A 195,057-nucleotide genomic window follows, 5' to 3' on the forward strand; every position below is an offset into this window, starting at 1 on the left:
TTTGTACTCACCCTCTCGGGCTTTCCTCCGGGCGCTTCCCTTCGGTCTTGCGTTTCCGACTCTATCAGATCTTTCCGATCCGATTTCCTCGGTGCCTTCCAGGTTCCCGCTTTCGCGTTTTCCTTTCCGGCGGTTCCGACTCTATCAGATCCTTTCGGGCTCTGATTCCCCGTCAGAGGGGGCTGTCGTCCCGGCTGTTGGGCCGTTCCGACGTCTCAAACCTTAGCGGACCCTCTCGGCGATTCCCAATCGGGGTCGATCAGGCCGACGAGTGCCCAGCGGAATTGAATTCGGGCGCGCCGAAGTCATTCCCACTTGGGGATCGTGCTGGTGGTTTGATTGCCGCTGCTGCGGCGGGAGGTGCTGCCGCAGAACCGTTACGGTCCCGTGGCAACCCGAAGAACCTTACGGATCCCGTAGGGGTCTGTCAAGCGTCGCTGTCAAGATCTTTAATCGAGGTCGCTGAGCCGGCCACCGGCGTCGGGCTGTGCGTGCTCCACCCTGCGCAGGAGGCGGGTCAGCACCTCGCCGAGCGCCGTGCGGTCGTCGGCGGAGAGGTCCTGGAGCAGGTCCTCCTCGAAGACCGTGGCGAGGCGCATGGCCGCCAGCCACTTCTCGCGCCCTTCCGCGGTGATCGCGACGATCACGCGCACCCGGTTGGTCTCGTCGCGCTCCCGGGTGACCAGGCCCTCCGTCACCATGCGGTCGATGCGGTGGGTCATCGCGGCCGGAGTGAGGCCGAGGCGCTTGGCGAGGTCGCCGGGGCCGAGGCGGTAGGGGGCACCGGAGAGGACGAGGGCCTTCAGCACCTCCCAGTCCGTGTTGCCGATGCCCAGCTCGGCGGTCTGGCGGCCGTACGCGACGTTCATACGGCGGTTGAGGCGGGAGAGCGCCGAGACGATCTTCTCGACCTGCGGGTCGAGGTCCTGGAACTCGCGCTGGTAGGCGGCGATCTGCTCTTCGAGTGTCGGCTCGCCGGCGCCGGAGGTGTCGCCCATGGCCGCAGTATGGCACGCGGCTCCTTTGCCTTGAAGTCCTTCGGTATGTACTCTTTACCTTCGAACTTTAGCTTCTAAGTCTTCAGCTCTAACGGCTGGAGCGAACGATCCGAGAGATCAAGAGAGGGTGAACGTGACCAGGGCAATGGGCGCGGCGATGCGCCGGATCCACGTGGGCAACGCACTCAGCGCGTTCGGACTCGGCTTCACGGTCCCCTACCTGTACGTCTATGTGGCGCAGGTACGGGGACTGGGTTCTGTCACGGCGGGCCTCGTGCTCGCCGTCTTCGCCGTGGCCGCGCTGATCGTGCTGCCGTTCGCCGGGCGGGCCATCGTCCGGCGGGGTCCGCTGCCGGTGCTGCTGGTCGCCCTGGTCACCGCCGCGCTCGGCGCGCTGAGCCTCGGGCTGTCGGCCTCGGCCGGCACGGTGCTGCTGTCCGCCGCGGCGCTGGGAGCCGGGCAGGCCGTGATGCAGCCCGCGCTGGCGACGATGATCGTGGACTGCTCGACCACGGAGACCCGGTCGCGCGCGTTCGCGATGCAGTTCTTCCTGCAGAACCTGGGGCTCGGCGTCGGCGGGCTCATCGGCGGTCACCTGGTCGACACCACGAGCGCGTCGTCCTTCACGCTGCTGTTCGCCATCGAGGCGGCGATGTTCCTGGTGCTGGTGGCCGTCATGGCGACGGTGCGGTCGCCGCGGGCACCGCGGATCGAGGGGGCGCCGGGACAGACCGGCGGCGGAAGCTGGAAGCAGCTCCTCGGCAACCGGGCCATGGTGCAGCTGTGCGTCCTGGGCTTCGTGCTGTTCTTCGCCTGCTACGGGCAGTTCGAGTCGGGGCTGAGCGCCTACGGTGTCGAGGCGGCCGGGATCTCCACGTCCGCGCTGGGGACCGCGCTGGCGGCGAACACGCTGATGATCGTGATCGCGCAGTTCGCCGTGCTGAAGTTCGTCGAGCGGCGCAAGCGGTCCCGGGTGATCGCGTCCGTGGGGCTGATCTGGGCCGTGGCGTGGGCCGTGGCCGGGTACGCCGGGCTGGGGCACGGCAGCCAGACGATGGCCACGGCCGCCTTCATCTCGACGTACGCGCTGTTCGGGCTGGGTGAGGCGATGCTGTCGCCGACGCTGGCGCCGCTGGTGGCGGACCTGGCGCCGACCGGTCTCGCCGGGCAGTACAACTCCGCCTTCGCCCTGGTGAAGCAGCTCGCGCTGGCGATCGGTCCGGCGGTCGGCGGGCCGCTCGGGGCCTCGCTGCACGCGCCGTACATCGTGGCGTTCCTGTTGTTCTCGCTGGGCATCACGGTGCTGGCGGTGCGGCTGGGGCGGCAGCTCACCGACGTACAGAACCAGCCGTCGCTCGCCAGGAGCCGGGTGGTCACGCAGGGCGGGGCGCCGGCCGACGCCGTGGTGGTCGCGGAGGCGTGAGCCGGCCGGGCGGATCGCGGCGGGGCCGGGGGCCTCGCCCGCACCGCCGTCGGCTCAGGGCTTTTGCAGGACGAACTCGCACCAGACCGCCTTGCCGCCGCCCGGGGTCCGCCTGGACCCCCAGTTGGAGGCGATCGTCGCGACGATCGCGATGCCCCGGCCGGACTCGTCCCCGGGCTCCGCGCGGCGGCGTCGGGGCAGGTGGTCGTCGCCGTCGGTCACCTCGATGATCAGGCGGCGGTCGGTACGGCGCAGCCGCAGCCGCATCGGCGGGGTGCCGTGCTGGAGGGAGTTGGCGACCAGTTCGCTGGTGGCCAGGACGCCGAGGTCGTGCAGCTCGGTGGGGAAGCGCCAGCTGGTGAGGACGCCGGAGGCGAAGGCACGCGCGCGTGGGGCCGCTTCCACGCCGCCGAGCAGCTCCAGGGCGGCGTTGCGGAACAGCTCGGCCTCGGCGCCCTTGCGGGCGGGGTGCTGGAGGACCAGGACGGCGACGTCGTCGTCGTGGTCCGGGGTGACGCCCGCCGAGCGGACCAGCCGGTCGCAGACCACCTGGGGCGTGCCGGTGGCGCCGGACAGGGCGCGCTCCAGGGCGGCGATGCCCTCGTCGAGGTCCTCGTCGCGGCGTTCGACCAGGCCGTCGGTGTAGAGGACGGCCGTGGAGCCGGGGGGCAGGGCGATCGAGCCGGACGCGTGGATCCAGCCGCCGGTGCCGAGCGGCGGGCCGGTGGGTTCGTCGGCGCGCTGGACGGTGCCGTCCTCGTCGCGGACCAGGATGGGCAGGTGGCCGGCGGACGCGTAGACCAGCCGGCCCTCGTTCGGATCGTGGATGGCGTAGACGCAGGTGGCGATCTGGTTGGCGTCGATTTCGGCGGCGAGGCCGTCGAGGAGCTGGAGCACCTCGTGCGGGGGCAGGTCGAGGCGGGCGTAGGCCCTCACCGCCGTACGGAGCTGGCCCATGACGGCCGCCGCGCGGACGCCCCGGCCCATGACGTCGCCGATGACCAGGGCGGTGCGGCCGCCGCCGAGGGTGATCACGTCGTACCAGTCGCCGCCGACCGCGGCCTCGGTGCCGCCGGGGTGGTAGGTGGCGGCGACGCGCAGGTCGTCGGGCTCCTCCAGCTCCTGCGGGAGGAGGGAGCGCTGGAGGGTGACGGCGGTCTCGCGCTGGCTGCGTTCGCTCGCGCGCAGGCGGCCGGCGGCTTCGGCGTGGTCGGTGACGTCGGTCGCGAAGACGAGTACTCCGCGGCCGTCGCCGTTGTGCCCCGCAGTGACCGGGGTGCACGTGAAGGTGTACGAGCGGCCGTCCGGGGCCTTGCGGGACTTGAGGGTGCGGGGCCTGCCGCTGCGCTGGACCTGGTCCAGGAGGGGGAAGAGGCCCGGTTCGTCCATCTCGGGGAGTGCCTCGCGGGCGCGGGCGCCGAGGTCGCGGATGCCGAAGGCGGCGACGTAGGCGTCGTTGACGTAGGCGAGGCGGTGTTCGGGGCCGTGCAGGAGGGCGACGAGGGCCGGGACGCGGCCGAGGACGTCGCGGACGGGCAGTTCGTCGACGCCGGGGATGTCGGCGGCGAGCGGGGCCTCGTCGGTCAGCTGTTCGGCGCGGGCGGCGGGTACGGAGCCGTCCGCCCGCCGGTCCGGAGAGAGGGCCGTGTCGGTCCGCGCGGCGGCGCGGCGCTGTGTTCCGGGGAGTCGGGCGCTCCAGCGCGTGAAGTTCACGAATCCTTGCCTCGTGTAGTTGTCGGCGGCCGGGAACCGGGGCGGGCCGGGGCGGCCCGGGCCCCGGGGGCCGCGCTGGGGCGAGCGGCGGCGCGCCCGCGGTGGTGGACCAGTCTGGCAGGGTGCCCGCCTGGCCGACATCCGTCAGACGCCCCAGTGGCCGGGGGAGTTCCTGAGTCAGGTCAGGACGACCCCTTCGGGTTGTGCGGGGGCTCCTGAGAAGGCTTTCCACCGGCCGCGAGTTCGAACTCCGCCCGCGGATGTTCGAGTGAGCCCAGGGAGACGATCTCCCGTTTGAAGAGCCCGGCGATCACCCATTCGGCCAGTACGCGCGCCTTGCGGTTGACGGTGGGGACGCGGCTGAGGTGGTAGGCGCGGTGCATGAACCACGCGGGGTAGCCCTTGAGCTTGCGACCGTAGACGTGTGCGACGCCCTTGTGGAAGCCGAGGGAGGCGACGGAGCCCGCGTACCGGTGCGCGTACGTGTCGAGGGGCTCGCCGCGCAGGGCGTGGGTGACGTTGTCGCCGAGGACCTTCGCCTGGCGGACGGCGTGCTGGGCGTTGGGGGCGCATTCCCGGCCGGGTTCGGGCGCGGTGACGTCGGGGACGGCGGCGGCGTCACCGGCCGCCCACGCGTGCGGGGCGCCGTCGACCGACAGGTGGGCGGTGCAGGCGAGTCGGCCGCGGTCGTCGAGGGGCAGGTCGGTGGATGCCAGGACCGGGTGCGGTTTGACGCCGGCCGTCCAGACGACCGTGCGGGTGGGGAAGCGGGAGCCGTCGCTGAGGACGGCGACGCGGTCGGCACAGGACTCGAGGCGGGTGTCCAGGCGTACGTCGATGTTGCGGCGGCGCAGTTCGGTGACCGTGTAGCGGCCCAGTTCCTCGCCGACCTCGGGCAGGATGCGGCCCGACGCCTCGACGAGGATCCACTTCATGTCCTCGGGGGTGACGTTGTGGTAGTACCGCGCGGCGTAGCGGGCCATGTCCTCCAGCTCGCCGAGGGCCTCCACGCCCGCGTAGCCGCCGCCGACGAAGACGAAGGTGAGGGCGGCGTCGCGGATGGCGGGGTCGCGGGTGGAGGAGGCGATGTCCATCTGTTCGAGGACGTGGTTGCGCAGGCCGATGGCCTCCTCGACGGTCTTGAAACCGACGCCGTGGTCGGCGAGTCCGGGCACGGGCAGGGTGCGCGAGACGGAGCCGGGGGCGAGGACGAGTTCGTCGTACGTCAGCCGGCGCGCGCCCGCCTTCTCCTCGTCGGTGGCGAGGGTGGTGATGGTGGCGGTGCGGGTCGTGTGGTCGATGGACCGGGCCTCGCCGACGACGACGTCGCACTGGCCGAGGACACGGCGCAGGGGCACGACGACGTGCCGGGGGGAGATGGACCCGGCCGCCGCCTCGGGGAGGAACGGCTGATAGGTCATGTAGGCGTCGGGGGTGACGACCGTGATCTCGGCCTCGCCCCGCCGCAGTTCGCCCTTGAGATTCCGTTGCAGCCGCAGGGCCGTGTACATCCCGACGTAGCCACCGCCGACAACGAGAATGCGCGCACGTTCCTTCACCATCCCATGACGCACCCGGCGCTTGCGTTTGTCCACAGGCTCGTCAATTTGTGTGACCGGAGATCGTCGAGGCGCCCAGCCGCCGGAATCCACGTCACGCGGCATGATCACGCAGGTCAGCGTGGGTGCGTGCGGTCCCGGAGGGCGGCACATGCGGGGCAGGTGCGATCCGTGCTCCGATCGGGGGGCGCTCCGTGCGGAACGTGCCCCTTCTGAATTGACCCCCGCTCAACTATGTTCTTTCCCACGGTGTGTAGGGGGATGTGCTCATGGGGTCCGCGACGGGCGGGCCGCGCAGCCGAGCCCGTTCCACGCACTCCGGCTTTCGATGGCGGGGAGTGTCTCCGGGGGGAGACGTCATTACCGGGGGATTGTCTATGCATGTTCAGGATTCTCATTGGTCGTCCACGTCGGCCGTCGCGCCCGGCGGTGCGATGAGTACGGCGGCGGGCGGCGCACGCGGAGACGCGGCGCGGAGCGCGCCCCTGCGCGTGGACGCCCAGCGCAATCTGGAGCACGTGCTGCGCGCGGCGCGGGAGGTGTTCGGCGAGCTGGGATACGGCGCGCCGATGGAGGACGTGGCGCGGCGCGCGCGGGTCGGTGTCGGCACGGTGTACCGGCGTTTCCCGAGCAAGGACGTGCTGGTGCGCCGGATAGCCGAGGAAGAGACGGCACGGCTGACCGACCAGGCCCGTACGGCGCTCGGGCAGGAGGACGAGCCGTGGTCGGCGCTGTCCCGCTTCCTGCGGACGTCGGTTGCCTCGGGCGCCGGTCGGCTGCTGCCGCCGCAGGTGCTGCGGGTCGGGGTGTCGGACGACGCCGACACCGACGGTGGCGTGGGCGGTTCCGGTGGTGCGGCCGCCGGTGACCCGCGGGTGCCGCAGCAGCGGATACAGCCGGGCACCGGCGAGCTGCGGCTGGTGCCCGAGGGATCCGCCGCGGCCAGGGCGTCGGCCGCCGCCGGAGGTTCCGTCGCGGACGCCGCGGGCCCCGTCGCCACCTCCGCCACGGGTCCGGCGGCAGGCTCTGCCGCCGTTTCCGTCGCGGGTTCCGTGGTCGGCGACGACGGTGCAGCGGCGCTGCTGGAGGTCGTGGGCCGGCTCGTGGAGCGGGCGCGGACGGCGGGTGAGCTGCGGCCGGACGTGTCGGTGTCGGACGTACTGCTGGTCATAGCCACGGCGGCGCCCTCGCTGCCGGACCCGGCCCAGCAGGCGGCGGCCTCGGCCCGGCTGCTGGACATCCTGCTGGAGGGGCTGCGGTCGCGGCCGGCGTGAGACGCGGCGGCGCCGTCGGGGGCCCGTATCTCCTTCCCCGAACGGCTGAGCGTTATTACCGCGGCACGTGAAGTCCGCACAGACGAGTGACGGTCGGCACAGGGGGGTCCTGAACAAAAGCCAATATGGCACGCTGACCCGGTGTTCGGACTGGCTGGGCAGGTTGGCGGGGGCTTTCCGCGATGAGCGTTGACGGGCGGGACGGGTCACTCGGTGACGGCGAGAGCGGTCCCGGAGACGTCGAGACCGGCGAGAGCCGGGGCGGCGGCACCGGGGACGATGACGCCCGGGCGGGAGACTCGCCGCAGGTGCCGGGCCAGGGCGGTCGGCCCCACGCCGGGCGGGACGCCGCTCCCGTGGAGGACGGCGGCGCCCGGGACGGCGGCCGCGAGGGTCCTGCCGAGGACGAGCGCCCTGCGGGGACCGGTGTTCCCGCCCAGCGCGAACTGCACGAGGACAGCGTCCTGCCACCGCCGCGCGAGCTGTACGACGACGGCATCCTGCCGCCGCCGCGCGCGCTTCCGGCGTCCGACGCCGAGCTGATCGGGCGGATGCGCTCGGGCGACGACTCGGCCTACGAGGAGCTGTACCGGCGCCACGCGGACGCGGTACGCCGGTATGCGCGCACCTGCTGCCGCGACGCCCACACCGCGGACGACCTCACCGCCGAGGTGTTCGCCCGCATGCTCCAGGCGGTGCGCGGCGGTTCGGGACCCGAGCACGCCGTGCGCGCCTACCTGCTCACCGCGGTCCGGCGCGTCGCCGCCGGCTGGACCCGGTCGGCCGGGCGGGAGCAACTCGTCGAGGACTTCGCGGTGTTCGCCGCGCAGGCCGCGCACACCGCGAAGGTGCCGGACGACGACACCCTGGAGCTGGGCGCCGACGTCCGCGCCATGCACGAGGCCGAGCAGTCGATGGCCATGCGGGCGTTCCGGTCGCTGCCGGAGCGGTGGCAGGCCGTGCTGTGGCACACCGAGGTGGAGGACGAGTCGCCGAGCGAGGTGGCCATGCTCTTCGGGCTGGACGCCAACGGCACCCGTGTCCTGGCCAGCCGCGCCCGCGAGGGGCTCAAGCAGGCCTACCTCCAGGCCCATGTCAGCGATGCCCTCGCCACCGACGAGGAGTGCGCCCGCTACGCCGACCAGCTCGGCACGTACGCGCGCGGCAGGCTGCGCATCAGGGCCGAACGCGGGCTGCGCAAGCACCTGGAGGAGTGCGCGAGGTGCCGGCTGGCCGCGACCCAGATCAAGGAGGTCGCGAGCGGCATTCCCGCCGTGGTGCCCGTCGCGGTCATCGGCTGGTTCGGTGCCGCCGGGTACGCCAAGGTGGCGGGGCTCATCGCCGGGGGCGCGGGCGCGGCGGGAGCCGCGGGCGCGGCGGCCGCGGCGAGCGGCGGCGCGTCCGGCGGAGCGGCGGGCGCCGGGGCCGGTGCGGCGGCCTCCGAGGGGCTGGGCGCGCCGGTGAAGGCAGGCATCGCGGCCGGTGTGGTCGCGGTGGCCGCGGCGGCGGCGCTGGCCCTGGCCCTGATCGGCGACGACGCCCCGGCCAAGGAGCCGCCGAAGGCCGCCCCGCCCGCCTCCTCACCGGTGGCGCAGCCCGCCCCGGACACCCCCACGCCCTCGCCCCGACCGCCCCGCCCACCCGAACCGGTGGCGGCCCCCAAGCCGACCCCCACGCCCACCCCGCCCCCCAAGCCCACCCCGAAACCGAAACCGACCCCCACCCCCACCCCGACTCCCCCGCCGAAGCCGACCCCCACCCCGACACCACCCCCTCCCCCTCCGCCCCCACCGCCGCCCGCCCCGACCGTCTACCGGTGGAGCGAGCTGGCGTACGACGTGAGCGGCGACGGCACCGGCCCCGAGATGCGGCTGGCCGGAAGCAGCTGGGTGTGGCAGCGCTCCGCCCTGTCGGTCGACGACGTGTCGTACGCACACGGCGTCACCGTCAACGGACGCTCCTCGGTGACCATCGACCTCAACCGCGAGTGCTCGTCCTACGACGCGCTGGCCGGCGTCGACGACCTGACGATGAAGCTGGGCAAGGTCCACTTCTCGGTGTACGCGGACGACGTCCGGCTGTGGAACTCGGGGATGGTCAAGGGCGGGGACCCCGCGGTACCGGTCCATGTGGACCTCACGGGACGCGAGACGCTGCGGCTGGTGACCGAGCCGCACAGCCCCTTCGACTCGCTGGCGCTCGCGGACTGGGCCCAGTCCCGCTTCACCTGCGCGTAGGAGCCTGCGGAACCGGCCGCCGCACCGCCGTCTCCAGCTCGCCGACGACGTCCCGGGGCGTGAGCCCGGCGCCCGCGGCCACTTCGGCGGCGTACCGCTCTGAGCCGAGGACACCGCGGGCGGCGGCCTCGGCCCGCTCGGCGTGCGCCCGGTCCGGCATGGGGCGCGGGCGGTCGCCGCGCCAGTGTCCGGCCGCGCCGAGCAGCCGCACCGCACGGGCCTGGTCGCCGAGGTCGCTCAGCAGCCCGGCCGCGCTGTCCACGAGGGTCGCGAGGACCAGCTCGGCGCAGCGTTCCTCGACGGCCGCCCGCAGAGCGTCCGCCAGCAGCGGCAAGGCGGCGCCCGGGCCCGACTCGCCCGCCGTCACGAGCGCGTCCACCAGCCCCAGCATCGCGAGGAACTGCGGCGGCGGCGTACCGCGCAGGCACTCCTCGCGGGCCGCCTCCCACAGGACGCGGGCCCGCGCGAACTCCTCGTCCACCACCGCGAGCCCGGCCCGCAGCATCAGCACGAAGGCCTTGGAGTCCACCACGCCGTACCGGTCGGCCGCGGCACCGGCCTCGTCGAGTACGCCCAGCGCCGTGCCGTGGTCCCCCTCGCGGTAGGCGATCTCGGCGAGCCGGGCGATGAGGAACGGCGCCTCCGCGAAGGCCCCCACCTCCTCGGCGAGCCGCAGCGCCTCCGCGTACTCGGCCCTGGCCTCCTCGTAGCGGCCGCGCACCATGGCGGCCTCGCCGAAGGCGCTGCACACCTGGGCCTCCACGAGGCGGTCGCCGACCCGGCGGCTGAGCACACGCATCTCCGCCAGGTCGGTGTCGATGCCCACCGGAGTGCCCGAGATGTCGACCACCGCATGCGTACGGAACATGAGGCTGGCGGCGATCTCCCACTCGCCCCCGTGGGCACGGCAGTTGGCGACGGAGGCGTCCATGGATCCCTGGACGTCGCCGGAGTCGCTGACGAAGAACTCGGTCAGCGGCCAGACGAGACCGGGCACCCGGGCCGCTTCGGGGCCGCCCGCCGCGAAGTGGTCCCGCACCCGCCGGACGTACCGCCGCATGCGCTCGTCCAGCAACCCCTCCCTGGGCGCGGTCTCGAAGGTGAGGAGGATGTGCATCATCCGCACCTGCATGCGCAAGGAGTGCAGTGGGTGCGTCGGGCGGTCCCCGCCCCCGGCGAGCAGCGCGCCGACGGGGTCGGCAACGGCGGTACGCCGGGCGAGCACGTCCGCCGCCGGCACCTGGTCACCCCCCGCGTCCAGGGCGGCTCCGAGGCGCAGCACCCGGTCCAGCCACCCGACCCCCTCGTGCCGGTAGTTGCGCAGCCACCAGAACCAGCCCATGGCGAGCGCGAGGGCGGCGGCCTCCGGCTCGTCGCCCGCGGTGAGGGAGCGGTCGAGGGCCGCACGGATGTTGTCGTGCTCGGTCTCCAGGCGGGAGATGTACGGCAGTTGCCCGGCCGAGCGCAGCAGCGGGTCGGCTTCCTCGGCCAGGGCGCGCGCCCACGCGCGGTGGGCGCGTTCGGCGGCGGCGCGCAGCCGGGGCGTCTCGGCGGCGCGTTCCTCGGCGTACTCGTGAATGGTCTCCAGCAGGCGATAGCGCATGCCGGCGCCGTCGGCGCCCGGGTCGGCGACGACGAGGGACTTGTCGACGAGGGCCCCGAGGAGGTCCGCGGCGGGCCCGGTGCCCACGGCCTCCGCGGCCGCCAGGTCCCAGCCGCCCGCGAAGACGGACAGTTCGCGCAGCAAGGTGCGTTCCGCCTCGTCGAGGAGGTCCCAGGACCAGTCGACGACTGCGCGCAGCGTCTGCTGGCGGGGCAGGACGGTACGGCTGCCCGAGGTGAGCAGGCGGAAGCGGTCGTCGAGCCGGTCGGCGATCTGGCGCGGGGTGAGCATCCGCAGCCGGGCGGCCGCCAGCTCGATGGCCAGCGGCAGTCCGTCGAGGCGCCGGCAGATCTCGGCGACCGCCTGCTCGTCACGCAGGACCGCGTCCGCGTCGGGACGCACGGCGCCGGCACGCGCGGTGAACAGGCGCTGCGCCTGCTCGGGGGTGAGCGGCTCGACCGGTCGCACCGACTCGCCGGGCACGCCCAGGGGTTCCCGGCTGGTGGCGAGGACGGTGAGGCCCGGACAGCGGGTCAGCAGGGTCTCGGCGAGCCGGGCGGCCGCACCGATGACGTGTTCGCAGTTGTCGAGGACCAGGAGTTGGCTGCGCGGGGCGCAGTACTCGACGAGCAGGGCGACGGGGTCGTCCTGCACGGCCGGCCGGTCGCCGGTCAGCAGCACGGTCTCGCGCAGCCCGAGGGCGTTGACGACCGCGCCGGGCACCGCGTCCGGCCGGTCGAGCGGAGCGAGCTCGACCAACCACGCCTGTTCGAGCCCGGCGGCGGCCTCCTCGGCGAGGCGGGTCTTCCCGGATCCGCCGGGCCCGGTGAGGGTGACGAGGCGGGCCCCCCGCAATTCGGAACGGAGGGCGTCGAGCTCCAGTTCCCGCCCCACGAAGGTGGTCAGCCGAGGCCTGATGTTGCCCTTGCGGCCGCCGGAGGAAGCCCGCTCGGGTGCCGGCCGCTGCGCGCCCCGGGCGCCGAGCAGTTCGGCGTGCAGGGCGCGCAGCCGGGGGCCGGGTTCGGTGCCGAGGCCGTCGGCGAGGGTGCGACGGGCGCTCTCGTAGGCGGCCAGGGCGTCGGCGTCGCGGCCGGCGGCGCGCAGGGCGGCGATGAGGAGGGCGTGCAGCGGTTCGTCGTACGGGTGCGCGGTGATCAGTTCGCGCAGCCGCGGTACGGCGTCGTGGGCGTCGCCGAGCCGCAGACCGGCCTCTATACGGGCACGGGTCGCCTCCAGGCGCAGGGCGTCGGGGCCGGCGGCGTGACCGGGGAGGTCGGCCAGGGCGGGGCCGCGCCAGAGGGCGAGCGCCTCGTCCAGGTGCCGGGCGGCGGTCGCCGGGTCGCCGTGGTCGAGGGCGGTGGTGCCTCGCCGTACGAGGCGCTCGAAGACGAACAGATCCACGTCGTCGCGGGTCGCCGCGAGCCGGTATCCGCCGGGAGCGGAGGCGACGGCCTCTTTGCCGACGGTACGGCGGAGGCGGCCGACCAGGGCCTGGAGGGCGGCGGGGGCGTCCTGCGGGGGGTCGTCGTCCTCCGCCCAGACCTCGTCGATCAGCGTGGTGGGGGTGACGACGTCGCCGGGGCGCAGGGCGAGGGCGGTGAGCAGCGCGCGTAGGCGGGGGCCGCCGGGGTTTGCGACGGTGCCGTGGTCCTCCGTCTGGGTGACGCCCAGGATTCTGTACCGCACGGAGTCATTGTCGCCGCACGGGTGGGGCGCGGGCACCCGGCGTGTTCTTGGGACGCGGGGTGGGTGGCCGGGGGTGGGTCACAAGGCCCGGCGCAGCACCGGGCGCCCGGCGTGGTTGCGGGCGCGAGGGTGACGCGGCCCGGCGTAGCGGGGTGCCTCCCCCAGTGCCTGAACGGCCTGGGAGGTACCCCCACCGCCCACCCGTGCCGCCCCAGCGGCACGACTGCCCGCAGCGGCGGCGGGGCGCGGCGACTGCCCGCAGCGCCGGCCGGGGGTGGCGGCGCGCAGCTACGGCCGCGGCGTGGCGGCGACCCGCACCTGCGGCGGCGTGACGGGACACGCGGGCTGGGTCGGGGAAAGCCGCGTACGGCGAGAAGCGGGACACGGAGCGTCGGCGGGGAAAGCCGCCTACGGCGAGGAACGGGACACGGAGCGTCGACGGGGAAAGCCCCCTACGGCGAGGAACGGAACGCGGAGCGTTGGCGGGGAAAGCCGCGTACGGCGAGGGGCGGGACACGGAGCGTCGACGGGGAAAGCCCCCTACGGCGAGAAGCGGGACACGGAGCGTCGGCGGGGAAAGCCGCGTACGGCGGTGAGGGGTCGTGTCGGGGGGTGTCCGCCCGCAGCGGTTGGCGCGTCAACGCCCCGCACCCCCGTAGCCGACCGATTCCGCGCCGTTCCGAGGACGGACACCCCCCGGCGCGGCCCCGACCCACCCACCGGACAAACGGCGCTACCCGCACCCCCACCACACCCGCACAGGCCGCCGCAGGCACCCGCCCCGTCAGACCCGCCGCACGACCGCCCCGGCCCCGCCCAGCGCCCCCCGCTGCGGCGCGATGCCCGCCGGTACCGCGCGTTGGCGGGCCGGGGTGCCGGTCCAGCAGGTGCCGCGGCGGGCCAGCAGGCGGCCGAGCCACAGCTCCAGCGAGACGAGGTCGGCCAGCCCGTCCAGCGGCAGTGGCTCACCCGCGGCCGCCGCCCGCACCGCCTTGCGCACGACCCGCGCCTCCACGAGCCCCGCCTCCGCCAGCAACGGCCGGTCGAAGAGCCCCAGCAGGGAATCCGCGGCGACCCGCAGCCCCGTCCGGGCCGTCGAGGCCGCCAGCGCCTGCGTGGGCGCCCCCCACCCGCTCGGCAACTCGCTCACCCCCGCCCCCTCCAGCACCGTCCGCAGAATCGCCGCCCGCGCCCCCGGCTGCACCCGCAGCGCCTCCGGCAGGGCCCGGCAGGCCCGCACGACCTGGTTGTCCAGGAACGGCGTGTGCAGCCGCTGGAAGCGAATCTCCGCGGCCTGCTCGAGCACCCGCACCTCCGCCGCCTGCCGAGCCAGCGCCGCCCGCGCCCGGAAGTCCCCCGGACGCTGCCCGGGACCCACCCCCGACCGCTGCGAGGACGTCTGGAGGCGAACCGATACTTCAGCCAGCGCCTCTCCGGTCAGCCACCGCGCCGCCGGCCCCGCCCCGGCCCAGGTCAGCGCGGCCAAAGAGGCGTCCATCGCCCCGTCACCCGGCGTGTCGAACCGTCTGCGGAGCAACCGCTCGGCGAGCACCTCGAGCCCGCTCCGGTACGGCGTGCGCGCCAGCCGCCGCGCCGCGCCGTACACGCGCGCGGGGACCAGGACCGACCCGTCGGCCTTGGCCAGTGCGGCGACCGGCCGGACCAGATGGCGCCGCTTGCGATCCATGAGCAGGTCGGCAAGGCGCGCCGGATGCGCGTCCAGCACCTGCCGCGCCCCGTACCCGGTGAAGTGGTCCGCGCTGCCCGCCGCCAGCCGCGCCCGGTGCCGCGCGGCGGCGACCAGGGACGAGCCCGGTTCGTCGGTCAGCGGCCCGTCCAGCGCGGCGTACGGCAGCATGTCCTCGCCGCCGGTGACCACCACGTGGTGCAGCCGCGGGTTGGCCGCGAGCGCCCCCGCCCGCGCCAGCTCGGACTCCTGCCCGCCGACGGCGAGGTCGTTGAAGGTGACGGCCAGCAGCCGCTCCCCCGCCCCGGTCCCGTGTCCGAGCACGGTCCCCGGCATCCCCGGCAGCCCGGCCGCCAGCAGCGCCAGCGTGCCCGAGGCCGGCCCGCCGGACAGATCTGCCCCGATCCCCGGCACCGGCATACCGCGCGCCGCCCGCCGCTCCGCGGGCCCCATGCCCGGGACGGGCCCGGGGTCGATGCCGTCCCCGGGGACGTGCCGCGGCGCCGCGAGCCGGGTGCGCACCGCGTCCACCAGGGCGTCCCGCACGCCGTCCACCGCACGGTCGGGGTCGGCCGAGGGCGCCGCGACGGCGAGCGAGGCCACCGGTTCGTACCCGGCGATCTCCCGCGCCCCGGCGCGCAGAATGAGCGCGTGCCCCGGCGGAACGCGCTTCACGCCGTCGTACGGCGTGGAGTCGTCCAGCGCGGCCGGCACGTCGGGCGTGGCGAGCAGCGCGGCGAGGTGGCCGAAGTCGAGGTTGGCCTCGACGAGGTCGGCGAGCGGCAGCGCGGCGGTCGCGTAGGCGGTGCCGCCCGCCCAGGGGGTGTGGAAGACCGGCCGCGCGCCCGCGAGGTCGCCGCAGACGGTGATCCGCCGCCCGACCTGGACGACGGCCGTGTAGCTGCCGGGCCAGGCCGTCAGGTGCCGAAGCGCGCCCCCGCGCGCGGCGAACAGCGCGACCCGCAACTGCTCGTCGCTCGCACCGCAGATGCCGAGCACGGCGATCCGGGTCTGCGCGTCGGCGGCGACGACGCGCACCTCGTCGGGCCGCCAGTCGCCGACCGCCCACAGCGGATCGGGGTCGCCCCACAACGGCTGGGCGCCCACGGGCTGCACGGTCTCACCGTCGTAGCCGGTGGCCCCGGCGGAGCCGCCCGCCCCGGCGATCCCCGCTGCTCCCACTCCCACGGCGGCGCTGCTCCACCCCACCAACCACCGCATCGACGCCTCCACAGGCTGGGGACAACCAGTGCACCGTACGAACTGGTTCCCCATGCTGCCATGAAGGGCGCGCCACAGAGCGTCGGCGGAGCCGCGTGTGCTCCGCGAGTGCGCCTCGCGGAGACTCACGCGAGAACGCCGGGACATCGCCGCGGGACCCTCAACTCCCGTTCTCCCACGGCGAAGACGACGCGAATGCGCCCCCGCAACGCGCCCTTTGGCTCCCCCACGCGCCCTCAACTCCCATGGTGAGGGCGGTTGTACCCCGAAATCACCAACGGTGATTTTCAGCCAAATCGGCGCCACGCGACCACACTCGAACACGCTCCGTACAAACTCTGCGCACCGCCCGTCAGCACACCGGCGGCGCGCAGTCCGGGGGACGGGACTCGCCCCCCGGACCGGTCCGCCGCCCGCGGGGATGTAGGCGGCGGCGTCCCCCAGCCCACTGGATCCAGTACAGCGGGCCGACCCACGCACCGCCCATGGAATCGCTCCCGCGGTGGCCGGAGAAGAGCGCACGCACGGGCGCACGGCCACACATCGGGAGCACGCGGCAACAGACCGTACATACACCGCACTTGAGTACGGACCACAATCCCGCCATCCGGAACAATGCCTCTTAACGCCTGGGATGCGGCGAACTACGCTGGGTTTACGAATGCCGCGTGGTTATGCCAGCGCGGCAGCCGTCTGTGTCGAGGGGTGGCGCATGTCCAGGGAGCAACGCGGGCCGAACGAAAAGCTCGGCGCCGTTCTCGCCCTCGCGGGAATCAGCAACGCAGGACTCGCCCGGCGCGTCAACGACCTCGGCGCCCAACGCGGGTTGACACTTCGCTACGACAAGACGTCGGTGGCGCGCTGGGTGTCGAAGGGCATGGTGCCCCAGGGCGCCGCGCCGCACCTCATCGCGGCGGCCATAGGCCAGAAGCTCGGCCGCCCGGTGCCGCTCCACGAGATCGGCCTGGCGGACGCGGATCCCGCCCCCGAGGTGGGCCTCGCCTTCCCGCGGGACGTCGGCCAGGCGGTCAGGTCCGCCACCGAGCTGTACCGTCTCGACCTCGCCGGCCGCCGCACCGGCGGCGGCATCTGGCAGTCGCTCGCCGGTTCGTTCGCGGTGAGCGCGTACGCGACGCCCGCCTCCCGATGGCTGATAACCCCGGCCGACAGCTCGGTGGCGCGCGAGGCGGGCCCCGCCGAGGGCTCCGGCGCACCGCTCAAAGTCGGCCACAGTGATGTGCAGAAGCTGCGCGAGGCCGCCGAGGACGCCCGGCGCTGGGACTCCAAGTACGGCGGCGGCGACTGGCGTTCCTCGATGGTCCCCGAGTGCTTACGCGTCGAGGCGGCCCCGCTCCTCCTCGGCTCCTACTCCGACGAGGTCGGCCGCGCCCTGTTCGGCGCCTCGGCCGAGCTGACCCGGCTGGCCGGCTGGATGGCCTTCGACACCGGCCAGCAGGAGGCGGCCCAGCGGTACTACATCCAGGCGCTGCGCCTGGCCCGCGCGGCGGCCGACGTCCCGCTCGGCGGCTACGTGCTGGCCTCCATGTCCCTCCAGGCGACCTACCGCGGCTTCGGCGACGAGGGCGTGGACCTCGCCCAGGCCGCCCTGGAGCGCAACCGCGGCCTGGCCACGGCCCGCACCATGAGCTTCTTCCGCCTGGTCGAGGCACGGGCCCACGCGCGCGCGGGCGACGCGGTGGCGGCCGGCGCCGCGCTGAAGGCCGCCGAGAGCTGGCTGGAGCGCGCCCGCCCGGGCGACAGCGATCCGACGTGGCTGGGTTTCTACTCCTACGACCGGTTCGCCGCCGACGCGGCCGAGTGCTACCGCGACCTGAAGGCACCACGCCAGGTCCGCCGCTTCACCGAGCAGGCGCTGTCGCAACCGACGGAGGAGTTCGTACGCTCGCACGGCCTCAGACTCGTCGTCTCGGCGGTGGCCGAGCTGGAGTCCGGCAATCTGGACGCGGCCTGCGAGCAGGGCGTGCGGGCGGTCGAGGTGGCCGGGCGCATCTCCTCGGCCCGTACCACCGAGTACGTGAAGGACCTCCTGCACCGCCTGGAGCCCTACGGCGACGAGCCGCGCGTGGTGGAACTGCGCGAGCGCGCCCGCCCGCTGCTGGTGACTCCGGCCTGATCGCCCGATCGACCGCCCCTCCCGGGTTTGAGGGCATTGTCAGTGGCGCAGTGCACTATCGAAGCGGGAGGTGGGCCGGGAAATGGAAGAAGTGCGGACCGGGCTCGTTCGGAGCACCGCGTACGACTGCGACGTGCTGGTGATCGGCGGCGGGATCGTCGGCCTGTCCACGGCGTACGCGATCACGCGCGCGGCGCCGGGCACCCGGGTCACGGTCCTGGAGAAGGAGCCGGGCCCCGCCCGCCACCAGACGGGCCGCAACAGCGGCGTCATCCACAGCGGTGTCTACTACCGCCCCGGCTCCCTCAAGGCGCGCTACGCGGTCCGTGGCGCCGCCGAGATGGTCAAGTTCTGCGCCGAGTACGGCATCGACCACGCCGTCACCGGCAAGCTGATCGTCGCCACCGACCGCGCCGAGCTCCCCCGCCTGCACGCCCTCGTGCAGCGCGGCCGGGAGAACGGCATACCGGTGCGCGAGCTGAGCGGCGCCCAGATCCAGGAGTACGAGCCCGAGGTGCGCGGCCTGGCCGCCATACACGTCGGCACCACCGGGATCTGCGACTACGGCGCCGTGGCCCGGCAGCTCGCGCACGCCTCCGGGGCGGAGATCCGCTACGGCGCCGAGGTGCACCGCGTCGACCGGCGCCCCGGCCTGGGCGTCGCCGTCCGCACCCGCACCGGGGACGTGCTCCGGGCCCGGGCCCTGGTCAACTGCGGCGGGCTGCACTGCGACGAGATCGCCCGGCTGACCGGCGATGACCCGGGCATGCGGATCGTCCCGTTCCGGGGCGAGTACTACGAGCTGGCGAGGCCGGAGCTGGTGCGGGGACTGGTGTATCCGGTGCCCGACCCGGCCTTCCCGTTCCTCGGCGTGCATCTGACCCGGGGGACCGACGGCGGCGTGCACGTCGGGCCGAACGCGGTACCGGCGCTGGCCCGGGAGGGATACGGCTGGGGCGTGGTGCGCCCCCGCGAGCTGGGCGCGACCCTGGCCTGGCCGGGTTCGTGGCGGATAGCCCGCCGGCACTGGAGGTACGGGGCGGGCGAGCTGCGCCGGTCACTGTCCAGGAGCGCCTTCACGGCGGCGGTCCGCAGGCTGCTGCCGGCGGTGCGGGAGGACGACCTGGTCGCGGCGCCCGCCGGGGTCCGGGCACAGGCGGTGCTCGCGGACGGCACGCTGGTGGACGACTTCCTGATCAAGGAGGGCGCCCACACGGTGCACGTCCTGAACGCGCCCTCGCCCGCGGCGACCGCGTCCCTGCCCATCGGCCGGGAGGTGGCCCGCAGAACGCTGGCGATGCTGGCGGACTAGGCCCCACCAGGCCACCGCCCCCCGGCGGACTGGCGGACTGGCTAGCCGCGCCCGGGCGCGCTGCTGCCCTCGTACGAGCCGAGGCCCTCGATCAGGGCGACGAGGGCCGGGTCCCCCGCGAAGCGCTCGGCGTGGATCTGCCGGATGCGGTCGCCGGTGGCCGGGTCCTCGTCGTCGGTCAGGTCGTGCGAGACCATGTGCCGCACCAGCGGCAGCCCGATCTCGTCGACCCGCCGGTGCAGCGGAGCGTGCATGTACGCCCGGTAGGCCTCGATGTCCTCGACGGCGAACATCGCGCCGTAGTCGAAGTCGCCGCCCACGTCGCGCCCGACCGTCCAGTACGCGACGGCATCGATCTCGCGCCCCATCCTGCGGAGCATCTCGAGAGCTTCCTCGACCTTGTCCCGGGGCGCGTCGGGTCGCATGGCAAGGCGGATCTGGTGGTGAATCACGGTGTCTCTCCCCACGGCTACGACTGTCGCCACAGCTGGCGCTTTACTGCATCGCTTACGTTATAGACTCTAACTACTCCGACAGGCACTCGCAACCACGTGCGCGGTCTAAAATCGACGCATTGTGTCTGACTCCCACCACACCTCCGATGCCGCACCCGCTTCCCTGCGGCACGTCCGCGCCAAGGGCGAGCCCCGCTTCCCCGACGGGCCGAAGGCCGATCCCGCCGGGTCGCACTTCGAGCGGCGGATCCGCAGCTTCCAGCCCCGGCGGAGCCGGGTGACCGCCGGGCAGGCGGACGCGCTGCAACGGCTGTGGCCCCTGTGGGGACTGGACATCGACGGCCAGCGGGTCGTCGACCTCGCCGAACTCTTCGGCAACACCCGGCCCGTCGTCCTGGAGGTCGGCTTCGGCATGGGCGAGGCCACCGCCCGAATGGCCGCCGCCGACCCGGACACCAACATCCTCGCCGCCGACGTCCACACCCCCGGCCAGGGCAACCTGCTCGGCCTCGCGGAGCGACAGGAGCTGTCCAACATCCGGGTGGCCAACGGCGACGCGATCATCCTGCTGCGCGAGATGCTCGCCCCCGACTCCCTCGCCGGACTGCGCGTCTACTTCCCCGACCCGTGGCCGAAGAAGCGGCACCACAAGCGCCGGCTGATCCAGCCGGAGTTCCTCACCCTGGCCGCGACCCGGCTCGCTCCGGGGGCCGTGGTGCACTGCGCCACCGACTGGGAGCCGTACGCCGAGCAGATGCTCGAGGTGCTGACCGCGCACCCCGACTTCGAGAACACCGCGCCCGGCGGCGGTTTCTCGCCACGCCCCGAGCACCGGCCGCTGACCCGTTTCGAGGGCCAGGGACTGGACAAGGGACATGTGGTGAACGACCTGCTCTTTCGTCGCGTACAGCACAAGGAGTCGCCCCCCACCGGTTAGGGTCCTGCCGTGGCCACCTGTCCCCCGTTTCCGACCCATGTGCACCGGCATACGCACTGGTGGCAGCGGACCTGGGTCCGTTACGGCGCGCTGATCACCCTGCTCGCGCTCTCCGGCCTGGTGATCCTGGCCCTGGTGCGCGAACAGACGGGCACGCAGGGGTTCCTGGTGGGGCTGGGCCTGGCGGTGCTGCCGGTGCCGCTGCTCATAGCCGCCTTCCGCTGGCTGGACCGGGTGGACCCCGGCCCGTGGCGGAACCTGCTCTTCTGCTTCGCCTGGGGGGCCTGCGCGGCGGCGCTGATAGCGATCGTCGCCAACAGCTTCGCGACCCGCTGGATAGCGACCGCGACCGCCGACCCGGCGAGCGCGGACACCCTGGGCGCCACGGTCATAGCGCCGGTCGTCGAGGAGTCCGCCAAGGCGGCCGCCGTCCTCCTGGTCTTCCTCTTCCGCCGACGGGACTTCACCGGCATCGTCGACGGCGTGGTCGTCGCCGGGGTCACCGCCACCGGCTTCGCCTTCACCGAGAACATCCTCTACCTGGGTACTGCCTTCGGCACCGACCAGCTCACCGGCGACCGCGGCATCGCCTCCGTCACCGCGGCGACCTTCTTCGTGCGGGTCGTGATGTCGCCGTTCGCGCACCCGCTGTTCACCGTGCTCACCGGCATCGGCTTCGGCGTCGCCGCGCTCTCGACGGGCCGGCACCGCCTGCGCCGGGCGCTGCTCCCGCTGGCCGGGCTGCTGCTCGCGATGGGCATGCACGCCCTGTGGAACGGCTCGGCCGCGTTCGGCGAGTACGGCTTCTTCGCCGTGTACGCGGCGTTCATGGTGCCGTCCTTCGGCCTGCTGACCTGGCTGGTGATCTGGACCCGGCAGCGCGAACTGGGCACCGTGCGGGCCGAGCTGCCCGCGTACGTCATGGCCGGCTGGCTCACGCCCGCGGAGCCGTACGCGCTCGGCTCGATGCGGGCCCGCCGCATCGCCCGGCAGTACGCCCGCCGGCACGCCGGGAAGGAAGGGGCGCGGGCGGTGGCGCGGTACGAGGCCTGCGCGACCTCGGTGGCGTTCCTGCGGCAGCGGGGCCGCCGGGGCAGGGCGGGCGCCGACTTCGCCGTCCGGGAGCGGGCGCTGCTGGACGCCCTGTGGCACCTGCGGAACCTCGCCCGTCCGGCGCTGGACCACGCCGCCCGTGCCACCGCCCCGCCGCCCGTGCCGGTGCCGGTGCCGGTGCCGGTGCCACCGTGGGCGTATCCGTACGGCGGGCCGCACGGCGCGTACGGACCCCGGACCGCACCCGCTCCCTACGCCCCGCACTACCCGTACGCGCCGCCGTACCACCCGTACGCCCCACCACCCGGCCCCCACCGGCCGTAGGTCCGCGGTACGAAGGCCGCCCGGTCAGGCGGACGCCCGGGTCAGCCTCCCGAGCTCGTCCTCCGTCAGGCTCAGCTCGGCCACGCCCAGCAGGGCCGGCAGCTGCTCCACCGTGCGCGCGGACGCGATCGGCGCCGCCACCGTCGGCCGGGCGGCCAGCCAGGCGAGCGCGACCGTGGCGACGGGGGCCTCGTGGGCCTCGGCGATCTCGTCCAGGGCGGCCAGCACCCGGCGGCCCCGCTCGGTCTCCAGGTGCTTGGCCGCACCGCCCGCCCGCGGGCTGTCCACCTCCGTGCCGGGCCGGTACTTCCCGGTGAGGAAGCCGGCCGCGAGGGCGTAGTACGGCACGGCGGCGAGACCCGCCCGCTCGGCGAGGTCGCGCAGTTCGCCCTCGTACGTGTCGCGGGAGACCAGGTTGTAGTGCGGCTGGAGGGCGACGTACCGGGCGAGGCCCTCGCGGTCGGAGAACTCCAGGGACGCCGCGAGCCGCTCGGCGGAGATGTTGGAGGCGGCGATGTGCCGCACCTTGCCGGCCTTCACCAGTTCGTCGAGCGCACCGACGATCTCCTCGACCGGCACCTCGGGCTTGTCGAAGTGGGTGTAGTACAGATCGATGTGGTCGGTGCCCAGGCGGCGCAGCGAGGCGTCGGCCGCGGCCTTGATGTTCGCGGCGGACAGGCCCGGGTACTCGGGGTGCTGGCTGACCTTGGTGGCGAGGACGACGTCGTCACGGTTGCCGCGGGCCGCGAACCACTGGCCGAGGACGGTCTCGGACTCGCCGCCGCTGTTGCCGTCGACCCAGGCGGAGTAGGAGTCGGCGGTGTCGACGAAGTTGCCGCCGGCCGCCGTGTAGGCGTCCAGGACGGCGAAGGACCGGTCCCGGTCGGCGGTCCAGCCGAAGACGTTGCCGCCGAGGGCCAGGGGGAAGACCTCGAGGTCGGAGGAGCCGAGCTTGCGCAGAGAAGTCATGTAGGGAGTCAACGACCGCGCCGGAGCGGACGATTCCGGCAGGCACGCAAAATCCCCGCAAACCAGCAACCGGCAAGCGGCAACCGGCAGCCCTGACGTCGGGGGGTCGCCGTCAGGACCGCCGGGGATCAGCGGGGCGCGTCGTGGGCGGGGCGGATCAGGGAGTGAGCCCCTTGCTCTGCAACCAGGCCATCGGGTCGATGCCGGTGCCGCCGTCGGTGTGGACCTCGAGGTGGAGATGGGCGCCGGTGACGTTGCCGGTGGCGCCGACGCGGCCGATGACGTCACCGGTGGTGACCTTCTGGCCGACGCTGACGTTGATGGAGGACTGGTGCGCGTACCAGAGCTCGGTGCCGTCGTCGAGGGTGAGCACCGTCTTGTAGCCGTACGACCCGTCCCAGCCGGCCGACGTGATGGTGCCGCTGTGCACCGCCTTGAGCAGCGTGCCCGTGGGGGCGGCGAAGTCGAGACCGGTGTGATGACCGGAGGCCCACAGGGAGCCGGCCTGGTTGAACGTGGAGGAGATCGTGTACGAGGAGGTCGGCAGCGTGTACTGCTTGGCCAGCTTCGCGAGCCGCTCGGCCTCGGCCTTCTTGGCGGCCTCCTCCTCAGCCTTCTTCTTGGCGGCGGCGGCCTTCTCCTCGGCCTCCTTCTCCGCCTTGGCGGCGGCGTCGGCGGCCTTCTTCTCGGCCGCGGCGGCGGCTTCGGCGGCGGCCTTGGTCTCGACCTGCGCCTGCTGCTGCTCGGCCTGCGCCATGATCCGGGCCCGCAGCGACTCACCGGCGCCGGTGGTGTCGGTGCCCGCCGCGCTGTCGGCGGCGACGGCCTGGGTGATGCCGCTGAGCGGGGTGGCGGAACCCTCGGGCTCCGCCTTCTCGTCGTCGCCGGGAAGGAGCGAACCGACGTTCGGCAGGTCCGGCATGGAGATGGACACCGGGGGCTTGCCGGTCTGCGCGCTGGCCATGCCGCCCGCTCCCACGGCGGCTATGACACCGACGCCGAGGACGGTGGAGCTGCGGGCCAGTCCGCCGCGCTGCTTGGCCACGCGGTGCCGGCCGCGTACGGGGCGGATGGATTCCGCGGTGGGATTCCACTCCTCCCAGGGACCCTCTTCGGCGCGGTAGCCGTCGTAGCCGAAGGTGTCGGTGCCGTGCCCACTGGGCGCGGACGGGGCCTCGGGGGCAGGCCGGTTGGACGCCACGTGGGCGTACTCCTTTCCTTCCTTTCGCCTACCGGGTTAGCTGACGGGTTCGGAGCAGGAAGGTCTCCTACGGGTGTCTGCCGACCGTGTCTCCACGACGGCATACGCCCGATTCACCCCAATGTGGTGGTTCCCCGGTTCCCTTGCGGGATTCGGCGCGTGCGCACGGAGCCGCCTTCTGTGACGGCTGGGACGACCGCGCTGCGTTATCGAACGTTAATAGACGCGAGGCTCCGATTCCAAGCGGTTCCCCTTGATCATTACCTGATACGGGCGGGACGTACGCCTCACGACCGGTGAAAACCGGGCGAGTTGACCCGGCCTCAGTATTCCTCTTCGCGCCACTTTCTTCTGACGGTGTATCAGTTGTTATGCGCAGGGGGGTCGCGCTGTCACGGCTCGTGACAATGATCATGATCGCCGGGCCGGGGACGCCGGACGGCGAGCAGCGCCATGTCGTCCGCCATGCCGCCACCGGAGTGCCGGCGCACGTCCTCGGCGAGGGTGTCGAGCAGGCTCGCCGGATGCGGGAAGACGCGGCCGGCCAGCCGCGCCTGCGGATCGTAGAACTCGCCCTTCGCGTCCCGGGCTTCGGTCAGCCCGTCGGTGTAGAGCAGCAGCGTGGCGCCGCCGGGGAAGGCGACCTCCTCCGCCCGGTCGGGCCACACGCCCAGCTCGCCCATGCCGAGCGGCAGCGCCGACTCGTGGGCGGGCAGCGGGCCGAGGGTTCCGTCGCCGTAGAGCAGCAGGGGCGGCGGATGGCCGCGGTTGACGATGCGGACCGTCCCGCCGCCGTGCGGGAGTTCGGCGAGCACGGCGGTGGTGAAGCCCTCGAAGGCGTCCAGTCCGTCGCGCCGGGTGCCCTCGCGCGCCAGCGCCCGCTCCAGGCGCTGCGCCACCGCCTCCAGCGTCGCCTCCTGCTCGGCGGCCTCCCGGAAGGCGCCGATCACGACGGCGACGGCGGCCACCGCACCCATGCCCTTGCCGCGCACGTCACCGACGATGAGCCGGACGCCGCGGGCGCTGTCCTGCACGGCGTACAGATCGCCGCCGATGAAGGCGTCGGCCTGCGCGGCCTCGTAGCAGACGGCGATCTCGAAGCCCGCGATCCGCTCGGTGGGTTCGGGCAGTACGGCACGCTGGGCGGCCTCGGCGATCTCGCGGACGGAGACGAGGCGCTCGCTGCTGCGGCGGACCATGCCGTTCACGAGGACGGCGAGCACGGCGACCGTCGCGATGGTGATCAGCTCGGTGAGGGAGTCGACGTAGTGGATGACGCCCTTGCCGAGTTGCAGCCCGATGACCACGGCGACCACGGCGACGCCGGTGAGCGCCGTGCCGCGCCGCGAGTAGAGCGGGGCGGCGATCAGGGGTGCGGCCGTGTAGAGGGGCCCGGCGGTGAAGTACCTCGGGGTGAAGATGTCGTACAGGATGGCGACGACGATCAGCAGCACGGGGAGCGCGTGCACGAAGGTCCGCCCGTACCCGGCCCGCCGCCGGGGTTGCGGTGGCCCGGAGGGCGACCCGGGCAGCGCCTCGTCGCCGAGCCCGAGCCCCGGGTCGGGCACGGGATCGCCGGGGAGCCGGCCACCGGCCCTGGCGGCCGCTCCCTCGTCGTCCACGTCACCTGGCCGCACCACTCGTCTCCCGCCGCCCCGTACGTCCGCGCCGCTCGCCGTCCCGGACTCCAGGGTTCCGGGGGCGGGGGCGGGCGGCGAGCGGTGAGCGGCCGACCGGATGACACGCGGCACCCGCGGAAACGCACCGAGGGCCGGAACCCTTTCGGATTCCGGCCCTCGGCCTTCAGTAGCGGGGACAGGATTTGAACCTGCGACCTCTGGGTTATGAGCCCAGCGAGCTACCGAGCTGCTCCACCCCGCGTCGTTGTGTTCACCACTGTACGTCATCCCGGGGGCGGAATGCACATCGGTATCTCCCGCCCCGCTCTCCCTACCCCTCCAGGTGGCGGTTGGGCGCCTTCGCCCGCTGCGCGTACTCGGCCAGTACGACGACGGCGGCGCCCGCGGCGGTGAGCACCCCGCTGCCGTCCGCCCCCGCCACGAAGGTGTCCGGCTCCCGCCAGGCCGTGACGACCCGGCGTACCCCCGCGTCGAGGATCAGCCGGGCGCAGGGCGCGGGCCGGGAGGCCCGGCGGGCACAGGGCTCAAGGCTGCTGTAGACGGTGGCGCCGGCGAGCCGCGAGTCCCCCGGGTCGACCTTGGCGAGCGCGGCCTCCTCGGCGTGCACGACCGGATCACCGCCCTCCCGCGAGTACCCCCGCGCCAGCTCGCTCCCGTCGGCGGCGACCACGACCGCCCCCACGCTGAACGCGGTGTCCGACGGCGGACACAGCTCGGCCAGCTCGCAGGCGAGCGCCAGCCAGCGCCGGTCGGCGGCGGCGACGCGGTCACCGGAGCCGGGTGCGGTCGGCAGGTACCGCATCAGCACGACGTCCTCGATCCGCCGCGTCTCGACCAGCCGCAGCCGCCCGCCCTGATAGGCACCGGGCCCGAACAGCCGGGGCGCGGCCGGGTCCCCGACCAGGAGCGGCGCGAGGACGAGCTGGAGCTCGTCGGCGAGTTCCTGCTGGAGCAACTGGGTGTGGACGGTCCCGCCCCCTTCGACCATGAGCCGCCGCACGCCCCGCCGGTCGTGCAGGTACTCCAACGCCGCCGGCCAGTCGAGGTCAGGCCCCAGAGACACCACGTCGGCACCGATCCCGAGCGCGCGGGCCCGCCGGGCACCGTCGTCCGTGGTCAGCAGCACCTTGTCCCCGCCCGTGTGCCAGAACCGCGCCGCCGGATCCAGCTCACCGCTGCCACTGACGGTGACCTTGAGCGGGTACTCCGCCCTCCCGTCCGCGACCCGGGCCGCCCGCCGCTCGGCCGAGTTCACCAGCAGCCGCGGATTGTCGGCCCGGATCGTCCCGGCCCCGACCAGGATCGCGTCGACCGACGCCCGCACCTCGTCCACCCGGTCGAAGTCGGCGGGGCTGGAGAGCAGGAGCCGTTCGGGGCCGGTGTCGTCCAGGTAGCCGTCGAGGGAGACGGCGGCGGAGAGGAGGACGTGGGGAAGCGGCATGGGCGGCACTCCGGGAGGCAGACGGGCGGCGGGGTCCGGCGGGCACACACTAGGCGCCGCCGCTGCCCCTACGGTTCACCGTGGTCCGTGGACAGGCGCCGCCCCCTCGACTCCGCCACCCGCAGCGCGTCCGCGAGGCACTCGGTCAGGCGGATCGCGGTGTAGCGGACCTCCGCGTTCGGGGACACCGGGTCGCCCAGGACGCCGCGCGCCGAGCGGAGTACGTCCAGCCCCTCGGCGAGCTGCCGGACCTCCGTCTCGTCGGCGAGCCGGGACACGAATCCGCTGCCGTCGCCGGGGGCGAGGAAGCAGGGCTTGCCCTCGGCCGACAGCCAGGGCAGCAGCCGTAGCGCGGAGTGCGGTGTCATCACGCGGCCGCCTTCCGCGCACCGACGACGTGCTGGTCCAGGTCGATGCCGAAGTCGGCGGCGAGCACGAGGGCGAGGCGGCGGTGCCGCTGGCGGGCCGGTTCCTGCTCGTGGGCGGCGACGTAGGGGCGGACGAGGCGGGAGGCGGCGCCGTCGAGGGGGAGGTGACGGCAGTACGGGGAGTGGTGGAGCGGGAGGCGGACGGGGGCGGTGGGGCGAGGGGTGCTCCGGGCTCGGTGGCGTGGGGCTCCTGCACGGTGGGTTCCGGTGCCGGGGCCGAGGAGAAGGGTCAGCCAGTGGGCGATGCGGTGGATAAGGTCGTGCATGTCGACGCTCCTTGTAAGCGTTGGCCGCGCCCCGGGGCCCTGCCAGGCCGCCGGGGTCTCTCATGAATGACTGTGCACTCGGACGCATTAGGTAGCAATAGGAAGCATACGGATGCACCCATACGTGGTAGAGCGCTAGTCGTCGCTTTAACGTGCAGGCATGGCTGACGAGCGCGACTGGAGACCCGACCTGGCAAGTCACGTCTACGTGTACGTGCAGGTCGTGCACCACATCGCCGAAGAGATTCGGACGGGACGACTGCCCGTGGGCGCACGTCTCCCTGCGGAGCGTGATCTCGCGGAGCAGTACGGCGTGGCCGTGAACACCGTCCGTCGGGCTGTACGCGAGCTGCGCGAACAAGGACTCGTCATCACCGTGCCCATCAAGGGAACCTTCGTGCGCGCAGAGAAGCCCACCGGCTGACGCCCCGTCTTGACTCTCCAGTGGCTGGAGACCGCAGGGTGGGCTCATGAACGGCGCGACGCCCCCGCACTCGATCGGTGAACTGTCGGCACGTACCGGCGTGTCCGTACGGACGATCCGGTTCTACTCGGACACCGGACTGCTGCCCCCCACCGACCGCACCCCGGCCGGCTACCGCCGTTACGGCGAGGCGGCCCTGGACCGGCTCCACCTCATCGGCGTCCTGCGGGAGCTGGACGTCGATCTGACCACGGTCCGCCGCGTCCTGGACGGTGACCTCTCCGTCGCCGAGGTCGCCGCCGCGCACGCCGACGCCACCGCCCTCCAGATCCGCGCCCTGCGGCTGCGGCACAGCGTGCTGCGGCTCGTTGCCCGGCGCGACGCCAGCCCCGAGGAGACAGTTCTCATGCACCGGATCGCCCGCCTCACCTCCGACGAACGTCGGCGCGTGATCGCCGACTTCATCGCCGCACTGGAGGCCGGCACACCCCACGCCCGCGACGCCGCCGCCGCCCTGCGCACCCCCCTGCCCGAACTCCCCGACGAACCCTCCGACGCCCAGCTCGCCGCGTGGGTGGAACTGGCCGAACTCGTCGCCGACGACGACTTCCGCGGGCGCATGGCCCGTGCGGCCCTCCCGCCCGCCGACGAGGACGTGTTGCCGGGGGTGGCCCCCGAGGCGGTGGCGGAACTCATCCCCTTCGTCCGGCAGACCGTCGCCGGGGCGAGGGCGGCGGGCATCGACCCGGAGGGCGACGAGGCCGCCCCGGTCGTCGACGCCGTGACGGCGCGCTTCGCCGCCGTACTCGGCCGTCCGGACGGCCCGGAGCTGCGGGAGTGGCTGGCCGGGCGGTTCGAAGCGGGACACGACCCCCTCGTCGAGCGGTACTGGCGCCTGGTCTGGACCCTCAACGACTGGCAGGTCGTCCCCGGTCACCTGCCCTTCCAGCCCTGGATGGCCCAGGCCCTCCGCCGGTCCGGCCGGGTCAGCTCCAGTCGCCGTTGACCCACGCGACCAGGCGGGCTCGTTTCGTGTAGTAGCAGAAGGTGTGGTCCGCGCCGGACGCGGCGTACGGTCCCGACCCGTACCGCAGCTCGTACCCGCGGTCGCCGGGACCGTACTCACCGTCGCGGGAGCCGTCCAGGTCGTCGGCCCAGTCGAGGAGACCGGAGACGAGGCCGAGGTTCTCGAGGTACCGGCCGGGGTCGGCCGGTTCCACCGGTGCGGGACGGGCTTCGGATCCGGCGATCGGCCGGTCCTCCAGGCAGTCGTCGGACCGCACCGGCTCGCCCAGCCACCATCCGGCCAGGAACACGGCGTACAGGATGGTGACTACGCCGAGGCGGCGCAGGGTCATCCAGGCGGGCACGGACATCCGGCTCTACTCCCCGTCGCCTTCGAACCAGGCTCGGAGGCGAGGGCGTTCACCCATGTCGTTGGTGCAGGCGACGGCGTAGGAGGTGACGGTCAGGGTGTCGACGGCCATGGACCGCACGGTGTGGGTGTCGGCGAGGCCGCTGTAATCCGGAAATGCCGACGGTGCCGGGATGGGGCTGTACTCAAGTGCGGGCGTGGCGGACGGTTCGGGGCGGTACCGCTCGGCGGCCCGGTCGATCGCCGCCCGGTCGACCTGGCACTCGGGGGTCACGGGCTGCCCCAGGTACCAGCCCGCGACGAACACGCCGTAGACCACGGCGGCGGCACCGAGACGGCGCGGGGTGACGCGGCGGGTACGTCGGTCAATCAGACCGTCACCAGGGGGAGTTGGGATCACGCCGGCTGACTTTACCCGCCGGTCCTACGGGCCCCCGGTCAGACGAAAAGGACCCCAGCTCAGTCCTGCGGTGAGCCGGGGTCCGGCGAGTAGGCCCTGTGGGACTCGAACCCACAACCAATGGATTAAAAGTCCACTGCTCTGCCAATTGAGCTAAGGGCCCAGGCGGTGTGTCGCGCGGTGCTGCGTGATGTTGCCACACCGAGCATAGCCCGCCGCGGCCGGGACGCCGATCGGGTATCGGGGTCCCGGCCACGTCGGAGGGCGGCGGGAGCAAGGGGCGGGCTACGGGTCCACCGGCTCCGGGGCGTTCGCGCGGGCGGCCGCGCGGGTGCGGGTGCGTTCGTGGTCGGGGTTGAGGAACCAGTGCCGGGCCGAGACCAGCCACCAGGTGGCGGCGAAGCCCAGCACGACCAGGACGGCGATCGGCGCGTAGTTGAAGGTCTCCCAGGTCACCGGGGAGACCTGGGGCAGCATGAACAGCACCGTGATGACGCCGACCCACGTCACCGCGACCACACCCACCGGCTGCGACCAGCGGCCCAGGTGCCAGGGCCCGCGTTCGAAGGCGGCGCCCTTGCGGACGCGGAGGAGCGTCGGGATGACGTACGCGATGTAGAGGCCGATGACCGCGATCGACGTCACCGCCGCGTAGGCCGTGACGTTGATCAGGTAGGGAAGGCCCAGGACCAGGGCGGCCAGGGCGGCCAGCCAGACCGCCGCGACCGGGGTGCGGGTGCGCGGGTTCACCGAGTGCCAGATGTGGGAGTACGGGAGCGCGCCGTCCCTGGAGAAGGCGTAGATCATGCGGCTGTTCGCCGTCACCGACGCCATGCCGCAGAAGAGCTGGGCCCCGATCACGACGAGGAGGAGGAGCTTGCCCGCCGTCGCGCCGAGGGCGTCGAGCAGGATCTGTGCGGGCGGGGCGCCGGTCGGGGACGTCAGGGCGCCGTCGTAGGACTGGATCGCGAAGGTGAAGCCGAGGAGGAGGACGAAGCCCGCGATCCAGGAGGTCCAGATGGAGCGGACGATGCCCTTCGGGCCGGCCGTGGACGCGTCGTGCGTCTCCTCGGTCATGTGGGCGGAGGCGTCGTAGCCGGTGAAGGTGTACTGGGCCATCAGAAGACCGATGAGGACGACGTACGCCCCGCTGCTCCAGCCCGTGTTGTTCACGAACTCCCCGAAGACGAAGGACGCCGACTGGTGGTGGTCGGGCGCGAAGGTCAGCGCGCCGACGATCACCGCGACGCCGAGGACGTGCCACCACACGCTCACGCTGTTCAGCAGGCCGACGATGCGGACGCCGAAGGTGTTCAGCAGGCCGTGCAGGATCAGGATCGCGGCGAAGAGCAGGATCGTGCGGCCCGGCGTCACCTCGAAGTCGAACTGGAGGTTCAGGTAGGCGCCCAGGAAGGACGCGGCGCCGAAGTCGATGCCGGCGGTGACCGCGACCTGGCCCAGCACGTTGAACCAGCCCGTGAACCACGCCCAGGCCGCCGCCGTGCGCGGGGGCGCCAGCCGGTGCGCCCAGAAGTACAGGCCCGCCGAGGTCGGGTACGCCGAGCAGATCTCGGCCATCGCCAGGCCGACGAAGAGCGTCATCAGGCCGACGGCGACCCAGCCCCAGGTGATGACGGCGGGGCCGCCCGTGTTCATGCCGAAGAGGTAGAGGGTCAGGCAGCCCGACAGGACCGAGATGATCGTGAAGGAGACCGCGTAGTTGGAGAACGCCGACATGCGGCGGGCCAGAACCTGCGTGTAGCCGAGCTGGGCCAGCCGTTCCTCGTCCGACAGCCCACTCGCCTTGGCGTCATCTGTCATGCCCCCAGCAATTCCCTTGCCGCAGGCGTGACATGCGTCACTCCGTGGCCGAAACCGGACCGCAACGCGAAGCGCCGTGGCCTCCACCCGGTGGGGCGGAGGCCACGGCGCTCGTCTCAGATGTTCAGGCGTCAGCCGTTGCGCTTCCAGCGCGGCTTGTCGTCACGGCGGCCGAAGGACGAACCACGGTGGTCACCGCGGTGGTCGTCGCGGCGGCCGTACGGACGGTCGTGACCGCCGGAGCGGAAGCCGGGGCGGTCGCCCTGACGGTCGCGGTTGAACGGGCGGTCGCTGCCACGGTGCCCGCCGCGCTCGCCGCGGTCGTCACGACGCTCGAAGGGACGGCCACCTCGGTCGCCGCGGTCGTCACGACGCTCGAACGAACGGCCACCACGGTCGTCCCGACGGTCGTCGCGGCGGAAACCGCCACGGTCGTCACGACGCTCGAAGGAACGGCCACCACGGTCGCCACGGTCGCCACGGTCGTCACGACGCTCGAACGAACGGCCACCACGGTCGTCCCGACGGTCGTCACGACGCTCGAACGAACGGCCACCACGGTCGTCCCGACGGTCGTCGCGGCGGAAACCGCCACGGTCGTCACGACGCTCGAACGAGCGGCCGCCACGGTCACCGCGGTCGTCACGACGCTCGAACGAACGGCCACCACGGTCGTCCCGACGGTCGTCACGACGCTCGAAGGAACGTCCACCACGGTCACCGCGGTCGTCCCGACGGTAGTCGCGGCGGTCGTCGCGGCGGTCGTACGAGCGCTCACGGTCGTTGCCGCCGCGCTCCGCCTTCTCCACGTCCCGGGCGCCGGACTGCTCGGGCACCGAGACCTCCGGCTCGGCCACGGTCGCGGCCACCTCGGCCAGGACCGTCTCCGGGTCCTCGCCGCGCTCCCGCGCGACCCTGGCGACCAGGCGGTCCGCCTCCTCGCGCAGCTCGTTGGCACGGCGCTGGGCCCGCTCCAGCTCCTTGGTGAGCTGGCCGACCTCGCGCTCGGCCTGCTGCGCCGCGTTGCCCGCGGACTCGGCCTGGACCTCGGTCATCGACCGGGCGCCGGTGATCTCGGCGACCTCGGGGTCGAAGGCGGCGCCGCCCTGGATGATGTGGCGCGTGGCGTCGACGCCCGCGTCCTCCATCAGCCGGAAGATCTGGCGGCGCTGGTGCGGGAGGGACAGGGAGACGACGGTGCCGGTGCGGCCGGCGCGCGCCGTACGGCCGGCGCGGTGCAGGTAGTCCTTGTGGTCACCGGCCGGGTCCACGTTCAGGACCAGGTCGATGCCGTCCACGTGGATGCCGCGGGCGGCGACGTCGGTGGCGACCAGGACGTTGACGTAGCCGTCCTTGAAGTCGGCCAGCGTGCGGGTGCGGGCGCCCTGGGTCATGCCGCCGTGCAGCGCGTCCGCCTTGGCACCGGCGTCGCGCAGCTGCTCGGCGACGCGGTCGGCGCCCAGCTGGGTGCGGACGAAGATGATGGTGCGGCCCTTGCGGGAGGCGATGGCCGCGGTGACCGGCGCCTTGTCCTTGGGCTTCACGACCAGGATGTGGTGCGACATGGTCGTCACCGCGCCCTGGGCCGCGTCGACCTCGTGGAGGGCCGGGTCCTTCAGGTACCGGTCGACCAGGGTCTTGATCTCGTTCTCCATGGTGGCGGAGAACAGCATCCGCTGGCCGCCGGCCGGGACCTGGTCGAGCAGCTCGGTGACCTCGGGCAGGAAGCCCAGGTCGGACATCTGGTCGGCCTCGTCGAGGACCGCGATCTGCACGTTCTCCAGGGAGCAGGCGCCGCGGTTGATGATGTCGCGCAGGCGGCCCGGGGTGGCGACCAGGACGTCGACGCCGCGCTCGAGGGCGTAGATCTGGTTGCCCATCGAGGTACCGCCGCAGACGACCTTCATCTTCAGGCCGAGGACGTCGCCGTACGGCTGGAGCGCGTCGGCGACCTGCATGGCCAGCTCGCGGGTCGGGGTGAGGATGACGGCGCGGGGCTTGTGCTTCTCGGTGCGACCGCCGGCCAGCGTGGCCAGGGTCGGCAGACCGAAGGAGAGGGTCTTGCCGGAGCCGGTGCGGCCCCGGCCGAGGATGTCCTTGCCCGCCAGCGCGTCCGGGATGGTCGCGGCCTGGATCGGGAAGGGAGTGGTCACGCCGTTCTGCGCGAGCTTGCGGACGACGCCCTCGGGCAGACCGAGGTCGGCGAACGTCGGCTCGGGAGCCGCCTCGGGAGCCTCGACGGCCTCCGGGGACTCGGTGGTCGCGGAGGCCTCTACGGCCTCTACGGCCTCCGGCGCGCCCTCCGCGCCTTCGGTGTTTCCGGGCACGACGACGTGGTCAGTACTGGTCATGGACATGCGAATGCGAAACCTTCCGGAGTCTCTCGTCGGCACGCGCCCGTCAACTCCGTGAATCGCGATTCGCAATACGACCGCCTCGATGCGGTCCACCACGGCAAGGGGAGAGTACGCGCCACACGGCGCGCTCTGCGGTGGCGCCGGGCAAATGGGATCAAACGATCTACCACCATACGCACCCCCCACCCCGGAAGGCAAACCGGCAGCACATGCCCAGCTCAGCGGCCCGTCGGCCGCCCTGGCCGAGCCGGGCACGCCCACCCGCCCGCACGCCGACCCGTCCGTCCGTCCGTGCGCCCATCCGTCCTACGCCGGTGTCCCGGCCGCCGGTGCCGGCTCCCGCTGCTCGAGCTGGGTCCCGGGAGGTTCGTGCGCCGACGAGGACGGCTCGGCCACCGTCGGGTCAGGCGTCGGGGAGGCGGGCGGCTCCTCGGGCCGCGTCGGCTCCGGCTCGGCCGTACGGGTGGGCTCGGCCGGGGGCGTCCGGGTCGGATCGGGGTCGTGGTTGCCGCCGTCCGGCGGCGGGGCCCCGGTCGGGCCCGCGGCCGGGGGCTCCGAGGCGGACCCGGCCCCGCCCTTGCCGTCCCTGCCGCCCTTCCCCCTGCCGTCACCCTCGTCGCGGCCCTCGCCCTTGCCCTTGCCCTTGGCCTTCTTCCCCTTGCCGTGCCCCTCGTCGGCCGCCGCCGCGCCGTACCCGGCGTTCCCCCCGGAGACCGCGGGGCCGCCCTCCGGTACCTCGCCGCCCCGCTCCCCGGAGGACTGGGACGGCCTGGCGCCCCCGCCGGACTCGTCGTCGCCGACGCTCATGCAGCCGGCGGCGGCGACGACGGCCAGGGCGGTGGCGGCCATACGGACAGGTACGTACAAGGGGCGCACGGGCGGCCACCTCCGGGGGTCAAGGAGTCGACGTGCCCAACTCCCGTCACCCACAAGAGGACACGCGCCCGGCGAGGCGGACTTGACCCGAGCGCGTCACCCGTACCCGTGGCTCCCTGTCCGCACCCGGGCGCGTGTCACCCGTACCCGAGGGAGTGCAGCCGTGCGTCGTCGATCCCGAAGTGGTGGGCGATCTCGTGAACGACCGTCACCTCGGTCTCGGCGACCACGTCCTCACGCGTCGCACAGAACCGCAGCGTCGGCCCCCGGTAGATGGTGATCCGGTCCGGCAGCACGCCCGCGTACCACTCCCCGCGCTCCGTCAGCGGCGTCCCCTCGTACAGGCCGAGCAGCTCGGGATCGTCCGCGGGCGGTTCGTCCTCGACGAACACCGCGACGTTGTCCATCAGCCGCGTCAGCTCCGGCGGGATCCGGTCCAGGGCCTCGGCGACCAGTTCCTCGAACTCCTCGCGCGTCATCTCCAGCACAGGCCCATTGTCGGGTACGACCGTGGAGTACGACCCGCATATCCGCCCCGGGCCACGGGCATACGGGACCAATGGCCCGCGTCCCCGCCGCAGCCCCGCACGCCCTGGCCGAGGTGATGAACCCCATCCGCAACGTCCCGCGCATCCTCACCCGCCGCTACCGCGACCGGCGCGCACGCCGTGGCCGGCCCACGTCCGCCACCCCCGAACTCGCCGCCCGCTCCCACCCCTGGACCCGGGCCGCCGGTCTGGTCGCCGTCGTCCTGCTCGGTGCCTGGCTGGGACTGCTGGTCGTCGGCAACGTCCGGGCCCCGGTCGGCCCCATGAACACGACGATGACCCTGCGCCCGTCACTGGCCGGCGGCACGAAGATCAACGTCTCGCCGCTGGGCGCCCTCCAGCTCGACAGCCACGTCGCCCCGGTCCGCCTCGACGTCAACGTCGACCAGCTCGACCCCGCCCGCGCCCAGGCCCTCGTCGACCACCCCGAACGCCTCTCCGGGCTCCAGGACGAGGTCGCCCAGGACGTCGAGCACGGCACCCTCGACCTGGCCGTCCGCTCCTGCGTGGCCGTCGTCACCGGCGCCACGGCCCTCGGCCTCGTCGTCTACCGGCGCCCCCGGCGCGCCCTCGCCGCCGGGGGACTCGCGCTCACCCTGCTGGTCGCCTCCGGCGGCACCGCCTACGCGACCTGGAACCCCGACTCCGTCCTGGAGCCGAAGTTCTCCGGCCTGCTCTCCTCCGCGCCCTCCCTGGTCGGCAACGCGCGCAGCATCGTGACCGAGTTCGACGTCTACCAGAAGGAGCTGGCCCGGCTGGTCACCAACGTGACCAAGCTCTACGACGTCACCTCGACGCTCCCCGCCTACCAGCCCGACCCGACCACGATCCGCGTCCTGCACGTGTCGGACATCCATCTGAACCCGGCGAGCTGGAAGATCATCGCCTCGCTCGTGGAGCAGTACAAGGTGAACGTGATCGTCGACTCGGGCGACACGATGGACCACGGCACGGCCGCGGAGAACGGCTTCCTGGACCCCATCGAGGACCTCGGCGCCCCCTACGTCTGGGTCCGCGGCAACCACGACTCGCGCGGCACCCAGGAGTACCTGAAGCACCTGAAGAACGTGCACGTCCTGGACGACGGCCACGCCCGCACCGTCGCCGGCCTGCGCTTCGCCGGCATGGGCGACCCGCAGTACACCCCCGACCGCTCCAAGGCGGACGGCGCCGAGGCCTCCCAGGAACTGGCCGGCGCCCGCCTCGCCTCCGCCCTGCGCGACCAGAGCGCGGCCGGCACCCCTGTGGACATCGCCGTCGCCCACGAGCCGTCGGCCGCCCGCGAGGTCGACGGCGACGTGCCCCTCGTGCTCGCGGGGCACCTCCACCACGAGGACATGGAGGTCATGAAGTACGGCACCCGGCTGCGCGTCGAGGGCTCCACCGGCGGCAGCGGTCTGCGCGCCGTCGAGGGCAAGTACCCCGACCCCATCCAGGCTTCGATCCTCTACTTCGACCGGGACTCCCGGCGCCTCCAGGCATGGGACGAGATCGAGCTGGGCGGCCTGGGCCTGACGACGGCCGAGGTCAGCCGCCATCTGCCGAAGGAGAACCAGCCGGGCGCGACGCCGTCCCCCGCCGCCACCAGCCCCTCCCCCTCCGGCACCGGCCCGTCCCCCTCCGGCACCGGTGCCTCCCCCACTGCCCCGGGCAGCTCCGCCCCCAGCACTCCGTAAACCGTTTTGGCGATACCTCCCGCCATCCCATATGCTTCTCACGTCCCCGACGCGCTGCGAAGCGCCCAGGCGGGCCGATAGCCCTCATCGTCTAGCGGCCTAGGACGCCGCCCTTTCAAGGCGGTAGCACGGGTTCGAATCCCGTTGGGGGCACGCGGTACATGTGCGACACTGTCGTACGAAGCTTGGTCCTGTGGAGCAGTTTGGAGTGCTCGCCACCCTGTCAAGGTGGAGGCCGCGGGTTCAAATCCCGTCAGGACCGCTGAGGTTTCACGTGAAACCTCGCGGCTGGGTAGCTCAGTTGGTACGAGCGATCGCCTGAAAAGCGATAGGTCGCCGGTTCGACCCCGGCCCCAGCCACAGCAAAGGCCCCGATCCTCGGATCGGGGCCTTGTTGTAGTTGCCTGCGTTGCCTGGGCCGACGCCGCGGCAAAAGCGTTCGCCAGGTTTTTCCCGAGGATGAGATCCTGGAACCCGTATGTCTACGCATCCTGCCCCCGCCCTCGGCACCCTCGCCCCCCGGCTGACCGAGCTGTCGCTGCGCGACGCGCACCGGCTCGGCCGCAGGCTGGAGGGTGCGCGGAAGATCCGCAAGCCGGAGGCCCGCGCCGCCGTCCTCGCCGAGATCGAGACGGAGGTGGCCAAGGCCGAGCAGCGCATCGGCGAACGCCGGGCGCGTGTGCCGGCCGTCAGCTACCCCGAGCAGCTCCCGGTCAGCCAGAAGAAGGACGAGATCGCGGCGGCCATCCGTGATCACCAGGTCGTGATCGTCGCCGGTGAGACGGGGTCCGGGAAGACCACCCAGATCCCGAAGATCTGTGTCGAGCTGGGCCGCGGTGTCCGCGGCATGATCGGGCACACCCAGCCCCGCCGGATCGCCGCGCGCACCGTCGCCGAGCGGGTCGCGGACGAGCTGGACACCCCGCTCGGGGAGACCGTCGGCTGGAAGGTGCGGTTCACCGACCAGGTGAACCCGGAGTCCACCTTCATCAAGCTGATGACGGACGGCATCCTGCTCGCCGAGATCCAGACCGACCGCGAGCTGCGCGCCTACGACACGATCATCATCGACGAGGCCCACGAGCGGTCCCTCAACATCGACTTCCTGCTGGGCTACCTCGCCCAGCTGCTGCCCAAGCGGCCGGACCTGAAGGTCGTCATCACCTCGGCGACCATCGACCCGGAGCGCTTCTCGCGCCACTTCGGCGACGCGCCGATCGTCGAGGTCAGCGGGCGCACCTATCCCGTGGAGGTGCGCTACCGGCCACTCCTCGAGGAGGACGGCGACGACGCCGACCGCGACCAGATCACGGCGATCACCGACGCCGTCGAGGAGCTGATGGGCGAGGGCAAGGGCGACATCCTCGTCTTCCTCTCCGGCGAGCGCGAGATCCGGGACACGGCCGACGCGCTGGAGAAGAAGAAGTACAGATTCACCGAGGTACTGCCGTTGTACGCGCGGCTCTCGCACGCCGAGCAGCACCGCGTCTTCCAGCAGCACACCGGGCGCCGGATCGTCCTGGCGACCAACGTCGCCGAGACCTCCCTCACCGTGCCGGGCATCAAGTACGTCATCGACCCCGGCTTCGCCCGCATCTCCCGCTACAGCCACCGCACCAAGGTCCAGCGGCTCCCCATCGAGCCGGTCTCGCAGGCCAGCGCCAACCAGCGCAAGGGCCGCTGCGGCCGTACGTCCGACGGCATCTGCATCCGGCTGTACTCCGAGGACGACTTCACCGCGCGCCCGGAGTTCACGGACGCGGAGATCCTCCGGACCAACCTCGCCTCCGTCATCCTCCAGATGACCGCGGCCGGGCTCGGAGACATCGAGAAGTTCCCCTTCATCGACCCGCCGGACCACCGCAACATCCGCGACGGCGTGCAGCTGCTCCAGGAGCTGGGCGCGCTCGACCCGGCGCAGAAGGACGTGCGCAAGCGGCTGACCGACACCGGCCGCAAGCTGGCCCAGCTGCCCGTCGACCCGCGGCTGGCCCGGATGGTGCTGGAGGCGGACAAGAACGGCTGTGTCCGCGAGGTCATGGTCATAGCCGCCGCGCTGTCCATCCAGGACCCGCGGGAGCGCCCCGCGGAGAAGCAGGCCCAGGCCGACCAGCAGCACGCCCGGTTCAAGGACGAGACCAGCGACTTCCTCGCCTTCCTCAACCTCTGGCGGTACGTGCGCGAGCAGCAGAAGGAGCGCGGCTCGTCGTCCTTCCGCCGGATGTGCAAGCAGGAGTACCTGAACTTCCTGCGCATCCGCGAGTGGCAGGACATCTACACCCAGCTGCGCACGGTCGCCAGGCAGATGGGCATCCACCTCAACGACGAGGAGCACGCCGCACCCGACGACCGCGTACACGTGTCGCTGCTGGCCGGTCTCCTCTCCCACGTCGGCATGAAGGACGTGAAGGAGGGCGCCAAGAACGAGTACCTGGGCGCCCGCAACGCCAAGTTCGCGATCTTCCCGGGCTCCGCGCTGTTCAAGAAGCCCCCGCGGTTCGTGATGTCGGCGGAGCTGGTGGAGACCTCCCGCCTCTGGGCCCGTGTCAACGCGAAGATCGAGCCCGAGTGGGTGGAGCCGCTCGCCGGGCACCTCCTCAAGCGCACCTACAGCGAACCGCACTGGGAGAAGGACCAGGCGGCGGTGATGGCGTACGAGAAGGTCACGCTGTACGGCGTACCGATCGTGGCGCAGCGCAAGGTGAACTACGGGCGGATCGATCCGGAGATCAGCCGTGAGCTGTTCATCCGCAACGCCCTGGTGGAGGGCGACTGGCGCACGCACCACAAGTTCTTCGCCGACAACCGCAGGCTGCTGACCGAGGTCGAGGAGCTGGAGCACCGGGCCCGGCGCCGCGACATCCTGGTCGACGACGAGACGCTGTACGACTTCTACGACCAGCGGGTGCCCGAACACGTCGTCTCCGGTGCGCACTTCGACTCGTGGTGGAAGCACAAGCGGCACGAGCAGCCCGACTTCCTCGACTTCGAGCGCGAGATGCTCATCAACGAGAAGGCGGGGGCGGTCACCAAGGACGACTACCCGGACTCCTGGCGGCAGGGGCCGCTGAAGTTCCGGGTGACGTACCAGTTCGAGCCGGGTGCGGACGCCGACGGCGTGACCGTGCACGTGCCGCTCCAGGTGCTGAACCAGGTCACGGACGAGGGCTTCGACTGGCAGATCCCGGGCCTGCGCGAACAGGTCGTCACGGAGCTGATCCGCTCCCTGCCCAAGCCGGTCCGCCGCAACTACGTACCCGCGCCGAACTACGCCCAGGCGTTCCTGGACCGAGCCGTGCCCCTTCAGGAGCCGCTGACGGTGACCATGGCGCGGGAGTTGAAGCGCATGGTGGGCGTGCCGTTCGACGCGGAGGACTTCGACTGGTCCAAGGTCCCCGACCACCTCAAGATCACGTTCCGGATCGTCGACGAGCGGCGCCGCAAGCTGGCCGAGGACAAGGACCTGGAGGCGCTGAAGCTCCGGCTGCGTCCGAAGGCGCGCAAGGCGCTCTCGCAGGCCGCCGCGGCCACCGCGGAGCGCAGCGGCGGCGAGTCCCTGGAGCGCTCCGGGCTGACGGACTGGACGATCGGCACGCTGACCCGTGTCTTCGAGACCCGCCGGGCCGGTCAGCCGGTGAAGGCGTATCCGGCGCTGGTGGACGACGGGCCGAAGGCGGACACCGTCTCCGTCCGCCTCTTCGACACCGAGGCCGAGCAGGCGCAGGCGATGTGGCGGGGCACGCGGCGGCTGATCCTGCGCAACATCCCGGTCAACCCCGCGAAGTTCGCGTCCGAGAAGCTGACCAACCAGCAGAAGCTCGGCCTGTCCGCGAATCCGCACGGTTCGATCCAGGCGCTGTTCGACGACTGCGCCATGGCGGCGGCGGACAGGCTGATCGCGGACTTCGGCGGCCCGGCCTGGGACGAGGAGTCGTACCGCAAGCTCTACGACAAGGTCCGCGCGGAGATCGTCGACACGACCGTCCGTACGGTGGGCCAGGTGCAGCAGGTGCTGGCGGCCTGGCAGGCCTGTGAGCGCCGCCTGAAGGCCGTACGCAGCCCGGCGCTGCTGGCGAACCTCCAGGACGTGCGGGGGCAGCTGGACGCGCTGGTGAAGCCCGGCTTCGTGACGGAGGCGGGGATCGGGCGGCTGCCGGACCTGATGCGCTACCTGGTGGCCGCGGACCGCCGGCTGCAGCAGATGCCGACCGGCGTGCAGCGGGACACGTCCCGCATGGAGAAGGTCCACGAGATGCGGGACGAGTACGCGTGGCTCCTCGAGCAGATGCCGCAGGGGCGGCCGGTGCCCCGGCAGGTCCTGGACGTCCGCTGGATGATCGAGGAGCTGCGGGTCAGCTACTTCGCCCACGCGCTGGGCACGGCGTACCCCGTCTCCGACAAGCGGATCGTGAAGGCCATCGACGCCCTCGCGCCGTGACGAGGCCCGTACGGAGGGTGAGTTCGACCGGCGGCCCACCCTCCTGTACAGTCTCTTCTCGCAGCGCAACGCAGCAGAAGCGCCGCGAAACCTGGTCCTGTGGAGCAGTTTGGAGTGCTCGCCACCCTGTCAAGGTGGAGGCCGCGGGTTCAAATCCCGTCAGGACCGCAGCGAAAGCCCCGCACCGAGCAATCGGCGCGGGGCTTCTTCGTTGCCGGAGCCGGTCCGGAACCGCCAAACGCCCTGAGCGGCCCTCAGGGCCCCTCTCGCGCCCTTGACGGCGTCGCTTTCGCTCGGTACTCCAAAGACAGGGCACAACCCCCGTGTGGCCCCCGGAGGTGGCGTATGGCGACATCGGTCAGGCACGAGACGCGGGCCCTGCTCCGCGCGCATCTGTCGGCCGCGTCGTCGTACGGTCACGTGACGCGCCACTGCCCGATCTGCCACCGGCTCCTGCGGCTCGCACTGGACTCGCCGGCCCCACAGTCTCCGACAGGTCGTCAAGAGGGCGTAGAGGACGGGAGCGCGCCCACGGCATGAAACCGCGCGACCTCAACACCCTTGCCCCGCAGACCTCCTGGAGGCCACGCCTCCATTAGCGCACCGGCGCCGGATCCAACAACCGCCGTGGCGTGTGACGGGTGTCACCGCATGAGTTTTTGGAATCGTGGCACTTACGACTCCCCTACAACTGATCAATTTAATATGTGCAATTGCACCACCTTCGCAGCGCTCGCACAGCCGATCCGACACGCCTCCCCAGACTCCGACAAGCCCGGACACAGGACAGGACACAGACCCGGACACGCACCCGGACACACGCCTGACCCGGGCACAAAAAATCGCGCTGGACCCGGCGGAGTCCAGCGCGATCAACGACGCACCTCTGTTGGGGCAGGGACGGCGTCGCTTGGAGCTGTGGTTCCAGGCGCCGCGACAGGTTGGGGGACCTGCCGTTCTGCCCGGTTATTCAGTTGTTCAGGCCTCGCTGCGCTGCTGCGGAATGCCCGCGAGCAGAGCGCGGACCTCGGCTTCGCGGTAGCGGCGATGCCCGCCGAGCGTGCGGATCGACGTGAGCTTGCCGGCCTTCGCCCAGCGCGTGACCGTCTTCGGGTCGACGCGGAACATGGTGGCGACCTCAGCCGGGGTCAGCAGCGGCTCGGCATCAGGGGTGCGAGCGGTCATGAGCGGCCTCCTCGGGAGAACCGAACCTTCTCGGTTCATTCCTCTAAATTCTGCACCTTGACCCGCGTTGCCCGAAATGGCGGACGCGAGTCGAGTCGGTTATAGGACGAACGGCTTGTCCTCGGCACTACAACTACACCATCTGTCCAGCCGCGTCGGCCAAACCGATGGAATTGCCCTCCCAGGTGTTCATCAGCGACGGAAGCCGATGGACCATGCCATAGCGGACAGTCACGCCTCTGTGACGATCAGTCACAGGGGCGATCAGGAGTCACCAGACCCCCCAAAGCGTGCAATGCTGAGATTCCACCCACAGTGCATCACGGCAGGACGGAAGGAGCCCTCCCCGGGCTCCTTGTCCTATTTTGGCATGAGGAGGGGGAAGCGGCGCAAGAGTGATGTACGTGCGGTCCGTCACGCTTGACGCATACGCCCGGATCGGGACCTACGTCCCTTGTCGGCAGGAGATCAGCCCACCCCGGGCAGGTGTCGGAGCGGAAGACGAAACCCCACATCGGGCGGTACGTCAAACGTCAGTTCGCCGAGCGCCGGTCCCGGACCGCCCGCCAGCGCTCCACCAGCCGCCCGTACGCCGCCCCGGCGGTGACCCCGTCGCCGTGGCGCAGGGCCTCGATCCCCTCGGCCACGTCCGCCGCGGAGTGGTCCGCCGCCAACTCGCCGGCCGGCAGGGCGTGCACCAGTCCGCCGTAGTCCAGCTCGACCAGGGAACGCGGGTGGAACTCCTCCAGCCAGCGCCCCACATCCACCAGGCCGTCGATGAGCGGCCCCTCGTCCACGGCCTCCCGCAGGGCCCGCAGGCCCCGGGCCACCCGTCGGCGGGCCTGCACCATGGGCGTGCGGTAGCGCAGCACCGGCGCGGTCGCCGCCTCGTCGTCGCCGCCCTCCTCGTACTCCCGCTCCGCGTCGGAGACCAGCACGAACCAGTTGATCGGCACCTGCCAGGTGGCGGTGCGGATCCAGGGCCGGGCGTCCGGGTTGCGCTCCAGCCAGCGCTCGTAGTCCTGCGCGCTCTGGCGGCGTACGACGGGTGGGATCAGGGCGTCCAGGACCGGCTCCGGGAAGTCCTCGGCCACCTCGCCCAGGGCCTGCCAGCCGCGCAGCCGGGTCCGCCAGGGGCAGACGCAGACCACGCCGTCCACCTCGGCCACGAAGGCGTCGGCGCTCTCGTGCACCGGCACCGCCACGGGCGGGGTGGGCAGCAGGTCGGCCAGGGAGCGGCGCAGCTCGTCCTGGTAGGAGGGCCGGTCGGGGCGGCGGGCGTAGCGGGTCCAGTGGGCGCGTTCCTCGTCGGGGAAGGCCGCCAGCGGCTCGTACACGCGCAGGTACGCCGCGTACGGGACGATCACCGAGGACACCTTGGGCACGCCTGCTCCCTCCCCCGCGCACCGACGCGAAAACCTGCGAGAACCTGCGGAAACCTGAGGAAACGGATCACAAACGCGCGGGAATCTCTGCAAATCGTCGCACGCCCGTACTCCGTGCGGAGGTGATCCTGAGCACTGTGCGGCGGGCCGGCACCCCCAGGCTCTAATCTCGTGCCACAGTCCCCGCCACCTTCACGGGGCCTGCCACCGATCGCCGCACCTACACAGGAGTCACCACCGTGACCGACGTAAACGGCGCACCTGCTGATGTACTGCACACCCTGTTCCACTCGGATCAGGGGGGTCATGAGCAAGTCGTGCTCTGCCAGGACCGTGCCAGCGGCCTCAAGGCCGTGATCGCCATCCACTCCACCGCCCTGGGCCCCGCGCTCGGCGGTACCCGCTTCTACCCGTACGCGAGCGAGGCCGAGGCCGTCGCCGACGCGCTGAACCTCGCCCGCGGGATGTCGTACAAGAACGCCATGGCCGGTCTGGACCACGGTGGCGGCAAGGCCGTGATCATCGGCGATCCGGAGCAGATCAAGAGCGAGGAGCTGCTCCTCGCCTACGGCCGGTTCGTCGCCTCGCTGGGCGGCCGCTACGTCACCGCGTGCGACGTCGGCACCTACGTCGCCGACATGGACGTCGTGGCCCGCGAGTGCCGCTGGACGACCGGACGCTCCCCGGAGAACGGCGGCGCGGGCGACTCCTCCGTGCTCACCTCCTTCGGCGTCTACCAGGGCATGCGGGCCGCCGCCCAGCACCTGTGGGGCGACCCGACGCTGCGCGACCGCACGGTCGGGATCGCGGGCGTCGGCAAGGTCGGCCACCACCTGGTCGAGCACCTGCTCGCGGAGGGTGCGCACGTGGTCGTCACGGACGTGCGCAAGGACGTGGTGCGGGCCCTCACCGAGCGGCACCCGTCGGTGGTCGCCGTCGCCGACACCGACGCGCTGATCCGGGTGGAGAACCTGGACATCTACGCGCCCTGCGCGCTGGGCGGCGCGCTGAACGACGACACCGTGCCGGTGCTGACCGCCAAGGTGGTGTGCGGCGCGGCCAACAACCAGCTCGCCCACCCGGGCGTGGAGAAGGACCTCGCCGACCGCGGGATCCTCTACGCGCCGGACTACGTGGTGAACGCCGGCGGTGTCATCCAGGTCGCCGACGAGCTGCACGGCTTCGACTTCGACCGGTGCAAGGCGAAGGCCTCGAAGATCTACGACACCACGCTGGCCATATTCGCACGTGCGAAGGAGGACGGTATTCCGCCGGCCGCCGCGGCCGACCGGATCGCCGAGCAGCGGATGGCGGAGGCCCGCCCCCGGCCGTGATCCGACGGTCACGGACGGTGGCCCGGCAGGGTCTTCGAGGGGTTTGACCGGTACCCGTCGGGGGGCAGTTGGAGAGAACTCTCACTTATCCCGGCGGGTCGACCGTCGAAAGGTGGTTAAAATCGCCTTTGACCAGCGAGGACGGGGCGCCTCGAGGGTCCTGGGCAGGGCCACGTGCTGCGGGCGACGTACCGTATGGGCGTGGGCTCAGGTACCGTGGAAGCCCTACGGACCGGTCTCTCTGCGGAGAGCCCGTTCCGGACCATGAACGCGTGTCAAGACTCTGGGGCCGTCGAGCCCCGTCGTTGAGGGGGTCGAGCCATGGGGCGCGGCCGGGCCAAGGCCAAGCAGACGAAGGTCGCCCGCCAGCTGAAGTACAACAGCGGTGGGACTGATCTCTCCCGCCTGGCCGAGGAGCTGGGCGCATCGCCGTCGAATTCGCAACCGCCGAATGGCGAGCAATTCGAGGACGATGAGCAGGACGACGACGTGTACGCAAAGTACGCCGACCTCTATGAGGACGACGACGAGGACGAGGACGGCCAGTCCCCTTCCCACCAGCGACGCGGCGCTTGACCTTGCACTGAACACCTTCCCGGTCGGTGACCTCTGTCACCGACCGGGTTCTGTGCTACCCGCGGCATCCGGGGCACCTCAGGCGGCGTAGTCGCCCACCAGTGCCGCGCCGCTCTCGTGGTCTGCGCGGGCGGTGATCTCGCCGGCCACCCAGGCGTCCACACCGCGGTCGGCGAGGGCCGTCAGGGCCACGTCCGTCGACTCCTCGGGCACGATCGCGATCATGCCCACACCCATGTTCAGGGTCTTCTCCAGCTCCAGGCGCTCGACCTTGCCGGTCCGGCCGACGAGGTCGAAGACCGCGCCCGGGGTCCAGGTGGAGCGGTCGACCACGGCGTGCAGGCCGTCGGGGATCACGCGGGCCAGGTTGGCCGCGAGTCCGCCGCCGGTGACGTGGCTGAAGGCGTGGACCTCGGCGGTGCGCATGAGGGCCAGGCAGTCCAGGGAGTAGATCTTGGTCGGCTCCAGCAGCTCCTCGCCCAGGGTGCGGCCGAGGCCGTCCAGGTGGGCGTCGAGCGCCAGGCCGCCCTCGTTCAGCAGGACGTGGCGGACCAGCGAGTACCCGTTCGAGTGAAGCCCGGAGGACGCCATGGCGATCACGGCGTCACCCGTACGGATGCGATCCGGGCCGAGCAGGCGGTCGGCCTCCACGACGCCCGTACCGGCGCCGGCGACGTCGAAGTCGTCCGCGCCCAGCAGGCCGGGGTGCTCGGCCGTCTCGCCGCCCACCAGGGCGCAGCCCGCCAGCACACAGCCCTCGGCGATGCCCTTGACGATGGCGGCGACACGCTCGGGGTGGACCTTGCCGACACAGATGTAGTCGGTCATGAACAGCGGCTCGGCGCCGCACACCACGATGTCGTCCATGACCATCGCGACCAGGTCGTGGCCGATGGTGTCGTAGACGCCGAGCTGACGGGCGATGTCCACCTTGGTGCCGACACCGTCGGTGGCGGAGGCGAGCAGCGGGCGCTCGTAGTTCTTGAGGGCCGAGGCGTCGAAGAGGCCGGCGAAGCCGCCGAGGCCGCCGAGGACCTCCGGGCGCCGCGTCTTCTTGACCCATTCCTTCATGAGCTCGACGGCGCGGTCGCCCGCCTCGATGTCGACGCCGGCTGCTGCGTAGCTGGCACCAGTTGTGTCAGGCATGACGATGTGAACCTTCGTGTCGTACGGCAGGGAGGCCAGGGAAACCATGGGGAAGCCGGGCATGCCGGGGAAACGGACGGCTACGGGCGACGGATGGCGTCGGCGGCGGCCGTACCGGCGGGCCCGGCGGCCAGCTCGGTCTCCAGGAGCTGCTTGCCGAGCAGCTCGGGGTCGGGGAGCTCCATCGGGTACTCGCCGTCGAAGCAGGCGCGGCACAGGTTCGGCTTGGCGATGGTGGTCGCCTCGATCATGCCGTCGATGGAGATGTACGCCAGGGAGTCGGCGCCCATCGAGGTGCCGATCTCCTCGACGCTCATGCCGTTGGCGATCAGCTCGGCGCGGGTGGCGAAGTCGATGCCGAAGAAGCAGGGCCACTTCACGGGCGGGGACGAGATCCGGATGTGGATCTCGGCGGCGCCCGCCTCGCGGAGCATGCGGACCAGGGCCCGCTGGGTGTTGCCGCGGACGATGGAGTCGTCGACGACGACCAGCCGCTTGCCCTTGATGACTTCCTTCAGAGGGTTCAGCTTCAGGCGGATGCCGAGCTGGCGAATGGTCTGTGAGGGCTGGATGAAGGTCCGGCCGACATAGGCGTTCTTCACCAGGCCGTTGCCGAAGGGGATGCCGGACGCCTCGGCGTACCCGATGGCTGCGGGGGTGCCGGATTCCGGGGTCGCTATGACGAGATCGGCCTCCGCGGGGGCCTCCTTCGCCAGCTTGCGGCCCATCTCGACGCGCGAGAGGTAGACGTTGCGGCCGGCGATGTCGGTGTCCGGGCGGGCCAGGTACACGTACTCGAAGACGCAGCCCTTGGGCTTCGCTTCTGCGAATCGAGAGGTGCGCAGACCGTTCTCGTCGATGGCGACGAACTCGCCCGGCTCGATCTCCCGGACGAAGCTGGCGCCGCAGATGTCGAGGGCGGCGGACTCGGAGGCGACCACCCAGCCGCGCTCGAGGCGGCCGAGGACCAGCGGACGGATGCCCTGCGGGTCGCGGGCCGCGTAGAGGGTGTGCTCGTCCATGAAGACGAGGGAGAAGGCGCCGCGCACCTGGGGCAGCACCTTGCCGGCCGCCTCCTCGACGGTCAGCGGCTTGCCGTCGTCGTCGACCTGACCCGCGAGCAGGGCCGTGATCAGGTCCGTGTCGTTGGTCGCCGCGACGCGGGTGGAGCGGCCTTCCTGCTTGGGCAGGCCGGCCACCAGCTCCGCGAGCTGGGCGGTGTTGACGAGGTTGCCGTTGTGCCCGAGCGCGATGGAGCCCTGCGCGGTGGCACGGAACGTCGGCTGGGCGTTCTCCCACACGGAGGCACCGGTGGTCGAGTAGCGGGCGTGACCGACCGCGATGTGACCCTGGAGCGAACCGAGCGAGGTCTCGTCGAAGACCTGGGACACCAGGCCCATGTCCTTGAAGACGAGGATCTGGGAGCCGTTGCTGACCGCGATTCCCGCGGATTCCTGGCCCCGATGCTGGAGGGCGTACAGCCCGAAGTACGTGAGCTTTGCGACCTCTTCGCCCGGAGCCCAGACACCGAAGACGCCGCAAGCGTCCTGGGGGCCCTTCTCGCCGGGAAGCAGATCGTGATTGAGTCGACCGTCACCACGTGGCACGCCTCCGAGTGTAGGCGAGATCGACCACTGGTCCGAATTGGGGATGCGGCCTCACCAGTGGATCACTGGTCGGCGACGGCCCGGACCGTGGCGCCGTCTTCGCTGGTCAGCGTCAGGGTTTCATGATCGATCCGGTAGTCGACCTTGCCGTCGAAGAAGCCCAGCAGCCGCTTCTCGGCATCCATGAGTGAGCCTTCGCACATCATTCGGGTGGTGGACGGGGTGCCGAGGGTGATACTGCCGTCGCTGACGGTGGCCCTGGCCTTGACGTGGTTGCAGGGGAGCCGCCCGGAGACGGTCTTCGCGTCCTGGTCGAAGGTGAGGTGGGCGCGGCCCTTCCCCTCCTTCTGGCCCGGGGCGTCGACGGCCCACTTCGTGCCGTGGAGGGACACGTCCTCGGACCTGCTGAGCCGGACCGTGTCGCCGTCGTCGGTGGTGAGGGTCAGGCGGTCGCCCTCGCTCCTGGTGGTGAGGGGGCCGGTGGTGAGGGCGCGGCCGAGGGACTTCTCGAAGTCGGCGGGCGTCTGGGCGCAGGCCTTCTCGGTGAACATGGCGTCGCTGAGCCGGACACGTGGGCCGTCGCCACCACGGTCGCCCTCGCCCTCGACGGCGGCGCGGGCGCTGAAGCTGTTGCAGCCGGTGCTGCCCGCGGCCTCGCCGCCGTCGTCGATCCGTACGTGTGCCGCGTCCGGCGCCCGGTGCGTGGTGCCGTCGACGGTGACGCTGTCGATGCTCCACCGGACACCGGTGACGCGCGGTCCGTCCGCGCCGACGGAGCCGCTGCCGGTGCCGTCGGCCTGCTCGCTCCCGCAGGCCGCGGCGAACGGGACGAGCGCGGCCACGGCCGCCGCGGTGAGGGTCATGCTGCGCTGCTGCTTCTGCTTGTACATGCCGATTCGACGGAGACGGGGAAGGTCCGGTTCCGTCGTCCGTCCGGTTCACCGCCTCTCCCCGGCCCGCCGCTCAGCTCAGCAGCGGCAGCAGCGCCCCGAGGTCGGCCCGCTCCCCGCTCGCGCTCACCTTCGCGCCGTCCAGGGCGTCCTTCCAGGCCAGCCGTCCGGTGGCGAGCCGGATCCAGGTCAGCGGGTCGGTCTCGACGACGTTGGGCGGGGTGCCCCGGGTGTGCCGGGGTCCTTCGACGCACTGCACGACCGCGTACGGCGGGATCCGCACCTCCGTCGAGCCGCCGGGCGCCTTCACGGCGAGCGCGTCGGCCAGCAGCCGGGTGGCGGCGGCCAGCGCCTGCCGGTCGTACGGGATGTCGAGGCCGGGGACCGCGGCGTTCAGGTCGTCGGTGTGCACGACCAGCTCGACGGTGCGGGTGACGACGTAGTCGGCCAGCGGCAGGGCGCCCGCGCTGGTGGGGAGCAGCCTGCTTGCGGGGTGGGTGTCGAGCAGCTCGGTGAAGCGCCGCTCGACCTCGGCGAGGTGGGCGTCGAGGTCGGGGTGGGCGGCGGCGAGCCGGCGGGCGGTGCCCGCGATGGCGTCCGCGTCCGCGGCGATGGCGAACGGCCAGTCGAGCAGTTGCCCGTCCTGCCGCACGGGCTCCGGCTCGCCCAGCAGCCGGTCCACGGCGGTCAGCGCCATCCCGACGTGCGCGACCAGCTCCCGCACGGTCCAGTCCCCGAGCCGGGTCGGCAGGCCGAGCTGCTCGGGGGTGAGGGTGCGGACGGCCGCCCGTACGTGGCCGAACTGGGCGAGGACGGCGGCACGGGTGCGGGCGGGGTCGTAGGCGCGGGGGCGTTTCCTGGCGGGCGGCATGGCGGCGAGCCTAGCCAGTCCGTTCTCCCGGACTCGCCCCAGTCGGCTCTCCAGGACTCGCCCCAGTCGGCGCGGAACGTGTCGTGGCCGGGGAGGACGACGTCCGTGCAGTGGCGGCGGGTGGTGACGTCGTCGACGTAGGCACGGAAGACCTCTTCCGTCCGGGAGACCACCAGCTTGGCGTAGCCGAGGCTGCCCAGGGTCATGGTGTGGACCTGGGGACGGCCGTCACAGACGGAGGAGGCCCACCAGATCGGGTCCGTGGCACTGCGGCCCGCTTTTCCGGGGACCGCCGGTTCCGGGGTCTCGCCGTCGTCGGTGCTGGTGAGGTGGAGGTTCTCGGCGACCGGGCCGGCGTAGGTGTGGAGGGAGACGAACCACTTGCCCGGTATGTCCGGACTGTTGAGCCAGTCGTGCTCGTCGGCCTCGCTCATGTACACGCTGTTCGCGCGGCCGGAGTCGAGCACGAGGCCGCAGCTCTCGTCCCACACCCGGCCGTCCGTACGGCTCTCGATGACCTCGTCCGGGTACGGCGACCGGTCGGCGAGGCCGGTCTTCCCGTACCAGGCGCAGGTTCCCTCGGCCCGCGCCGCCGGGACGGGCCCCGGGGTCAGGGCGGGCGTGTCGTCGGGGGCGTCCGGCAGCCGGTCGGCGCAGCCGATCCGGTCGGCGAGGTTGTTGGCGGTTTCCACGGCCGTCTCGACGAGGACGTCGCGGTCGCCGGCACTCACCTGGCTGCCGCGCCGCGGCATGACCTCGGCCCTCGCCCACAGGGCCCTCACGGTCCTGTCGCCCGCCTCTCCTCCTTCGCACGGCAGCTGCACGGTGACCGAGGAGGCGGTGACGCGGCCCGCGATGTCGCCGCCCAGGGGCTGCGGCGGGTAGGTGGTCCTGCCGAACACGTCGACCAGGTCCTTCATCGGTGCGTCCGCGATCCGGGGCTGGTCGGCCGACAGGACGCCCATCGCGCCGGTGAAGAACCAGCGGGTGCCGGTGCTGGTGCCGGCCTGTTCGCCCGCCTGGGTGCTGAAGATCTCGCAGTCGTGCGGGATCCCGGTCTCCGGGTCGAAGCTGTCGTCGTCGAGTCTCCGGTGCGTGATGGTGCCGCCCGCTTCGGAGAGGGCCAGCACCCGGCCCGCCGGGACGAGTCCGCCGCAGGCCGCGTCGATCTGACGGTGGCCGTTCCACACCAGCCAGATCTCCCGGCCGCTCCAGCCGATGGCCACCACGGCGGCCAGGCACAGCACGACGTTGACCGTCTTGCGCACCCCGTCCGGTATTCGCACCGCTCCCCCGTCCCCCGGCGGCGGCCCCGTGGGCGCCGCGATCACGGGCGAACCCAACAGGTGCCTACTCGGGAGAGGCGGGGGCCGGTTCCGGTACGTCGAACACCTCGCCGTTGCGCGGGACGCCGATACCGGTCCAGGTGAAGGGGACGCCCCGCGCGGTGTCCGGGTCGGGGCCGTCCATCAGCTGGAAGTGGACGTGCGGCTCCGTGGAGTTGCCGGTGTTGCCGCACCGGGCGAGGACCTGGCCGGCACGGACGCGGTCACCCTCGCGGACGGTGAAGGAACCTCGCTGGACGTGGGCGTACAGGGCGTACGTACCGTCGGCCACTTCCAGCACCAGGTGATTGCCGACGATGCGGCGGACCCCCGCCAGTTCCCGCACCGAGCCCTCGACGAGCATCAGGTACAGCAGCGTGGGCAGCGAGGTCCGGCTCAGGTGATCACGCTGACCGCCGTCGGCGCGTACGACCGTGCCGTCGGCCACCGCGAGGATCGGGGCGCCGAACGCCGGGAAGTCGCGGGGGCGCCGGGCGAGCGGCCACAGGGCTCGGAAGCCGGGGCGGGCGCCGGGCTCCGGCTCGGCGACGAGGTCGATGGCGAAGGTCTGGCCGTAGGCGTGGACGCCGTGGCTCGGGGTGCGGTCGGCCGGGCTGTTCAGCGCGGACCAGCGGCCGGTGACGGGCGGGGCGACCTCGACGGGTTCGCGGGCCTTGCCGGGCGCGTCGGGGGCGCCGCCGTTCCACCGGTTGACCACGGCGATCAGGGTGTAGGCGAGGACCAGCGGCAGGAAGACGCTCCACCACGGATACCCCGGGTCGAAGAGGACGCCGGTGACCACCAGGGCCAGGAAGACCAGCTGGAGCACCCGGAAGGTGATCATGGCGAGCTTGCGTGCGGACATCGTTGGTTCCCCCTTGCCGGTGTGGGACCCGAGGGTCCCGGTCAGTTCCGCGCGGTCGACAGCGCCACCAGCAGCGGTACGACCCGCCCCGGCGGCACCTCGTGGCGGCCCCGGCCGGTGACGTGCAGCCAGCCGGCGCCGGTGAGCTGGCGCAGGTGGTGGTAGATCTGGCCGGTCGTGCCCATCCCGTCCAGCTCCGCCAGCTCGGCGGCGGTGCGCCGCCCGCCCAGCACCTCCCGCAGCAGCCGCAGCCGCACGGGGTGCCCGAGGGCCGCGAACACCTCGGCGGACTCCGCCCAGTCCGCGTCCAGCAGACCTTCGGTGAGCGCGCCGTGCTGCCAGGCGTACTGCTCCCCGGTCGGCAGCCGTACGGAGCCGGTGAACAGGACGCCGCCGACATCCGCTCCCAGCTCGGCGAGCTGCGTCTTCAGCCCTTCCAGGGCCCAGAGGTCGCCCTCCCCCGGGCGGGGGGCAGGTCGGTCGGCGGCTTCCAGGGCGGCGAGACGCCGCTCGAGGTCGGCCACGCGTTGTTCCAGATGCTCCACACCTACGAGATTACGTAACTATGTAATCGCGCGCAAGAGTCACTCGTACGTGCGTCTGGCCGCGAAAGGCGCGGGTCGGCGGCTACCGGGACGCCCGCGTCACGAAGTTCGGCGAGACGCTGGTCCTGCCGAACCCCGTCGGCATCGAACTCGACACGGAGATCCTCAAGAACTACGTGCGGTAGCGACGAAGAATGTCCGAGGCCCCGTCCGGTTCCGGACGGGGCCTCCGCTGTACGGGTCTGCTACGCGAGCAGCCCCGGGATCGTCCCCTCGTGGGCCTCGCGCAGCTCGGTCAGGGGGAGGGTGAACTCGCCCTGGACCTCGACCGCGTCGCCGTCGACCACGCCGATGCGGGTGACGGGCAGGCCGCGGGCGCCGCACATGTCGTTGAAGCGGACCTCCTCCGAGCGCGGGACGGCGACGACCGCGCGGCCCGCCGACTCCGAGAACAGGAAGGTGAAGGCGTCGAGACCGTCCGGTACGACCAGGCGCGCGCCCTTGCCGCCCAGCAGCGCCGACTCGACGACCGCCTGGACCAGACCGCCGTCGGACAGGTCGTGCGCGGAGTCGATCATGCCGTCGCGGGAGGCGGAGATCAGGATCTCGCCGAGCAGGCGCTCGCGCTCCAGGTCGACCTTCGGGGGCAGGCCGCCGAGGTGGTCGTGGATCACCTGGGACCAGGCCGAGCCGCCGAACTCCTCACGCGTGTCGCCCAGCAGGTACAGCAGCTGGCCGTCCTCCTGGAAGGCGACCGGCGTGCGGCGGGCCACGTCGTCGATGACGCCGAGGACCGCGACCACCGGGGTGGGGTGGATGGCGGCCTCGCCGGTCTGGTTGTAGAGCGAGACGTTGCCGCCGGTCACCGGGGTGCCGAGCTGGAGGCAGCCGTCGGCCAGGCCGCGCACGGCCTCCGCGAACTGCCACATGACCGCCGGGTCCTCCGGCGAGCCGAAGTTCAGGCAGTCGGAGACCGCCAGCGGCTTCGCGCCGGTGGTGGCGACGTTGCGGTAGGCCTCAGCGAGCGCCAGCTGCGCGCCCGTGTACGGGTCGAGCTTGGCGTAGCGGCCGTTGCCGTCGGTGGCGATGGCGACGCCGAGGCCGGACTCCTCGTCCACGCGGATCATGCCCGAGTCCTCGGGCTGGGCGAGGACCGTGTTGCCCTGCACGAAGTGGTCGTACTGCTGGGTGATCCACTGCTTGGACGCCTGGTTGGGCGAGCCGACCAGCTTGAGGACCTGGGCCTTCAGCTCGTCGGACGTGCCCGGCCGGGGCAGCTTGCCCGCGTCGTCGGCCTGGAGGGCGTCCTGCCAGTCGGGGCGGGCGTAGGGACGCTCGTAGACCGGGCCGTCGTGGGCGACGGTGCGCGGGTCGACGTCGACGATCTTGCCGCCGTGCCAGAAGATCTCCAGCCGGTCGCCGTCGGTGACCTCACCGATGACGGTGGCGATGACGTCCCACTTCTCGCAGATCTCCAGGAAGCGGTCGACCTTCTCCGGCTCCACGACCGCGCACATGCGTTCCTGCGACTCGCTCATGAGGATTTCCTCGGGCGAGAGGGTCGAGTCGCGCAGCGGGACGTCGTCCAGGGTGACGCGCATGCCGCCGGAGCCGTTCGACGCCAGCTCGGACGTGGCGCAGGACAGGCCCGCCGCGCCGAGGTCCTGGATGCCGACGACCAGCTTCTCGGCGAACGCCTCCAGGGTGCACTCGATGAGGAGCTTCTCCTGGAAGGGGTCGCCGACCTGGACGGCGGGGCGCTTGGACGGCTTCGCGTCGTCGAAGGTCTCACTCGCCAGAATCGACGCGCCGCCGATGCCGTCGCCGCCCGTGCGGGCGCCGTACAGGATGACCTTGTTGCCCGCGCCGGACGCCTTCGCGAGGTGGATGTCCTCGTGCCGCATGACGCCGATGGCACCGGCGTTGACCAGCGGGTTGCCCTGGTAGCAGGCGTCGAAGACGACCTCGCCGCCGATGTTGGGCAGGCCCAGGCAGTTGCCGTAGCCGCCGATGCCGGCGACGACGCCCGGGAGGACGCGCTTGGTGTCGGGGTGGTCCGCGGCGCCGAAGCGCAGGGGGTCCACGACGGCGACCGGGCGGGCGCCCATCGCGATGATGTCGCGCACGATGCCACCGACGCCGGTCGCGGCGCCCTGATAGGGCTCCACGTACGACGGGTGGTTGTGCGACTCGACCTTGAAGGTGACCGCGTAGCCCTGGCCGACGTCGACCACACCGGCGTTCTCGCCGATGCCGACGAGCATCGCCTCGGACTCGGGGGCCTTCTCGCCGAACTGGCGCAGGTGGACCTTGCTGCTCTTGTACGAGCAGTGCTCGGACCACATGACGGAGTACATGGCCAGCTCCGCGCCCGTGGGGCGGCGGCCGAGGATCTCGACGACCCTCTCGTACTCGTCCTTCTTCAGGCCCAGCTCGGCCCAGGGCAGCTCGACGTCGGGGGTCGCGGTCGCGTGCTCGACCGTGTCCAGAGGCGTCCGGCTCATGCGTTGACCAGCTTCTTGAGGATCGAGGTGAAGAACGGCAGGCCGTCGGTACGGCCCGTACCGATCAGCGACTCGACGGCGTGCTCGGGGTGCGGCATGAGGCCGACGACGTTCCCGGCGGCGTTGGTGATGCCGGCGATGTCGTTGAGCGAGCCGTTGGGGTTCATGTCCAGGTAGCGGAAGGCGACGCGACCCTCCGCCTCCAGCTCGTCCAGCGTGTGCTGGTCGGCGACGTAGCGGCCGTCCATGTTCTTCAGCGGGATGTGGATCTCCTGACCGGCGGTGTAGTCACTGGTCCAGGAGGTGTCCGCGTTCTCCACCCGCAGCTTCTGGTCGCGGCAGATGAAGTGCAGGTGGTCGTTGCCCAGCATGCCGCCCGGCAGCAGGTGGGCCTCGGTGAGGATCTGGAAGCCGTTGCAGATGCCCAGCACCGGCAGCCCGGCCTTCGCCTGGTCGATGACGGTGTCCATCACCGGCGAGAAGCGCGCGATGGCGCCGGCGCGCAGATAATCGCCGTACGAGAAACCGCCGCACAGCACCACGGCGTCGACCTGCTTGAGGTCCTTGTCCTTGTGCCAGAGAGCGACGGGTTCGGCGCCGGCGACGCGGATCGCGCGCTGCGTGTCCCGGTCGTCGAGACTGCCGGGGAAAGTGACGACGCCAATACGAGCGGTCACTTCGCGGCCCCCGCGACTACATCATCGGACTCGACCTTGACGGTGAAGTCCTCGATCACGGTGTTGGCGAGGAAGGATTCCGCAAGATCATGGATGCGGGCGAGGGCGGCGTCGTCGACCGGCCCGTCCACTTCCAGTTCGAATCGCTTTCCCTGACGGACGTCCGAGATCCCTTCGAAACCCAGCCGCGGCAGTGCGCGCTGCACCGCCTGGCCCTGGGGGTCGAGGATCTCCGGCTTGAGCATGACGTCGACTACGACGCGTGCCACTGGCACTCCCGGTGTGTGGTGCTGAGCAGGTTCCTTCAGACTACCCGTACAAAATTTCTACGCGCGTAGCCTTGGAGGAAACTACGTGAGCCCAGTCACGATTCGGCATCAGGAGGGGGCGGTCGCGAAAAGCTTCGGGAAAGATCCGGGATCGAGCGCGGACACCTATTGCCCGACGGACACGCGGGCAGATTTAGTCGGTCTTCCCATTGCAATGCCGGGCACTGTACAAATGAAATGTCATTAGCCGATACTTTGCCCAATTACAGGCGAACAGTCGGCATCATCGCGGCGTCTCGGCACGTTCGGGCACGTCATCGCGGAGATGCCGCACGAAGGGACCGATATTCGTGGCGCAGCGTGTCGTGGTCACTCTCTTTGACGACATCGACGGCTCGGAAGCGGCGGAGACGATCGCCTTCGGAGTCGACGGCCGGATGTACGAGATCGACCTGAACGAAGCCAATGCCCGGAAACTGCGCAAGGCGCTCGAGCCGTACGTCTCGGCCGGCCGCAAGCGCTCCCGGTCCGGCAAGGCCTACCGGCAGACGGAGGTCGCCCCCGACCCGGCGGCGGTCCGCGCCTGGGCCCAGGCGAACAAGATGGACGTGCCCGCACGGGGCCGGATCCCGAAGAAGGTGTACGAGGCGTTCGCCGAGGCGCGGTGAGCCGAGCGTCCAGTGAGCCGGCGGGAGCGGCCGACGGCCGCTCAGCCGCCCCTCGCGGCAACCGACTTGCGCGGCACCCCGGGTGATCAGCTAAAGTCTGGAGCACGCCGAGGGGCGAGGCCGAAAGGCCCAGCTCACGGAACATGCGGGTGTAGTTCAGTAGTAGAACATCCCCCTTCCAGGGGGAAGGCGCAGTGTGCAATTCCTGTCACCCGCTCTGCACCGCCGTACCGATGACCCGATGGGATCGGGTAGGCTGGTGCTCGCACCGATCAGTGAACCGCTGATCGGGAGCACATGCGGACGTAGCTCAGTTGGTAGAGCGCAACCTTGCCAAGGTTGAGGTCGCGAGTTCGAGCCTCGTCGTCCGCTCGGGAATCAGACCCCGGTCCCTAGGGCCGGGGTCTTTTCGTGTGCCCGCTCCCGGGTGTCCCGACGGCTCTGACATTTGTCATGTCCGGCGATGACGGCTCGCACTGTCGTCGCGCCCGGTGCGCCGGAATGCTCGAAGCATGCAAACGAACGAGCACGAACACGTGATTGAGGTCACCGACCTTCGGCGTGTGTACGGGGGCGGGTTCGAGGCCGTGCGCGGAATCGACTTCTCCGTGCGCCGCGGCGAGGTCTTCGCCCTGCTCGGCACCAACGGCGCCGGAAAGACGTCGACGGTCGAGCTCCTGGAGGGCCTGGCCGCCCCGGCCGGCGGACGGGTGCGGGTCCTCGGGCACGACCCGTACACCGAGCGGGCCGCCGTGCGCCCGCGCACCGGGGTCATGCTCCAGGAGGGCGGCTTCCCCTCCGAGCTGACGGTCGCCGAGACGGCACGGATGTGGGCGGGATGCGTGAGCGGCGCCCGGCCGCCGGCCGAGGTGCTGGCGCTGGTCGGTCTGGAGTCGAAGACCGGCACCCGCGTGAAGCAGCTGTCCGGGGGCCAGCGGCGCCGCCTGGACCTGGCGCTCGCGCTGCTCGGCGACCCCGAGGTGCTCTTCCTCGACGAGCCCAGCACCGGCCTGGACGCCGAAGGCCGCCGGGACACCTGGGAGTTGGTGGGCGCCCTGCGCGACGAGGGCACGACGGTGCTGCTGACCACGCACTACCTGGAGGAGGCCGAGCACCTCGCCGACCGGCTCGCGATCATGCACGACGGCCGGATCGCCGCCACCGGCACCCCGGCCGAGGTGACCGCCGCACAGCCGTCCCACATCTCCTTCGAACTGCCCGACGGCTACTTCGTGGGCGACCTGCCGCCGCTCGGCGAACTCGGCGTGAGCGACCACGAGACCGACGGCCGGACGGTGAAGCTGCGCACCCGGGAACTCCAGCGCGCGGCCACCGGCCTGCTGGTGTGGGCCGCGCAGGCCGCGGTGGAGCTGCGCCGCCTGGACGTGCGCTCGGCGTCCCTGGAGGAGGCCTTCCTCAGCATCGCCGAGAAGGTGTCGGCGAGGTCGGACGGTGCCACGACGGACACGACGAAGAAGGAGTACGCGGCATGAGCGCCACGGACGCACCAGCCCGCGCGAAGGGTCCCGCCCGGACGGCGGCCACCACGCCGAGGAGCCGCATGACCGCCCTCGCCCGCGCCGAGCTGACCCTGCTCGGGCGGAACAAGGGCACCGTCTTCGCCGCGCTGTTCATCCCGTTCGTGATGCCGTTCAGCGTGCGGGCGGGAGCCGAGGAGATGGACCTCGGCAAGGCGGGGCTGACCATCGGCACGCTCGTGCTGCCCGCCGCGATCGGCTTCTCCCTGCTGTTCGCCGTCTACTCGGCCCTCGTCGGCGTCTTCGTCGTCCGGCGCGAGGAACTCGTCCTCAAGCGGCTGCGCACCGGCGAGCTGCGGGACGCGGAGATCCTCGCCGGCTCCGCCCTGCCGGCCGTGCTCAGCGGGCTCGTGCAGTCCCTGCTGCTCGCGGTGGGCTGCGCGGTCCTGCTCGACCTGCCGGCACCGTCCGCACCCCTCCTGAGCGTCGTCGGCCTGCTGCTGGGCCTGGTGATGTGCGCCGCGCTCGCGGCCGTCACCGCGAGCTTCACCAGGACCGGGGAGAGCGCGCAGGTCACGCCGCTGCCGTTCACGTTCGTCTCGATGCTCGCCTCCGGCCTGTTCTTCCCGTTGGAGCTGCTGCCCGACCGGGTGGCCTCGGTGTGCGAGCTGCTGCCGCTGACCCCCGTCGTCACCCTGGTGCGCGGCGGCTGGACCGGCGACCTGTCGGCGGCCGAGACGCTGGGCGCCGCGGCGACGGCGGTGGCCTGGACCGTCCTCGCGGTGTTTGCTGTACGGCGGCGGTTCCGGTGGGAGCCGCGGCACTGACGTGCGAGTCGAGCGGGAGTGGCGGACGGATGCGCAGGCCGGGCGGATGGTGGCGGCTCAAGAGCACGCCGGAGAAGGTGGAGACGTACACGCGGTGGTCGTTCCACCTGTTCGGGGTCATCGAGATCTTCGCGCTGGGAGTGTCCGCCTACGGCCGGACCGGTGTGGGGCTCGCCACCGTGCTGTGCCTGCTGGTCATCGCGCACGCCGCCGTCTGCATGCTGGTCACGTCCCGGGCGCTGGACTGGACGCGCGGGCGGCGTCCGCAGCCGCTGCGGCAGATGTGGGCGCTCGTCGTCGTCTCCGCCGTCGTCTCGGTCACCGCGGTCGTGATCGCGGAGCGCGGACCGGCCGGTGAGGTGGAGACCGCGGCGGGCTCGGTCTACGGCGGAGTCCTGTGCTTCGCCGCCGGTGTCACGGCCCTCGGGGTGCAGGGCCGTCGGCGCATAGTCGGCGTGGTCGGCGCCTTCGCGGTGGGCGCGGGGCTCCTGACGTTTCCGCTGGAGATGCCCGTCCTCGCGTCGGTCGTACTGGCCGGCCTGGTGATGGTGACCGGCGGGTTCCTCGCCATCACCTCGATCTTCTCCCTCTGGCTGCTCAACGCGGTCTATGCCCTCGACGACGCCAAGGAGACCCGGGCCAGGCTCGCCGTCGCCGAGGAGCGCCTTCGGTTCGGCCGGGACCTGCACGACGTGATGGGGCGGAACCTGGCGGTGATCGCGCTCAAGAGCGAGCTGGCCGTCCAGCTGTCCCGGCGCGGGCGGCCCGAGGCCGTGGAGCAGATGATCGAGGTGCAGCGCATCGCCCAGGAGTCGCAGCGCGAGGTCCGGGACGTCGTGCGCGGCTACCGGGAGGCCGCCCTGGAGGTCGAACTGGCCGGCGCCCGTGGGGTGCTCTCGGCGGCGGGCATCGCCGCGAAGGTCACCGGGGACACGTCCGGCCTGCCCTCCGAGGTGCAGTCGGCGCTCGGCTGGGTGGTGCGGGAGGCGACCACCAACGTGCTGCGGCACGGGGACGCGAAGAAGGTCGTCGTGAGGGTGCGGATGTCGGAAGGACGTGCGGTGCTGACGGTGGAGAACGACGGGGTGGCGGAGGCCACCGGGGAGGGTCCCCCGGCCGGCTCGGGCGGATCCGGGCTCGCGGGGCTCAGGGAGCGGCTCTCGGCGGTGGACGGGACGCTGGAGGCGGGGCCCGTCGGCAAGGGCGTGTTCCGGCTGACGGCCGAGGTGCCGCTGCCGGCCGCCGCTGCCGGGGAGCCGCTGGAGGTCGCTTCGTGACGACGACCGTGCGCGTTCTGCTCGCCGACGACGAACACCTCATCCGCGGGGCCCTGGCGGCCCTGCTGTCCCTGGAGGACGACCTGGTCGTCGTCGCCGAGGCGGCCACCGGTCCCGAGGCACTGGCGATGGCCCGGGCACACGCGCCGGACGTCGCCGTGCTGGACCTCCAGATGCCCGGCGCCGACGGTGTGAAGGTCGCCACATCGCTGCGGGCCGAGCTGCCCGCCTGCAAGGTGCTGATCGTGACCAGTCACGGGCGTCCGGGGCATCTCAAGCGGGCGCTCGCGGCGGGGGTGCGCGGGTTCGTCCCCAAGACGGTCAGCGCCCAGCGGCTCGCCGAGCTGATCCGCACGGTGCACGCCGGAAACCGGTACGTCGACCCCGAGTTGGCCGCCGACGCGATCTCCGCCGGGGACTCGCCGCTGACCACGCGCGAGGCCGAGGTGCTGGAGCACGCCGCCGACGGAGCGCCCGTCTCGGAGATCGCCGAGCGGGCCGCGCTCGCCGAGGGGACCGTACGGAACTACCTGTCGTCGGCCGCGAGCAAGCTCGGTGCGGAGAACCGGCACGCGGCGGTGCGGCTCGCGAGGGAGCGCGGTTGGGTATAGTGGCTGTCGCGCCACGGAGAAATCCACGGCACGCAGTGCGAACGTAGCTCAGTTGGTAGAGCGCAACCTTGCCAAGGTTGAGGTCGCGAGTTCGAACCTCGTCGTTCGCTCCACAGGAGAAGCCCCCCGGTTCCGACCGGGGGGCTTCTTCGTGTGGCCTTCCGCCGCTACGACCAGCTCTGGCCGGTCAGGAGCTCGTACGCCTCCACGTACTTGGCGCGGGTGGCGTCCACGACCTGCTGCGGCAGCGGCGGCGGGGGCTGCTCGCTCCGGCGGTCCCAGCCGGACTCCGCCGAGGTCAGCCAGTCCCGCACGAACTGCTTGTCGTACGACGGCTGGGCGCGGCCCGGCTGCCACCGGTCGGCCGGCCAGAAGCGGGAGGAGTCCGGGGTGAGGACCTCGTCGGCGAGGACCAGGTCGTCCCCGTCGAAGCCGAACTCGAACTTGGTGTCCGCGAGGACGATGCCGCGCTCGCGGGCGATGTCCCGGGCGCGGGAGTAGACGGCGAGGGTGGCCTGGCGCAGGGCGGCGGCGGTGTCCGCGCCGACCTGGCGGGCGACCTCCTCGTAGGAGACGTTCTCGTCGTGCTCGCCGACCTCGGCCTTGGTGGCCGGGGTGAAGATCGGGGCGGGCAGCTCCGAGCCGTCGACGAGGCCCTCGGGGAGGGCGAGGCCGCAGACGGTGCGGGTCTCGTCGTACTCCGCCAGGCCGGAGCCGGTGAGGTAGCCGCGGGCCACGCACTCCACGGGGACCATCCGCAGCGACTTGCAGACCAGGGCGCGGCCCGCCCAGTCGGCGGGGGCGCCGGGGGGCAGCTCGGTGCTCAGGACGTGGTTGGGGGCCAGGTCTGCGAGCTGGTCGAACCACCACAGGGAGAGCTGAGTGAGGACCCGGCCCTTGTCGGGGATCTCGGTCGGCAGCACCCAGTCGTAGGCGGAGATGCGGTCGCTGGCGACCATCACGAGGTCGCCCGCCTCGTTCCGGTACAGCTCGCGCACCTTGCCGGTGTGCAGATGCACCAGACCCGGAACCTGGATCGGCTCGGGCTTTTCAACGAATCCGGACACGGTTCCTCCCCGTGGTTCTGAACAATACGTCGATTGTCCCGTACGTCGCGGAGAGCTCGACCGGCGGGGAGGGTGCCGGGCGGCAGCGGGGGCGCGGGCTCAGTCGCGTTTGCAGATGCGGTCCAGGAGGTTGGCGGTGGCCCGCTGGACCCGCGGGTCGACGTGGCCGGGGCGGTCCAGGGCCGGGGACCAGGCGAACGTGCCGGACGCGAAGACCCAGGCGCCCGACGGGGCCCGGTACAGCGACGTCTCCTGGTGGCGCCGGACGCCGTCCACGTCGGTGTACGGGGAGTGGGCGAGCAGGACCCGCTCGTCGTGCTCGGGGAGCGCGGTGCGCGGGAAGTAGCGGTCGGCCTCGCCCGCCACCAGGTCCTCGATCTCGTCGCCCTCGTGCGCCCCGGTGGCCTCCCAGAGCCAGTGACCGGCGTTGCGGACGACCATCGGGTGGGGTTCGGGGACACGGCCGGCGTACTGGATGCCGAGCAGTTGCTGCTCGGGGCGGTCGATCTCCCGCCACAGCGCGGGCCGGCCTGGGCCCTTGCGTTTGCGGCAGGTCAGCAGGCGGTCGGGGACACCGGAGGGGGAGGGGGCCAGCTCCACCTGCCAGTACATGGTGTTGGCGGAGAGGAAGACCAGGGAGGTCCCCCGGTCACGGGCCAGTTCCGCGGTGCGGCGCATGGCGGTGGACCAGTACTCGTCGTGGCCGGGGAAGACCAGGCCCCGGTAACGGGCCGGGTCGACCCGGCCGGAGTGCAGGTCGCGGGCGTCGGCGTAGGCGAGGTCGTAGCCGTAGCGCTCGGCGAAGCGGATGAAGTCGTAGGCGTGGCCCACGTGGAGGGGGAGCCCCGCCCCGGCGTACGGGCGGTCGAAGGAGACGGTCGTCGCGGCGTCCGCCTCACCCAGGAGCCGGCCCTCCTCGTCCCAGGCGTGGTAGAGGCTGGCACCGGTGCGGCCGTCCTCGGGATAGAGGTTGTACGCCTGCCAGGTGACGTCCGGCAGGACGAGGAGCAGGTCGGCCGGGTGGTCGTCGCGGACCGTGAAGGGGACGTGGGAGCGGTAGCCGTCGGCGGTGGTGAGCACGGCCACGTACGCGCCGATGTTCCAGTACGTGGGGATCTGCAGGCGCCAGGACAGCCACCAGTGGTGACAGGAGACCGTGCGGTCGGCGGCGAGCGGCGGGGGCTGGACGATGCCGGACAGGCGGGGGCTGGTGGTGATCTGGGCGGCACCGTCACCGCCGTAGTGCCCGATCCGGTAGACGTCGACGCTGAACTGCTGCGGCGGGTCGACCGTGACGTGGAAGTCGATGGCCTCGCCGGGTGCGGCGGCTCCCGTCGCGGTGAAGCCCTTGATCTGGCGGCGGACGTCGTCAGCGGCGCGGGGTCCGGTCTCGGCCCCGGTGCGGTCCTGGTCCGCGTACCAGGCGACCACCTGGCCGGTGTCGCCGAAGTACGCCTCGCCGCCGCGCAGCCAGGGGACCGGCCCCTGCCCGAAGGGGTCCGTCACGGCGTGCGCGAGTGCTCCCGACTCCCAACGGCGGATCTGCTCGGAGCCCATGGGACAGTCCCCTCCCTCGTGCCCCCGTGGTCGTGCGTATGACGGACGCCTTTGCCATGTGCGCGATCGGTCCCAGCACATCACATTTCGCACGCGGGCTGTCACTGTTCGTCGCGAACTGGCCGAAAGTGGAATAGGAGGGTCCGATTCGTCGGAGCCGGGGGTCAGACCAGGCGCACCGGCTTCTCGGGACGTATGCCGAGGTCGGTCATCCAGGCGCGCAGCGGGCCCGGGTCGCCGGACTCGACGAGGCTGAGCACGCTGGGCGCCAGGTCCGCGGTGCGGGCACCGTCGAAGACGAGCGAGGGACCGTCGAGCCAGTCGAGGCCGGGGGCCGCCCCGGCGGTGTCCATCGCCGCGCAGCACACCATCGCCGTGATGTGCGCGGTGAGGATCTCGCGCCCGGTGCGCGGGGGTTGCAGCGGGAGGAGGGGGAGCGCGCGGTCGTCCCAGAGGGCCGCGTCGGGCCCGGCTCCGGCTCCCGGTTGCGGGGGCTGCGAGGGGGCCCCGGCCGCGGCGGGCCGTGCCTCCGCCTCCTCCCGGGCGAGCTGTGCACTGAGCCCGACGGCCAGGGCGGCGCCACGGGCGGTGGTGCCGGCGAGATCGTCCTCGTCGTTCTCATCGGCGGCGGCGTGGTCGGCGTACGGCACGTGCGGAACCTCGTGGTCGGCGTACGGCGCAGGGGGGTGCGGGGTGCCGACGGGGGCGTCCGCGCCGCCCGCGTCCCCCGGCCGGGCAGTGGCGCCGCCCCCGGCCGATGCCTCCGTCGCCGCCTCGGCGGCCGCGTCGGCGCCGGCGGCCGGGGTGACGGTGACCGCGGTGTCCGGGGTCGTGAGGTGGTCCAGGACGCGGGCGAGGGTCGGGCCGTCCGTGCCCGCCGCCACGCCCTCGGCGGCGCGGCGGACGCCCAGGGTGTCCAGCACGCGGTGCAGACGGGCCGCGTCCGTGCGCCAGGTCCGGTCGACGACCTCCTCGGGATACTCCTCCCACCCCACCGGCGACCAGTCCGGGCCGGTCTCGGCGGGCCCGCCGTGGAAGAGACGCGCGGCGAGGAGCGAGACCGCCTCGTCCATCACCCCGGGCTCCTCCAGCAGGTCACAGGCGGGGCGCTCGCCCAGGCGGGAGGCGAAGCCCTCGGCCAGGCGGTCCCGGCGCGACAGCTCCGTGAGGGCGGCGACGACACCGACGTCCAGCCGGGACGGCCAGCGGCCCATCCGCCAGGCGGGCAGCGCCACCCGGGTCAGCAACCGGTCCCAGCCCGCGTAGGCGAGCCCGACCTGCTCCTGCGCGACGATCCGCAGACCGTAGTCCACAGCCTGTGCACGCTCGGCGGCCGCGGCCGCGACCCCGCGCTCCATCTCGGTCGCGTGGCCCCGGCAGCTGCGCAGCAGCAGCCGGGACACCCAGCCGAGGCCCGCGCACGCCACGCGGGACAGCGGATCCCGCCGGCCCGCCGAGGCCACCGCCACCGCGGCGTCCAGGCCCCGTATGAAACGCCGGGCCGCGGCTATGTCGGGGTGCGCCGAGGGCCCCGTACCGGCGACGACCGGGGCGAGGACGGCGCGCAGCTCGCCCACCCGCATCCACCACAGGAACGGTGAGCCGATGACCAGGACGGGCGCGGCGGCCGCGCCCCGGCGGTGGGCGGGCCCGCTCAGGCCGGCCAGGTCGTCGTCGTGCTTCTCCACGGGGGGCGGGCCGTGGGCCGGGTGGGTGCGGTCCTCCAGCCAGCTGTCGCAGTCCGGGGTCAGCGCTATCGCGGAGGGCGCGGGGACGTCGAGGCGGTCGGCCAGGTCGCGCACCAGCCGGTAGAGGTCGGGCGCCGACTCCTCGGCGACCGTGACCGTGGGAGTCACGGCGGGCCGGGAGCGGGCCACGACCAGCGCGACTCCGGCGGCGGCCGACAGGACGAGCAGCGCGAGGACGGACACGACCCAGCGCAGGACGTCCCAGGCGGACCCCGCCAGGTGCCCGGTCGAGCCGCCGACGAGGAGGATCACGGCGACGGCGGCGGGCAGCAGGGCCACGGCCAGCGCGCGGCTGCGGATCCGCAGCACCGCCAGTGCCCGGGAACGCGCGGCCTGAGCACCCATCTCCACACCACCGATACCGGTCACGGCCGGACCTCACCCCCTCATCGCTGTCCTGTCTGTCCTGGACCGTCCTGCTGCTCCTGCGTGCTTCCGCTCTTGCTCACTCCACCCACTGTGGCACCCGGCACTGACATCGCAATGCCGGTGGGCCAAGTGCCGGAACGCTTGCGCGGCACCATAGTTGGGGCCCCCGCCCCCGTCAGCCGTATGGCCCATCGGTCACCCGATGGAATGGCTTTGGGGAAAGGTGGAGACGGACAGCAAAGGTCAGGCCCCGACTCCTGGGACGGAGCCGGGGCCTGCCGGGTTCGGTGACCGGAGAGACGTGGGGAGGTTGGGGGCTACGCGCCCGCCGCCTTCGCCGCGATGTCGGTGCGGTGCTGCGAGCCGTCGAGACCGATGCGGGCGACCGCCCGGTAGGCGCGGTCGCGGGCCTCGGTCAGGTCGGCGCCGGTGGCCGTGACGGACAGGACCCGGCCCCCGGCGCTGACGACGGCGTCGCCCTCGGCGCGGGTGCCGGCGTGCAGCACGTAGGCGTGCGGGGCGTCCTGGGCGGCCACCTCGCCGAGGCCGGTGATCGGGTCACCGGTGCGCGGGGTGCCGGGGTAGTTGTGCGAGGCGACGACCACGGTGACGGCCGCCTCGTCGCTCCAGCGCAGGGGCTCGAGGTCGGCGAGGTTGCCGGTGGCGGCGGCCATCAGCAGTCCGGCGAGCGGGGTCTTCAGCCGGGCCAGCACGACCTGGGTCTCGGGGTCGCCGAAACGGGCGTTGAACTCGATCACGCGCACACCGCGCGAGGTGATCGCGAGCCCGGCGTACAGGAGCCCGGAGAACGGGGTCCCGCGGCGGCGCATCTCGTCGACGGTCGGCTGGAGCACGCTCTGCACGACCTCGTCGACCAGCTTCGGGTCGGCCCAGGGCAGCGGCGAGTACGCGCCCATGCCGCCGGTGTTCGGACCCTCGTCGCCGTCGAGGGCGCGCTTGAAGTCCTGGGCGGGCTGGAGCGGGCGGACGTTCTCCCCGTCGGTGACGGCGAAGAGGGAGACCTCGGGGCCGTCCAGGAACTCCTCGACGACGACGCGGTCGCAGGCGTTCGCGTGTGCGCGGGCCGCCTCGACGTCGTCGGTGACGACGACGCCCTTGCCCGCGGCCAGCCCGTCGTCCTTGACGACGTAGGGCGCGCCGAAGGCGGCGAGGGCCGCGTCGACCTCGGCGGGGTTCGTGCAGACGTAGGAGCGGGCCGTGGGCACGCCCGCGCCGGCCATGACGTCCTTGGCGAAGGCCTTGGAGCCCTCCAGCCGGGCCGCCTCCCCCGAGGGGCCGAAGACCGGGATGCCCGCCTCGCGGACGGCGTCGGCGACCCCGGCGACCAGGGGCGCCTCGGGTCCGACGACGACCAGCTCGGCGCCGAGCCGGGTGGCCAGCGCGGTGACGGCCGCGCCGTCGAGGGCGTCGACCTGGTGCAGTTCGGCGACCTCGGCGATACCGGCGTTGCCGGGTGCGCAGTGCAGCGCGGTGACGTCGGGGTCGAGGGACAGGGAACGGCACAGGGCGTGTTCGCGGGCGCCGCCGCCGATGACAAGGACCTTCACGGGGTGAAGCCTAATGGGAACGGGCCGCTGCGGTTTGTGCGGGCTTCCGAAGGGACGGGAGGCGGGGACTCATACCTTCCTCCAGGCCCGACGCAGGACCGACGGGGGGAGACCGACGGCGCAAGACCGACGGCGGAAGGCTATTCGTTCGTGATCTCCTCGACCACCGTCGCGCCCAGTTCGCGGACCAGGAGCTCCTTGCCGGAGAGAGCCGACTCGTCGAGGTCCGGGTCGTCGTCCTCGGGGATGTCGTCCTCGGGGGAGACCGGGGGCGGCTCGGGTGCCGAGGGCCGAGGGGCGGGAGCGGGCGCCGGGGCCGACGCGGAGGCCTGAGGTGGCGCGGCGGGCGTGGACGCGGACGCCGACGGCCGCTGGGCGGGCGCGCCCCCGCCGATGCCGCCACCGCCACCGGAACCCCCGCCGAAACCGCCGCCCCCGGATCCGCCGTAGCCGCCGGAGGGGCCGGAAGGACCACCGGCGGGCGGGGGTGCCGCGCCGCCGCCGGACGGGTCGACGACCGCGTCGATCTTCCACTGCACGTTGAACTGCTCGGCCAGGGCCTGCCGCAGCACGTCCTCACTGCCGCTGCTCACGAAGTTGTCACGGGCGCCGGCGTTGACGAACCCGAGCTGGAGTGAGGTGCCGTCGAAGCCTGTCACCTGGGCGTTCTGGCTGAGCAGGATCCAGGTGAACCGGCGGCGGTTCTTGACCGCTTCCAGGATGTTGGGCCAGAGCGAACGGGGGTCGACCCCGGAAGCACCCGGCGGCGGTGAGACGGGCGCGGGGGCGGCCGCCGCGGGAGCCGGCGCCTGGGCCGGAGCCGCGGCGGGGCCGGATGCGGGAGCAGCCGGGGTCCGGGGCTGTCCACCGCCCGCCGGTGCCGCCGTGGGCCACCCACCGGGGCGGCGCCCACCACCCGCGGGGGCCGCGGTCGGCCAGGCACCCGGCGCGGGTGCCGGGGCAGGGGCGGGGGCGGGCGCGGAGGCAGGTGAGGGGGTCGCAGGCGGAGGCGGGGCAGGCGCAGGAGTGGCATCGGCGGCGGAGGGCGCGGCCTGCGGGTGTCCGCCACCGGTGGGGGGCCCACCCGCATCGGAGGCAGGACCGGTCCCAGCACCGGCACCGGCAGCCGCGTCGGCGGAAGGGCCGCCGCCCGGCGCGCCCGCCGGGGTCCCGGCGCCCTGCCCCCGTACCGCCGCACGGGCCGCGGCGGGCCCGCCGCCCGGCGGAACCGGAGCCGCGGCGGGCACGGCGGCACCCGCACCGGCGTGCGCCTCGGGTCCGGGCAGGTACCCCATGGCGGGAGCGCCCGCACCGGCCGAGAACTGCACCCCGCGCTCGATCCGGTCCAGCCGGGCCATCAGGGACCGCTCGTCGCCGTACGCGGCGGGCAGCATCACGCGCGCGCAGATCAGCTCCAGCTGGAGGCGCGGCGAGTGGGCGCCGCGCATCTCGGTGAGCCCCTCGTTGACGATGTCGGCGGCGCGGCTCAGCTCGGCGGCGCCGAAGGACCGGGCCTGCTCCTGCATCCGCTCCACGACGTCGGCGGGGGCGTCGATGAGCCCCTTCTCCGCCGCGTCGGGCACGGCGGCGAGGATCACCAGGTCACGCAGGCGCTCCAGCAGGTCGGTGACGAAGCGACGCGGGTCGTTGCCCCCCTCGATCACCCGGTCCACGACCCCGAAGGCGGCGGAGCCGTCCCCGGAGACGAAGGACTCGACGACGGAGTCGAGCAGCGAGCCGTCCGTGTAGCCGAGCAGGGCGGTGGTCATGTCGTACGTCACACCGTCGGCACCGGCGCCCGCGAGGAGCTGGTCCATGACGGACATGGAGTCACGCACGGACCCCGCCCCGGCCCGCACGACGAGCGGGAGCACACCCTCCTCGACCGCGATCCCCTCCCGGCCGCACACCTCGGCGAGGTAGTCGCGCAGGGTGCCGGGCGGCACGAGCCGGAACGGATAGTGGTGGGTCCGCGACCGGATGGTCCCGATGACCTTCTCGGGCTCCGTGGTCGCGAAGATGAACTTCAGGTGCTCCGGCGGCTCCTCGACGACCTTCAGCAGGGCGTTGAAGCCCTGCGGGGAGACCATGTGGGCCTCGTCGATGATGTAGATCTTGTACCGGCTGGACGCGGGCCCGAAGAAGGCCTTCTCGCGCAGGTCACGGGCGTCGTCCACGCCACCGTGCGAGGCGGCGTCGATCTCGATGACGTCGATCGAGCCCGGCCCGTTCCGCGCGAGGTCGCGGCAGGACTGGCACTCGCCGCACGGGGTCGGCGTGGGGCCCTGCTCGCAGTTCAGACAGCGGGCCAGGATCCGGGCGCTGGTCGTCTTGCCGCAGCCGCGCGGACCGCTGAACAGGTACGCGTGATTGACCCGGTTGTTCCGCAGCGCCTGCTGCAGCGGGTCGGTGACATGCCCCTGCCCGATGACCTCGGCGAAGGACTCCGGGCGGTAACGGCGGTAGAGCGCGAGAGACGACACGCATACGAGGTTATAGGCGCCCACCGACAACCGGACCGCCCGCAAAGGAGACGCCCCCCACGCACCCGCCAGAGCCGACCTACCCTTGCTGCCTTCCGGCCCTGGGGGAGTTCAGTCAGATAGCGCCGCGTGAGGGGCTGGGCCACACGTTACCCGATGTGGGGGCCTCAGAACGAGTTCGCAAGCACTCCCCGGCGTCATGTAATGTTCTCGGCGGAGGATTCGCCTAGAGGCCTAGGGCGCACGCTTGGAAAGCGTGTTGGGGGCAACCCCTCACGAGTTCGAATCTCGTATCCTCCGCCAGTGCCTCACCGGGCACGATGTCGAAGGGCCCCACCGTTCGCGGTGGGGCCCTTCGTCGTGTGCGCCGGAGTGCGAGGTGCCTCGGCCGAAGGTGCGTCGGCCGAAGGTGCGTCGGTCGAGGTGCGTCAGTCCGGTCGGTCCGCTTCGGGCCGCTCCGCCAGGGTCTTGATCCGGAGCAGCCGGGTCTCCCAGGAGCGGCCGATACGGTCGAGTTCGCGGGCCAGTGCGCCGAGGCGGGCGCCGACGGCGACGTGGACGACCTCGCGTCCGCGCCGCTCGGACTCGACCAGGCCGACCTCGCGCAGCACCTCCAGGTGCTTGACGATCGCCTGCCGGCTCACCGGCAGCACCCTGGCCAGTTCGGAGGCCGACACCGGGGCCTCGCCGAGCCGGGCGAGTATCTCCCAGCGCGTCGGGTCGCCGAGCGCCGCGCACACGGCGGGCAGCGCGGGGGCGGTCACCGGTGCCCCGTGGCGGGCGTGGCAGGCGTGGCCTGCTCCGCGTACGCCTTCGCCGCGGCCAGTTCGGTGATCCAGCCCTTGTCGTTGCCCTCGCGCTGCTCGAGCCAGGTCGCCGGGTCGTCGGCGAGGCCGGAGAACCCGCTCTCCACCACCCGCAGGGTCACCCCGCCGCCGTCCCGCTCGTCGATCCAGAACTCGACCAGGGTCGAAGGGGCCGACTCGTCGCGGAAGGGGGTGCCGATCCACCGGAACGCCGCGTAGCGCGGCCTGTCCAGCTCCACCGTCCGGAACCGGAACTCGCCGAGGGAGGGATGGCGCACCACCGCCGTGTCGCCCTCGTACCGCACGTCCTGGTCCGCCTCGACCGCGCCGTCGTTGACGTACCAGCCGGGGCGGGCCACCAGCTCCCACACCCGGTCGGCCGGGGCGTCGATGTCGATCTGCCGGGCGATCCGGTCGAGCTCGGCCGCCTCTGTCACGGAATGTGCCGACTCATTCATGATGCGTCCCTTTCTCCGTACTACTGCCGAGTGCCGGCCTGTACTGCAATTAAACGGTTGCACATCGAGGCCTGATTAGCAACCTGTCGGTTGCACCTCGTGTCCTGCATTGCTCCATCGAGGGCGAGTCTCGCGGGGTCATGCCGTGCTCTCACCCGGTTGAGCCGCCCGGGGGCCGCTTTGCGGGTATGGAGCGGATTGGTCTGTTCCGTTTCCAGTGAAGGAGGGCCGGTGGCCGAACGCATTGTTCATCGACGCGGTTATCGAAAGGGCCTCGGCGGTGAGATGTGCGCCGAGTTCCTGGGGACGTTCGTCCTGATCCTGTTCGGCGTCGGATCGGTGGCCGTCGCGGTCGCCGGACTGCCGGGCTCGGGTCGGCAGACCGCCGACTTCGGGCCCGCCAACTGGCTCATCATCTCCTGGGGATGGGGCCTGGCCGTCGTGTTCGGCGTCTACGTGGCCGGCGGCATCAGCGGGGCGCACCTCAACCCCGCGGTGACCCTCGGGTTCGCGGTACGGCGGGACTTCCCGTGGCGGAAGGTCCTGCCCTACTGGCTCGCCCAGGTCGTGGGCGCCTTCGTCGCCGCCGCGCTCGTGTACGCCTGCTACCGGTGGGCGATCGACGCGGCCATCGCCAAGGCGGGCGAGACACGGGAGACGTCCCTGAACACGTACTCGATCTTCGCGACGTTCCCCGCGGAGTACTTCGGAGACTCCTGGTGGGGTCCCCTGCTCGACCAGATCGTGGGTACCGGGATCCTGCTCCTGCTGATCTGCGCGCTCATCGACACCCGCAACACGGCGCCGATGTCCAACCTGCACCCGTTCCTCATCGGGCTCGTCGTCGTCGCGATCGGCCTCACCTTCGGCACCAACGCCGGATACGCGATCAATCCGGCCCGCGACTTCGGCCCCCGCCTGTTCACCTTCTTCGAAGGATGGGGCGACATCGCCCTGCCCGGCACCTTCCAGTGGTTCAGCGGCTACTGGTGGATCCCCATCGTCGGCCCGCTGATCGGCGGCGTCGTCGGCGTCCTGGTGTACGACCTGCTCATCAGTCCGGTGCTGAAGGCCAGGCTGACCGACCGCGAGGAAGGACCGGCCACCGAGGAGCCCTCCTGACCGAGGAGCCTCGGCGGCTGGAGGATCTCCGGCGGTCTAGCGGTCGGCGACGTCCTCGCGGAGGCCGTCGGAGAACTCCCACCACGACAGCGGAAGCCAGTCACCGTTGACGAAGGCGTCGACGGTGGCGCCGCGGCCCCGGACGGTCACCGTCGTGCCGGGCGGGTAGGTGGTGCCGGACAGACCCGGCACGGGAACCAGCAGAGTTCCCAGTCGTTGCGCTGACACCCTCTGGCCTCCTTTCGCGGTGCGCGGCGGGCGTCTCGTTCGCCCGAGATTCCCGAGATTACCGACTTGCCCCCTCTCGTCGAGCGGAGAACCATGAGAGATGGGTCACGGAAATCCGCGCGCGGACGGAGGTCACGACCATGAAGGCTGTCGTCTACAAAGGACCGTTCTCTGTCGCGGTCGAAGACGTCGAGAAGCCGGACATCCAGCATCCGAACGACGTGATCGTCCGCGTCACGTCGACCGCGATCTGCGGCTCGGACCTGCACATGTACGAGGGGCGCACGGCGGCCGAGCCCGGCATCGTCTTCGGTCACGAGAACATGGGGATCGTCGACCGGGTCGGGCAGGGCGTCACCGGCCTGAAGGAGGGCGACCGCGTGGTCATGCCCTTCAACGTCGCCTGCGGCTTCTGCACCAACTGCGCCGCCGGGTACACGGGTTACTGCACGACCGTCAATCCCGGCTTCGCGGGCGGCGCGTACGGCTATGTGTCCATGGGGCCCTGGCAGGGCGGCCAGGCCGAGTACCTGCGCGTCCCGTACGCCGACTTCAACTGCCTGAAGCTGCCCGAGGGCGACGCGCACGAGACCGACTTCATCCTGCTCGCCGACATCTTCCCCACCGGCTACCACGGCTGTGAACTCGCCGGTGTGCGTCCCGGCGAGAGCGTCGCGGTGTACGGGGCGGGTCCCGTCGGGCTCATGGCGGCCTACTCGGCACTGCTGCGCGGCGCGAAGAAGGTGTTCGTCGTCGACCGCGTCCCGGAGCGGCTGCGGAAGGCCGAGGAGATCGGAGCGGTGCCCGTCGACTTCTCCGCGGGCGACCCGGTCGAGCAGATCAAGGAGCAGACCGAGGGTGCCGGCACGGACAAGGGCGTGGACGCCGTCGGCTACCAGGCGACGGCGGGCGGGACCGGCAAGGAGGAACCGGCGACCGTCCTGAACTCGCTGGTCAACACGGTCCGGCCGACCGGGGCCCTGGGCGTTCCCGGGCTCTACGTCCCGGCCGACCCGGGCGGTCCCGACGAGCAGGCCAAGCAGGGCATGCTCCTCGTCGCGATCGGCAAGCTCTTCGAGAAGGGCCTGCGGGTGGGGACGGGTCAGTGCAACGTGAAGCGCTACAACCGCCAGCTGCGCGACATGATCATCGAGGGCAGGGCGGAGCCGAGCTTCGTCGTCTCCCACGAACTGCCCCTGGACCAGGCGCCGTCCGGCTACGACAAGTTCGACAAGCGGATCGAGGGCTACACGAAGGTGGTCCTGCACCCCTAGCCGCGCGGAAGCGGGCGCGGACGCAGGCGCAGCCGGAACCACAGCGCCACGCACACCGCCAGGGGGACGGCGACCAGAGGCACCGTCCCCCACGGGATGCCGGTCCACACCGCTGACAGGCCCACCGCGAAGCTCACGCCGACGAGGCCGAAGAGCAACCGCCTGCCGTACGGCTCCCAGGTCAGCGGTTCGTGGTCCAGCGGCCTGACCAGGCGCACCACACCGAACACGAGGCACTGTGCGGCGAGGAGCCCGGCGAGCACACCGGCGGCGGCGTTCATCTGGAGTTCGTCGCGGGGCGCCTCCAAGGTGTCCTGTCGCACGCCGTCCTTGCCAAGCTCCATGATCTCGCCGCGCCAGGCGGTGGCCGTGACCCGGTCGCCGGGCCCGAGCCGCTCCAGGAGTGGTCCCGAGCCGTCGAGGTGCACGGTTCGGCGCCACGAGTCCCGGTACGTCAGGGTCGCGTCGTGCACGGACTCCTTGCCGGCGGTTCTGTTCTCCGTCTTCTCCACGGTGAGGTGCCAGGTGCTCAGGCAGTCTGTGTCCCCCCGGTTCAGCGCGCCGGAGGAGCAGGGCTCGGCTGCTCGGTAGTCCTGGTAGCGCTCGCCGTCGGAGGGAAGCCACCGGGCGAACGTGAGCCAGCATGCTGCCGCCGAGGCCAGGGCCAGCAGGATCAGCAGCACCCCTGTGCGCCGTGCCCGGCCAGGCGACCGCCCGTCCGTGATCCGCGCTTTGGCCCACGCCCGTGGTGCCGTCGTCTCCCGTGGTGCCGTCGCCCTCGACCTCATCGTCCGCCCCCTTCCCCGTCAGCTTCCGTCCACGGGGACCCGGAAAACAACGAGGCAGGACGGCAACCAGAAGGGCCTACGGCTGCCGTGTCTCGGCAATCCGTCCGTCGTCTACCGCTCCACCCGTATCCGCCGGGTCTCGCTCACCTGGTCGATCTCCGACACCCGGACCGTCGCCCTCATGGTCCAGGTGCCCGGGAGCGGGAGCGTGAGGGTGTTGGCGCTCCAGTAGCCGCCCCGGTCGACCAGGTCCGCCTCGATGGGGCCGACGTCCTTGTCGGGGAGGGTGAAGGAGAGGCGGAGTTCGGGTACGGCGGCCAGGCTGCCGTCGGGGCCGAAGACGACGGCCTGGACGGCGTTGTCGCCGGTGCGGCCCGGGTCGAGCGTGATCTGGACCGTGCCGCGGCCCGAGGCGCCGATCTCGAACGGGATCGTGGTGACCGACGCGGGCAGCACCCCGCCCGCCGGTACGGCCGCCCGCGCCGCGTCGTCCGCCGCACGGCCGGGCACGGTGGCGGTGAGCACGGTCGTGATCCCCAGCACGACGGCAGCGACCACGGCCTCGACGAGGACGGACCGGTACAGGCCGCGCCGGAGGGCGGGCTCGGGCCCGGTGCCGGCAGCCGGCGGGTGCGGTCGCCGCGGTGGCTCCGGCGGCGGGCCGCCCGCCGGTTGCGGTACCCGCTCGTGCGCGCGGTCGGGCTCGCGTACGGCGGCAGGCTCCGTCACCAGCGCCGTCGTCCATCTCCGGGACACCGCCGCCACGGCCAGCAGAACGGCCACCAGGAGCACCTTGACCAGCAGCAGCCTGCCGTACGTCGTGCCGGTGAGCGCCTGCCAGGAGCCGAGGCCGCGCCAGGACTGGTAGACGCCGGTCGTCACCAGGACGGTCACGGACGCGAAGGCGACGCGGGAGAAGCGGGCGACGGTGGCGGCGTCCGTGGTGGCGCGCAGGGTGAGGATCAGGGCGGTGAGGCCGCCCAGCCAGACCGCGGTGGCGAGCAGATGCAGGGTGAAGGACGTCATCGCGAGAGGCACCTGGATACCGGCGGAGGCGTGTTCCGCGGCGGCCCAGGTCAGGGCGAGGCCGACGGCCAGGGCGATGCCCACCGCGCCGGCGAGGGGGGTGCGCTCCCCCCGCCGGTCCGCGCGGGCCACCCGGACGAGGAAGAGCGCGACCGGGGCCAGCAGCGCCAGCCTGATCAGCAGCAGCACGCCGGGGCGCGCGGTGAGGGTGTCGGCGAGCGCGTCGGCGTCCAGGGCCGACGACGGGCCCGTACCCGCCTCGTACGGGGCGCGCAGCATCAGCAGGGCGACGGTGGCCGCCAGCAGGGTCCACCAGCCCGCCACCAGCGGGCGGCGCAACCGTGCCGGGTCCGGCGGGCGGCACAGGGCGACGAAGGCGGCGGTGCCGATGAGCAGGGCGGCGGCGAGGTAGGCGAGGTAGCGGGCGAGTTTGTGGAGGGTCGCGGTCAGCGGGTCCTCGGTGGGGCCCGTGTCCACAGGTGCGGACGTCTGCGACGGCTTGCCCACGGAGAAGGTGAACGCGCCCGACACCGGGTGGCTGTCGGCGGACACCACCCGCCAGGCCACGGTGTACGTGCCCTCCCCCAGTCCGTCCGGCAGCGTGACCCCGGCCGTGTCGGACCGGCCGTCCGCGTGCCCGGCCGCCCCGGTGCGGACGCGGTGACCGCCCGGGTCCAGGACGCGGAAGGAGTCGTCGCGCAGGCCGACGGACTCGCTGAAGGTCAGGGTGACGTGGCCGGGGGCCCGCTGGAGGACCGTTCCGTCGGCGGGGTCGGTGGAACCGAGGGCGGCATGGGCGGACGCCGGTCCAGCGCCGCCGAGGAGGAGCAGGACCAGCACGGCGCCCAACAGCACCAGCCGCCGGACTCCCCGGCCGGGCTGGCCGGCCTGGAGGTCCTGGCGGTCCTGGGAGGCCCGTAGGTCCCGACCGGCCCGGCGGTCCCGGCCGGCCCGGGAGTCTCGACGGTCTCGTTGAACCCGCCGGTCCAGGCTGACCCGACCGGCCTGGCGGTCCCGACCGGCCCGTAGGTCCCGACGGTCCCGGGGGAACCAAACGTTCCGGCCCACCTCACAGTCCCAGCAGTCCCGGGGAGCCCAGCAGTCCCGACTTGCCAGACCGGCCCGGCGGGCCCAACAACCCAGGCCGGCCCGGCGGTCCCTGCAGTCCCGACTTGCCATACCGGCCCGGCGGGCCCAGCAACCCTGGCCGGCCGGGCAGCCCCGGTGGTCCCGTCGCTGTGTCCGGTCGCGGTCTCCGCCTCGCCCCCTGTGGCCAGCGTGCGCATCGTCACCACAGCTCACGTCGCATCTCCGTCGTCGGGACCCACTGCCTCGGGGATACGTACGGACGTGGAGGCCGTCCCGCTCACCCGGGCGCCCGGCGGTTCCTCACCAGGACGGGCGTGCCGTCACGCCGCCGTCCACCACGAGGTCGTGGCCCGTCACCCAGGACGCCAGCCGCGAGGCCAGGAACACGCACGCGTCCCCCACGTCCTCCGGGCGCCCGAGGCGTCCCGTCGGCGCCGCCCGCCGCCACCGCCGTACGCCCTCCGGCCAGGCCTCTTCGAGACCCTCCCGGTCGACGAGGCCGGGGGAGACGGAGTTCACCCGCACGCCCCACGGGCCGTACTCCAGCGCCGCCGACCGGGCGTGCATCACCACCGCCGCCTTCGAGGCGCTGTAGTGCGCGTGCGCGGGAGCGGGGGCGCCCGCCTCGATGGAGGCGATGTGGGTGATCGTGCCGCCGCCGTCCTGGACCCGCATGACCCCGGCCGCGGCCTGCGTGCACGCGAAGACGCCGGTGACGTTGGTGTCCACCACCGCCCGCCACTCGGCCGCCGTCATGCCGGGCAGTTCCCGCAGCGGCTGCACGCCCGCGTTGTTGACCAGCGCGTCGAGCCGTCCGCCGCCCCAGTCGGCTGCCTCCTCGACCAGGCGGCGGCAGGCGTCCTCGTCGGTGAGGTCGGCGCGCAGGACGGTGGCGCGTCCGCCCCGGTCGCGGATGCGTTGCGCCACCTCCCGCGCCGACTCCACCGCCGTACGGCAGTGCACCGCCACCGCCGCGCCCTCCTCGGCGAAGCGCAGCGCGATCCCCCGGCCGATGCCACCGCCCGCGCCGGTGACCAGGGCGATCCGTCCGTCGAGGAGGTGTGTGGAGGCGGTGGAACGGGGCGAGGGGGTCATGGGCGGCACAGTGGCACGATCCGGGCCGCCTCGGCCGGGTAGCGCGCCGTGAGTTCGGCGGCGTCGCCGTGCTCGTAGTCCCCGTAGGTGAAGCCGGGCGCCATCGTGCAGCCGAAGAGCGACCACGCGCCCCCTGCGGCCACCCGGCCGCCCATCCACGTACCGGCGGGCACCGTGTACTGCACGTGCTGCCCGCCCAGGACGTCCGGTCCCAGCACGGGCGTACGCGCGCTGCCGTCCGGGGCGAGGAGGAGCAGTTCGAGGGGGTCGCCGAGGTAGAAGTGCCAGACCTCGTCGGCGGGCAGGCGGTGCAGGGCGGAGAAGTCGCCCGGCCGGGCGGTGAGCAGGGCGACGATGGCCGACCCGGCGGGGCGTCCGTCCGGGCGCTCGGGGCCCGCCCAGGTGCGCCGGAACAGTCCGCCCTCGCGCGGGATGGGCTCCAGTGCGTAGTGCGCGATCAGGTCCTCGGCGGTCGGTGTCGGCGCGGGAGTCACGCGCCGAACGCTACCTCCCGCCGCAGGAAGGCAAGTTGCGCCTTCTTCTCCGGCAGATACACGTCCGGCAGGTCCACCTCGGGCAGGACCACCGCGGGACCGGCGGTGAAGCCCTGCTTGAGGAAGCGGGCGATCGCCTTCTCGTTGGCCACGTCCGGATCGACCACGATCCGCGTCCGGTCCAGGCCCAGCAGCACGTACGCCATGAGGGCGCCCGACAGCGCGCCGGTCCAGCCGGGGCGCGCGCCCTCGGTTCCGGCGGGGGCGAGGAGCAGGTGGACGCCGATGTCGCCCGGCTCGGCGGCGTAGCACTCGCTCACCCGGTCGGCCGCGGGATCGTAGGTCTGGAGCAGGGCGGCCGGCTCGTCGTCCTTCACGACCAGGAAGGCGTGGTGGGTGTCGAGGGTGGACATGTGCGCGTACACGGCGGCCACCTGGTCGCGCGTCAGGTCGTTCATGCCCCAGAAGGCGGCCCGGTCCTCGCTGACCCAGGCGTGGACCACCGCGGCGTCCGCGGCGGGGTCCAGGGGGAGGACGCGAACGGTGCCGAAGCCGTCGAGGTGCTGCTCGTGGACCGGGGTGCGGGAGGCGTACGGGATCGCGGGTGCGTCAGTCATCGGATTCCTTGGTGAGCCGGTCGAAGTCGGTGACCACCGGGGCGAGTTCCCCGCCGAGCCACAGGGGCTGCTGGTCGCGGTGGTGGGGTGAGCCGGGGAGGCCCGAGGCGCCGTGCGGCACCACCCAGCGGCTGTTCGCGCGGTCGGCCAGGTCCCAGACGTACCGCGCGGCCGGGCCGCGTGCGGCGCGGTCGGTGAGGCCGGGGACGGGGGACGTGCACAGGACGCAGTCGTGGTCCCCGGAGAGGCCGGGTTCGTCCGTGGCGCCGGCGGCGTCCGGAAGTGCCCGCCAGGGGGCCAGGCGGTGGGTGTCGCCCCAGGTGCCGGGCGGCGGCGACGCGGCGACCTCCTCCAGCGCGGCGCGGACGGTCGCGGCGCGGTCGATGCCGTACAGGTCCTCCACGCGCAGCAGGTGTTCCAGGGCGTGGCCCAGGCGCGGCACGAGCGCGAGCCACGGCAGGAGCACCTCGGGGTACGCGGGCGGCACGGACGCCGGGGCGAGGACCGGGTGCGCCGCCAGCCCGCGCACGACCGCCGCGCGCACGGCCGCGTACGCCGCCGCGCCGGTGCTGTCGGCGTCCATGCGCCGGTCCCAGGCGAGGATGCGGTCGCGCAGGGCGGCGGCCTCGGGAGTGAGGGGGGTCGGGGCGGCCTCGGAGGGCGCGGTGGTCGGGGCGGCCTCGGAGGCCGGTGCGGATTCGGCTGCCGGGGCGGCTTCGAGGGGCGCTGCCGTCACGGAGGGCAGGGCCGCGAGGTGGTTCAGGAGGGGGGCGGCCGAGCCCAGGTGGGTGTCCGTGTGGATCGCGGGCATGTCCGCCGCCGACCAGCGCTCCTTGCCCGCGAGCAGGGCGGTGATGCGGTCGGCGCGGTGCGGCGGGGCGAACTCGACGCCCAGGGGCGTGGCCGGGCCGCGCTGGTTGGCCATCACCGCGACGCCGTCGGTGAGGCCGGCGCGGGGCGGGGTGTGCCAGCCGGTCCACTCGTGGCCGGGCTCCCAGGCGGGGACCGGGCGCAGGCCGTTCGCGGCGGGGCGCACCGGGACGCGGCCCGCGACCCGGTGCAGCAGGCCGCCCTCCGTGTCGGCGGCCTGCACCACGTTGACCGGCTCGGCCCAGGCGTCCAGCGCGCGGTCCACGTCGGCGACCCGGCGGGCCCGCAGGAGCGGCAGCAGGGCGCCGAAGCCGAGGTCGGCGGTGACGCGGGGCGGGTAGCGCAGGCTCAGGGCGGCCGGGGTGCCGTCGTCGAGGCCCTCGGGGCCGCCGGCGATCACCGGGCCGCGGTCGGTCTCGATGATCTCGACCTCCACCGTGTCCTCCCCGGCGACGTGGATCGTCTCCGTGTGGCGGGCGGCGCGGTGCCAGGTGCCGTCCGGGCCGAGCGCCTCGACGCCCGCGCCGGTGCGGCGCAGGCGTTCGCGGTACAGGTCCTGGTAGTCGGCCATCGCGTTGGTGATGGCCCAGGCGACCGTGCCGGTGTGGCCGAAGTGCGCGACCCCGGGGACGCCGGGCACGGCGAGGCCGACGACGTCGAACTCCGGGCAGGACAGGTGGATCTGCTGGTAGACGCCGGGATCCTCGATGAAGCGGTGCGGGTCTCCCGCGATGAGTGCGTGGCCGGTGGTGGTCCGCTCGCCGCTCACCAGCCAGCCGTTGCTGCCCGCGGTGCCGGGGCCGTCGGCGGCGAACAGGGCGACGGCTTCCGGGCCTAGGTGCGTGGAGATGTGCTCGCGCCAGAGTTTGGCGGGGAAGCCCGCGAAGAGGATGTGCGTGGCGAGCCAGACGCCGAGCGGGGTCCAGGGGTCCCAGCGGCCCGGGGTGAGGCCGGTGCGGGCGAACTCCGGGGCCGGGTCCGGATGCCGCTCGGTCCCGGTGAGCCCCTCGTTGACGCCGTCCGCGTACGCCCGCACCCAGGCCGCCGTCTCCGGGTCCTTCTGCTCCAGGGCGGTGAAGCAGCGGCGGGCGGTGTCCGCGAGGCGGGCGCGGCGGGCGAGGCGGTCCCAGGACAGGGCCTCGGGGCCGAGGAAGGACGCGGAGGTGCCCTGGGCGCGGTGCCGCTCGACCTCCAGTTGCCAGGCGCGGTCGCGGGCGGTGACCCGGCCCTGGGCACGGGCGAGTTCGAGCGGGGTGTCCGCGCGCAGGTGCGGGATTCCCCAGGCGTCGCGGTAGGTCTCGGCGCTCACCCCTGTGCCTCTACTTTCCTTTAGGTTAGGCTCACCTAAGTTATTGCTGTCGTGGCCGAATAGTACGTGAAGGGTGAAGGAAACATGGGGCAGGGGCGGGGCTGGGAGGGCGCGGTCCTCAAGCTGATGCGCGCGAAGGGCTTCGAGTTCACCGTGACGGGTGTGGAGGACGTGACCCCGCACTACCGGCGGCTGCGCCTGAGCGACGGCGGCATGCTGGCGGTGACCGGGGTCCACCCCACGATGTGGGTGCGGCTGTGGTTCGACAACGCGGGCAGGCCGCACCAGCGGGGGTACACGCTGGTCGACCCGGATCCGGCGGCCGGGACCTTCGCCATGGAGTTCGCCCTGCACGAAGGGTGCGCGAGCGACTGGGCGCGGGCGGCGAAGCCGGGGGACACCATCGAGGCGACGGTCCAGGGCACCGGGTTCGAGGTGCCGCAGCCCTCTCCCTCGCGTGTCTTCGCGGTCGCGGACCCGGCGTCCCTGCCCGCGCTCAACTCCCTGCTCGACGCGGTGGGGACGGTGCCCGCGACCGTCTGGTTCGAGGGCGGCACGGACGACGGTCTGCCCTTCCGCACCGACCCCGAACGGCACGAGGTCCGCGCGGTCGCGCGCCGGGACGCGGGGGCGCAGTTGGTGGCGCGGGTGAAGGAGGAGCTGCCGGAGCTGCTGGGGGCCGCCTCGGAGCCGTTCGTGTGGATCGCCTGCGACACGGCGACGACGCGGGCGCTCTCGTCGTACGTCCGCAAGGAGCTGGGGGTACCGAAGCAGCGGGTCAACGCGCTGGGGTACTGGCGCGCGACCTGAGCCCGTACGCGCGATCATCGGAACCATGGACGTCACACTTCACCTCGCCCAGGACCCCGAGGCCGACGAACTCCTCGGGCGCAGCCCGCTCGCCGCGCTGGTCGGCATGCTGCTGGACCAGCAAGTGCCCATGGAGTGGGCGTTCAAGGGTCCGTCGACCATCGCGCGGCGCATGGGGGCGGAGGACCTGGACGCGCACGACATCGCCGCGTACGACCCCGAGGGGTTCGCCGCGCTGCTGTCCGACAAGCCGGCCGTCCATCGCTACCCCGGCTCGATGGCGGGGCGGGTGCAGCAGCTGTGCCGGTACCTCGTCGAGACGTACGACGGTGACGCCGAGGCCGTCTGGCGGGGGGTGAACACCGGGAAGGAGCTGCTGAAGCGGCTCCAGGAACTGCCGGGGTTCGGCAAGCAGAAGGCCCAGATCTTCCTCGCACTGCTCGGCAAGCAGCTCGGCGTCCGTCCCGAGGGGTGGCGCGAGGCGGCGGGGGCGTACGGGGAGCCGGACTCCTTCCGGTCGGTCGCGGACATCAGGGGGCCGGAGTCCCTGACCAAGGTGCGCGCGCACAAGCAGGAGATGAAGGCGGCGGCCAAGGCGGCGAAGGCCTCCGGCAAGTAGCTGCGGCTGCGGCATGGTGGGGGTGCGGGCTGCGCGCGGTGCGTGCGGTGGGTGGGTCGGGGCCGCGCCGGGGGGTGTCCGTCCTCGGAACGGCGCGAAATCGGTCACTTACAGAGGCTCGGGGCGCGGACGCGCCAACCGCTGCGGGCGGACACCCCCCGACACGACCCCTCACCGCCGTACGCGGCTCTCCCCGCCAACGCTCCGCGTCCCACCCCTCGCCGTACGCGGCTCCCCCGGCCGTCGCTGTCGGCAGTCGCCACGCCGCCACCACCGCTGCGGCCAGTCGCCGCCCCCCGCCGCCGCTGCGGGCAGTCGTGCCGCTGGGGCGGCACGGGTGGGCGGTGGGGGTACCTCCCAGGCCGTTCAGGCACTGGGGGAGGCACCCCGCAACGCCGGGCCGCGCCACCCTCGCGCCCGCACCCACGCCGGGCGCCGGGTGCGACGCCGGGCGCGCGACCCGCCCCACCCCGGGTGCCGGGCAACGCCGGTCACATCAGCCCCGTGGCCCAGCCCAGCTGGCATCCGTGTCGGGCCTGCTCCCAGCATGGGGCATGACCGAACCACCTAGCGGGTCCCCCGGCGGGACGCCGTACGACGACCGCGGGGTGCACGCCCGGCACGGGACGACGCACGGCCCGGCCTCCGGGCACCAGGAGCCCGAGCCCGAGCCGGCCTTCGAAGGGCCGCTGCACCTCCTGTCCCGCGCCGCCTGGCAGACCGTGCTGTTCACCGGCGTCGCCTCGCTGATCCTGGGCATCCTGGTCCTGGTCTGGCCCGGCGCCTCGCTCCTCGCCGCCGGCGTGCTCTTCGGCCTCTACCTCGTCATCAGCGGCGTCCTCCAGCTGGCCGCGGCCTTCGGTACGCACCGCAGGACCTCGCTGCGGGTACTGGCCTTCATCAGCGGCGCCGTGTCGATCCTGCTGGGTCTGTTCTGCTTCCGCGGCCCCCTGCAGTCGGTGCTGCTGCTCGCGCTGTGGATCGGCATCGGCTGGCTGTTCCGCGGCGTCACCCAGATCGTGGCCGCCGCGCACGACCCGACGATGCCGGCGCGCGGCTGGCAGATCTTCCTCGGCGCCGTCACCGTGGTCGCCGGCATCGTCCTGATCGACTCGCCGGTCGAGTCGGCCACCGTCCTCATGCTGGTCGGCGGCTGGTGGCTGGTCGTCGTCGGCGTCGTCGAGATCGTGACGTCCGTGCGGCTGCGCGGGCGGGCGCACCAGGTCCCCCGCGCCCTGTGAGCGGCGCCCCGCCTACGCCGAGCGGGCGGTTTCCGTCCCGGGCGCGATGGACGGCGTACGCCGGGCGGGGACACGAGTGAGGTGAGACCCGCACCGCACGCCGCCGTCCGCCGGGACGCCTGTCTGCGGGCCCTGGTCCTGTTGCTCGTACTGCTCGTGCCCTGCACGCACGTGGCGGCCCAGGCGGCACCGGTCACGCCGGTGGCCGCGGCGGCCGGCGCGGCGGGGGAGTACGACCATCTCGACACCGTCCTGCGGGTGCCGGGGCGAAGCGGCCGGCGGGTCGTCGTGGTTCGGCCGGTTCCGCCGGCCTTCGTGGCGGGGCGTCGGGCTCATCTCCGGTTCGACGCCCGTACCGATCGGGCCGCCCTCCTGCCCCGCGGCCCGCGCTCCGTGGTTCTTCGCTGCTGACCGCGCCGGACCGGTCCGACCACCGGTCCCCCGCGAATCCGACACGCGAACCAGGAACGAGGAACCGACATGCCCAACGACCCCTACGCCGTCCTGCGCGCCCTCCTGCGCGCCGAGGCGGCCCGGCGTGCGCCCAGGCCCGGCACCGCGCCGCAGGCGGCCGGCGAACAGCAGCGGCCCACGCGGGAACGGCGGCGCGGCTGACGGAAGGCCGGGGGCGGTGGGGGCGGTCACGCACCGTCTCCGCCGCCGGCCGAGGGCCCCGCGGTCACCGAACTCGGGCAGGCCCTGCCGATTGATCCGGTTTGCGGCGTCTTTTCCGGCGCCGCACTCCGGCGCCATGGCTGCGCCCGCAACGCCGGGGCCGGTAGGCTTTCCGTGTGATCTTCAAGCGCATCGGAAACGGCCGGCCGTACCCCGACCACGGCCGGGAAAGCACCCGGCAGTGGGCGGACGTCGCGCCGCGCCCGGTCCGCCTCGATCAGCTCGTGACGACCAAGGGCCAGCTCGACCTGGAAACGCTCCTGGCCGAGGACTCCACCTTCTACGGCGACCTCTTCGCACACGTCGTGAAGTGGCAGGGCGATCTGTATCTGGAGGACGGTCTGCACCGGGCGGTGCGGGCCGCGCTGCAGCAGCGCCAGGTGCTGCACGCCCGGGTCCTCGAGCTCGACTGACGACGCCGGCGGCGCTTTCGGTTGACCCTTTCGGGTTGCCTTGCGTCGAACCTCGGAACGTCGACTGATCATCTAATAGGCATCCCTGCTCCGGCGCACTACGCTGCGCCCATGAGCATGCTGACTCCTCCCGGCATGGGTGGCCAGTACAAGATCACGGGGGACAAGTACCCGCGGATGCGCCCGGCCCGGCGACGTGGCCGGTTCGCGGTCGTCGCCGTCGCCTGCGTCACCGTTCTCGGAGTGCTGGGCTGGGGCACGTTGCAGCTCATCGACGTCTTCACCGGCGGCGACAAGGCCTCGGCGGCCGGTGCCGCGGGCTGTGCCACCACCGCGAGGGCGAGCGCCTCGCCTGCCGCCGTGGTGCTGCCGAAGCCCGGTCAGGTCACCGTCAACGTGCTCAACGCGACGACCCGCAGCGGCCTGGCGCAGAAGACCGCCGACGAGCTGAAGAAGCGCGGCTTCCGCGTGGGCGACGTGAGCAACGCGCCCAAGGAGTACGACAAGAAGGTCGCCGGCACGGGTCTGCTGCTCGGGCCGACCGCCTCCCTCAAGACGTCGCTCACCGTGCTCGGCACCCAGCTCCCCGGCGCCGAGCACCGCGCCGACGCGGCCCGCAAGGGCGCCGCCGTCGACCTCGTCATCGGCAACGGCTTCAAGGGGCTGGCGAAGCCCGCGGACGCCGACACGGCGCTGGCCGAGCTGGCCGCGCCGCGGTCGACGCCCGCTGCGGAGAAGAAGGGCTGCTGAGCGGGGCGCCGGGGTACTACTCGGCCGCTCCGTACATGCGGTCGCCCGCGTCGCCGAGGCCCGGGACGATGTAGCCCTGCTCGTTGAGACGCTCGTCGACCGAGGCCGTCACGACCGTCACCGGGGTGCCGGCCAGCTCGCGCTCCATCAGTTCGACACCCTCGGGGGCGGCGAGCAGCACCACCGCCGTCACGTCGTCGGCGCCGCGCTTGATCAGCTCCCGGATGGACGCGACCAGGGTGCCGCCGGTGGCCAGCATGGGGTCCAGGACGTACACCTGGCGCCCGGACAGGTCGTCCGGCATGCGGGTGGCGTAGGTGGACGCCTGGAGCGTCTCCTCGTTGCGCACCATGCCGAGGAAGCCCACCTCGGCGGTCGGCAGCAGCCGGACCATGCCGTCGAGCATGCCGAGACCGGCCCGCAGGATCGGCACCACCAGCGGGCGCGGGTGGGACAGCTTGACGCCGGTGGTCCGGGAGACCGGCGTGTGGATGTCGACCTGTTCGGTGCGGACGTCGCGCGTGGCCTCGTAGGCGAGCAGGGTGACCAGCTCGTCGGCGAGACGGCGGAAGGTCGCGGAGTCGGTGCGCTGGTCGCGCAGCGTGGTGAGCTTGTGGGCGACCAGGGGGTGGTCGACGACGTGGAGACGCATGTCCACCACATTAACCGGGCCCCGTGGGGGAGGCGTCCCCGCGGCGGGCAAGGCCCGGGGCGGGGGTCCACTCGTTCGCGGGCGTCAAACCGCCCGGTCGGGGGAAGGTGGGAGGGACGGACGCTGGGTGGTGAGACTGTGCCTGACCGGGACTTCCACAACATGCCGTCCCCCGGCCTGGAGCGGGGTGCGGAGCGCGGGGCCGAGCCGAGGGCGGTGCCGCAGGGGGAGCGGGAGCGTGAGCGCGAGGCCGAACGGCGTCGGCGCCGGGCCCAGTTCCTGCGTGATCTGGCGGAGGCCCGGCAGTTGCGGGACCGCGTGCAGCCGCGCCGCGCCAAGACCGCCCGGCTGCGACACGCGATGCGCATGCGCACCTTTCGCTGGTAGTTCCTCGGTGGTCCCGCCGCCCGGGAGAACTTCCTGACCCGGCCGGGGAAGATCGCGCGCCGCGCCGACGTTGGTGGTGACGGACGTACGCGGGGACCGCGAGAATCCGCGTACGATCCGCACGTGGCGGCGACTAGGGCGCTGCTGGGCGGCTGCCCGGGTGCGCACCTTCCGGGACGCCGGTCAAAACAGCCGGACACAGGGCGCCGAAGACGTCCCCTGAGTGCCTTGTTTCTGCCACGATTCCGAGTGGGTGGGGCTCGGAGCACCGCGCTCCCCCGCCCGTAGCCTCCGCCGGGGGGATCCCCAACCGGCACGCCTAGGACCAGTGGGAGAGTCACGGTGTACTTCGCCGCACTGCTCGCGCGCACCGAAGACGGGTGGGAAGCGAGCGACACGGAGCTCGACGATGTGGAAAGCCTGTCGGATCTTGCCGACCTGGCCCGGGAGGCCTCTCCCGACGAGGACACGGTGCTCGTGCTGATCGAGCAGGAGGACGCGTGGTTCGGAGTCGTCCGGGTGGACGGCGAGGAGGACCCCCGTATCTATGTGTCGGACGCCGCCGCGGCCGCCCGCAGCAGCTACGGCGAGATCCTGCTCACCGACGAGCTACTCGGCCGGGAGCCGGGTGACGACGGCGACGACCTCGACGCCCTCGACCTCGACGGCACGGAGGACGGCGAGTCCGACGACGACGAGGACGAGGACGGCGGCGGCTCCGACGCGGCCGCCGGCTCGGGCGAGGCCGTGCCGCACGGACCGGTCGGCGACGCCGAGGTCCTCGACGACCTCGGTGTGAGCGAGAAGGAGCTGCGCTCCATGTCCGGCGACGCGGTCGGGGAGATCGCCGAGGCCCTGGGCGCGCTGGACGTACTGGAGACCGTCCGCTGACCGCGCCGGCCGAGGAGGATCCCGAGGGGGCACCGCCCGATCCGGTGCGCGACCGGTGGCGGGCCGCGATGCGGCTCGCCCTGGCCGAGGCCGGGCGGGCGGCGGAGGGCGGGGACGTGCCCGTCGGCGCCGTCGTGCTGGCGCCGGACGGCCGCACCGTGCTCTCCGCAGGGCACAACGAACGCGAGGCCACCGGGGACCCGACGGCCCACGCCGAGGTCCTCGCGATCCGGCGGGCCGCGGGGGAGCTGGGAGAGTGGCGGCTGTCGGGCTGCACGCTCGTCGTCACCCTGGAGCCCTGCACGATGTGCGCGGGCGCGCTCGTCCAGTCCCGGGTGGACCGCGTGGTCTACGGCGCCCGCGACGACAAGGCGGGCGCGGCCGGATCGCTGTGGGACGTGGTGCGCGACCGGCGCCTCAACCACCGTCCCGAGGTGATCGAGGGCGTGCTCGCGGACGGCTGCGCCCGGCTGCTCACGGACTTCTTCCGCGACCGCTGACCCGGCGTCCGGACGGCTGTTCGTCGGCCGCAATACCGATTTCTGAGCATGCCGCTCCGTGCTGTAAGGTCTCTCTCGGTAGCGTGTCCGAGCGGCCGAAGGAGCTCGCCTCGAAAGCGAGTGTGGCGCAAGTCACCGAGGGTTCAAATCCCTCCGCTACCGCTTGGGAAGGGCCCCGTCGAAAGACGGGGCCCTTCGTGCGATCATGAGCGACCGAAAGGCGTGGGTCGAAGGGACAGGGGAGGCCGCGGTGGCGGTGAACTCGAAGAAGATCGCCGTCTATGTGGTCGTGGTCTTCGTGCTGTACGTGATCATCACTGATCCGGCCAAGGCAGCCGACTACGTGCAGATAGGTTTCCAGGGCATATCCGACGCGGCGGGCGCCGTGGGCGACTTCATGACCTGGGCCGCCAACGGAGGAGAGTGATGATCCGCCATCTCGTGCTGTTCAAGCTGAACGACGGCGTCGAGCGCGACGACCCACGCGTAGTGGCGGGCGTCGAGGCCTTCCGGGCGCTCGGCGGCCAGATCGACGACCTCCGCTTCTGGGAGTGCGCCTGGAACATCAGCGACCGGCCCATCGCCCACGACTTCGCCATCAACTCGGCCGTGGACGACGCGGACGCGCTCAAGCGCTATCTCGAACACCCGGCGCATCAGGCGGGCGTCGCGCTGTGGCGCGAGTTCGCCACCTGGGTGATCGCCGACTACGAGTTCTAGAACGACCGCGGGTCCGCAGGGGCCCGCGGACCTGGCACGGCCCCGTACCAGCTCGGTGCGGGGCCGTTCCGCGTTCACTCAACACGGCGTTATGCGGTGCTTGCACACAGTGGACATGTCTTGTGATGCTATGACCGCTTTTGACGGATGAGTTGACGGAAGAGTTGACAGATCACGAGGTGGAGTTGACCGTGCCGGCCAGTACTGCGCCTCAAGCACCGCCCGCGCCGCCCGACCGGGCCCAGGAGGCCCCCGCGCCGCAGCGCAGCCGGGGCGCCGACACCCGGGCCCTGACCCAGGTGCTCTTCGGCGAGCTGAAGGGCCTCGTTCCGGGCACGCCGGAGCACGACCGGGTGCGCGCGGCGCTCATCGAGGCCAACCTCCCGCTGGTGCGCTACGCCGCCGCCCGCTTCCGCTCCCGCAACGAGCCGATGGAGGACGTCGTCCAGGTCGGCACCATCGGGCTCATCAACGCCATCGACCGCTTCGACCCGGAGCGGGGCGTGCAGTTCCCGACGTTCGCGATGCCCACCGTGGTCGGGGAGATCAAGCGGTACTTCCGCGACAACGTGCGCACCGTGCACGTACCGCGCCGGCTGCACGAGCTGTGGGTGCAGGTCAACAGCGCCACCGAGGACCTGACGACCGCCTTCGGGCGCTCCCCGACCACCGCCGAGATCGCCGAGCGGCTGCGCATCACCGAGGAGGAGGTGCTGTCCTGCATCGAGGCGGGGCGGTCGTACCACGCCACCTCGCTGGAGGCCGCGCAGGAGGGCGACGGGCTGCCCGGGCTGCTCGACCGGCTCGGCTACGAGGACCCGGCGCTGGACGGGGTCGAGCACCGGGACCTGGTGCGCCACCTGCTCGTCCAGCTCCCCGAGCGGGAGCAGCGGATCCTGCTGCTGCGCTACTACAGCAACCTCACGCAGTCGCAGATCAGCGCCGAACTCGGCGTCTCCCAGATGCACGTCTCGCGGCTACTGGCGCGTAGTTTCCAGCGGTTGAGGTCAGCGAACCGGATCGACGCGTAAGCTCGGCCGGGACTCCGGGTGGAGTCGAAAGCGCGAGCGAGGGGTCACCGGGGAGAGCGAATCGCTCACCAGGGCCGTTGCGGACGGAATCGGGCTGAAAGCCCATCAGACCCCCTGTTTCCAGGGGGTATTCGCATCTCGGATGTCGACATGTCACTACAGCGCGTTGCCGACATGTGACATTCTGCCGGAGACGCGTTTGCCGGAGCTTCGGCTCCGGTATTCAGGTGAAGGCTGCGTTCCCGGCGTGGGAGCGTCCGCCGCGACCGTCCCGCGACCCAAAGGGGGTGGCATGTCCGCAGAACAGGGCAGCTCGAAGGTGCTTGCGCTCGCGGAGAGCGAGACCGCGCCCGACTCGATCGAGGCACTCGGCCCCGTCGAGCCCGTCGGCCCCATCGACTCCGTCGGCTCCCTCGACGGTGCTCAGGCCGTCGAAGCCGTGCCGGACCTCGACGCCGTGCCGGCCCAGACCCTTCCGGCAACGGAGGCCATCGACACCCGCACCCTGTCCCGCTCCCTGTTCCTGCGGCTCGCCGCCCTCGACCAGGACAGCCCCGAGCGTGCCTACGTCCGGGACACCCTGATCGAGCTCAATCTCCCGCTGGTGCGCTACGCCGCCGCGCGCTTCCGGTCCCGCAACGAGCCGATGGAGGACATCGTCCAGGTCGGCACCATCGGCCTGATCAAGGCGATCGACCGCTTCGACTGCGAACGGGGAGTCGAGTTCCCCACGTTCGCCATGCCGACCGTCGTCGGCGAGATCAAGCGGTTCTTCCGCGACACCTCGTGGTCGGTGCGCGTCCCGCGCCGCCTCCAGGAGCTGCGCCTGGCCCTGACGAAGGCCAGCGACGAGCTGTCCCAGAAGCTGGACCGTTCGCCGACGGTCGGCGAACTGGCCGCCGTCCTCGGAGTGTCCGAGGAGGACGTCGTCGACGGCCTCGCGGTGGGCAACGCGTACACCGCCTCCTCGCTGGACTCGCCGGCCCCCGAGGACGACGGCGGCGAGGGCTCGCTGGCCGACCGCCTGGGCTACGAGGACACGGCGCTGGAGGGCGTGGAGTACCGCGAGTCCCTCAAGCCGCTGCTGGCCAAGCTGCCGCCCCGGGAGCGGCGGATCATCATGCTGCGCTTCTTCGCCAACATGACCCAGTCGCAGATCGGCGAGGAGGTCGGCATCTCGCAGATGCACGTCTCCCGGCTGCTCACCCGGACCCTGTCGCAGCTGCGCGAGGGCCTCATCTCCGACTGATCCCGCGCCGCGGGAGAGTCCGTACGACAGCACGGCGACCGCCGTGGCACCCTGGGGGGTGCCGCGGCGGTCGCCTTCGTATGTCCCGGTACCGGCCGCAGGGCCGGTGCCCGTTCTAGCCGAGCGCCAGCCAGGCCACGGCCGCGACGACGATCACGGCGGCCACGATGCCGACGATCAGGCCGACGCGGGGTCCGGAGGAGGCGGCGGGGGCCGCCTGCCGGGTCTGCGGGGCGTCGTCGACGAACGCGCGGAACATCTGGGTGCTGCCTGCGGGGTCGTTGGTGCCCTGGGGGCCCTGGGTGTTAGCCATGGGCCGAGACACTAGCGAATCCGCGAGTGCGGCCCAAGTGCGGGGCCGTCGAGCCCTCTTGGCCTGCCTCACCCCTTATCACCTGCGCATTTACTTTCGCAATACTTGTCTTTGCCAACTTTTTATGCCGCACCGGCCCTTTTTGTTTGCCTGTAGCAACTAACTGTCTTTATGGTTGCCCTAAGCAACGAACCGGGAGGTGCGCATGGCCGAGAAGGCTCAGTACGAGGAGCTGATCCGCCAGTTCAGCGCCTTCGGCGCCGTGAAGCGGGAGATGGGGCGGCTGCTGCCGTCCGACTGTCCCGGCGGGTCCGTCGCCGTACTGACGCTGCTCGGCCGCCACGGGGACATGCGCATGAGCAAGCTCGCGGAGCTGCTCGCGGTGGACATGTCGGTGACCAGCCGCCACGTCGCCCACGGCGCCGAGCGGGGCTGGATCGAACGCTTCCCCGACCCGGCGGACAAGCGCTCGCGCATCCTGCGCCTGACGCCCGCCGGACAGGAGCAGCTCGACGAGATCGCCGAGCGGACCACCCAGCTGCTCTCCCACCGCCTGAGCGACTGGACCGACGACGAGGTCGGCCAGCTCTCCCGGCTCATGGCCCGCCTCAGGGCCAGCTTCGACGACTGCCGGGCCCCCGCGGCCCGGCCTCCCGCACTGTCCGGGGACGAACAGTCCACCCGTACACCCGCGATCACCACGTAAGTAAAGGAAGTCCATGGCAACGACCACACCAGCCGGTGTGCGGGCTCATGCCAAGCACGGGGGAGGCTCCACCGGAGACGCTCCGATGACGCACCGGCAGATCATGGAGGCACTGTCCGGGCTGCTGCTCGGCATGTTCTGCGCGATCCTGTCCTCGACCATCGTCACCAACGCCCTGCCCGAGATCATCGGTGACCTCGGCGGCGGCCAGAGCGCCTACACCTGGGTCGTCACGGCCTCGCTGCTGACGATGACCGCCTCGACCCCCCTGTGGGGCAAGCTCGCGGACCAGTTCAGCAAGAAGGCCCTGGTCCAGATAGCCCTGATCGTCTTCGTCATCGGCTCCGTCGTGGCCGGTCTGGCGCAGAACCCCGCGATGCTGATCACCGCGCGGGCCATCCAGGGCCTCGGCGCCGGCGGTCTGTCCGCCCTGGCGCAGATCATCATGGCCGCGATGATCGCCCCGCGTGAGCGCGGGCGCTACTCCGGCTACCTCGGCGCCACCTTCGCCGTCGCCACCGTCGGCGGCCCGCTGCTCGGCGGCGTCATCACCGACACCAGCTGGCTCGGCTGGCGCTGGTGCCTCTACGTCGGCGTGCCCTTCGCGATCCTCGCGCTGATCGTGCTCCAGAAGACGCTGCACCTGCCCGTGGTCAAGCGGAAGGTCAAGGTCGACTGGGCCGGCGCCTTCTTCGTCACCGCGGCCGTCTGCCTGCTGCTCGTCTGGGTCACCTTCGCCGACGACAAGTACTCCTGGATGTCGTGGCAGACCGGAGCCATGGTCGGCGGCGCGATCGTGCTGACGCTGCTCTTCCTCCTCGTGGAGTCGAAGGCCACCGAGCCGATCATCCCGCTGCGCCTGTTCAGGAACCGCACCATCACCCTGGCCTCGCTGGCCTCGCTGTTCGTCGGTATCGCGATGTTCGCGGGCACCGTCTACTTCAGCCAGTACTTCCAGCTGGCCCGGGACAAGTCCCCGACCATGTCGGGTGTCATGACGATCCCGATGATCGGCGGCCTGTTCGTCTCGTCCACGGTCTCCGGCATCGTCATCACCAAGACCGGCAAGTGGAAGCGCTGGCTGCTGGCCGGCGGCGTGCTGCTGACGGCGGGCCTGGGCCTGCTCAGCACGATGCGCTACGACACCGCGTACTGGCACATCGCGATCTTCATGGCGCTGATGGGCCTCGGCGTCGGCATGATGATGCAGAACCTGGTGCTCTGCACGCAGAACCAGGTGGAGCCGAGCGACCTGGGCTCCGCGTCCTCCACGGTCACCTTCTTCCGGTCCCTCGGCGGCGCGGTGGGCGTCTCGGTGCTCGGCTCCGTCATGTCGACCCGGATCAGCCACTACGCCACCGACAGCATCGGGCAGCTCAAGCCCGAGGACCAGATGGCGGCCGGCAAGGCCCTGGGCTCCGGGCAGATCCCCGACATGGACCTGCTCCCCGCGCCCATCCGCACCTGGCTGGAGAGCGCCTACGGGCACGGCATCGCCGACATCTTCCTGTACGTCGCGCCGATCGCCCTGCTCGGTTTCCTGGTGACGCTGTTCATCAAGGAGGTCCCGCTGCGCACCAAGGGCGCCCTCGCCCAGGCGGCGGAGTCCTCGGCCGAGGCCGCCCCGCCGGTGGCGGGCACCCCCGCGGAGGCCGTCCGCGTCGTCGGCGAGCCGGTTCCGGCCGGTGCGATGGCGGCCGTGTCGGCCACGCCCTCCGGCGAGCCGGTCACCTCGTCCGTCTCGGACACCGCGGTCTCCCCGGCCGCCGGACCGGCCGTCACCCAGCGGCTCGCCGCCGTCGCCACGGCGGCCGGCTCCGGTGAACCGCAGGCGTCCGTCTCCGGCGGCATCGCGGTGCGCGGCTTCGTCCGCGGTGCCGAGTCCGCCCCGGTCCCGCAGGCCGCGGTCACGCTGATCTCGCTGGCCGGCCGCCAGCTCGGCCGGTCCGTCGCCCAGGCCGACGGCTCCTACGCCGTCGACGCGCCGAGCGCCGGGTCGTACGTGCTGATCGCCTCCGCCGACGGCTTCCAGCCGCAGGCCTCCACCATCGTCGTCAACGACGAGCCGGTCGCCTACGACATCCTGCTCAGCGGCACCAGCGGGCTCACCGGCCTGGTCCGGGCCATGGAGGGCGGGCTGCCGGTCAAGGACGCCATGGTGATCGTCACCGACGTGCGCGGCGACCTGCTGGCCAGCGCCACCACCGGTGAGGCGGGCGAGTTCGCCTTCACCGAGCTGGTGCCGGGCACGGTGACCGTCGCGGTCAACGCCGCCGGCTACCGGCCCCGCGCCCTGCCCCTTGAGGTGGGCGGCACCGGCGTCACCCGCGTCGAGGTCGACCTCCAGGCCGGGGCCCAGGTCCAGGGCGTCGTGCGGGCCCCGCACGGTCCGCTGGCCGACGCCCGGGTCACCCTGGTCGACGCGGCGGGCAACGTGGTCGGCACGGCCACCACCGGGGCGGACGGGGCGTACGCCTTCACCGACCTGGACGCCGGTGAGTACACCGTCATCGCGACCGGCTACCCGCCGGTGGCGACGGCCCTGACGGTCGCCGGCCCGGGTGCCGACGGCCACGACATCGAGCTCGCCCACCCCGGCGAGTAGCAGGACCCCGGCCCGTGGTGGCGTGCGCGCTCTGAGCGGAGGTGCGCCCGCCCACCACGGGCCGGTTTCTTTACGACCACTTTCTGAGCCTTTGCAGGGAGAAAACGGGATGGGACTGACCGCGAGGATCCGAACGCGGGACGGATGGGCCGTGTCGCACGCGGTCGTCACGGTGACCGACATGACCGGTACGCAGGTGCTGCGCGCCGAGGCGGACACCGAGGGCGCCGTGCGGGACACCACCGCGCTGACGCCGGGGGCGTACACCGTGATCGTCACCGCGGTCGGCTACGCGCCGGCCGCCTCCAGCGCCATCGTCACCGCGAGCGGCCGGGCCGAGGTGGGCACGGTGACGCTGGCCCGCCAGGGCGGCACCGAACTGCCGCCGCCGGGGCCGTGGACCGTGGACCCGGCGCACTCCAGTGTCGCCGCCGTCGCCCAGCACCTCGGCATCTCCAGCGTGCGGGGCCGCTTCACCGACTTCGCCGCCACCGTCGAGATCGCCCCGGACGACGTCACCAAGTCCCGGGTGGAGGCGGTGATCAAGGCGGCCTCCATCGACACCGGCAACGGCATGCGCGACACCCACCTGCGCTCGGCCGACTTCCTGGACGTCGAGCGCCACCCGGAGATCACCTACCGCTCCACCGGCGTCTCGGAGGCGGGCCCGGACCGCTGGACCGTCCACGGCGAGCTGGGGCTGCACGGGGTCGTCCGCGAGGTCGACCTGGACCTGGCCTACCTCGGCACCGGCGCCGATCCCTGGGGCGGCACCCGGGCGGCCTTCCGCGCGACGACGGAGCTGCACCGCGAGGACTTCGCCATGAACTACAACCAGGTCGTCCAGGCCGGCATCGCCGCCATCGGCACCACGCTCCGGGTCGAGCTGGACGTCCAGGCGGTCCAGGGGGAGTCACTGCCCGCCGTGTGAGGCACCGCCGGACGCCCGGGCCACCACCTGGGAGCACAGGTCCCGGAGTTTGACGTTCCGGTCCTGTGAGGCCCGGCGCAGCCACTCCAGGGCCCGGTGGGCGTCGATGCGCTCCCGGGCCATGAGCATGCCGACCGCCTGGTCTATGACGCTGCGGGAGAGCAGCGCGGTGCGCACGTCGGCCGCCGAGGCCTGCTGCCGTTCGATGCGCAGGGCCTCGTTCACCGCGTCCGCGGCCCGCTCCGCGAAGGCGCGGGCCGTGTCCAGCCCCTGGGCCAGGGAGCCGGGCCCCAGGCCGTAGAGGTTGAGCGCCGCACCCGTCTCGCCCTCGATGGGCAGCGGCAGTGCCAGCACACAGCGCACGCCGGTGGCCAGCGCGTACTGCGTGTACGCGGGCCAGCGGGGCTCCGCGGCCAGGTCGGCGGAGTACTGCGCGTCCCCCGACTCGGCGGCGTCCACGCAGGGGCCCGAGCCGTTCTCGTACTGGCGCAGGTCCAGGCCGCTGGGCAGTCCGGTGCTGCCCGCCAGCGTCATCAGCCGGTCGGCGCGGCGCACCGTGACCGAGCAGGCCACGGCACCGGGCACCTGCACGACCGCCCGGTCGGTCAGATCACGCAGCAGGGTGTCGAGCCCCTGGCTGCGTGCCATGGCGTGGTCGAGCGTGGCCGATATCCGGCCCGTGTCCGTTGCCCGGCCCGTGTCCGTTGCCCGGTCCGTGTCCGTGTCCCTGGTCCGCGAGGTCATGACCGTACGGATGTCCCGTCACCGCTCGGTCACGCCTCTGCCGCCCGTTCCGGAGTTGGCGTCGACGATGCGGCGGGCCAGGTCGCGCAGCTTCACGTTCTCCCGCTGCGAGGCCTTCACGAGGGACTCGAAGGCGCCGGCCGCGTCGATGTCCAGACGCTCCATCAGGATGCCGGTGGCCTGGCCGATCAGGTCCCGGGTGCGCATCGCCTCGGTGAGCTGCTCGCGCACGGTCGCCGAGTCCAGGGCGAGGGAGACGTGCGCGGTGAACAGCCGCCCGATGCGGGTGGCGTCCTCGTCGAAGGCCTGCGGCTTGCGGGCGTACGCGGTCAGCACGGTCAGCCGGCGCCGGTCGGCGCGCAGCCGCAGGGACAGCGCGGAGCGCAGGCCGAGCCCGGACAGGACGTTGCCGCCGCCGTCGGCCTCGCTGTCGTCCGTCCGCACCACGGGCGTGGTCCACAGGCGCTCCCAGTCCGGGTGCGGGGTGTGGCCGCCCTGCCGGGGCTCGGTGGCGAACCGCACGGTCTCGTCGGTCCAGGCGAGGGAGCGCAGCCGGCCTCCGCGCTGGATCTCCGAGATGCCCGCGTGCTCGGCGTCGGGCAGCAGGCGTACCGCCAGTGCGACGGCGGTGTTCATGGTGTCGCCGGGGGAACCCTTCGCGTGCAGGTCGCCGGCCGCGGCGGTCAGGGCCTCGGCCAACTCGAAACCCACTGGAAAACGCGGCAAATCAGTAAATTCGGACGCAGCCACCACGAACCTCTTCGGCAAGCGCGGCCTCACGGCCGTGCGCAGGAGAGCTCCGCAGCACATTCCCGACTGCGAGCACAGGACGAACAGCACTTTAGCTGCTCGGTTGCGTGCCGGTGACGCTCGGCCGACGGTCCGGTCGGCCTCGCGGCCGGGCGAGCGGTGCGCCTTCCGCGCCGCCCCGCCGCGTGGTGGAATGGGGATTGGGTCAGGAAGCGGCCCGGCCGGAAGCCCGACGGACGTCTGTCAGGTGAGTGCTGTGATCTTCCTCCCCCAGCCCAGTGAGCCGTGTGAGCCGTGTGATCCACCCGGGTGCGTCGTGCTCGCGATGCCCAGCGAGATCGACTTCTGCAATGCCGCGGGGCTGCTGCCCCTGATCATGACCGCCGTGGAGCAGCGCTCCGACGGGCTGCGCCTGCTCGTCCTGGACCTCTCCCCGACCCGTTTCATGGACTCCCAGGGCGTCCGCCTCGTCGCGGCCGTACGCCACCGGCTGCCCGACCACGCTCTGCTGCGCGTGGTGGCCGCCCCGAAGGGCGTACCGAGCCGCGTCCTGGAACTCTCCGGCCTGCGCCGCGACGTGCCGGTCCACGACAACCTCGCGGAGGCGCTGCGCACCGGGAGCGGGACGGCGGGAAGCGGGACGGCGGGGAGCGGCACTGCGGCCTAGGCTGGCGGCATGGCACCGAACATCGCAACGAACACCCGTGTCTCCCTGGACGAGTTGCTGGACTTCGTACGCCCCCGGCACCGGGCGATCCTGCTGACCCGGCGGACCGACGGCAGCCCCCAGGGCTCGCCCCTGACCTGCGGGGTCGACGACGCCGGCCGGATCGTCGTCTCGACCTACCCCGAGCGGGCCAAGACCCGCAACGCGCGCCGCGACCCGAGGGTCAGCCTCCTCGTGCTCAGCGACGAGTGGAACGGTCCGTGGGTCCAGATCGACGGCACCGCGGAGGTCATCGACGCGCCCGACTCCGTCGAGCCGCTCGTGGAGTACTTCCGCAACATCTCCGGCGAGCACCCCGACTGGGACGAGTACCGGCAGGCCATGGTCAAGCAGGGCAAGTCCATCGTCCGGGTGACACCGGAGAAGTGGGGCCCGGTGGCGACGGGCGGCTTCCCGGCGCGGCTGGCGGCGGACGACTAGGGCCTGTCTGACAATTCGCGTCGTCGCCCGAAGGGCGGCCGTGCGGCGTCAGTGCGTGCTCTCGGTGTGCCGGCCCCAGACCCGCGTACTGGCCGTACTCGGGTCTGGGGCCGGTGCGGCGAGTGGGGGTACCTCCCACGCCCTTGAGGCAGTGGGGGAGCGTGCATGGCGTCGCGCGGCAGACGGGAATTGTCAGACAGGCCCTAGGGCCTGGCCGGGGCCGCACGTCGGCGTGGACGACCGGCACCCGGGTCGGTCAGTCCTGTTCGACCATCGTGTCGATGCCCGCGACGAGCAGGTCGAGGGCGAACTCGAAGTCCCGGTCCAGCATCTCGGCCACGGTGTCGCCGCCCCGGGCCGCCATGATGTCCTGTGCGTCCTCGATGACGCCCGCGGTGTCCGGCACCTCGGTCACCGCGGTCATCGAGTCCTGGTAGTACTCCTCGGGGCTCAGCCCGGTGTCCGCCACCCGGGCGAGGAAACGGCCCTCGATGGTGCCGTAGCCGTAGACGAACTGGAAGACGGCCGAGATGGCGCCGGTCAGTCGGTGCGCGGGCAGCCCGCTGCGGCGCACGACGTTCTGCACCGCCCGGGAGAAGGCCAGCGAGTGCGGCCCGATGTTGAGGTAGGTGCCGACCAGCCGGGACGACCAGGGGTGGCGCACCAGCAGCGCCCGGTTCTCCCGGGCCAGGGCCCGCAGCTCCTCGCGCCAGTCGAGGCCGGCGTCCGGGTCCGGGTGGCGCAGTTCGCCGAAGACCGCGTCCAGGGCGAGTTCGAGCAGCTGGTCCTTGGTGTCGACGTACCAGTACACGGACATCGCGGTGACGTTCAGCTCGGCGGCCAGACGGCGCATCGAGAACCCCGTCAGGCCCTCGGCGTCCAGCAGCCGGACGGTGACCCCGGTGATCCTGTCCCGGTCCAGCCCGGACGGCTGTCCCCCACGGCGCCCGCCGCGCCGCCCCTCCCCCGACAGCCACACACTGTCCCGCGGCCCCTCCCGCCCTGCCTTCGCCATGCGCACCTCTCCTCGACTCATCACACGCCGGTCGGCGAAGCGCCCCATAAGGGGCGCGGGGCCCTGTCATTGTGCGGCTACGCCGCGTGGGCGCGAACAACCACGGGCAACCCGCAGCCGCGTCGCAAGCAGGCCACCCGAGCCCTTAGGCGCTCACAACCCCCGAGTCTGCCCGTTCCGCCCGCCGCAACAACACCGCCGCCACCACCCCGCCCAGCAACACGGCCACCGCCCCCACCAACTGACTGCTCTCCACTCCGGAGGAGAAGGCGTCGAGCACCCGCCCCCGCTCGCCCTCCCCCCGCGCCGAAGTCAGCGCCGCGGGGAGCGACGTCGCCGCGACGGGGGCCAGCGCCGCGAACCGCGAGGTCAGTACCGCGCCCAGGACGGCCACGCCGAGCCCGTTGCCGAACTCGGCCAGCGTGCCGTTGACTCCGGCGCCGACCCCGGCCTTGGCCGGCGGGATCGCGCTCATCAGCGCATGCGCCATGGCCGGGTTGCCGAGCGCGCACCCCACGCCGATCAGCAGCAGCCCCAGCAGCGTGCCGGCGTAGCCCTGCCCGGTCAGCGTGGCGATGGACACCAGGCCCGCCGCCATCAGCACCATGCTCAGCAGCACCGCCACCGGCGTGCCGAGCCTGGCCAGCCACTTCGCCGCCACCCCGGAGAAGTTCAGCAGCACCACCGTCAGGGCCAGCGGCGCGGTCCGCAGCCCGGCCTCCAGCGGGCCGTACCCGAGCACGAACTGCAGATGCTGGGTGAGCAGGAACAGCGCACCGCCCATGCCGAAGGTGATCAGCACGAGACCGGCCACCGCGCCGGTGAACCGCTGGTCGCGGAAGAAGGTGAGGTCGAGCATCGGATACGGGACGCGGCTCTCCCAGTAGGCGAAGAGCGCGAGCACGCCGACGGCGACGGCGGCCGTGGCCAGGACCCGCCCCGAGGTCCAGCCGTGCCCGGGGCCGGAGATGATCGCGTAGACCAGTGCGGCCATGCCGACCGTGGAGAGGACGGCGCCCGGCAGGTCGGGGCGGTCGCCCTGCCGGTTCTTCGACTCCGGGACCAGGGTCACGACCGCGACCAGGCCCAGGGCCACCACGGGCAGGTTGATCAGGAAGATCGCGCCCCACCAGAAGTGGTCCAGCATGAAGCCGCCGATCAGCGGCCCGCAGGCGAAGCCGAGCGCGCTGACCGCACTCCAGATGCCGATGGCCTTGGCGTGCTCGGCGGGCGCGAAGATCTGCATGACCACGGCGAGTGTGGTGGTCAGCAGCAGGGCGCCGCCGATGCCCATGCCGGCCCGCGCCGCGATCAACTGGCCGGTGGTCTCCGCGAGTCCGGCCGCCAGCGAGCCGATCCCGAACAGGGCGAGGCCGGTGGCCAGCATCTTCTTGCGGCCGATGGGGGTCCCCCCGCGCCCTTGAGGCGTGGGGGAGGTCGGCCGCGCTGCCCGCGGTGAGCAGCAGGCCGGACTGGACCAGCGAGTAGGCGTTGATCATCCACTGGATGTCGGAGGTGGCCGCGCCCAGCTCGTCGGTGAGCGAGGGGATGGCCACGTTCAGCACGGTGTTGTCGAGGACCACCGTGAGCTGGGCGAGGCTGATGACGCCGAGGATCAGCCAGCGCTGCGGATGGCCCTGGACCGGGGGTGCGGATTCCCGTTCCCGTTCCTCGGCGGATTCCTGGGGTGACGTCGTCATGTTGTACAGCGTATAGGGCTCTCCTATACGCTGTACAACAGCTTCTCGTCCGGAGCGATCAGTCCGTCGGCGACGTGAGGTCGTAGAAGGTGGCCGAGCCGACCGTGACCTCCTTGAAGTTGGCCTCGACCCACGAGCTGATCTGCGACGCGGTGCCGGAGCCGCCGCCCATGCCGCCCCCCGTGCCGCCGCCGATGAAGTAGTGGATCCGGCCGTCCGCCACGTACTTCTCGAACTGGGCCAGGGTCGGCGACGGGTCGGTGCCGTTGAAGCCGCCGATCGCCATCACCGGGGCGCCGGTGCCGAGCTGGTAGCTCGCGGCGTTCTGGGAGCCGATCGCGGCGGCGGCCCAGGTGTAGGCGTCGGCGTCGGCCTCCAGCAGCTTCTTCGCCTCGGAGCCGACTTCGGCGCCGTTGAGCAGGCCGCCCATGCCGCCGCCCCCGCCCCCGCCCATTCGGCCGCCCTCGCCGGACGGACCGCCGGCCGGACCGCCGTTCTGGCCGTTGGGCGTCTGACCGTTCGGCGTCTGACCGTTCGGCGTCTGGCCGTTCTGGTTGGTGCCTCCGGCACCCGGCGCGGTGCCGCCGCCGGGGAAGCCGCCGCCACCGGGACCGCCCTGGCCCTGGCCTTGGCCCTGACCAGGGGCGTTCCCGCCGCCCGGGAAGCCGCCGCCCCCGGGGCGACCGCCACCGCCGGGGCCGCCCCCCATGCCGGCGCCGGACGGACCCGCCGTGACGATGGAGCCGCTGTGCCCCTCCCGCACGGTGCTCAGCGTGTACGCGGTGGGTGCGGCCAGCGACGCCACGAGGCCGAGGCCCGCCGCCACGAGGGCGGTCCGCCGCCCCAGCCGCCCCGCGAAGACCAGCCCGAGCGCGGCGACCAGGCCGCCGACCAGGACCGGCACCTTCAGCCAGGGGAGGTAGTCGGGCGTCCGGTTGAGCAGCACGTACCCCCAGGCCGCGCTCGCCGTGACGGCGGCGGCGAGGGCGATCGACGCCCAGGGCCGCTCGCGGCGTTCCCACAGCGTCGCCGCGCCCATGCCGGTCACGGCCGCCAGGTACGGCGCGAGGGCCACCGTGTAGTACTGGTGGAAGATGCCGGCCATGTAGCTGAAGACGGCCGCCGTCATCAGCAGCGAGCCGCCCCAGACCAGGAAGGACGCGCGCGCGGTGTCCGTGCGGCCGGCGCGGCGCGTCGCGATCAGGCCCGCGACGAGCAGGATCAGGGCGGCCGGGAGCAGCCAGGAGATCTGGCCGCCGATCTCCGAGTTGAACATCCGGTCCCAGCCGGTCTCGCCCCACTGCCCGCCACCGCCGCCGCCCATGCCGCCGCCCCCGCCGCCGACGCTGCCGGTCTCCTCGCCGCTGAGACGGCCGAGGCCGTTGTAGCCGAAGGTCAGCTCCAGGAAGCTGTTGTTCTGCGAGCCGCCGATGTACGGGCGGGACGACGCCGGCCAGAGCTCGACGACCGCGACCCACCAGCCGCCGGAGACGACGATCGCGGCGGTCGCCAGCGCGAGCTGGCCGAGGCGCTTCCTGAGCCGCACCGGTGCGCAGACGCCGTAGACCAGGGCGAGGGCGGGCAGGATCAGGAAGGCCTGGAGGGTCTTGGCCAGGAACGCGAAGCCGATCGCGACGCCCGCCCACACCAGCCACCTGCTCCGGCCGTCCTCCAGCGCCCGTACGACGAGGTAGCAGGCGACGGACATCAGCAGGGCGAGCAGCGCGTCCGGGTTGTTGAAGCGGAACATCAGCGCGGCGACGGGCGTGAGCGCCAGGACGGTGCCCGCGATCAGTCCGGCCGCGGGGCTGAACCGGCGGCGGACGGCCGCGTAGACGACGGCGACCGTGCCCACCCCCATCAGCACCTCGGGGACGAGGACCGACCAGGAGGAGAGGCCGAAGATCCGCACCGCCAGCGCCATCGGCCACAGCGCGGCCGGGGGCTTGTCGACGGTGATGGCGTTGCCCGCGTCGAGCGAACCGAAGAAGAACGCCTTCCAGGACTGGCTGCCCGCCTGCACGGCCGCCGAGTAGAAGGAGTTGGCCCAGCCGGAGGCGCTCAGGTTGTAGAGGTAGAGCAGGGCGGTGGCCAGCAGGAGGCCGAGGAGGGCGGGGCGTACCCAGCGGGGGTCCTCGGGGCGGCCGCGCCACACCCGGTCGAGCCGGGACCGCCGGGGCTGTCGATGGGCGGGCGACGGTCCCACGCCCTCGTCTGCGGGGGCGCTGGTGCCGTCTGCGTGCGTGGCCGGGTCGTAGTGCGTCGTCATCGGGCGTCGCTCCAGGTGCGATGCGGGTCCGGCAGGTGCGGGTCCGGCGTGTGGGCCGTGGGCGGCGCGTCCGGGAACACCCAGGCGCGGAAGAGCAGGAAGCGCAGCACGGTGGCGGCGAGGTTGGCGGCGATCAGCACCGCCAGCTCGGTCGAGTGGTCGGGGTCGGTCGTCGCCGCGCTCAGGGCGGCCAGCGAACCGCTGGTCAGCGCGAGGCCGATGCCGAACACGACCAGTCCCTGCGCCTGGTGCCGCACGGCGCCGCCCCGGCCCCGTACCCCGAAGGTGAGCCGCCGGTTGGCGGCGGTGTTGGCGACCGCGGAGACCAGCAGCGCGAGCGCGTTGGCGAGCTGGGAGCCGGCGAAGTGGCGGAAGCCGCTGTAGAGGAGGAGGTAGAAGAGGGTGGACAGGGCGCCGACCACGCAGAAGCCGACGAGTTGCCGGGCCAGGCCCTGCGGGACGCCGGTCAGGTCGCGGTCGCGCGGGTCGTCGCCGAAGGGGCGGGCCAGCCGGTCCAGTGGGAGGGAACCGGTGGCCAGGGCCCTGCCGACCCGCCACACGCCCTTGAGGTCCTCGGTCGCCGTCCGCACGATGTGCACGGTGGAGTCCGGGTCGTCGACCCAGTCGACGGGCACCTCGTGGATCCGGCACCCGGCGCGTTCGGCGAGCACCAGCATCTCGGTGTCGAAGAACCAGCCGGTGTCCTCCACCAGCGGCAGCAGCACCTGGGCCACGTCCCGGCGGATCGCCTTGAAACCGCACTGGGCGTCGGAGAAGCGCGCCTGGAGAGAGCCGCGCAGGACGAGGTTGTAGGAGCGGGAGATGAACTCCCGCTTGGCGCCGCGCACCACGCGTGAGCTGCGGGCGAGGCGGGAGCCGATCGCGAGGTCCGAGTGACCGGAGATCAACGGCGCCACCAGCGGCAGCAGCGCGTTCAGGTCGGTGGAGAGGTCCACGTCCATGTAGGCGAGGACCGGGGCGTCCGAGGCCGACCAGGCGGTCCTGAGGGCCCGGCCGCGCCCCTTCTGCTCCAGCCGGACCGACCTGACCGCCGCGAGGTCGGCCGCCAGGCGGGCCGCGACGTGCGGGGTGCCGTCCGTGGAGGCGTTGTCGGCGACCGTGATGCGGAAGGCGTAGGGGAACGTCCGGTTGAGGTGCTCGTGCAGTCGCAGGACGCACGGCCCGAGGTCCTTCTCCTCGTTGTAGACGGGGACCACTACGTCCAGGACAGGCGTACCGGCTCCTGCGGCCGGGAGGTGCTCCCGCGCCGGCAGGGAGCCGGGAGAAGAGTCGGTTCGCATGGGACCGACTCTTCTCAACTCCCCTGTCGCACCCGTGTGGTGGTGCTGTGCTGCGCCTGTGAGTGCGCTCGCCGGCCCGGCCGGTCGTGGACCGCGGGCAGGGACCGGTAGTCGTCCACGGGCAGGGAACGGTCGTGGACCGCGGGCAGGGACCGGTCGTCGTCCACGGGCAGGGAACGGTCGTGGACCGCGGGCAGGGACCGGTCGTGGACCGCGGGCAGGGACCGGTAGTCGACCGCGGGGAGATGCACGGTGAAGACCGTCCGGCCCGGCGCGCTGTCCACCGTCACACCACCGCCGTGCGCGGTCGTCACGGCCTGCACGATGGCGAGCCCGAGGCCCGTCGAGCCGGTGGCACGGGACCGTGCCGAGTCCCCGCGTGCGAACCGTTCGAAGACGCGCGGCAGCAACGCGGCGGGGATGCCCGGCCCGTTGTCCATCACGTCGACGCGGAGCCACGGCCCGTCGCGCCGCACGCGCGCGGTGACGGTCGTGCCCGGCGGGGTGTGGTTGCGGGCGTTGCCCAGCAGGTTGACCAGCACCTGCTGGAGCCGGGCCGGGTCCGCCGACACCAGGGCCGGTTCGTCGGGCAGGTCGAGGCGCCAGGTGTGGTCGAGACCGGCCGCGCGGGCGTCGCTGACGGTGTCCACGACGAGCGGAACGAGGTCGGTGTGCCCGAACTCCAGCGGGCGTCCGGCGTCCAGGCGGGCGAGCAGCAGCAGGTCCTCGACCAGCAGGGTCATGCGGCCGGCCTCGGACTCGATGCGGCCGAGCGCGTGCCGGGTGTCGGGGCCGACCCGTTCGCGTCCCCGGCGGGTGAGTTCGGCGTAGCCGCGGATGGAGGCGAGCGGCGTGCGCAGTTCGTGGCTGGCGTCGGCGACGAACTGCCGTACCCGCGTCTCGCTCTGCTGCCGTGCGTGCAGGGCTCCGTGCACGTGGTCGAGCAGCCGGTTGAGGGCGGAGCCGACCCGGCCGACCTCGGTGTGCGGGTCGCACTCGGACTCCGGGACCCGTTCGTCGAGGTTCACCTCGCCCGCGTGCAACGGGAGTTCGGAGACCCGGCCGGCGGTGGCGGCGACCCGGCGCAGGGGGCGGGTGGCGACGCCGACGATGACGGCCCCGGCGAGGGAGGCGGCGACGAGACCGGCGGCGGTGACGCTGGCCTCCACGAGGATCAGGGTGCTGATGGTCTCGGTGACGTCGTCGGTGGGCAGGGCGGCGTAGTAGCCGTCGTGGTACTCGACGCGGTAGTCGCCGAGGCCGGGGATCTCGACGGTGTGCGCCCCGCCGTCCCGGGGGACGGTGGCGAGCGCGGTGCGCTGGGCGTCGTCCAGGGAGACCGCCGTCGTCCCGCTGGGATCCGTGCTCTCGTCGTCCTTCTCGCCGTACTTGGCGTCGACGACGGCACCGTCCCGCGTCTCGGCGACGATCGTGTCGCGCGGCTGCGGTCCGCCGTGCGTGACGAAGTCGTCGAGGTCCATCCGCTGCTTCACCCCGCCGCCGGGGCCCGGTTCACCGGGCGGCCCGAAGCCGGACACGCGCCGCACGACCTCGCCCACCTGCCCGTCCAGCTGCTCGTACAGGTGCGAGCGCAGCGCGACCGTCGTCACCGTGCCGATCACCGCGCACACCACCGCGATCAGCGCCACGGACGCGACGACGAGCCGCGTCCGCAGGGTGCGCGGCCGCGGTCGTCGCCGCGGGCTCACGAGACCGCGGGCTTGATCAGGTATCCGGCGCCGCGCCGGGTGTGGATCATCGGCTCGCGCCCCGCGTCGATCTTCCGGCGCAGGTAGGAGATGTAGAGCTCCACGACGTTGGCCTGGCCGCCGAAGTCGTAGGACCACACGCGGTCCAGGATCTGCGCCTTGCTCAGCACCCGCCTCGGATTGCGCATCAGGAAGCGCAGCAGCTCGAACTCGGTGGCGGTGAGGTGGATGCCGTCGCCGCTCCGGGTGACCTCGTGGCTGTCCTCGTCGAGGGTGAGGTCGCCGACGACGAGTACGGAGTCGGAGCGCCGGTCGGCGGCGCCGGAGCGCCGGATCAGTCCGCGCAGCCGGGCGACGACCTCCTCCAGGCTGAACGGCTTGGTGACGTAGTCGTCGCCGCCCGCGGTCAGCCCGGCGATCCGGTCCTCGACGGCGTCCTTGGCGGTCAGGAACAGCACCGGCACGTCCGGCAGGTCGCGGCGCAGCCGCCCCAGCACGCTCAGGCCGTCCATGTCGGGCAGCATCATGTCCAGTACGACGGCGTCGGGCCGGAAGTCGCGCGCGGTCCGGACGGCGCCGTTGCCGTCGCCCGCGCTGCGGATCTGCCAGCCCTCGTAGCGCAGGGCCATGGACAGCAGCTCGGTGATGGACTGCTCGTCGTCCACTACAAGCACCCGGACGGGGCTCCCGTCCGGCCTCAGCAGTTCGGTGCGCCCCTGGGGCGAGGTCGTGGTCATGGCGGTCACCTTGTCGAGCCGCTCTGAGAGGGTCCTTTCCCCAAGCTGTGATTTCTCTGAGAAACGCACGGGGGCCACGCGGGCACCGGCCTTCAGCCCTGCGCGGTCAGGCCCTCGGCCGTGAGGGTGAGGTGCCGGACCAGGACCTCGGCGGCGGTGTCGGCGTCGCGGGCCAGCGCCGCCTCCTCCAGCCGGCGGTGCTCCTCGACGCCGTCCCGGCCGGGATTGCGGTGCGTCGACCAGCGGCGGGCCAGTTCGCTCGCCGTCCACAACCGGTCGAAGGTCTCCAGCAGCACGGGGTTGCCGCAGCCCTCCATCAGGGCCCGGTGGAAGAGCCGGTGCGCCTCGGACCACGCCTCGCTGTAGTACTCGCCCTCCTCCGGCGTGTACGCGGGCGTGCGGGACAGCCGGTGGTGTGCGGCGCGCACCCGGGCCTCCCAGTCGACGTCGCCGCGCTCGACGGACATGCGCAGCAGGACCGGTTCGATGGTGCGGCGGGCCTCCGCGATCTCCTGCCAGCGCCGGTCGGAGTAGGCCGGGACGGCGAAGCCGCGGTTGGGCAGCCGGTCGGCGAGCCCGTCCCCGACCACCCGCACGAGGGCCTCGCGCACCACGGCCAGGCTCACGCCCTGCTCCTTGGCGAGGTCCTGCGGCTTGAGGGCGGCGCCCGGAGCGTGGTCGCCGCGCATGATCGCGTCCCGCAGATGTGCGTAGACCTGCTCGGAGAGCATCCGCTTGCCCGTCGGTGTGGGCGGCTGGGGCGGCGTGGGGCCGGTCTGAGTCATGAGGGAAGCATAGACGATCCCTTGGATAATCGATTATCAGTGTTATGGTCGATTGCAGTGGCCGGCCACAGGGACCGGCCCGCCCGAAAGGAACGACGTGATGAGCGCCAACAACCCGTTCGCCCGCCTCCCCGAGGCGGCCTCCTTCACCCTCACCAGCACGACCGTCACCGACGGCGCCCCCTGGCCGTCCGCGCAGCACTCCTCCGGCGTCCCCGGCGGCAAGGACGTCTCCCCGCAGCTGTCGTGGACCGGCGCGCCGGAGGGCACCCGGAGCTACGCCGTCACCGTCTACGACCCCGACGCCCCCACCGGGTCCGGGTTCTGGCACTGGGCGGTCGCCGACATCCCGGCCGCCGTCACCGAGCTGCCCGAGGGCGCCGGCGACGACACCGGCGCGGGTCTGCCCGAGGGCGCCTTCCAGCTCCCCAACGACGCCCGCGCCGCCCGCTACCTCGGCGCCGCCCCGCCGGCCGGGCACGGCCCGCACCGGTACTTCGTCGTGGTGCACGCCCTGGACGTCGAGTCCATCGGCGTCCCGGCCGACGCCACCCCGGCCGTCCTCGGCTTCACCATGGCCGGGCACGTCCTCGGCCGCGCGGTCCTGACCGCCACCGCCGAGACCCCCGCCTGACCCACCGCGTGTCCAGGCTCATCGACACCACGGAGATGTACCTCCGCACCGTCCTGGAACTCGAGGAGGAGGGCGTGATCCCGTTGCGCGCCCGCATCGCCGAGCACCTGGGCCAGAGCGGCCCCACCGTGAGCCAGACCGTCGCCCGCATGGAGCGCGACGGCCTGCTGCGGATCGCCGCCGGCCGGCAACTGGAACTGACCGACACGGGCAGGCGGCTGGCGACGCGCGTGATGCGCAAGCACCGGCTCGCGGAATGCCTGCTCGTCGACGTGATCGGCCTGGAGTGGGAGCAGGTCCACGCCGAGGCCTGCCGCTGGGAGCACGTGATGAGCGAGGCCGTCGAACGCCGTCTCCTGCGCCTGCTGCGGCACCCGACCGAGTCGCCCTACGGCAATCCGATCCCGGGCCTGGAGGAGCTGGGCGGGGCGAACCGCCCCGCGGCCCCGCGCCCGTCCGCCGCCGGGAGCACGGTCAGCCTCGGCGACCTGCTCCCCGGGCCGGACGGCGTGAGCGCGGTCGTCCGGCGCATCGGGGAGCCGCTCCAGGCCGACCGCGGGCTGCTGTCCGCCCTGCGGCGGGCCGGGGTGCTGCCCGGCGCGCTCGTGACCGTCACGCCGTGGCCCGGCGGCGTGACGGTCGGCAGCGGCGAGGAAAGCGCCCGGCTCCCCGCGCGGACCGCCGCGCACGTCTTCGTCGCCCCGCTCTGAGCCCGCACCTCAGCTGCCCAGGCCCTCCTGGCTCCCCGGCAGCCCGAACAGCCGGGCCGCGTTGTCGTGGCACACCCCGCGCAGCCACGCGTCTCCCAGCTCCAGCCGCTCCAGGGCGTGCAGTTGATGCAGGTAGGGATACGGGATGTTGGGGAAGTCGGTGCCGAGCAGGACGCGGTCGCCGAGGTCCGCCAGCCGGGGCAGCGCCCGGCGCGGGAAGGGCGCGAGGCGCTCACTGAAGTCGGTGAACGCCATGGTCGTGTCCAGCCGCACCTCCCCGTACCGCTCGGCGAGGTCCAGGAAGTCCTCGTACTCGGGCATCCCGAGGTGTGCGACGACCAGCCGCAGCCGGGGGTGGCGTGCCAGGACCCGGGCGACCGGCTCGGGCCCGGTGTGCTTGCCGGGCGCCGGGCCCGAACCGCAGTGGATGACGACCGGCACGCCCGCCTCGGCGAGCACGCCCCACGCCGGGTCGAGCAGCTCGTCGGCCGGGTCGTACGCCCCCACCTGCACGTGCGCCTTGAAGACCCGCGCCCCCGCCTCGACGGCCCGGCGCACATACGTCTCGACGCCCGGTTCGGGGAAGAGGGTGGAGGTGTGCAGGCAGTCGGGGGTGCGGCGGGCGAAGTCCACCGCCCAGTCGTTCAGCCACCGGGCCATGCCCGCCTTGTGCGGGTAGAGCATGGCGGTGAAGGCCCGCACCCCGAACGCGCGCAGCAGCTCCGCGCGTTCGTCCTCCTCCTGCCGGTAGGTGATCGGCCACTCGACCCCGCCGGTCAGCGGCCCAAGGGCGTCGAAGTAGGCCCAGACCTTGCGCAGCACCCGCTCGGGCATGAAGTGCGTGTGCACGTCGACCAGCCCGGGCAGCCCGAGCCCCTCCCAGAACCGGCGGACCTGCCCGACTTCGTGATCACTCATGCGGCCACGATCGCGCCCCGCGCCCACCTGGACAAGGGGTCGGAGGGAGAAGGAGAGGGACGCCCGGGGGACGGGGGGACGCCCGGGGGACGCCCGGGGGACGAGGTCAGAACAGCCCGTCCTGCACCCCCGCCGCTCGCTTGAGCTCCCGCAGGGGCACGGCGCACGGCTCGCCCTCGGCGGACACCAGCTCCCATCCCGTCATCAGCCGGGTGTCGAGCACGACGACCCCGCGCTCCGTCGCCAGATGCAGATCCGGTCCGGCGGCAGCCACCAGCTCACCCCCGATCGCACCGCCCGCCACCAGCTCGGCCACCTCCGCCACGGCGGCCGGCCCGCGCTCCGCACCCGCGGTCCCGAAGACGTCCGCGATCCCGAAGACGCCCGCGTGGTCCACGCCCCGGAACGGCTCCGGCGTCAGCGCCTCCGGCCAGCCGCCGAGTGCCACCGCCCGCGCGTGCAGCCCGGCGATCTCGGCCGCCCGCTCCGCCTCCGACTCGGGCAGGGCGGCCCGCACCGCGCGCTTGTGGGCGTACGGGATGCGGTCGGGCACGCCCAGCGCGGCCCGCAGCAGCTCCTCGGTCCGGCGCGCGGACATCAGCGGACCGCACCCAAGCCAGCTGAAGCACACGGCCCCCTGCTCGAGCAGCCGGGCGGACCCCCGTTCGTATGCGGTGATCCCCACCTTGACGAGGCCCGGACCGAACCACGCCAGATAGACCCGGTACGGCCGCGGATCGTCCGCCATGGTGTCGGCGGCCACGGAGTGGGCCCGGTCCAGCCGCGCGCACTCCTCGCACCGCGCCCCCGTACTCCGCGCCGATACGCCGGCCCGCACCGGACACGCGTGTCCCCGTGCTCCCACACACGTCCGCACACCCCCCTCGGCGACCCGGAAGGCCACCCGCTTCCCCCGGGGCAGCGCACTGCGTCGGCCCCCGACCCACGTCAGCACGGGACCGTCCGCCGCCCACCGCAGCCCCGCGCACTTCCACGCCTGTGCCATCCCCAACGACGGTAGACGGCACCACTGACAACGGCCGGTGACGGGACCCGGCAACGACGTCCGGGCGGGCACTCACTCCTGGTGAGCGCCCGCCCGGACGTACCGTATGACCATGGCCGAAAGTGAAGCGATGTGCCCCGAGCGCCTGCTCCTGGAGCACGTCACCAGCCGCTGGGGCACCCTGGCCCTGATCGCTCTGCTCGACCGCCCCCACCGCTTCAGCGAACTGCGCCGGGAGATCGGCTCGGTCAGCGAGAAGATGCTGGCCCAGACCCTGCGGACACTGGAGCGCGACGGCCTGGTCCACCGGGACGCCAAGCCGGTGATCCCGCCCCACGTGGACTACTCCCTCACCGGCCTCGGCCGTGAGGCCGCCGAACAGGTCCGGGACCTCGCGCGCTGGACGGAGCGGCGGATGGCGGCGGTCGAGCGGGCCCGGGGGGCGTACGACGCGGACAGGGTGTGACGCGTCGCCGCCCCGGCGGGGTCACGACTTCAGGACCGCCTTCATGACGCTCTTGGCGATGGGCGCGCCGAGCCCGCCACCGGAGATGTCCTCGCGGGAGATGTCCATGTCGGTCGGGTCGATGAACACGGCCACCGCGACGGAGGAGCCGTCGTCCTTCTTGCCGTAGGACACGAACCAGCCGTACGGCACCTCGTCGTTCACGTCGACACCGCGCTGGGCGGTGCCGGTCTTGCCGCCGACCGTGATTCCGTCGATCTGGGCGCGGCGGGCGCTGCCCTCCTTGGCGGTGAACTCCATCATCTCCTGGACCTTCTGCGCGGTCTCGGCGGAGACCGCCTCGCTCATCACCGCGGGCTCGGTCTTCTCCAGGGTGTCCAGGTCCGGGCCCTTGACCTCGTCGACGACGTAGGGCTGCATCACCTTTCCGTCGTTGGCGATCCCGGCGGTGACCAGGGCCATCTGCATCGGCGTACTGGTGAGGCTGCCCTGTCCCATGCCGGTGAGCGCGGTGCCGGGCTTGTCGAGGTCCTCGGGGTAGAGGCTCTTGGTGGCGAGCAGGTCGCCGAACTCCTCGGAGTACACGTCCTCGTTGAAGCCGAACTTCTCGGCCGTCTCGCGCATCTTGTCCTGCCCCAGCTTGGAGGCGGCGTCGAGGAAGACGTTGTTGCAGGAGTACTGCATGGCGGTCTTCATCGAGGCCTTGTTGCAGACCGCGTCACCGGCCTCGCTGCCGATCTTGTTGGTGGACTGCGGCAGCGGGTACGGGGAGACGGCGTCCGTGCGGGCGTCGACGTCGGTGACGATGCCGTGCTCCAGCGCGGCGGCCGCCGTGAGGATCTTGAAGGTGGAGCCCGGCGGGTAGGTCTCCCGCAGCGCGCGGTTGGCCAGCGGCTTGTTCTTCTTCTTGTCCAGCGCGACGAAGCGGTCGGACTCCTTGAACGTGCTGCCGGCGAAGGTCGACGGGTCGTAGGAGGGCGCCGAGACCATCGCCAGCACCTTCCCGGTCTGCGGGTCGAGCGCGACCACGGCCCCCCGGGCGCCCTTCAGGTCGGTCAGCCCGTCCCAGGCGGCCTTCTGCGCCTTCGGGTCGATGGTGGTGACCACCGAGCCGGCCCGCCGTCCCTCACCGCTGACCACGTCGGCGAACCGCTGGAAGGCCAGCCGGTCGTCCTTGCCGGTGAGGATGCCGTCGTAGGTCTTCTCCAGCAGCGTCATGCCCTGGGCCTGCGAGGCGTATCCGGTCACCGGCGCGTACATCGGACCGTCGACGTAGGTGCGCTTGTACTTGAGGTCGGTGGTCTCGGTCTCCTTGGAACCGGTGACGGCCCGGCCGCCGACGATGATGTCGCCGCGCGGGGTGGCGAACTGCTCGATCTGCACCCGTCTGTTCTTGGTGTCGGAGGCCAGCTCCGGGGCCCGGACGTACTGCAGCCAGTTCGCGCGGATCAGCAGGCCGAGCACGAGCAGCCCGCAGAAGATCGCCACGGCCCTCAGCGGCTTGTTCACCGTCGGCCTCCGTCGAGGCTCGGCCGGTCGGATATCTCCCGGTCGGATATGAAGACTGGTCCTCTCAACATGCGCACACCCTAGACACAGTTGCGGACCGTACTCACGTCCGGTCGGCCGCCGCACCGGCCGTGTCGCCCGGCTCCCGGCGCCCCCGGCCCCCAGGACCCGGCCCCCGGGACCCGTCGGCGACAATCCGTCGGAACCTGTCACTCACGCCACTGGGACACCCTCCGTCCCCTGCATAGCGTGCCCGCATGAACCCCGCCTCCCTCCTCCCCTACGTCATGCCGATCGGCATCGGCCTCCTCGTCGTCCTGCTGCTGTCCCTCGTCCCGGACCCGCACCGCCGCCCCCTGAACGCCCTCGGGATCGCCGGGGCCGGAGGCGTCTACTTCTCGGGCGGCGGCCTGGGCGCCTGGGAGCTCCCGTTCGGCGCGCTCATGCTCTACGTCGCCTACCGGGGCCTCACGTCCTGGACGTTCATCGGCCTCGGCTGGCTGCTGCACACCGCGTGGGACGTCGTCCACCACCTGAAGGGCAACCCGATCCTCCCCTTCGCCCACGACTCGTCCCTGGGCTGCGCGATCTGCGACCCGGTCATCGCCCTGTGGTGCCTGCGCGGCGGCCCGTCCCTGCGCGAACTCCTCCCGGGACGGGGCGCTCCGCGGCGGCGGGCGGTCACGTGAGGGGCGGCGCACCCCGATCGCTCTCCGTGCAGCCCATCGCTGACGGAACGTCACGGCACCGCTGGTCCTGGTGGGCCTGAAGCGCCACGCCGCCGAAGACGACGACGCAGACCAGGCCGACCATGACGGCCTGGCCGACCACCGTCACCACGGCCCCGGCCCGCGCGGCGACCGCGGCCGCCACCCCGGCGAGCACACCGACTCCGCCGACGGCGGCCAGGTAGTCCCACAAGGGGTCGGGCGAAACGCTCTCCGCCGGGTCGAGGTTGAACCCGGACAGGAACCAGAGCCCGAAGATCACCGCCAGGGCGATCAGCTCCAGAAGCACGAGACCGCACCCGGCCCCGATGTCGGCACCGAGATCCGCACGGCGCCGACGTCCGGTGCCGTTGGTGGCGTCGAACGCCGGCGGGGCGACAGGCAGGTCCATACCCGCCACCCTGACCCGCACGCGAGCCGGACACATGAGTACGGCTACTCAGTCAGCCCCCGCAGGAGAAAGCGGAAGCCCCGTGGAGTGAACCACGGGGCTTCCGACCATTCTGTGCACTCGGCAGGATTCGAACCTGCAACCTTCTGATCCGTAGGCGTGCGCACCCTCACAGTGGATCACCTGTAAGCGTCGTTCACCGAACGGTATGCGGAGTAGGGAGCACGCCCTCGGGCCGCCGCAGTGCGTTGTTGTACGCCTGTGTTGATGTCACCAGCGCCGCACCACCGCTTTCACAGCACAGGTGATCACGGCCAGTGTCGCAGAGGCGATCACGGCGATGGCGGACGCAACAGCCGGTGCCACCCGCCCAGTGGCAACACCTGCGACTAGCAGCAGGGCGAGTGGCACCACGACCATTACAGCAAACACCGCCAGTGACACCATGACCACGCTAAGCGATGACCTCTCCGGTGGCGTATCGTCGCTCATAAGCAGCTCCATGAGAGAGGGCGCCAGTGCGGGCGCCGTGAACTCGGTCGGCCATCACCCCGACCTCGACAGAGCTACGCTACCTCGGATACAGCGAGTCGAATTCGCAATATCCCATCGATTAAATGGCCTAGGCCACACCCGCCCTTGAGTATGAAGGTGAATGGGAGATTCGACCTTCGATCTAGGGGCTCAGAGGGCCACGCTTGGAGATCAAACCATGGTTCCCAGGGAATGAGTCGTGCGTCACACTCGCTGTAGGTCCAACGGCACTAGGAACGCAGCGCCTCAGAGGGTTCGGTTTCGTCTGCAAGCCCGTGCTCATTGAGCTCAGTCACCCGCTGGGCAAGCACCCTGAAACCCTCGGCCCCCCATTCACGGCGAGACCCTGACGAACAGTCCGAACGTGCCGGAACCCGTGCCGCAGGTAGTACGCCTGCAAGTTGGTGTTCGTTGTCCAGGCGTCTAACGGAGTCTCAGGCCCGCATGGCCCTGGGGGACAAGGCGGTCGACGGCGGCGCGGCGCCGAACCTGCTCCGGCTCGGGCTGGGACGGGGAACCCTGGTCGTCGCATCCGACGGGATCAGCATCCCGGCGGGACAGGCGTCCATCACGGTGCGCACGCACTACATGGACGACGCCGCCGCCACCGCGATCACCGACCGGGCCAAGGCCCTGCGCGACGGCGTGACCACCCTGCACGCCATCGACCACAGCGCGGAGCATGACCCGCTCGCCGACATCGCCGCCGTCGTCGGCGACGCCCCGCGGGTGCGGACGAAGGACGTGCTGGCCCGGCCCGCCGCACGCAACCCTGATGAAGGGTCGGAAGGGGAAGCGTCCGACGGCTGAGGGTGCCTCTCCGGGCGCACTGATGTCAGCCGTTGATGTCAAAGGCCCCGCCGGATTTCCCGGCGGGGCCTTTGACCTGTGTGCACTCGGCAGGATTCGAACCTGCAACCTTCTGATCCGTAGTCAGATGCTCTATCCGTTAAGCTACGAGTGCTTGTCCTGTTCAGTTTTACCGCCGCTTCCGTTCCTTCCGGCCCGTCGCGGCGACAGGAAGAACATTACATGACTGCCGCCGTCATGTGAAATCCATTGGCCGCACCCCTTGTGACCTGGGCGAATGCCTGTTGCGGACTGTCGGCAACACAGAAGCCCCGGCCGTGTGGGCCGGGGCTTCTGTGATCGGGCGGAGGCGGAGGGATTTGAACCCTCGATGGGCTTTAAGACCCAAACCGCATTAGCAGTGCGGCGCCATAGACCGGACTAGGCGACGCCTCCAGACAACATCACCGTCTCGCGGGCGAGCGCGAGTGGCGCGTGCCGATGATGACACAGTTGAGCGCGCTGTCACCAATCGACCCCTACGGTACTAGGCGGGCAGGCCACAGAGCAAAGCCCTTACGGCGTAGTCCACCGGGCCGTCGCGCAACGTCCGGGCGGCCGGCGCGTTGGTCAGGTCATGTTCCAGGTGACCCGCAATCCCGCCGCCCGCCTCCTCGGCGCCGCCGCCCTGTCCGCCGCCGCCCTCGCCTCCGTCTGCGCCGCGCCCTCGGCCGCGGTCGCCGGTCCCCGCGCTCCGGAGGGTGACCACCTCACGGTCACCGTCCGCGACGCCGGCGCCGGCCTGGACGGCACGTACGAGCTGTCCTGCCACCCGGCCGCCGGCGACCACCCCGACCCCGAGGGCGCCTGCGCCGTCGTCGACGGGGACACCCGGTGGGGCCGGGACACCTTCGCGCCGGTGCCCGAGGGCAGCGTCTGCACCATGCAGTACGGCGGCCCGGCCACCGCGCACGTCACCGGCGTCTGGGCCGGCCGCCCCGTCGACGCGACGTACGACCGCCGCGACGGCTGCGAGATCTCCCGCTGGGACCGCATGGTGCCGCTGCTGCCCGAGGTGGGGGCCCCGGCCCGGTCGTAGGGCCCCGGACGGTCATCGGTCACACGTTCTACGTCAGTTCCTCGTGCGACCTCCGTCCCATCCCACGCCGCCCGAGGGGCCCCAACCCTTAGACTCCCTCGCGTGACACGCTGCGGGCCGATTGGCAAGATGGCCCAGGCGGTCGGCAAGTGCGGTAACAGGAGGGAAGCGTCTCGTGAGCAGCAGGCCATCCCGAGGCGCTGCTCGCCTCGCAGCAATACTGGACGCGCTGCCGGACGCGTTGGTCCTGGTCAACGCCAACGGCACCGTGGTCAACGCGAACACCATCGCGCTGGAGGCGTTCGAGACGCCGGGCACCGCGCTGGTCGGGCGGGGGCTGCTGGATCTGCTGCCGCAGTTCGACTCGCGGCTGATCCCGGGCTCCATGCGGCGCCCCGACCACATCGACCCGCGGGCGCGCACCAAGCCGACGCGGATGGTCGCGCGGCGCACCGACGGCTCCGAGTTCCCGGTCGAGGTCACCAGCGCCAACCTGGAGACCGGCCAGCAGGCCTACGACACCTACGGCTACACCGGTGACGAGCTGCTGATGCTCGTCGTCCGCGACCTCTCCGGCACCGTCGACACCGAGGCCGAGCTGGCCCGTTCGCAGCGGCAGACCGAGATGATCCTGCGGGCCGCCTCCGAGGGCGTCGTCGGCACCGACACCGACGGGCGGATCGTCCTCGTCAACCCGGCCGCCGCCCAGATCCTCGGCTACCGGGCCGGTGAACTCGGCGGGCGCGAGCTGCACACCCTGGTCCTGCACTCGCGCGCCGACGGCTCACCCTTCCCGTACGACGAGTCCCCGCTCGCCGACACGCTGCGCTCCGGGCGCAAGCACCGGGTGCGCGGGCAGGTGGTGTTCGCCAAGAGCGGGGACCAGCTGCCGGTCGACCTGACGACCGCGCCCGTGCGCGACGGCGACCAGCTCGTCGGCGCCGTGATGACCTTCACCGACCGGCGCCCCTACGACGCCCTCGTCAAGGAGCACGAGGAGGCGGAGCGGCGGCACGCCGAGGAACTGGAGCGGCTCGCCGAGGAGCACGCCGCCGAGCTGACCGAGCTGCGGCAGCGGCACGTCGCCGAGCTGGAGGAGCTCAAGGAGCAGCACGCGGAGGAGATCGCCGCGGACGCCGACCGCTATGCCGCCCTCGGTGAGCGGGAGAAGGACCGGTACGAGGCGATCGCCGGGCGGCACGAGCAGCTGCTCACCCTCCTCGGCGACTCCCTGCGCGGGCCACTGGACGAGCTGCGCCGGGAGCTGGCCGCGCTGGCGTCGGACGACGCCGGGCAGTTGTGGCCCGAGGCCAACCAGGTGCTGCACCACCTGTCGGCCGGCTACTCGCGCATCACCACCCTCATCGACAACGTCCTCGGCTACCAGCGCCTGGACGTGGGCAACGAACAGGTCGCCCGTACGAAGGTGATGCTCGACGCCGTCGTCGCCGCGGGTGTCGACGGGGCCGTGGAGCTGATCGGCCCGGGGCGCGTGCAGTTCGCCGTGCACGCCCCGCCCATCGAGGCCGAGGTCGATCCCCGGCTGCTGGCCACCGCGCTCGCCCACCTCGTCGCGGACGTCGCCGGTGTCGACGCCACCGGCAACTCGCCCGTGTCGGCGACGGGCGGCTACCTGGACAACACCGTCGTGGTCGCGGCGGCGCAGCGCGGCGAGGTCGTGCGCATCGAGGTGCGCGGGCCGTACGCCGGGGGAGACCCGGTGCACGAGCCGATCGTGCGCGGGATCGTGCGGGCGCACGGTGGCGTGCTGCAGACGCACGACGTGCCGGGCATGAGCGGCAGCGCGTTCGTGCTGGAGGTGCCGATCGGGGGCGGCGCGGGTGCCGTCACCGCCCAGGGTGCCGAGCTCGCGCAGCTCGCCCCTGCCGTGCCGGACGCCCAGGCCGGCTCGGCCGACGGCATGGGCGCACAGGGCACCGTGGCCGTTCGCGAGCCTGCTCCCGGGGGCGGGCGGCGGCGGGCGCGCCGGGCCTCCGTCGACGCGTTCCTGGAGAGCGAGGTCGCCGGGGCGCCGGGCGGCGTCGGTGCCGAACCCGAGGCGGAGAACTCCGCACCGACCGGGCGGCGCAGGCGGCGTGCGGCCCAGGCCCAGGTCGAGGCCCAGACCGGGGCCGCAGCCGAGACCGGCGCTCAGGTGCAGGGGCAGGGCGACGTGCCGGCTCCGCTGCCCGTGCCCGCGCAGGCGGGGCCCGGCGCGGGTGCCGGGGCCGGTGGTACCGGGCGTCGGCGTGGTCGGCCCGCGGAGGGTTCGGGCGCCGAGACCGCCGGGGTGCCCCAGGCAGCGCTCGGCGGGGTGTCCGAGGGTGCCGTCGTCATGGCCGGCGAGCACGGCGGAGGGGCCGCCGCGTCCAACACCGGCCTGGGCGGGACCGTACCGCCGCAGGGCGTGCCCGCGCCCACCGGACGCCGGGCCGGGCAGGACGGCGGCGAGCAGCACGCGCTGCCCCCGGCGCTGCCCGCGCAGGCCGGCGAGTCGGACCCGGCGGACCCGGCGGCCTCCGACCGGCCGACGGGGCGCCGACGCCGTGCCCTGGCCTCCGCCAACGAGCGCGCCGCGGCGCAGGAGGCCGCTCCGCGCCAGGTGTTCGCCCTGCCGCCCGCCGACGCAGACGTCGACGCAGCCGCCGACGCAGCCGCCGACCGTCCTTCCGCGGGGGCGGCGCAGGCTCGGGGACAGGTTCAGGAACCGGGGCAGGTTCAGCCCGGTCGGGTCCAGGTGCCCGGACCCGCCGCTCCCGGTGACGCCGTGCCCGACGAGGGCCGTCACGACGCCGTACCGCACGGCCAGGCCGAGGACCACACGCCGCCGCAGCCCCACCCGGCCGAGGCGCCCACGGGACGCCGCCGACGGGCCGGGGCCGCCCACCCGGCCGACGAACCGGTGCCGGGCCAGGACAGGGGCCAGGGCCAGGGCCAGACGCAGAACGTGCCCGCACAGAGCATCCCGGCGCAAGGGGCTCCGCCGGTGCACGGAGCTCCGCCGGTGCATGGCGCCCCCGTGCCCGCCCCGGCCGCCGCCCACGCCGAGGCACCGGCACCCCGGCCCGCCGGGTCCGGTGCCGACACCGGGCGCCCCGGCCCCGCGGCGCCCGACGCCCCGGGACAGCCGGCACCCGCGCCGCAGCCGTGGCCCGCCGCCGCGGACACCGAGGGCGCCGGTACCCCCGTAGCGCCCGGCTCCCCTGTGCCACCCGGCGCGGCGACCACGCCTGCGGCACCTGCCGCGCCGACGGCACCTGCCGCTCCGGCAGCCCCGGCCGCCCCTGCCGCTCCGCAGGGCGTTCCCGCCTCCACGCCGAGCCGGGGCACCCCGCTGCCGCCCGAGAACGCGCCCGCCCCTCGCGCGGCGCAGCCGCTGCCCGCCGAGGCTTCCGCGCCCGTCGACCCGAACTCGACGCAGGGACGGGCGATCAGCGTGCGGACCCTGGGCCAGGGAGTGCCGTTCAACCGGCAGGCGGTCCAGGTGCAGCAGCCGTCGGCCACCCCCGCCCCGCACCAGCCGGGCGGCGGGGGCCGGCGCCGCAAGCTGGGCACGCCGCCCGACCCGGCCGCCGGCGGAACGGCGCCGTCGGCCCGCCCGCACGCGCCCGCCGAGCAGCCGCCGGGCGCGCAGCCGAAGAAGCAGGCCCAGCCGCAGCCCCCGAGGCAGTCCCAGGATCAGCCGTCCCTGGCCGGCGGTCAGGGACGGCTCGCGCCGGTCACCGAGGGCGCCGGACGGTCGTACGCCATAGGGGCGCCGGACCGGAACGCCGCCGAGGGACCCGAACCGCTGGACGGGCCCGGCGGGGCCGTCGAGGTGGCCGACCCGCCGCGCCCGCAGCCGATGGACGACGAGCTGCCGCCGGAGCCGCTGGACAACCCGCGCCGGCTGCTGGTGTGGCCCGCGCCGGACGTCTCCACGCAGCAGGCGCTCAGCGACCGCGGCTACCGGCCGGTGATCGTGAACTCGCGCGAGGAGGTCGACGCGCAGATCGCGGCGTTCCCGGCCGCGCTGTTCGTGGACCCGCTGACCGGGCCGATCACGCGTACGGCGCTCCAGTCGCTGCGGCAGGCGGCGGTGGCGGCCGAGGTGCCCGTACTGGTCACGGCCGGGCTCGGACAGGCCTCGCGGGACGCCGCCTACGGGGCCGATCCGGCCGTCCTGCTGAAGGCGCTCGCGCCCCGGGACAGCGAGCAGCATCCGCCGCGCGTCCTGCTGATCGAGGAACACGCGGAGATCGCGCTGGCGCTGACCTCGACGCTGGAGCGGCGCGGGATGCAGGTGGCGCGGGCGGCCGGCGACGCCGACGCGGTGACGCTGGCGGGGCAGTTCCGGCCGAACCTGGTCGTGATGGACCTGATGCGGGTGCAGCGGCGTCAGGAGGGGTCCGCCGGGATCGTCGACTGGCTGCGCGCCAACGGGCAGCTCAACCGCACCCCGCTGGTCGTCTACACCGCCGCCGTCGACCAGGACGACCTGCCGCGGCTGGCCTCGGGCGAGACGGTGCTGTTCCTGGCGGAGCGTTCCACCAGCGGTGAGGTGCAGTCCCGGATCGTCGAGCTGCTCTCGCGGATCGGTACCAACTGACGGACTGGCCGACTGACGGACGGGCCGACTGACGGACGGGCCGGGCCGACTGGCCGACTGGCCGACTGAGGGTGCCCTCGGCGATTCCGGCCGACGGCACCCTCCGCGTCACGGGTCGAAGATGCGGCGGGCCGCCTTCTTGATCGAGTCGCGCAGGCGGTCCGCGTCCTCGTCCTCGCCGCCGACCAGCATGCGTTTCATCTGCGGCACGACGACCGCCCAGTTGGCCATCGCGACCAGCAGGAACAGGAGGTCGGGTGCCGGGATGGCGTCGGTGACCACACCGCGCTCCTGGCCGTCCCGCAGGGCGGCGACCTTGCGGGCGTAGTGGGCCTGGCGTTCGGTCTCGTGGGGCAGCTCGGCGGTGCCGTCCTCCATGCCCTCCCAGAAGAGGAGGCGCAGCAGCTCGGGGTGGGCGGCGTGGTAGTCGAGGAGGCGGTCGATCCAGCCCTCGACGTCGTCCGGGTCGACGGGGACGGAGATCGCGAGGTCGAGCATCTTCTTCTCGAGGACGGACGCGAACAGCTCGCCCTTGTTGCCGTAGTAGGCGTAGATCAGCTGCTTGTTGGCCCTGGCCTCGGCCGCGATGCGGTCGATGCGCGCGCCGGCGATGCCGTGGCGGGCGAACTCCGCCACCGCCGCCTCGAAGATCCGGGCCTTGGTGGCCTCGGGGTCCCTTGCTGCCATGGGGCAAGGGTAGCGGGGCGGAAAAGGTAACCAACTATTTGGTTGGCCTGCTCGGGAATGCGGGCCGGACATCCGGAGTTACTTCCAACCAACCAGTTAGTTACTAGCGTGCGCTCGAAGGAGTCGCTCCACCCATGCCGTCATCACCGTCCACTCCCACCGCCACGTCCACGTCCGCTTCCACGTCCACGTCCACCGCCGCGCCCATCTCCACCTCCCCCTCCAAGTCCACGCGGGCCGGGAACGGGCCGTCCGGCGCCGCCGCCCGGCTCTTCCTCCCCCTGATCGCCCTGTGCACCGCCGTGACGGCCGCCAACATCTACCTCGCGGCGCCGCTGCTCCCCCTCATCGCCCGCGACCTGGGCTCCACTCCGTCGGCGATCGCCTGGCTCGCCTCGGTCGCCCAGCTGGGATACGCGGCCGGCCTGCTCTTCTTCGCCCCGCTCGGGGACAGCGTGAACCGGCGCCGGCTGGTCGCCGCCCTCTCGCTGGTCGCCACCGCCGCCCTGCTCGCCGCCGCCGCGTCGGCCGGGACCGGCGCGCTCGCGGGCGCCGTCCTGGTCGCCTCGGCCGCCACGGTCGTACCGCAGTTGCTGGTCCCGCTGGTCGCCGAGCGCGCCCCGGCCGACCGCCGGGCCCGGCACGTGGCGGCCGTCATCGCGGGACTGTTCACCGGCGTCGTCGCGGCCCGGGTGCTCGGCGGCCTCGCCGGGCAGGCCTTCGGCTGGCGGGCGGTGTTCGTGGGCGCCGCCGTCCTCACCGCCGTACTGGGGCTGGCGACCGCGTACATCCTGCCGGTGGAGCAGCGGCAGCGGCGGGGCCCGCTGTTCGCGGGGCTGGTCTCGATACCGGGCGTGGTGCGCCGCTCGCCCGACCTGTGGCGGGCGTGCGTGCGCCAGGCGGGGATGTACGGCGCCTGGAGCGCCCTGTGGACCTCGCTGGCCCTGCTGCTCACGGAGGACGAGGGGTACGGCATGACCACCGCCGCGGCCGGGCTGTTCGGCCTGTTCGGGCTGACGGCGAGCGTGGTCGCGCCGCTCGCCGGGGGTCTGGTCGACCGGTTCGGCGCCGCCAAGGTCGTACGGTCCGCGTACGTGCTGGCCGCTCTCTCGGTGCCGCTGTTCTGGCTGGGCGGGCAGGTGATGGCGGCGCTGTGCGCGGCGGCCGTTCTGGTGCACGCCGCCCTGGTCGCCTCGCACGTCGCCAACCAGACCCTGGCCCTCACCACGACCTCGGCCCCGGCCACCGCCAACACGGCGTACGTCGTCGCCGGTTTCGCGGGCGGCGCGCTGGCCTCGGCCCTCGCGGGGCCCGCGTTCGGCCACTGGGGCTGGGGCGGCGTGTGCGCGGTGGCGGGGGCCTGGCTGGTGCTGGGGTGGGCGGCCACGGCCGTACGCGGTGCGCGGTGAGGGCGGGCCGCGGCCGTACGCCGGGCGAGGGCCAGGGCCCTCGCGCGGCGTGATCGTGCCCTGGTCACGCTCTTCCGGTCAGAGCCGGGTGACGTCGAGACCGCCGTCGGCGTACTGCCGGCGCAGCACCTTCTTGTCGAACTTGCCGACGCTCGTCTTCGGCACCGTCTCGATGACCGTCCAGCGTTCCGGGAGCTGCCACTTGGCGATCTTGCCGTCCTCGGCGAGGAAGGTGCGCAGGGCGGCGAAGTCGGTGGTGGCGCCCTCCCTGAGGACGACGGTGGCCAGCGGGCGCTCGCCCCACTTGTCGTCCGGTACGGCGACGACGGCGGCCTCGGCCACGTCCGGATGGGCCATCAGCGCGTTCTCCAGCTCGACCGAGGAGATCCACTCGCCGCCGGACTTGATGACGTCCTTGGCCCGGTCGGTGAGGGTGAGGAAGCCGTCCGGGGAGATCGTGCCGACATCGCCCGTCTTCAGCCAGCCGTCCTCGCTGAACTTGTCGTCGGGACGCAGCGGATCGGCCCCGGGGCCGTTGTAGTAGGCACCGGCGATCCAGTTGCCGCGCACCTCCAGCTCACCGGCGGACTCGCCGTCCCAGGGCAGGCGCTCGCCGCCGGGCCCGGTGAGCCGGGCCTCCACACCGGCCGGGAAACGCCCCTGGGTGAGGCGGTACGCGAACTCCTCGGGCGTCCCGACCACGTGGGCCGGCGGCCGGGCGATGGTGCCGAGCGGCGAGGTCTCCGTCATGCCCCAGGCGTGGCAGACCCGCATGCCGAGCGCGTCGAACGCCTCCATGAGGGAGGGGGGACAGGCCGAGCCGCCGATGGTGACCTGGGTGAGGGAGGAGACGTCGCGGGGCCTGGCCGTCAGCTCGGCCAGCAGGCCCTGCCAGATGGTGGGGACGGCGGCGGCGTGCGTCGGCCGCTCGCCCTCGATCATCGCGGCGAGGGGCGCGGGCTGGAGGAAGCGGTCCGGCATCAGCATGTTCACGCCGGTCATGAAGGTGGCGTGCGGCAGTCCCCAGGCGTTGACGTGGAACTGCGGGACCACGACCAGCGAGATGTCCTGGTCGGTCAGGCCCATCGACTGGGCCATGTTGACCTGCATGGAGTGCAGGTAGATGGAGCGGTGGCTGTAGACCACGCCCTTGGGGTCGCCGGTGGTGCCGGAGGTGTAGCACATGGCGGCCGCGGCCCGCTCGTCCAGCTCGGGCCAGTCGTAGGCGGTCGGCTTCCCGGCGATCAGGTCCTCGTACTCGTGCACCTGGACGGCGGCCCCGTCCAGCAGGGAGCGGTCGCCCGGCCCGGAGACGACGACGTGCTCGACCGTCTTCAGGTGCGGCAGCAGCGGGGCGAGCAGCGGCAGCAGCGAACCGTTGGCGAGCACGACCCGGTCGGCGGCGTGGTTCACGATCCAGGCCAGCTGCTCGGGCGGGAGGCGGAGATTGAGGGTGTGGAGGACCGCGCCCATGGAGGGGATCGCGAAGTAGGCCTCGACATGCTCGGCGTTGTTCCACATGAGGGTCGCCACGCGTTCGTCGTCGCCGACGGCGAGGTCCTCGCGCAGGGCGTGCGCCAGCTGGGCGGCGCGGGCACCGATCTCGGCGAAGGAGCGGCGGTGCGGCTCGTCCTCACCGGTCCAGGTGGTCACCTGCGAGCTGCCGTGGATGGTCGACCCGTGGGCCAGGATCCTCGATATCAGCAGCGGTACGTCCTGCATCGTGCTCAGCACGGTGTCCTCCCGGGGCGACATTGCCTACGCGGCGGTAAGGGTTGCGCTGATTCTGCGCACATACCGCGCGGTATGTCACTAGTCCCGGGTGATCGATCAGTGGGCGGGGCCGAATACGCGATCCCACCGGGTTCTCACATACCGGGTCATTACCGCACGAACCCCAGCTCAGGGTCCTCGCGGAGCTTGCCGAGGGCCCGGGAGACGGCCGACTTCACGGTGCCCACGGAAACTCCGAGCACTTCGGCCGTACGGGCCTCGCTGAGGTCCTCGTAGTACCTGAGGACGACCATCGCGCGCTGCCGGGCGGGCAGCTTCATGATCGCCCGCCACATCGCGTCGTGCAGGGCCTGCCGCTCCGCCGGGTCGTCGCCGCCGGACACGGGCTCCGGCTCGGGCAGCTCGTCGCAGGCGAACTCGTCGACCTTGCGCTTGCGCCACTGCGACGTGCGGGTGTTCAGCAGCGCCCGGCGCACATAGCCGTCCAGGGCGCGGTGGTCCTCGATGCGTTCCCAGGCCACGTACGTCTTGGTGAGCGCGGTCTGCAGCAGGTCCTCCGCGTCGCTCGGGTTCGCGGTGAGCGAGCGGGCGGTACGCAGCAGCACCGGCTGGCGGGCCTTCACGTACGACGAGAACGACGGGTACGGGAAGGTCTGCGTCCTTGCCGTGGCCGCGGCCGGTGCGGCGGCCCTCGCCGTGGCCGGCGCCATGGCTGTGGCGGCGTTCGAAGCGCTGGTGCAGACGGGTGTGGTCATGGCTCAACGCTATGAGCGAGGGGGCACCCGGCGGATCGGCCGCAGGTCCCGAAGCCGAGTCCGCCTCAGGTTGTAGGGGTGGTGTTGGCCCCACCTCCTGTAGGTGGAGTGGGGGAGGACGGGTACTGCGGGTTGACCCCTGGGGGTCCGCACGAGGCGGAGACGAAGCGGACACGAAGCGGATACGAAAACGTCCGGGCGACGGTACCGGAGTACCGTCGCCCGGACGCACTGCGACCCCATGAAGCACACCCGCAAGGACCCGAGGGGCCGGCGCGGCAGCGCACCCGCGCCGGCCCCTCAGCTCACCACCACAGCGGCGAGAAGGTGACGGCCACGTTGTCGTTGCCCTGGTTGATCGACGTGAAGGCGGAGCCGTCGACCTGCGCGGTGTTGCTCTGGTTCGAGGCCCCCGAGCCGACCGCCTGCTGCTGCGTGGTGGACGAGTTGCCGTTGTTGTCGTCGCCGACGCCGCTGCCGAGGATTCCGGCGTTGGCACTGGCGGCGGTCGCGTTCGATCCGTCGTCCGCGAAGGCGCCGTTGTCCGCCGTCGCCACCCCGCCGAAGAGAGCGGCGGCGAGCGGAAGGGCGGCGACGGCGGCGACGACACGGGCGGTACGGATGCTTGCCATGTTGTTCCTCCAGAACAAGTGCGCACCGGCTTCCAGCCGACAACGCGAGAAGTACGTGAACCAGGATGTGTGCCAAGGCAGTTGGCCGACCGCCTCGACGCTGTGCACGACGTCGCGTGATCAGAATTGCCCACCGAATCCCCGGCGAACCACCCCGGAAGCCCTGATTCGCCCTCAAGCGTGAGGACAAGTCGATAAACCCCTTTGCTGCCCTTCCTCCCCACGTCGGGACAGCACGGACGACTCCACCTCAAGCACCGCAAGAGGTGAAGCGTTCCGCCACTTTCTCCCCACACCCCTCCCTCCCCGGCGTGTCGCACCCTCCGCCCTTCCCTTTCTCGAACATACGTACGAACATAGACCCATGGCCACCACCGACCGGCGGGCCACGACACTGGCCCTCGCACACGCCCTGTCAGCCGCGGAACGCGGACTGGCCGTCATCCCGCTGGCCCGGACGAAGCTCCCGGCGCTGCGCTCCCCCCACCGCGACGCCCCGGCCTCCGAGCCCTTCACCTGCCGCGGCGAGTGCGGCCGCTTCGGCCACGGTGTCCACGACGCCTCCACCGACCCGGACCGCGTCCGCGCGCTGTTCGCCGCCGCCCCGTGGGCCACGGGCTACGGCATCGCCTGCGGTCTGCCGCCGCACCACCTGATCGGCGTCGACCTGGACACGAAGTCGACGGCGGTGCAGACGGACTCCTCCACTGCCCTGCGCGAACTGGCCCTGCGCCACCTGTTCACGATCCCGCCCACGGTCGTCGTCCTCACCCCCAGCGGAGGCCGCCACCTCTGGCTGACCGGCCCGCCGGACCACGTCGTCCCCAACTCGGCCGGCCGGCTCGCCCCCGGCATCGACATCCGGGGTGCGGGCGGCTACCTCGTCGGCCCCGGCTCCCGCACCCGCCACGGCGCCTACACGATCGCCCCCGGCACGTCCCACCTCAGGCCCGCACCCTGCCCGCCCGCACTCCTGCGCCTGCTGCTTCCGCCCCCCGCGCGGCGTGCCGACGGCGAATCGGCGGGCGACGGGCGCGGCCTGGTCCAGTTCGTCCTGGGGGCCCACGAGGGCCAGCGCAACACCCGCCTCTTCTGGGCGGCCTGCCGCGCCTACGAGAACGGCGTCGGCGCGGCCCTGCTGACCCCCCTGCTGGAGGCCGCGCGGGCCACCGGCCTGACCGAACGCGAGGCCCGCGCGACGATCGCGTCGGCGGCCCGCATGACGGGCCGACACCCCTGACGGAAACGCCCCGGCATCCCTGACGGAAACGACCCGGCATCCTGACGGATACGACCCGGCTGAAGCCGGCCGGAACGACCCGGCTGATACCGGCCCAGTGGAAGCGGCCCGATGGGCACCGGCCGTTACGGAAGCCGAGCACCCGCCCTGCGTCTCTGCCGGGCTGTGCCCCCTCCCCACTCCACCCTCCGCACTCCACGCACCTCACCGGCACGCAACCGAAAGACCCCGATGCACGACCGTTCTCCCAGAGTGCCGACCCTGTCGCTGACCCGGATCGTCCTGTCCTGCGGCCGCAGCGTCGAGCTGACCGAACTGCGCCTGACCCCGACCTACGGCGACATGCCGCCGGGCTACCCGTGCCGCCCCGTGAACGAGAAACGCATCCGGGCACTCCTGGACACCGCCGCCGGGTTGTCCCCCACCATGCCGGTACACCTGATCCCCCCGCCGCGCGATTACCCGGACCAGTACGCGGGCGCCTTCGGCCCCGTCGAGACACTCCCGCGCGTGGCCTGCGTCGGCCGTTTCTCCTCCATGCCCCTGGCCCCGGCCAAGGACCCGGTCGCCCACCGCTCCGGCCTGACCGTCATCTGGTTCCAGCCGACGACCCGGATCCCGGACCCGTACGACACGGACCCCGCCCTGCGGGAGGTCGACTGGACGTCCTTGGCACAGGACTACGAGCTGGAAGTCCCCCCGTACGGACCTTGAGCCCCCGGCCGTCCGCTCCCGCCCTCTCCCGCGCCACTGCCCACCTCCGCCTCGTCCTTCTCCCACGGCCGGACCCCCAGCTCGCCGGTGGTGCCGAGGTCGAGGTGCGGGGCGACCACCACCGGGTCGGAACCGGCCTCGGCCCGGACCCTGACGTAGGGCACGGTCACCGCCTCGCCGAACTCGGTGGTGTTGCGCCACGCCAGCCCCGACACGGCGGACTCACCGGGCCGCAGCGTCACCGGCCGCGGCGGCCCCTCGCCCCCGCCCGCCATCGGGATGCCGTCGGTACCGCGCAGGATCGCGATCCCCTCCACCGGCTGGTGCTCGGCGTCGAGCAACTGGAGCACCGGATAGCCCTCCAGGGAGTACGTCCGGCTCCCGCAGTTCTCCAGGTGCAGCCCCACGACACGCAGTCCCATCGCCGCGTCGCCCCGGTCGGCGGTCAGCCGCAGCCCGGACGCCGGACAGGAACTCGCGGGCGCCGGCGCCTCGTCGGAGGGCACCCGCTCCACGTCGAGAATCCGCACCCGCCCGGCGTCGAGCACCCCGCCGCCCGGATACCCACCGTGCTCAAGAGTCCTCCGCACGGTCTTCCCCGCCCCCACGGAGGCCACCGTCTCCTCGACGTTCGACATCGCCCGGCCCTGCTCGTCCATCAGGGAGAAGGTGATGGTGTACGTGAAGGGCTCGGCCTCCGGGTTGGTCACGTCGTACTGCACGGCACACGGCCCGGCCGCTGCCCCCACCCCCGGCAGACTGTCCGCCGTGACCGACACCCCGGGCCTCCGGCTCGCCCGCCCACTGGGAGACGCACTCGCCCCGGCACCGGCCCGCTCCACCGTCCCGACGACCCGGACACCGTCACGCTCGGCAGCACCGACGCCGGCTGCGCCGCCGTCGGCGGTGGCACCGCCCGCACACGGCCCCGTCGTCTCCCCACCACCGCCCGCCGCGGAGCCGGCGGTCTGAGTACCGCAGCCACCCAACACAAGACCGGCCACAAGAACACCGGAGACCGCCAACGCCGTGCGGAACGGGGGAATTCGCATCGCCCCACCCCACCAGCCCCACCACACCCCGGCCGTGGCGGAAGCCACACCTCCGGTCACAGCCCTGTCACAACCGGAACGACAACGGCCCCTGACCACAACGCCTGGTCAGGGGCCGTCAATCACCTGTCGGAACATGGTGCGGGCCACAGCTTTCCAACCTGTCGGCACGCCCCGGCCGTTACCGCGTCGATCTGTGCCGATCGTTGTGCCCATGGCCACGGATCCGTCACCGTCCGTAGGAAGTGGACGTGCCAGACCCGTGCCAGTTCATCGGCCGGCTCCGCGCTTTCACGGACGAAGCCGCCGAGCACTGCCCTGGCAGGCTGGCATGAGCCCCTGCCGAGCATGGCCCCCCCATCGCTCAGCGCGTTGCGCTGCCAGAGCCCGTCAGGGGTGAGGAACCGGGCCGCGTGGTCAGCACGGGGATGGGCATCGAGCGGCAAGAGCGCACCGAGGGCGGGTGCAATCGTCAAGTGTTGTGGATTGCGTGACGGGTGCTTGGCCGGTCACCCCTCGTCGAGGCAGAGGCAGAAGGGGTGGTCGGCGGGATCGAGGAGCACTCGGACGTTCTCCTGCGGCTGGTCCTCGGCCGGCGTGGCGCCCAGGGCGACCGCCTCGGCGACCGCCGAGTCCAGATCACCGACCTGGAAGTCGAAGTGCATCATCGGACGCTGTTCGCCGTCGACCGGCGGCCAGACCGGAGCCCGGTAGCCTTCCGCCTGCTGGAATACGAAGAATGGCCCGTGCGGTGAGGCCGTGACGACGGCCGTTCCGGGTTCTTCGTGTCCGATGTGCCAACCGAGGAGTTCGGCGTAAAACCTCGCCAGACCGCCGGGGTCCGGCGCCTCGATCGCCGTTCCCCACCACATACCATCAGTTCGAGATTTCATTCCGGCAGCCTGTCTTAGGGGCGCCTGCTTGTCGCGGGTGAGGCGCGCCCACGCAGCGACGACTTGGTTGCACTTCACCAAGACGCCGCGCTCGGACGTCGCGCCGGCCCGGACCAGCGGAACCAGGTGCGGTGCGTCGACGGCCCGCCGGCGGTGCTTGGCGGCACGGCCGGGCGTGACATAGCGGCGGTGTGTAAGACGTGCGCCCCCCGGCAACCTCCTGATGCCGCAGTGCACCGCTGCGCGGAGCACTGCGCCTTACACGAAGGGCATGTGCCCGGCCATCCTGCACTGGTCCGCACGACGGTCGAGACCGGGGGTGGGAGACGTGCCTCGTACGCAGTCCAGGTGTGGAGCGCTCACGGAGAAGGGCACTCGGTGCCGGCGGCTGGCGATGGTCGGTGCATCGCGATGCAACCTGCACCGTGGCGAGTGGTCGTCGTACACCATCGAGAAGCGCAAGGAAGCCGAACGCAAGGCGAAGACACGCAAGCGTCGCAGGTGACCCCCAGCCAGTGTGAGGTGACATCCACGACTGACATCAACGGCAGCGGACAGCCGCGGCGCAGTACGGCCTGACATGGCCACGGCCGTCCTCTCTCAGCCGAGGTTGAGCTCAGTTCTTCTGTTCCTCAACCAGGCCACAGGAGACGGGAAACGACTCCAGGAACTCCCTTCGTGCGGGGTCCTGTTCCGCTTCGGCCAAGCCGGCGAGCACCTGCAAGAGGCGGTCGCGCTGGTCCAGAGGCAGACGCAGCAGTTCCCCGCCCATACCTTCCATCATCTTCACCGCGGAGTCGGGATCGACTTCGTCGTCACCGCAGCTCTCGAGGAACCAGACGGCGTCGACAACCAACCCTGCAAGGGCTGACACAAGCGGATCTATGGCGGTCACCCTCCGCAACCTAGCCGACCCCTACGTCTTCCTCCTGCCGGGCCGTGTTCGACGCGATTCGGCGAGGCTGTCCTCGTACTCGGGCTGCCAATGCCGTACTTGCTCCACGGTGAGCGGATGCTGTGCGATCAGGAAGGACTCGACCCGCACTATCTCGGACCGGCCGGGCCCGCACGGCGCCGTCGGCCCGCTCGATGGCACGCACCGCCTCCAGTTCGCGTCGAAGAAGCCCATCCGGAACGTCCCAGGGGAACGGCCCGGAAGACAACACCGGAGGGGACATGCCGCCGAGCCGGCCGACCACGCTCTCTTGAGCACACATGGTGTCGGACGCTGGCAGCAGCCAGGCATCTCGGATCAAGGAAGGCATCAGGAGCGAGCGTGGACGACTGGCGCCCAGATCAGCACTCGAACCGGCCACGAACGACCACAGCTTCCCAAGCTGAGGCCTCCGACATCGTCGGCCGCCGTGGCGGACTGTCGTCGGCTGAGGCTCAGACGGGGACAGGGAAATCGTGGGGAACGACAGCGTCCGGCGGACAGCGCGACGGCGACGGCCCCCGACCGTAACGCCTGGTCAGGGGCCGTAACTCGCTGCGGTGGGTGTGGGATTTGAACCCACGGTGACTTGCGCCACGACGGTTTTCAAGACCTTTCGGGGTCGCGAGCCATTGACCGCTGCGCTGCAGGTCAGAAGCACGCAAGCGACCTCGACCAGTTGTCCTGATCGCCATCGTGTCCGCAACGTGCCCCGGAACGAGGTGCCGGCTCTACGCGACCATCACGTGCAAGGCCCCGGCAACCATGATGAAGGTGCCGATGGCTGCAGGTAGCCCTCCTACGGCGGCTGCGGGAACCGAGGCTGCACCTGCAACTGCGATGATCACTGCCCACCGCAGTGGGAGACGCTCTGGCTGACGCTCTACTTCATTCGACTGGCTACGACTGCGTACGCTCGACAAAGGCGTATCTCCCACTCTGCTGTCCGGCTGAGAATCAGAGCGCCACCTACGGTGGCTCCCGGCTGGTACCCGGGGGCCACCTTGCTCTTCAACACAACTGATCCCGTAGCCCTCTTGGGCTGCGGTTTCCACAATGCCCGCGTCGCCCTGACGGAAGCGAGTAGAGTACGAGCACGGCTTGATCCGCCGGTGAGGGTTACCAAGTTATGTAACGAGGACCCTCACAGGCGGATCAAGAGGTTCAGAACAGGGGGTCCAAACTCGGTGGTCAACTTCTTCGACCTGTTTCCGTTGTCCGCAAGCGAGCTCAAGCGGTTCCAAGCTCGCCACACCAAGCTGGAAAGGATCACCGCCGAAGCGAAGCGCGCGTCCACGCAGTTCGCGGGCATCAGAACGGGCAAGCAGTTGGTCCTTCGCAGCGGCTTCGTCTTCCGCCAAGACCCAGCCGGCGTCCCAGGGGACGCTTCCGACCGGCTACTGCCGCCGCCAGAGGAACGACCGCCAGCTACACGGTTGGCGTCACCGCGCGGCATCGCCTTGAAGGTCTTCCTCACCGCAGCGTTCGTCGCGCAATCACGCAGCCCTGGTGAGCGGCCTACGAACACGCTCCCTCTCAATGACCTCGACGCTGTTAGCTGGGTTGACCTCTTCGCAACGCCAGCAGTACGGGGTGGTGGCCTCAAGACTTACGCCAGCATTCGAGACAAGAAGGCGCGTCAGCTTCACCACGCCTTGGGACGGCTCTCCAGCGCCGAGGTACAACTCATTCATCTACCGAACGCCTCAAAGGCCGTGGGCAAGTACGAGGGGTTCCTGCTGCTGCATGAGCAGGGCACCCCCTACGGCGGCGGGGAAAATTCTGACCGCTACACAGTGCCCGGTCAGGACGGACGAGAGCTTCTGCTCAACCTACCTGCAGGACTATTCACTAACGGCTGGATCCATCTCTTGGAAGACAGTGAACTTGCGTTCCTGCTAATGATCGCGTGGCTGCACGCGAAGTTCGGCCATCAGCCGGTTTTTGCCGCAAGCGATATACGTCTGCTCCAGTTCGGGCTGAGCAAAGATGCCTATGAAGCTCACCGCATGCTTAGTCGGTTCGGACTCGTGGAGGTCGAGGAGGACGAGGGCCGCTACATCGAGGGCGGCAAGATGGCTGGTTTTCAGGAAGGCCAACGTCCCAAGCTCCATCGGTTCCAGCTAGCACCCTCTGGCTTCGATCAGCAGGCTACGGACAAGGTACGCGAGGTTATCGAGTTCAAGTTGTCCTGAGACAGCCTCCATTGGCCGAGCGCTCCCTCTTTGACGCAGTGTGTCTCTCAGATACGCGTGGACGTGGATCAGATTTCGTTTAAGGGAGGGGTGCCACGCAGCACGAGACACCCCTTCCGAGGTATCAAATGGGTGAGCGTACTTCACCGCAGCTGTCGTCATCGTTGTAGCCGGCGTGCGTTCCTTGCCTGTGCTCTCGCCCATTGAGCCACGAGTCCGCAGCTTCGGCCACTTGATCATCACGACCCACGACTGGCCGGGCGTAGTGCCTGGTGGTAACGCTCGCATTCGAGTGGCCAAGCCGGTGTGCGGCTGTCATCACACCGTACCGGTCGGCGACCCACGTGCCGTGCGAGGCACGCAGATCGTGCGGGGTGACGTCAGTCAGCCCAGCCGCGGCCACAGCGGGATCGAAGTACGCCTTGCGCCACTGGTTGTAACGCAGAGGCTTGCCGCCGGGGGTCGTAAAGAGGAGTGCGTCATCCCCGCCGGACAAAGTCTCCAGGTGCCGGCCGAGCCGCTTGGCGAGGGACGGGCCCACCCGGAGCAGTCGCTTCTGATGCGACTTGGGAGTGTCGAAGATCAGCGTGCCGTTCGCTTCGGCGAGGTTCTCGTCGACCAGGACGAAACCCCCGGACACGTCAATGTCCACGCGCCGCAAGGCGAACGCCTCGCCCACCCGGAGACCCGCGTACGCGAGGAGCGCGATCAGCAGGTCATGCGGCTTGGTCGCGCCCTTGACGATCCGCGACGCTTCCAGCGGTGTGAGGATGTGCGGCTCGGTCTGCGGCATCCGAGGCAGCCTTACGCCCCTGCACGGCGTCTGCGGGATCATGTCGTTGTCGACGGCAGAGCGCATGATCTGCGACAGCACCCGGTACGCCTGCCGGATGCGCGAGGCGCTGAGCCCCTTGGTCCGCATCGCCCCCACCCACTCGGTGACCGTGATGGGCCGAAGGCTGGAGAGTTCACGATCACCAAGTGCCGGATTGATCAGGGAATTGATCAGTGACCGGTACGACGCCTGAGTCTTGTGCTTGAGCTGAGGCGACACGGCCGCGAGCCAGCGAGCCGCCCAGTCGCGAACGGTCGTCTGCCCCTCGGCCGGGTCGAGCCAGCGCCCCTCTTCGATCTCGATGCGCTTCCGCATGAGCCAGCGGTCCGCGTCCGTGGTCGTGGCGAACGTCCGGTCCGCAGGACGCAGCACACCATCAGGCCCCGGGTAGCGAGCTTGGAATCGGCCGGACGGCAGCTTGCGGACACGGCCGAAGCCCCGGCGGGACTTGCGCTTGCCAGCCATCAGGCAGCCCTCCTAAGTCCCGTGGGCCGCAGGAGGATCGGTTCCACGGTGTTGGCGCTCACGTACGCCTCTACGGCGGTTTCAGGGATACGGACGTGCCGGCCGACCTTGACGAAGGTGATGCGGCGCTCCTCGATGAGGCGTCGAGGAAAGCGCACCCCCGTACCAAGGCGTTCGGCGACCTGGTCCACGGTGAGGAGCCGGTCCACAGTCACCACTCCCCCTCGTCTGCGGCCAGTCCGGCCAACGCGTCGCGGGCAGTCTCACGATTGGTCTGGAGCCCGCGCGCGATGGTGTCGGCGAGGACGGATTCACCAGGGCTGTGGCCGTGTCCGGCGTACTGCCAATTGGTGAGGACGAGGACGGTGTCCGGCTCGCGGTCGTCCAGGGCGAGGGCGGCGTGTTCCTGGGCGGCGCGGTAGTCGGCGCGTGTCTGGCGGAGGGCGCCGAGGGTGGTGGAGTAGCGGCGGGATTTGGAGGAGAAGTGGCCGCGGAAGCCGAGCATGTGAGCCCAGGCCCAGAGGCGCCGGTCCGGGTAGAGGCGGTCCAGGTCGCGGCATGCGGTGATGAGTCGGCGGGTGTGATCCGGGACTTGGTGGCGGTCGAGTTCGGCGAGTTCGCCGATGCGGCGGTCGAGGGTGCCGGTGTTCTCGGCGGCTTTGGTGGAGTACTTGGCGACGTAGGAGGCGACGGCCTGTTCGGTGATGTCGGAGCCGTCGCCGAAGGCCTTTACCGGGCGGACGTCGAGCTGTGTGCCCCAGTGGAAGGACCGGGCCGGTTGGTCCCCGGCGGCCGGGACGGAGACGGACGTGTAGGAGTGCGCCGCAGCAGCGTGAATGGCCTCGGCGAGGAGGTCGACCGTTGCCCAGGCAGGCGGAGGCGTTCCGGGTCCATCCGGCCCGTCGAGCCGGATCACCGAATGGAAATGCAGAGCACCGCGCTTCTGAAACTCGGCGACCTTGCCGTATGAGACACGAACGCGGTCGGTGAGTTCTCGGCGGGTGAGGCCAGCGCGGGCGGCAAGTTCGCGGCGCAGGCGGGTGGTGAAGCGCTGCCAGAGCTGCCCGGCGTGGTTGTTGAACAGGACTTCGCCCGCGTAGTCGTACGTGGTGGGGTCGAGGGCAGTCCCCAGTTCCGTGGCGTCCGGGGCGTGCTGGGTGCCGCAGCGGCAGGTGCCGTGGTCGGGCCGATTGTGGACCGGACCGAAGGAGGGAGCGGTGAGCGTGGCGAAAACGCGCGGGTGATCCCTCACCGTGGCCGGGACGTCTCGGCGGTCGTCTCCGGCCAGGCCCGCGCGGATGAGGTGGTAGGTGTCGCCTGCGTAGGTCCAGGCGCAGGAGGGGCAGCGGGAGGCTCGGCGGTTGCCGCAGGCGAGGCGGAGGCGTCCACCAGGCTCAACGGCGGTCGTGTAGTGGTGCAGGGTCTCGCCGGTGGTCTTGTCCTTGTGGAGGGTCCAGCCGGTGAGGTGGATGGGGTCGGAGCAGCCGCCGGTGCGGCGGATCTGGTCTTCCCACCGGCTGTAGTCGGGGGCCGAGGCGACGCGGAGGAGGTCGCCGAGGGTGATCGGGTCGAGCAGCGGGGCGTGCGCGGTCGGGGCGCGGTGCGCCATGCTGGGTGCTTCCTTCCGGTTGTGAGATCGGTTGGGGACAGCGCCCGGGCGGCGGATGCTTGGCGGTATCGAGGCCGCCCGGGGGCCGGTCAGCGACGCTTGGCGTCGGCCTGGACGAGGGAACGGATCACCAGGGCGCAGACGGCGATCGAGGCGCCTGTGATGGCGACGGCCAGGAGCAGCGAGACGAGCACGGCGCCGACGACCAGGACGACGGCCGTTCCGCCGCCGACGAGGGCGAGGGCGGTGCCGGGGGTGAGCTGCACCGTGGGCCGGGTCGGCGCGGGAGCGACCGGAGCAGGAGGCGGAACCTGCACGCTCGGCACGACGGCGGTCGGCTCGACGACCACGGGCGGCGTGAGGTGGCCGGCGGGCGTGGGGTTGGTCGGGATCTTCGGGCGGAGCATCGGTGTTCTCCCTTCGGGTCGTGCTACTTGACGAAGCCATTGACGACGGGGGCCAGCACGCTGTCGGCGAGGAGGAAGCCGCCGAGGAGCAGTACGGCGATGAGCCACCAGGGCGGGCGGATGAGCTTGACGCCGAGGTAGCCGACGGCGAGGAGCGCGAGCCAGAGCGGGACGTCCATCGGGTGGCCTCCTAGCTGACGCGGCAGCGGTGGGTGCGGGCGGCGAGCTGTGCGGCGGACTGGCTGGAGTAGTCGGCGGACCAGCCGCAGCGGTCGTTGGTGCACACGGCGGCGTGTTTGGTCTGGCCCCGGCAGTCGCGGTGGGTGCCGATCTGCACGGGGCCGATCCGCATGACGGAGTGGAAGAAGTCGCGGGCGGGCATGTCAGCCGGTCTCCTGTCGGGGTGCGGTCGGGTCAGGTGAGTTGGGCGGCGATGGCGTCGGCGAGGTGAGGCGGGACGCCGAGGCGGGCGCGGAGGGTGTCGGTGTCGATCGGGTCGCCGGTGCGGGCGTGGTGGTCGTCGGCGACCTTGCGGGCGTGGTCCACGAGGGCGGCCGGGACCGGCACGGCTGTGGGCAAGGCAGGGGTTTCCTCGATCTGCGGGGCGACGGGGGGTTCAGGCACCGGGCCCGGCTCAGCGTCAGCCGTTTCGGGCGCGGAGTCTTGAGCCGGGACGGAGGGCGCCGGCGGAGCCGGGGCGGGGGCCGCGGGTGAGTGGGTGAGGAGGGTGCCGCCCATGAAGGCCAGGGCGGGCCAGGCCGCGACGAGGATGCGCAGCCAAGGCGGGACGTCGCCGAGGTCGAGGAGCCCGGCGGTGGCGACGTTGGCGCCGAGCGAGGCGACCAGGGCGATGAGGAACCAGCACCAGGCCAGCCGGGACGGCCCATCGGCGCGCAGCCGTCGCCAGGCGGCGACCAGGAGCAGGTCGACCGAGACGGGGTAGGCCCAGGCTTTCCAGCCGGTCTGTCCGGCAGCGGCGGCGAGGTCGTGGAGGTGGGCGAAGGACAGCGCCCCGGCGATGACGGCTTGAATGAGTACGGCGTCGATGCGGAGAGCGGGGCGGGCCATCACGGCTCCTTCCTGTGATCAGGCATGGCAGGGGTAGGGACCCGGCGCGAAGGACGGTCGCGCCGACCGTGGGAGGGGGGTGTCAGGCGGTGGCGGGGGCTGTCTTGGACAGCGGCACGCGGGCCGAGGGCAGCGGAGCGACCGCGGGCCGGAAGGGCGCGAGGGCGGGCAGCTCGGGGGTGCGGTCGGCGTGCTTGTTGCAGACGTTCACGGCCTGGCGCAGCGTGGTGTGCGGGGCGCGGATGCGGTGCCAGCCGCCGGTGGAGTCCCCGGCGATGGCGATACCGCGCGTCTCGGCGGGAATCTGGATGGCGGCGAGAACGGCATCCGGGGCGATGTCGCCGAAGGCCATGTTCGCGGACGTCTCGTCGTTGACGCGGTGGGCGGTGCGGCCGGTGAGCTGAGCGCGGAGCATGGTGATGCCCTTGCCGAGTTCGGAACCGAAGCGCTGCCCGCAGATCTCCAGGTAGACGCCGGCCGCGCGGCCGAGCTGGGCGAGGCGGACCAGGGCGGTGATGATCCGGTCCCGGCGCTTCTCTTCCTCCTTGCTGGCGAAGAGCGCGAGTTCAGCGACCTCGTCGACCAGGACGACCACCGGCACCGGCCGCAGGTCCTCGGGCAGGTCCCAGATGTCGGCGGCGATCTCCGCATCCGGCACGGCAACGCTGATCCGCTGCTCGGCGCGGATAAGTTGATACACGTCCTGCATGTGGGACACCAGCGCCTCCAGCAGCTCCAGCGCGATATCCGGGTTGTCGGCAAGCGCGGAGAACCGGCGGGCCAGCGGGAACAGCTCGACCCCCTGCTTGCAGTCGATGCCGACCAGCGCGACGTCATGCGGGGCGAGCCCGGCGACGAGGTTGCGTTGATAGACTGATTTGCCGGACTCCGTAGCGCCGAGGGTCAGACCGTGCGGGACGGCGCGGTAGTCGCGGTAGTGCACCGACCCGTCCTCCCGCAGCGCGACCGGGACACGCATCGGCCGGGTGTCGGTCTTCGTCGGCATCTGCACCCGCTTGAGCACGTCGTAGCCGGTCATCCGGATCTCGACCACACCGGAGCGCAGCTCACGGGAGGTGACGCCGTACATCCCGAAGGAATGGCGCAGCCGGTCCGAGGCGGCGGCAACGTCGAAAGCATCCTGTCCCGGACGGAGTTTGAGCCGGAGGACCAGGCCAGTGTGGGTGGGCCGCAGCCGCAGAATGCGCGGCGCACGGGATTCCGGTGACGGACGGTTGGCCATCCGGGCCAGCATGAGGCGCCAGCACGAGGGCGGAACCGTCAGCCCGCAGGCCTCCATGACGGAGGCGTAGCGGACCAGGACGCGCACGACAGCGAAGGCGACCCCGAAGGTCATCCAGTACCAGGCGGGACGCCGCCACCGCAGGAGACCCGCAGCGGCGACGACCACCAGCAGTAAGACCGTCGGCCACGTCATGGCTCAGGCCGCCTTCGAGCCCGTGCCCGTGGTGGCCAGCGAGGTGACGGCGACCGCGCGGAAGGCGATGCCGTGCCGCTTCTGGCCGTTGAACTCGTTCTCCCACGGCCGGGCGACCAGCCCCGTGAGCGCGGCCGGGGTGCCCATGGTCAGGTCACCGGAGATGCCGGTCTCCGGGACGGTGACGGACAGGATCTCGACTTCGTCGTTGGCCGCGAACATCACGTCCACGGTCATCAGCTTCGCGCCGGTCTCGGCGTCGGTGGCGATCTCGCCGGTACGGCGGTCACGCACCTTGGGCTGCGGGGTCTTGGCGACCATCACGGTCGCGGCGGAGGTGTCGACGGGGATCTGACGCACAGCGGAACACTCCTCTACAGATGCTGAACTCTGTCACTCATGTATATGAGTGACATGGAGAAGAGTGCATCACTCCTGTACATGAGTCAACCCGCCGCGGCATCGAAGTCACGACGGGTTGCGATAAGTTGAGCGAGCGTCAGTCGGCGGCAGGGATCCGGTACTCGAAAACGAACTGGTCAGCAGCCATGAGCGTGTCGCAGACCTCCACCACGACCCCAGCCGTCGTACGGGCCTCCCGGATCAGATGAACCACCGGCGCACCCGGACTCAGCGCCAGTTCGGACGCTTCCGCCTTGGAGGCCGGCCGCGCTTGCAGCGTCTCGACGAACTCCGCGAACTCATGCCCGTGGTCTTCGAGCCGGGCGTAGATGCCACCGCCGCCGGGGTTCTCGGCGAACAGCTCGGGGATGTCCTTGACGACGTCCCACGGGAGGTAGGAGGAGGCGGTCTCGACCGGGGTGCCGTTACGGAAGTAGAGGCGCCGCCGGGCAAGCACCTGAGTGCCGGCGGGGACGCCCAGCCGCTGAGCGGCATCCGCGGGAGCCTCCATGGGACCGATGTAGAGAACGCTCACTTTGGCCGTGGCGCCGGACTGCGCGGACTCCGCGAGGTACGCCGCCTTGCCGCCCTGGCGGAGCGAGCGCCGGAAGCGGTCGGAGGAACGGTGCCGCACCGGCGGCCGGTCCTTCACGATCGAGCCCTTGCCGTGCCGGGTCTCGACGAGCCCGCTCGCCCGCACCTCGACCATGGCCTTGCGGATCGTGCCCCCGGACACGCCGTAGCGGTCCACCAGCTCCGATTCACTCGGCACCATGTCACCGGGCTTGAGCACACCCGCACGGATCTGCCGCACGATGTCGTCCGCGATCTGCACGTACCGAGGCCCGGACCTGCCCCCCTCTACCGCAGTTCCCATAGTCCTTCTCTGCCTCCTATGCTCCTGTACATGAGTCAACCACAGGAAGCAACGTCGACGCCCCTGCACTCCGTATCCGTAGCCGGAGTCGTCGTGCGCGAAGACGGCCGCCTCCTGGCGATCCGCCGAGCCGACAACGGCACCTGGGAACTCCCCGGCGGCGTACTCGAACTCAACGAGACCCCAGAGGCCGGCGTAGCCCGCGAAGTCTGGGAAGAGACCGGCATCCACGTCGAGGTCGACGAACTCACCGGCGTCTACAAGAACACCACCCGAGGCATCGTCGCCCTGGTCTTCCGCTGCAAGCCTTCCGGCGGCACCGAACGCACCTCAAGCGAGTCCACAGCCGTCTCCTGGCTCACACCCGACGAGGTCAGCGACCGCATGGCCGAGGTCTACGCGATCAGACTCCTGGACGCCCTAGACGGGGCTGGCCCCCACGTACGAAGCCACGACGGCAAGCACCTCATCCCAGCGGGATAAGACTTTCCCTACTTCATCAAGGCCCGCGCACGGCGCGGGCGCGCGCCGCCTCTGCGGCGCGGCCTGCCTCCTGTCTTCGCCCCGGCTGGCCGCGCCCGGCGGCGCGCTCGGCGGCTGCGGGCATGAAGTGGGGAGACACCCTCTGTGGCTGGGGCGGTCGGCTCCACGGCTTTAGGCAGCCACTTTGGGGCGAGCCTCTAAGATCTTGGCCCCAACGTCGTGCTTTAACGGGCAGGTCCACTGACTGCCCGACTCGCCATCAGCTTACGGGGCCAAGATCACTCGCCCCAAAGCAGCTCCAGCCCAAAGCCGCTCCGCCGACCTCGGCATCAACAATGGGTTCCGATCAAGTACCCGGGATAGCAGGCGAGCTCAGCCCCTCGGAACGGGCATAGTGCACCAGCCATCCCTTCGAAGTGATCTCGATTGACCGACGTCTCTGGTCATCTTCATCCCTACTGCTGTTGACCAAGCCGTATCTCTCAAGCTCGACTACGTTCTTCCGCATATGCGCACGGTCATTGAAGTTGAATTGTTCGTAATCGCTAGGCGAACAAGTCCCTCCGAATGACGCCAGGTCCTCAAGGAGCGTCCAGGTGCGAGGTTGCATTTTAGCGCTAGCCTCGTGCTTGATTGCTTCATCCTCAAGCCATTGAGTGAACTCTTCGGCTATTTCACGCTCCGTCTTGGACAGGAAAAACTCGGCCTCGCCAACTTGCGAAAAGCTCTGCGCATGCCTCAATGAGTCGCGAAGGTTCTTATGAGTGACCTCGTATACATGCTCAAAAGACGAGGCAGAAACTGGCGCCTTACTGTCTGCTCTTACGGAGTAATGGCGCAACCTGGTCTGAATCAGGTGCGGAATGAATTCATCAGCGACCGGGGTGATCTCGATAGGGTCTGACAGTACGCCATTCAGGCGAGGCGTGGTCGCCACACTCCTCGCAATCCCGCGGGCACCACATAGGACCCACCGCATCCCGCTCAGTTGAAGAATCGGATCACGGATTTCTTCGAGCAGGCGTCGGGCAGCGGCGGACGTCTCCAGAAGCTCCAAGTTATCGATGACACCTACCAGCCCACCGGTTCCCTCAGGGAATGCATCGCGCAGCCATGTCCTGATGGTGGCTCTAAAACCGGCATTAGAGAAGCCTGCCGAGCCATTCGCCGCCGCACTGCCCGTTAGCCCACCGCCTCCGAAGGGGGAGGAAATAGTTAGACCGCGCCCCTTCAAGACCGGAGCTTCAAGCCATGCCTTGATGTCCTTAGTCTTTGGCACCTTCCGGCCTGCTCGCTTAAGAACCTCCTCGTTATCGAGGAAAGCCCGAGCGACCGCAAAATAGCAATCACTGATAAATTCTGAAGCGTCCTCCTTGATTTGCAACGCCTCAGGAAGGGAGAGATACAACTGGGTCGTCTCTCTTCTTCGAAAGCGATCGCTTGCAACCCAAGCAGCCACTGCGACCAGGCTCGTCTTTCCTACCCCGTTCGGCCCTTCGAGGACGACATGCGTGTCCCCCTCTTCGATCCTGCGCAGTAAGGATCGAAGTTCGACATTTCTACCGACAAGCAATTCTCTACCATCAGCGTTCGACGGTAGAGGCTTAACCACGTACGGATTGCTTCCGAATCCCAACCCTTGCCAGAAGTCCATGTGCCCCTCCCCAAAGGTCTGATGTTACAAGGGAGACACGTTCCGTGTCAGGCAAGCGAGCTGGTTGCTGTGCATCACAAATCCTGTCTCGCAGATCGGCACGAGTAGGACAAGACCTACTGGCGCGAGCGTTGGGCCGTCCTCGGGCCGTCCAAGGTCAGCCAACGCTGACTGATAACGACAGAAGCCCACGGCGTCTGAGCTGGTCAGATCCGTGGGCTTTGTCAGGTCCGCTGGTCAGCGGAAGGGGTGGTCAGTGGACGGGTTTCAGAGTGCTGACCGAGGGGGCGTCACCTGAGGAGTGTTCTTGCCTGGCCCTCTTCAGGGCTGGAGTTCGCCCACGGCCAGGAGGTGACCGCGGCTGGTTGCTACGCGGAGCACGTCTCGCAGGGCCCCGGTCAGTTCGGTCAACATGCCGCGCAGGTCTTCCGGGATGGTGTCCCGGTCGACGAGTACTGCCGACACGTGCTCCATGAGGTCAGCCGCCATCCCGAGTTGTACCGCTTCGATGTTGTCCGCCAGGCGGGACATGTAGCCGCTCCTGTCATCGGTGCTCAGGTAACAGGGCTTACCGTCGGGGCCCGACCACGGGAGGAGTCGTAGTTCGTTCTGCGGTGTCATCTGTGCGCCTGCCTTTCTTCGATCACGTGGTGGGTGCTGAAGACGGCGTCGACACGGTCCCCAGGGAACACGAGCAGCGCCACCTCAACGACTCGCCCGCTGTTGTCTGCCGCAACACGAGCGATCGCGAGAACGGCGGAGGCCGTGTTGATCCGTAGGGTTGACGCCTCATCCGGGGTCGGGAGTCGGGCGGACACCGTCTCGTGAACCTCGGCCGGCGGCGGGTCCGGCACAGAAAAGCTGGGCTCCGCCCACGCTCCTGAGGTCCGGTCGGCGAGCGCAGTGGTCGGGGTCAGATCTCGCGGTCGGTAGATGCGGGCCAGGCTGTGTGGAGACTCGCCCTCATAGCTGAGATGGAAGAACTCGGTCAGCGGGTCTCCGTCGTCCACCTTCAGAAGCTCTGCCAGGTGCCCCCGCGCGGGCATCGCGGTAGTGCGGACTGTCACGCGCAGGTTCACGTCTGCGGCGGTCCGAGGATCCAGCGTGCCCCACCCACCGACGTACGTGATCTTGCGCAGAGGGCGGCGGACGAAGTTGCCCTTGCCGTGGATCTTCTCGACAAGGCCTTCCCTCTGGAGAACCGCGAGCGCGCTTCGCAATGTCGCCGTACTGACCTTGTACCGGTCCGCCAGGGCGGACTCAGACGGGAGCCGGTCACCAGGCCCGAGGCGGCCGGTCGTGATCTGTTGTCTCAGGTCGTCAGCGACGAAGAGGCAGCGAGACGTCATGGACTGCGTCACCGCCTTCTCATCATCCGCACGGCGACGAGCCGGGTCCGCCCGTTCATGGTCAGCAGTTCTCCCGACTCGAACAGGAGTTGCTTCGCACCCTGGGAAAGCTGGAAGAGGTCACTCACCCGGCATGCCCGACCACCAACTTGGATGATGTCGCCCCGCAGAACGGTGGCGGCCGTGATCTCGACGTTGGATGCCAGCGCGCTCCCGGGGGCCCAGTTGCTCACCGCTTCACCGCCAGCTGCGTGGAGTGGTCCGGCACAGAGTGGCAGGGGCAGGCGCACGTCTCGTAGATCACCGGCAGGTCGACCGGTCCATGAGATGACGACGCTTCCGCGCAGGCTGCGTGAGTGCCGACCCGGCATGCGGTCGACCGGTAGGCAGCAGCCGCGGCTTCCGAAACGTGAAGGGGTTGACGAGCAGGCATCAGCGAACACCTGCCAGAGCCGAGAACGCCTCAGCCGACAGTCGCGGCGCCACGACCACCGAGCGTTGGCGTGCATGCTGCCGCTCCCAGGCCAGCACGTACGGACGGACGAGCACGTTGTCCTCGCCCAGGAGCAGGTGAAGGCGGTCAGCGGTGTCCGGCATCCATTCCGGGACGGCCGGCGGTTCCACGGCGAACGCGGGAGGCGCCGCCACAGCCGTTCGGAACGGCGTTAAGGCGCGGCGATGCCTGCCCTTGGGGAAGTACCGCGCTCTGGCGAGCGAGACGGCACCACGGATACGGTTGAGCACGCTGCTCAGCTCCTATCGCTGATAGCTCGGTCCCCCGACATCGCCCGTCGTGGGGGCCGCTTTGCGTACGACCGCCCAAAGGGTGCGGCCGTTCAAGCTGGTGGCGTGAAGCCCGAATCGATCAGCCTCCGCCACGACTTCCAGGACCTCCCGCCAAAACTCGGCGGAGAGCGACTCCGGCACCTCCGCCTCGACCGACGTACTCCGGTCGTGCTCCTCCACGCGTGTGGTGAGCCCGACCGCCGATAACCGAGCGGCGATGGCCTCCGCGCTCACTCGCGAAGCGGGCACAGGGAAGCCTCCGTCACTCGGCGATCACTTTGAGTGAAGCTAGTTAACTAGATTAGAGCTAGTGGACTAGATTTTCCATATGCCTGAGCAGCCGCCCTATCTCCGCATCGCCGACGAGCTACGGCAGCGGATCGCGGAGCACGTGTGGGAACCGGGGGACCGGCTTCCCTCCCGCGCGCAGATCGGCCAGGAGTGCGGCGTAGGCGAGAACGTCATCCGCAGAGCTCAGGAGCTGCTGATCTCCCAAGGCGTGCTGGAGGGCCGAGCCGGTTCGGGCACCTACGTCGCCGAGCCCCGGCAACGCGTGCGCGTGGTGCGGTCGTCGGCGCGCGAGCAGCCCGAAGTGTCACCGTTCCGGGCGGACATGAAGGCCGTCGGCAGGCAGGGCGACTGGGAGAGCAGAACGGACGCCAAGGTGCCGGCCCCGGCGGAGATCGCCGCCCGACTCGGGATCGCCGAGGGCGAGCTGTGCGTCAGGACCGCGTACGAGTTCCTGGCCGACGGCAGGCCCGTGCAGCTCTCGACCAGTTGGGAGCCGTACGACCTCACCGCCGGGACTCTCGTCGTTCTTCCCGAGGGAGGACCACACGCAGGCGCGGGCGTCGTGAACCGCATGGCCGCGATCGGCATCACGGTCAGCCACGCCGTGGAGCAGCCCGAGCCCAGGCAGGCGACCGCCGAGGAGGCGTCGCTACTCGGCATCCAGAAGGCCGCACTGGTCACACACATCCGACGGACGTACTACAGCGACGACGGTAGGCCTGTCGAAACAGCGGACATCGTGGTGCCCGCCGCGCACTGCGAGATCGTGTACGAGATTCCGATCAGCCGGGCATAGGCGACCAGGCGGCAGGGCCCATCAGGCATGCCCCAGCCGTGCCCCTTCCGTGCCCGATCGGCCGGGAAATCGCGGGGAACGGCGGTGTTCGGCGGGTAGCACGCATGGCGACGGCCCCCGACCGTAACGCCTGGTCAGGGGCCGTCAACAACTGCGGTGGGTGTGGGATTTGAACCCACGGTGACTTGCGCCACGACGGTTTTCAAGACCGTTCCCTTAGGCCGCTCGGGCAACCCACCCGCGCGCCGTCCCGCCCGGGGCGGAGCGGGTACAGCCTACCGGCCCCGTCCGGCGGGCGGGGCTCACGTGGGGTGGGGAGGGCGGGCCGCGGCCCAGGCTGCCTCGATCATCGGGAAGATCTCGTCGAGGGCGGCCTCGGGGTCGGGGGCCTCGCGGGACAGCGAGTAGGCGTCGATCACGAACCGCGCGAGGGTGCGGGCGGCGGTTTCGCTCCGGGTGAGGGTGGGGTCGGCGGCGATGGCCGTGGCCAGGGCTTCCGCGTGGCGCAGGCGGACCGAGTCGTCGTACTTCCGCAGGGCGGGGGACGCGTCGATCATGCGCCAGATCGGGGCCGCGCTGTCCGCGGTGCAGTGCCGGACCAGGGCCAGGATCTCGTGGCGCAGGGCGGGGATCAGCGGCTCGTCCGGCGCCCGGTCGGTGACCGCTCTCGTGAGGCGGTGCTCGAAGTCCTCGTCCTGCTCGAAGACCAGGGCCTCCTTCGAGGCGAAGTGGGAGAAGAGCGTCGTGACGGCCACGTCGGCCTCGGCGGCCACGTCACGGATGCCCACCGCGTCGTACCCGCGTTCCAGGAAGAGTCGCAGCGCGGTGTCGGCGATCTTCTGGCGGGTCGCGGCCTTCTTGCGCTCACGGCGGCCCGACTGCTGCACGGTCATGACGCGCAGGCTAGCAGGTAGGAAACCGTAACCGTTATGAAACACTATCCGTTAGTGTTACGGTCGGCCGCATGAAGAAAGTGAGCTTCGAGGAATTCGGCGGTCCGGACGTCCTGCGGCTGGTGGACGCCGAGGAGCCCCACGCGGGGCCTGGTCGGATACGCATCGCCGTGCGGGCGGCGGGGGTGAATCCCGTCGACTGGCGGGTCAGGGAGGGGCAGGTGCTGGGGGCGCATCCGGTCGTGCTGCCCTCCGGGGTCGGGCTGGACGCCGCCGGTGTGGTGGACGAGGTCGGCGAGGGGGTCACCGGGGTCGGGGTCGGCGACCGGGTCTTCGGGGAGGGCGCCGACACCTACGCCGAGTTCGCCGTGCTCGGGGCCTGGGCGCGGATGCCGGAGGGGCTGTCCTTCGAGGAGGCGGCCGGGTACCCCTCCGTGGTGGAGACCGCGCTGCGCGTCATCCGGGAGGTCGGTGTGCGGCCGGGGCAGACGTTGCTGGTCAGCGGGGCCTCCGGGGGAGTCGGGTCGGCCGTTCTGCAGATCGCCCGCGAGCGCGGCGTCAGGGTGATCGGTACGGCCGGTGCCGCCAACCAGGAGTACCTGCGCGACCTCGGTGCCGTCGCCACGACGTACGGCGAGGGCTGGGTCGAGCGGGTGCGGCGGCTCGGCGACGTCGACGCCGCTCTCGATCTGGCCGGTTCGGGTGTGATCCGCGAACTGGTCGAGCTGACCGGGAGTCCGGAGCGGGTCGTCAGCATCGCCGATCTCGGGGCGCCCGAGTTCGGCGTCCGGTTCTCCGGTGTGGCCGGTAGCGTGCCGGCGGCGCTCGCCGAGGCCGTCGACCTGATCTCGCGCGGGAAGCTTCACATCCCGGTCGAGAAGTCGTACGCACTCGCGGAGGCGGCCGCCGCGCACGTCGACAGTCAGGCCGGACACACGCGCGGGCGCCGGGTCGTCGTCGTCTGAGCCTGCCCGGAGTGCGGGGTCCGGTCCCGCGGCCCGGATCCCCTGCCCCCCGCACCCTGCCCCGCTGAACGCACTTCGCCACCGGGGGGCCGGCCCCCCGGTGGCGAGATGGATGCGGAACGCGGCGTCAGTCGTCGCCGAGCTTCGAACCCAGGGTGACCTCGGCGGTGTGCTGCTTGCCGCCGCGCTCGTAGGTGACGGTGACCTCGTCGCCGGGCTTGTGGGTCCAGATCTCGCCGATCAGGGTCGGACCGCTGTCGATCACCCGGTCGTCGAGCTTGGTGATGATGTCACCGGGCTTGAGTCCCGCGTCGTCGGCGGGGCCGCCCTTCTCGACCGGGTCGGAGCCGCCCACGCCCTGCTCGGTGAGCTTGGCGCCGTTCGTCGTCTCCTCCAGGGAGACGGAGGCACCGATCTTCGCGTACACCGGCTTGCCGCTCTTGATCAGCTGCTGGGCGACGAACTTCGCCTGGTTGACCGGGATCGCGAAGCCCAGGCCGATGGAGCCCGCCTGGCCGGTGCCGAAGCCGCCGTTGCCGGTCGACTGGATCGCGGAGTTGATGCCGATGACGTTGCCCTGCGCGTCCAGCAGCGGGCCACCGGAGTTGCCCGGGTTGATCGACGCGTCGGTCTGCAGGGCGCTCATGTACGACGCCTTGCTGTCGGCGCTGCCGTCGCTGGAGGCCACGGGGCGGTTCTTGGCGCTGATGATGCCGGTGGTCACGGTGTTGGACAGGCCGAAGGGAGCGCCGATGGCGATCGTCGAGTCGCCCACGGCGACCTTGTCGGAGTCGCCGAGGGGGAGCGGGTTCAGGTCCGAGGGGGCGTTCTCGAGCTTGATGACCGCGACGTCGTAGCCCTGGGCGTGGCCGACCACCTCGGCGTCGTACTTCTTGCCGTCGGGGAAGGTCGCGCTGAGCTTGCCGCCGTCGACCGCCTCCGCCACCACGTGGTTGTTGGTGAGGATGTGGCCTTCCTTGTCGAAGACGAACCCGGTGCCGGTGCCGCCCTCGCCGTTGCTTCCCTCGGCCTGGATGGTGACCGTGCTGGGCAGCGCCTTGGCGGCCACGCCGGCGACGGTGCCCGCGTCGCGCTTGACGGAGCCGCCGGTGTCGGAGGCGGAGACCGTCGTGGAGCCGCTGTCGTCGTTGTTCCTCGCCAGGGTGTAGCCGAGGCCTCCGCCCAGGCCGCCCGCGACCAGCGCGGCGATCAGGACACCGGCGAGCACACCGCCACGTCCGCGGCCCGGCTTCGGTGCGGGCTGCTGGTACGCGGCGCCCCAGCCGCCCGCACCCCAGCCGCCCGCTCCGCCGCCGGCCCCTTCACCGGGGCCTTCGCCGAAGCCATTGCCATTGCCGCCGCCGCTGCCGTCGCTGCTGCCGTCGCCGAAGCCGTTGTCCCCGCCCGCGCCGTACGTCGGGGTCTGCGCCGGGGCGGCGGGCGGCTGCGCCGGGGTGCCGGGCGGCTGGGGCGGGGGCCACGAGGCGTCGGGGGCCGTGGAGCCGTGGGTCGCCGGGTCCGGGGCCTGGGCGGGGGGAGCCGCCGGGGCCTCGGGGGTGGCGGCCGGAGGCTGGTGCGGGGCGTGCGGCGCGGGGGGCTGGGCGGAGGCAGCGGGAGCATCCACCGGCACGGGAGGTGCGGACGGGGCCGGGGGTACCGCGGTGCCCTCGTTCTCGGTGCTCACAGCTTCTCTCCTCGTTCCACGGCTGGTTGTCGCTCACCCTGGTCGCGCTCAGCCACGCTCACGCGCTGCTCCACGGTCCGGCGCGATGCGGATGTGCTGGTGATTTCGTATGCCATCAGCTTTTCCCACGGGCCGTCAGAGCACCATAAGCGGTTGCTGTGGGTCCCCGACCGTCCTTTACACAGGTCATCCAAGACTAAACGGACACGTTGTCGTTTCCGCCGATGGCACGTCTACCCGCCCGCGGTGGCACCATGACGCGGTGACCCACGCACGGCAGCACCGGATTCAGGTCGTCGCCCATCGCGGTGCCTCCGAGGAGGCGCCCGAGCACACGCTGGCCGCCTACCGGAAGGCGATCGAGGACGGGGCGGACGCCCTCGAGTGCGATGTGCGCCTGACCGCCGACGGCCACCTCGTCTGCGTCCACGACTGGCGCGTCAACCGTACGTCGAACGGCCGCGGTGCGGTGTCCGCACTCGAGCTCGCCGATCTCGCCGCCCTGGACTTCGGCGCCCGCCGGACCCGGGAGTTCTGGCGCACGCGCGACGAGCAGCCCGACTGGGAGCACCGGCCCGAGGACCGGGAGGAGACCTCCGTCCTGACCCTGGAGCGCCTGCTCCAACTCGTCGCCGACGCGGGGCGGCGCGTGGAACTGGCCATCGAGACCAAGCACCCCACACGCTGGGCGGGGCAGGTGGAGGAGCGGCTGCTGCTGCTCCTGAAGCGGTTCGGACTCGACGACCCGGACTCGGCCGAGGATTCCCCGGTGCGGGTGATGAGCTTCTCGGCGCGGTCGCTGCACCGGGTGCGGGCCGCGTCGCCGACGCTGCCGACGGTCTATCTGATGCAGTTCGTCTCGCCCCGGCTGCGCGACGGGCGGCTGCCCGCGGGTGTCCGGATCGCGGGCCCCTCGATGCGCATCGTGCGCAATTACCCTGCGTACATCGAGCGCCTAAAGCGGGCCGGTCACCAGGTGCACGTATGGACGGTGAACGAGACCGCCGACGTGGATCTCTGCTCCGACCTGGGCGTGGACGCCATCATCACCAACCGGCCGCGCGCGGTCCTGGACCACCTGGGCCGCTGATTCGTCCACGGCTCTTGACCCGGCGGCCCGGCTGCCCCATTCTCCGGTCTCGGCCACACCGACCAGATCCAGCCAGGTGACTACAGGGAGTGCTCCGGCGCGTTCGGTGCGTGTTCGACCGTGTCGAATGCGTCACCGTGCGGGGTTCGGCCGGTTTCCGGCTCAGGGCGATGGGGCATCCACACCGTGGCGTGGGGCGAAGGAGGTCTCGGGGGTGGCGTTGGTGGTGGCACAGGAAGTGCCCACGTCGTCGAGCATGGCCGTGCCCCATGGCCCTGCGGGCGTGGGGGAAGCGAGACACCGCATGCGTGATCAGTTGCGCAGAGGTGGCGTGGCGGAATCGGTCATCGACGACGCCGTACTGGTCCTGTCCGAATTGCTGAGCAATGCATGCAAGCACGGCCGCCCGCTGGGCGACGCGCTGGCCGGGGACGGCGACGTCCGGGCCGCGTGGCAGGTGGACGCGGACGGCCGGCTCCTCGTGGAGGTCACGGACGGCGGCGGCCCGACCCGCCCGGCTCCGGCGACCCCCTCGGTCACCGCGCACGGCGGCCGGGGGCTGAACATCATCACGGCGCTCGCCGACGACTGGGGCGTACGGGACGACGCCCGCGGGGAGGTCACGGTCTGGGTCGTCGTCCACGACGACGTCCACGACCCCGACGCCGGGCACCGGCGCGACGACTTCGCCGCCCGGATCTCGGCACCGGCGGTGTCGGAGATCCCCGGCCTGGACTTCGCCGACGCCTTCGACGACCTGGGATGACCGGCCTCCCGACGACCGGGCCCGCCTCCTGACGACCAGGCCGACCACCTTCCGACGACCGTGCGCCCACCCGCCGTTCGACGACCGTGAGCCCACCCACCGTCCGAACGGCCAGTGAGCCCACCCATCGTCCGGCGGCCGAAGACGACCCGCCTTACGACGACCAAGGGTGACCGGCCGCCCAAGAGCCTGAGCGGACCGCCGTTCAATGGCCCGGGCGACCCGCCGTACCCCGACTTGCGCTGACCCGCCGTACGGCGACTTGCGCCGACCCGCCGTACGGCGACTTGGGCCGACCCACCTCTCGACAACCGGGCCCACCCGCCGCTCCACGGCCGGAGCCGACCGGTCATGCGACGGCCAGGGACCACCGACCTCCCCGCGGCTTGAGCGGACCGCCCTTCGACGACCGGGGGCTACCGGTCTCCCGACGACCTGAGCGGACACGCCGTTCAACGGCCGAGGCCGACTCGCCTTACGACGACCCGGGCTGACCGGCCGCCCCACGGCCGGAGCCGACCCACCGTGCGGTGACCCGGCCCCCCACCCGCCTCTCCATGGCCGAGCCGAGTCGACCCGACCCTCGGCGGACGGATCCGACCCGGCGTCCGACGGGGCCCGGGCCATCCCGTTCGACGGTCCGGGTCGCCCCCCTCGACGCCGCCGGGCCGGCCCGGCGGCCCGCGTTCCGCGCGGGGCGGGGCGAGTTGTCCACAGGCGGCCCGTCGTCCACAGGGTCCCGTCGGCGGGTGTGGGAGCGGCTAGGCTCGCGCCCGTACGAGTAGAGCCGTAACCGGGAGACACCCACGATGGCCAAGAAGCGACCCCAGACCAAGGCCAAGCGGCCCCAGCTCGACGATGCCGAGGTCCCGGTCGTCGGTGCCCGCGAGCCCTGCCCCTGCGGCAGCGGCCGCCGGTACAAGGCCTGTCACGGCCGGACCGCCGCGCAGGCGACGACCGCGCTGGTGCAGCGCCCGTTCGAAGGGCTGGCCGGTGAGTGCGACTGGGTGGCGCTGCGGGAGCTGGTGCCGGCGGCCACGGTAGGGCTGACCCTGCGGGACGGACTGCCCGAGGGCGTCCCCTCCGTCACGCTGGCCACGGTCCTGCCGATGGCCTGGCCGGCCCTGCGCCGCGACGACGGCTCGGTCCTCCTCGGCCTGCAGAACGACACGGCGTCCGGCGACATCAGCCGCGACCTCGCCGACACCCTCACGCGCGCGCTGACCGCCGCCCCGGGCACCCCGGTGCAGGGTCGCCGCGCGCCGGCCGACGGTCCGCGGCTGCAGGACCTGCTCGCGCCCGAGGGTGCCTTCGAGCCCGAGGTGCACTCGGGCTTCGAGTTCTGGGTGCCGGACCCGGAGAACGCCACGCCGGACGTCACCGCCTCCCTGGAGCGGGCCAACGCCGCGGCCATCCCGACCGTCCGGCTGCAAGGGGTCGACGCCGCCTACTGGTGCGAGACCCCGGACAAGAACCACCTGCGCTGGGTCATGCCGCACGAGGAGGAGCGGCTTCTGGACGCTCTGGCGCGGCTGCACGCCGCGGGCCGGTCGTCCCTCGGCGAGGGCACCCGCCTCGTCGGCTCCTTCCGCGCCCACGGTCTTACGGTGCCGGTGTGGGACCTGCCGAGCGAGGTCACCGCGCAGGACATCGAGAAGCCGGCCGCGGAGTTCGCCGAGCGGCTCGCCGAGGCGCTGGCCACGGATGCTCCGCTCACGCACGACGAGCGCCGGGCGCGCGGCGGCCTGACCAACCGACAGGTCACTCTCAGCTGACGCACAGCCGCACCGGCCGCTCCGGCTGACCGACCGGTCAGCCGGAGCGGCGGCCCGTGCACGGGTGACTGCGGTCACAACTCCCGGTAGAGACAAGCCAGTCGGTGACCGGAAAACAGGAGATCGAATTTGCTAACCGCCGATCTCTTGTTACCGTTCCAATAGCCCGGTTGCTGGTGCATCCCCCGTCGCCAGCAACCGGGTCTTTCCGTGGCCCCGTTCGCACACGCACCGCAGTCGCCGGTCAACTCCCCGTCTCCGCAGGGTGGTTGCTCTACCCGGCCGCACCGCTCCCGGCGCGCAGCAGCAGCGGCCCGTACCCGGCCCGGCGCGCGAACTCCGCGACCGCGGAGTACCCCGCCAACCCGCCGCGGCTCGCACCGCCGGTTTCCTCCGGCGGCGTCTCGCAGCTGCCCGGCGCGTCCTCGGCGCTCACCGCACAGCGCATCCGCACGCTGCGCCCGTCGGGTCCCATGAGGCTCAGTACGGCCTCGAGCGGGCCGCCGGTGGCGTTGCGGTAGTAGGTCCGCGCCCAGGTCTCCGCGCCCCGGGCCAGGACACAGGTCTGCGCCTCGACGCCCGCGGGGGAGGTGAGCTCGGGGCCGCAGCGCGCGGCCAGCGCGGGGCCGGGCGGCAGCGGCGAACGACTGGGTACGGCCCCCTCCGTGGCCGGGACCGCGGACGCCTTGCCGTCACCGCCCCGGGCGAGGAGCGGGACCGTCACCCGGGGCTCCCCGTCCGTGTCGTCGCCCGAAGGCCCCGCGGACGCCACCGCGAACGGCAGTACGACCGCACACACCACCACCCCCGCGAGCCCGTACAGACGGATCCGCCGTCGGTCCGGCCCGCCGCGGCGCGTCCCGGCGCGGTGCGGTCCGACGGCGCGGTGCTCCCCTGCATGAAGCGGCATGGGGCGGACGATAACCACCCGGGGCGGGCGCGGACCCGGCGCGCGCCGGACACCCCTACAACTCGGGCGCGCTCACACCCGTACGAGTGAGGGCGTCGACCACCGCGTCCACCACGGCCTCCACGTCGGGCACCCAGGGCGAGGCGGAGCCGGGCAGCGGCGCCCGCTCCCAGCGGACGGCGCCGGTGCCGGTCTCGGACGGGGGCAGCGCGAGGTAGCCGCCCTCGCCGTGGAAGCGCAGGGAGCCGGGGACGAAGTCCTTGGCGTAGAGCAGCTCCCCCAGCTGCTCCATGGAGTACGGCCTGACCAGCAGCGACCAGCGGGTGGGCGAGGCGACGACCGGGCCGAGCCGCAGACCGGCGCGGTCGAGCGCGGCGAGGGCGTGGGCGGCCGGCAGGGCGGGCAGGGAGACGGCACACGGAGCGCTGCCCCCGGTGGCCAGGACGATCGGCGCGGTCGGCCGGTTGGTCCACCACCAGCGCACCATGCGCGCGTCGGTGGTCGCCGCGAGGAGACCGGGGTCGAAGGGATGCGCGCCCGGCACCGTGCACTCGGGGTCGGGGCAGCCGCACCGCGACCGCGACCGCGGGTCCGCCGCCGCGCCCGGGAGTACGGGCCACTGCCATTGTGTCGCGTAGGTCAGGGCCGCGCCGATCAGCTCAGGCTGCCCGTCGTCGTGCTGGGACAGGAGCCTGCGTCGCCTTCCGAGGATCTCGCGCATGAGCGCTCGTTCCTTTCCGTTGCACGCCTGGCAACACCGTGGTCTCTTCACACCATGTGTCGATCACTTCGCTGTGCGTTGCTGGTGGCGCATCACACCCCTGCCGAGGGGCGTTCCCACGAGGAACACCTCCGCCAAGGGCAAGGGAAACCCCTGTGGGTCGAGCACGTCGAGCACTGACTTCGTCCGTGACGGTACCGGCCACTGCGTCTGGCAAAAGCAGAGGCGTGGCGCGGGGGTGGCGAAGTCTGGCGTTTTGCCGTCGCGCGTATTTCTCTTCGCCTCCGCCACGGGAGGATGGGGCACGGTCGTCGGTGGATAGGACGCCCGGGTCCGTCGCCGGGTTCCAGGTGGCCCCCAACCACCCCCGGCTTTCTCCGAGTACGTACCCATCACGACCGCTGTGACGCTCCGTGAAGCACCCCCAGTCGACCGCAACAAGGCGTCCTCTGGGGCAGTTTCAAGCCAATTTCGATTTTCCGCAAGGGGTCGAGAAGGAGGCCGCTCACACCCCATGGACACCAGGAATCCCGGCAGGACAATGCTGGACATCCCCTTACGAGTGCGTGTACATGTGGAGACACTGCTGGCGGCGCAGAATGACATGGGGGTTTGCGATGCTTTTGAGCAGTAAGCGCCGGTCGGGAGGCCGGACGCCATGAATGCCCCGCACCCTGCGAAAGTGGCCGGAATCGATTCAACGGTTCCGTCCCCCGCACACACTGTCGCGCCCGCCGCCGCGGACACCTCCCCGGCTGCCGACTCCCACACGGCGGACGCCGCAGCCGTCACGGACGCCTCGGGCACCCCTTGTGCCCCCGGCGCCCTGCTCCAGGACCGGCTCGCCGGCTGGGTCTCGGACCTCACGACCCTGCACGAACTGACCGAACGCCTCGTCCGCACGGGCACCCTCGCCGACGGCCTCCAGGAAGTGCTGCGCGCCGGAGCCGCCCTGGTCGGCGCCCGGCGCGGGCTCGTCGTACTGGAACCGGCCGACGGACTCGGCCCCGACACCACCGTCGGCCTCGGACTCGCCCGCGCCGACCTCGGCCACATCGAGACCGTGCCCCGAAGTGCCCTGCCCCACGGGCGGATTCTGGACGGACCACCGGTCGACGAGGACGGCATCGCCGAACCGGACCTGCTCGCCGAGAAGACCCTCGACCCCCGCCACCGCGAGGTCGCCGCCCGCCTCTGCTACGCCGCCAGCTACGCGCTCCCCCTCGCCGCCGAGGGCACCGCGCGCCTCGGCGCCGCCGTCTGGCTCTACGACGAGCCCGCCGAACCGGGAGAACGGCAGCGTCACCTCGCCGGCCTGTACGTCCGGTACGCCGCCCCGCACCTGGCACGCCTCCTGGAGGTCGAGCGCACCCGTACGTCCATGGCGACGATGGCCGAGGAGCTGCTGCCCTCCCGGCTGCCCCGGGTGCCCGGCGTGCAGCTCGCCGCCCGGCACCGCACAGGTCCGCTCGGCGGGGGCGACTGGTACGACGCGCTGCCGCTGCCGGACGCGGCGCTCGGCCTCTCCGTCGGGTCCGTCACCGGGTCGGGGCCCAGCGCGGTCGCGGCGATGGGGCGGCTGCGCGCCTCGCTGCGGGCGTACGCCGTGATGGAGGGCGAGGACCCGGTCGCCGTCCTGTCCGACCTGGAGCTGCTGCTGCGGCTCACCGAGCCGGCCCGCTCGGCCACCGCGCTGTTCGGCTACTGCGAGCCCGCGCTGCGCCGGATCACGCTGGCCGGCGCCGGACACAGCCCGCCCCTGCTGATCGGTCAGCGGCGCACCGAGTTCGTCGAGACCTCCCTCTCCGCGCCGCTCGGCATGCTCGCCTGCTGGGAGGCGCCCAGCGTGGAGCTCCAGGCCGAAGCCGGAGAGACGGTTCTCCTCTACACCGACGGGCTGCTGCACCGCACCGGCGACCCGGCCGACCGGGCCTTCGCCCGGCTGCACGCCGCGGCGGCCGGCGTCCCCCGGGCCGCCCGGCAGGATCCGGACGCGGTCGTCGAGCACGTGCTGCGCACGGTGCTGCCCGACGGGAAGGCGGAGGCGGACTCCGAGGAGGACGTCGTCCTGCTGGCCGTCAGGTTCGAATAGCGGACACTGACGCCCCGCATGCCTCGCATAACGGACGGTAGCGCGAGGGGCGTGACAGGCCCTTCGGCCCTGGGCCCCCTTCCGTACGACCGTACGATGGGGGTGGTCCAGTGCCGTATCGAGGAGGATGACCGTGGCGGAGGAGCTCACACCGGAGAATCCGGAGAACCCGGAGACCCCGGAGGAGACCGAGGAGCCCATCAAGCAGCGCAAGAACGGCCTGTACCCGGGCGTGTCCGACGAGCTGGCCGAGAACATGAAGTCCGGCTGGGCCGACACGGAGCTGCACGACCTGGAGCCGATCCCCCAGGCCGCCGAGACCGCCGCCCGCCGCGCCGCCCTGTCCGCCCGCTTCCCCGGCGAGCGCCTGGTGATCCCCGCGGGCAACCTGAAGACCCGCTCCAACGACACGGAGTACGCCTTCCGCGCCTCGGTCGAGTACGCGTACCTGACCGGCAACCAGACCGAGGACGGCGTCCTGGTCCTGGAGCCCAAGGGCGACGGTCACACCGCGACGATCTACCTCCTGCCCCGCTCCGACCGGGAGAACGGCGAGTTCTGGCTGGACGGCCAGGGCGAGCTGTGGGTCGGCCGCCGCCACTCCCTCACCGAGGCGGAGAAGCGGTACGGAATCCCCGCCTCCGACGTCCGCGAGCTGGCCGGCATCCTGCGCGAGGCCACCGGCCCCGTGCGCGTCGTGCGCGGCTTCGACGCCGGGATCGAGGCGGCCCTGACCGACAAGGTCACCGCCGAGCGCGACGAGGAGCTGCGCGTCTTCCTGTCCGAGGCCCGCCTGGTCAAGGACGAGTTCGAGATCGGTGAGCTGCAGAAGGCCGTCGACTCGACCGTGCGCGGCTTCGAGGACGTCGTGAAGGTCCTCGACCGGGCCGAGGCGACCAGCGAGCGCTACATCGAGGGCACCTTCTTCCTCCGCGCGCGCGTGGAGGGCAACGACGTCGGCTACGGCTCCATCTGCGCCGCGGGCCCGCACGCCTGCACCCTGCACTGGGTCCGCAACGACGGCCCGGTCCGCTCCGGCGACCTGCTGCTGCTCGACGCGGGCGTGGAGACGCACACGTACTACACCGCCGACGTGACGCGCACGCTGCCGATCAACGGCACCTACAGCGAGCTGCAGAAGAAGATCTACGACGCCGTGTACGACGCCCAGGAGGCCGGCATCGCGGCGGTGAAGCCCGGCGCCAAGTACCGCGACTTCCACGACGCGTCCCAGCGCGTGCTGGCCGAGCGGCTCGTCGAGTGGGGCCTGGTCGAGGGCCCCGTCGAGCGCGTCCTCGAGCTGGGTCTGCAGCGCCGCTGGACGCTGCACGGCACCGGCCACATGCTCGGCATGGACGTCCACGACTGCGCCGCCGCGCGCGTCGAGTCGTACGTCGACGGCACGCTGGAACCCGGCATGGTGCTCACCGTCGAGCCCGGCCTGTACTTCCAGGCCGACGACCTGACCGTGCCCGAGGAGTACCGGGGCATCGGCGTGCGCATCGAGGACGACATCCTCGTCACCGCCGACGGCAACCGGAACCTGTCCGCCGGGCTGCCGCGCCGGTCGGACGAGGTCGAGGAGTGGATGGCCGCGCTGAAGGGCTGATCCGCACCTGCCGTACGACGGCCGGGCACCGCGCCGGTGCCCGGCCGTCGGCGTGTCCGGGCCCCGCCGTCACACCGCCACCAGCGGCGCGTTCTCGCGCCACTTGAGGACCTTGTCGAAGCTCACGACGGCACCGGTCCGCCCCGGCGCACTGCCGATGTGGACGTGGTCGGCCAGCTCACGGATGAGACACAGGCCGCGACCGCTCTCCGCCTCCGGGGACGCCGGGCGACTCACGCCGTGCGGCCCGCCCGGGGCGGGGGCGGGAAAACCGGGGCCCGTGTCGGCGACCTCGATCCGGCAGCGCTCGCCGTCCAGGTAGGCCGTGACCCGGTACGCCTCACCGGGACCGGCGGACCCGTCGTCCCCGCCGTGTTCGACGGCGTTCGCGCAGGCCTCGCTCAGGGCGACGGAGAGGTCGAAGGAGATGTCGGGGTCGACGCCCGCGGTCTCCATGGTGCCGATCAGCAGGCGGCGGGCCAGGGGCACGCTCGCAGCCTCGCGCCGCAAATGGAGTGACCACCAGATGCTCATGCTCCAGCCTCCCGGCCGCGGCTCGACATACCGATACGTATTGCCCCTCACGGCGTGGCGTAAGCACGCCGCACCCGTGACACCGCTCATCTGGCGGATGCGTCGCCGCCGCCGACCGGTGTATGCGCGGCGGCCCGGAACAGAATGTGACCTTCCGCGCCTGTCCCCGCGTTCCGGTCTTACGGCACCTTGTGGACCTGCCGTACGGCGTGCCGGTCGTGAGTGCGATGATGAGCCCGCCATGACTGCCCCCCACCCGCCAACGGCGCGCTCCGGGAACGATCTCCGGATCCTGCGGGCCGCGGTGTTCGCCGCGGTCTGCGTCGTGCTGGCCGCGGCGGGGCACACCCTCGCCTCCTGCGCCACCGTTCCGCTGTGGTCGCTGGGCGCGGGATTCCTCGGGGTGGTCCTGGCCGCCGTGCCGCTCGCCGGCCGCCGGCGCTCGCTGCCCGGCATCGCGGTGCTGCTCACCGTCGGACAGACCGCGCTGCACGCCCTGTTCGGCCTGGGCCAGCACGGCACCGCCGCGACCGCGGCCTCCGGTACGGCCGCCGGGTCCGGCGGCGGGGCGGGCGCGCTGTCCGACGCCTCCCTGGTCCAGCAGGCCGCACGGCTGGTCTGCGGGACCACCGCGGCGGCGATCAGCCCGACCCAGGCCCAGCGGATCCTCACCGACGCGCGGATCGCGCCGGACGCCCCCACGGACGCGGCGCACCATTCCGCCGACGCCCTGTCCACCGCGGGTGCCTCCGCCTCGCTGCTGCCGTCCCTGCCGATGCTGCTCGTCCACGTCCTCGCGGCCCTGGCCGCCGGCTGGCTGCTGCGGCGCGGGGACCTGGCCGTGGCCCGGCTCGTCGAACTGTCGGCGCACTCGGCCCAGTCCATGGCCGAAGCGGCCCTCGTACGCGCCCTGCGCGCGGCACTCTCCCTGGTGCGCGCCCTGCACGCCGGACTGGCCGGCGCCCCCGGCACGGGTCCGCGTCCGCCGCGCCCCGGCCCGTGGATGCCGCCCCGGCCCCGTGCCGCCGCGCTCCAGCACACCGTCATCAGGCGCGGCCCGCCGGATGACGCGTTCGCCCTCGCCGCCTGACACGACGCGACCGCCGTCCCGCTTCGGGAGGGGCCGCCGTCGTGCGGCACGCGCGCGTGCGCGCATCCCTCCTGTCACCCGGCACCGGCTGCTCGGCACCGGTGTCCCCACGAAGCGGAGTACTCCGTCCATGAAGGCTTCCCGTATCGCCGCCGCCGGCGCCGTGTCCGGCATCGCCGTCCTCGCCCTGTCCGCCCCCGCCTTCGCGCACGTCAGCGTGCAGCCGGAGGGCGCGGCCGCCAAGGGCGGCTACGCGGTCGTCGACTTCAAGGTCCCCAACGAGCGCGACAACGCCTCCACCACCAAGCTGGAGGTCAACTTCCCCACCGACCACCCGCTGGCGTCCGTCATGCCGCAGCCGGTCCCCGGCTGGAAGGCCGAGGTCACCAAGGCCAAGCCGGCCAAGCCGCTGGAGTCGCACGGCAAGCAGATCACCGAGGTCGTCACCAAGGTGACCTGGACCGCCGACGGCAAGGGTGTCGAGCCGGGCTACTTCCAGAAGTTCCCGGTCTCCATCGGCGCGCTGCCCGAGGACGCCGACCAGCTGGTGTTCAAGGCGATCCAGACGTACTCCAACAAGGAGGTCGTGCGCTGGATCGAGGTGCCGCAGGAGGGCCAGGACGAGCCCGACACCCCGGCACCCGTGCTCAAGCTGTCCGCCGCCGAGGAGGACGCCCACGGCGCGTCGGGCTCCTCGGACGCGAAGGCCGAGGACACCGGGGCGGACGCGCAGAACACGGCCGCCGACACCTCGTCGTCGGACTCCGGCTCCGGCGACGGCAGTGACACCACCGCCCGGGTCCTCGGCATCGTCGGCATCGTCGTCGGTGCGGCGGGCGTCGGGTACGGCGTGCTGGCCGGCCGCCGACGCGACTCCGGCGCGGCGGCGTAACCACGCCGCGCCGGTGCGCCGGCACCCCCTCGTCGGCGCATCCTCTCGTCCGGTGCGCGCCGGACACCGTCCGTCGGTCCTCCGACGGACCCCGGCGCGCACCGGAGCACCTCACATCTGGGACATTTTTCTATGCGCAAGAAGACGTTCGCCATGGCCGCCCTGCTCGCCGCCGCCGCTCTGACGCTGTCCGCCTGCGGCAGCGGCGCCGACAGCGACAAGCCCGTGACCGTGGTCTCCGAGGACAACAGCCAGCAGGCCGCCACCGTCCTCGACAAGCCCTTCGAGAAGCCCGACCTGGTCCTCACCGACACCCAGGGCAAGAAGTACGACCTCCGCGAGCAGACCGCGGGCAAGCCCACGCTGATCTACTTCGGCTACACCCACTGCCCCGACGTCTGCCCGCTGACCATGAACAACATCGCCGTGGCCAAGAAGCAGCTCTCCCAGGCGGAGCAGGACAAGCTCCGCGTCGTGTTCGTCAGCACCGACCCGGAGCGCGACACCCCGGCCGCGCTCGGCAAGTGGCTCAAGGGCATCGACCCGCAGATCGTCGGCCTCACCGGCGAATTCGACACCATCCAGGCCGGCGCCCGCACGCTCGGCATCTCGATCGACCCGCCGACCAAGGACAAGGACGGCAAGATCGTCTCGACCCACGGCACCCAGGTCGTCGCCTTCTCCCCGAAGTCCGACGCGGGATACGTCCTGTACGGCGAGGACGCCACGGTCGACGACTACACCAAGGACCTCCCCAAGCTCATCAAGGGGGAGAACCCGTGAGGCGGCCCGCGGGAGACCTCGTGGGGCGGCTCGCGGGAGGCCCCGTGAGGCGGCTCGCGGGAGGCCCCGTGAGGCGGCTCGCGGGAGGCCCCGTGAGGCGGCTCGCAAGAGGCCCCGTGAGGCGGCGCCCCGCACTCGCCGCCGTCGCGGTGATCGGCGCCCTCACGCTCGCGGGCTGCAGCGGCTCGGACTCCGGCTCCGACGCCACGGCCACCGGCACCGAACTCTCCGTCGACGCCGCCTACATACCGCAGCCGGTCTCCGACTCGATGGCGGCCGGATTCCTCACGATCACCAACGAGGGCGACTCGGCCGACGAACTGACCTCCGTCACCAGCGAGGCCGGCGAGGTCACCGTGCACGAGACCGTCGACGGGACCATGAAGGAGGCCGACCGCCTCGAAGTCCCCGCGCACGGTCAACTCGTGTTCAAGAGCGGCGGAAACCACCTGATGTTCGAGAAGCTGAAGCAACAGCCGAAGCAGGGACAGTCCGTCTCCGTCGAACTGCACTTCGCCCACTCCGACCCCGTCACGGTCAAGCTGCCCGTGAAGGCGGCCACCTACCAGCCCACCGCCGGACACTCCGGGCACTCCGAAGAATCCGGACACTGAGGGAGGGACCACCTTGACGCAGACCATCGCCCCGCGCCTCCGGACCCTGGTGCTGCTGCTCCTGGCCGCGGCCTGCGCGCTGCTGGCCGGCGCCGGACCGGCCTCCGCGCACGCCGCGCTGACCGGCAGCGACCCCCGGGAGGGGGCGGTGGTCGACAGGGCTCCGGCCCAGGTGTCGCTCACCTTCTCCGAGTCGGTCTCCATGGACGACGACTCACTGCGCGTCCTCGACCCCAAGGGCAAGCGGGTCGACGACGGCAACCCGTCCGGCACGGGCGGCACCACGTACGCCGTGAAACTGCACGCCGGGCTGCCCGACGGCACGTACACCGTGACCTACCAGGTCGTCTCCGCCGACAGCCACCCGGTCGCCGGCGCCTACACCTTCTCCGTCGGCGCCCCCTCCGAGACCTCGGTCACCGTCTCCGGGCAGTCGGCCGGCGGCGGCTTCGTCGGCGGGTTGTACGGCGTCGGACGGTACGTGTCGTACACCGGGTTCGCCGTCCTGGTGGGCGGCGCCGCCTTCGTCCTCGCCTGCTGGCCGCGCGGCTCCGGGGTGCGCGTCCTGCAGCGGGTCGTCGTCTCCGGGTGGCTCGCGCTGACCGCAGCCACCCTCCTGCTCCTCCTGCTGCGCGGCTCGTACACCGGTTCCGGGAAGCTGGCCGACGTCTTCGACCTCGACCTGCTCGGCGACGTGCTGCAGACCAAGGCCGGCGCCGCGCTGGTCTCCCGGCTGCTGCTGCTCGCGGCGGCCGCGCTGTTCATCGCCGTGCTCTTCGGCGCGTACGACAAACGGGAGGACGAGGAGAAGCGGGACCTCACCTTCGGGCTCGCGGTCGGCGGGAGCGTCGTGGCGGCGGGCCTCGCGGCGACCTGGGCGATGTCCGAACACGCCTCCGTCGGCCTCCAGGCCGGACTCGCCATGCCGGTCGACGTCGTCCACCTGATAGCCGTCGCCACCTGGCTCGGCGGCCTCACCGCGCTGCTCGTCGCCCTGTACCGCGCTCCGGCGGACACACCGGTGCCCGCCCTCGCCGTACGCCGGTTCTCGCGCATCGCCTTCGGCAGCGTGATCGCGCTGGTGGTGACCGGCACCTACCAGTCCTGGCGCCAGCTCGGCTCCTGGACGGCCTTCACCGACACCCGGTACGGGCAACTGCTCCTGGTGAAGATCGGGCTCGTCGCCGTACTCGTCGGCGTCGCCTACTTCTCGCGGCGGTGGACGGCACAGCTGGCGCAGGCGGCACCCGCCGTCGCCGGGGCCTCGGCGGCACGGCGCGCGGAGAAGGGGGCGGGGAAGGCGTCCACGAAGGCATCCGGAACCGCGTCCGCGAAGGCGGGCACCAAGACGTCCGGGAACGCGAAGGTCGCCGAGAAGGCGTCCGGAACCGGGAAGGGCTCCGGCACCGCGAAGGGCTCAGGCGGCTCCCAGCGCGCCGCACAGCTCGCCCGGCAGCGCGCGGCCGTGGACGCGGCCCGGCAGAAGCGGCAACGGGACGCCGATCCGAACCGCTTCGGACTGCGCCGCTCCGTGCTCGCCGAGGCGGGCATCGCGGTCGTCCTGCTGGTGGTGACCACCGTCCTGACCCAGACCGAGCCGGGCCGCACCGAGGAGGAGGCCAAGGCCGCCGGCGGGTCATCCGCGGCCGCCTCCGCCCCCTCCACCGGCGCCGTGACGCTGGACATGCCCTTCGACACCGGCAGCCAGAACGGCAAGGGAGTCGTACGGGTCGAACTCGACCCCGCCCGGGTCGGCGCCAACGACCTGCACCTCTACGTCGAGCGCCCGGACGGGACCGCCTTCGACATTCCCGAGGTGAAGGTGGCCCTCACCCAGAAGGCCAAGGACATCGGGCCGCTGCCCGTCGCCCCCGACCACATCACCACCGGCCACTGGTCGGCGAGCGGAGTGCAGATCCCGATGGCCGGAGACTGGGAAGTCGCCGTCACCGTGCGGACCTCCGACATCGACCAGGTCACCATCTCCAAGAACACGCAGATCGGCTGAACCGCACCATGCCCGACCAGTCCATTCCGCAGGCCCGAGACCCCGAGGCGACCCACGGGACGCCCGGCCCCCTCGGCTCCGAGAACGCCGTGGCCGCCACCGCCCCCGAGGGCCTATCGCGCCGGCGGCTGCTCGGCACCGCCGGCGCCACCGGGCTCGTCCTCGGCGCGGCTGGCGCCGCCGCGGGCTACGCCGCCGCACCCTCGTCGGCCGCCACCCCCCTCACCTCGCTCGGCAGCGAGCGGGCGATGTTTCACGGGAAACATCAGCCCGGCATCACCACTCCCCTGCAGGCCCGCGGGCACCTCGTCTCCTTCGACCTCGCCCCGGGCGCCGGGCGCAAGGAGGCCACCGCGCTGCTGCGCCGCTGGTCCGACACGGCCCGGCGGCTGATGGCGGGCGAGCCGGCCGGAAGCCGTGACACGGACGTGGCACGGGACGCCGGACCCTCCTCGCTGACCGTCACCTTCGGGTTCGGGCACAGCTTCTTCGGGCGGACCGGTCTGGAGAAGCAGCGCCCGGTCGCGCTCGACCCGCTGCCCGACTTCTCCTCCGACCACCTCGACAAGAACCGCAGCAACGGCGACCTGTGGGTGCAGATCGGCGCCGACGACGCGCTGGTGGCCTTTCACGCCCTGCGCGCGATCCAGCGGGACGCCGGGGCGGCCGCCCGCGTCCGCTGGCAGATGAACGGCTTCAACCGTTCCCCCGGCGCCACCGCCCACCCCATGACCGCCCGCAACCTCATGGGCCAGGTCGACGGCACCCGCAACCCGAAGCCCGGCGAGGCCGACTTCGACCGGCGGATCTTCGTCCCCGAGGAGCCCGAGCCCGGGAAGGGCGGCCCGGCCTGGATGGCGAACGGCTCCTACGTCGTCGTACGCCGCATCCGCATGCTCCTCGACGACTGGGAGGAACTGTCACTCAAGGCGCAGGAGGACGTCATCGGGCGCCGGAAGTCCGACGGGGCGCCGCTGTCCGGAGGGAGCGGGGCCACCGAGTCGACGGAGATGGACCTGGAGAAGACGGACGGGTCCGGAGAACTCGTCGTCCCGATCAATGCCCACGCCCGGATCACCCGCCCCGACCAGAACGGCGGCGCGGCGATGGTCCGCCGGCCCTTCTCGTACCACGACGGCTTCGACGCCGACGGCGTCCCGGACGCCGGGCTGCTCTTCATCTGCTGGCAGGCCGATCCGCTGCGGGGCTTCGTGCCGGTGCAGCGCAAGCTGGACCGGGGCGACGCGCTGTCCCAGTTCATCCGGCACGAGGCGAGCGGCCTGTTCGCGGTGCCGGGCGGAGCGGCGGAGGGAGAGTACGTGGGTCAGCGGCTGCTGGAGGGGTGAATCCGGGGCGCATCACCCCGCGGAGGGGCTTGTGCGAGACGCGTGAGCCGGGTGTCCCGGGGCCCATTAGGGTGAGGACATGCCAGCCAGTTATGCGTATCTCGGCCCTGAAGGCACCTTCACCGAAGTCGCCCTGCGCACGCTCCCGGAGACGGCGACCCGGGAACTGGTCCCCTACGTCTCCGTGCAGTCCGCGCTCGACGCGGTGCGCACCGGCGACGCCGAGGCCGCGTTCGTGCCGATCGAGAACTCCGTCGAGGGCGGCATCACCACCACCCTCGACGAGCTGGTCGCCGGCCAGCCGCTGATGATCTACCGCGAGGTGCTGCTGTCCATCACCTTCGCGCTGCTGGTCCGGCCCGGCACCAAGCTGTCGGACATCAAGACGGTCACCGCCCACCCGGCCGCGCAGCCCCAGGTCCGCAACTGGATCAAGGCGCACCTCCCGGACGTCGCCTGGGAGTCGGCCGCCTCCAACGCGGACGGCGCCCGGCTGGTGCAGGAGGGGCGGTACGACGCCGCCTTCGCCGGTGAGTTCGCCGCGGAGCGCTACGGTCTCGAGGTGCTGGAGGCCGACATCCACGACGCGGAGAACGCCCAGACGCGCTTCGTGCTGGTGGGCCGCCCGGCTCGGCCCGCGGCACCGACCGGGGCGGACAAGACGTCCGTCGTGCTCTGGCAGCGCGACGACCACCCCGGCGGCCTGCGCGATCTGCTGGGCGAGTTCGCCACCCGGGGCGTCAACCTGATGCTGCTGCAGTCCCGGCCCACCGGTGCGGGTATCGGCAACTACTGCTTCTGCATCGACGCCGAGGGGCATATCTCCGACCGCCGGGTGGCCGACGCGTTGATGGGCCTGAAGCGGTCCTGCCTCCAGGTGCGCTACCTGGGGTCGTATCCGCGTGCGGAGGTCACGCCCGCGGATGTGGACGCGCTGCGTCCGGGCACCTCGGACGAGGCGTTCGTGGCGGCGGCGGACTGGGTGGCGCGCTGTCAGGACGGCCGGTTCTGATCACCGGGCCTATCTGCTGATTTTCGTTGTCCACAGAAGTTATCCACAGGTCCGCTTCTCGACCTGGGGACAAGTCGACAACGAAGGGGGATTCAGTCGACATATCCGCCTACAGCCCCCCGCTTCGCCCACAGGGGCCCAGGTCACCCTTCGTCCACCTGTTTCTTGTGCCCCATTCTCCGGAGTGACACCGGGTGCCCCGTTTCCACTCGAAAGTGGGGGCCTGGAGGGTTTGGACGGGCCGACTTCCGGAATGAGGAATGATCAATTCCGTGCATCCACAGATCTTTCGCACAGCCTGTGGATAACTTTTCCGGACGGTGGATTCCTGTGGACAATCACGCCCCAAGTCCCGTTCTCCACAAGGAAATCCGGTCAACCCGGCGCCCGCGCGGCGCCTCGTTCCGGGGATTCCGGAGCACTTCGTTGACCTGCCGAAGGGGACGTGCGGCCCGCGTACGGCAATAGTGGGTCGAGACCCGACACCACGCACCGGTAGCCTTGACCGCGTGATTGACCTTCGCCTGCTCCGTGAGGACCCCGACCGTGTGCGCGCCTCGCAGCGCGCCCGTGGAGAGGACGTCGCGCTCGTCGACTCCCTCCTGTCCGCCGACGAACGGCGCAGGTCGTCCGGCGTCCGCTTCGACGAGCTGCGCGCCGAGCAGAAGGGCCTCGGCAAGCTGATCGGCAAGGCCACCGGAGACGAGAAGGCCGAGCTGCTCAAGCGCGCCGAGCAGCTCAAGACCGACGTCAAGGCCGCCGACGCCGAACGCGACGCGGCCGACGCCGAGACCCAGGAACTGCTCCAGCGGCTCGGCAACCTCGTCCACCCCGACGTGCCCGTCGGCGGCGAGGAGGACTTCGTCACGCTGGAGACGCACGGCACGCACCGCGACTTCGCCGCCGAGGGCTTCGAGCCCAGGGACCACCTGGAGCTGGGCCAGCTGCTCGGCGCCATCGACGTGGAGCGCGGCGCCAAGGTCTCCGGCTCGCGCTTCTACTTCCTGACCGGCGTGGGCGCCCTCCTGGAGCTGGCGCTGGTCAACGCGGCGATCGCGCAGGCCACGGCGGCCGGCTTCACGCCGATGCTGACCCCGGCGTTGGTGCGCCCGCAGTCGATGGCCGGCACCGGCTTCCTCGGCCAGGCCGCCCAGGACGTCTACCACCTCGACAAGGACGACCTGTACCTGGTCGGCACGTCCGAGGTGCCGCTCGCCGCGTACCACATGGACGAGATCCTGGACGGCGACCGCCTGCCGCTGCGCTACGCCGGCTTCTCGCCCTGCTTCCGCCGCGAGGCGGGCTCGCACGGCAAGGACACCCGGGGCATCTTCCGCGTGCACCAGTTCGACAAGGTCGAGATGTTCTCCTACGTCCTCCCCGAGGACTCGCAGGCCGAGCACCAGCGCCTGCTGGAGTGGGAGAAGCAGTGGCTGACGTCGCTGGAGCTGCCGTTCCGGGTGATCGACGTGGCCTCGGCCGACCTGGGCTCCTCGGCCGCCCGCAAGTACGACTGCGAGGCGTGGATCCCGACGCAGGGCAAGTACCGCGAGCTGACCTCGACCTCGGACTGCACCGAGTTCCAGTCCCGCCGGCTGTCGATCCGCGTCCGCGAGGGCAAGAAGGTGCGTCCGCTGGCCACGCTCAACGGCACGCTGTGCGCCGTTCCGCGCACCATCGTGGCGATCCTGGAGAACCACCAGCAGGCCGACGGCTCGGTCCGCGTGCCCGAGGTGCTGCGCCCGTACCTGGGCGGCCGGGAGGTCCTGGAGCCGGTGGCCAAGTGACTGACACCGGTCCCGCCACGGTCGTCGGCACCCGTCCCGCCGGGGGCTTCCCCTACCGGCTGATCGCCACCGACCTCGACGGCACGCTGCTGCGCGGCGACGACACGATCTCGCGGCGCACCCGTGACGCGCTCGCCGCGGCCACCGCGGCGGGCGCGGCCCACATCGTGGTCACCGGGCGGGCGGTGCCGTGGACCCGGCACATCCTGGACGACCTCGGTTACGAAGGGCTGGCCGTCTGCGGCCAGGGCGCGCAGGTCTACCACGCCGGGGAGCACCGGCTGCTGACCTCCGTGACCCTGGACCGGCAGCTGGCCGGGGTGGCGCTGGCGAAGATCGAGGCGGAGACCGGTCCGCTGTACCTGGCGGCGAGCCGGGACGGCCTGGAGGGCGACGTGCTGGTCGGCCCGGGCTACGCGGTCGGGGGCGACCTGCCGGCCGTGCCCTTCACCGACGCCTCCGACCTGTGGTCGGCGCCACTGAACAAGATCTACATCCAGCATCCGACCCTGTCGGACGACGAGCTGGCCGAGACCGCCCGACGCGCCGCGGGCGGCTTCGTCACGGTCGTCATGGCGGGGGCGGGCGTCGTCGAGCTGCTGCCTCTGGGGCTGTCGAAGGCCACGGGTCTGTCGCTGGCCGCCCGTCGGCTCGGTCTGAAGGCCGCGGACACGATCGCGTTCGGCGACATGCCCAACGACGTCCCCATGTTCGGCTGGGCGGCCCGGGGGGTGGCGATGGCCAACGCCCACGAGGAGCTGAAGGCAGTGGCCGACGAGGTGACGTCCTCCAACGACGAGGACGGCATCGCGGTGGTGCTGGAGCGGCTGGCGGCCTGATGCCGGGCCGAAGCTCTTAGACGCAGCCCCCGCGACGCACGGTCCGGACGGCGCCGGCGTCCCCGTCGGTCGGCCCACGCGAGGTGTCCCGCGTGCTCGAAGCGGCCTCCCGTTGCGCCGTCGCCGTCCGGCCTCGTGCATCCCCCACAGTGCCGTCACGGGAAGCCGGGCGCCACCGATTAAAAGGGGACGTACGCCGCGTTACCGACGGCTCGCGGTCACTCCTCCCCGGCGAGCGTCAGCGACCGCAGCTTCTGGCCGGCGTACCAGGTGGCGAGCACGGTCACCACGGCGAGCAGCACCGTCGCGGTCGGCAGGCCGACGTCGGACGTCACCAGGTTCCCGTCGGCGACCCTCTCGGCCACCGCCAGCGACCACTGCTGGACGCTCAGCGTGCGGGCGCCCGGCACCAGGGAGCCGAACAGGGCCTCCCAGACCAGGGCGTAGACGAGCCCGAAGACCACGGCATGCCGGGACACCGTGCCCAGCAGCAGGAACAGCGCGGCGTAGGCGATGGAGGCGACCAGCGCGGCGATCGTGTAGGCGACGGCGACCTGCTGGCCGTTGCCGTTGAGGATCAGGCCCGCGAGCAGCGTGGGCACGGCGGAGAAGACCATCGTCACGGCTATGGCGACGATCAGCTTGGTGAAGATGATCGTCGGCCGCTTGATCGGCTTGGACAGCAGGTACACCACCGAGCCGTCGTCGATCTCCGGGCCGATGGCGCCGGTACCGGCGATGACGCCGATGATCGGCACCATGGTGGCGAGGGCGAACCCGCCCAGCACGTCGACCGAGGTCTGGTCGTCGGCTCCGGCGAGGGCGCGCACCGCGACGGCGATGACGAGCAGCAGCAGGGGGAGCACGCCCAGGATGAGGGCCCGGCGGCGGCCGAGCAGGGCCCGGTAGGTGAGTCGGGCGACTGTGGGGTCGTACATTCTTCGGCCTCCTACGCCGCGACGAGATACGAGAAGACGGACTCGAGGGACTCGTCGGACGGCGAGACCGTGAGCAGCCGGATGCCGTGGTCGCGGGCGACCTTCGGCAGCAGGACCGTGAACCGGCCGAAGTCGACGGCCTGGATGCGCAGGGCGCCCTCGGCGAGGTCGACCTCGATGCCGGATGTCGACGGGTCGGCGATCAGCGCGGCCGCGAGGGCCCGGTCGTCGCTGGAGCGCACCAGGTAGCGGTGCGGCCGGTCGGTCATCAGGCGGCGGATCTTGCGGAAGTCGCCGCTGGCCGCGTGGCGTCCGGCGACGATGACCTCGATGTGCCAGGCGAGCTGTTCGACCTCTTCCAGGATGTGGGAGGAGAACAGCACGGTGCGGCCCTCGTCGCCCATGCGCCGCAGCAGGTCCATCAGCTGCATGCGCTGACGCGGGTCCATGCCGTTGAACGGCTCGTCGAGCAGGAGCAGCGACGGCTGGTGGACGAGGGCGGAGGCCATCTTCACGCGCTGGCGCATGCCCTTGGAGTACGTGGCGATCTTCCGGTCCTGGGCGTAGGCCATCTCCACGGTGGCGAGGGCCTCGTCGGCGGCCTTGGCCCCCAGCCCGTGCAGTTCGGCGTTGGCGAGGACGAACTCGCGGCCGGTGAGGAAGTCGTACATCGCCTCCCGCTCGGGGACGATGCCGATGTGCTTGTAGATGTCCTCGTTGCGCCAGACCGGCTGGCCGTCGAGGGTGACGCTGCCGGTGGAGGGGGCGAGGAAGCCGCCCATCATGTTGATGAGGGTGGATTTTCCCGCGCCGTTGGGGCCGAGCAGGCCGGTGACGCCGGGGCCGATCGTCATGGTGATGTCGTTGACGGCGACCACGTTGCCGAACCAGCGGGAGACGTGGTCGATGTTCAGCGTGGTCACAGTCCCACCTTCTTGTAGCGGCGCATCAGCAGGCCGTAGGCGGCGGCGATCAGGCCGAGGGTGACGAGGACGTAGACGGCGCCCTCGCCGTTGCTCGGGCCGACCCCGCTGGGGAAGGCCGAGGTCGCTCCCAGGAAGGCCGAGGAGACTCCGTCGATCAAGGTGATCGGCGAGAAGAGGCCTATCCAGGCGACGGCCCCGGAGCTGCCCTGGACGTCCGCGATGGCCTGGAGCGTGGAGACCGCGCCGTAGGTGATGGTCAGGACGGCGATGACGGCCGCGATGCCGAAGCCTCGGCGCGGGGTGACCGACGCGACGACCAGGCCGAGGCCGGCGAAGAGCAGGGAGAGCAGTGCCACGGAGACCAGTCCCTGGGCGAACCCCTTGGTCTGGTCCGCGAAGTCGAGTTTGGCGAGCAGCGCACCCACGTAGAGCACCAGCAGGGGTGCGGCGGTGAGGATGAACAGGGCCGAGGCCAGCGAGGCGTACTTGGCGCGCACGTAGTCGGAGGTCTCGATCGGCCGGGAGAAGTACAGCGGCACGGTCTTGAAGCGCAGGTCGCGCGAGACGGACTGCGGGGCCTGGGCCGCGACGTAGAGACTGATGACGGCCTGAAGGACGATCGCGTAGCGCGTGTAGTCCACGGGCAGGTCGTTGGCCTTGGTGGCGACGGCGACCGCGACCATGATGCCCGCCGGGAGGCACATCACCACGAAGAGCAGCATCGGCAGCACCTTGGACTTGGCCGAGCGGCCGAGGCCGTAGGCACCGCGCAGGGACTGCGAGTACAGCGAACGGCGGGCGTAGGCGCGGCCGAGGCGGGGGCCGTCGTAACTGCGGTAGCCGATGTTGTGGATGCGGGTCTGGTCACCCGGTGCCACCGTGGCTGTGGGCTGTTCAGCTGCCATGGCCGACCGCCTCCTTCCGTGCTGCGTCGCTGTCGGTGAAGACCTCCGAGATGTGGTGCCGGCGCTGCTCCATGCGGACCAGGCCGACGCCGAGGTCGGCTATGACGTCGCGGACCAGGTCGTAGGTCTCCTCGCCCGCCGAGGTGAGCAGCAGGACGTGGCCGGCGCCGGGCAGGCCGCTGCCGTCCTGGACGGTCACCCCGCGCGCGTCGAGCGCGTCGCGCACCGCGCGGGTGCCGTCGGGGTGTGCGTCGGTGTCGGTGACCTCGATCGCGAGGGTCGTGGTGGTCTGGGTGAAGTCCGTGGTGGAGCTGGAGCGCAGCAGCTTGCCGCCGTCCACGACGACGACGTGGTCGCAGGTGCGTTCCAGCTCGCCCAGCAGGTGCGAGGTGACCAGGACGGAGATGCCGAAGTCGGTGTGGATGCGCCGGATGAGGCCGAGCATCTCGTCGCGGCCGACCGGGTCGAGGCCGTTGGTCGGCTCGTCGAGGAAGACCAGCTGGGGGTCGTGCACGAGGGCCTGCGCGAGTTTGACCCGCTGCTTCATGCCCGTCGAGTAGCCGCCGATGGGGCGGTAGCGCTCCTCGTAGAGGCCGACGTGGCGCAGGGTGTCGGCGGTGCGCTCGCGGGCGGCGGTGGGCGGCAGGCCGGACATGCGTGCCATGTGGACGACGAACTCGGTGGCCGAGACGTCGGGGGGCAGGCAGTCGTGCTCCGGCATGTAGCCGACCCGCTCGCGGATGTCGGCGCCCTTGGTGGCGACATCGAGTCCGAGCACTTCGGCCCGGCCCTCGGTGGCGGGAGACAGACCCAGCAGGATCTTGATCAGGGTGGACTTGCCGGCGCCGTTGGCACCGACGAGTCCGGTCACACCGGGTCCGACGTCCACGGAGAGCCGGTCGAGCGCGGTCACCCGTGGGAACCGCTTGCTCAGGCTTTCGGTCGCGATCACAGTCACATCGATGACAGTAGTGACGCCCGCCACTGCGGTCGTCAGACCGCAGAGCCGTCTTGGCGTCAGTCTCGAGTAGTACGGGCCCGTAGGGGATGCCGTACCTGAGAGCCACGGCCCCGACTTCCGAGGCCGCACCGGCCGTCCTATTGACGTTGGGTCTAACAACTGGGAGATTCGGCGGCGTCGCGTTACGGGCGAGTAGCACGGTCGGCGCGGACCGCGCCGGGACGGTGGGACGGGGGTGGCACGGCATGGGCGGCACGACGGAGGCGGCGGCCGGACTCCGCACCGGACCGCGGGGATCTCGCGAGGTGCGGCGGCTCGCCCACGAGAGCGCCGAGGGCGTGGCCGCCCGGCTGGAGCCGGGCGTGACCGAGCGCAAGGCGGCCCGCATGCAGCGCGCGTGGCTGCCGGAGCGGGGCGTGCGGGACGGGTGCCACCCGCCCTTCGCCCGGTTCGGCGACCGCACGAGGCCCCACCCGGTGCAGCACCGGCCGGCGGCCGGCCTGACGGCGCACCCTGGGGGCTGGTCCCCGCCGGGGTCCCGGTACCGCTTCTCCGACCACCCGCCCCGCGCGGGACTGTGGGTGGAGCTGAGCGCCTTCTGGCTGGACGACGATCTGCCGCACGTGCGGCGCTGGGCGGAGGAGACATGACGATGCTGGAGGGTGCGCGGGAGCGCCGGGTGCGCACGGGCGGGGTCGAGCTGTGCGTGGCCGAGCTGGGCGATCCGCGGCAGCCCACGGTCGTCCTCGTACACGGCTACCCGGACAGCAAGGAGGTCTGGTCCGAGGTCGCCGCCCGTCTGGCCGGCCGCTTCCACGTGGTTCTCTACGACGTCCGCGGCCACGGCCGGTCCAGCGCGCCGAGCCCGCTGCGGGGCGGGTTCACGCTGGAGAAGCTGACGGACGACTTCCTGGCCGTGGCCGACGCGGTCAGCCCGGACCGCCCGGTGCACCTGGTGGGCCACGACTGGGGCTCGGTGCAGTCCTGGGAGTTCGTCACGGTCAGGCGCACCGAGGGCCGCATCGCCTCCTTCACCTCCATGTCCGGGCCCTCCCTCGACCACTTCGGGCACTGGATCAACAAGCGCCTCAGGCGTCCCACCCCGCGCCGGGTCGGACAGCTCCTCGGCCAGGGCGCCAAGTCCTGGTACGTCTACCTGCTCCACACCCCCGTGCTCCCGGAGCTGGCATGGCGCGGCCCCCTCGGCAAGCGTTGGCCCGGCATCCTGGAGCGCGTCGAGAAGGTGCCCGGCGGCGACTACCCGACCCGGTCCCTGCCGTCGGACGCCGCGCACGGGGCGTGGCTGTACCGGGACAACGTCCGCCCCCGGCTGCGCAGGCCGCGCGAGGACGCCTACGCACACGCGCCCGTGCAGCTCATCACGCCCCTCGGCGACGCGTTCCTCTCCGAGCGGCTCTACGACGGCCTCGAGCTGTGGGCGCCGCGGCTGACCCGGCGCACGCTGCCTGCGAAGCACTGGGTGCCGCGCACCCGTCCGGACCGGTTGGCGGACTGGATCACGGAGTTCGTCACCGCCGTCGAGGACGGCCGGTCCGAGACGGCGGCGAACGGGAAGTACGCGGACCGCTTCGCCGGGCAGCTGGTCCTGGTCACCGGTGCGGGCAGCGGCATCGGGCGGGCGACGGCGTTCGCGTTCGCCGAGGCCGGAGCGCGCGTGGTGGCCGTCGACCGGGACGCCGAGGCCGCCGTCCGGACGGCGGAGCTGTCCCGGCTGATCGGTGCTCCGGCCGCCTGGGCAGAGGCCGTCGACGTCTCCGACGAGCAGGCCATGGAGAAGCTGGCGGCCAGGGTCGCCGCCGAGTACGGCGTGGTGGACGTGCTCGTGAACAATGCCGGGATCGGCCTGTCGGGCTCCTTCTTCGACACCACGCCGGAGGACTGGAAGAAGGTCCTCGACGTCAACCTGTGGGGCGTGATCCACGGCTGCCGCCTGTTCGGCCGGCAGATGGCCGAGCGCGGGCAGGGCGGCCACATCGTCAACACCGCGTCGGCGGCCGCCTTCCAGCCCTCCAGGGCGCTGCCCGCCTACGCCACCTCCAAGGCGGCCGTGCTGATGCTGAGCGAGTGCCTGCGTGCCGAGCTGGCCGACCGGGGCATCGGCGTCACGGCGATCTGCCCCGGCCTGGTCAACACCAACATCACCTCCACCGCGCACTTCGCGGGCGTGGACGCCGAGGAGGAGAAGCGCCGGCAGCGGCGCACCGCCCGGCTGTACGGGGCGCGGAACTACCCGCCGGAGAAGGTGGCGGACGCCGTCCTGGAGGCGGTCGTGCGCGACAGGGCGGTGGTCCCGGTGACGCCGGAGGCGCGCGGCGCCCACCTCATGTCCCGCTTCGCACCCCGGATGCTGCGGCGCCTCGCCCGGGTGAAGCCGCCCCTGTAGTTTCCACAGGACCCCCCAACCAGCCTGTGGATAACTCGACTTGACTGTGGATCAAACCCTGGCGGCAAAATCGATCGCGTGACACGCGTCTCACTAGGCAGGCTGGTGCCATGCAACAGGAACGCACGGTGAAGGTGTCCAAGTATCTGTCGAAGCACCTGCGCCACCAGCCGGAGAGGATCGGGCTCACGCTCGACGAGGGCGGCTGGGTCGAGATCGACACACTCGTCGCCGCGGCGGCCGCGCACGGCTTCCCCTTCACCCGCCAAGAGCTCGACCACGTGGTCGCCACCAACGACAAGCGGCGCTTCGCGGTGGAGGGCACCCGCATCCGGGCCAGCCAGGGCCACAGCATCGACGTGGATCTCCGGCTGCCCGTGGCCACCCCGCCGCCGTATCTCTACCACGGGACCGTGGCCCGGCATCTGGAGGCCATCCGTGCCGAAGGCCTGCGGCCGATGAACCGGCACGACGTCCACCTCTCGCCGGACCGCGAGACCGCGACCCGGGTCGGGGCACGCCGTGGCCGGCCGGTCGTCCTCCCGGTGGACGCCGCCGCCATGCACCGCGACGGACACGTCTTCCACGTCAGCGCGAACGGGGTCTGGCTGACGCGGCACGTGCCGTCCCGCTATCTGCGCTTTCCCGCTCCGCACTGACCCCGCATGATCGAGGGCATGGAGCACCTGCCCACCACCCAGTCCGCCGTCACCGCCCTCCGCGCCGTCGCCGAGGAGTACGCGCTGGAGATCGAGGTCACCGACGACATCGGCGCCGACCAGACCTCCCGCCACAGCGCCGCCGGGGTGGGGGTGACCACCGACAGCGACGGCTCTCTCCCGCACGAGGCGTTCGTCGAGTTCGGCGGCGTTCCCCGGGTGAGCGTGCGGCTCTTCCACGAAGGTGACGCCCTGATCACCGTCGAGAACGTGGAGTTTCCGGATGTCGAACGCGACGACGTGCCCGCGTTCCTGCGCTCCGTCTTCGGCGGCCTCGCCCACGTCCACGGGCGCCGCTTCCCGCCCGGGTACCGCCTGATCGTTCCGCTGCCGGGCGACCGGGCCCACAAGGAACACGTGTCGATGCTCCTCCTCACACCGTGGCTGAGCAGTCGCGTACGGTGACGGCGGAGGCCGTTTCACGTGAAACCGGGGGACGGCCGCTTAGGCTCGGAGACATGAGTCTGCGCCTGAGCACCGTGATCCTTCCGTACCGCCGTTGGCACGAGGGCGGCCGTTCGACCTGGACGCGGGCCGAGCAGCTCGGCTTCCACACCGCGTACACCTACGACCACCTCTCCTGGCGCAGCTTCCGGGACGGCCCGTGGTTCGGTGCCGTACCGACGCTCACCGCCGCCGCGACCGTCACCGAGCGGCTGCGACTTGGCACCCTGGTCACCTCGCCGAACTTCCGGCACCCGGTGACGCTCGCCAAGGAGCTGATCTCCCTCGACGACATCTCCGGCGGGCGGATCACGCTCGGCATAGGAGCGGGCGGCACCGGCTTCGACGCCACCGCGCTGGGCCAGGAGCCGTGGACGCCGCGGGAGCGGGCGGACCGGTTCGGCGAGTTCCTGCCGCTGCTCGACCGGCTGCTGACCGAGGACGCCGTGTCGTACGAGGGTGACTTCTACTCGGCGCACGAGGCCCGCAACATCCCGGGGTGCGTACAGCGGCCCCGGCTGCCCTTCGCGGTCGCCGCGACCGGCCCGCGGGGACTGGCGCTCGCCGCCCGCCACGGGCAGGCGTGGGTGACCACCGGCGATCCGAAGCTGTTCGAGAACGGCACCCCCCAGCAGTCGGACCGTGCGCTGCGGCAGCAGGGCGACCGGCTGGCCGACGCCTGTGCCGCGATCGGCCGCGAGGTGGACGAGCTGGACCGGGTCCTCCTCACCGGCTTCACGCCGGAGCGCAGCCGCCCGCTGGAGTCCGTGGACGCGTTCGTGGACTTCGCCGGACGCCACCGCGACCTGGGCTTCACCGAACTGGTCGTCCACTGGCCGATCCCGGACTCGGACTTCGCCGCGGACGAGAAGGTCTTCGAACGGATCGCGATGGAGGCGCCGGCCCAGCTGAAGGAGTGAGGGGCGTGGAGTCGAGCGGGGACCGGGAACCGGGCAGGAGAGCCGTAGCTCACATATGTGCGGAGCCGCGCACGGGCGTGCACGCATATGCGTGACAATGGCCGGGTGACCTCAGCGACCCGACAGCCCGAGCCCCCGGCCGCCGCCACCCGCCCGCGACTCATCGCCACCGACCTCGACGGCACCCTGCTGCGCGACGACAAGTCGGTCTCCCCGCGGACGGTCGCCGCACTGGCCGCCGCGGAGAAGGCGGGCATCGAGGTCTTCTTCGTCACCGGACGCCCCGCCCGCTGGATGGACGTCGTCAGCGCTCACGTCCACGGTCACGGTCTCGCCATCTGCGGAAACGGTGCCGCCGTGGTCGACCTGCACGGCGGCCCGGGCAGGCACAGGTTCGTGAAGGTCCGCGAGCTGCCGCAGGAGAACGCGCTGGACTCCGTGCGGCTGCTGCGGGAGGCGGCGCCCGGCACGGTGTTCGCGGTCGAGCAGACGTACGGCTTCCACCAGGAGCCGGCGTACCCGAAGCTGCACATGGAGGTCCCCGACGACCTTCTGCCGGCCGAGGAGATCCTGGCGCCGGGCGGGCGCGCCGCCACCGAGCCCGTCCTCAAGATCCTTGCCTTCCATCCGGAGCTCGACCCCGACGGCTTCCTCACACTGGCCCGCCTCGCCGTCGGCGACCGCGCCAACGTCACCCGCTCCAGCCCCAGTGCCCTGCTGGAGATTAGCGGCCCCGAGGTCTCCAAGGCCAGCACGCTCGCCCTGTGCTGCGCCGAGCGCGGCATCTCGCACGAGGAGGTCGTGGCCTTCGGCGACATGCCGAACGACGTCGAGATGCTCACCTGGGCGGGACGGTCGTACGCGATGGGCAACGCGCACCCGGACGTGATCGCCGCCGCCTCGGGACGGACGGTCGCCAACAACGACGACGGGGTGGCCGTCGTGATCGAGCGGATGCTGGCGGACCTGCCCTGACCTTCCGCCCCACCTGCACTTCGAGGTCCCGCGCCGCGCCCGGTGCCGTCACAGCGGCACCCCGCGCTGTGACAGCCACGGCACCGGGTCCAGTGCCGAGCCCGTCTCCGGGGTGACCCGGACCTCGAAGTGCAGGTGGGGACCGGTGGAGTTGCCGGTGCTGCCGGACTGCCCGATCCACTGCCCGGCGTCGACCCGGTCGCCCTGGTCGACGGCGACGGCGGCGAGATGGGCGTACTGCGTGTAGTAGCCGCCCGCGTGCTCGATGACGACCTGGATGCCGAAGGCCCCGCCGCAGGACACCTTCAGGACCCGGCCCGTACCGACCGACCGCACCGGTGTCCCGACCGGCACCGCGAAGTCCTGGCCGGTGTGCCGGTGCGCCCACCGAGACCCGCCGCTGCCGAAGGACGCCGACAGCTCGTAGGCCTCGACCGGGGCCACCCAGGCCGGGCCGGAGGGCATGTCCGGCTGGTCGAGGCGGACCGCGCCGGGGCACGCGCCGGCCGCGACGGAGGAGTCCGCCTGCCCCTCCAACCGTGACCGCACCGCTTCAAGCTTGTTCTCGATCTCCTTCTTCAGCTTCGCCAGGTCGGCGTTGCGCTTGTCCAGCGCCTGCCAGGCCGCCCGCGCCCTGGCCTCCTCGGCGGCGAGCCGGGCCTCGGCCCGCAGGTTCTTCCCGATGGCCCGGTCGACGGCCAGATTCGCTCGGGAGACGGCCCGCTGACCGCGCATCAGCTCCTCGGGGTCGTCGGCGAGGAGCATCCGCGCGGTGAGCGGAAGCCCGCCGTCGCGGTACTGGGCACGGGCGATGCGGCCCAGGTCCTCGTGCATGGCGTCGGTCTTCCGCCGCTGCCCGTCGAGGCGGCGCTCGTACTCCAGGGCCTTCGACCGTTGTGCCTCGGCCTCTCGCCGCCCGTCCTCGTACTGCCGGGTGGCCTTCGCCGCGTCCTCGTACAGTCGCGCCACCTGCGGGCCGAGACCGGTGCCGGGCCCGGCGTCCCCGTCCGTGCCGTCGGTGGGTCGGGCCGCGAGCAGGGCGAGTGCGCACAGCAGCACCGGAACCAGCAGCGGACGTCGGCGGGATGAGCGCATGTCAGCGATCGTGGACCCGCACGGCGCCCGGGGTCTCGTTCAGGTCGTACGAGTGGGGGACCCGTTGCTGCACACGGCTCAGCGCGGCTGCTGCACACGGGGCAACGCGGCGTCGGCGGCGCTCAGTACGGCGCCTCCCACAGCACTGTCGTGCCACCGCCGTCCGCCCCGATGCCCGGCCCGAGCCGACTGGCACCGCCCACCGTCTCGGCGCGGCGCTCCAGGTTGTGCAGGCCGCTGCGCCGGCCGCCCTCGGGAACGCCGACACCGTCGTCCGCGACGGTCAGCCGGACACCCGGCCGGCCGTCCGGCAGGGTCGCCGTCGCGTCCACGACCACCTCGATCCGGCCGGCGTGCGCGTGCCGGAAGGCGTTGGACAGGGTTTCACGCAGCGCGGCGATGAGATTCTTGCCGGTCAGGTCGCCGACGGCGGTGTCGACCGGGCCCACGAAGCGGTGCGAGGGCGTGAAACCCAGCGGGGCGGCGGCCATGGTGATCTCGCGCAGTACGCGGGTGCGCAGTCCCGTGGGCGCCTCGGCGGGCTGCTGGAGCGCGAAGATCGCCGAGCGGATCTCCTGGATGGTGACGTCGAGTTCGTCGACGGCTCCACCGACCCCGTCGCGCACCTCGGGCACGGCCGACCTGCGCTGGGCACTCTCCAGCATCATCCCCGTCGCGAACAGCCGCTGGATGACGAGGTCGTGCAGGTCCCGGGCGATCCGGTCCCGGTCCTCGTACACGGCGAGCCGTTCCCGGTCGCGCTGTGCCTCGGCCATCGTGAGCGCCAGCGCGGCCTGCGAGGCGAACTGCTCGCCGAGCGCGCGCTCCGTCCGGGTGAACGGGCGGTCCCCCGGGGCGCGCGGCATGACCAGGCCCCCGAGGACCTTCCCGTCCCGGCACAGCGGCACCAGCATGACCGGGCCGTAGGAGCGCGCCGGTCCGGCGTTCAGGCGGGGGTCGGTGGCGGCGTCGTCCACGAACACGGGGCGTCCGGCGAGCAGTTCCGCCACGATGCCGTTCCCCGGTGGGACGACCGCGCCGAGGGCGTTCGCGGGTTGCGGCGCGTCGACGGCCACGATCTCCAGGCCGCCCCCGTCGGCCGGCAGCAGGACGATCCCGGCGGCCGCCCCGGAGAGGCGGCGGGCCTGCTCGGCGACGATCTGCAGGGCGTCGTCGGTGTCGCCGCCGGACAGCAGGGCGGTGGTGACGGCGACCGATCCGTCGATCCACCGCTCCCGCTGCTGGGCGGCCTCGTGCAGTCGCGCGTTGCCGATGGCGATACCGGCCTCCGTGGCCAGGACCCGGACCATGGCGAGGTCGTGGTCGTCGAAGGGCTCGCCCGCGAGCTTGTCGGTCAGGTAGAGGTTGCCGAAGATCTCGCCCTGCACACGGATGGGGACGTCCAGGAAGCCGCGCATCGGCGGATGGTGCTCGGGAAGGTCGCACGGGCGCGGGTCCCGGGTCAGGCCGGACGGCCGGACCGTCGTCTCGTCCAGGCCGTGGTGCACGAAGTCGGCGAGACCGTCGCCGTCCTCGTCGACGACGCCGATGGCCGCGTACCGGGCGTGCGCCAGGTCGGCGGCCGTCTCGCAGATCCGGTGCAGTGTGGAGTGCAGCTCCAGTCCGCTGCCGACGGACCGCATCGCGTCCAGCAGTTTCGGCACCCGTGCCAGTAGTTCGGCCGAGGCCCCCGCACGGGGCGGCGGGGGGCCGGGAGGCGGCGCTGGGGGCATGCCCCGAGCCTAATGAGACCTTTTTGTTCACGAAAGTCGGATTGCGGCAATTTTTGCGGACCCGTGGCCGGGCCGGCCGGTCACACCGCTCCCACCAGCAGTTCCGCCGCCGCCTCCCGTCCGGCCATCTCCCGCAGCGGACCCGGTACGGCCGCCAGCTCCGCGTACGTACCGCGCTGCACGACCCGGCCCCGGTCCAGGACGATCACCTCGTCCACGGCCCCCAGCCCCGCCAGCCGGTGCGTGATCAGCAGGCTCGTACGGCCCTCGGTGGCGGCCAGCAGATCGGCGGTGAGCGCGTCGGCGGTCGGCAGGTCGAGGTGTTCGGCGGGCTCGTCGAGCACGAGGACGGGGAAGTCGGCGAGCAGCGCCCGGGCCAGGGCGAGCCGCTGGCGCTGGCCACCGGACAACCGGGCGCCGTGCTCGCCGACCAGCGTGTCCAGACCGTCGGGCAGGCTGTCGGCCCACTCGAGCAGCCGGGCCCGCGCCAGCGCGTCGCGCAGCTCGGCCTCGGTGGCGTCCTTCCTGGCCAGCAGCAGGTTCTCGCGGACCGAGCTGTCGAAGAGGTGCGCGTCCTGGGCGCACAGCCCGACGAGGCGCCGTACGTCGTCGCCTGCCAGGGCGTAGGCGTCGACACCGGCCAGCGTGTAGGAGCCCGCCTCCGCGTCGAGGAAGCGCAGCAGCGCCTGGGCGAGGGTCGTCTTGCCGGACCCGGACGGTCCGACCACGGCGACGCGGCGCCCCTGTGCCAGGGTCAGGTCCAGCCCCGCCAGCGCGTCCCTGTCCTGCCCGGGGTGACGCGCGGCCAGCCCCTCGATGACCACCGGGAACGGCGAGGCGGGCGCCTGCCTGGGCACCTCCGGCTCCCGCACCGGCTCCGGGGCGTCGAGCACCTCGTACACGCGCTCGGCGCTCCTGCGCACGCGCTGGCGGTACTGCACGGCGAGCGGCAGTCCGAGGACAGCCTCGAAGGCGGCCAGCGGGGTCAGGACGACGACGGCCACGGTCACGCCGGCGAGCCGGCCGTCGGCGACCGCCTGGACCCCGACGACGGCGGCGCCCGCGACGGTCAGGCCGGAGACCAGCGCGGTGAGCCCGTCGCCCAGCGCGGTGGCCGTGGCGGCGCGCGAGGCGATCCGGGTGAGGGTGCCGTCGGCCCGCCGGGCCTGGGCGGCACGAGCGGGCAGGGCACCGGCGACGGTCAGCTCGGCGGTACCGGTGAGCAGCTCCGTCACCCGGGTGGCGAGCACGCCCCTGGCGGGGGCCAGCCGGCGCTCCGCGCGCCGTGCCACGGCCGCGGTGAGCAGCGGAACACCGACACCGGCCGCGAGCAGGCCGGCCGCGAGCACGACACCCGCCTCCGGCAGCAACCAGGCCGTGAACCCGACCGAGGCGGCGGAGACGACCAGCGCGCTTCCGGCGGGCAGCAGCCAGCGCAGCCAGTAGTCCTGCAAGGCGTCGACGTCGGCGACGAGCCGGGACAGCAGATCGCCCCGGCGGCTGTGCCGCAGCCCGGCCGGGGCCAGCCGCTCCAGCCGCCGGTACACCGCGACCCGCGTGTCGGCCAGCATCCGCAGCACGGCGTCGTGCGACACCAGCCGCTCCGCGTAGCGGAACACGGCCCGCCCGATGCCGAAGGCCCGCGTCGCCGTCACGGCCACCATCAGGTACAGCACCGGCGGCTGCTCGGAGGCCCGTGAGATGAGGTACCCGGAGGTCGCCATCAGGCCGACGGCGCTGCCCAGCGCCAGACTGCTGAGCAACAGCGCGAGGCCGAGCCGCCCGCGCCGGGCGCCGGACATGGCGCGGACCCGGGACAGCACGCCGCCCCGCGCCTGCGCGGCGGGCTCAGCAGGCTCGGCGGACGCGGTGGCCGGCTCGTCGAACGAATCCGGAGCGACGGTGCGCCGAGTGTCCCGCGCAGCGACCGGCGGCCCGCTGGTGTCCGCGGACCCGGCGAAGCCCGCCGGCGCGTCCAGCCGCACCACCCGGTCGGCGACCTCCAGCAGCGCCGGACGGTGCACCACCAGCAGGACCGTACGCCCCTGCGCCAGCCTGCGGACGGCGTCCACGATCTCCGCCTCGGTGGCGCCGTCCAGGGCCGCCGTCGGCTCGTCGAGCAGCAGCACCGGCCGGTCCGCGAGAAACGCCCGGGCCAGCGCCAGCCGCTGCCGCTGTCCCGCGGACAGGCCGGTTCCGTCCTCCCCGAGGACGGTCGCCGTGCCCTCGGGCAGCGCGTCCACGAACTCCAGTGCGCCCGCGTCCCGCAGGGCCCGGCGTACGGCGGTGTCGTCGGCGTCGGGCCGGGCCAGCCGTACGTTCTCCGCGATGGTGCCGGCGTACAGGTGCGGATGCTGTGGCACCCAGGCAACGCGGGCGTGCCACTGCGCGACATCGAGCGAGGAAAGGTCGGCTCCCCCCACCCGGACCCGCCCCCCGGTCGGGGACACGAAGCCGAGCAGGGCGTTCAGGAGCGTCGACTTGCCCGCGCCGCTGGGTCCCACGAGTGCGACCGTCTCCCCGGGCTCGACGATGAGGTTCACGTCCCGGACGGCCGCCGAGTCGCGTCCGGGATAGCGGACCGTCACGTCCTCGAAGCTCAGGGCACCGTCCGCCGGAACCGGCCCGGTTCCCGACGCCGGTACGGGACGCTCCAGCACCGAGAAGATGTCCTCGGCGGCGGCGAGGCCCTCGGCCGCCGCGTGGTACTGCGCCCCCACCTGCCGCAACGGCAGGTAGGCCTCCGGTGCGAGGACGAGCACGACCAGGCCGTCGTACAGGGTCATGTCCCCGTGGACCAGGCGCATGCCGATGGTGACGGCGACGAGCGCGACGGACAGCGTGGCCAGCAGTTCCAGCGCGAAGGAGGACAGGAAGGCGATCCGCAGGGTCCGCATGGTCGCCTGGCGGTACTCGCCGGTGATGCGCTTGATCGACTCTGCCTGCGCCTTGGCCCGGCCGAAGACCTTCAGCGTGGGCAGCCCCGCGACCACGTCCAGGAAGTGTCCCGACAGCCGCGACAGCAGCCGCCACTGGCGGTCCATCCGGGACTGGGTGGCCCAGCCGATCAGCATCATGAAGACCGGGATGAGGGGGAGGGTGCCGACGATGATGGCCGCCGAGACCCAGTCCTCGGTCACGATGCGGGCCAGCACCGCCACGGGCACGACCACCGCGAGGCCCAGTTGCGGCAGATAGCGCGAGAAGTAGTCGTCGAGGGCGTCGACGCCCCTGGTGGCGAGGGCGACCAGCGAACCGGTCCGCTGTCCGCCCAGCCAGCCCGGGCCGAGCGCGGTGGCCCGTTCCAGCAGCCGGCGCCGCAGCTCCGACTTGACCGCCGCGCTCGCCCGGTGCGCGGCCAGTTCGGTGAGCCAGCCGACCAGCGCCCGGCCGCAGGCGACGGCCACCAACAGCAGCAGAGGGGTGCGGAGTCCGGCGGCCGTCGTGCCCTGTTGGAAGGCGCCGACCACCACCTCGGCGATGAGCATGGCCTGGGCGACGAGCAGTCCGGCCCCGACGGCCCCCAGGGCGACGACCGCCGCCAGGAAGAGCCTGGTGGCGCGGGCGTACCGCAGAAGACGTGGATCGATGGGTTTCACGTGAAACAGGCCCTCCTGTCCGGCGGGATGCGTTCCGACGTTTCGCGACGTTTCACGTGAAACGCACCCCAGGACTCAGTGCGCGGCGTCGGCGAGGTGCTGGGTGCCGATGCGCTTGCGGAACACCCAGTACGTCCAGCCCTGGTAGAGCAGGACGACCGGTGTCGCGATCACGGCCAGCCAGGTCATGATCTTCAACGTGTAGGCGCTGGACGAGGCGTTGGTGACGGTGAGGCTCCAGTCCGCGTTCAGCGTCGACGGCATGACATTCGGGAAGAGCGTCAGGAAGAGCATCGCCACGGCGGCCACGATGGTGACGCCGGACAGGGCGAACGACCAGCCCTCACGCCCGGCCTGGTTCGCCAGCAGCGCGGCGACGAGGGCGGCGACGGCCACCACGAGGGCGACCAGGCTCTTGGCGTCGCCGCTGTCGGCCTGCGTCCAGAGCAGGAAGGCCAGGGCCAGCACGGCCGCGACCAGACCGACCCGCAGGGCCAGGGTCCGCGCCCGCTCACGGATCTCACCGACGGTCTTGAGCGCGGTGAACACCGTGCCGTGGAAGGTGAACAGCGTCAGCGTCACCAGACCGCCGAGGAGGGCGTACGGGTTGAGCAGGTCCCAGACCGAGCCGACGTACTCCAGGTCCCGGTCGATCTCCACGCCGTGGACGATGTTGCCGAAGGCCACGCCCCACAGGAACGCGGGGATCAGCGAGGTCCAGAAGATCGCCGTCTCCCAGTTGCGCTGCCAGTTCTCCTCGGGCCGCTTCACGCGGTACTCGAAGGCGACCCCACGGACGATCAGGCAGACCAGGATGACCAGCAGGGGAAGGTAGAACCCGGAGAAGAGCGTGGCGTACCACTCGGGGAAGGCGGCGAAGGTGGCACCGCCGGCCGTGAGCAGCCACACCTCGTTGCCGTCCCACACGGGACCGATGGTGTTGATCAGCACCCGCTTCTCGGCCCGGTTCCGGGCGAGCAGCTTGGTCAGCACTCCGACCCCGAAGTCGAAGCCCTCCAGGAAGAAGTAGCCGGTCCACAGGACGGCGATCAGAACGAACCAGACGTCGTGCAGTTCCATGACTGTGCAGCTCCCTCGGCCTAGTACGAGAAGGCCATCGGCTTGTCGGCGTCACGGAGATCGCCGCCGATCTTCGTGGGCGGATTGAGGTCGGCCTCGGTCAGCTCGGGCGGTCCGGCCTTCACGTACTTCGCCAGGAGCTTGACCTCGATGACGGCCAGGACGGCGTACAGCAGGGTGAAGACGGACATCGAGATGATCACCTCGGCCGTGGAGACGCCGGGGGAGACCGCGTCCCGGGTCTGCATCACGCCGTAGACCACCCAGGGCTGCCGGCCCATCTCGGTGAAGATCCAGCCCCAGGAGTTGGCGATCAGCGGGAACGCCATCGTCCACAGCGCCAGCAGCCAGTACATCCGGGAGAGCCTCGCCCCGAGCGGCTTCTTCAGCAGCACCAGGTGGGGTACCTCCTCCTCCCCGGTACGCAGGGCCGGTGGCAGCAGGAACCGCTTCCGCGTCAGCCACAGGCCCAGCAGGCCGAGGGAGAAGGACGCCATGCCGAAGCCGATCATCCAGCGGAATCCCCAGTAGGCGACGGGGACGATGGGCTTGTAGTCACCGGGGCCGAACTGCTCCTGGAGGGCCTTGTTGGTGTCGTTGATGCCGGGCACGTAGGACTCGAAGTCGCTGTGCGCGAGGAAGGACAGCAGCCCGGGGATCTCCAGGGCGACCTTGTTGTGCCCCTTGTCCACGTCCCCGTAGGCGAACACCGAGAACGGTGCCGGCTTCTCGCCGTCCCACAGGGCCTCGGCGGCGGCCATCTTCATCGGCTGCTGCTCGTACATGACCTTGCCGAGGGTGTCGCCGCTGACCGCGGTGAGCAGGCCGCCGACGGCCAGGGTCACCAGGCCGAGCCGGAGCGAGGTCCGCATCACCGGGATGTGCTTCTTGCGCATCAGGTGGAAGGCGGCGATGCCGACCATGAAGGCGCCGCCCGTGAGGAAGGCCGCCGAGAAGCTGTGGAAGACCTGGTTGAGGGTGGTGTTCTGGGTGAGGACCTGCCAGAAGTCGGTGAGTTCGGCGCGGCCCTTCTCCTCGTTGATCCGGTAGCCGACGGGGTGCTGCATCCAGGAGTTGGCCGCGAGGATGAAGTACGCCGACAGCAGCGTGCCGATCGAGACCATCCAGATGCAGGCCAGATGGATCTTCTTGGGCAGCTTGTCCCAGCCGAAGATCCACAGGCCGATGAAGGTGGACTCGAAGAAGAAGGCGATCAGCGCCTCGAAGGCGAGCGGGGCACCGAAGACGTCGCCGACGAAGCGCGAGTAGTCGGACCAGTTCATACCGAACTGGAACTCCTGCACGATGCCGGTGACGACACCCATCGCGATGTTGATCAGGAAGAGCTTGCCCCAGAACTTGGTCGCCCTGAGGTACTTCTCCTTCTCCGTGCGGACCCAGGCGGTCTGCAGTCCGGCCGTGAGGGCGGCCAGCGAGATCGTCAGCGGGACGAACAGGAAGTGGTAGACGGTCGTGATGCCGAACTGCCATCGCGCCAGCGTCTCCGGCGCCAGGGCCATGTCCACGTCGTCACTCTCCTCACATCGCCACACCGCCGTGGTCAGCGGCGGTTTGAGCGCGTTTGTCACACCCAAGCGGGCGCAATCGGGACACGCTTGTGAACGCGTTCACATTCACAAGCAATTATGACCTACTGCTTTTCGACACCGGAAGGGGGGTCCCCTGTGACGTCAACCCCTCTGCCGGAACTTCAACAGACCGTTGAGTTCGAGGAGTGGACGACGGCCCCGCGGCATGCGAAAGCGCGGGACGGCACCTGCCGTCCCGCGCCTCGTCGTCTCGCCCCGTGTGCGGCTGTCGTCCCGCCCCACGTGGGGCTACAGCTCCTTGCGGAACTCCTCCGACACCTTCAGGAAGATGTCGTTCGCCTCATTCTCCCCGACCGTCACGCGCACGCCCTCGCCCGCGAAGGGGCGGACGACCACGCCGGCCTGCTCACAGGCGTTCGCGAAGGCGAGCGTGCGCTCCCCCAGCCGCAGCCAGACGAAGTTGGCGTGGCTCTCCGGCACCGTCCAGCCCTGCGCACGCAGGGCGTCGGCCACGCGGGTGCGCTCGCACACCAGCGAGCCGACCCGGCCGATCAGCTCGTCCTCCGCGCGCAGCGAGGCGATCGCCGCCTCCTGCGCGATCTGGCTGACCCCGAAGGGCACCGCCGTCTTGCGCAGCGCCGCCGCCACCGGCTCGTGGGCGATCGCGAACCCGACCCGCAGTCCTGCCAGGCCGTAGGCCTTGGAGAAGGTACGCAGGACGCAGACGTTGGGGCGCTCACGGTAGAACTCGACGCCGTCCGGGACCTCGGCGTCCCGGATGAACTCGCGGTAGGCCTCGTCCAGGACCACCAGCACGTCGCTCGGCACCCGGTCCAGGAACCGCTCCAGCTCGGCCCGCCGTACCACCGTGCCCGTGGGGTTGTTGGGGTTGCAGACGAAGATCAGCCGGGTGCGGTCGGTGATCGCGTCCGCCATGGCGTCCAGGTCGTGCACCTCGCCCGGCGTCAGCGGGACCTGCACGGACCTCGCGCCGCTGATCTGCGTGATGATCGGGTACGCCTCGAAGGAGCGCCAGGCGTAGATCACCTCGTCGCCGGGGCCCGAGGTCGCCTGGATCAGCTGCTGGGCCACACCGACCGAACCGGTGCCGGTGGCCAGGTGGGCCAGGGGCACCCCGAAGCGGTCGGACAGCTCGGCCATCAGCGACGTGCAGGCCATGTCCGGGTAGCGGTTGAAGGAGGAGGCGGCGGCCGTCACCGTCTCCATCACTCCCGGCAGCGGCGGGTAGGGGTTCTCGTTGGAGGACAGCTTGTAGGCCACGGGACCGTCGGCCGCGGCGGGCTTGCCCGGCTTGTAGGTGGGAATCCCCTCCAGCTCGGCGCGCAGCTTGGGGCTCGTCTCGCTCACCGCAGTCCTCCTCGTGACCACCACCGGCATCGAATACTTCTCACCTTATGAGGATTCGCCGCCGCTGCGTATAGGCGGGAGAGACGGGCGGGGTGGGGCAGACCTCGTCCGTCACACTGGCATCAGGGGCATCAGTGCACGAAGGCGCACGATTCGGGGGGCGCGCCGCACATATATCTACGCGCCGGTGGCTCACGCCGTGGCGCGCATCCCTCGTGCAGGTGAGTTGAGACCTCTTCGCAACATCCGCCACCCCGCAGGCACTCACTGGTCAACACGCCAGGTAATGGGATGACTGGACCCAACTGACTTGCTTTCCAAGGCTGTTAGGCGTTAATGATCTTGCAGAAACGTGACTGTCAACGCGTGCATATGCGTCCGCACTACCCCACCCCATGAGCCCTACTATCGGCTCGCCATGACAGCAGCAGGGAAGCACCAGGTGAGCCGCGCGGAAACCTCACGTCGAGGCAGCCGGCCGGGCCGGGCGGGTATCAGGGACGTGGCCGCCGCCGCCGGAGTATCCATCACTACCGTCTCCGACGCCCTCAACGGCAAGGGCCGACTCCCGGATGCCACCCGGCGCCATGTGCGCGAGGTCGCCGACCGACTGGGCTACCGGCCCTCGGCCGCCGCCCGCACGCTCCGCACCGGCAAGTCCGGGCTCATCGGCCTGACCGTGACGACGTACGGGGATGAACCTTTCACCTTCACCGAATTCGCGTACTTCGCCGAGATGGCGCGCGCCGCAACGTCCGCCGCGCTCGCCCGCGGCTACGCCCTCGTCATCCTCCCGGCGACCTCCCGTCACGACGTGTGGTCCAACGTCGCGCTCGACGGCACGGTCGTCATCGACCCCTCGGACCACGACCCGGTCGTCAGCGAACTGGTCCGCCAGGGCCTGCCCGTCGTCTCCGACGGTCGCCCGGCCGGCTCGCTTCCGGTCACCGCCTGGGTCGACAACGACCACGAGGCAGCCGTGCTCGGCATCCTCGACCACCTCGCCGACGCCGGGGCGCGCAGGATCGGCCTGCTCACCGGCACCACGACCGACACGTACACCCATCTGTCGACCACCGCCTACCTGCGCTGGTGCGAGCGCGTCGGCCAGGACCCGGTCTACGAGGCCTACCCCGCCCACGATCCGTGCGCCGGCGCGGTGGCCGCCGACCGGCTGCTCGCCCGCCCCGACCGGCCCGACGCCGTCTACGGACTGTTCGATCCGAACGGCACCGACCTGCTCGCCGCCGCCCGCCGCTACGGTCTGCGCGTACCCGAGGACCTGCTGCTGGTCTGCTGCAGTGAGTCCACCGTGTACGCCAGCACCGAGCCTCCCATCACCACCCTGTCGTTGAAGCCCCGCCGCATCGGCACCGCCGTGATCCAGGTCCTCATCGACGCGATCGAGGGGCTGCACTCCGACCAGCCGGTCGAGCAGGTGATACCGACCGAACTGATCGTGCGTACCTCGTCGCAGCGGCGCCCGCCGCGTACGACGGTCAGCCCGCCGCGGTCGCCGGAGGGCGAGTAGGGCGCGTCCGGCGTCTCCGGGACGCCGGGCGCGGGGCCGGGTCGCGGCCGTACGCGCGACCCGGCCGATGCGGGGCGCAGGGGGAAGAACAGCGAAGAACGGCGAAGAACGGCGAACCACGAGAAGCGGAACGACGGCTGAACAGGGCGGCGAAACAGGGCGGCGAAGGCAACACCGGCGCGTCCGGAACACGGCCGGGCCACGGTCGCGGACGGGCGAAGCCGGGCCCAATCGGGGCGAAAGCCGCAGCGAACCGGAGTCCTGGCCTGATTCACCACCCCTGGGTCATCACACAGCGCGATCCGCATTCCTATGATGGGCCCACACACCGCGGGCCGCTGCGACCAGGCAGTCCGAAGCGGTGCAGATGCGGCGCGATGGTGGAGGGGTCGATGACTCAGGGGGCCGGTCAGGGACCCGAGGTGGAGCGGACGGCGACGGTGCGCGACTTCCGGGTGCCCGCGTACGTCCACGAGACCGCTCCGTACGCTGCCCCCGGCACGCACGCGGGCGAGTCGGCACCGCCCTCCGAGGAGGGGCTCGAAGAGGCCCTGCCCGAGGGCTACACGCCCACACAGCGCGATCTGCCCGTCATCCGTCGGGGTGACACGGTCCAGGTCACGGTCGACCCCGCACCGGCGGCGGTGCAGCAGCCCGCGACCGGGCAGGGGCCCCTTTTCGTCGTCGGCGACGTGCACGGCTACCTCGACGAGCTGCTGGCCGCCCTGCGGGAGAAGGGCCTCGTCGACGACGCCGGCCAGTGGTGCGCGGGCACCTCCCGGCTGTGGTTCCTCGGCGACTTCACCGACCGCGGCCCGGACGGCATCGGCGTCATCGACCTGGTGATGCGGCTGTCCGCCGAGGCGGCCGCGGCCGGCGGCTACTGCAAGGCGCTGATGGGCAACCACGAACTGCTGCTGCTCGGCGCCAAGCGGTTCGGCGACACACCCGTCAACTCCGGCGCGGGCACCGCCACCTTCCAGGCCGCGTGGCTGCTGAACGGCGGCCAGAAGACCGACATGGACCGCCTCCAGGACCACCACCTCCAGTGGATGGCCCGCCTCGACGCCATGGAGGAGGTCGACGACCACCTCCTGGTCCACTCGGACGCCACGACCTACCTCGACTACGGCCGCTCCATCGAAGAGGTCAACGACACCGTCCGCGAGACGATCACCCGCAACGACGCGGAAGAAGTGTGGGACCTGTTCCGCAAGTTCACCAAGCGCTTCTCCTTCCGCGACGAGGGCGGCGCCGACGCCGTGCGCTCACTGCTTGATACGTACGGCGGCACCCGGATCGTTCACGGCCACAGCCCCATCCCCTACCTGCTGGGCGAAGTCGGCTCCGAGGACGGCGAGGACGACACCCGCACCGTGGTCGAGGGACCGCACGTCTACGCGGAGGGGCTGGCCATCGCGATGGACGGCGGCGTCACCATGGCCGGAAAGCTGCTGGTCCAGCAACTTCCCTTGGATGTCTGACCGTTAACCGAGCGGCTATTGCGGGGGTGCCGACCGTACAGACCGGCACCCAATTTCTGGAAACCCCCTGTCACCCTCCACCGTCACCGCTCTACCATCGGCTTATCCGTAGCAGGCTCCCCTCCGTTTCTGCCCGACGGCTCGTTGGCATGCGAGCCCCAAGCCCTACGGAGCATCGGGGGATGCACATGAACAGCGTTCCGCAGCACCTGCCGAGCGAGGACCGCCAGGAGTACGAGCGGGTCCTCGACGAGGCGCTGCGCTCCGCACCACACCGCCCGGAGCTGGCCGCTGCCGGTCAGCGGCTCAACTCCGAACAACTGCGCACCATGGCACTCAACGCCACCGCCCTCATCACGGCGACGGCCACGACCGAGTACCAGCACTACGTGAAGGTCCGCGAGGAACTGCGCCACCCGGCGTCCTCCGGCCCGTCGCCCGCCACGCGCGAGTCCGGCTCCCAGGAGCAGGGCACGAGCGCGGGGGGACTCGCCGCCACCATGGGCGAGATGGCCGAGGCGACCGGTGCGGGGGCCGTCGCCGTCGTCGCCGTCCTGGCGCCGGTCCTGGCCGGCACCGCCGCGGCGATATTCCTGCTGGTCGGCTATCTCCTGAAGATGCTCGACCCGGGGCAGACCTTCGCGCAGACCATGCTCACCACGGGATGGGTGTTCGGCGCCGTGACCGCGGTGGCGATCCTCGTTGCCGCGGTGGGGCTGCTGCTCACCGCGCTGCGCAACCGCCCCTCGGCCGAGTCCGGCTTCTACAGCGCACGCGACGAGGAGGTGGCCCGGGCCCGGGAAGCCTGGCACGAGGCCCTGCTGGAACGCGGCATACTGCCCTTCCTCCGGGAGGCGCTCAGCGACCCGGGGACGGCGGCACTGCGCCGCGCGGAACCGGCGGCGCCGGGCAGCAGCCGTATGCCGCACCTGGGCTACGGCCGTCCCGGGTTCACCAGCCCCGACGGCGGCCCCGACGCGGGCCCGCGTCCGAGCTACTCGAGCCCGGACTACAGCAGCCCGGACTTCGGTGGCCCGGAACACCGGCCCGAATAGCCACCGGCACGGGCGGGCAGCGGTTCAAAGGATGCCCGCCCGGCCGGCGGCAGTGATCCAGGACGGGAACTCGGACAGCAGACGGTCGTACAGCTCCGGGTCCGGTACGGTGCCGATGTCGTCGACGGCGAAGAAACCGACATTGTCGACGCGGCGGCCCGGCAGGGTGTCGAACCGCTCCAGTACTCCGTAGTTGGAGCGCCCGAGCCCGACGAACTGCCAGAAGACGGGCTCCTCCACGGCTTCCCGCAGCTCCCGCTCGATCTCGGCGTTGCGGTAGACACCGCCGTCGGAGAAGAACAGCACCAGGGTCGGGACCGGTGCCGGATTGGCCCTGACGAAGGCGCGGACCTCGGCGATCACCTTCTGCTCCTCGTTCTGGATGCCGACCGCCCGCATGTCGACCTGCTCGGGGTGCAGGCCCTTCTTCCTGCCCCGCCGGAACAGGCTGATCTCCCCCACCCGCACGTGCAGCCGCAGCCACTCGGGCAGCTCGCCCAGGCGCAGGTCGGGCAGGCGCGCCGGGGTGGAGGCGAAGGTCCAGGCCTGCATCTCGCCGTCGTCGTCCAACTGCGCGGCGACGGCGGCCATCCGCTCCACGACGTCCGCGACGACGCCCTTGGAGTAGAGGAAGGACATGGACCCGGAGGCGTCCAGTACGAGGACGACGCGCGCGGTGGTCCCGGCCGCCCCGTGCTTGCTCAGGCTGACCGCGACCTGCTCCTTGCGCAGGGACAGCCGCTTGCGCATGTCCACGGGGAGGCGTTCCTCACCCTTGGTGAACCGGGGCCCGGCGGCGGCCGGCGCCGGGACCGGGCCCGGTGGCGGTACGGGCGCCGCCGGCGGGGCGGAGACGGGGGAAGCCGTGGGCGGGGCCGTGGCCGGGGTGGCGGGCGCCGTCGGGGGAGCGTCGTCGTCCACGGTGATGCCGAAGTCGGTCGCCAGCCCCGCCAGCCCGGAGGCATACCCCTGTCCCACCGCACGGAACTTCCACCTCCCTCCACGCCGGTACAACTCGCCGCCGACCAGCGCGGTCTCCGTCCCGGCCGTGATGTCGAACCGGGCCAGTTCGGTGCCGGTCGCGGCGTCCAGCAACCGCAGTGACAACCCCGGAACCCGGCCGAAGGCGCCGCCGTCCGCCGAGGCACACAGGACGATGCGCTCGACCGACGCCTCGACCGCACGCAGATCCACCTCGACGGCATCGGTCGTGAGCCCCGCGTTCGCACCGGGGCCGACCCGCTTGCCCAGGTGGCCCACCGCGCCGGACGTGTGGCGGGGCTGGTTGTAGAAGACGAAGTCACCGTCGTCCCGCACCCGCCCGGCCGAGGTGAGCAGCAGGGCGGAGGCGTCGACCTCGGGGACGCCCGGTCCGGGGGACCAGACGAGTTCGGCGCGCACGGCGGGGGAGTCGACGGCGACGTTGGCACCCTTGCTCAGGGAGGTGGCTGTCATGCGCCCAGTCTGCCGAGCGGAACCCCTCGGCGGGGAGAGGGCCGACCGGGCGGCCTGTCCCCTCCCGCGCCGGTACGCTCAGTCCGCGATCGGCAGGTACACGCGGTTGCCCGCCGCCGCGAACTCCTTCGACTTCTGCGCCATGCCCTCCTCGATCTCGCCCTTGCTGCTCCCGTGCTGCCGACGGATGTCCTGCGAGATCTTCATCGAGAAGAGCATTATTAGAAGCGGCACATGGACTACGGTCGTACCAGAGCCCGTACTTGGACCGAGGGGGAACATCGTGGGCAAGCG

The 195,057-nt window shown here is 72.0% G+C and carries 175 protein-coding genes, 14 tRNA genes, 1 other RNA gene, 4 pseudogenes and 1 riboswitch; of the genes and pseudogenes, 87 read left to right on the plus strand and 107 right to left on the minus strand.

The features are described 5' to 3' along the window. Window positions 1-449: 449 nt before the first annotated feature. Entirely contained in the window at window positions 450-998 is a 549-nt protein-coding gene (locus ACFYZ3_RS30145) for a MarR family winged helix-turn-helix transcriptional regulator (protein ID WP_388524211.1), read from the minus strand. A 145-nt stretch (window positions 999-1,143) separates the two neighbouring features. Here ACFYZ3_RS30145 and ACFYZ3_RS30150 point away from each other — a divergent pair, with 145 nt between their 5' ends. After that, window positions 1,144-2,421, plus strand: a complete 1,278-nt coding sequence (locus ACFYZ3_RS30150) for an MDR family MFS transporter (protein ID WP_388524604.1) — start codon at window positions 1,144-1,146, stop codon at window positions 2,419-2,421. 54 nt (window positions 2,422-2,475) lie between these two features. Here the strand turns inward: ACFYZ3_RS30150 and ACFYZ3_RS30155 are convergent, their stop codons facing one another. Together ACFYZ3_RS30155 and ACFYZ3_RS30160 are read right to left on the minus strand one after the other, a co-directional pair. Next, window positions 2,476-4,134, minus strand: a complete 1,659-nt coding sequence (locus ACFYZ3_RS30155; protein WP_388524214.1) for a SpoIIE family protein phosphatase — start codon at window positions 4,132-4,134, stop codon at window positions 2,476-2,478. Between the two features lie 182 nt (window positions 4,135-4,316). Next, on the minus strand, window positions 4,317-5,696 hold the full coding sequence (locus tag ACFYZ3_RS30160) for an NAD(P)/FAD-dependent oxidoreductase (RefSeq protein ID WP_388524217.1): 1,380 nt from the start codon (window positions 5,694-5,696) through the stop codon (window positions 4,317-4,319). Between the two features lie 374 nt (window positions 5,697-6,070). Between ACFYZ3_RS30160 and ACFYZ3_RS30165 the strand changes: the two genes are divergently transcribed. Together ACFYZ3_RS30165 and ACFYZ3_RS30170 are read left to right on the plus strand one after the other, a co-directional pair. Further along, the gene (locus ACFYZ3_RS30165) at window positions 6,071-6,967 is read left to right on the plus strand and encodes a TetR/AcrR family transcriptional regulator (RefSeq protein WP_388524220.1); all 897 of its coding nucleotides are present in this window, start codon (window positions 6,071-6,073) and stop codon (window positions 6,965-6,967) included. Window positions 6,968-7,149: 182 nt separating this feature from the next. Next, on the plus strand, window positions 7,150-9,204 hold the full coding sequence (locus ACFYZ3_RS30170) for a sigma-70 family RNA polymerase sigma factor (RefSeq protein ID WP_388524222.1): 2,055 nt from the start codon (window positions 7,150-7,152) through the stop codon (window positions 9,202-9,204). Here ACFYZ3_RS30170 and ACFYZ3_RS30175 read toward each other — a convergent pair. Then, the gene (locus tag ACFYZ3_RS30175) at window positions 9,191-12,493 is read right to left on the minus strand and encodes a BTAD domain-containing putative transcriptional regulator (protein ID WP_388524225.1); all 3,303 of its coding nucleotides are present in this window, start codon (window positions 12,491-12,493) and stop codon (window positions 9,191-9,193) included. The two genes, ACFYZ3_RS30170 and ACFYZ3_RS30175, sit on opposite strands and share 14 nt — an antisense overlap. A 784-nt stretch (window positions 12,494-13,277) precedes the next feature. Beyond that, entirely contained in the window at window positions 13,278-15,401 is a 2,124-nt protein-coding gene (locus ACFYZ3_RS30180) for an asparagine synthase-related protein (protein WP_388524228.1), read from the minus strand. Between the two features lie 712 nt (window positions 15,402-16,113). Between ACFYZ3_RS30180 and ACFYZ3_RS30185 the strand changes: the two genes are divergently transcribed. Both ACFYZ3_RS30185 and lhgO read left to right on the plus strand, forming a co-directional pair. Then, window positions 16,114-17,535 carry an MFS transporter gene (locus ACFYZ3_RS30185; protein ID WP_388524231.1) on the plus strand — a complete coding sequence of 474 codons (1,422 nt, stop codon included), beginning with the start codon at window positions 16,114-16,116 and terminating at the stop codon, window positions 17,533-17,535. Between the two features lie 82 nt (window positions 17,536-17,617). Then, window positions 17,618-18,847, plus strand: coding sequence for an L-2-hydroxyglutarate oxidase (gene lhgO, locus ACFYZ3_RS30190; RefSeq protein ID WP_388524234.1), 1,230 nt, complete (start codon window positions 17,618-17,620; stop codon window positions 18,845-18,847). Window positions 18,848-18,888: 41 nt separating this feature from the next. Here the strand turns inward: lhgO and ACFYZ3_RS30195 are convergent, their stop codons facing one another. Further along, a complete protein-coding gene (locus ACFYZ3_RS30195; protein ID WP_356868230.1) occupies window positions 18,889-19,299 on the minus strand; it encodes a Dabb family protein in 411 nt (136 codons plus the stop codon). Window positions 19,300-19,423: 124 nt separating this feature from the next. On the opposite strand from ACFYZ3_RS30195, the gene trmB reads away from it, so the two are divergent. Next, window positions 19,424-20,239: a tRNA (guanosine(46)-N7)-methyltransferase TrmB gene (gene trmB / locus ACFYZ3_RS30200; RefSeq protein ID WP_388524237.1), complete on the plus strand. Its 816-nt coding sequence runs from the start codon at window positions 19,424-19,426 to the stop codon at window positions 20,237-20,239. Between the two features lie 9 nt (window positions 20,240-20,248). Next, entirely contained in the window at window positions 20,249-21,616 is a 1,368-nt protein-coding gene (locus ACFYZ3_RS30205) for a PrsW family intramembrane metalloprotease (RefSeq protein ID WP_388524239.1), read from the plus strand. 24 nt (window positions 21,617-21,640) lie between these two features. Here ACFYZ3_RS30205 and ACFYZ3_RS30210 read toward each other — a convergent pair whose 3' ends face one another. The 7 genes from ACFYZ3_RS30210 to ACFYZ3_RS30240 all read right to left on the minus strand — a co-directional run bounded on the left by ACFYZ3_RS30210 (window position 21,641) and on the right by ACFYZ3_RS30240 (window position 27,561). Next, window positions 21,641-22,585 (minus strand): aldo/keto reductase, encoded by a 945-nt coding sequence (locus tag ACFYZ3_RS30210; RefSeq protein ID WP_361015356.1) that lies wholly within the window; start codon window positions 22,583-22,585, stop codon window positions 21,641-21,643. 157 nt (window positions 22,586-22,742) lie between these two features. Beyond that, the gene (locus tag ACFYZ3_RS30215; RefSeq protein WP_388524242.1) at window positions 22,743-23,786 is read right to left on the minus strand and encodes a M23 family metallopeptidase; all 1,044 of its coding nucleotides are present in this window, start codon (window positions 23,784-23,786) and stop codon (window positions 22,743-22,745) included. A gap of 11 nt (window positions 23,787-23,797) precedes the next feature. After that, window positions 23,798-23,954, minus strand: a riboswitch (cyclic di-AMP (ydaO/yuaA leader). A 224-nt stretch (window positions 23,955-24,178) separates the two neighbouring features. After that, window positions 24,179-25,408 carry a PP2C family protein-serine/threonine phosphatase gene (locus ACFYZ3_RS30220; RefSeq protein ID WP_388524245.1) on the minus strand — a complete coding sequence of 410 codons (1,230 nt, stop codon included), beginning with the start codon at window positions 25,406-25,408 and terminating at the stop codon, window positions 24,179-24,181. A gap of 185 nt (window positions 25,409-25,593) precedes the next feature. Then, window positions 25,594-25,667 (minus strand) — tRNA-Met (locus tag ACFYZ3_RS30225). 69 nt (window positions 25,668-25,736) lie between these two features. Then, complete coding sequence (locus ACFYZ3_RS30230) at window positions 25,737-26,867, minus strand: dihydrofolate reductase family protein (protein ID WP_388524248.1); 1,131 nt, start codon at window positions 26,865-26,867, stop codon at window positions 25,737-25,739. Between the two features lie 68 nt (window positions 26,868-26,935). Beyond that, a complete protein-coding gene (locus ACFYZ3_RS30235) occupies window positions 26,936-27,235 on the minus strand; it encodes a hypothetical protein (protein WP_388524250.1) in 300 nt (99 codons plus the stop codon). Next, window positions 27,235-27,561 carry a hypothetical protein gene (locus tag ACFYZ3_RS30240; RefSeq protein ID WP_388524253.1) on the minus strand — a complete coding sequence of 109 codons (327 nt, stop codon included), beginning with the start codon at window positions 27,559-27,561 and terminating at the stop codon, window positions 27,235-27,237. Before ACFYZ3_RS30240 ends, ACFYZ3_RS30235 begins: the two co-directional genes overlap by 1 nt. A 160-nt stretch (window positions 27,562-27,721) precedes the next feature. Here ACFYZ3_RS30240 and ACFYZ3_RS30245 point away from each other — a divergent pair, with 160 nt between their 5' ends. Further along, complete coding sequence (locus ACFYZ3_RS30245) at window positions 27,722-27,985, plus strand: winged helix-turn-helix domain-containing protein (RefSeq protein ID WP_388524256.1); 264 nt, start codon at window positions 27,722-27,724, stop codon at window positions 27,983-27,985. A 46-nt stretch (window positions 27,986-28,031) separates the two neighbouring features. Beyond that, the gene (locus ACFYZ3_RS30250; protein ID WP_388524259.1) at window positions 28,032-28,991 is read left to right on the plus strand and encodes a MerR family transcriptional regulator; all 960 of its coding nucleotides are present in this window, start codon (window positions 28,032-28,034) and stop codon (window positions 28,989-28,991) included. On the opposite strand, the gene ACFYZ3_RS30255 is transcribed toward ACFYZ3_RS30250, so the two are convergent. The 7 genes from ACFYZ3_RS30255 to ACFYZ3_RS30285 all read right to left on the minus strand — a co-directional run bounded on the left by ACFYZ3_RS30255 (window position 28,972) and on the right by ACFYZ3_RS30285 (window position 35,302). Further along, on the minus strand, window positions 28,972-29,361 hold the full coding sequence (locus ACFYZ3_RS30255) for a hypothetical protein (RefSeq protein ID WP_388524262.1): 390 nt from the start codon (window positions 29,359-29,361) through the stop codon (window positions 28,972-28,974). The two genes, ACFYZ3_RS30250 and ACFYZ3_RS30255, sit on opposite strands and share 20 nt — an antisense overlap. A 6-nt stretch (window positions 29,362-29,367) precedes the next feature. Continuing rightward, window positions 29,368-29,760, minus strand: coding sequence for a hypothetical protein (locus tag ACFYZ3_RS30260; RefSeq protein ID WP_388524265.1), 393 nt, complete (start codon window positions 29,758-29,760; stop codon window positions 29,368-29,370). A 90-nt stretch (window positions 29,761-29,850) separates the two neighbouring features. Continuing rightward, window positions 29,851-29,923, minus strand: a tRNA-Lys gene (locus ACFYZ3_RS30265). 122 nt (window positions 29,924-30,045) lie between these two features. Further along, entirely contained in the window at window positions 30,046-31,581 is a 1,536-nt protein-coding gene (locus tag ACFYZ3_RS30270) for an amino acid permease (protein ID WP_388524268.1), read from the minus strand. A gap of 131 nt (window positions 31,582-31,712) precedes the next feature. Then, on the minus strand, window positions 31,713-33,938 hold the full coding sequence (locus ACFYZ3_RS30275) for a DEAD/DEAH box helicase (RefSeq protein WP_388524271.1): 2,226 nt from the start codon (window positions 33,936-33,938) through the stop codon (window positions 31,713-31,715). A gap of 306 nt (window positions 33,939-34,244) precedes the next feature. Further along, window positions 34,245-34,814 carry a hypothetical protein gene (locus tag ACFYZ3_RS30280; protein ID WP_388524274.1) on the minus strand — a complete coding sequence of 190 codons (570 nt, stop codon included), beginning with the start codon at window positions 34,812-34,814 and terminating at the stop codon, window positions 34,245-34,247. 137 nt (window positions 34,815-34,951) lie between these two features. Then, window positions 34,952-35,302: a metallopeptidase family protein gene (locus ACFYZ3_RS30285; protein ID WP_011029427.1), complete on the minus strand. Its 351-nt coding sequence runs from the start codon at window positions 35,300-35,302 to the stop codon at window positions 34,952-34,954. Between the two features lie 71 nt (window positions 35,303-35,373). Here ACFYZ3_RS30285 and ACFYZ3_RS30290 point away from each other — a divergent pair, with 71 nt between their 5' ends. The 7 genes from ACFYZ3_RS30290 (at window position 35,374) to ACFYZ3_RS30320 (ending at window position 42,016) form a co-directional block, all read left to right on the plus strand. Then, complete coding sequence (locus tag ACFYZ3_RS30290; protein WP_388524277.1) at window positions 35,374-37,038, plus strand: metallophosphoesterase; 1,665 nt, start codon at window positions 35,374-35,376, stop codon at window positions 37,036-37,038. An 80-nt stretch (window positions 37,039-37,118) separates the two neighbouring features. Then, window positions 37,119-37,191 (plus strand) — tRNA-Glu (locus ACFYZ3_RS30295). A 34-nt stretch (window positions 37,192-37,225) separates the two neighbouring features. Further along, window positions 37,226-37,300 (plus strand) — tRNA-Asp (locus tag ACFYZ3_RS30300). A 24-nt stretch (window positions 37,301-37,324) separates the two neighbouring features. Further along, window positions 37,325-37,398 (plus strand) — tRNA-Phe (locus ACFYZ3_RS30305). 118 nt (window positions 37,399-37,516) lie between these two features. Beyond that, the gene (hrpA, locus tag ACFYZ3_RS30310) at window positions 37,517-41,476 is read left to right on the plus strand and encodes an ATP-dependent RNA helicase HrpA (RefSeq protein ID WP_388524280.1); all 3,960 of its coding nucleotides are present in this window, start codon (window positions 37,517-37,519) and stop codon (window positions 41,474-41,476) included. Window positions 41,477-41,569: 93 nt separating this feature from the next. Beyond that, a tRNA-Asp gene (locus ACFYZ3_RS30315) sits at window positions 41,570-41,644 on the plus strand. A gap of 177 nt (window positions 41,645-41,821) precedes the next feature. After that, entirely contained in the window at window positions 41,822-42,016 is a 195-nt protein-coding gene (locus ACFYZ3_RS30320) for a DUF6274 family protein (RefSeq protein ID WP_102930089.1), read from the plus strand. Window positions 42,017-42,454: 438 nt separating this feature from the next. Here ACFYZ3_RS30320 and bldC read toward each other — a convergent pair whose 3' ends face one another. Further along, window positions 42,455-42,661 carry a developmental transcriptional regulator BldC gene (gene bldC, locus ACFYZ3_RS30325; protein WP_003949541.1) on the minus strand — a complete coding sequence of 69 codons (207 nt, stop codon included), beginning with the start codon at window positions 42,659-42,661 and terminating at the stop codon, window positions 42,455-42,457. A gap of 533 nt (window positions 42,662-43,194) precedes the next feature. Continuing rightward, a complete protein-coding gene (locus tag ACFYZ3_RS30330; RefSeq protein WP_388524283.1) occupies window positions 43,195-44,046 on the minus strand; it encodes a hypothetical protein in 852 nt (283 codons plus the stop codon). Window positions 44,047-44,285: 239 nt separating this feature from the next. On the opposite strand from ACFYZ3_RS30330, the gene ACFYZ3_RS30335 reads away from it, so the two are divergent. Continuing rightward, window positions 44,286-45,380 carry a Leu/Phe/Val dehydrogenase gene (locus ACFYZ3_RS30335; protein ID WP_388524286.1) on the plus strand — a complete coding sequence of 365 codons (1,095 nt, stop codon included), beginning with the start codon at window positions 44,286-44,288 and terminating at the stop codon, window positions 45,378-45,380. A 321-nt stretch (window positions 45,381-45,701) separates the two neighbouring features. Continuing rightward, complete coding sequence (locus ACFYZ3_RS30340; RefSeq protein WP_361015434.1) at window positions 45,702-45,956, plus strand: DUF3073 domain-containing protein; 255 nt, start codon at window positions 45,702-45,704, stop codon at window positions 45,954-45,956. Between the two features lie 78 nt (window positions 45,957-46,034). Here the strand turns inward: ACFYZ3_RS30340 and purM are convergent, their stop codons facing one another. From purM to ACFYZ3_RS30370, 6 genes are all read right to left on the minus strand, one after another. Beyond that, a complete protein-coding gene (gene purM, locus ACFYZ3_RS30345; RefSeq protein ID WP_388524289.1) occupies window positions 46,035-47,102 on the minus strand; it encodes a phosphoribosylformylglycinamidine cyclo-ligase in 1,068 nt (355 codons plus the stop codon). 80 nt (window positions 47,103-47,182) lie between these two features. After that, a complete protein-coding gene (gene purF, locus ACFYZ3_RS30350; protein WP_388524292.1) occupies window positions 47,183-48,709 on the minus strand; it encodes an amidophosphoribosyltransferase in 1,527 nt (508 codons plus the stop codon). A 62-nt stretch (window positions 48,710-48,771) separates the two neighbouring features. Continuing rightward, window positions 48,772-49,599, minus strand: a complete 828-nt coding sequence (locus tag ACFYZ3_RS30355; RefSeq protein ID WP_388524295.1) for an META domain-containing protein — start codon at window positions 49,597-49,599, stop codon at window positions 48,772-48,774. 73 nt (window positions 49,600-49,672) lie between these two features. Continuing rightward, window positions 49,673-50,470 (minus strand): sterol carrier family protein, encoded by a 798-nt coding sequence (locus ACFYZ3_RS30360; protein WP_388524298.1) that lies wholly within the window; start codon window positions 50,468-50,470, stop codon window positions 49,673-49,675. A 1,350-nt stretch (window positions 50,471-51,820) separates the two neighbouring features. Beyond that, window positions 51,821-52,660 carry a peptidoglycan DD-metalloendopeptidase family protein gene (locus tag ACFYZ3_RS30365; RefSeq protein ID WP_388524300.1) on the minus strand — a complete coding sequence of 280 codons (840 nt, stop codon included), beginning with the start codon at window positions 52,658-52,660 and terminating at the stop codon, window positions 51,821-51,823. Window positions 52,661-52,701: 41 nt separating this feature from the next. After that, window positions 52,702-53,184 carry an ArsR/SmtB family transcription factor gene (locus tag ACFYZ3_RS30370; protein ID WP_388524607.1) on the minus strand — a complete coding sequence of 161 codons (483 nt, stop codon included), beginning with the start codon at window positions 53,182-53,184 and terminating at the stop codon, window positions 52,702-52,704. 92 nt (window positions 53,185-53,276) lie between these two features. Here ACFYZ3_RS30370 and ACFYZ3_RS30375 point away from each other — a divergent pair. Continuing rightward, window positions 53,277-53,390, plus strand: a pseudogene (locus ACFYZ3_RS30375) (Uma2 family endonuclease); the annotation flags it as partial. 60 nt (window positions 53,391-53,450) lie between these two features. Here the strand turns inward: ACFYZ3_RS30375 and purL are convergent. From purL to purS, 3 genes are read right to left on the minus strand one after another with little or no spacing between them, the layout of a single operon-like run. Further along, entirely contained in the window at window positions 53,451-55,709 is a 2,259-nt protein-coding gene (gene purL / locus ACFYZ3_RS30380; RefSeq protein WP_388524303.1) for a phosphoribosylformylglycinamidine synthase subunit PurL, read from the minus strand. Next, window positions 55,706-56,386, minus strand: a complete 681-nt coding sequence (gene purQ, locus ACFYZ3_RS30385; RefSeq protein WP_356867795.1) for a phosphoribosylformylglycinamidine synthase subunit PurQ — start codon at window positions 56,384-56,386, stop codon at window positions 55,706-55,708. The genes purL and purQ overlap by 4 nt, the downstream gene beginning before the upstream one ends. Further along, window positions 56,383-56,655 carry a phosphoribosylformylglycinamidine synthase subunit PurS gene (gene purS / locus ACFYZ3_RS30390; protein ID WP_063482444.1) on the minus strand — a complete coding sequence of 91 codons (273 nt, stop codon included), beginning with the start codon at window positions 56,653-56,655 and terminating at the stop codon, window positions 56,383-56,385. The genes purQ and purS overlap by 4 nt, the downstream gene beginning before the upstream one ends. Before the next feature lie 350 nt (window positions 56,656-57,005). On the opposite strand from purS, the gene ACFYZ3_RS30395 reads away from it, so the two are divergent. The 8 genes from ACFYZ3_RS30395 to ACFYZ3_RS30430 all read left to right on the plus strand — a co-directional run bounded on the left by ACFYZ3_RS30395 (window position 57,006) and on the right by ACFYZ3_RS30430 (window position 61,629). Continuing rightward, the gene (locus tag ACFYZ3_RS30395; protein WP_003974896.1) at window positions 57,006-57,323 is read left to right on the plus strand and encodes an Lsr2 family protein; all 318 of its coding nucleotides are present in this window, start codon (window positions 57,006-57,008) and stop codon (window positions 57,321-57,323) included. A gap of 145 nt (window positions 57,324-57,468) precedes the next feature. Continuing rightward, window positions 57,469-57,540, plus strand: a tRNA-Gly gene (locus tag ACFYZ3_RS30400). An 82-nt stretch (window positions 57,541-57,622) separates the two neighbouring features. Continuing rightward, window positions 57,623-57,695, plus strand: a tRNA-Gly gene (locus tag ACFYZ3_RS30405). 140 nt (window positions 57,696-57,835) lie between these two features. Next, complete coding sequence (locus tag ACFYZ3_RS30410) at window positions 57,836-58,816, plus strand: ABC transporter ATP-binding protein (RefSeq protein WP_388524307.1); 981 nt, start codon at window positions 57,836-57,838, stop codon at window positions 58,814-58,816. Beyond that, window positions 58,813-59,628: an ABC transporter permease gene (locus ACFYZ3_RS30415; protein ID WP_388524310.1), complete on the plus strand. Its 816-nt coding sequence runs from the start codon at window positions 58,813-58,815 to the stop codon at window positions 59,626-59,628. The genes ACFYZ3_RS30410 and ACFYZ3_RS30415 overlap by 4 nt, the downstream gene beginning before the upstream one ends. A 29-nt stretch (window positions 59,629-59,657) precedes the next feature. After that, a complete protein-coding gene (locus ACFYZ3_RS30420; RefSeq protein WP_388524313.1) occupies window positions 59,658-60,905 on the plus strand; it encodes a sensor histidine kinase in 1,248 nt (415 codons plus the stop codon). Further along, complete coding sequence (locus tag ACFYZ3_RS30425) at window positions 60,902-61,516, plus strand: response regulator (protein ID WP_388524316.1); 615 nt, start codon at window positions 60,902-60,904, stop codon at window positions 61,514-61,516. Before ACFYZ3_RS30420 ends, ACFYZ3_RS30425 begins: the two co-directional genes overlap by 4 nt. 37 nt (window positions 61,517-61,553) lie before the next feature. Continuing rightward, window positions 61,554-61,629 (plus strand) — tRNA-Gly (locus ACFYZ3_RS30430). A gap of 54 nt (window positions 61,630-61,683) precedes the next feature. Here the strand turns inward: ACFYZ3_RS30430 and ACFYZ3_RS30435 are convergent. The 6 genes from ACFYZ3_RS30435 to ffs form a co-directional block, all read right to left on the minus strand. Next, window positions 61,684-62,583 carry a phosphoribosylaminoimidazolesuccinocarboxamide synthase gene (locus ACFYZ3_RS30435; protein WP_388524318.1) on the minus strand — a complete coding sequence of 300 codons (900 nt, stop codon included), beginning with the start codon at window positions 62,581-62,583 and terminating at the stop codon, window positions 61,684-61,686. A 99-nt stretch (window positions 62,584-62,682) separates the two neighbouring features. Beyond that, complete coding sequence (locus ACFYZ3_RS30440; RefSeq protein ID WP_388524321.1) at window positions 62,683-64,140, minus strand: N,N-dimethylformamidase beta subunit family domain-containing protein; 1,458 nt, start codon at window positions 64,138-64,140, stop codon at window positions 62,683-62,685. A 164-nt stretch (window positions 64,141-64,304) separates the two neighbouring features. Further along, entirely contained in the window at window positions 64,305-66,257 is a 1,953-nt protein-coding gene (locus ACFYZ3_RS30445; protein WP_388524323.1) for a hypothetical protein, read from the minus strand. A 317-nt stretch (window positions 66,258-66,574) separates the two neighbouring features. After that, complete coding sequence (gene purD / locus ACFYZ3_RS30450; protein ID WP_388524326.1) at window positions 66,575-67,825, minus strand: phosphoribosylamine--glycine ligase; 1,251 nt, start codon at window positions 67,823-67,825, stop codon at window positions 66,575-66,577. Window positions 67,826-67,965: 140 nt separating this feature from the next. Then, window positions 67,966-70,308 (minus strand): DNA polymerase III subunit gamma and tau, encoded by a 2,343-nt coding sequence (locus tag ACFYZ3_RS30455; protein ID WP_388524329.1) that lies wholly within the window; start codon window positions 70,306-70,308, stop codon window positions 67,966-67,968. A gap of 45 nt (window positions 70,309-70,353) precedes the next feature. Then, an RNA gene (gene ffs / locus ACFYZ3_RS30460) (signal recognition particle sRNA small type) lies at window positions 70,354-70,450 on the minus strand. 73 nt (window positions 70,451-70,523) lie between these two features. On the opposite strand from ffs, the gene ACFYZ3_RS30465 reads away from it, so the two are divergent. Next, window positions 70,524-70,611, plus strand: a tRNA-Ser gene (locus ACFYZ3_RS30465). A gap of 125 nt (window positions 70,612-70,736) precedes the next feature. Here ACFYZ3_RS30465 and ACFYZ3_RS30470 read toward each other — a convergent pair. Together ACFYZ3_RS30470 and ACFYZ3_RS30475 are read right to left on the minus strand one after the other, a co-directional pair. After that, a complete protein-coding gene (locus ACFYZ3_RS30470; RefSeq protein WP_361015467.1) occupies window positions 70,737-71,072 on the minus strand; it encodes a metalloregulator ArsR/SmtB family transcription factor in 336 nt (111 codons plus the stop codon). Then, window positions 71,069-71,551 (minus strand): ATPase, encoded by a 483-nt coding sequence (locus ACFYZ3_RS30475; protein WP_388524332.1) that lies wholly within the window; start codon window positions 71,549-71,551, stop codon window positions 71,069-71,071. Before ACFYZ3_RS30475 ends, ACFYZ3_RS30470 begins: the two co-directional genes overlap by 4 nt. Before the next feature lie 306 nt (window positions 71,552-71,857). Here ACFYZ3_RS30475 and ACFYZ3_RS30480 point away from each other — a divergent pair, with 306 nt between their 5' ends. Then, window positions 71,858-72,694, plus strand: a complete 837-nt coding sequence (locus ACFYZ3_RS30480) for an MIP/aquaporin family protein (protein WP_361015595.1) — start codon at window positions 71,858-71,860, stop codon at window positions 72,692-72,694. A gap of 36 nt (window positions 72,695-72,730) precedes the next feature. On the opposite strand, the gene ACFYZ3_RS30485 is transcribed toward ACFYZ3_RS30480, so the two are convergent. Beyond that, entirely contained in the window at window positions 72,731-72,922 is a 192-nt protein-coding gene (locus tag ACFYZ3_RS30485) for a hypothetical protein (protein ID WP_115743224.1), read from the minus strand. 140 nt (window positions 72,923-73,062) lie between these two features. Here ACFYZ3_RS30485 and ACFYZ3_RS30490 point away from each other — a divergent pair, with 140 nt between their 5' ends. Further along, on the plus strand, window positions 73,063-74,196 hold the full coding sequence (locus tag ACFYZ3_RS30490) for a glutathione-independent formaldehyde dehydrogenase (RefSeq protein WP_388524335.1): 1,134 nt from the start codon (window positions 73,063-73,065) through the stop codon (window positions 74,194-74,196). On the opposite strand, the gene ACFYZ3_RS30495 is transcribed toward ACFYZ3_RS30490, so the two are convergent. The 6 genes from ACFYZ3_RS30495 to ACFYZ3_RS30520 all read right to left on the minus strand — a co-directional run bounded on the left by ACFYZ3_RS30495 (window position 74,193) and on the right by ACFYZ3_RS30520 (window position 81,484). Next, window positions 74,193-74,879 carry a hypothetical protein gene (locus ACFYZ3_RS30495; RefSeq protein ID WP_388524338.1) on the minus strand — a complete coding sequence of 229 codons (687 nt, stop codon included), beginning with the start codon at window positions 74,877-74,879 and terminating at the stop codon, window positions 74,193-74,195. The two genes, ACFYZ3_RS30490 and ACFYZ3_RS30495, sit on opposite strands and share 4 nt — an antisense overlap. 216 nt (window positions 74,880-75,095) lie before the next feature. Next, window positions 75,096-76,865, minus strand: a complete 1,770-nt coding sequence (locus ACFYZ3_RS30500) for a copper resistance protein CopC (protein ID WP_388524340.1) — start codon at window positions 76,863-76,865, stop codon at window positions 75,096-75,098. A 534-nt stretch (window positions 76,866-77,399) separates the two neighbouring features. Further along, window positions 77,400-78,194, minus strand: coding sequence for an SDR family NAD(P)-dependent oxidoreductase (locus ACFYZ3_RS30505; RefSeq protein ID WP_388524343.1), 795 nt, complete (start codon window positions 78,192-78,194; stop codon window positions 77,400-77,402). Beyond that, entirely contained in the window at window positions 78,191-78,688 is a 498-nt protein-coding gene (locus ACFYZ3_RS30510; protein WP_388524346.1) for a cupin domain-containing protein, read from the minus strand. Before ACFYZ3_RS30510 ends, ACFYZ3_RS30505 begins: the two co-directional genes overlap by 4 nt. Beyond that, window positions 78,685-79,305 carry a GNAT family N-acetyltransferase gene (locus ACFYZ3_RS30515; RefSeq protein WP_388524348.1) on the minus strand — a complete coding sequence of 207 codons (621 nt, stop codon included), beginning with the start codon at window positions 79,303-79,305 and terminating at the stop codon, window positions 78,685-78,687. The genes ACFYZ3_RS30510 and ACFYZ3_RS30515 overlap by 4 nt, the downstream gene beginning before the upstream one ends. Further along, window positions 79,298-81,484 carry a penicillin acylase family protein gene (locus ACFYZ3_RS30520; RefSeq protein ID WP_388524351.1) on the minus strand — a complete coding sequence of 729 codons (2,187 nt, stop codon included), beginning with the start codon at window positions 81,482-81,484 and terminating at the stop codon, window positions 79,298-79,300. Before ACFYZ3_RS30520 ends, ACFYZ3_RS30515 begins: the two co-directional genes overlap by 8 nt. An 84-nt stretch (window positions 81,485-81,568) precedes the next feature. Between ACFYZ3_RS30520 and ACFYZ3_RS30525 the strand changes: the two genes are divergently transcribed. The 7 genes from ACFYZ3_RS30525 (at window position 81,569) to ACFYZ3_RS30555 (ending at window position 85,992) form a co-directional block, all read left to right on the plus strand. Beyond that, the gene (locus tag ACFYZ3_RS30525; RefSeq protein WP_388524354.1) at window positions 81,569-82,294 is read left to right on the plus strand and encodes a siderophore-interacting protein; all 726 of its coding nucleotides are present in this window, start codon (window positions 81,569-81,571) and stop codon (window positions 82,292-82,294) included. Between the two features lie 25 nt (window positions 82,295-82,319). After that, complete coding sequence (locus ACFYZ3_RS30530; protein WP_361015481.1) at window positions 82,320-82,913, plus strand: HhH-GPD-type base excision DNA repair protein; 594 nt, start codon at window positions 82,320-82,322, stop codon at window positions 82,911-82,913. A gap of 554 nt (window positions 82,914-83,467) precedes the next feature. Further along, window positions 83,468-84,154, plus strand: coding sequence for an HdeD family acid-resistance protein (locus ACFYZ3_RS30535; RefSeq protein WP_356867373.1), 687 nt, complete (start codon window positions 83,468-83,470; stop codon window positions 84,152-84,154). Between the two features lie 81 nt (window positions 84,155-84,235). Further along, window positions 84,236-84,565, plus strand: coding sequence for a hypothetical protein (locus ACFYZ3_RS30540; protein WP_388524357.1), 330 nt, complete (start codon window positions 84,236-84,238; stop codon window positions 84,563-84,565). Between the two features lie 69 nt (window positions 84,566-84,634). After that, a complete protein-coding gene (locus ACFYZ3_RS30545; protein ID WP_388524360.1) occupies window positions 84,635-84,769 on the plus strand; it encodes a hypothetical protein in 135 nt (44 codons plus the stop codon). Window positions 84,770-84,945: 176 nt separating this feature from the next. Then, a complete protein-coding gene (locus ACFYZ3_RS30550) occupies window positions 84,946-85,242 on the plus strand; it encodes a type II toxin-antitoxin system VapB family antitoxin (protein WP_003999914.1) in 297 nt (98 codons plus the stop codon). Between the two features lie 135 nt (window positions 85,243-85,377). Beyond that, the gene (locus ACFYZ3_RS30555; RefSeq protein WP_388524610.1) at window positions 85,378-85,992 is read left to right on the plus strand and encodes a LytR C-terminal domain-containing protein; all 615 of its coding nucleotides are present in this window, start codon (window positions 85,378-85,380) and stop codon (window positions 85,990-85,992) included. A 16-nt stretch (window positions 85,993-86,008) separates the two neighbouring features. On the opposite strand, the gene upp is transcribed toward ACFYZ3_RS30555, so the two are convergent. Beyond that, window positions 86,009-86,644, minus strand: a complete 636-nt coding sequence (upp, locus tag ACFYZ3_RS30560; protein ID WP_003974921.1) for a uracil phosphoribosyltransferase — start codon at window positions 86,642-86,644, stop codon at window positions 86,009-86,011. 138 nt (window positions 86,645-86,782) lie between these two features. On the opposite strand from upp, the gene ACFYZ3_RS30565 reads away from it, so the two are divergent. The 8 genes from ACFYZ3_RS30565 to ACFYZ3_RS30600 all read left to right on the plus strand — a co-directional run bounded on the left by ACFYZ3_RS30565 (window position 86,783) and on the right by ACFYZ3_RS30600 (window position 91,422). Further along, entirely contained in the window at window positions 86,783-87,031 is a 249-nt protein-coding gene (locus ACFYZ3_RS30565; RefSeq protein WP_388524364.1) for a hypothetical protein, read from the plus strand. Window positions 87,032-87,373: 342 nt separating this feature from the next. Further along, entirely contained in the window at window positions 87,374-87,922 is a 549-nt protein-coding gene (locus tag ACFYZ3_RS30570; RefSeq protein WP_361015484.1) for a hypothetical protein, read from the plus strand. Window positions 87,923-87,990: 68 nt separating this feature from the next. Continuing rightward, the gene (tadA, locus tag ACFYZ3_RS30575; protein ID WP_388524613.1) at window positions 87,991-88,422 is read left to right on the plus strand and encodes a tRNA adenosine(34) deaminase TadA; all 432 of its coding nucleotides are present in this window, start codon (window positions 87,991-87,993) and stop codon (window positions 88,420-88,422) included. A gap of 77 nt (window positions 88,423-88,499) precedes the next feature. Further along, a tRNA-Ser gene (locus ACFYZ3_RS30580) sits at window positions 88,500-88,584 on the plus strand. 43 nt (window positions 88,585-88,627) lie between these two features. Further along, window positions 88,628-88,849, plus strand: a complete 222-nt coding sequence (locus ACFYZ3_RS30585; RefSeq protein WP_003974925.1) for a hypothetical protein — start codon at window positions 88,628-88,630, stop codon at window positions 88,847-88,849. Further along, the gene (locus ACFYZ3_RS30590) at window positions 88,849-89,142 is read left to right on the plus strand and encodes a Dabb family protein (RefSeq protein WP_388524366.1); all 294 of its coding nucleotides are present in this window, start codon (window positions 88,849-88,851) and stop codon (window positions 89,140-89,142) included. The genes ACFYZ3_RS30585 and ACFYZ3_RS30590 overlap by 1 nt, the downstream gene beginning before the upstream one ends. A 191-nt stretch (window positions 89,143-89,333) precedes the next feature. Further along, complete coding sequence (locus ACFYZ3_RS30595) at window positions 89,334-90,173, plus strand: RNA polymerase sigma factor SigF (protein ID WP_388524369.1); 840 nt, start codon at window positions 89,334-89,336, stop codon at window positions 90,171-90,173. A 292-nt stretch (window positions 90,174-90,465) separates the two neighbouring features. Beyond that, a complete protein-coding gene (locus ACFYZ3_RS30600; protein WP_361015511.1) occupies window positions 90,466-91,422 on the plus strand; it encodes an RNA polymerase sigma factor SigF in 957 nt (318 codons plus the stop codon). A gap of 115 nt (window positions 91,423-91,537) precedes the next feature. Here ACFYZ3_RS30600 and ACFYZ3_RS30605 read toward each other — a convergent pair whose 3' ends face one another. Next, a complete protein-coding gene (locus tag ACFYZ3_RS30605; protein WP_164272821.1) occupies window positions 91,538-91,735 on the minus strand; it encodes a hypothetical protein in 198 nt (65 codons plus the stop codon). A gap of 205 nt (window positions 91,736-91,940) precedes the next feature. On the opposite strand from ACFYZ3_RS30605, the gene ACFYZ3_RS30610 reads away from it, so the two are divergent. From ACFYZ3_RS30610 to ACFYZ3_RS30620, 3 genes are all read left to right on the plus strand, one after another. Further along, window positions 91,941-92,441 (plus strand): MarR family transcriptional regulator, encoded by a 501-nt coding sequence (locus tag ACFYZ3_RS30610; protein ID WP_361015514.1) that lies wholly within the window; start codon window positions 91,941-91,943, stop codon window positions 92,439-92,441. Between the two features lie 13 nt (window positions 92,442-92,454). After that, on the plus strand, window positions 92,455-95,046 hold the full coding sequence (locus tag ACFYZ3_RS30615) for an MFS transporter (protein WP_388524373.1): 2,592 nt from the start codon (window positions 92,455-92,457) through the stop codon (window positions 95,044-95,046). Between the two features lie 109 nt (window positions 95,047-95,155). Beyond that, window positions 95,156-95,977, plus strand: coding sequence for a YceI family protein (locus ACFYZ3_RS30620; protein WP_388524375.1), 822 nt, complete (start codon window positions 95,156-95,158; stop codon window positions 95,975-95,977). Here ACFYZ3_RS30620 and ACFYZ3_RS30625 read toward each other — a convergent pair. Further along, on the minus strand, window positions 95,960-96,721 hold the full coding sequence (locus ACFYZ3_RS30625) for an ANTAR domain-containing protein (RefSeq protein WP_388524378.1): 762 nt from the start codon (window positions 96,719-96,721) through the stop codon (window positions 95,960-95,962). The two genes, ACFYZ3_RS30620 and ACFYZ3_RS30625, sit on opposite strands and share 18 nt — an antisense overlap. 18 nt (window positions 96,722-96,739) lie before the next feature. Next, window positions 96,740-97,489, minus strand: a complete 750-nt coding sequence (locus tag ACFYZ3_RS30630; protein ID WP_388524381.1) for an ANTAR domain-containing protein — start codon at window positions 97,487-97,489, stop codon at window positions 96,740-96,742. Between the two features lie 238 nt (window positions 97,490-97,727). On the opposite strand from ACFYZ3_RS30630, the gene ACFYZ3_RS30635 reads away from it, so the two are divergent. Then, complete coding sequence (locus ACFYZ3_RS30635; protein WP_388524384.1) at window positions 97,728-98,138, plus strand: STAS domain-containing protein; 411 nt, start codon at window positions 97,728-97,730, stop codon at window positions 98,136-98,138. Between the two features lie 9 nt (window positions 98,139-98,147). Next, window positions 98,148-98,618, plus strand: a complete 471-nt coding sequence (locus ACFYZ3_RS30640; RefSeq protein ID WP_388524387.1) for a PPOX class F420-dependent oxidoreductase — start codon at window positions 98,148-98,150, stop codon at window positions 98,616-98,618. A 256-nt stretch (window positions 98,619-98,874) separates the two neighbouring features. Here ACFYZ3_RS30640 and ACFYZ3_RS30645 read toward each other — a convergent pair whose 3' ends face one another. From ACFYZ3_RS30645 to ACFYZ3_RS30675, 7 genes and pseudogenes are all read right to left on the minus strand, one after another. Next, window positions 98,875-99,633, minus strand: coding sequence for a TetR/AcrR family transcriptional regulator (locus ACFYZ3_RS30645; protein ID WP_388524390.1), 759 nt, complete (start codon window positions 99,631-99,633; stop codon window positions 98,875-98,877). A gap of 145 nt (window positions 99,634-99,778) precedes the next feature. Beyond that, window positions 99,779-101,333: pseudogene (locus tag ACFYZ3_RS30650) on the minus strand (MFS transporter). Window positions 101,334-101,391: 58 nt separating this feature from the next. Then, a complete protein-coding gene (locus ACFYZ3_RS30655; RefSeq protein ID WP_388524393.1) occupies window positions 101,392-103,602 on the minus strand; it encodes an ArnT family glycosyltransferase in 2,211 nt (736 codons plus the stop codon). After that, a complete protein-coding gene (locus tag ACFYZ3_RS30660; RefSeq protein WP_388524396.1) occupies window positions 103,599-104,903 on the minus strand; it encodes a glycosyltransferase in 1,305 nt (434 codons plus the stop codon). Before ACFYZ3_RS30660 ends, ACFYZ3_RS30655 begins: the two co-directional genes overlap by 4 nt. Window positions 104,904-104,917: 14 nt before the next feature. Then, window positions 104,918-106,612, minus strand: a complete 1,695-nt coding sequence (locus ACFYZ3_RS30665; protein ID WP_388524399.1) for an ATP-binding protein — start codon at window positions 106,610-106,612, stop codon at window positions 104,918-104,920. Continuing rightward, complete coding sequence (locus ACFYZ3_RS30670) at window positions 106,609-107,349, minus strand: response regulator transcription factor (RefSeq protein WP_388524402.1); 741 nt, start codon at window positions 107,347-107,349, stop codon at window positions 106,609-106,611. Before ACFYZ3_RS30670 ends, ACFYZ3_RS30665 begins: the two co-directional genes overlap by 4 nt. A gap of 92 nt (window positions 107,350-107,441) precedes the next feature. Beyond that, window positions 107,442-108,134 carry a GntR family transcriptional regulator gene (locus tag ACFYZ3_RS30675; protein WP_388524405.1) on the minus strand — a complete coding sequence of 231 codons (693 nt, stop codon included), beginning with the start codon at window positions 108,132-108,134 and terminating at the stop codon, window positions 107,442-107,444. A gap of 100 nt (window positions 108,135-108,234) precedes the next feature. On the opposite strand from ACFYZ3_RS30675, the gene ACFYZ3_RS30680 reads away from it, so the two are divergent. Then, the gene (locus tag ACFYZ3_RS30680; protein ID WP_388524407.1) at window positions 108,235-108,768 is read left to right on the plus strand and encodes a YbhB/YbcL family Raf kinase inhibitor-like protein; all 534 of its coding nucleotides are present in this window, start codon (window positions 108,235-108,237) and stop codon (window positions 108,766-108,768) included. Between the two features lie 8 nt (window positions 108,769-108,776). Continuing rightward, a complete protein-coding gene (locus ACFYZ3_RS30685) occupies window positions 108,777-109,478 on the plus strand; it encodes a metal-dependent transcriptional regulator (protein WP_388524409.1) in 702 nt (233 codons plus the stop codon). Between the two features lie 9 nt (window positions 109,479-109,487). Here the strand turns inward: ACFYZ3_RS30685 and ACFYZ3_RS30690 are convergent, their stop codons facing one another. Next, the gene (locus ACFYZ3_RS30690) at window positions 109,488-110,396 is read right to left on the minus strand and encodes an amidohydrolase family protein (RefSeq protein ID WP_388524412.1); all 909 of its coding nucleotides are present in this window, start codon (window positions 110,394-110,396) and stop codon (window positions 109,488-109,490) included. Between the two features lie 106 nt (window positions 110,397-110,502). Next, window positions 110,503-111,402: a DUF2797 domain-containing protein gene (locus tag ACFYZ3_RS30695; RefSeq protein ID WP_388524415.1), complete on the minus strand. Its 900-nt coding sequence runs from the start codon at window positions 111,400-111,402 to the stop codon at window positions 110,503-110,505. A gap of 106 nt (window positions 111,403-111,508) precedes the next feature. Here ACFYZ3_RS30695 and ACFYZ3_RS30700 point away from each other — a divergent pair, with 106 nt between their 5' ends. Beyond that, window positions 111,509-111,868: a winged helix-turn-helix transcriptional regulator gene (locus tag ACFYZ3_RS30700; protein WP_388524418.1), complete on the plus strand. Its 360-nt coding sequence runs from the start codon at window positions 111,509-111,511 to the stop codon at window positions 111,866-111,868. A gap of 21 nt (window positions 111,869-111,889) precedes the next feature. Here ACFYZ3_RS30700 and ACFYZ3_RS30705 read toward each other — a convergent pair whose 3' ends face one another. Continuing rightward, on the minus strand, window positions 111,890-113,377 hold the full coding sequence (locus ACFYZ3_RS30705) for a peptidoglycan D,D-transpeptidase FtsI family protein (protein ID WP_388524420.1): 1,488 nt from the start codon (window positions 113,375-113,377) through the stop codon (window positions 111,890-111,892). A 257-nt stretch (window positions 113,378-113,634) separates the two neighbouring features. On the opposite strand from ACFYZ3_RS30705, the gene ACFYZ3_RS30710 reads away from it, so the two are divergent. Beyond that, the gene (locus ACFYZ3_RS30710) at window positions 113,635-114,066 is read left to right on the plus strand and encodes a DUF6010 family protein (RefSeq protein WP_388524423.1); all 432 of its coding nucleotides are present in this window, start codon (window positions 113,635-113,637) and stop codon (window positions 114,064-114,066) included. Here the strand turns inward: ACFYZ3_RS30710 and ACFYZ3_RS30715 are convergent. The 3 genes and pseudogenes from ACFYZ3_RS30715 to ACFYZ3_RS30725 all read right to left on the minus strand — a co-directional run. After that, window positions 114,059-114,496: a DUF6234 family protein gene (locus tag ACFYZ3_RS30715; RefSeq protein WP_388524425.1), complete on the minus strand. Its 438-nt coding sequence runs from the start codon at window positions 114,494-114,496 to the stop codon at window positions 114,059-114,061. The genes ACFYZ3_RS30710 and ACFYZ3_RS30715 overlap by 8 nt on opposite strands. 270 nt (window positions 114,497-114,766) lie before the next feature. Continuing rightward, entirely contained in the window at window positions 114,767-114,988 is a 222-nt protein-coding gene (locus tag ACFYZ3_RS30720; protein WP_388524428.1) for a hypothetical protein, read from the minus strand. Window positions 114,989-115,260: 272 nt separating this feature from the next. Continuing rightward, window positions 115,261-115,457: pseudogene (locus ACFYZ3_RS30725) on the minus strand (GNAT family N-acetyltransferase); the annotation flags it as partial. On the opposite strand from ACFYZ3_RS30725, the pseudogene ACFYZ3_RS30730 reads away from it, so the two are divergent. Next, window positions 115,457-115,807: pseudogene (locus ACFYZ3_RS30730) on the plus strand (ATP-binding protein); the annotation flags it as partial. The pseudogenes ACFYZ3_RS30725 and ACFYZ3_RS30730 sit on opposite strands and share 1 nt — an antisense overlap. Before the next feature lie 114 nt (window positions 115,808-115,921). Here the strand turns inward: ACFYZ3_RS30730 and ACFYZ3_RS30735 are convergent. Both ACFYZ3_RS30735 and ACFYZ3_RS30740 read right to left on the minus strand, forming a co-directional pair. Beyond that, window positions 115,922-115,994 (minus strand) — tRNA-Arg (locus ACFYZ3_RS30735). 190 nt (window positions 115,995-116,184) lie between these two features. Next, window positions 116,185-116,275 (minus strand) — tRNA-Ser (locus ACFYZ3_RS30740). Window positions 116,276-116,456: 181 nt separating this feature from the next. Between ACFYZ3_RS30740 and ACFYZ3_RS30745 the strand changes: the two genes are divergently transcribed. After that, window positions 116,457-116,918 carry an SSI family serine proteinase inhibitor gene (locus tag ACFYZ3_RS30745; protein WP_388524430.1) on the plus strand — a complete coding sequence of 154 codons (462 nt, stop codon included), beginning with the start codon at window positions 116,457-116,459 and terminating at the stop codon, window positions 116,916-116,918. A 175-nt stretch (window positions 116,919-117,093) separates the two neighbouring features. After that, window positions 117,094-121,506 (plus strand): PAS domain-containing protein, encoded by a 4,413-nt coding sequence (locus tag ACFYZ3_RS30750; RefSeq protein ID WP_388524433.1) that lies wholly within the window; start codon window positions 117,094-117,096, stop codon window positions 121,504-121,506. Between the two features lie 108 nt (window positions 121,507-121,614). On the opposite strand, the gene ACFYZ3_RS30755 is transcribed toward ACFYZ3_RS30750, so the two are convergent. Continuing rightward, window positions 121,615-122,193: a TetR family transcriptional regulator gene (locus ACFYZ3_RS30755; RefSeq protein ID WP_388524436.1), complete on the minus strand. Its 579-nt coding sequence runs from the start codon at window positions 122,191-122,193 to the stop codon at window positions 121,615-121,617. Between the two features lie 134 nt (window positions 122,194-122,327). Between ACFYZ3_RS30755 and ACFYZ3_RS30760 the strand changes: the two genes are divergently transcribed. Beyond that, window positions 122,328-123,602, plus strand: coding sequence for an MFS transporter (locus ACFYZ3_RS30760; protein WP_388524439.1), 1,275 nt, complete (start codon window positions 122,328-122,330; stop codon window positions 123,600-123,602). Between the two features lie 78 nt (window positions 123,603-123,680). Here ACFYZ3_RS30760 and ACFYZ3_RS30765 read toward each other — a convergent pair whose 3' ends face one another. The 3 genes from ACFYZ3_RS30765 to ACFYZ3_RS30775 all read right to left on the minus strand — a co-directional run bounded on the left by ACFYZ3_RS30765 (window position 123,681) and on the right by ACFYZ3_RS30775 (window position 126,723). Further along, window positions 123,681-125,357: a long-chain fatty acid--CoA ligase gene (locus ACFYZ3_RS30765; protein WP_388524442.1), complete on the minus strand. Its 1,677-nt coding sequence runs from the start codon at window positions 125,355-125,357 to the stop codon at window positions 123,681-123,683. Between the two features lie 128 nt (window positions 125,358-125,485). After that, window positions 125,486-126,091, minus strand: coding sequence for a SigE family RNA polymerase sigma factor (locus tag ACFYZ3_RS30770; RefSeq protein WP_388524445.1), 606 nt, complete (start codon window positions 126,089-126,091; stop codon window positions 125,486-125,488). A 305-nt stretch (window positions 126,092-126,396) separates the two neighbouring features. Beyond that, window positions 126,397-126,723, minus strand: a complete 327-nt coding sequence (locus ACFYZ3_RS30775; RefSeq protein WP_127896132.1) for a hypothetical protein — start codon at window positions 126,721-126,723, stop codon at window positions 126,397-126,399. 364 nt (window positions 126,724-127,087) lie between these two features. Here ACFYZ3_RS30775 and ACFYZ3_RS30780 point away from each other — a divergent pair, with 364 nt between their 5' ends. Together ACFYZ3_RS30780 and ACFYZ3_RS30785 are read left to right on the plus strand one after the other, a co-directional pair. Further along, complete coding sequence (locus ACFYZ3_RS30780; RefSeq protein WP_388524449.1) at window positions 127,088-127,963, plus strand: bifunctional DNA primase/polymerase; 876 nt, start codon at window positions 127,088-127,090, stop codon at window positions 127,961-127,963. A gap of 231 nt (window positions 127,964-128,194) precedes the next feature. Beyond that, entirely contained in the window at window positions 128,195-128,677 is a 483-nt protein-coding gene (locus tag ACFYZ3_RS30785) for a hypothetical protein (RefSeq protein WP_388524452.1), read from the plus strand. Here the strand turns inward: ACFYZ3_RS30785 and ACFYZ3_RS30790 are convergent. The 4 genes from ACFYZ3_RS30790 to ACFYZ3_RS30805 form a co-directional block, all read right to left on the minus strand. Then, on the minus strand, window positions 128,644-129,729 hold the full coding sequence (locus ACFYZ3_RS30790) for a DUF4232 domain-containing protein (protein WP_388524455.1): 1,086 nt from the start codon (window positions 129,727-129,729) through the stop codon (window positions 128,644-128,646). The two genes, ACFYZ3_RS30785 and ACFYZ3_RS30790, sit on opposite strands and share 34 nt — an antisense overlap. 122 nt (window positions 129,730-129,851) lie before the next feature. Next, window positions 129,852-130,205: a DUF6000 family protein gene (locus ACFYZ3_RS30795; protein ID WP_388524457.1), complete on the minus strand. Its 354-nt coding sequence runs from the start codon at window positions 130,203-130,205 to the stop codon at window positions 129,852-129,854. 33 nt (window positions 130,206-130,238) lie between these two features. Then, window positions 130,239-130,874, minus strand: coding sequence for a VOC family protein (locus ACFYZ3_RS30800; RefSeq protein ID WP_388524460.1), 636 nt, complete (start codon window positions 130,872-130,874; stop codon window positions 130,239-130,241). A 364-nt stretch (window positions 130,875-131,238) separates the two neighbouring features. Next, entirely contained in the window at window positions 131,239-131,517 is a 279-nt protein-coding gene (locus ACFYZ3_RS30805; protein ID WP_388524463.1) for a hypothetical protein, read from the minus strand. Between the two features lie 1,226 nt (window positions 131,518-132,743). Here ACFYZ3_RS30805 and ACFYZ3_RS30810 point away from each other — a divergent pair. After that, window positions 132,744-133,751, plus strand: a complete 1,008-nt coding sequence (locus ACFYZ3_RS30810) for a hypothetical protein (RefSeq protein WP_388524466.1) — start codon at window positions 132,744-132,746, stop codon at window positions 133,749-133,751. Window positions 133,752-133,875: 124 nt separating this feature from the next. On the opposite strand, the gene ACFYZ3_RS30815 is transcribed toward ACFYZ3_RS30810, so the two are convergent. From ACFYZ3_RS30815 to ACFYZ3_RS30860, 10 genes are all read right to left on the minus strand, one after another. Next, window positions 133,876-135,051 (minus strand): tyrosine-type recombinase/integrase, encoded by a 1,176-nt coding sequence (locus ACFYZ3_RS30815; protein ID WP_388524468.1) that lies wholly within the window; start codon window positions 135,049-135,051, stop codon window positions 133,876-133,878. After that, entirely contained in the window at window positions 135,051-135,269 is a 219-nt protein-coding gene (locus tag ACFYZ3_RS30820; RefSeq protein ID WP_030403155.1) for a helix-turn-helix domain-containing protein, read from the minus strand. Before ACFYZ3_RS30820 ends, ACFYZ3_RS30815 begins: the two co-directional genes overlap by 1 nt. Beyond that, window positions 135,263-136,660, minus strand: a complete 1,398-nt coding sequence (gene repSA, locus ACFYZ3_RS30825; protein WP_388524471.1) for a replication initiator protein RepSA — start codon at window positions 136,658-136,660, stop codon at window positions 135,263-135,265. Before repSA ends, ACFYZ3_RS30820 begins: the two co-directional genes overlap by 7 nt. An 89-nt stretch (window positions 136,661-136,749) precedes the next feature. Next, window positions 136,750-137,067 carry a SpdD-like protein gene (locus ACFYZ3_RS30830; RefSeq protein WP_388524474.1) on the minus strand — a complete coding sequence of 106 codons (318 nt, stop codon included), beginning with the start codon at window positions 137,065-137,067 and terminating at the stop codon, window positions 136,750-136,752. 23 nt (window positions 137,068-137,090) lie between these two features. Beyond that, window positions 137,091-137,246, minus strand: a complete 156-nt coding sequence (locus ACFYZ3_RS30835) for a hypothetical protein (protein ID WP_361463234.1) — start codon at window positions 137,244-137,246, stop codon at window positions 137,091-137,093. A gap of 11 nt (window positions 137,247-137,257) precedes the next feature. Then, the gene (locus tag ACFYZ3_RS30840; RefSeq protein ID WP_388524477.1) at window positions 137,258-137,449 is read right to left on the minus strand and encodes a mobile element transfer protein; all 192 of its coding nucleotides are present in this window, start codon (window positions 137,447-137,449) and stop codon (window positions 137,258-137,260) included. A gap of 32 nt (window positions 137,450-137,481) precedes the next feature. After that, on the minus strand, window positions 137,482-138,135 hold the full coding sequence (locus ACFYZ3_RS30845; protein ID WP_388524480.1) for a DUF2637 domain-containing protein: 654 nt from the start codon (window positions 138,133-138,135) through the stop codon (window positions 137,482-137,484). An 82-nt stretch (window positions 138,136-138,217) separates the two neighbouring features. Continuing rightward, window positions 138,218-139,573, minus strand: coding sequence for an FtsK/SpoIIIE domain-containing protein (locus ACFYZ3_RS30850; RefSeq protein ID WP_388524483.1), 1,356 nt, complete (start codon window positions 139,571-139,573; stop codon window positions 138,218-138,220). 3 nt (window positions 139,574-139,576) lie between these two features. Next, a complete protein-coding gene (locus ACFYZ3_RS30855) occupies window positions 139,577-139,933 on the minus strand; it encodes a hypothetical protein (protein WP_003950171.1) in 357 nt (118 codons plus the stop codon). 139 nt (window positions 139,934-140,072) lie between these two features. Continuing rightward, window positions 140,073-140,852, minus strand: a complete 780-nt coding sequence (locus ACFYZ3_RS30860) for a GntR family transcriptional regulator (RefSeq protein ID WP_388524486.1) — start codon at window positions 140,850-140,852, stop codon at window positions 140,073-140,075. Window positions 140,853-140,870: 18 nt separating this feature from the next. Between ACFYZ3_RS30860 and ACFYZ3_RS30865 the strand changes: the two genes are divergently transcribed. After that, window positions 140,871-141,335 carry an NUDIX hydrolase gene (locus tag ACFYZ3_RS30865; RefSeq protein WP_031186072.1) on the plus strand — a complete coding sequence of 155 codons (465 nt, stop codon included), beginning with the start codon at window positions 140,871-140,873 and terminating at the stop codon, window positions 141,333-141,335. 346 nt (window positions 141,336-141,681) lie between these two features. On the opposite strand, the gene ACFYZ3_RS30870 is transcribed toward ACFYZ3_RS30865, so the two are convergent. From ACFYZ3_RS30870 to ACFYZ3_RS30895, 6 genes are all read right to left on the minus strand, one after another. Then, window positions 141,682-142,989, minus strand: coding sequence for a hypothetical protein (locus ACFYZ3_RS30870; RefSeq protein WP_388524489.1), 1,308 nt, complete (start codon window positions 142,987-142,989; stop codon window positions 141,682-141,684). A gap of 321 nt (window positions 142,990-143,310) precedes the next feature. Beyond that, on the minus strand, window positions 143,311-143,610 hold the full coding sequence (locus ACFYZ3_RS30875; RefSeq protein ID WP_388524492.1) for a hypothetical protein: 300 nt from the start codon (window positions 143,608-143,610) through the stop codon (window positions 143,311-143,313). Then, window positions 143,607-144,338, minus strand: a complete 732-nt coding sequence (locus tag ACFYZ3_RS30880) for a GntR family transcriptional regulator (protein ID WP_388524616.1) — start codon at window positions 144,336-144,338, stop codon at window positions 143,607-143,609. Before ACFYZ3_RS30880 ends, ACFYZ3_RS30875 begins: the two co-directional genes overlap by 4 nt. A gap of 8 nt (window positions 144,339-144,346) precedes the next feature. Continuing rightward, window positions 144,347-144,571: a hypothetical protein gene (locus tag ACFYZ3_RS30885; protein WP_388524495.1), complete on the minus strand. Its 225-nt coding sequence runs from the start codon at window positions 144,569-144,571 to the stop codon at window positions 144,347-144,349. A gap of 199 nt (window positions 144,572-144,770) precedes the next feature. Beyond that, entirely contained in the window at window positions 144,771-145,082 is a 312-nt protein-coding gene (locus ACFYZ3_RS30890; protein ID WP_388524497.1) for a hypothetical protein, read from the minus strand. Window positions 145,083-145,094: 12 nt separating this feature from the next. Continuing rightward, on the minus strand, window positions 145,095-145,373 hold the full coding sequence (locus ACFYZ3_RS30895) for a hypothetical protein (protein WP_388524500.1): 279 nt from the start codon (window positions 145,371-145,373) through the stop codon (window positions 145,095-145,097). A 79-nt stretch (window positions 145,374-145,452) separates the two neighbouring features. On the opposite strand from ACFYZ3_RS30895, the gene ACFYZ3_RS30900 reads away from it, so the two are divergent. After that, window positions 145,453-146,211, plus strand: a complete 759-nt coding sequence (locus ACFYZ3_RS30900; protein WP_388524503.1) for a GntR family transcriptional regulator — start codon at window positions 145,453-145,455, stop codon at window positions 146,209-146,211. Between the two features lie 154 nt (window positions 146,212-146,365). On the opposite strand, the gene ACFYZ3_RS30905 is transcribed toward ACFYZ3_RS30900, so the two are convergent. Further along, window positions 146,366-146,450 (minus strand) — tRNA-Ser (locus tag ACFYZ3_RS30905). Window positions 146,451-146,513: 63 nt separating this feature from the next. Further along, on the minus strand, window positions 146,514-147,104 hold the full coding sequence (locus tag ACFYZ3_RS30910; protein ID WP_388524505.1) for a TetR/AcrR family transcriptional regulator: 591 nt from the start codon (window positions 147,102-147,104) through the stop codon (window positions 146,514-146,516). 71 nt (window positions 147,105-147,175) lie between these two features. Here ACFYZ3_RS30910 and ACFYZ3_RS30915 point away from each other — a divergent pair, with 71 nt between their 5' ends. After that, window positions 147,176-148,069, plus strand: coding sequence for an NADP-dependent oxidoreductase (locus ACFYZ3_RS30915; RefSeq protein ID WP_388524508.1), 894 nt, complete (start codon window positions 147,176-147,178; stop codon window positions 148,067-148,069). A 127-nt stretch (window positions 148,070-148,196) separates the two neighbouring features. On the opposite strand, the gene ACFYZ3_RS30920 is transcribed toward ACFYZ3_RS30915, so the two are convergent. Further along, window positions 148,197-149,753 (minus strand): S1C family serine protease, encoded by a 1,557-nt coding sequence (locus tag ACFYZ3_RS30920; RefSeq protein ID WP_388524511.1) that lies wholly within the window; start codon window positions 149,751-149,753, stop codon window positions 148,197-148,199. A 262-nt stretch (window positions 149,754-150,015) separates the two neighbouring features. On the opposite strand from ACFYZ3_RS30920, the gene ACFYZ3_RS30925 reads away from it, so the two are divergent. The 3 genes from ACFYZ3_RS30925 to ACFYZ3_RS30935 all read left to right on the plus strand — a co-directional run bounded on the left by ACFYZ3_RS30925 (window position 150,016) and on the right by ACFYZ3_RS30935 (window position 153,384). Further along, window positions 150,016-150,843, plus strand: coding sequence for a glycerophosphodiester phosphodiesterase (locus ACFYZ3_RS30925; protein ID WP_388524514.1), 828 nt, complete (start codon window positions 150,016-150,018; stop codon window positions 150,841-150,843). 127 nt (window positions 150,844-150,970) lie between these two features. Beyond that, complete coding sequence (locus tag ACFYZ3_RS30930) at window positions 150,971-151,609, plus strand: ATP-binding protein (protein ID WP_361016378.1); 639 nt, start codon at window positions 150,971-150,973, stop codon at window positions 151,607-151,609. An 809-nt stretch (window positions 151,610-152,418) separates the two neighbouring features. Beyond that, the gene (locus ACFYZ3_RS30935; protein WP_388524517.1) at window positions 152,419-153,384 is read left to right on the plus strand and encodes a DUF5926 family protein; all 966 of its coding nucleotides are present in this window, start codon (window positions 152,419-152,421) and stop codon (window positions 153,382-153,384) included. A 274-nt stretch (window positions 153,385-153,658) separates the two neighbouring features. On the opposite strand, the gene ACFYZ3_RS30940 is transcribed toward ACFYZ3_RS30935, so the two are convergent. After that, window positions 153,659-154,294, minus strand: coding sequence for a hypothetical protein (locus tag ACFYZ3_RS30940; RefSeq protein ID WP_388524520.1), 636 nt, complete (start codon window positions 154,292-154,294; stop codon window positions 153,659-153,661). A 55-nt stretch (window positions 154,295-154,349) separates the two neighbouring features. Next, window positions 154,350-155,015, minus strand: coding sequence for a bifunctional DNA primase/polymerase (locus ACFYZ3_RS30945; RefSeq protein ID WP_388524523.1), 666 nt, complete (start codon window positions 155,013-155,015; stop codon window positions 154,350-154,352). A 658-nt stretch (window positions 155,016-155,673) separates the two neighbouring features. Here ACFYZ3_RS30945 and ACFYZ3_RS30950 point away from each other — a divergent pair. Further along, window positions 155,674-157,107 (plus strand): PP2C family protein-serine/threonine phosphatase, encoded by a 1,434-nt coding sequence (locus tag ACFYZ3_RS30950; protein WP_388524526.1) that lies wholly within the window; start codon window positions 155,674-155,676, stop codon window positions 157,105-157,107. Window positions 157,108-157,240: 133 nt separating this feature from the next. Then, window positions 157,241-158,716, plus strand: a complete 1,476-nt coding sequence (locus ACFYZ3_RS30955; RefSeq protein ID WP_388524528.1) for an aminopeptidase P family protein — start codon at window positions 157,241-157,243, stop codon at window positions 158,714-158,716. Between the two features lie 69 nt (window positions 158,717-158,785). Here the strand turns inward: ACFYZ3_RS30955 and ACFYZ3_RS30960 are convergent, their stop codons facing one another. After that, window positions 158,786-159,250, minus strand: coding sequence for an ATP-binding protein (locus tag ACFYZ3_RS30960; RefSeq protein WP_361013664.1), 465 nt, complete (start codon window positions 159,248-159,250; stop codon window positions 158,786-158,788). Between the two features lie 241 nt (window positions 159,251-159,491). On the opposite strand from ACFYZ3_RS30960, the gene ACFYZ3_RS30965 reads away from it, so the two are divergent. The 9 genes from ACFYZ3_RS30965 (at window position 159,492) to ACFYZ3_RS31005 (ending at window position 169,621) form a co-directional block, all read left to right on the plus strand. Then, window positions 159,492-160,340 carry a hypothetical protein gene (locus ACFYZ3_RS30965; RefSeq protein ID WP_388524531.1) on the plus strand — a complete coding sequence of 283 codons (849 nt, stop codon included), beginning with the start codon at window positions 159,492-159,494 and terminating at the stop codon, window positions 160,338-160,340. A gap of 130 nt (window positions 160,341-160,470) precedes the next feature. Continuing rightward, complete coding sequence (locus ACFYZ3_RS30970; RefSeq protein ID WP_388524534.1) at window positions 160,471-161,232, plus strand: YcnI family protein; 762 nt, start codon at window positions 160,471-160,473, stop codon at window positions 161,230-161,232. Window positions 161,233-161,364: 132 nt separating this feature from the next. Further along, window positions 161,365-162,015, plus strand: coding sequence for an SCO family protein (locus ACFYZ3_RS30975; RefSeq protein WP_333747839.1), 651 nt, complete (start codon window positions 161,365-161,367; stop codon window positions 162,013-162,015). Between the two features lie 116 nt (window positions 162,016-162,131). Beyond that, window positions 162,132-162,629, plus strand: a complete 498-nt coding sequence (locus ACFYZ3_RS30980) for a copper chaperone PCu(A)C (protein WP_388524537.1) — start codon at window positions 162,132-162,134, stop codon at window positions 162,627-162,629. A gap of 13 nt (window positions 162,630-162,642) precedes the next feature. Then, complete coding sequence (locus ACFYZ3_RS30985; RefSeq protein ID WP_388524540.1) at window positions 162,643-164,637, plus strand: copper resistance CopC/CopD family protein; 1,995 nt, start codon at window positions 162,643-162,645, stop codon at window positions 164,635-164,637. Between the two features lie 8 nt (window positions 164,638-164,645). After that, a complete protein-coding gene (efeB, locus tag ACFYZ3_RS30990) occupies window positions 164,646-165,983 on the plus strand; it encodes an iron uptake transporter deferrochelatase/peroxidase subunit (protein ID WP_388524543.1) in 1,338 nt (445 codons plus the stop codon). Window positions 165,984-166,062: 79 nt separating this feature from the next. Next, window positions 166,063-166,995 (plus strand): prephenate dehydratase, encoded by a 933-nt coding sequence (gene pheA / locus ACFYZ3_RS30995; protein WP_388524546.1) that lies wholly within the window; start codon window positions 166,063-166,065, stop codon window positions 166,993-166,995. 509 nt (window positions 166,996-167,504) lie between these two features. Beyond that, window positions 167,505-168,782, plus strand: coding sequence for a serine--tRNA ligase (gene serS / locus ACFYZ3_RS31000; RefSeq protein WP_388524549.1), 1,278 nt, complete (start codon window positions 167,505-167,507; stop codon window positions 168,780-168,782). Next, window positions 168,779-169,621 carry an HAD family hydrolase gene (locus ACFYZ3_RS31005; RefSeq protein WP_388524552.1) on the plus strand — a complete coding sequence of 281 codons (843 nt, stop codon included), beginning with the start codon at window positions 168,779-168,781 and terminating at the stop codon, window positions 169,619-169,621. The genes serS and ACFYZ3_RS31005 overlap by 4 nt, the downstream gene beginning before the upstream one ends. A 218-nt stretch (window positions 169,622-169,839) precedes the next feature. Here the strand turns inward: ACFYZ3_RS31005 and ACFYZ3_RS31010 are convergent, their stop codons facing one another. Genes ACFYZ3_RS31010 through ACFYZ3_RS31025 form a run of 4 tightly spaced genes read right to left on the minus strand, consistent with a single transcriptional unit; the run spans window position 169,840 to window position 173,342 of the window. Further along, complete coding sequence (locus ACFYZ3_RS31010) at window positions 169,840-170,559, minus strand: ABC transporter permease subunit (RefSeq protein ID WP_388524555.1); 720 nt, start codon at window positions 170,557-170,559, stop codon at window positions 169,840-169,842. Window positions 170,560-170,570: 11 nt separating this feature from the next. After that, window positions 170,571-171,482 carry an ABC transporter ATP-binding protein gene (locus tag ACFYZ3_RS31015; protein WP_361013688.1) on the minus strand — a complete coding sequence of 304 codons (912 nt, stop codon included), beginning with the start codon at window positions 171,480-171,482 and terminating at the stop codon, window positions 170,571-170,573. Continuing rightward, complete coding sequence (locus ACFYZ3_RS31020) at window positions 171,479-172,390, minus strand: ABC transporter permease (RefSeq protein WP_361013690.1); 912 nt, start codon at window positions 172,388-172,390, stop codon at window positions 171,479-171,481. The genes ACFYZ3_RS31015 and ACFYZ3_RS31020 overlap by 4 nt, the downstream gene beginning before the upstream one ends. Continuing rightward, window positions 172,380-173,342, minus strand: coding sequence for an ABC transporter ATP-binding protein (locus ACFYZ3_RS31025; RefSeq protein WP_388524619.1), 963 nt, complete (start codon window positions 173,340-173,342; stop codon window positions 172,380-172,382). Before ACFYZ3_RS31025 ends, ACFYZ3_RS31020 begins: the two co-directional genes overlap by 11 nt. A 254-nt stretch (window positions 173,343-173,596) precedes the next feature. Between ACFYZ3_RS31025 and ACFYZ3_RS31030 the strand changes: the two genes are divergently transcribed. The 6 genes from ACFYZ3_RS31030 to ACFYZ3_RS31055 all read left to right on the plus strand — a co-directional run bounded on the left by ACFYZ3_RS31030 (window position 173,597) and on the right by ACFYZ3_RS31055 (window position 178,813). Further along, window positions 173,597-174,001, plus strand: a complete 405-nt coding sequence (locus ACFYZ3_RS31030) for a hypothetical protein (RefSeq protein WP_388524560.1) — start codon at window positions 173,597-173,599, stop codon at window positions 173,999-174,001. Then, window positions 173,998-175,755, plus strand: a complete 1,758-nt coding sequence (locus ACFYZ3_RS31035) for an SDR family oxidoreductase (RefSeq protein ID WP_388524563.1) — start codon at window positions 173,998-174,000, stop codon at window positions 175,753-175,755. Before ACFYZ3_RS31030 ends, ACFYZ3_RS31035 begins: the two co-directional genes overlap by 4 nt. A 110-nt stretch (window positions 175,756-175,865) precedes the next feature. Next, on the plus strand, window positions 175,866-176,414 hold the full coding sequence (locus ACFYZ3_RS31040) for an RNA 2'-phosphotransferase (RefSeq protein WP_388524566.1): 549 nt from the start codon (window positions 175,866-175,868) through the stop codon (window positions 176,412-176,414). Between the two features lie 6 nt (window positions 176,415-176,420). After that, complete coding sequence (locus ACFYZ3_RS31045; protein WP_388524569.1) at window positions 176,421-176,879, plus strand: hypothetical protein; 459 nt, start codon at window positions 176,421-176,423, stop codon at window positions 176,877-176,879. A gap of 53 nt (window positions 176,880-176,932) precedes the next feature. Next, window positions 176,933-177,838, plus strand: a complete 906-nt coding sequence (locus ACFYZ3_RS31050) for an LLM class flavin-dependent oxidoreductase (RefSeq protein WP_388524572.1) — start codon at window positions 176,933-176,935, stop codon at window positions 177,836-177,838. An 87-nt stretch (window positions 177,839-177,925) separates the two neighbouring features. Then, the gene (locus tag ACFYZ3_RS31055; protein ID WP_388524575.1) at window positions 177,926-178,813 is read left to right on the plus strand and encodes an HAD family hydrolase; all 888 of its coding nucleotides are present in this window, start codon (window positions 177,926-177,928) and stop codon (window positions 178,811-178,813) included. 48 nt (window positions 178,814-178,861) lie between these two features. On the opposite strand, the gene ACFYZ3_RS31060 is transcribed toward ACFYZ3_RS31055, so the two are convergent. The 6 genes from ACFYZ3_RS31060 to hisC all read right to left on the minus strand — a co-directional run bounded on the left by ACFYZ3_RS31060 (window position 178,862) and on the right by hisC (window position 189,238). Then, entirely contained in the window at window positions 178,862-179,908 is a 1,047-nt protein-coding gene (locus ACFYZ3_RS31060) for a M23 family metallopeptidase (protein WP_388524578.1), read from the minus strand. Window positions 179,909-180,030: 122 nt separating this feature from the next. Further along, the gene (locus ACFYZ3_RS31065; RefSeq protein ID WP_388524581.1) at window positions 180,031-181,641 is read right to left on the minus strand and encodes a GAF domain-containing protein; all 1,611 of its coding nucleotides are present in this window, start codon (window positions 181,639-181,641) and stop codon (window positions 180,031-180,033) included. Window positions 181,642-181,721: 80 nt separating this feature from the next. After that, window positions 181,722-185,240 (minus strand): thiol reductant ABC exporter subunit CydD, encoded by a 3,519-nt coding sequence (gene cydD / locus ACFYZ3_RS31070; RefSeq protein ID WP_388524584.1) that lies wholly within the window; start codon window positions 185,238-185,240, stop codon window positions 181,722-181,724. Between the two features lie 75 nt (window positions 185,241-185,315). After that, window positions 185,316-186,320 carry a cytochrome d ubiquinol oxidase subunit II gene (gene cydB / locus ACFYZ3_RS31075; protein WP_388524587.1) on the minus strand — a complete coding sequence of 335 codons (1,005 nt, stop codon included), beginning with the start codon at window positions 186,318-186,320 and terminating at the stop codon, window positions 185,316-185,318. Window positions 186,321-186,340: 20 nt separating this feature from the next. After that, window positions 186,341-187,846, minus strand: a complete 1,506-nt coding sequence (locus tag ACFYZ3_RS31080) for a cytochrome ubiquinol oxidase subunit I (RefSeq protein ID WP_388524590.1) — start codon at window positions 187,844-187,846, stop codon at window positions 186,341-186,343. 312 nt (window positions 187,847-188,158) lie between these two features. After that, window positions 188,159-189,238 carry a histidinol-phosphate transaminase gene (gene hisC, locus ACFYZ3_RS31085; protein ID WP_388524593.1) on the minus strand — a complete coding sequence of 360 codons (1,080 nt, stop codon included), beginning with the start codon at window positions 189,236-189,238 and terminating at the stop codon, window positions 188,159-188,161. Window positions 189,239-189,656: 418 nt separating this feature from the next. On the opposite strand from hisC, the gene ACFYZ3_RS31090 reads away from it, so the two are divergent. From ACFYZ3_RS31090 to ACFYZ3_RS31100, 3 genes are all read left to right on the plus strand, one after another. Beyond that, window positions 189,657-190,769: a LacI family DNA-binding transcriptional regulator gene (locus tag ACFYZ3_RS31090; protein ID WP_003975000.1), complete on the plus strand. Its 1,113-nt coding sequence runs from the start codon at window positions 189,657-189,659 to the stop codon at window positions 190,767-190,769. 377 nt (window positions 190,770-191,146) lie between these two features. Continuing rightward, window positions 191,147-192,253 carry a Ser/Thr/Tyr protein phosphatase SppA gene (gene sppA, locus ACFYZ3_RS31095; RefSeq protein WP_388524596.1) on the plus strand — a complete coding sequence of 369 codons (1,107 nt, stop codon included), beginning with the start codon at window positions 191,147-191,149 and terminating at the stop codon, window positions 192,251-192,253. 182 nt (window positions 192,254-192,435) lie between these two features. After that, on the plus strand, window positions 192,436-193,308 hold the full coding sequence (locus tag ACFYZ3_RS31100) for a hypothetical protein (RefSeq protein ID WP_388524598.1): 873 nt from the start codon (window positions 192,436-192,438) through the stop codon (window positions 193,306-193,308). 24 nt (window positions 193,309-193,332) lie between these two features. On the opposite strand, the gene ACFYZ3_RS31105 is transcribed toward ACFYZ3_RS31100, so the two are convergent. Together ACFYZ3_RS31105 and ACFYZ3_RS31110 are read right to left on the minus strand one after the other, a co-directional pair. Beyond that, window positions 193,333-194,763 carry a VWA domain-containing protein gene (locus tag ACFYZ3_RS31105; protein ID WP_388524601.1) on the minus strand — a complete coding sequence of 477 codons (1,431 nt, stop codon included), beginning with the start codon at window positions 194,761-194,763 and terminating at the stop codon, window positions 193,333-193,335. A 78-nt stretch (window positions 194,764-194,841) separates the two neighbouring features. Beyond that, on the minus strand, window positions 194,842-194,970 hold the full coding sequence (locus ACFYZ3_RS31110; RefSeq protein ID WP_262377051.1) for a hypothetical protein: 129 nt from the start codon (window positions 194,968-194,970) through the stop codon (window positions 194,842-194,844). Window positions 194,971-195,057 lie beyond the last annotated feature (87 nt).

The organism is Streptomyces sp. NPDC001599, from assembly GCF_042893535.1.
Classification (GTDB): domain Bacteria; phylum Actinomycetota; class Actinomycetes; order Streptomycetales; family Streptomycetaceae; genus Streptomyces.

Bases quoted from the DNA above. Each gene is read 5' to 3' on its own strand.
- ACFYZ3_RS30230 (WP_388524248.1), bottom strand. From the start codon at position 26,867: ATGCCGCTTCCCCACGTCCTCCTCTCCGCCGCCGTCTCCCTCGACGGC.
- ACFYZ3_RS30785 (WP_388524452.1), top strand. From the start codon at position 128,195: ATGCACGACCGTTCTCCCAGAGTGCCGACCCTGTCGCTGACCCGGATC.
- ACFYZ3_RS30360 (WP_388524298.1), bottom strand. From the start codon at position 50,470: ATGCCGCCCGCCAGGAAACGCCCCCGCGCCTACGACCCCGCCCGCACC.
- ACFYZ3_RS30690 (WP_388524412.1), bottom strand. From the start codon at position 110,396: ATGAGTGATCACGAAGTCGGGCAGGTCCGCCGGTTCTGGGAGGGGCTC.
- ACFYZ3_RS30420 (WP_388524313.1), top strand. From the start codon at position 59,658: ATGCGCAGGCCGGGCGGATGGTGGCGGCTCAAGAGCACGCCGGAGAAG.
- ACFYZ3_RS30950 (WP_388524526.1), top strand. From the start codon at position 155,674: ATGAATGCCCCGCACCCTGCGAAAGTGGCCGGAATCGATTCAACGGTT.
- ACFYZ3_RS31055 (WP_388524575.1), top strand. From the start codon at position 177,926: ATGCGTGACAATGGCCGGGTGACCTCAGCGACCCGACAGCCCGAGCCC.
- ACFYZ3_RS30835 (WP_361463234.1), bottom strand. From the start codon at position 137,246: ATGGACGTCCCGCTCTGGCTCGCGCTCCTCGCCGTCGGCTACCTCGGC.
- pheA (WP_388524546.1), top strand. From the start codon at position 166,063: ATGCCAGCCAGTTATGCGTATCTCGGCCCTGAAGGCACCTTCACCGAA.
- hrpA (WP_388524280.1), top strand. From the start codon at position 37,517: ATGTCTACGCATCCTGCCCCCGCCCTCGGCACCCTCGCCCCCCGGCTG.
- ACFYZ3_RS30255 (WP_388524262.1), bottom strand. From the start codon at position 29,361: ATGTCCGTGCCCGCCTGGATGACCCTGCGCCGCCTCGGCGTAGTCACC.
- ACFYZ3_RS30965 (WP_388524531.1), top strand. From the start codon at position 159,492: ATGACTGCCCCCCACCCGCCAACGGCGCGCTCCGGGAACGATCTCCGG.
- upp (WP_003974921.1), bottom strand. From the start codon at position 86,644: ATGCGTCTCCACGTCGTCGACCACCCCCTGGTCGCCCACAAGCTCACC.
- ACFYZ3_RS30870 (WP_388524489.1), bottom strand. From the start codon at position 142,989: ATGGACTTCTGGCAAGGGTTGGGATTCGGAAGCAATCCGTACGTGGTT.
- ACFYZ3_RS30910 (WP_388524505.1), bottom strand. From the start codon at position 147,104: ATGACCGTGCAGCAGTCGGGCCGCCGTGAGCGCAAGAAGGCCGCGACC.
- ACFYZ3_RS30790 (WP_388524455.1), bottom strand. From the start codon at position 129,729: ATGCGAATTCCCCCGTTCCGCACGGCGTTGGCGGTCTCCGGTGTTCTT.
- cydB (WP_388524587.1), bottom strand. From the start codon at position 186,320: ATGGAACTGCACGACGTCTGGTTCGTTCTGATCGCCGTCCTGTGGACC.
- ACFYZ3_RS30935 (WP_388524517.1), top strand. From the start codon at position 152,419: ATGGCCAAGAAGCGACCCCAGACCAAGGCCAAGCGGCCCCAGCTCGAC.
- lhgO (WP_388524234.1), top strand. From the start codon at position 17,618: ATGGAAGAAGTGCGGACCGGGCTCGTTCGGAGCACCGCGTACGACTGC.
- ACFYZ3_RS30480 (WP_361015595.1), top strand. From the start codon at position 71,858: ATGTGCGCCGAGTTCCTGGGGACGTTCGTCCTGATCCTGTTCGGCGTC.
- ACFYZ3_RS30840 (WP_388524477.1), bottom strand. From the start codon at position 137,449: ATGCCCGCCCGCGACTTCTTCCACTCCGTCATGCGGATCGGCCCCGTG.
- ACFYZ3_RS30620 (WP_388524375.1), top strand. From the start codon at position 95,156: ATGGGACTGACCGCGAGGATCCGAACGCGGGACGGATGGGCCGTGTCG.
- ACFYZ3_RS31020 (WP_361013690.1), bottom strand. From the start codon at position 172,390: ATGGCAGCTGAACAGCCCACAGCCACGGTGGCACCGGGTGACCAGACC.
- ACFYZ3_RS30615 (WP_388524373.1), top strand. From the start codon at position 92,455: ATGGCAACGACCACACCAGCCGGTGTGCGGGCTCATGCCAAGCACGGG.
- ACFYZ3_RS30290 (WP_388524277.1), top strand. From the start codon at position 35,374: ATGGCCCGCGTCCCCGCCGCAGCCCCGCACGCCCTGGCCGAGGTGATG.
- repSA (WP_388524471.1), bottom strand. From the start codon at position 136,660: ATGGCGCACCGCGCCCCGACCGCGCACGCCCCGCTGCTCGACCCGATC.
- ACFYZ3_RS30585 (WP_003974925.1), top strand. From the start codon at position 88,628: ATGAGCGACCGAAAGGCGTGGGTCGAAGGGACAGGGGAGGCCGCGGTG.
- ACFYZ3_RS30555 (WP_388524610.1), top strand. From the start codon at position 85,378: ATGGGTGGCCAGTACAAGATCACGGGGGACAAGTACCCGCGGATGCGC.
- ACFYZ3_RS30915 (WP_388524508.1), top strand. From the start codon at position 147,176: ATGAAGAAAGTGAGCTTCGAGGAATTCGGCGGTCCGGACGTCCTGCGG.
- ACFYZ3_RS30720 (WP_388524428.1), bottom strand. From the start codon at position 114,988: ATGAGCGACGATACGCCACCGGAGAGGTCATCGCTTAGCGTGGTCATG.
- ACFYZ3_RS30815 (WP_388524468.1), bottom strand. From the start codon at position 135,051: ATGGCTGGCAAGCGCAAGTCCCGCCGGGGCTTCGGCCGTGTCCGCAAG.
- ACFYZ3_RS30170 (WP_388524222.1), top strand. From the start codon at position 7,150: ATGAGCGTTGACGGGCGGGACGGGTCACTCGGTGACGGCGAGAGCGGT.
- ACFYZ3_RS30670 (WP_388524402.1), bottom strand. From the start codon at position 107,349: ATGACCACGACCTCGCCCCAGGGGCGCACCGAACTGCTGAGGCCGGAC.
- ACFYZ3_RS30535 (WP_356867373.1), top strand. From the start codon at position 83,468: ATGACCGAACCACCTAGCGGGTCCCCCGGCGGGACGCCGTACGACGAC.
- ACFYZ3_RS30515 (WP_388524348.1), bottom strand. From the start codon at position 79,305: ATGACTGACGCACCCGCGATCCCGTACGCCTCCCGCACCCCGGTCCAC.
- ACFYZ3_RS30610 (WP_361015514.1), top strand. From the start codon at position 91,941: ATGGCCGAGAAGGCTCAGTACGAGGAGCTGATCCGCCAGTTCAGCGCC.
- ACFYZ3_RS30880 (WP_388524616.1), bottom strand. From the start codon at position 144,338: ATGACGTCTCGCTGCCTCTTCGTCGCTGACGACCTGAGACAACAGATC.
- ACFYZ3_RS30865 (WP_031186072.1), top strand. From the start codon at position 140,871: ATGCTCCTGTACATGAGTCAACCACAGGAAGCAACGTCGACGCCCCTG.
- ACFYZ3_RS30940 (WP_388524520.1), bottom strand. From the start codon at position 154,294: ATGCCGCTTCATGCAGGGGAGCACCGCGCCGTCGGACCGCACCGCGCC.
- ACFYZ3_RS30440 (WP_388524321.1), bottom strand. From the start codon at position 64,140: ATGGGCTCCGAGCAGATCCGCCGTTGGGAGTCGGGAGCACTCGCGCAC.
- ACFYZ3_RS30490 (WP_388524335.1), top strand. From the start codon at position 73,063: ATGAAGGCTGTCGTCTACAAAGGACCGTTCTCTGTCGCGGTCGAAGAC.
- ACFYZ3_RS30860 (WP_388524486.1), bottom strand. From the start codon at position 140,852: ATGGGAACTGCGGTAGAGGGGGGCAGGTCCGGGCCTCGGTACGTGCAG.
- ACFYZ3_RS30945 (WP_388524523.1), bottom strand. From the start codon at position 155,015: ATGCGCGAGATCCTCGGAAGGCGACGCAGGCTCCTGTCCCAGCACGAC.
- ACFYZ3_RS31110 (WP_262377051.1), bottom strand. From the start codon at position 194,970: ATGAAGATCTCGCAGGACATCCGTCGGCAGCACGGGAGCAGCAAGGGC.
- ACFYZ3_RS30765 (WP_388524442.1), bottom strand. From the start codon at position 125,357: ATGTCGCCCCGGGAGGACACCGTGCTGAGCACGATGCAGGACGTACCG.
- ACFYZ3_RS30770 (WP_388524445.1), bottom strand. From the start codon at position 126,091: ATGACCACACCCGTCTGCACCAGCGCTTCGAACGCCGCCACAGCCATG.
- ACFYZ3_RS30845 (WP_388524480.1), bottom strand. From the start codon at position 138,135: ATGGCCCGCCCCGCTCTCCGCATCGACGCCGTACTCATTCAAGCCGTC.
- ACFYZ3_RS30715 (WP_388524425.1), bottom strand. From the start codon at position 114,496: ATGGACCTGCCTGTCGCCCCGCCGGCGTTCGACGCCACCAACGGCACC.
- ACFYZ3_RS30675 (WP_388524405.1), bottom strand. From the start codon at position 108,134: ATGACTCAGACCGGCCCCACGCCGCCCCAGCCGCCCACACCGACGGGC.
- ACFYZ3_RS30625 (WP_388524378.1), bottom strand. From the start codon at position 96,721: ATGACCTCGCGGACCAGGGACACGGACACGGACCGGGCAACGGACACG.
- ACFYZ3_RS30660 (WP_388524396.1), bottom strand. From the start codon at position 104,903: ATGCGAACCGACTCTTCTCCCGGCTCCCTGCCGGCGCGGGAGCACCTC.
- purM (WP_388524289.1), bottom strand. From the start codon at position 47,102: ATGCCTGACACAACTGGTGCCAGCTACGCAGCAGCCGGCGTCGACATC.
- ACFYZ3_RS30875 (WP_388524492.1), bottom strand. From the start codon at position 143,610: ATGACACCGCAGAACGAACTACGACTCCTCCCGTGGTCGGGCCCCGAC.
- ACFYZ3_RS30755 (WP_388524436.1), bottom strand. From the start codon at position 122,193: ATGGCAGCAAGGGACCCCGAGGCCACCAAGGCCCGGATCTTCGAGGCG.
- efeB (WP_388524543.1), top strand. From the start codon at position 164,646: ATGCCCGACCAGTCCATTCCGCAGGCCCGAGACCCCGAGGCGACCCAC.
- ACFYZ3_RS30710 (WP_388524423.1), top strand. From the start codon at position 113,635: ATGAACCCCGCCTCCCTCCTCCCCTACGTCATGCCGATCGGCATCGGC.
- ACFYZ3_RS30240 (WP_388524253.1), bottom strand. From the start codon at position 27,561: ATGCACGACCTTATCCACCGCATCGCCCACTGGCTGACCCTTCTCCTC.
- ACFYZ3_RS30415 (WP_388524310.1), top strand. From the start codon at position 58,813: ATGAGCGCCACGGACGCACCAGCCCGCGCGAAGGGTCCCGCCCGGACG.
- ACFYZ3_RS30930 (WP_361016378.1), top strand. From the start codon at position 150,971: ATGCGTCACCGTGCGGGGTTCGGCCGGTTTCCGGCTCAGGGCGATGGG.
- ACFYZ3_RS30530 (WP_361015481.1), top strand. From the start codon at position 82,320: ATGGACGTCACACTTCACCTCGCCCAGGACCCCGAGGCCGACGAACTC.
- ACFYZ3_RS30680 (WP_388524407.1), top strand. From the start codon at position 108,235: ATGAGCGCCAACAACCCGTTCGCCCGCCTCCCCGAGGCGGCCTCCTTC.
- ACFYZ3_RS30655 (WP_388524393.1), bottom strand. From the start codon at position 103,602: ATGACGACGCACTACGACCCGGCCACGCACGCAGACGGCACCAGCGCC.
- ACFYZ3_RS30505 (WP_388524343.1), bottom strand. From the start codon at position 78,194: ATGACCCCCTCGCCCCGTTCCACCGCCTCCACACACCTCCTCGACGGA.
- ACFYZ3_RS30600 (WP_361015511.1), top strand. From the start codon at position 90,466: ATGTCCGCAGAACAGGGCAGCTCGAAGGTGCTTGCGCTCGCGGAGAGC.
- ACFYZ3_RS31035 (WP_388524563.1), top strand. From the start codon at position 173,998: ATGACGATGCTGGAGGGTGCGCGGGAGCGCCGGGTGCGCACGGGCGGG.
- ACFYZ3_RS30180 (WP_388524228.1), bottom strand. From the start codon at position 15,401: ATGCGGTGGTTGGTGGGGTGGAGCAGCGCCGCCGTGGGAGTGGGAGCA.
- ACFYZ3_RS31105 (WP_388524601.1), bottom strand. From the start codon at position 194,763: ATGACAGCCACCTCCCTGAGCAAGGGTGCCAACGTCGCCGTCGACTCC.
- ACFYZ3_RS30150 (WP_388524604.1), top strand. From the start codon at position 1,144: ATGGGCGCGGCGATGCGCCGGATCCACGTGGGCAACGCACTCAGCGCG.
- ACFYZ3_RS30165 (WP_388524220.1), top strand. From the start codon at position 6,071: ATGCATGTTCAGGATTCTCATTGGTCGTCCACGTCGGCCGTCGCGCCC.
- ACFYZ3_RS31050 (WP_388524572.1), top strand. From the start codon at position 176,933: ATGAGTCTGCGCCTGAGCACCGTGATCCTTCCGTACCGCCGTTGGCAC.
- ACFYZ3_RS30250 (WP_388524259.1), top strand. From the start codon at position 28,032: ATGAACGGCGCGACGCCCCCGCACTCGATCGGTGAACTGTCGGCACGT.
- purL (WP_388524303.1), bottom strand. From the start codon at position 55,709: ATGAGCCGGACGCCTCTGGACACGGTCGAGCACGCGACCGCGACCCCC.
- ACFYZ3_RS31100 (WP_388524598.1), top strand. From the start codon at position 192,436: ATGCACATGAACAGCGTTCCGCAGCACCTGCCGAGCGAGGACCGCCAG.
- ACFYZ3_RS30185 (WP_388524231.1), top strand. From the start codon at position 16,114: ATGTCCAGGGAGCAACGCGGGCCGAACGAAAAGCTCGGCGCCGTTCTC.
- ACFYZ3_RS30545 (WP_388524360.1), top strand. From the start codon at position 84,635: ATGCCCAACGACCCCTACGCCGTCCTGCGCGCCCTCCTGCGCGCCGAG.
- bldC (WP_003949541.1), bottom strand. From the start codon at position 42,661: ATGACCGCTCGCACCCCTGATGCCGAGCCGCTGCTGACCCCGGCTGAG.
- ACFYZ3_RS30245 (WP_388524256.1), top strand. From the start codon at position 27,722: ATGGCTGACGAGCGCGACTGGAGACCCGACCTGGCAAGTCACGTCTAC.
- ACFYZ3_RS30235 (WP_388524250.1), bottom strand. From the start codon at position 27,235: ATGACACCGCACTCCGCGCTACGGCTGCTGCCCTGGCTGTCGGCCGAG.
- ACFYZ3_RS30270 (WP_388524268.1), bottom strand. From the start codon at position 31,581: ATGACAGATGACGCCAAGGCGAGTGGGCTGTCGGACGAGGAACGGCTG.
- ACFYZ3_RS31045 (WP_388524569.1), top strand. From the start codon at position 176,421: ATGATCGAGGGCATGGAGCACCTGCCCACCACCCAGTCCGCCGTCACC.
- ACFYZ3_RS31040 (WP_388524566.1), top strand. From the start codon at position 175,866: ATGCAACAGGAACGCACGGTGAAGGTGTCCAAGTATCTGTCGAAGCAC.
- ACFYZ3_RS30970 (WP_388524534.1), top strand. From the start codon at position 160,471: ATGAAGGCTTCCCGTATCGCCGCCGCCGGCGCCGTGTCCGGCATCGCC.
- ACFYZ3_RS30525 (WP_388524354.1), top strand. From the start codon at position 81,569: ATGGGGCAGGGGCGGGGCTGGGAGGGCGCGGTCCTCAAGCTGATGCGC.
- ACFYZ3_RS30700 (WP_388524418.1), top strand. From the start codon at position 111,509: ATGACCATGGCCGAAAGTGAAGCGATGTGCCCCGAGCGCCTGCTCCTG.
- ACFYZ3_RS30410 (WP_388524307.1), top strand. From the start codon at position 57,836: ATGCAAACGAACGAGCACGAACACGTGATTGAGGTCACCGACCTTCGG.
- ACFYZ3_RS30355 (WP_388524295.1), bottom strand. From the start codon at position 49,599: ATGTACAAGCAGAAGCAGCAGCGCAGCATGACCCTCACCGCGGCGGCC.
- ACFYZ3_RS30645 (WP_388524390.1), bottom strand. From the start codon at position 99,633: ATGGCGAAGGCAGGGCGGGAGGGGCCGCGGGACAGTGTGTGGCTGTCG.
- ACFYZ3_RS30365 (WP_388524300.1), bottom strand. From the start codon at position 52,660: ATGTCCGCACGCAAGCTCGCCATGATCACCTTCCGGGTGCTCCAGCTG.
- ACFYZ3_RS30145 (WP_388524211.1), bottom strand. From the start codon at position 998: ATGGGCGACACCTCCGGCGCCGGCGAGCCGACACTCGAAGAGCAGATC.
- ACFYZ3_RS30275 (WP_388524271.1), bottom strand. From the start codon at position 33,938: ATGTCCATGACCAGTACTGACCACGTCGTCGTGCCCGGAAACACCGAA.
- ACFYZ3_RS31030 (WP_388524560.1), top strand. From the start codon at position 173,597: ATGGGCGGCACGACGGAGGCGGCGGCCGGACTCCGCACCGGACCGCGG.
- ACFYZ3_RS30340 (WP_361015434.1), top strand. From the start codon at position 45,702: ATGGGGCGCGGCCGGGCCAAGGCCAAGCAGACGAAGGTCGCCCGCCAG.
- ACFYZ3_RS30900 (WP_388524503.1), top strand. From the start codon at position 145,453: ATGCCTGAGCAGCCGCCCTATCTCCGCATCGCCGACGAGCTACGGCAG.
- ACFYZ3_RS30760 (WP_388524439.1), top strand. From the start codon at position 122,328: ATGCCGTCATCACCGTCCACTCCCACCGCCACGTCCACGTCCGCTTCC.
- ACFYZ3_RS30590 (WP_388524366.1), top strand. From the start codon at position 88,849: ATGATCCGCCATCTCGTGCTGTTCAAGCTGAACGACGGCGTCGAGCGC.
- ACFYZ3_RS31090 (WP_003975000.1), top strand. From the start codon at position 189,657: ATGACAGCAGCAGGGAAGCACCAGGTGAGCCGCGCGGAAACCTCACGT.
- ACFYZ3_RS30695 (WP_388524415.1), bottom strand. From the start codon at position 111,402: ATGGCACAGGCGTGGAAGTGCGCGGGGCTGCGGTGGGCGGCGGACGGT.
- ACFYZ3_RS31065 (WP_388524581.1), bottom strand. From the start codon at position 181,641: ATGCCCCCAGCGCCGCCTCCCGGCCCCCCGCCGCCCCGTGCGGGGGCC.
- ACFYZ3_RS30975 (WP_333747839.1), top strand. From the start codon at position 161,365: ATGCGCAAGAAGACGTTCGCCATGGCCGCCCTGCTCGCCGCCGCCGCT.
- ACFYZ3_RS30780 (WP_388524449.1), top strand. From the start codon at position 127,088: ATGGCCACCACCGACCGGCGGGCCACGACACTGGCCCTCGCACACGCC.
- sppA (WP_388524596.1), top strand. From the start codon at position 191,147: ATGGTGGAGGGGTCGATGACTCAGGGGGCCGGTCAGGGACCCGAGGTG.
- ACFYZ3_RS30850 (WP_388524483.1), bottom strand. From the start codon at position 139,573: ATGACGTGGCCGACGGTCTTACTGCTGGTGGTCGTCGCCGCTGCGGGT.
- tadA (WP_388524613.1), top strand. From the start codon at position 87,991: ATGCGGCTCGCCCTGGCCGAGGCCGGGCGGGCGGCGGAGGGCGGGGAC.
- ACFYZ3_RS30745 (WP_388524430.1), top strand. From the start codon at position 116,457: ATGTTCCAGGTGACCCGCAATCCCGCCGCCCGCCTCCTCGGCGCCGCC.
- ACFYZ3_RS31010 (WP_388524555.1), bottom strand. From the start codon at position 170,559: ATGTACGACCCCACAGTCGCCCGACTCACCTACCGGGCCCTGCTCGGC.
- ACFYZ3_RS30640 (WP_388524387.1), top strand. From the start codon at position 98,148: ATGGCACCGAACATCGCAACGAACACCCGTGTCTCCCTGGACGAGTTG.
- ACFYZ3_RS30775 (WP_127896132.1), bottom strand. From the start codon at position 126,723: ATGGCAAGCATCCGTACCGCCCGTGTCGTCGCCGCCGTCGCCGCCCTT.
- ACFYZ3_RS30160 (WP_388524217.1), bottom strand. From the start codon at position 5,696: ATGGTGAAGGAACGTGCGCGCATTCTCGTTGTCGGCGGTGGCTACGTC.
- ACFYZ3_RS30320 (WP_102930089.1), top strand. From the start codon at position 41,822: ATGGCGACATCGGTCAGGCACGAGACGCGGGCCCTGCTCCGCGCGCAT.
- ACFYZ3_RS31060 (WP_388524578.1), bottom strand. From the start codon at position 179,908: ATGCGCTCATCCCGCCGACGTCCGCTGCTGGTTCCGGTGCTGCTGTGC.
- ACFYZ3_RS30960 (WP_361013664.1), bottom strand. From the start codon at position 159,250: ATGAGCATCTGGTGGTCACTCCATTTGCGGCGCGAGGCTGCGAGCGTG.
- ACFYZ3_RS30830 (WP_388524474.1), bottom strand. From the start codon at position 137,067: ATGCTCCGCCCGAAGATCCCGACCAACCCCACGCCCGCCGGCCACCTC.
- ACFYZ3_RS30210 (WP_361015356.1), bottom strand. From the start codon at position 22,585: ATGACTTCTCTGCGCAAGCTCGGCTCCTCCGACCTCGAGGTCTTCCCC.
- ACFYZ3_RS30605 (WP_164272821.1), bottom strand. From the start codon at position 91,735: ATGGCTAACACCCAGGGCCCCCAGGGCACCAACGACCCCGCAGGCAGC.